A 226,678-nucleotide genomic window follows, 5' to 3' on the forward strand; every position below is an offset into this window, starting at 1 on the left:
ACCAAAGGCCCCCTGTGGTCCTCGCGACCGCCAGCCAGCATGAAACCGATCCAGTTGCCCCTGGGTGTGCGTCTGCGCGACGACGCCACCTTCATCAACTACTATCCGGGCGCCAATGCCGCGGCATTGGGCTATGTCGAGCGGCTATGCGAAGCCGACGCCGGTTGGACCGAGAGCCTCATCTACCTGTGGGGCAAGCAGGGCGTTGGCCGCACCCACCTGCTGCAAGCCGCCACCCACCGTTTCCAGCAACTGGGTGAACCCGCCGTCTACCTGCCCCTGGCGCAATTGCTCGAGCGTGGCGTCGAGTTGCTCGATCACCTGGAACAGTACGAACTGGTGTGCATCGACGACCTGCACGTGATCGCGGGCAAGGCGGATTGGGAAGAGGCCATGTTCCACCTATTCAACCGCCTGCGCGACAGTGGTCGGCGGCTGTTGCTGGCGGCCTCCAGCTCGCCCCGTGAACTGCCGATCAAGCTGGCCGACCTCAAGTCGCGCCTGACCCTGGCGCTGATCTTCCAGATGCGCGGCATGTCCGATGAAGACAAGCTGCGTGCCTTGCAGCTGCGCGCATCGCGTCGCGGCCTGCACCTGACGGACGAGGTCGGTCACTTCATCCTGACCCGCGGTACCCGCAGCATGAGCGCGCTGTTCGATCTGCTCGAACGCCTCGACCAGGCATCGCTGCAAGCCCAGCGCAAGCTGACCATTCCGTTCCTCAAGGAAACTCTGGGCTGGTAGCGGCCTGAAAACGCGGGGGCAGAGCCTCGAAACGGAAAAGTCACATCTTTTTCGATAAAATTTGCAAATGGTTTCGATAGAGGGCATAGTTTCCCCCTTCTAAAGGACTACAGACACGGTCGTGCCCATGCTGAAGCGCTTCGCACCCCTCGTGCCACTTGCACTTGTCACCCTTCTTTACGGCTGCGCCTCCACTGGCCCGGTCGCACCCTCGCAGGATCACGCCCTGGTTGCCGAGCAGGCCATCAAGGCCAAGGCTTCCGCCTCTTCCGTATTCACCGAGGAAGAGCTGGCCAGCGAAGATGACCTCGAGGCCTTCTCCAGCAACAGCAAGCCTTACCAGCTGCCGGTCCTGGCCGACAGCATCCTCGAGCGCGGCATGTCGTTGATCGGCACCCGCTACCGCTTCGGCGGCACCTCGGAGAAGTCCGGCTTCGATTGCAGCGGTTTCATCGGTTACCTGTTCCGCGAAGAGGCGGGCATGAACCTGCCGCGCTCGACCCGCGAGATGATCAACGTCGACGCGCCAAAAGTCGCGCGCAACAAGCTCAAGCCAGGCGACCTGCTGTTCTTCAGCACCAACGGCCGTGGCCGTGTCAGCCACGCCGGCATCTACCTGGGTGACAACCAGTTCATCCACTCCAGCAGCCGCCGCAGCGGTGGCGTGCGTATCGACAGCCTGGGCGATCGCTACTGGAGCAAGACCTTCATCGAGGCCAAGCGCGCGCTGGCCATGGCACCGACCACGATCTCGCGCAATTGATTTGATATCAAAATGCTGTACCCTGCCACGGCGGCGTAGCTGAAAAGCTCGCCGCCGTGCGCATTTACAGAAAGCGTCTAATCTAATTTCTCAACTCTTTTGGCTTCGGCTGCGGCCGGGCGGTCTTCGACAGGACGTTACCATCATGGCGATGTTGGCGCGCTTCGCACTCCTTTCCCTCGCAGCACTGCTTGCGGCCTGTTCAAGCCGTGCTCCGGCGCCTGCGCCATCGAGCAAACCCCCGGTATCCTTCAACCAGCAAGCGGCCTCCTCGCCAGCGGCGGACGATGTGTTGTTCCGCGCCATCGGCCTGGTGGGCACGCCGTATCGTTGGGGCGGCAACACGCCGGATTCGGGCTTTGATTGCAGTGGCCTGATCGGCTATGTCTACCGCGACGCCGCCGGGATCAGCCTGCCGCGCACTACCCGTGACATGATCGTCATGCGTGCACCGAACGTGGATATCAATGCCCTGCAGTCGGGCGACCTGGTGTTCTTCGCCACCAATGGCGGTTCGCAGGTCAGCCATGCGGGCATCTATGTCGGCGAAGGGCGTTTCGTGCATGCCCCGTCCACCGGCGGCACCGTGCGTCTGGACTACCTGTCCAGCAGCTACTGGGCCAAGGCCTACCTGCAAGCCAAGCGCGTCATTCCGGCCGGTCACCTGGCGCAGAATCCCTGAGTCTGAGCGCCGCCCTCAAGGGGGCGGCCATCGCAACACGCTTCTTACCTATCTACCGCCTGGCGTTCGCCGGGCTTGTCAGCATGTGTCTCCTGTCTGTCGTTTTTTCAGGAGATATTTATGAGTGACCTCAAGCAACGCGCCCTTCGATTCTTCCAGGCCATGCGCGCCGGGCATCCGCTGGCGCGTCTGGTGTACCAGGTGATCCAGGACTACCCGGACCCGTTCGTCATGGCGAACCAGGAAGCCGCGCGCATCATCACCCAGCGTACTGGCAAGTCGTTCGATCCGCGATTTGTCTGGTGGCACCAGTTCGCAACGGCCATCAGCTCAACCAAGACCTACAACGGTTGGCGCCACAGTGGCGCACCCGTGAAGTCCCTGCGCATGACCGACCTGGTCATCGCGCGCTTCGACCTGTTCTTCCAGGACGCCACGGATCAGCTCGATCTCCAGGGTGGCTTCTACCGGCAGGGGGCGAATGCCGGTACCTTCGATGAGCGCAACGAGGTGCGCATGCTGGCCGTCGATGTCCAGCAGGATCTCTGGGCATTGGACTTCGCCGAACTGTACCGCGCGCAAGTAGCGCGGTTCTGGAGCGACCATGGCGATGACTTCCCGGTACTGGCCAAGATCAACCTGCTGGGCCAGGCCGCCGTGGCCTTGCGTGCCGGGTTGCTCGACGCGACCGATGTCGCGCGCGTGCGCGACATGGCAGCGCGAGGGCTGGATAGCGTGTTGCCGACGGTCGAGCAGCTACGCCGGGACGGTTCGCGCACGGTGCTTGAGGTCAACCACTATGGGTTGGGGCATGCGGACCGGGCCAGCTTCTACAGCCTGCACGCCGCGGACGGCCGGGTCATGCTCTACCAACCCTGGGCGTCCGAGGCGCTGCGGCGCTTCGATTCAGACTTGGCGATGGCGGCATGGTTGCGCCGTGCATTACAGGATACGACCAGCTTTGAGCAATTCCTGGCCGCGGCGCAGAGCGATCCGCTCGATGCCGAGCGTAATGATGCCGCGCGGATCGCCTTGCAGAGTGTTGCCGACGCACCGAGCGATGCGGCGGCGCAAACCTTGCTGGCCTACCTGAGGACACCGATCGCCGCTGACTTTTTCACCCGCCTCGCGGTGCAGTCGCGGCGCGAGATGGAGGCGCACGCCGACGCCATCCCGAGCAACAGCCAACTGCGCAGGCGCATGGGGCGTGGTTACCTGTCGGCCTTCATCAACACTTTCGGCGGGCTGGCGCCGCTGGGCTGGCCGGTGTCGCTGAGCTTGCTCGGGGCCGGCTTGATCAAGCTGGGGCTCGATGTCGACACCGCCGCACGCGCGGCGGATGACCAGACGCGCCGCCAGGCCTTGCTCGATGCCATGCTCGACAGTGTGTTCGGTGCGTTGAGCCTGACCGACCTGGCTTTCCAGTCGAGTTTCGCCACATTGGCCTATCAGCCGCCCTTTCATGAGAGTAATGCCCTCATCAGCCACTGGCGAGTGATCGAGCGGCCGGATCCGTTGCTGGCGGAGTTCGCCAGCAACCGGCAGTTGATCGCCGAGTTGATCGAGGAGGGCCCGCTGCGGGGCGTGCAGGTACATGCCGATGGCAGCACCTGGATCACCCTGAACGATCGGCACTACCGGGTGCGTTACAGCGACGAGTTGTTGACGTGGTTGATCGTGCCTGCCGAGGTTGCCGAGGCCTATGCGCCGTTGCGGCCCGTGCGCCTGGGGACGGACGGCGAGTGGCAGGTGCTGGAGCCGCCCAGCTCGCTGGCCGGCGATACGCCGCCGGCCGTTGGCTTCGGCAGTGGGCCGTCGCCCTTCTGGGATACCTATACCCAGGTCGATCAAGTACGTTCGATGCGGCTCTCGGCCAATGCCCGGGTGCGCCAGAAGAAGCTGTTGAAGGGGTTGCCGACGTTGGGCGCAGACCAACTGCCTGCAGAGGATGGCGACAAGATCTACTGCGTGATGGTCAACGGCGTGCCCGAGTACTCGTACCTGCACGAAGGCGATGGCTATCGAAACGAGCTGATTGACTACTACACCGATGAAAGCTCGCAGGTGAACAAGGTCCTGCGCAGCGGGGTATACGAGCATGATGATGTCGACAGCTATATCGCCAAATTGGCCGATACGCTCGAACGCTTGCCCAAGAGCAACGCCGTCACCCTGTATCGCGGTGGCAGCGATGCGCGCAATACCGGTGGGCGGCACTTTCGTAGTGGGCGCGTCGGCGTTGGCGATATCCTCATCAACACCGACCTGACTTCGTTCACCGAAAACCCCTACATCGTGCCCGAGTTCGCGGCGACCTTGGCCAGGGATGGCAATCAGCAGTGGGTGTTCGACGACAGCTCGGTGATCTACGAGTTGCCCGCCGCGAGCTATCACAGCGGCACGCCGATCAGTGCGTTCTCGATGATGTGGGAGGAGGCCGAGACCTTGTTCCTGCCCGGCAATTACTTTGAGGTGAGCAAGGTCGAGCAGGTCTACGGCAATCACTACCACTTCATTCGTGTGGTGCTCAAGCAGACCACCCGACCTGCGCAGGGCCCGGTTTATGACTTGCGCACCGGCCAGCTGTTCGACCGGGCAACCTTCAGTAGTCGGATCAGGACGACGGCTTTGGCCGAGCGCTTCTTCCCCGTGGCGCCGTGATTACCCCGGTGACGCTGCGCTCAAGCTTGCTTGAGCAGCAGCGCCACCCCAGGGAAGTACTGCCCCAGCTCGTTGTGCAGCTTGCGATAGGCATAGGGGAAGTACCAGGCGATCGCGCAGGCGGTGTGCTTCTGCAGGTCGTCGGCCAGGTCCTGCAGTTCCTCGGGGCTGGCGTGCTGGCCGGCCTTCCACGGGGTGACGAACAGAGCACCGGCCTTGAGCTGGCTGCCATAGGCGATCGCCTTTGCCTGGCTGGTGGTTTCCTGCAGGGCCAGCAGCATGTCCAGGCGCCCGAGGCGCGGCCAGCGCTGGCTGGCGTGCAGGTGGATGGATTCTTCGGCGTTGGCGATGAACAGGTCGCCGCGTGCCTCGCGTTCGCCTTCGTCGCGCTGCTTCTTGCTCAGGTATTGCTCCAGCGCCATCAGTTCGGCCTGCCAGGCTGCCGCCGCGAGTACCCCGGTGTTGGCCGCCGCGCCGTGCCAGTAGGGGGCTTCGTTGTCGCCCTGAAACTGATTGAAGCGGTCGATGCAGTCGACCCAGCGCTCCAGGGTCGGGCGCAGGAACTCCAGGCGGGGGTTGTTGATGATCAGGCCTTGCATGCTGCGCGCTCCTTGTCATTATGGTCGCGGTCGGTCGCGATGATGGCTATGTGATATCACTGCTTTCAGTGTGGCACAAGCTGGCGGATCGGCCATTGATCCAGGCCAGATCGGTCCTCGTTCGATTGACGCTCCCGGTGCAACCCTCTAACCTTCGCGGCGTGTTTCAGGTGCCCTGCGAGCCGTGGCTTGGCAGGGTGAAACTGGGAAGCCGGTGGGCGCCATGCAAGGTGCGATTCCGGCGCTGCCCCCGCAACGGTAGGTGAGTCAACGCCGCGCAAGGCCACTGGGTGTGTCGCCCGGGAAGGCGCGCGGCCCGGGCCTGGCCCGCTCACAAGCCCGGAGACCGGCCTGCGACTGCCAACGGCATCACGGAGGGTGATGCGCCAGCGATGTGGCCTGTGCCACGGCCCCTGCGCGCTCTCCGTCTGCCCGCCTTTCATCTGTCGCCCCGGTGCGGCAGCCAGCGGAGACCCCTGATGAGCGAATCCCCCGAACGCGACGAACGCCACCTGGCGCGCATGCAGCGCAAGAAGGCGGTCATCGATGAGCGCATCGCCAATTCCCCCAACGAGTGCGGCTTGCTGCTGGTGCTGACCGGCAATGGCAAGGGCAAGAGCAGCTCGGCCTTCGGCATGCTCGCCCGTGCCCTGGGCCATGGCATGCAGTGCGGCGTGGTGCAGTTCATCAAGGGCCGCAACAGCACCGGCGAAGAGCTGTTCTTCCGGCGTTTCCCCGAGCAGGTGCGCTACCACGTGATGGGCGAGGGCTTCACCTGGGAGACCCAGGACCGCCAGCGCGACATCGCCGCCGCCGAAGCGGCCTGGGCGGTTTCGCGCCAATTGCTGCAAGACCCGTCGGTGCAGTTCGTGGTGCTGGATGAGCTGAACATCGCCCTCAAGCACGGCTACCTCGACCTCGATCAGGTACTGGCCGATATCCAGGCCCGTCCGCCGATGCAGCACGTCATCGTCACCGGTCGCGCCGCCAAGCCGGAAATGATCGACCTGGCCGACACCGTGACCGAGATGGGCATGCTCAAGCACGCCTTCCAGGCCGGTATTCGCGCGCAGAAGGGCGTTGAACTGTGAGTGAGCCACGCCACTGCCCCGCGGTGCTGATCGCCGCACCGGCCTCCGGCCAGGGCAAGACTACCGTCACCGCCGCCCTGGCGCGCCTGCACCGCAACCTCGGGCGCAAGGTGCGGGTGTTCAAGTGCGGCCCGGACTTTCTCGACCCGATGATCCTCGAACGGGCCAGTGGCGCGCCGGTGTACCAGCTGGACCTGTGGATGATCGGCGCCGACGAGAGCCGCCGCCTCTTGTGGGAGGCGGCCGCTGACGCCGACCTGATCCTGATCGAAGGGGTGATGGGGCTGTTCGACGGCACGCCATCGAGTGCCGACCTGGCCCGTCACTTCGGCGTGCCGGTGCTGGCAGTGATCGACGGCACGGCCATGGCCCAGACCTTCGGCGCCCTGGCCCTGGGCCTGGCGCGTTACCAGCCCGACCTGCCGTTCGCCGGGGTGCTGGCCAACCGGGTCGGCAGCCTGCGCCATGCGCAATTGCTCGAAGGCAGCCTGACCGAAGGCCTGCGCTGGTATGGCGGGTTGTCCCGCGAGCGTGGCATCGAGTTGCCCAGTCGTCACCTGGGCCTGGTCCAGGCCAGTGAACTGAACGACCTGGACGCCCGCCTGGACGCCGCCGCCGAGGCCCTGGGCGCCAGTTGCGATGCCGCCCTGCCGCCCCCGGTCACCTTTGCCGCGCCCGACGCGCAACGGCTTGCGCCATCCTTGGCCGGCGTGCGAATCGGCGTGGCGCGCGACGAAGCCTTCGCCTTCACCTATGGCGCCAACCTGGAACTGCTGCGTGCGCTTGGCGCCCAGCTCGAATTCTTCTCGCCGTTGCACGAGCAGGCGCTCCCGGTGGTAGACAGCCTCTACCTGCCAGGCGGGTACCCGGAGCTGCATCACCACGCGCTGTCGGCCAATGCGCCGATGCTCGAGGCGATCCGTGCCCACCATGCCCAGGGCAAACCCTTGCTGGCCGAATGTGGTGGCATGCTCTACCTGCTCGATGCGCTGACCGATGTGGCCGGTGAGCGCGCAGCCTTGCTCGGCCTGCTGCCGGGCGAGGCGACCATGCAGAAGCGCCTGGCGGCCTTGGCCCTGCAGGCGGTCGAACTGCCGGAAGGCACCCTGCGCGGCCACACCTATCACCATTCATTGACCAGCACCGAACTGGCGCCGCTCGCCCGTGGCCTGAGCCCCAATGGCGGGCGTGGCAACGAAGCCGTATACCGCCTGGGGCGCCTGACCGCGTCCTACGTGCACTTCTATTTCCCTTCCAACCCCGATGCGACGGCGGCGCTGTTGCGACCATGAGCGAGCACGCCTACAGCGCCGCCGACCGCGCGGCGATCTACCGGGCCATCGGCGAGCGCCGCGACATGCGCCATTTCGCCGGCGGCGAAGTGGCGCCGGAGCTGCTCGGCCGCTTGCTGGCTGCCGCCCACCAGGCCCCCAGTGTCGGCCTGATGCAGCCCTGGCGCTTCATCCGCATCACCCAGCGTGAGCTGCGCGGGCGCATCCAGGCGTTGGTGGAGCAAGAGCGGGTGCGCACCGCCGAGGCCCTGGGCGAGCGTTCCGACGAGTTCATGCAGCTCAAGGTCGAGGGCATCGATGCCTGCGCCGAAGTGCTGGTGGCGGCCTTGATGGATAACCGCGAGCCGCATATCTTCGGGCGGCGCACCTTGCCCGAGATGGACCTGGCCTCATTGGCCTGCGCCATCCAGAACCTGTGGCTGGCGGCGCGCGCCGAAGGCCTGGGGATGGGCTGGGTGTCGCTGTTCGACCCGCAGGCCCTGGCCGAGCTGCTGGGCATGCCGGCTGGGGCCAAGCCGATGGCGGTGCTGTGCCTGGGGCCGGTGACCGCGTTCTACCCGGCACCGATGCTGGTGCTGGAGGAGTGGGCTAGCGCCCGGCCCTTGAGCGAAATGCTCTACGAGAACCAATGGGGAGAGCGGCCTTGAGCATGGCCTTGCTGACTGTCGCGGGCGTGGCCCTGGATGCCTTGCTGGGCGAACCGCGCCGGCGTCATCCGCTGGTGGGCTTCGGCAACCTGGCCAAACGCCTGGAGCAGCGCTTCAATGCCGGTGGTCGCGGCTGGCGCAGCCATGGCGTCAGCGCCTGGTTCCTGGCGGTGGTGCCGTTGACCCTGGTGGTGCTGATCCTGTCCTGGTTGCCTTATATCGGCTGGCTGGTGGATGTGCTGGCGCTGTATTGCGCCCTGGGCCTGCGCAGCCTGGGCGAGCACGTGCTGCCGGTGGCCCAGGCCTTGCGCCAGGGCGACCTGGACGAGGCGCGGCGCCGGGTGGGTTACCTGGTCAGCCGAGAGACCCGCGAGCTGGACGAGCCCGCAGTGGCCCGGGCGGCCACCGAGTCGGTGCTGGAGAATGGCAGCGACGCGGTGTTCGCCGCGCTGTTCTGGTTCATCGTCGCCGGTGCGCCTGGGGTGGTGCTGTACCGCCTGAGCAACACTTTGGATGCTATGTGGGGCTACCGCAACGAACGCTTCGAGCGCTTCGGCTGGTGCGCGGCGCGGGTCGACGACGTGCTCAACTACCTGCCCGCGAGGCTGGTGGCGCTGACCTACGCGGTGCTGGGCAAGACCCGCCTGGCGCTAGCCTGCTGGCGCAACCAGGCGCCGCTGTGGGACAGCCCCAATGCCGGCCCGGTAATGGCGGCTGGGGCTGGGGCGCTGGGTGTCGAACTGGGCGGCCCGGCGGTGTACCACGGTGAACTGCACGAGCGGCCACGCCTGGGCGAAGGGCCGATGGCCGACGCCGACGCCATCGAGCGCGGCTGGAGCCTGGTGCAGCGCGGCGTATGGTTGTGGTTGCTGGTCATCGGCGTGGGAGCCTACCTGTATGCTTGAACACGGTGGTCGCCTGTTGCGGGCGGTGAAGCAGTACGGCATTGCCCGCGAGCAGTGGCTCGACCTGTCCAGCGGTATCGCCCCCTGGGCGTATCCGGTGCCATCGATTCCGCTGGATGCCTGGGCCCGCCTGCCAGAGACCGAGGACGGCCTGGAACAGGCGGCGCGGCGCTACTACGGGGTCGAGCAGTTGCTGGCGGTGGCCGGGTCGCAGGCGGCGATCCAGGCCCTGCCATTGTTGCGCCCCGCTGGGCGGATCGGCGTGTTGTCGCCCTGCTATGCAGAACACCCACATGCCTGGCGCCGCGCCGGGCATACGCTGGTCGAGCTGGACGACAGCCAGGTCGATCAAGCACTCGACAGCCTCGACGTGCTGCTGCTGGTCAACCCCAACAACCCCACGGGCCGGCGCGTGCCCCGTGAGCGCCTGCTGGCCTGGCATGCCCGCCTGGCTGCCCGTGGCGCCTGGTTGGTGGTGGATGAGGCGTTCATGGACAACACGCCGGCCCACAGCGTGGTCGAGCAGGCCGGGCAAGCGGGGCTGATCGTGCTGCGCTCGTTTGGCAAGTTCTTCGGCCTGGCCGGGGTGCGGCTGGGCTTTGTCATCGCTCCGGCGGAGGTGCTGCAAGGCCTGGCCGAGTCCCTGGGGCCATGGACCGTCAGCGGCCCGACCCGGGTGCTGGGGCAGGCCTGCTTTGCCGACGAGGCCGCGCACTTGGCGCAGATCGCCCGGTGCCGCGCCGCCAGCGAGCGGCTGGCCAGCCTGCTCGCCGCCGCCGGCCTGGCACCCAGCGGTGGCTGCGACCTGTTCCAGTACCTGCGCGACGAGCGCGCCGCGCATCTGCATGACTTTCTTGCCCGTCGCGGCATCCTCGTGCGCCTGTTCGAGCAGCCCCCGGCGCTGCGCCTGGGCCTGCCGGCCAGCGCCGCGGACGCACAACGCCTGGCCCAGGCCCTGGCGGACTACCAGAAGGAATCGGCATGACCACCCTCATGGTGCAAGGCACCACCTCCGATGCCGGCAAGAGCACGCTGGTCACCGCCCTGTGCCGCTGGCTGCTGCGCCAGGGCATCGGCGTGGTGCCGTTCAAGCCGCAGAACATGGCGCTCAACAGCGCCGTGACCGCCGACGGTGGCGAGATCGGCCGGGCCCAGGCGGTGCAAGCCCAGGCTTGCCGGCTGGCGCCGCACACCGACATGAACCCGGTGCTGCTCAAGCCCAACAGCGACACCGGCGCCCAGGTGATCGTCCATGGCCGCGCGGTGACCAGCATGAACGCCGTCGCCTACCACGACTACAAGGCCATCGCCATGCAGGCAGTGCTGGCGTCCCATGGGCGTTTGCGCGAAGCCTATCCGGTGGTGATGGTCGAGGGCGCCGGTTCCCCGGCGGAGATCAACCTGCGTGCCGGCGACATCGCCAACATGGGCTTCGCCGAGGCGGTCGACTGCCCGGTGATCCTGGTGGCTGACATCAACCGCGGCGGGGTGTTCGCCCACCTGGTCGGCACCCTCGAACTGCTGTCGCCGAGCGAACAGGCGCGGGTCAAGGGTTTCGTCATCAACCGTTTTCGCGGCGACATCGCCTTGCTGCAGCCGGGGCTGGACTGGCTGGAGCAACGCACCGGCAAGCCGGTGCTGGGGGTGTTGCCCTATGTCACCGACCTGCACCTGGAGGCCGAGGACGGCATCGACACGCGCCAGGGCGAGAAGGGCGAGCGCCTGCTCAAGGTGATCGTCCCGGTGCTGCCGCGTATCAGCAACCACACCGATTTCGACCCGCTGCGCCTGCACCCACAGGTGGATTTGCAGTTCATCGGCCCGGGCCAGCCGATTCCGCCCGCCGACCTGATCATCCTGCCCGGCTCCAAGAGCGTGCGTGGCGACCTGGCGCAGTTGCGCGAGCGCGGCTGGGACAAGGCCATCGCCCGGCACCTGCGCTATGGCGGCAAGCTCATCGGTATCTGCGGCGGCCTGCAGATGCTTGGCCAGCAGGTGCATGACCCGTTGGGGCTGGAAGGGCCGGCGGGCTCGAGCGAAGGCCTCGGTCTGCTGGACTACAGCACGGTGCTGGCAGCCGAAAAACAGCTGCGCAACGTGTCCGGCGTTCTCGAGCTTGAACAGGCGCCGGTGTCCGGTTATGAAATCCATGCCGGTGTCACCCAGGGGCCTGGATTGGCGCAAGCCTCCGTGCAACTGACCGATGGTCGGCGCGACGGCGCCATCAGCGCCGATGGGCAGATCCTCGCCACCTACCTGCATGGCCTGTTCGAGGGCAGCCAATCGTGCGCCGCGCTGCTGCGCTGGGCAGGCCTTGCCGATGTGCAGGTCATCGACTACGAGGCCTTGCGCGAACGCGACATCGAGCGCCTGGCCGACCTGGTCGAGCAGCACCTGGACACCGCGCGCCTGCGCCAACTCTGTGGAGTGGATGCCCATGCGTAGCCTGATCCTCGGCGGCGCCCGTTCGGGCAAGAGTCGCCTGGCCGAACAACTGGCCGCTGACAGCGGCCAGCCGGTGACCTATATCGCCACCAGCCAGCCGCTGGACGGTGAGATGAGTGAACGTGTGCGCCTGCACCGCGAGCGCCGCCCGGCCCATTGGGGGCTGGTGGAGGAGCCCGTGGCGCTGGCCGATGTGCTGCGCGCTGAAGCCGCCGAAGGGCGCTGCCTGCTGGTGGACTGCCTGACCCTGTGGCTGACCAACCTGCTGATGCTCGAGGATGACCTGCGCCTGGCGCAGGAGCGCGATGCGCTGCTCGATTGCCTGGAACAGCTGCCGGGTACCCTCATCCTGGTCAGCAACGAAACCGGCCTGGGCGTGGTGCCCATGGGCGAACTGACCCGTCGCTACGTCGACCTGGCGGGCACGCTGCACCAGGCCGTGGCCGAACGCTGCCAGCGCGTGGTGCTGACCGTGGCCGGCCTCCCTCTCATGCTCAAAGGACCTGCCCTATGACCCAGATGTGGTGGCGTGACGCCTGCCAACCCCTCGACACCGCCGCCATGGACCAGGCCCGCGCCCGTCAGCAGCAGCTGACCAAACCCACCGGTTCCCTCGGCCAGCTCGAAGGCCTGGCGATCCGCCTGGCCGGCCTGCAAGGGCGCGAGCGTCCCAGCCTGGAGCGGATCGCCATCACGATCTTCGCCGGCGACCATGGCGTGGTGGAGGAGGGCATCTCCGCCTACCCGCAGGCGGTGACCGGGCAGATGCTGCGCAACTTCGTCGGTGGTGGTGCGGCGATCAGCGTGTTGGCGCGCCAGTTGGAGGCTGACCTTGAGGTGGTTGACCTCGGTACCATCGACCCGATGCTGCAACTGCCTGGGGTCCATCACCTGAATCTTGGGCCCGGCACCGCCAACTTCGCCCGTCAGCCGGCGATGACCGACGCGCAACTGGCAGCGGCGCTGCAGGCCGGTCGCGACAGCGCGTTGCGCGCACTCGACAACGGCGCGCAGCTGTTTATCGGCGGCGAAATGGGCATCGGCAACACCACCGCGGCGGCGGCGCTGGCCAGTACCTTGCTGGGCTGCCCGGCGCGTGAGCTGAGCGGCCCGGGCACCGGCCTGGACAGCGCCGGCGTGCGGCACAAGGCCGAAGTGATCGAGCGCGCCCTGGTGCTGCACGGCCTGCGCGCCGACCAGCCGTTGCAGGCGCTGGCCTGTGTCGGCGGCTTCGAGATCGCCGCGCTGGCTGGTGCCTACCTGGCGTGCGCCCAGCATGGCGTGGCGGTGCTGGTCGATGGTTTCATCTGCAGTGTCGCCGCCCTGGTGGCGGTACGCCTCAATCCGCAGTGCCGCCCTTGGCTGCTGTTCGCCCACCAGGGCGCCGAGCCGGGTCACAAGGCCTTGCTGGCGGCCCTGGAGGCCGAGCCGCTGCTGGCCCTGGGGTTGCGCCTGGGCGAGGGCAGCGGCGCGGCGCTGGCGGTGCCGCTGATCCGCCTGGCCTGCGCCCTGCACGGGCAGATGGCGACCTTCGCCGAGGCGGCGGTGGCGGATCGCCCGGCATGATCCTCGAACTGCTGCGCCATGGCGAGACGGAACTGGGGGGCGGTCTTCGCGGCAGCCTCGACGACGCCCTGACCGAGACGGGCTGGGAGCAGATGCGCCAGGCCGTCGCCGACGCCGGCCCCTGGGACGTGCTGGTCAGTTCGCCGTTGCAGCGCTGCGCGGCGTTCGCCGATGAGCTGGGGGCGCGCCTGAACCTGCCGGTGCTGCGCGAGGCCGGTGTGCGCGAGCTGCACTTCGGCGAGTGGGAAGGGCAGAGCGCCGCGCAGATCATGCAGGTCGACGCCGATGCCCTGGGGCAATTCTGGAATGACCCGTATGCCTTCACCCCGCCGGGCGGCGAGCCGGTGCTGGCCTTTGCCGAACGGGTGCTGGCGGCGGTCGAGGGTTTGCGCAGTGTGCATGCAGGCAAGCGCGTGCTGCTGGTCACCCATGGTGGAGTGATGCGTCTGCTGCTGGCGCGAGCGCGTGGCCTGCCACGGGAGCAGTTGTTGCAGGTCGAGGTTGGGCATGGCGCGTTGGTGGGGCTGGCGTTGGACCACGACGGCCAGATGCGCGAGGTGCGTTGAGATGCTGCCGTTCTGGATTGCCCTGCAGTTCCTCAGCAGCTTGCCGGTACGCTTGCCGGGCATGCCAGCGCCCCGGGAGATGGGGCGCTCGCTGCTGTGCTATCCGCTGGTAGGGCTGCTGTTCGGCCTGTTGCTGTGGCTGGCCAGCCATTTGCTGCAAGGCACTGCGGCGCCCTTGCACGCAGCCTTGCTGCTGGCGCTGTGGGTGCTGCTCAGCGGCGCGCTGCACCTGGACGGCCTGGCTGACAGCGCCGACGCATGGCTGGGGGGCTTCGGTGATCGCGAGCGCACTTTGCAGATCATGAAGGACCCGCGCAGCGGGCCGATTGCCGTGGTCACGCTGGTGCTGGTATTGCTGCTGAAGTTCTGTGCCCTCTGGGTGCTGGTCGAGCGGGGCGCTGGTGGCCTGCTGGTGCTGGCGCCGGTGGTGGGAAGGGCGGCGATGCTTGGGCTGTTTCTCGGCACGCCTTACGTGCGTGCGGGTGGACTGGGTGCGGCCCTGGCCGAACACCTGCCCCGGCGCGGCGCGACCTGGGTATTGTTGGTTTCTACGCTGGCCGGACTGGCATTGGGAGGCTCGGCGGTGCTGTGGCCTCTGCTGGCGGCGTTGGTGGTATTCGTGTGGCTGCGCAGGCTGATGTGCCGTCGCTTGGGTGGAACCACAGGAGATACGGCCGGGGCGCTGTTGGAACTGCTGGAATTGACGGTGGTGGTTACCCTGGCGCTGTTCGCATAGCCCTGGGCCGACACGTTCCCCGTGTAGGAGCGGCCTTGTGCCGCGAAAGGGCCGCAAAGCGGCCCCGGCGATATCAGCTTGAAGCACGAATCTAGGGGGCGCTTCGCACCCCTTTCGCGGCACAAGGCCGCTCCTACAAGGGGGCGTGTCTTACATAGATCCCGGAAACCTTCCGCAACTATTGCGTCTATCTTCGTTCGTTCCCCAAAACCACCAGGAACCCCCGCCATGCACCCCTGGATACTCGCCAGCCTGCTGGCCCTTGCCGCCATACCCGTCACCGCCGCCGACCTGATCGATTTCTGGAACACCCCCCGCCACGGCGGCAACAGTTTCAACCGCCTGCTCCCGGACCAAACCTACTTCGATGCCCTGAAAGGCTACGGCGCCAGCTGGGTGCGCCTCTCCTACGATAAATGGCACCCGGCCGAACGCGACTTCCTACTGGGCAACGCCGACGATTACCAGGGCCTGGCCAGCGCCGACATGAAGCAGCTCATCGAGGTCCTCGACCGCGCCCACGCCGCCGGTCTCAAGGTGGTGATCACGCCGCTGTCGCTCCCCGGCATGCGCTGGGCGCAGAACAACCAGAATCGCTTCGACGACCGGCTATGGCAGGACAAGCGTTACTGGACCCAGTCCGCCCGCTTCTGGCGAGACGTTGCCCAGGCCCTCAAGGACCACCCGGCCGTTGCCGCCTACAATCTCATCAACGAGCCCGCGCCCGAGAAGCACGGCGGCCTGGCCGAGCACGCCGACCTTGATCGGATGAAGCACTGGTACGCCCGCGAGCAGGGCGGTGCGCGTGACCTGCCGGCGCTCTATCGGCAGTTGCTGGCGGCGATCCGTGAGGTCGACGGCAAGACGCCGGTCATGGTCGATGCCGGCTGGTACGCCGCCGCCGATGCCTTCGGCTACTGGCCCAAGGCGCTGGCGGATGAGCGTGTGCTGTACAGCGTGCACATGTACGAACCCTATGCCGCCACCAGTGCGCCGAATCTTTCTCGCGAGCAACCTTTCGCCTATCCGGGGCCAGTGCCGTTTGCCGGGCAGACCCGGCAGTGGGATGCCGAGGAGGTCGCCCGCTATCTGCAACAGCCGGTGGATTGGGCCGATTCGATCAAGTTGCCGCGTTCGCGGCTGGTGGTGGGCGAGTTCGGCTGCATGCGCCGGTTGCCCGGGTGCCGGGAATACCTGGAGGATGTGCTAACGGTGCTGGACCGCCAGCAGTTGCATTGGGCCTTCTACAGCTTCCGCGAGGACAGTTGGGATGGCATGGACTACGAACTGGGTTCGGCCAAGGTGCCGTGGCGCTATTGGCAGGCCATCGACAACGCAGCGCCGGACCCCTTGTCACGCAAGGCCACGGCCGAGTTCGAGCCGATTCGCCAGCGCCTGCAGCCTGAACCGACACCTTGAAATCTCTTGCAACATCCATAATGCGGGTATATACACGTATCCATGCTGACCAGTGAATGCATCTGTACCCATCTACGTCGCGCCGCCCGTGGGGTGAGCCGGCATTACGACGAGGCCCTTGCCGGCTTCGGCATCAATGTCGCCCAGTTTTCCCTGCTGCGCCATGTGCAGCGCCTCGACCGCCCCAGCATCACCTGCCTGGCCGAGGCCATGGGCCTGGAACGCAGCACCTTGGGCCGCAACCTCAAGGTACTCGAGGCCGAAGGCCTGGTGCGTCTTGCCGACGGCGACGACCAGCGCAACCGCGTGGTGCTGCTGAGCGAAGCGGGCAGGGCGCGCCTGGACGCCGCCTACCCGGCCTGGCAGCAGGCCCAGGCGCAGTTGGTGGAGCGACTGGGTGAAAGCCAGCGTGACGAGTTGGTACGCTTGCTGGAGCAGCTTGCCTGAACGACTACGATAGAAAGCGGGTATATACCCGCATCAACCTTGCGATGGGCTGGAGACAACGACAATGACTTCCCTTTGGCGGAGCAGCGGTTGGGTACTTCTGGGGGCGGCGCTGATCCTGGCGCTGTCGCTGGGGGTGCGACATGGATTCGGCCTGTTCCTGGCGCCGATGAGCGCCGAGTTTGGCTGGGGGCGCGAGGTGTTCGCCTTCGCCATCGCCCTGCAGAACCTGATCTGGGGCCTGGCCCAGCCGTTCACCGGCGCCCTGGCCGACCGCCTGGGTGCGGCCAAGGTGGTGGTGATCGGCGGCATCCTCTACACCGCCGGCCTGGTGATGATGGGCATGGCCGACTCGGCCTGGTCGCTGTCGCTGAGTGCCGGCCTGCTGATCGGCATCGGCCTGTCCGGTACCTCATTCTCGGTGATCCTCGGCGTGGTTGGGCGCGCGGTGCCGCCGGAAAAGCGCAGCATGGCCATGGGCATTGCCAGCGCCGCCGGCTCCTTCGGCCAGTTCGCCATGCTTCCCGGCACCCTGGGCCTGATCCAGTGGCTGGGCTGGTCGGCGGCCTTGCTGGTGCTGGGTCTGATGGTGGCGCTGATCGTGCCGTTCGTAGGCCTGTTGCGTGATAACCCGCTGCCCAGCCACGGCGCCGAGCAGAGTCTCGGCCAGGCGCTGCGCGAGGCCTGCTCGCATTCCGGTTTCTGGCTGCTGGCGCTGGGCTTTTTCGTCTGCGGCTTCCAGGTGGTGTTCATCGGTGTTCACTTGCCGGCCTACCTGGTCGACCAGCACTTGCCAGCGATCACCGGCACCACCGTGCTGGCGCTGGTCGGCCTGTTCAATATCGTTGGCACCTATACGGCGGGCTGGCTTGGCGGGCGCATGTCCAAGCCGCGCCTGCTGACCGGCCTGTACCTATTGCGCGCCGTGGTCATCGTGCTGTTCCTCTGGGCGCCGGTGACCCAGTTCAGCGCCTACCTGTTCGGTATCGCCATGGGCCTGCTGTGGCTGTCCACGGTGCCGTTGACCAATGGCACCGTGGCCACGCTGTTCGGTGTGCGCAACCTGTCGATGCTCGGCGGCATCGTGTTCCTGTTCCACCAGTTGGGCGCGTTCCTGGGGGGCTGGCTGGGCGGGGTGGTCTATGACCAGACCGGCAGCTACGACCTGGTGTGGCAGATCTCGATCCTGCTCAGCCTGCTGGCCGCGGCCCTCAACTGGCCGGTGCGCGAGCACCCGGTCGCCCGCCTGCAGGCCCAGGCTGCATGAACCGCCTGCTTGGGCGTGGCTTGCTGCTGGTCGCTACGGTGCTGGTGCTGGCGCTGGTGTGGTGGGGCTGGCACAAGGGTGGGCTGGCGTTGATGCAGTTGGGCATGAGCCTGTGTTAAACGCTACCCTGCACACTCAAGGAATCATGTGCAGGAGACCGCTATCATGCATACCCGTTGGCTGACCCTACCCCTGCTGGCCCTGGCCGCCGCCACTTCGAGCTGGGCGGTGGACTGCCCCGCGCTGCTCCAGGGCAGCCTGCCGGAGCTGCGCGGCAAGGAGCAGATCGACCTGTGCCAGCGCTTCGCCGGCAAGCCACTGGTGGTGATCAACACCGCCAGCTACTGCGGCTTCGCCCCGCAGTTCGAAGGCCTCGAGGCGACCTACAAGGACTACCACGAACAGGGCCTGGAAATGCTTGGCGTGCCGTCCAACGACTTCAAGCAGGAAGACGCCGACAGCGACAAGACTGCCAAGGTCTGCTACGCCAACTACGGCGTGACCTTCACCATGACCAAGGCCCAGCCGGTGCGCGGCAAGGACGCGATCCCGCTGTTCGTCGAACTGGCCCGGCAGAGCAGCGCGCCGAAGTGGAATTTCTACAAGTACGTGGTGGACCGCAAGGGCAAGGTGATTGGCAACTTCTCCAGTTTGACCAAACCGGATGATCCGGCGTTCAGGGCGGCGATCGACAAGGCGATTGCTTCGCAGCCTGTAGGGCAATAGGTCCGGCGTGGGCCGACAATGACCTGATATTTTTGCCAGTTTTCTTCGGTTGCGAAGTGGTTCAGCCTTGTTGAAAAATCGCCTTCGGCCGGTGGGCAACATGGTAATGAACTATCTAGCGGCATGCGACCAGCAACATTCCGTTCTAGCCTCTGCAGGTATTGCCCGTGGCTACACGCCTTATGGTGCTCTGCCCTTGATTACGGGGGGGAGGCTGGGGTATGTCGGTCAGCTACGTGAAGCGTTGCATGGGCTTTATCACTTGGGTAATGGCTACCGAAGTTACGCTCCCTACTTGATGCGGTTTTTATCTCCAGATGCATTGAGCCCGTTCGGCAAGGGGGGCATCAATGCGTATGCCTATTGTGCGGGTGATCCGATAAATCACCAGGATCGTAATGGGCGGACCCGTGACGTTAATCCTCATACGCAAGTGGTGCAGGCGCTGGGTCATGGAAAGATCCCCTTGATTATTCATGGATTAAGAAGGTTGAAGCACATGGCAGAGGTAGCCGTAGGTAAAAATCCGCACAATGTCTCACCACCTGGATTAAGAGATTTCGCGTTGGCGACGACAAGCGTTATTGCGGACTCTGCAACTCTGATAGTCGCCCAAAATGGTTTCTGGGGGAACACTCCCAGTGGTGGTCAGTACTACGATGATCTTCCAGATAGTGTGGTTCTTGGTGACATGCATTTCGATATGACACTGGCTAATCTAGTAATGTTTTCATATGCGCTTGATGCGTACGCTGAGGGTGACCTCCACCGGTTTACCGCAGATGAAATTACGATAAACAGGCCTGCCCCTACTCCTGTTCCGTTTGAGGAAGTTCAGGCGAAGCTGCGTGGCGACTCGGATGGCAATGCATAGCAAGATACCTCAGATATCCCATGAGCCTGCTCAACGTCATCCGCCGTTTCATCAAGGTCATCGTAGCTGGCAGTATCATCAGTTGCGCCCACAACCTGTGCCTGGCTGGCTGCTTTGTACTGACGGCGTAGGTGCGGTTGTTCATGGGCCACCTGCAGCGCTGCCTGGGCGAGCAGTGGTGCATGCAGGCATGAAAAAACCGCCACAAGGGCGGTTTTTTCATGCAGCGATGGTCACTCAGAAGCGGTAGGTCAGCGAAGCACCAACGCCATGGGCGCTGTTTTCGTACTTGGCCTGGTAGCTGCCCTTCAGCGCGCCTTCCTGCAGGCTGTGCGGACGGTTGTTGACCTTGGTGTCTTCTTCCCACAGGTAGGAATAAGCCACGTCGATGGTCATGTCCTCGGTCGGGCTCCAGCCGGCACCGATGCTGAAGATCTTGCGATCGCCAGTAGGAATGCGCGGGGAGCGGTTGGTGTTGTTGGTCGGCGACTGGTCAACCGAGAAACCGGTACGCAGGGTCCACTCCTTGTTCACCTTGTAGGCGGCGCCAATGGCGTGGGCCCAGGTATCGTGCCAGTTCTGCTCTTCGGTGATGGTGCCGAACTGCGCGGCCAGTGGCCCCGAGATTTCGTTGTTGACCGTGATGTTCTCCAGGCGGCTCCAGCGGGTCCAGGTGCTGCCGGCGTACAGGGTCCAGTTGTCATCCAGCTCGTGGGTGACCGAGAAGTCCACCGATTCCGGGGTCTTGATCTTCAGGGTGGCGTCGTACTTCTGCCCAGTCTGCCCGAGCAACGGGTAGTTGAGCATGGTCTTGCCTTCGAGCTTGTAGTCGACCATCGAATGGTAGGTCAGGCCGACGCGGGTACGATCAGTCGCCTGCACCAGGATACCGATGTTGTAGCCGACCGCAGTGTCGTCGCCTTTGATCTTCACTTCGCCATCAGCCGGACGCAGCGGCGAGATACTGGCCAGGTTCGAGCCCAGTTCGCCCTTGATGCGGTTGATGGTCGGACCGAAACCGATCGAGACCTTGTCGTTGAACGCGTAGCTGACGGTCGGCTGGAAGGTCACGACCTCGACATGGCTCTTTTTACCCCAGTAGCGCGCGGCATCGTCGCTACCGTAGTCGGTGACCAGGCCGAATGGCACGTAAACGCCGAAACCGACGCTCCAGTGGTCATCGATCGACTTGACGTAGTAGCCCATCGGTACACCGACCACAGGCACCATGTCACCGTCTGTTTCCCCCCCCTTGCTGCTGCCTGGGCCCGAAATATCGGACTTGGCGATCACTGCCGCGCCACCGACGGTAATCTGGTCGCGCTTCAGGCGGGACATGCCCGCCGGGTTGCCGTACACGGTGCTGGCATCTTCGGCAGAAGAAGAACGACCCGCGAAACCTGTCCCCATACCGCTGACGCTTTGTTCGTTGAGGGCGAAACCACTGGCGAACAATTGGCTGGAAGCGAGGGCAACGGCAATGCCGAGAGAGGTTTTGAGCATAACTTTTTTCATTATTAGAAACTCCTTGGGATCTCCGGGGCGAAAAGCTACCAACAAATGCCGCTCCACGCTATAGGCGCAAACACCGGAGATAGAGCGGTTTTGTAGGACAATCCGACCAAAATTCCTTTTTTTCGCGGTAATGAAGGTGGGCAGGTCAGGAGGCCAGCACCTGGATCGGCTCGACACAGTGCTGCCAGGCGCGGGTGAAATCGCGCAGGCGACCCTGGGGGTGGAAGGTCTGGCGCCAGATGCGCGCCAGGCCCAGCAGGTCGTCGGCGGCCGGCAGCGGCAAAGCCTGTTCCTCAATGAGCATCCAGGCAATGGCGGTGGCGTAGCGCAGGTTGACGGTCAGCTCGAGGTGCGGGCCGCCCAGGAACGCATGCTGGCTGGCCAGGCCACGGACCAGGCTGGCCAGTTCCGGGTCGCGCGCCAGGTACTGGTCCCACAGGCTGCGGTGGCGCTGTTCGCCGATGCGGTACAGGCCATGGCCACGTCGATCGTGCAGGGCCGAGCCCAGGGCTGATTGGCTGGCGGCAACGCCCAGTAACAAAGCTTCGGCGCTGTCGCAGTGGCGATCCAGGTAAAGGAGGGTTGGCCGGATCACATATTGACTCAACTCGTTCGCAGCGATGCCCATGATGGCCTCTGGCTAAGAAGGACCGACGGGCGCTGGAGCTTGGCAGCTGGTGAGTGGTCAGGCCCGCCGGAAGCGGCGCTGGCCGCTCGAGTTGAAGTGTAGTGTGATAAGCGTGGTGTAAAGGGCTGTTTTTAAATCGATTGCTGTCTGAGGGCGCAAGGCATATGCCTGCTGGCAATTACGCCAATCGCCGTCAGACAGGCTGTCGAGGGATGCATTCATGGCGTGAATCACCCGCCATTCAGTCATGCGGTTAGCGACTGGCGGGTACGATCGATCACGGCCTGCAGTGGTTCTGCCCGGTTGTATTGCTCCGGGTAGAGACGCTCGCTGTGACAGGCGATGCCATGTTCGTCGACCAGGGTGAAGCTGAAGCTGCCCTTGCGTGGGGCGACGATCAGGCACTTCAGTGGAGCGAAGGCCTGGGAGAGGGTGCCGAAGGCAGCCTGGATTTGCTGATGGTTGCTCATATTGTTGGATGTTCCTGCGTAAGACACGGTATTCGATCCGTGCACTATAGAAACGTTCCAGTGACGTCTTTATTAAGGAGACGTAAGAACCTGACTGGAACAGGGCAGCCAGAAAGGCGCGTGCAATAAGGTGTGCGCTGGGCTGACTGGTAGGTACGACAGAAGGCAGGCAGCACACCGGTGCCAAGGTCCTAGGCGCCGGGGAAGATCCTGATCAATCTGAAACGTGATTCGTGCAGGGCAAGGTTTTGCCAAGTGAATCATCGAATGGGCCAGTCCCGATGGGGCAGCGCTTGCTCGTATGGGCGGGCTGCAGGGACACAAGTGGCCAGAATTGACTTTCAGCTGGGTACTAACAGGGCGCACCCTACACGAACAATGGCAGATTGGCAAGTATTTGGTTTATCTGCGGGAAGCCGACCATTATGGCGTCAATCATCGCGCCTGTGAAGAGGGGAAAGGACCCCGGCAAGGCCCCGGATGACCCGTTTTCGTGCAGCGACCTGCCCATTGGCGGGGCACTTGTACACATTCGAACGGGGAGTTGTAACCCTCTTGCAACATCCTGTGGACGCCTCGCCAATGACTTGACTGACGGCTTAAGTCAATGAAAAAAAACACTAATTTTTGCTGGTGAAAAAATCGACAGTTTGACTGAAAGCCCCATTTCACAGGGGTTTGCGGGCTGCATGAAGGGGTTGTCCACCGAGTTATCCACAGCTTCTGTGGATTGTCCCGGGCGCTTGCTCTAGTACGCGCGTGCCAGCTGTTTCATCAAGTGTCGGACAATCGGAGACTCGCAGGGCGGTCGGCATTCTTGGTCGCGAAACGTCAAGAAAAAATCAGCAAATTTTTTTTCGATCAGCCGTAAGTCGAAGGGGTCTTCGCCGACGAAAAGGAGTAGAGTGGCGCGCCTTTCGAGTCACCAACGCTGTCGGTCATGAAGCTTCGCGGTAAACACCTCGCCCCCTCGGTTGCAGCCTCCTCGTTGCCCTCTTCCAATCGGTTTTCCCTGAAAGTGGCCCTGTGGCTGCTCGACAGCCCGCGCCTGGGCGACAAGCCCAGCGTCAAGCACCTGGCCGGGCGCATGCTCAAGCAGCCGGCGCGCCAGGGCGTGGTGGTGGCCCAGAGCCGCCTGGGGCAGATGCTCTGCCGCGACTGTGGCAATGCGCGGGATCGGCGCATTGGTCATGAGCTGTTGCGCCAGGCCGCCCGTGCCGGCGATCGGCGGGCGCAGTTGGAGTATGGCCGCCTGTGCCCGGAGCCGGAGCAGGCCCGCTACTGGCTGGAGCTGGCGGCAGGGCAGGGCTCGCAGGAGGCCCGACGGTTGCTGCGGCAGTTGTAGGGGCCGGGCGTTCGCCAGTCACGACGCGCGGTGGTGGGCAGCCTGGGACAACGCCGAGCTGATAAGCTGCACGGCAATCGTCAATGTTCGTTCGGGGTTAGCATGACAGTGGATCTGACCAGCATCCTGCTGGGCTTGGTGGCAGGTGCGGTGCCTTGCCTGGGCTGGGTCATGCAGGTGCAGCGCGGCCAGGGCGCGCGCAAGGCCGAGCAGGCCTTGCTGCAAGAGCGGCTGAATGCCGCGCAGTTGGCCCAGGCTGGCTTGCAGGCGCAACTGGAGGCCAGCCGCGACGAGATCAGCGACCTCAGCGAGGCCAACACCGTCAAGCAGACCCAGCTGGCCGCCCAGGGCCGCGAGCTTGAGCTGTTGCAGATCGATCGCGACAATGCCCGCGACGCGGCCCACGCCTGGAGCCTGGAGCGTGCCAACCGCGAAGCCGAGCAGCGTCGCCTGGAAGCCCAGGCCGCGCGGCTGGAGGCTGAGTTGCGTGAGCAGCAAGAAAGTCACCAGCAACGTCTGGAAGACTTGCAGGAAGCCCGCGACACCCTGCGCGCGCAGTTCGCCGACATGGCCACGAAAATCTTCGATGAGCGCGAACAGCGCTTCGCCCAGACCAGTCAGCAACACCTCGGGCAGTTGCTCGACCCGCTCAAGGAACGTATCCAGGCCTTTGAAAAGCGTGTCGAGGAAAGCTACCAGCAGGAGGCCCGCGAGCGCTTCTCCCTGGGCAAGGAGCTCGAGCGCCTGCAACAACTCAACCTGCGCCTGTCCGACGAAGCCACCAACCTCACCCAGGCCCTCAAGGGCCAGAAGACTCAAGGCAACTGGGGCGAGCTGATCCTCGAGCGGGTGCTGGAGCACGCCGGCCTGGAGAAGGGCCGCGAGTACCAGACCCAGGTCAGCCTCAAGAGCGCCGATGGCGAGCGCTTCCAGCCGGATGTGCTGATCATGCTGCCGGGCGACAAGCAGGTGGTGGTCGATGCCAAGGTCAGCCTCACCGCCTACCAGCAGTTCGTTGGTAATAACGACGAGGCGGCGCTCAAGCAGCATGTGCAGTCGTTGCGCAACCATGTCAAAGGCTTGTCGAGCAAGGACTACAACCGCCTCGAAGGGTTGCACAGCCTGGATTTCGTGTTGCTGTTCGTGCCCATCGAGGCGGCGTTCTCGGCGGCGTTGCAGGCTGAGCCGAACCTGTTCCAGGAGGCTTTCGACCGGCAGATCGTGATCGTCAGCCCGACCACCCTGCTGGCCACCCTGCGGGTGATCGACAGCTTGTGGAAGCAGGAGCGCCAAGGTCAGAACGCCCGCGAGATTGCCGAGCGGGCCGGTTGGCTGTACGACAAGTTCGTGCTGTTCATCCAGGACCTGGACGAACTCGGCGCGCGCCTGGCCCAGGTCGACAAGGCCTATGCCGCGGCGCGCAACAAGCTGTGCGAAGGGCGTGGCAACCTGGTCAGCCGCAGCGAGCAGCTCAAGCTGCTCGGCGCCCGGGCCAGCAAGAGCCTGCCGGCCGAACTGATCGAACGCGCGCTGAGCGACGAAGCGCTTACTGAACCAGGCTCAGATGGCGGTTGAGCAGGGCGCGCAGGGCTGCCGGCTTGACCGGCTTGGCCAGGTAATCGAGGCCGGCGGCGTGGACCATGGCGATGGTCTCGTTGCGACCATCGGCGCTGATCACCACCCCGGGTACCGGCTCGCCCAGGCGCGCGCGTAGCCAGCCCATCAGCCCGGTGCCGGTCTCGCCGTCGTCGAGGTGGAAGTCCACCAGCGCCAGGTGCGGGCGCAAGCCCTTGGCCAGTAGCGCCTCGCATTCGGCCTGGTTGCGCGCTGTGGATACCTGGCAGCCCCAGCGGCTGAGCAGGCTGTTCATGCCGATCAGAATGCTGTCTTCGTTGTCCACGCACAGCACCTGCAGCCCGGCCAGCGGCTGGCCAGCCTGCTCCACGGGCGCTGGCGCGGCGGGGGCGGCGCTGTGAGCGACGGGCACGCCCACCCGGAACACGCTGCCCTTGCCCGGCCAGGAGCGGACTTCCAGTTGGTGGCCGAGCACCCGGCACAGGCCGTCGGCAATCGCCAGGCCCAGGCCGAGGCCTTTCTCGGCACGGGTCTGGTGGCTGTCGAGGCGTTTGAACTCCTGGAAGATCACCGCCAGCTTGTCATCGGCGATGCCTGGGCCGCGGTCCCATACCTCAAGCCACAGGCGTTCGCCCTGGCGGCGCACGCCGAGCAGGATCGGCCCCTTGCCATAGCGCAGGGCATTGGTGAGGAAGTTCTGCAGGACCCGGCGCAGCAGTTTCATGTCGCTGTCGACCCGCAGGCGGCTGCCGCGCAAGCGGAATTCCAGGCCTTTTTCGGCAGCCAGCAGCTTGAACTCGGCGCCCAGGGTGTCGAACAACTGGTTGAGGGCGAAGGGCTTGACGTCTGGGGTGACCCTGCCGTTTTCCAGGCGCGAGATATCCAGCAGGTCGCTGATCAGTTCTTCGGCCGAGCGCAGCGAGCTGTCCATGTGTCCGACTAGCTGGCGGGCTTCGTCGTTCATGCCTTCGGCTTGTTGCGACAGGGCCGCGGAGAACAGCCGCGCGGCATTCAGCGGCTGCATCAGGTCGTGGCTGACGGCGGCGAGGAAGCGCGTCTTGGATTGGCTGACGGCTTCGGCGCGGCTCTTGGCCTCGATCAACGCCTGGTTGAGCTGCGACAGTTCGCGGGTGCGTTCGGCGACCCGCTGCTCGAGGCCTTCGTTGGCATCGCGCAGGGCCTGCTCGGCTTCGCGGAACGGGGTGATGTCGGTGAAGCTCATGACGAAGCCGCCGCCTGGCATCGGGTTGCCGATCAGTTCGATCACCCGGCCGTTGGGGAACAGCCGTTCGGAGGAGTGGGCGCGGCCCTGGCGCATCCAGTGCAGGCGCCGCGCCACGTGGACCTGGGCCTCGCCCGGGCCGCACAGGCCGCGTTCGGCGTTGTAGCGGATGATGTCGGCGATCGGCCGGCCAACGCTGATCAGCCCGTCGGGGTAGTTGAACAGCTCCAGGTAGCGGCGGTTCCAGGCCACCAGGTGCAGGTTCTGGTCGACCACGCTGATGCCCTGGTTGATGTTCTCGATAGCGCCTTGCAGCAGCGCGCGGTTGAACTGCAGCACCTCGCTGGCTTCGTCGGCGATGCGCACCACGTCCTCGAGCTGCATGTCGCGGCCTTCGATGGCCGCCTTGACCACGGCGCGGGTCGAGGAGGTGCCGAGCACGCCGGCCAGCAGGCGCTCGGTGTGCTCGATCCAGTCGCCATCGGCGTTCTGGTTGGGGTTGAAACCCTTGCCCTGGCGATAGGCGAAGCGGATGAAGCTTTGCCGGGCGCGCTCTTCGCCGACGAAGCGCGCGGCCAACTTGAGCAAGTCGTCGATCTGCACCGCCAGCAGCGGCTTGCTGCTGGGGCGGGCGCTGGTCTGCTGGCCGATGAAGCGCCCGGCCTGCCAGTGCTCGGACACACGGGTACGCGACAGGATCGAGACCCAGGCGAAGAGGGTGAAGTTACCCGCCAGCGACAGCACCACGCCTTGGGTCAGCGGGGTGATCGGCAGGTCCAGTGGGTTGCCATGCAGCCACGCCAGGCCCGGGAACAGTTGTAGCGACCAGCCCAGGCTGTGGGCGGTGATCGGCAGCACCAGGGTGTAGAACCACAGGAAGATGCCGGCGGCGAGGCCGGCGAACACGCCGCGCCGGTTGGCCTGCTTCCAGTACAGCGCGCCGAGCATCGCCGGGGTCAGCTGGGTGACCGCGGCGAAGGCGATCTGGCCGATGGTGGCCAGGCTCGCGGTGGAGCCGAGCAGGCGGTAGCTGACGTAGGCCAGCAGCAGGATCACCACGATGGTCACCCGGCGTACCGAGAGCATCCAGTGGCGGAACACCTCGAATGGCCGCTCGGCGTTGTTGCGTCGCAGTAGCCAGGGCAGCAGCATGTCGTTGGAGACCATGGTCGACAGCGCCACGGCCTCGACGATGACCATGCCGGTGGCCGCCGAGGCGCCGCCGATGAACGCCAGCAAGGCCAGGCTCGGGTGTGCCTCGGCCAGTGGCAGGCTGATGACGAAGGAGTCGGAGATCACCGTGCCCGGCAGGAGCATCTGCCCGGCCAGGGCAATCGGCACCACGAACAGCGCGGCCAGGGCCAGGTACAGTGGGAACACCCAGCGTGCCAGGCGCATGTCCTGGGGCTCGATGTTCTCCACCACGGTGACGTGGAACTGTCGCGGCAGGCAGATGATCGCCATCATCGCCACGGCGGTCTGCACCACCATCGACGGCCAGTTGATGGTCTCCTGCCAGTAGCTGTCCAGGTGCACCGACTGCCGTGCCTGGGTGAACAGGTCGTCGAAGCCGTCGTACAGGTTGAACACCACGAACACGCCGACGGCAAGGAAGGCCAGCAGCTTGACCAGCGATTCGAAGGCGATGGCCAGGACCATGCCGCGGTGGTGTTCGGTGACGTCCAGGCTGCGGGTACCAAAGACGATGGCGAATAGCGCCAGCACCAGCGACACCACCAGGGCGGTGTCCTGCACACGGCTGCCGGTGGCATCGGCGCTGGCGCCAATCAGCAGGTTGACGCCCAGCACGATGCCCTTGAGCTGCAGGGCGATATACGGCAGCACGCCGACCAGGCAGATCAGCGCCACCACCACGGCGAGGCTCTGCGACTTGCCGTAGCGGGCGGCGATGAAGTCGGCGATCGAGGTGATGTTCTGCTGCTTGCTGATCAGCACCATCTTCTGCAGCACCCAGGGCGCGAAGATCAGCAGCAGCACCGGGCCCAGGTAGATGGGCAGGAACGCCCAGAGTTGCTCGGCGGCCTGGCCGACGGCGCCGAAGAAGGTCCAGCTGGTGCAGTACACCGCCAGCGACAGGCTGTACACCCAGGCGCGCAGGCGCGGCGGCAGCGGGGTGCTGCGGCGGTCGCCATAGAAGGCGATGGCGAACATGATGGCCATATAGGCCAGGGCGACCACGGCGATCAGCCCGCTGGACAACGACATGCAAACTCCGAAGCAGAAAAGAAACGCGGTCCCGATCAATCAGTCTGGCACGCAGCCGGCGTTGCGTCAGCGCAGACGATGGTCGCAGTGGCAGGACGTCGCAGGGCCGGCGCCTAATCGACCTGCCGACGCGTGCCCAGCCAATAGAACAGCGCTGCCAATATGACCGACCCGATGAGCAGGTAGAAAACCGCCGCCGGCAGCAGGTGCCCCAGCGCCAGGCCCACCAGGATCGGCCCCAGTCCACCGCCCAGGTTGGACAGGTTCTGCGCGCCATAATAAACCCCGCGCAGGTGTTCCGGCGCGATCAGGTCGATGAACATGAATTCGGCCGGGATCACGATGATCTCACCCAAGGTGAACACCAGCATCGCCAGGCACCACGCCGGCGCCGAAGCCGCCACGGAAAACCCCAGCAACCCGGCGATGAACATGGCCATGCCGGTCATCAGCCAGGGCATCAACTGCTGGCGCGCGATGCGCCGGCCGATCAGGTACTGCAGGGCAATCACCGTGACGGCGTTGGTGGTCACCAGGTAGCCCGCCAGCCGCGCGACCTGCGCAGGGTCCTGCAGGGTAACCACCAGGTATTGTGACAGGTAGGCGGTGAATTGGCCGAACACCACGGCGCTGAGCACGCCACCCAGGGTAAAGCAGACCAACCGGCGGTCACGCAGCATGCCCAGGGCGACCTGGGCGAAACCCGCGGCCGGTGGTTTTTCGTTGTGGCTGCGCAGGTCGCGTTGGCCCAGGCGGTAGTAGGTCAGGCTCAGGGCCAGGCCGATCGCGGCCGAGACCAGGAAAGGCAGATGGTCGTTGGCCTCGATCAGCAACACCCCCAGCATCGGCCCGGCAGCCCAGGCGATGTTGTTGAAGGTGTACTTGATGGCGAACACTTCGCCGCGTTGCGCCTCGGGCAGCAGGGCGCAGAACCCGGCCTTGGCGGCGATGTCCACGACCGTCTGGGCCAGGTAGGCGACGACCAGGAAGCAGAAGAACGGCACGGCCGATGGGCTGGCGACGATGGCGATGAAGGCGAGGGCGAACACCAGGGTACTGGCGACGATCAGCGTGTGGCTGCGCAACGTGTCGACCAGGTGCCCGCCGTAGGGGCCCAGCAGCGACGCCAGGAACATCGCGCCACCGACCAGCAGGCCGGTCTGGCCGATCGACAAGGCTAGGTGGGTGGAGAGGTACACCACCAGGTAGGGCAGGGTGATCGCCCGCGCCATGGTCAAGGTGAAGGTGGTGAACAGCAGCAGGCGGACGGCGGCAGGGTAGCTTTTCAGGGCACGGAGCATCGACGGATCCTTGTCATTGTTAGCGGCCAAGCATATGCCAGGCGCCGGCCCAGACGCTATATCTTTAAAATAGATAACAGATAGAGAAATTACCCGTTATATAGATATTCTTTTCGGGCATAAGATGGGTTCACCTTACACAAGGCCAGGAGAGACCCCATGCCCTGCACCCAGACCCGCGCGCCATCCTGGCGCCCGTTCAGCCAATTGGCCCATCCCCGCGAGGTGATTCGCCAGTTCACCCCCAACTGGTTCGCCGCGACCATGGGCACCGGGGTGTTGGCGCTGGCCCTGCATCAGGTCCAGTTGCCAGGGCTGGACATCGTGGCCGAAGGCCTGTGGTGGCTGGCCATTGGCCTGTTCGTCTTGTTCTGTGTCTTGTATGGCGCCCGCTGGTTGATGTTCTTCGACGAGGCCCGGCGCATCTTCGCCCACTCCACCGTGTCGATGTTCTTCGGCACCATCCCCATGGGCCTGGCCACCATCCTCAACGGTGCCCTGGTGTTCGGCATGGCGCGCTGGGGGGAGGCCGTGGTGCCTTGGGTGGAGGCTCTTTGGTGGCTGGATGTGGGCCTGGCGTTGCTGTGCGGCGTGGCTATTCCCTACCTGATGTTCACCCGCCAGGAGCACAGCATCGACCAGATGACCGCGGTCTGGCTGCTGCCAGTGGTGGCGGCGGAAGTTGCCGCAGCCAGCGGTGGGCTGCTGGCCCCGCACCTGGCCGATGCCCACCAGCAGTTCCTGGTGCTGATCACCAGCTACGTGATGTGGGCAGTGTCGCTGCCGGTGGCGTTCAGCATCCTGACCATCCTCATGCTGCGCATGGCCCTGCACAAGTTGCCGCCGGCCAACATGGCCGCCTCCAGCTGGTTGGCCCTGGGCCCGATCGGTACCGGCGCGCTGGGCATGCTGGTGCTCGGCGGCGATGCGCCGGCGGTGTTCGCCGCCAATGGCCTGGGTGGGTTGGGCGAGGTGGCGCGCGGGCTGGGCCTGGTGGCCGGGGTCGTGCTCTGGGGCGCGGGGCTGTGGTGGTTGCTGACCGCCGTGCTGATCACCCTGCGCTACATGCGCCAGGGCATGCCGTTCAACCTGGGCTGGTGGGGGTTCACCTTCCCGCTGGGGGTATACTGCCTGGCCACGCTGAAGCTGGCGGCCTGGTTGTCGCTCGGTTTCTTCAGCGTGTTCGGCCTGGTGCTGGTGGTGGCGTTGGCCCTGCTCTGGGCGGTGGTGGCCAGCCGCACCCTGCGTGGGGCGTGGCGAGGGGAGCTGTTCGTGTCGCCGTGTATTGCGCAGGCGTAGCTGGACAGCACGAGGGCCCGGCAGTACTGTCGGGCTTGCTCGCTTGGCGAAGACGCATGGAGGCGGTTATCTGTGTCTGGAGGGGCAGGGCGCAGACAACAAGAACAAGCGGGCAAGGAGCGCCTGAATGGAGCCGAATTCGATCGTTTCGCTCAAGTCCTATGCCAAAGGCGTCAGCCTTCATGTGCACGACTTCCACCAGTTGGTCATCCCTACCCACGGCACCATGGAAATAGAAGTCGATGGCACGCAAGGGCATCTGACCAATGCCAGGGGCATACTGATCCCCGCCGCCAGCCATCACCGTTTCAATGCCTCCTCGGGTAGCCAGTATGTGGTTGCCGACATCCCCATCGACTTCCGCCTGGCCGATGGCCGCCCGGTAGGGGCGCTGCACCTGCTCGACCAACGTTTCTTCAACGTGCCCTTGTCGTTCTGCCACCTGATCGCCTTTCTCAGAGGGGCAGTTCAGGAGCAGCGCGCCGTCGACACCGGCGCCTGGCTCAGGTTGGCCTTGAGCGCTATCTCCGGGCAGGCTGCGTTGGCCACGGACGCGAAGTACACGCCGCTGACCAAGGCCACGACGTTCATGCGGGCCAATCTCGACCAGCCGATCACCTGCAAGCACGTGGCTGTTGCTGCCGGTGTCAGCGAGCGCAAGCTCAACTACCTGTTCAATCAGTCATTGCGGATGACGCCCCATGCCTACTTGCTGGAGCTGCGCATCGAACGGGCGATTGGCCTGCTCTCCGGCAGCCGGCTGCCCATCAGTGACATTGCGCGGGCCAGCGGCTTTTCCGATCAGAGCGCGTTGACCCATGCGCTGAAGCGCGCCCGCGATATCACCCCGGCCAGGTTGCGGCGCGCCAGCGCCTGATCGCCCTGGCGCAACCTGGCTGGCCTTGCAGGCGGCAACAAAAAAATTGCCGGATCCTGCAAGCCGCGCCCATGACGGCTGGCGTACGTTTCGCTCACCACCTCGACGGGTTACGAGCGTCCCATGTCCGAAGCGTTGCACAGTAACTCCCTCGCACCCGCTAGCCTGAAGAAGTCCGCCAACGCCTGCGGCTTGCTGGCGATCATGATGTGGGCGGCGCTGGCGCTGTTGACCACCCAGACCCAGGGCATCCCGCCTTTCCAGTTGCTGTTTCTGTCATTTTGCATTCCTTTCGGCCTTGCCTGCCTGGCCGCGCTGGGTGGCTGGCGGGGTGGCTTCCGGGCTTGGCGACAGCCGGTGGGGGTCTGGTGTTCCGGATTCGCCGCGATCTTCCTGTATCACGCCTTCTACTTTTTTGCCCTCAAGGCCGCGCCGCCGGCGCAGGCCAGCATGATTGCCTACCTGTGGCCGCTGTTGATCGTGCTGTTCAGTGCCCTGCAGGGTGGGGGGCGCCTCAACCGCCTGTGCCTGCTGGGCGCCTGCCTGGGTCTGGCCGGCACAGCCTTGATCTTGCAACCGCAGAGCAGTGTGCTCACCACGCGCATCTTGCTCGGCTATGCCGCCGCGTTGTGTTGCGCGTTGGTGTGGTCGAGCTATTCGGTGTTCAACAAGCGCCATGAAGGCGCGCCGGTCGGCGTTATTGGCGGGATCTGCGGGTTGGTCGCCCTGGCCGGGTTCATTTGTCACCTGCTGCTGGAAGACACGGTGATCCCTGATGCCCGAGGCTGCCTGGCGATTGTGCTGCTGGGGCTCGGCCCGGTCGGGCTGGCGTTCTTCGCCTGGGACTACGCCACCAAAAGCGGCAATGCCGAGTTCCTGGGGGCGGTTTCCTACCTGGCCCCGTTGATCTCGACCGTGCTCCTGGTGCTGGCAGGCGTGCTGATCCTCGATCTGCGGCTGATGGCCGCGGCCGGGTTGATCGTCGCGGGCACCCTGGTGGCGACCTTCGGCGCTCGCTGACGGCTGAACAGGGTGTTCGGCCGTAATACTCTCGATAAGGATATCTCTATGCTCAGAGTGCTGGCGGTCAGTGCTCCCCACTGGCAGTTTCGTCCTGCAGGCCACGAACAACACCTGAACAGCAGCACGCCTTTCAGTCCGCACAATGCGATCAGGGGCTGTGCCCATGAGGCCCGCGAGGGCATCGGTGCATGGGGGCGCAGCAATTGGAGCAGCGCCTAGGGGCTGCATACCTATGCCTACCATCCCGGCTGGTTGAGTGCGCTGTTTGCGCGCTTCGGCATGAGCGTGAAAGCGGTCCGGCATGCCGAGATCGGCCAGGCCTTCGTGATGCCTGAGCTTGAAATCGCGCTGTGCGAGCAAGGCGGCGGATGACGGGTTGCGCGCGCAGCCTGCTCGCTGGGTTGCCTTCCTGGCCTGTTCCCGTGCAGATTTGTGGCTTGGCGCGCTGTGCGCGCCTCCAATGACAAAGCCCAATCAGGTACACGGACGATGAGTCACCCCTCGCAATTCACCCTGCTCGGCAAGCGGCGCTTTCTGCCGTTCTTCATTACCCAGTCGCTGGGCGCCTTCAACGACAACCTGTTCAAGCAGTCGCTGATCCTGGCGATCCTCTACAAGCTGAGCCTGGAAGGCGACCGCTCGATCTGGGTCAACCTGTGCGCCTTGCTGTTCATCCTGCCGTTTTTCCTGTTCTCGGCCTTGGCCGGGCAGTTTGGCGAGAAGTTCGCCAAGGACCGGCTGATCCGCGTGATCAAGCTGGCCGAGATCGCCATCATGGCCATCGGCGCGACCGGCTTTGTCACCCATCATCTGGAATTGATGCTGCTGGCGCTGTTTGCCATGGGTACTCACTCGGCGCTGTTCGGCCCGGTGAAGTACTCGATCCTGCCCCAGGCCCTGCGTGAGGAGGAGTTGGTGGGGGGTAACGGCCTGGTGGAGATGGGCACCTTCCTGGCGATCCTGGCCGGAACCATCGGCGCCGGGGTGCTGATGTCGTCGTCCAGCTATGCCGCGCTGGCCGCGGCGGGCGTGGTGGGCACCGCCGTGCTCGGCTACCTGGCCAGCCGCTGGATCCCCCGTGCCGCCGCCGCCGCGCCGGAGATGAAGCTGGACTGGAACATCTTCAAGCAGTCCTGGGCCACCCTGCGCCTGGGTCTGGGGCAGACCCCGGCGGTGTCGCGCTCGATTGTCGGTAACTCCTGGTTCTGGTTCGTCGGCGCCATCTACCTGACGCAGATCCCGGCCTATGCCAAGGACTGGCTGCACGGCGACGAGACCGTGGTGACCCTGGTGCTGACCCTGTTCTCGGTGGGTATCGCCGTCGGTTCGCTGCTGTGCGAGCGCCTGAGCGGGCGCAAGGTGGAAATCGGCCTGGTGCCGTTCGGCTCGTTCGGCCTGACCTTGTTCGGCCTGCTCTGGTGGTGGCATTCGGGGGATGTGCCGGTCGGCGCGACGGCGCATGACTGGCTGGCCTTGCTGGGGATGAGCCAGGCCTGGTGGATCATGGCTTCGATCGTTGGCCTTGGGGTATTCGGCGGTTTCTACATCGTGCCGCTGTACGCGCTGATCCAGGCGCGCACTGCCGAAGGCGAGCGGGCCCGGGTGATTGCCGCCAACAACATTCTCAACGCGCTGTTCATGGTGGTTTCGGCGCTCATCACCATCGTGCTGTTGAGCGTGGCCAAGTTGAGCATCCCGCAACTGTTCCTGGTGGTGTCGCTGCTCAATATCGCGGTCAATGCCTATATCTTCCGGATCGTGCCGGAGTTCACCATGCGCTTCCTGATCTGGCTGCTCAGCCATTCGATGTATCGGGTCGCGCACCGTGATCTGCAGCGTATTCCCGACGAAGGCGCGGCACTGCTTGTGTGCAACCATGTTTCGTTCGTCGATGCGCTATTGCTTGGTGGCGCCATCCGCCGGCCGATCCGCTTCGTGATGTACTACAAGATCTACAACCTGCCGGTACTCAACTTCGTGTTCCGCACTGCCGGGGCCATTCCGATCGCCGGGCGCGGCGAGGACGAGGCCACCTACGAACGAGCCTTCGCCCGCATCGCCCAGTACCTGGCCGACGGCGAGCTGGTGTGCATCTTCCCCGAAGGCAAGCTGAGTTCGGATGGTGAGATCGATGTGTTCAAGGGTGGGGTCAGCCGTATCCTGGAGGAAACGCCGGTGCCGGTGATTCCGTTGGCGTTGCAGGGGCTGTGGGGGAGTTTCTTCAGTCGCGACCCGAACAAGGGCTTGTTCAAGCGCCTGTGGTCGCGGGTGACCATTGTCGCTGGCGCCGCCATCCCGGCGGAGGCGGCGCAGCCTGAAGCGCTGCGCGAACAGGTGAGCCTGCTGCGCGGCGCGATGCGTTAAGGCAGTGGGGTGAAGGTCAGCTGGCGCTGACCTTCAGGCCGACCAGGCCGCAGATGATCAGTGCAACGCTGACCAGACGCACCAGGGCCATGGATTCGCCGAACAGGATGATCCCGGCGATGACGGTGCCGACCGCGCCGACGCCGGTCCAGATGGCGTAGGCGGTGCCCAGTGGCAGTTCTTTCATGGCCAGGCCCAGCAGGCCAAGGCTGATGACCATGGCGCCAACGGTGAGCACGGTAGGCAGGGGACGGGTGAAGCCGTCGGTGTACTTGAGGCCGACAGCCCAGCCGACTTCGAACAGGCCGGCGAAGAACAGGATGATCCAGGACATGGTGTGTCTCCATCATTGCAAAGATGGGGCCGTCCCCGGAGTGGTCACGCACAGCGTCGTGAGGTCGTCCTCACAGTGCGCACTATACTGCACATTTGTGGCAGGGGAGGCAAGCCTGGGGGATGAAGGGCGTGCTGCCGAGCGCTTCGCGGGTATACCCGCGAAGAGAATTACTCAATGCCTGACCGAGAGTGCCGGCCGTTCTGCCTCCGGCTCTTCCATGCGCCGGAACCAGGTCGACAGCAAGGCCCCGGAAATGTTGTGCCACACGCTGAACAACGCGCTGGGCACCGCCGCCAATGGCGAAAAATGCGCCGCCGCCAGCGCCGCGCCCAGTCCCGAGTTCTGCATGCCCACCTCCAGCGCCAGCGCCTTGCGCTGGGCCAGCGGCAGCTTGCACAGCTTACCGGTGAGGTAGCCCAGCAGGAAGCCGAAGCTGTTGTGCAGGATCACCACCGCCATGATCAACAGCCCGGACTCGGCGATCTTCGCCTGGCTGGCCGCGACCACGGCGCAGACGATCATCACGATGCTCACCACCGACACCAGCGGCAGTACCTGCACCGCCAGTTGCACCCGGGCACCGAGCAGGCGCTGGGCCAGCACGCCGAGCACGATCGGCAGCATCACCAGTTGCAGGATCGACCAGAACATGTCCATGAACGAGACCGGCAGCCAGGCCGAGGCCAGGAACCAGATCAGCGCCGGGGTCAGCAGCGGCGCGAGCAGGGTGGTCACCGCGGCGATCGCCACTGCCAGCGCCAGGTCGCCGCGGGACAGCCAGACCATCACGTTGGATGCCGTGCCGCTTGGGCAGCAGCCGACCAGGATCACCCCGACGGCGATCTCCGGCGGCAGCTGGAACAGCTGGCACAGCAGCCATGCCATGCCCGGCATGATCACGAAGTGCGCCACCACCCCCAGCGCCACGCGCCAGGGTTGGCGGGCGAGGGCGGCGAAGTCGTCGAGCTTGAGGGTCAGGCCCATGCCGAACATCACCAGGCCCAGCAAGGGCACGATGGCCACCTTGAGGGCGATGAACCATTGCGGCATGAGGAAGGCCAGGCAGGCGAACAGCAGCACCCACCAGGCGAAGGTGTTGCCGACGAAGCGGCTGAGGGCGGCGAGGGCACGCATGGGGCAGGTCCTTTTCTAATTATTCTTTCAGGGCCCATTCGCGGGTGAACCCGCTCCCACAGGGACCGCACCAATCCTGTGGGAGCGGGTTCACCCGCGAATGGGCCAGTGCCGACAGCCTCTGTGCGGCCGTCGGCAGCGGTATGGCAAGCGACTCAGACCCCTTGCGGGATCTCCTCGCCACCCAGCGCCTCGAACAGCACCGGCAGGAACTCGGTGAAGGTCATCATCATCAGGGTGAAGCTGGCGTCGAACTGTTGCTGGGCCTCGTCGCCGCCATCCTGTTCGGCCTGCTCCTGCAGCAGCTCCTCGAACTTCAGGCGCTTGATCACCATTTTGTCGTCGAGCACGAACGACAGCTTGTCCTGCCAGGCCAGGGCCAGCTGGGTGACCACCTTGCCGGTGCTCAGGTGCAGCTGGATTTCCTCGCTGGTCAGGTCCTGGCGCTTGCAACGCACGATGCCGCCGTCTTCGCCGGTGTCGCGCAGTTCACATTCGTCGAGGACATAGAAGCCCTCGGCGGCCTGTTGCGACTTGACCCAGTCGGTCATGGTCGCGCTCGGCGCGATCTTCACCGTGGCCGGGCGCACCGGCAGCGAGCCGATCACTTCGCGCAGGGTCGACAGCAGGTCCTCGGCGCGCTTGGCGCTGGCCGAGTTGACCAGGATCATGCCCAGGCGCGGGGCGATGGCGGCGAAGATCATCGAGCGGCGGATGAAGGCGCGCGGCAGGAACGCCTGGATGATCTCGTCCTTGATCTGGTCGCGCTCTTTCTTGTAGACCTTGCGCATCTGCTCGGTCTCGATTTCCTCGACCTTCTCCTTGACCGCATCATTGACCACGCTGCTGGGCAGGATGCGTTCTTCCTTGCGTGCGGCGATCAGCATGAACTCACCGCTGACATGGACCAGCGGTGCGTCGGCGCCCTTGCCGAACGGTGCGACGAACCCGTAGGTGGTCAGTTCCTGGCTGGCGCAGGGGCGGGCCGGCTTGCTGGCCAGGGCGGCTTCCAGCGCTTGCGCCTCGAACGGTACTTCCTGGGTCAGGCGATAGGACAGCAGGTTCTTGAACCACATGAGGGGGGATCTCTCCTTAATACATAAGGTGGGCATTATTCTCCGAGCGGCAGTGCTAGGCCAACCCTGTCATAGGGCCAGCAGCTTATAGAGAGGGGGAAACACCCGGCATTGCTAGGTCTTTGAAAGACCTGAGAATTTTTTTTGAAAAAGTTTAAAAAAGTGCTTGCCAGGGTGGCAGCCCCTCCGTAGAATGCGCGCCACACCGAGACGAAGGGTGATTAGCTCAGCCGGGAGAGCATCTGCCTTACAAGCAGAGGGTCGGCGGTTCGATCCCGTCATCACCCACCACTCGATGTATAGCGCGGCGGTAGTTCAGTCGGTTAGAATACCGGCCTGTCACGCCGGGGGTCGCGGGTTCGAGTCCCGTCCGCCGCGCCATATTTAGCTTCCAGGGTCCACTGAACACCCGGAAGCAACAGAGAAAGCGACCTTAGGGTCGCTTTTTTTGTTTCTCATCGAAAGAACCCAATCCTGTGGGAGCGGGCTTGTCGGAACGCGCACCGCCGCGAACACCGGCACGGCCGGTGTCAGGCACCGCAGCGCCTGCTTCGCGGGCTGTTGTTCAGGCCGGGCGTTCTTCCGCGCGCAACGTCAACACTTCATAGCCTGTTTTGGTCACCGCCACGGTGTGCTCCCATTGCGCCGACAGGCTGTGGTCGCGGGTGATCACTGTCCAGCCATCACGCAGGCCACGGGTACCGCGCCCGCCCTGGTTGATCATCGGCTCGATGGTGAACACCATGCCTGCTTGCAGTGGCAGGCCCATGCCCCGTTGCCCGTAATGCAGCACCTCCGGCGCTTCGTGCATCTGCGTGCCGATGCCGTGGCCGCAATATTCGCGCACCACGCTGTAGCCGGCCGCCTCGGCGTGGGCCTGGATGGCGTGGCCGATATCGCCGAGAGTGGCGCCGGGGCGGACCTGCTCGATGCCTTTCCATAATGCCGCGTAGGTGGTGTCGACCAGCCGCCGGGCTTCTTCGCTGACCTGGCCGATGCAGTACATCTTCGACGAATCGGCGATATAGCCGCCCTGTTCCAGGGTGATGTCGACATTGACGATGGAACCTTCGCCCAGCACTTCGTCGGCCTTGGGCATGCCGTGGCAGACCACATGGTCCACCGAAGTGTTCAGCGCATAGGGGAACCCGTACTGGCCCTTGCTTGCCGGGCGCGCCTTGAGGGTCTCGACGATGAAGGCTTCGGCGCGGTCGTTGATCTGCATCGTGGTCACGCCGGGGCGGATGAAACCGTCGAGGTCGGCGAACACCTGCGCCAGCAACTGGCCGGCGCGGCGCATCAGCGCCAGTTGCGCGGCGTCCTTGAGGATGGCCTGGCTCATTGCAGCAATTCCCTGAGGTTGGCCTGTTCCTGGCGCAATAGCTGGCGCAACAGTTCCTGGTAGGTGGCCTGGGGGTGCAACTCGGCGAGCATGCCGAGGCGGATCCAGTGTTCGGCCTGGGCGTTGATCGAGCGTGACAAGGCGGCGCTGGCCACGCGCAGGTCTTCGTGGAGGTCGTCGGCGATCTTGACGATACCCATGGTGCTTTAACCCTCTATATGAAACGTATGCGAATCATATAGCCGCGGCGCTGATCATGCCACACGCTGGTGCGCTGTTCCCTGCCGTGGTGCATGGCGAGCCCCCGGTAAGCCCGTGCTGCCGCGGATGCGGAGAGGGGGAAAGGTGGCCCAGGTTTTGCTGGGTCGTCCTGCATACGGGTCATCAACGTCGATGGCCCTCTCATCACGACGAAGGCGCCGTGTTGCCCTGCTTGCGATCAGCCAGCGGGAGCAGCCGGCGCCTTTGTCGTTTGTGCAGGAGAACGCCAATGAGCAGCAGCGAGGTGCGCAGTGTATGCCCGTATTGCGGGGTCGGGTGCGGTATCGTCATGAATGTCAGCGACGGCAAGGTAGTCAAGGTCAGCGGCGACAAACAGCACCCGAGCAATTTCGGTCGGCTGTGCACCAAGGGCCTGACTGCGCACATACCGCTGGGCAGCGGGCGCATGGGCCAGGCCTTCGTGCGCCGCGAGCGCAACCAGGAACCGGTGCGCACCCGCCTGGACCAGGCCATCGCCGAGGCGGCCGGGCGGTTGCGCGAGATCATCGATAGCCATGGCGCCGATGCCGTGGCGCTGTACGTCTCTGGGCAGATGTCGCTGGAGGCCCAGTACCTGGCCAACAAGCTGGCCAAGGGCTTCATCCGCACCCGCCATATCGAGTCCAACTCGCGGCTGTGCATGGCCAGCGCCGGCAGTGGCTACAAGCAGTCGCTGGGTGCCGACGGGCCCCCTGGCAGCTACCAGGATTTCGAGCGTGCCGAGGTGTTCCTGGTGATTGGCGCGAACATGGCCGACTGTCACCCGATTCTGTTCCTGCGCCTGCTCGACCGCCTCAAGGCCGGGGCCAAGCTGATCGTTGTCGATCCAAGGCGTAGCGCCACCGCCGACAAGGCCGACCTGTTCCTGCCGTTGCGTCCGGGCACTGACTTGGCGCTGCTCAACGGCCTGCTGCACCTGCTGCATGCCAATGGCCACAGCGACGCTGCTTTCATCGCCCGGCACACCGAAGGCTGGGACGCCATGCCGGCCTTTCTCGAGGACTATACCCCCGAGCGGGTTGCCGCCATCACCGGCCTGGACCCGGAGGCGATCCGCGAGGCCGCGCGGTTGATCGGCGAGGCCGGGGAGTGGATGAGCTGCTGGACCATGGGCCTGAACCAGAGCATCCATGGCACCTGGCACAGCAATGCCCTGTGCAACCTGCACCTGGCCACCGGCGCCATCTGCCGCCCCGGCAGTGGGCCGTTCTCGCTGACCGGCCAGCCCAACGCCATGGGCGGGCGCGAGATGGGCTACATGGGGCCAGGGTTGCCCGGCCAGCGCTCGGCCTTGGTGGCCGCCGACCGCGCCTTTGTCGAGCGGCAATGGCAACTGCCGCCCGGGGCCCTGCGCAGTGAGGGGGGCGAAGGCACGGTGGCGCTGTTCGAGCAGCTGAAACAAGGCGAGGTGAAAGCCTGCTGGATCATCTGCAGCAACCCGGTGGCCAGCGTCGCCAACCGCCAGCAGGTGATCGACGGGCTGCGCCAGGCGCAACTGGTGATCAGCCAGGACGCCTTCCTCGACACCGAGACCCACCGCTACGCCGACATTCTCTTGCCGGCGGCGCTGTGGGCCGAGGGTGACGGGGTAATGGTCAACAGCGAGCGCAACCTGACCCTGGCGCCCAAGGCGGTCGAGGCGCCCGGCGAGAGCCTCGAGGACTGGCGCCTGATTGCCCGGGTGGCCAGTGCCATGGGGTATGCCGAGGCGTTCGACTACCCCGATGCCGAGGCCGTGTTCGAGGAGATCCGCCGTTTCCACAATCCGGCCACCGGTTATGACCTGCGTGGCATCGACTATGCCGAACTGCGCCAGGGGCCACGGCAATGGCCGAGCGCGCCGGGGCAGCAGGGCGCGCGCAGCCCGCTGCGCTATGTCGGCGAGAGCGGGCTAGCCTTCCCCACGCCCAGCGGCAAGGCGCGGTTCTTCGCCCGGCCCTGGCTGCCGCCGGCGGAGTCGCCCGATGACGCCTTCCCCTTCGTGCTCAACACCGGCCGGGTGCAGCACCAATGGCACACCCTGACCAAGACCGGCAAGGTGGCGAGCCTGAACAAGCTCGAGCCAGGCCCGTTCGTCGAAATCCACCCCAGCGACGCGCTGCACCTGGGTATCCGCGACAAGGACGCGGTGGCGGTGCGTTCGCGCCGTGGCCGGGCGCAACTACCGGCGCGGCTCAGCGAACGGGTGCAGCCCGGCAACTGTTTCGTGCCCTTCCACTGGAACGACCTGTACGGCGAGGGCCTGGCCATCAATGCGCTGACCTGCGACGCGGTCGACCCGACCTCTTTGCAACCGGCCTTCAAGCATTGCGCCGTGGCCCTGGAACGGGTGGCCGGCGAACGTATCGAGGTCGTCGACCTGAACCACCTGGCGCCTGCGACCATGCCCAGCAGCGCCTTGGCTCCTCGGCATCGCGTGTTGTGGGCGTCGCAGACCGGCAATGGTGAAGGCCTGGCCGAGCGCTGCGCGCAACGTCTGGGCGAGGCGGGCCTGGCGGTGGAACTGAGCAGCATGGAGGCCATCCACCCGACGCAGTTGCAGGGCGCCGCCAGCGTGGTGCTGATCGCCAGTACCTTCGGCGATGGCGAGGCGCCGGACAGCGGCGTGGCGTTCTGGCAGGCGTTGCAGCAAGCGCAGGGCGTCAGCTGCGCCGCCGTGCCTTATGCGGTGCTGGCCCTGGGCGATTCGAGCTATGCGCAGTTCTGCGGTTTTGGCCGCAGGCTCGACCAGCGCCTGGCCGACCTTGGAGCCCGGCGCCTGTTGGCGCGAGTCGATTGCGAGCCCGACTGCGAAGCGGCATTCAGCGCCTGGCTCGATGCCTTGCTGCCTAAGCTGGGTGGCAAGGCGCTGGCGCCACCGACAGCGCGCGCCGGCAAGCCGCAACCCTGGCTGGCGCCTGTGCTGGAAAACCGTCTGCTCAGCGGCCCCGGTTCGAGCAAGGAAACTCGGCAACTGGTGTTCGACCTGCGTGGCAGCGGCCTGAGCTATCAGCCCGGCGACGCCCTGGGCGTATGGCCGCGCAATTGCCCGGCGCTGGTCGATGAACTGCTGGCGCTGATGGGGCTGGATGGCCTGGCTCCGGTCGAGCTGGACACCTTGCCGGCGATGCCATTGCGCACCGCACTGGAACGCCACCTGGACATCACCCAGGTGCGCCGCGCGCAGCTTGAGGTGTTCGCCGAGCAGGCCGAGGGCTTGCGGCGGCTGTTGCAGCCCGAGTGTGAAGCCGAGCTTGGCGACTGGTTGTGGGGGCGGCAGTTGGCCGATGTGCTGATGGCGTATCCCCAGCAACTGCCCATGGCCCGCTGGTTGTCATTGCTCAAGCCCTTGCAGCCGCGGCTGTATTCGATCAGTTCCAGTCCCTTGGCCCATCCCGACCAAGTGCATCTGACCGTTTCCACTGTGCGTTACGGCGTGCGCAAGGGGGTGTGTTCGACCTTCCTCGCCGACCGGGCGACGGCCCTGGAGGTGGCGATTTTCCCGCAGCCCTCGAAGCGCTTTCACCTGCCCGAAGATGACAGCACGCCGATCATCATGATTGGCCCGGGGACTGGCATCGCACCGTTTCGCGGTTTTCTCGAGGAGCGTGAACAACGGCGGGCAAAGGGCGGCAACTGGCTGTTCTTTGGCGAGCAGCATGGCGCCTGTGACTTCTACTACCGCGAACAGCTGCAGGCTTGGGCAGCCACCGGGCATCTGCGTCTGAGCACTGCGTTCTCCCGCGACCAGCCCGAAAAACTCTACGTGCAACAACGGCTGCTGGAGCACGGCGCCGAGCTGTGGCAGTGGCTCGAGGCGGGAGCGATCATCTATGTCTGCGGCGATGCCCGGCGCATGGCCAGGGATGTAGACGGCGCCTTGCGACAGCTGGTGGCCGAGCATGGCGGCATGACGGTCGCGGCAGCGCAGGCCTATGTCGAGGGGTTGGCGAAGAGCAAGCGCTATCGGCGCGATGTGTATTGAGCGCACCAGCCTGGTGAGCGCTGCACCAGGCTGGTTCAATTGTTGGGCCTTGTGTTGGATGCGTCATCAGCAAGGCCCCGCAGTGCACGACCTGGCGGGCAATTGGCACAGTCCCTGCTTTGATCCAGCTACAACAACCCCACCGATCAACGGCGATCGCCCAGGGGCCCCTGATGACACCTACAGGCAAAGGCGCCTGGAGCTTCGGCTCCAGGCGCCTTTTTGCGTTTTCCGTGAGCGAGGATCGGCTATGCAGGCAACAGCGAACGAGGCACAACGACCGCGACTGGTCATCGTCGGCAATGGCATGGTCGGCCATCACTGCGTCGAGCAACTGATCGCGCGCGGCGCCTTGCAGCGCTTCGAGTTGCATGTGTTCGGCGCCGAGCGCCAGCGCGCCTACGACCGCGTGCACCTGTCGGAGTATTTCACCGGCAGCTGCGCCGAGACCCTGGCGCTGTGCCCGCCGGGCTACTACGCCGACAACGGCGTGCACCTGCACCTGGGCGAGGCGGTGCTGGAGATCGATCGCCAGCGCCAGGAACTGGTTACCGCAGAAGGTCGCTACGCCTACGAGCAACTGGTCCTGGCCACCGGGTCCTATCCGTTCGTGCCGTCCATCGAGGGCTCCAGCGGCCATGCGCGTCTGGTCTATCGCACCCTCGATGATCTCGACGCGATCCGTGCCGCCGCCCGCGATGCCCGCCGTGGCGTGGTGGTGGGCGGGGGCTTGCTCGGCTTGGAGGCCGCCAACGCGCTCAAGTCATTGGGCCTGGACGCCCATGTGGTGGAGTTCGCCCCGCGGCTGATGCCGGTGCAGCTCGACAGTGAAGGCGGCGCTGCGTTGCGCGCGCGCATCGAGGCGCTGGGGGTTGGCGTGCACCTGGCGCGCGCCACCCAGTCGATCAGCGCGGGCGAGCATCACCGCTACCGAATGAACTTCGACGGCGGCGAGCACCTGGAAACCGACCTGGTGGTGTTTTCCGCCGGCATCCGCCCGCAAGACGCTCTCGGCCGCGCCTGCGGCCTGGAGATTGCCGCCCGTGGCGGCGTGGTGATCGACGACCACTGCCGCTCCAGCGACCCGCGGATCTTCGCCATCGGCGAATGCGCCGCGTGGAACGGCTGCGTGTTTGGCTTGGTCGCCCCGGGCTACGCCATGGCGCGCAACCTGGCGGCACTGTTGGTGGGCGAGGCGGCGAGCGGATTCAGCGGCGCCGACATGTCGACCAAGCTCAAGCTGCTGGGCGTCGATGTCGGCTCCATTGGCGATGCCCAGGGCGCCACGCCCGGGGCGCGCAGCTACCGCTTCATCGATGAGGCCACGGCCTCGTACCGGCGTTTGGTGGTGGATGCCAGCGGCACGCAGGTACTCGGCGCCGTGCTGGTGGGCGACAACAGCTACTACGACACCTTGCTGCAATACGCCCAGAACGGCATCAAGCTGCCGGCCGATCCGGCCACCTTGATCCTGCCGCAGGGGAGCGGCGCGCCGGCCCTGGGCGTCGATGCCCTGCCTGCCGGCGCGACCATCTGCTCGTGTCACAACGTCAGCAAGGGCGCGGTGTGCGCCGCCATCGACAGCGGCTGTGGCGACCTGGCCACGGTCAAGGCCTGCACCAAGGCCGCCAGCGGTTGCGGGGGCTGCGCGGCGCTGCTCAAGCAGGTGGTCGAGCACGAGCTGGGCGCCCGCGGCGTGAGCGTGGACAACAGCTTGTGCGAGCACTTCAGCTACACCCGCCAGGAGCTCTACGGCCTGGTGCGGGTCGAAGGCATCCGCAACTTCGCCGACCTGCTCGCCCGCCACGGCCAGGGCCATGTCGGCTGCGACATCTGCAAGCCGGCGGTGGGCAACATCCTCGCCTCGTGCTGGAACCAGCCGATCATGGACCCGGCCCTGGTGCCGCTGCAGGACACCAACGACACCTTCATGGCCAACATGCAAAAGAACGGCACCTACTCGGTGGTGCCACGCATTCCCGGCGGCGAGATCACCCCGGACAAGCTGATCGTGATCGGCCAGGTGGCGAAAAAGTACGACCTCTACACCAAGATCACCGGTGGCCAGCGCATCGACCTGTTCGGCGCGCAGTTGCACGAGTTGCCGTTGATCTGGGGCGAGCTGATCGCCGCCGGCTTCGAAACCGGGCACGCCTATGGCAAGTCGACGCGCACGGTGAAGTCCTGCGTCGGCAGCACCTGGTGCCGCTACGGCGTGCAGGACAGCGTGGCCATGGCCCTGCGCCTGGAGGACCGTTACAAAGGCCTGCGCTCGCCGCACAAGCTCAAGTTCGCGGTATCGGGTTGCACCCGCGAATGCGCCGAGGCACAGAGCAAGGACATCGGCGTGATCGCCACCGACAAGGGCTGGAACCTCTATGTGTGCGGCAATGGCGGCATGCGCCCGCGCCACGCCGAGCTGTTCGCCACCGACCTGGACGACGAGACCCTGGTACGCCTAATCGACCGCGTGCTGATGTTCTACATCCGCACCGCCGACAAGCTGCAGCGCACCTCGGTGTGGCGCGAGAACCTCGAGGGCGGGCTGGACTACCTCAAGGCGGTGATCATCGACGACAGCCTGGGCCTGGCCAACGAACTCGAGGCGCAGATGCAGCATGTGGTGGAGCAGTACCAGTGCGAATGGGCCAATGCCTTGAGCGACCCGGAGAAACTCAAGCGCTTCCGTACCTTCGTCAACGACCGGCGCGCCGACCCCGACCTGCACTTCGTCCGCGAGCGCGGCCAGCGTCGCCCGGCGGCGCCGTTGCAGCTGATTCCGATCCATGAGGAGGTTGTCTGATGAGCAAGTCCACTGTTGCGGTTGCGAGTGAAACCCTGTGGCAGGTGGTGTGCCAGGCCGGCGACCTGGTCGCCGATTCCGGGGTGGTGGTGTGGCATGCCGGCGCGCAGGTGGCGCTGTTCTATCTGCCTGGGCAGGGCAGGGAATTGTACGCAGTCGAAAACCGTGACCCGAGATCCGGGGCGAACATTATCGGCCGCGGACTGGTGGGTAATCTGCAGGGGAATGTGGTGGTCGCGGCACCGCTATACAAGCAGCACTTTTGCCTGGCCAGCGGTCGCTGCCTGGAACAGCCCGGGCAGGCGCTGCGGGTATGGCCAGTGCGCCTGAACGGGGGGCGCGTGGAGTTGCAGCTCGGTTGAGCAGCGGTTCATTCCTGCGCGGCGGCCCTGATCTTGGCCAGGCCATTGACCAGGGTCTTGATGTCATCCGGGCTGCCACCGCGGTCAATGCGGTTCGACCACTTGGGGAAGTACAGCTTGAACAACTGGTTGCCGTCCTCGGTCAGGTTGGCCTTGGTCACTTCGAATTGTTCGTCGAGCGAGCCGTCGGCGTGGTACGGGCTCTCGGTCAGTAGCGCGTTGTCCACCAGAAAACGCATCAGCGCCTGGGTCATGTGCGTGGCCAGGGTGCGATAGCTGGTGTTCTTACTGCTGGCCAGCATGGCCGGGTAGCTGTAGCGGATGATCTTCATTTAGGCTCCTGTCAATCGATGCGGATAATACGTGACATGTCGTCAACCTCGACCACTTTCTTGCTCCCCGGGATACGCACATAGGTACCACCGTTGGCGCGAATGGTGGCTTCCTTCGCCCGTTGCACGCCCTTGGGCGCGGTCCCGCTGGTGACTTCGATCGCACGCCACCTGCCATCCTTGGTCTTGACCACGAAATCGAGTATGCGTGATCCCTTGACCTTGCCGATCTCGATGGCATCGTCCACCAGGCTGACGATCTTGCCGTCGGCATTGCGCAGATGGCGCTGCTTGAGCACATTCTTCTTGCCGAACATGGCCTTGAGGATCTTGTGGATCTTGGCTTCGCGCAGGTCGCCGGAAATCTTGTTGGCGATCTTGCACCAGCCCAGTGGGTCTATCCATGCCAGTGGATTCGGCGCGTACAGGTAGACGTTCAGCCCGCCCTGGAGATTGATCGGGTCAGGCTGGGTGTAGCGGCCGATGTCCGGGTCATAAAAACGGAAGGTGTTGTAATGCAGACCGGTCTCGCGGTCGACGTACTGCCCGGCGAAGTGCAGGTTCTGCTGCCTGGACTGCCCAGGGTGGCGCCACTCGTCGATGAACCTGCCCCAGACCTCATGTGCGGCGCGCCAGACCGTTGTGCCTTCAGCGTCCGTGAGCTGCTCCGGCAGTCCGGCCAGGTTGGTGTGGAAGTAGAACACCTCTTCGCTGCCGGGCACCCCATCGATACGGGCAACCGGCACATGGCTGTCGGCATCGGCGTAAAGGTAGAGGCTTGGCTTGCCGTCCTGGACCTCCTGGAGCAGGCGCACTCCCTGCCAGTGGAAGCGGGTCTGGCTGATGGCCTCTGCGGTACCCTCGCGATAGAGGGCCTTGCCGGTACGACGGCCAAGCGGGTCATAGGCGAATTCGACCCGCTCGCGCACCGGGCCACGCTGCTGGTGGACCCGGATCAAGCGCTGCTCGGCGTCGTACTCGAACCATTGGGTCAGGTGACGGCCACTGCGCTTTTCGCTGAGGCGGCCGAACCGGTCGTAGCGGTAACGGCAGTCCTGGTGCACATGGACGCGGTCGTGTCTGGCTGAAGTGCCAGTATCGCGGTTGTCCTGCAGGTTGCCAGCGTGGTCGTAGGCGTAGGCCTCGACCAGGCCATTGGTCTCGCCAAGCTCGCGATGCCAGGCAGCGTGGATGCGTTGGGTTGGGCCGTAGGCGTATTGGGTGCCGCGCTGCCGACCAGTGTCATGGCTTGCGCCCGGATAGTCGGTGACCACCTGGGCGACCAGGTTGTCGCTGGCATCGTAGTGGTAGTCCCTGGCTAACAGGGGAAGTTCTGCGGCCGTCGCCGTACCCAGGTACTGCGCACGCTGGATGATGCGCCCGGCATTGTCGCGGCGGGTACGGGTCTGCAGGCGTCCCTGGGTCCGCAACACCTCTTCATGCAGGCTGTCGCGCTCGAAATCACAGATCAGTTTGCCATCGAGGTTGAGCTGATGCAGGTGGCCACTGCCGTAGTAGAGGTGGTTGATGCGCCGGTTGTCCGGGAGGGTCAGGGTCTGCAGGTTACCCAGTTCGTCATGGCTGTACCGCAATTCACCTTCGGGGTGGCTTTCAGCCAACAGTTGGCCCAGGGCGTCATGGCGAAAGTCCAGTTGCTGGCGTTCACCGGCGGTGTTGGTGAAGGTGATTGACACCAGGTTGTCGGCGGCATCGTAGGCGTAGTCTGTAACACCATCGGCACTGCGCTTGCGCAGCAGGCGGCCGGCTACATCGTGTTCGTAGTCCAGGCGCTGGGCCATGCTGTCGGCCGTCGGTGCGGTATTGGTCAGCGGTGGTTCGACTTCGCCAGAGGGGTGGTGCCAGGCGGTGCGAACCGCGTCCGTCACGCCATACTCGAAGCTGAGCCCGCTGCCGTCCAGGTTCTGCTGGGCGACCTGGCGATCAAGGGCGTCCCATTCGAAACGGTAGTGCTCATCATTCTGGTTGGTCAGTCGCTGCAATCGACCATAGGCGTCATAACTCAGCCGCACTGTCATGCCCAAGGCATCGGTACGTTGGAGCAGACGCCCGCTACCGTCGTAGCGCCAGCGTGTGACGTTGTTGCCAGGGTCGGTGTGGCTCACCACCTGCCCGGCGGCATCCCGTTGGTAGCGGTCAAGGCGGCCGTCGGCGGCTTCATACTCGACCAGGTAGCCACGCCGGTCATGGCGAAACTGTTCACGCTCGTCCCTGGCATTCGAGGTTTCGCACAGGTTGCCGCGGGCATCGTAGCGGTAGCGGGTCTGCTGGCCGGAGCAGTCGCGGTGGTCGAGCAACTGGCCTTGGTCGTTCCAGTGCAGATGACGTTGCTTGCCCAAGGCATCGGTCACTTGTACCAGCCGCCCCTGGCGGTCATAGCGGTAGTGGGTTTCGTGTCCCAGCGGATCGCGTTCGCCGAGCAGGTTGCCGTGGCGGTCATAGGACCTGCGCGTTGTGTGTCCGCCGCGGTCGGTAATGGCTAGCGGCAAGGCCCAGTGGTCGGTGTAGGTGATGCTTTCGATGCGCCCCAGCGGATCGCGACTGGCAATCAGCCGTCCCAATCCGTCGTAGCTGTAATGCCACTCGCCGCCCTGGGGGTCGATCAGGCGCAACGGCATGCCACCTGGCAGGTCCTCCTGCCAGATCCGGCCCAGCGGGTCGATGTGCCGGTAGATCTCGTGGTGAGGTCCCCAGTGGTAGTGGTTTTCGCGGCCCAGGCCATCGATCACCTGGGTCAGGCCGCGCGCCAGGTCGTACTCGAAGCGGTACTCTTGGCCATCGCTGCCCCAGTGCCGGACCACCCGCCACTCATGCTCGGCCTGCGGCTCCAGCAAAGGTGGCATGCGATAGCGGCCATCCTCAGGGTAGCTGACCTGCGGTTTCTGGACGGGCACGTCGAAACGTGCCCATTGATAGTGACGCACAGCACCACTGGGCAGCGTATGACTGGCCATCAGCCCGTTGTCGTCATAGCTGAACTGGCGCACCACCTGGCCTTCTGCGTCGAGGACCGCGGTCAACTGTTGGCCTGCGCTGTAGTGATAGCTGACCAGTGTTTCCCGACGCTCGACCTCGAAGCGCTCGCCAGGTTGCAGGTAAAGACGCTGGATATCGATGACGCGGCGGCTACCGCTAGCGGCGTAGCGCAACTCGATGAAGGTGCGGCCGAACGTGTCACCGAGAAACTGAAGCCGCCCATCATCGTCGTAGAACAGCAGCAGCTCGTTCAGATTACGGTCACCCAGCTTGACCAGCCGCGAGCGCTGTGGCTGGACGGGATCGGTCTGGAACACCTGATAGCGGCCAGCATGAATGTCCTCGACGACGGTGATGCCGGCGTCCTGATGGAAGAAGGCCAGGCCGTCGAGCATGCTGACGAACGCACTGCCGGGCTGTAACTGCCCCAGCTCCAGGCGGTTGCCCACTTCGTCCACATAGATCCACAACTCGCCGCCTTCGGGATGGGCGACACGTTCTATCCGCACTTCATAGGGCACGCTCCAGCCCCTGCCGAACAGGCCGTCATCACGCAAGTCGGCGCTGTGATAAGTGCGTGCCCAATCGATCGGTACCAGCGCCGGCAGGTCGAAATCGACATCCTGCGCGCCCTCCTGCAGCTTGGCTCCGGTCGAGGGCAGCACCGGGTTGCCGATGGTGCAGGCCCTGCCGGACTTAGGCGTGCCTTTGCGGGCGATGAGCATTCCGGCCACCAGGCCGAAGACTTTCGCCAGTGCGCTCTTGCCGTCGCGGATGTCGCGCACGGTCATGGTCTTGCCGCCGATGCGCACGTTGGGCGAGAACGTCATGCCGATCGGGCCGTCGCAGGTGGTCTTGTCGCCGACGCGGGCAGCGGGTTGGCCATTGATGAAGACCTTGCCCGAGCCCTGCGCGACGAACTGTTCGGGCATGGGCGGATGCTTGCTGCAGATCGCCTTGTCGTGAGGCCTGGGGTCGGTGTTAGGGTCCGCAGGCGTGGTCACCGGTGGGTTGAAGATGTCATGGATGGCCGACGCCATGCCGAGCACCGGCAATAGCAGGGTGCCGGCAGCCATGGCGTAGGCACCGACGGTTTCCAGCACCGAAGGTTCGGCTGCGGGTTCGCCGGCGCCTGCCGTGGCTGGCCCGGTACTGACACCAGCCGCCCGCGCCGCGCGCATCCCGTTGACCCGAGTATTGTGCGAGCCTGTTTCGATCGTACCGTACGGCTCCGGCGGAAACATCGAGTTACCGATCCAGTCGCTGAAGTCGGTGATGCGCTCGCCAATGCTCTTCTCGTCGCCCGTGGGCAACATGCTGGCGGCGCTCACCAAGGCGCCAGCGATCAGCGGCGTCAGCGTGGCGGCAGCGCCACCGGTACCGACCACCGCCACCACCGTGCCCGCGATGGCGGCGGCCACGGCGGCGGTGGCCGCTGCGTAGATGACCGCTTCGCTCAGAGCGCTCACCAGCTCGGCCATCAGCGGCGGGTGCAGGATCAGATCGCCCTGGCGGGCGGCGTGCAGGCTGTCATCCATGAGCCATCTCTGAAAGGGATCAGTTCAGCCGCAAACCGGCCTTGATCGTTTCCCAATGGGCAATATCAGTGGGCTCCAGCGGAGTTTGCTTGCTGTAGCTCACCGCGACGAAACGGGCTTGGCCGGCAGGCGCGTAGGCCAACTGGCGCTGGTAGGAAACCACATCTGCACGCTTGAACTGCAGGCTGGTTTCCAGGCCGTGGATGTCACCGGCCACACCGGCGCTGACCGGCTGTGGCTCGCTGATGACCGCCGCAAGGCGCTCGCGCAATTGGGCCAGTTGCTGGTGGTACAGGCTTTCCAGGGTCTGCCCCGCGGGCAGCGGGCTGCGGGCGATCACCAGGCTGGTGCCGCGTTCGCGAAAAGCGAGCATGTTCATGCTGGTGTCTTCGGGCGTTTCATCGCCCAGGTCCAGGACCAGGTCCTGGGTCAGGTAGGCGGCCATAGCGCTGCTCCTTGCGTTGAAGCGGCACACGCTAAAGCTTCGGCGCCGAGCCTGCAAGCGAGCGGCTGGCGCGCAGTGACGAAGGTCACCGAATCGGCATGGCTTGCAGGCCCTGCGCGTGGGGATACACTGCCGGGCATGAACCTCGATACCCGCATCAAGTTCCGTCATCTGTTGTGTTTCCTGGAGATTGCCCGGCAGGGCAGCCTGGCCAGGGCCGCCGATGTGCTCGCCATCAGCCAGCCGGCGATCTCCAAGACGCTCAAGGAGCTGGAGGACCTGCTCGCGACCCGCCTGTTTGAGCGCAATCGCCAGGGCGTGGCGCTGACCACGGCGGGCACGCGCTTTCTGCGGTACGCTGGGCCCAGCGTGCAGGCTCTGCGCGAAGGCGTCGGCAGCGTGCGCGGTGAGGCCTTGCAGCCTTCGCAGGTGCGCATCGGCGTGTTGTCCACGGTCGAGGGCCTGCTGATGCCCGAAGTGCTGTGCCGCTTGCACCAGCGCCATGCGGCCTTGGTGATCAGCGTGGTGACCGGGGCCAGTGCACAGTTGCTTGGGCAGTTGCATGTGGGCGAGCTGGAACTGGTGGTCGGGCGCATGACCGACAGCCCAAGGATCCAGGGGTTGTCGTTCGAGCACCTGTACAGCGAGTCGATGGCCCTGGTAGTGCGCCCCGGGCATCCGTTGCTGGCGCGTCAGCCGTTGGAGCACGGGCTGCTGGCGCGCTACGCCCAGGTGCTGCCGCCGCCGGGAACGACCATTCGCCAGCATGCCGACAGCCTGTTCGTGCAGTGCGGGATCGGCATGGCGGCGCAGCGCCTGGAAACGCTGTCGCTGGCCCTGAGCCGGCGCTATGTACTGGGTAGCGACGCGGTGTGGGTAGCGCCGCGCGATGCGGTGTTGGTCGACCTGGGCCGCGGCGAGTTGGCCGAGCTGGACCTCGGCGTGCGCGAGCCGGGGGGATCGGTGGGCATTTGCCGCAATGCGGCGCTGCCGCAGGGCTTGGCGGCGCAGTGGGTGTGCGAGGTACTGCGCGAGGTGGCCGAGGCCTATCGGGCCGGGGGATACCCCTGAGCGTGGCGCAACCCTTTGGGCAGAGCGTCCGGCGGGCGTGAATACTGGCCATTGGCTGCAGGCGTGATCATGAACAACCTTTAACCTAGGAACTTCCAGCCCGCAACCCGCTCTTATGCCGGTAGCCATTGGTCGCGGCCGCCTGCTAAGCTCGCGGCTTTACCCTGATTGCCCTCATGGCGCATGAACAAGGAAATAGCATGAAACAGCATCGTTTGGCGGCTGCGGTTGCCCTGGTAGGCCTGGTCCTGGCGGGCTGCGACGCCCAGACCAGCAGCGTCGAGCTGAAGACTCCGGCACAGAAAGCCTCCTACGGTATCGGCCTGAACATGGGCAAGAGCCTGGCCCAGGAAGGCATGGACGACCTGGACTCCAAAGCCGTTGCCCAAGGCATCGAAGACGCTGTTGGCAAGAAAGAACAGCGCATCAAGGACGAAGAGCTGGTCGAGGCCTTCACCGCCCTGCAGAAGCGCGCCGAAGAGCGCCTGGCCAAGGCCAGCGAAGAAGCCTCCGCCGCCGGCAAGAAATTCCTCGAGGAAAACGCCAAGAAGCCTGGCGTGATCACCACCGCCTCGGGCCTGCAGTACGAAGTGGTCAAGAAGGCCGACGGCCCGCAGCCCAAGCCGACTGACGTGGTCACTGTTCACTACGAAGGCAAGCTCACCGACGGCAAGGTGTTCGACAGCTCCGTCGAGCGCGGCAGCCCGATCGACCTGCCGGTCAGCGGCGTGATCCCAGGTTGGGTCGAAGGCCTGCAGCTGATGCACGTCGGCGAAAAATACAAGCTGTACATCCCGGCCGAGCTGGCCTACGGCGCCCAGAGCCCGAGCCCGCTGATCCCGGCCAACTCGGTGCTGGTGTTCGACCTGGAACTGCTGGGCATCAAGGACCCGGCCAAGGCCGACGCTGAAGCCGCGCCGGCCAAGTAAGCGCCAGGCTGTAGTGCAACGACGCCCCGTTTCGACGGGGCGTCGTCGTTTTCGCGGGTGCTTGACGCGAACCACCGCGGTCATTCACTGTCGCAAGCAATGCCATGGCGCAACCTTGGATAGGCTTGTCGCAAAACGTTTGCGTCGTTGCAATGGTTGTGTAAAAAACGCCCGATCCGTCCCCGGCCCTTGCCTGGCGGGCGCGACGCGGTGGCAACGCCGCCCTGTTCACAAGGTTATCCACAATAAATGTGGATAACCTGCCTGCTCCTCTGGAGGTCTCATGAGCGCACCCTGGAATTTCGCCCGTTTCCTGCCCCTGGCCGAGCGCCTGCTCAGCCGCGGCAGGCTGCCGGCGTTGCTGTTTGCCGTGGCCCGCAAGGGCCCCAAGCTCGGTCAACTGCGCGAGGACCTGGGCCTGATGCAGGCGCTGTGCCTGGCCTGGTGGCGGGGCGAGTACCGCGCCGTCAGCCCCAAGGCGCTGGTGACCATCGTCGCCGGGCTGCTGTACTTCGTCAGCCCGTTGGACGCCATCCCCGACTGGTTGCTGGGTGTCGGCCTGCTCGACGACATTGCCGTGCTGGGCTGGGTGCTCAAGACCGTGGCCGACGAGCTGGCCCGGTTCAAGGCCTGGCGTGCCAGCCAGGCGCCGGAACGGCTGCGGGTGGTCGAGCGCCTGCCCACCACCCCCGAAGCCTTGCGCCTGGAGCGCCCCGGCAACTGATTCACGGCATGCCCCCGAGGTTGGTAATATAATTGGCATAAGGGTTATGCCTATGGATTACATGCCGTAGTCCAACGTCAAGGGGGTTGTATGGGTATTCAGGTCATCAGCCGGGACGGTCAGCCCGAGTACGCAGTCGTTCCCTGGGAGCAGTACCAGGCACTGTTGGCCGCCGCCGGCCAGGCGCCTGTCGCGGCGCCCGCCACCCACAACGTCAGCGAGCCCGCCGACGCCAGCCTGTCCTCACTGGACCAGCTGGCGTCGTTGCGTGTGGCCAAGGGCCTGGCGCCCGAGCAACTGGCGCGCAGTGTCGGAATCAGCCCGGCCTACCTGGCGATGATCGAGGCCGGCGAGCGCCGTCCTGATGCCGCCATCCTGCGCAGCCTGGCCTGGCACCTGGGGGTGTCGGGCTGGAGCGAGCCGTCATGAGCCAGGTCAGGATCAGCCGTCAGCAATGGCAGAGCCTGCTGACCGAGCTCGACCTGGCCCGCCGGCAACGCCACCTGCTCACCTACCGGGCGCTGCTGGAGCGCCTGCAACTGCCCAGCCCCGCGATGCAGACCCTGACCGCCGCGCTGGAGTACCTGGCGCTGCTCGATGCCCGTGCCGAACAGCCGTTGCGCAGCTCGCTGGTGATCAGCCAGGGAGCCAGCCGCCTGCCTCGTACCGGGTTCTTCGAATGCGTCGAACGCCTGGGGCGGTTCTCCGGGCCGGTGGATGGCATGGAGGCGGCATCTTGGCATGCTTCGGAGGTGGTGCGGGTGTTCGAGTACCGCTACCCGGAAGAGGCCTGAGCGGCGGCGTCGAACATTTGGCAGCAACTGCCTTGCTCTGAACCTTCCTCCCACAGACGTGGTTCAGGCTTCGATCAGGCTCAGGCTCGAACCGCTGCTTTCCTTGGCCTGGCGCTTGGCCTGGGAGGCCAGCTCGGCCAGTTGCCCCGCATCCAGCTGACTGCCACTGTGCGCTGTCAGCCACACCACGCCGATCGACAACGACAACAGGTCGAACGTCTCGCGCTGCCCCTGGCGATTATGAGCGATGAAGCACCCGGCCTCCAGGTGCTCGGCGCGGTAGAAGCGCCGGCACTGGCGAGCGAACGCCGCCACCAGCACCTGCAAACGCTCGCGCCAGTCCGCCGAGCCCAATACCAGCATGAAATCGTCCCCGCCGATATGCCCGACGAAATCCCGCTGCGGGTCGACGCAATCGTTCAGGCACTGCGCCAGGCTCAACAGCACCTCGTCGCCACGGGCGTAGCCATAGATGTCGTTGAAAGGCTTGAAGCTGTCGATGTCGACATAGCACACCGCCGCCTCGCGACCTTGCTGCAACAGACGCGCCAGGCACTGCTGGATCGGCACGTTGCCCGGTAGCAGGGTCAGCGGGTTGGCGTGCCGGGCCTGCTGGAGCTTCTGTTCGGTGATCAGCTTGAGCACATCGATCACCCGACCCAGGCCCAGGTAGCGACCGCTCTGGGTGATGATGAAGTCTTCCTCGATCCGTTGCCGCGCACGGCTGGTCAGCAGGCGGCTGACCTGCTGCAGCGATTGCCCGCGCTCCACGGCGAGAAAGTCCTGGCTCATCAGCCGGCTGATCGGCTTGCGGGCGAACAGGTCGGTGCCGAAGGGCTGCAGCAATGCGTCGGCCAAGGAGTGCCGATGGACGATACCGCACGGCTTGCCGCGCTCATCCAGCACCGCCAGCGAGTTGAGGTTGGCCTGCCGGCGAAAGGCCTCGAGCACCTGCTGGGTGGGCGTTGTCAGGGGCACTGCCGGCTGCTCGATAAGCAGGGCATCCAGATCGCCGTTGTCCTCGCCCAGCGGCGCGACGGTGCTGCTGGCCTGGGGCAGCAGGGCGAGTGCGTCGCAGGGCGGGAACTCCTGGGGACGGCCCAGCAGGTAGCCCTGCACCAGGTCCACGCCCATGTCGCCGAGCACTGCCAGTTCCTCGTCTAGTTCGATGCCTTCGGCAATCACCTGGGCCCGGGAGGCACGGGCGATCTGCAGGATCGAGCCGACGAACTCACGCTTGAGCGGGTCCTGGTGGATGCCATCGATGAAGTGGCGGTCGATCTTCACGTAGTCGGGGCGCAGTTCCGACCACAGGCGCAGGCTCGAATAGCCAGCCCCCAGGTCGTCCAGGGCAATGGAGAAGCCCATGTCGCGGTAGTGGTGCAGGGCGTTGAACAGCAACTGGAAGTCGTCGGTGGGAGTCTGTTCGGTCAGCTCGATGACCACCCGGCTGGGTGGCAGGCCGACGGCCTCGAGCATTTTCAGGGTGCGCCCGGAAGGGTAATGGGGTTCGAGCAGCGACTCGGGCGAGACGTTGAGGAACAGCTTGCCGTCCAGCTGCAGTTCGCTGAAGCGCCGGCAAGCGGTTTCCCGGCACAACACCTCGAGCTCGCTCAGGCGCCCGGCTTGGCGGGCGATGGCGAACAGGTTCAGCGGCGAATGCAGGGGGCTGTTGGATGGGCCGCGGCTCAAGGCCTCATAGCCGAGCACGCGGCGTTCGGACAGGCAGACGATGGGTTGGAACAGGCTGTGGACGCCGCGTTGAGCCAGGATGGCGCTCAATGCGCTGAGCTGTTCGGTGACGGTCATGGACTGCATTCCTGAATGAAAAAAGGCCGGACGCTTGCACGTCCGGCCCTTCTATTTCACGACAGTCCAATGACTGTTTGATGACAGGTCACATTATTTTGCCATCACTTCAGTGCTTGGCCACCGAGGTACTCAGGCTGAGGTAGTCGAGCAGAATGCGGCCAGTCTCGGACAGGTAGGCGTCGTCCTCCGGCTTGCTGTCGTCCGGCTCGGCCGGCAGTGCGTCCTCGTCTTCCTTTTTCAGCTCCTTGAGCGGTTCTTCGCCCTTGGCCTTGCGGCGGGTGTTCTCCAGGGCCAGCTGCTTGGCCTCGATTTCGTCGTGGCGGGCACGGCGCTCCTGCTCGTTGAGGCTGACGGTCTTTTCGTTCATCAGCTTCTGGGTCAGGGCCAGGCGGTCGCGGATGTAGACGAACTCGGCGTCCTTGTCGCTGCGCGCGTCATGCTGTGCCTTGAGCTGGGCCAGGAACGGCTTGAACGGGTCGGAGGCCGGCTTGACCACTGGGCGGATGGTGTCCCACGGCATGGCCTCGGGCAGGGCGCTCTCGCCGATTTCCTTGGTGTCGATGATCGACGGGTAGGCGATGTCCGGCAGCACGCCCTGGTGCTGAGTGCTCTGCCCGGACACCCGGTAGAACTTGGCCAGGGTCAGCTTGAGCTCGCCATGGTTGAGCGGCTGGATGGTCTGCACGGTGCCTTTGCCGAAGGTCTGGCCGCCGATGATCAGCGCGCGGTGGTAGTCCTGCATGGCACCGGCGAAGATTTCCGAGGCCGAGGCCGAGAGACGGTTGACCAGCAACGCCAGCGGGCCCTTGTAGAAGGCGCCGGGGTTCTCGTCCTCGAGCACGTCGACGCGGCCGTCGGCGTTGCGCACCAGCACGGTCGGGCCTTTCTCGATGAACAGGCTGGTCAGTTCGGTGGCTTCCTGCAGCGAGCCGCCGCCGTTGTTGCGCAGGTCGATGACCACGCCGTCGACCTTTTCCTTCTGCAACTCGGTCAGCAGCTTCTTCACATCGCGGGTGGTGCTCTTGTAGTCCGGGTCACCGGCGCGATAGGCCTTGAAGTCGAGGTAGAAGGCCGGGATCTCGATGATCCCCAGCTTGTAGTCGCGGCCATCCTGCTTGAGCTTGAGCACCGACTTCTTCGCCGCCTGCTCCTCGAGCTTGACCGCTTCGCGGGTGATCGAGACGATCTTGCTGGTCTGGTCGTTCGGCGCATTGCTCGCCGGGATCACCTCAAGGCGCACCACCGAGCCTTTCGGCCCGCGGATCAGCTTGACCACTTCGTCCAGGCGCCAGCCGACCACGTCGACCATTTCCTTGTTGCCCTGGGCCACGCCGATGATCTTGTCGGCTGGCGCCACCTGCTTGGTCTTGGCCGCGGGGCCGGCCGGCACCAGGCGGACGATCTTGACCTGGTCGTTGTCGCTTTGCAGCACCGCGCCAATGCCTTCGAGCGACAGGCTCATGTTGATGTCGAAGTTCTCGGCGTTGTCCGGCGACAGGTAGTTGGTGTGCGGGTCGTAGGACTGGGCGAAGGTATTGATGTAGGCCTGGAAGATGTCTTCGGCGCGGGTCTGGTTCAGGCGCGACAGCTGGTTCTTGTAGCGCTTGACCAGGGTTTCCTGGATCTGCTTGAGGTCCTTGCCGGAGATCTTCTGGCGCAGCACCTCATCCTTGACGCGTTTGCGCCAGAGGTCGTCGAGGGCGGCCTGGTCTTTCATCCAGGGGGCGTCCTTACGGTCGACCAGCAAGTCTTCCTTCACCGTGAAGTCGATCTTGTCGACGCCCTTGTTCAGTTCACCCAGGGCGTAGTCCAGACGCTGTTTAACGCGGTCCAGGTAGCGCTTGTAGATGGTGAAGCCGGGGTCGAGGTTGCCGCTCTTGAGGAAGTCGTCGAACTGGGTCTTCCACTTGTCGAACTCGGCGATATCGGCGGCGGTGAAATAGCTGCGCGACGGGTCGAGCAGCTTGATGTAGCTGTCGTAGATGATGACCGAACGGGCGTCGTCCAGTGGCGGCTTGCTGTAGTGGTGGCGCTTGAGCAGCTCGACGATGTTGAGGCTGGCGACCACTTCATCGCGGTCTGGCTGCAGGCTGTCCCACTTGTTGGCGGCGGCCGCATTGCCACCGAGCGTGAGGCTGCCGAGCCCGATCATCAGGGCGAGGGCGGTGCTGGGGAGGAAATGCTTCATGCTGATTCGACGTGGAGGCAATTGATCACGCATAGTAGGCCGTCTTTTCCGTTCGCCGGTTCCATCGGAGCCGGACGCATACTGCAAAAAGCCTGGGACATGCACGCCCAGGCTCAGTCATATGATTCAACTATGGAGGCACTGTGAAGGCATTGCAAGGCGTTGACGGACATGTGGCCTGGGTCGAGGCCGAACGCCCGGCCTGTGATGCCGGGCAGGTGCGCATTCGCGTGGCCGCCGCGGGGCTGAATCGCGCCGACCTGCTGCAGATGAAGGGGTTGTATCCGCCACCGCCTGGCGCCAGCCCGTACATGGGCCTGGAATGCGCCGGAGTGATCGAGGAAGTGGGCGCCGGTGCCGACTGGCGCGTGGGCGACCGAGTGTGCGCGTTGCTGGCCAGCGGGGCCATGGCCGAGGAGGTGGTGGTCGACGCCCGGCATGTGCTGCCGGTGCCCGAAGGCCTGAGCCTGCACGAGGCGGCGGCATTGCCTGAGGTATATGCCACTGCGTGGTTGAACATCTTCCAGCTCGCGGGCCTGAAGCCCGGCGAAAAGGTGCTGGTGCACGCCGGCGCCAGTGGTGTGGGCTCGGCGGCCATCCAGCTGTGCAAGGCCTTCGGCAGCCCGGTGTGGGTCAGCGTGGGGTCGCCAGAGCGCCTGGCCTACTGCGAGGCGCTGGGCGCCGCCGGGGGTGTGGTGCGTAACGAGACCCTCGATGCGCTCAAGGGCCTTGGCCCGTTCGATGTGATCCTCGATCCAGTGGGGGCCAGCTACGGCCCGCTGAACCTGGACGTGCTGGCCCGTGATGGACGCTGGGTGATCATCGGCCTGATGGGTGGGCGCAAGTTTGAACTGGACCTGGCGCTGGTGTTGGGCAAGCGCCTGCAGATCATTGGCTCGACCCTGCGCAACCGTGACGATGGCTTCAAGGCCGAGTTGCTGCGTGAGCTGCAACAGCAGGTATGGCCGTTGTTCAGCGAAGGGCGGTTGTCGCCGCAGTTGGTCAGAACCTATCCGATAGAAGACGCACAGCAGGCGCTGGACGAATTGGCGGGTAATCAGGTCGCAGGCAAGTTGGTGGTTATCATAGAGCGGAATACGCTATCCACCACCTGTTAATCTTGCTAGTAGCGGGGCACGGAGCAACTGATTAACTTTCGATCAACAAGCCTTACGCAGTCGAAGGTTGATCGAAAGGAGATGCTCCGTGTATTCCGAAAGCGGACCTGATCGTCGGGCGGATCTGAAAGCACCTGAAGTAGACGCCATCATCAAGGATGAGAATCAGCAGCCGCGCGCGGACGGGCTGCTACCCATCAAGGCGTTGGAAGCGCCTGTGCGCGTTGTGCTGCCAGGGGGGTACGCCGACCCTAGGTTACCGAGCGTTATCTTGGATCTGGGTTGGCAGTTTCAGGGGGCGCCCTTCAACTCTGTCTATCAGGATACATTGACACCGCCCTATGAAGACGAGTTTGAGCTGTTCATTCCGACAGCGTTGCTCAATCACGGCGTGTACGATCTGCAGTACAAAATCACTCAGTTGGGTGTTCCTTCCTTCTCGCTTAAGCGGACCATCACGGTCGATACCCAGGCACCGAACTATGGTATGCCGGGCTATGCGTTGCAGGTCCAGGATGTGCCTGGTGGTGAGATCACTGAAGAGTACCTGGCCCAACACGGTGAGGTGCGTTTCAAGGTACCGATGTATTCGGTAGCTCGGCCTGAAGACACGGTCGAGCTTTTCTGGTCCGACCAAAATCCACCGCCAAGCGATGAGAATGCGGTGCACACCAAGCGAGTCACTCAGGCTGAGATAGACAGTGACACAATCCTGGTTGCGTATGACGCCGCGGTGATACGGGCTTCGGGTAGCGGCCTACGTTACCCTTGGTATCGGCTCAAGGACCTGGCAGGCAATATCGGCCCGGCTGCCCCGGTAGTGCAAACGCCAGTCGATCTGACTCCGGGCCCCTCGGACTTGCTTGCGCCACGTGTCATGTTGTCTGTACGGGGGCTGATCGACCGTGAGCATGCGCGGGAGGGGGCCAATGGCGAAGGCGGGCTCGTGGTAGAGATCGACCATTACGACAATGCCAGTGACCAGGACCATGCCATCATCAGTTGGCAGGGTTTCAAACTGTCCGAGCGCCCCGTCGACCCTACGGGCTTTCCGTTGCGTGCCTTTGTGCCTTGGCCAGCTCAGGTGGTAGGTGGCTTGGGGCCGGATGATGCCCTGGTGCAGTATGAAATCCGCCGCAATTTGCAGTTGACGCCTTCCCCTGTGACGTCGGTGCCATTCGACCTGCGTGTTGCAGGTCAGGATCACACTGCTGCGCCGGCATTGCTCAACCGGTTGCTGACACTTCTGGAAGTACGAGGTCGCAAATCGGACCAGGCCAATAAGCTCGAACCGATTGATCACGGCCTGGATGCGCGGGTGTTGATGCAATTGTTCGATAACCCACAACCCGATGAACGGGTGCTGGTGTACTGGGGCAATCCACACCAGCACGTGGCGCAATACATTGTGAAAGCCGGTGATCAACCGGCGAAGCCCATCGAGATCAGTGTGCCATGGGCGATCATCGAGCAGCAGCCCAACGACCGGGCGCTGCCGGTCTGGTACCGCACCGATAACGGTGTCAACCAGCAACTGGCGAACAGTACGCTGGTCGACGTCGCGGTGGAGCTGATTCGTGACCTGCCGCCGCCCACCTTCCCCCACGCGGACAAATGGGGCTACCTGAACTGCTGCTCGATACCACGGCTGTGGGAAGGGGTGTCTGTTCGGGTAGAGCCCCATGCATTGATCCAGGCCGGCGACACGTTGGAACTGAACTGGCAAGGCCACGACAGCCTCAACGGTTCCTCGCCTATCCCGGGTGTGGCCGCCACCTTCAGACGGGAAGTTTCGACTGCTGAAGCGACCCAAGGTTGTGTCTTTGTGGTCCTGCCCTACGACACCCTCATCGAGCCAATGGTCAGTAATGCGTCGGCCACCGCTGACTATCGCTTGCTCAAGCAGGACGGGCGAGTGGGTATTTCCAAGCGTGACGTCGTGAAGATTACGCGGGCAATGCCAAGTGGTGAAGTTTGTTCTCCCAGCAATGACCTGTGTGACAAAGCGATCGATTGATCCGCCGAATAGGCACAGGCACTACTAAAGAAGGAAGTGCATCATGAGCTCTTCGATTACTGCAGGGCAGGCGCGTCTCAATTATCGTAAAAAGCGTTTTTCGCCGGGAATTAAAGCGCTAGCTGCGCCGTCGTTCGGGAGCGATTCACTGTTGCCGGATATACCCGGTGATCATAAAAATATGTTGAAGAGGCCGCACGGTGAAGAGCGCACTGTCGAAGTTCCGTATTTTGAATTGGAACGAGCGGGCAGCGCAAAGATTCAGTTGTTGGTAGGGAATGATTTGGTGGGTGCTCCTCAAACCTATGTATTTCCTCTTACACCTGCTGATTTTCCCAAGTTGTTTACATTGCCGGCGGATTACACAAGAAACAATGGCGAGGTAATCTTGCGCTACCGAGCCATACAATTTGGGAATCCCTATGATTCTGATCCGCTGACTATTTATATAGATACCGTAGCGCCCAACCTTGGCCAGGCGGGTGGTCCATTAGAGCTTCCACCTGAGGTGGAGTTAGAGGGGGTCTCTCGTGAATATCTGGACAATAATGCCGGCGTTGTTGTCTTGACCATTCCCGCCTACAGCGACCCTAAGCCTGGCGACGTGATTCGTGTCTATGCCGAATCGATGGAGATTGGCAGTTTTACGCGCGACGACTTAGCAGATCCAATGGTGATCGACTGGCCTGAAGACAAAATGCCCCACGAGGGCAGCTACCCACTGGTGTACACCTTGGCTGATCGGACCAGTAATCTCGGGCCTCGCTCAACTTTCAAGAACGTCAACGTTTACTTGACGTCGGCACCAGCAAATCTCAAGCCGCCGAAGGTACCGCAGTTCGATGATGGCCTGATCGATCTGGACGATGCCGAGGAAGGCGTGGGCGTGCAGATCGACGAGTACGACAACTATGCCCCGGGTGACGTCGTGCAGGTATCGTGGGCGGGGGTCGCTGTGGGGTTTCCAGTTCCGATTACCAAGTTTCCGGCGTTTGCCACGATTCCCTACATCACGGTGCGCGAAACACCTGCGGACACCGGGCCAAAAACCAGGAAAGTGACCTACAGCATCCTGCGTGGGCCTCGTACATTTGATGAGCCGACCGGGATTGATATTGAGGTTGACCTGAACGTGGGTGGACCCGACAACCCTGCTCCTGATCCCGATCCGGAAGTGGGCAACCCGTTGCTACCCGTTGTCACCGTTCAGGGCGCGGTCAGCACGACTCCCAACGTTATTGCTCCGGTAGATGTGGGGCAACCGGCAACCGCGAGCGTTGATCTGTACAGTGGCGCGTTGGCCGACGAGGTACTCCACCTATGGTGGAACGGGGTGGAAGTCGCTACTTACGAGGTGACTGGCAGTGAAGGGGTTGGCTTCAAAGTCCCCTTTACCATTGCATGGGCAGACATCGAGGCGGGAGGGAACATGGCGGCGTTGCCGGTGCGTTATGTGGTGTCCAACCCTCACAACGTCAACCTGAACCGATCAACCATCACGAATGTTGCAGTATCCGCCGTGGTGGTGAATTTGCCCGCTGCAACTTTTTTGAACATGTACAACGATCCAGACGAAGGCCCGATCATTAACTGCTCGACACTTCGTGATGACCCCAATGGCCCGGGTAAGGTCATCGAGGTACGGGTCGCAGGTGGTGAAAGCCGCCTGGCTGACCAGGCGCTCGTGTTCAACTTCCAGGGTTACAGTGATGCGGCAGGTACTCAGCCCATCAATGATACGAAGCATGAATTTTCCTATACGCCCACCGCTCAGGAAGCCGCGGCAGGGTTCACTGTGCGAGTGCCCTATGATCCTTATGTGCTGAACATTCGATTCGGCTACGGATGTATCCAGTACACTGCCCATATTAATGGATTGCCGGTGGAGTCGCCTAAAGAGATAAAGTTGACGTATGTTGAGTTGCCTGGCAGTGGCGGTGAGACTTGTCCGGTAGTGTTTCGTCGTTAATTGATCGGAATCAGCAAGGTGCGCTATTCAGGCGCACCTTGCTGCATATTCATGCCTGTTAAAAGATGATAAGCGACGCTCAGTGCTGTCTGCTCCTAGGTGAGAGTCAGATCATTCCTACATACCAATAAGCTGTTCTTGATGTACGTTTGGGTGCCGTCAATGCGTAAACCCCACATGAGATTTTGAATGATGCGACCTCTCTTCCCGCTCTCTGTGCGTCCGCGTGGCTTATTTGCCTTGAGTTTGATCACTGCGGCGCTATATTCCTCTACTGCTGCGGCTACCGTTGTTGTCGAAAACGGTTCGAGCTTTACCGTCGACTCCTCCTTGCTCGCCGACCGCTATGTGGTGCGTGAACAGTCGACCTTGAATACCCTGGCCGGTAGTTCTTTGCGGGAAGTTTCCGTCTTCGAAGGCTCCGTATTGAACATGCAGGGCAGCGAAGTCAATGCGCAGGACTACGGTCTGATAATCAACAACTCCACCGCGACGGTCGTCGACAGTATAATCCGCAGCCAATACGTGGGGGTCAACGCCAGTCGCCAGTTGGGTTCAGCAACTGGCGGTTCGACGCTCACGCTCCGCAACAGTGATGTCTCCGGCTTAGAGGGTGGCGCGGAGGTCACAGGCCTGAGTACCTTGATCCTGGACAACAGCCGTGTCGAAGGCACTCAGGTGGGGGCCGATGGCGTGAACGTACGAGGCGGCACCGCCATTGTGCGCAACAACTCCGTGATTACCGGTGGCAACAGCGGTATCAGTATCGGTGCGGACTCCAACGATGTCGGTGACTACCGGGCCGAGGTGGACGGGTCTACGGTGATTGGCCTGAACGGTGCGGCATTGACCGTGGTGCAGGGCGCCCAGGCAACGATAGCCTTGAGCAATGGCACGCAGCTCAAAGGCGCCAATGATTTGCTGCTGGATGTCTCGGAAGGCTCCAGTGTCAACCTCAGCGTCAGCCGTAGCACTCTGCAAGGTGATTTCAACATCCGTGACAACAGCTCCGGCACACTCGTGTTCGACAGCAGCACCGTCCTCGGTGATGTGCATGCTGAGGCGGGCAGTGTGGCGGATGTGACATTGCGTAACGGTGCCTTCTTTACCGGGCAACTGCAGAACGTCAACCAGATGGCTGTGGAATCCAACTCCGTATGGGCACTCACAGGCAATCAGCAATTGGCCAACCTGTCACTCGATCAGGGGACGGTTGATTTCAACAGTGGCTTCGGTAGCTTCCACCAGTTGCAAGTTGAGCATCTCTCAGGCAACGGCACCTTTGTGATGAATGCCGATTATGCCACCAATGAACACGACACCTTGATTGTGTCGGGCACCGCGACAGGCGAGCATACCTTGTCGGTCAAAGGGAGTGGTGAGGACCCGACCGACCCACAAGCGCTGACCCTGGTAAATGCCGCAGCTGGTGATGCGCGTTTCAGCCTTAGTGGCGATCAGCCTGTGGATGTAGGTACCTACTCCTACAATCTGGGCTCTCGCGGTGACGGCAGCGGTGGCAGCGAATGGTTCCTGGACCCCGGTTCGAAGACCATCAGCCCTGGCACCCAATCGGTCCTGGCATTGTTCAACACCGCGCCGACGGTCTGGTACGGCGAACTGACGTCGTTGCGCAGCCGCATGGGTGAACTGCGCTTCAACGGTGGCAAGGCTGGCCTGTGGAGCCGTGCCTACAGCAACAAGTACGACGTCGCGGAGCAATCGGGTGTTGGCTACAGCCAGGTGCAAAGCGGCTTCTCGCTGGGCGCCGATGCGCCGCTGCCGTGGGGGGATGGGCAGTGGTTGGTAGGCGCGCTGATCGGCCACAGCCGTTCTGATCTGGACCTGACCCGCGGTACCTCCGGCAGCGTCGACAGCTACTACCTGGGTGCCTACACCACGTGGCTCGACCAGGCCAGCGGCTACTACTTCGATGCCGTGCTCAAGGCCAACCGCTTCGACAACAAGTCCAAGGTGAACATGAGCGATGGTACCCGCGCCAAGGGTGACTACAACAACACCGGCCTGGGTGGCTCGGTGGAGTTCGGCCGCCACATTGCGCTGGCCGATGGCTGGTTCGTCGAGCCATACGGGCAACTGGCGGCGGTGGTGATCGGAAGCAAGGACTACGGCCTGGACAATGGCATGCGGGCCGAAGGCGACCAGACCCGCTCGCTGCTGGGCAAAGTCGGCAGTGTGGTGGGCCGCAATGTTCGCCTGGAAGGTGGGACTGTGCTGCAGCCGTACATCAAGGCTGCCGTGGCCCATGAGTTCGCCAAGGCCAACCGTGTGCAGGTCAACGACAACCTGTTCAACAACGACCTGTCTGGTTCACGTGCCGAGTTGGGTGCGGGGCTGGCGGCGTCGTTCACCGAGGACTTTTCGGTGCATGCGGATTTCGACTATGCCAAGGGTGAGCATATCGAGCAGCCGTATGGGGTGAATGTGGGGTTGCGGTACAGTTGGTAAATAAAACGCGCAGTTTTTTCTTGACCGGGACCTGAAGCAATTGGACTGGATTGTCAGGGTACGATTGTCCATGCCGCACACATCCGCCCGCATCAGCGCAGAAAATGTCGTCTGTGCCGATGCGGGCTGAAAGGCTATGCACTTGAGCGACGTTAGGCTCTGTACGAAAAGCCTTGATACTCGGTGATGCTGCGTTGAAAACAGCCTCGGAATGCTCATTTACAACCCGTAAACTCCGCTTCCTCGGCTGTTTTCGCCTTGCCTGACCTTCGTCTCAAGACTTTTCGTACAGAGCCTGGTGTGTATTCGGTCTGGCTATCATTTAAGTCCATAAACAGTCGAGCGGTCTCCCATCTCTGGGAAAAGATGTTTTTTGATGGAAAGTGCCCAATTCGTGCCGTTGTGTGCATGGACAGCGAAGTTCTTCAATATCCCGGGTGCCGGCGTAGTCGTCCAGCCATGATGAGTTACTGGCCAACTACCGAGGAACTGCCGATGGCACTCCTCCAGCTCGGGGCGTGTCGGCAGTCGCATGCCTCGGGCGGCAACAGTTTGTTGAGCCCTCCAGTAGAGATCTCCGCCGAGGGTTGCGACCTGAATAACATTGCTGACGGTTACGTTATATTGGCCGGATTGGCCTGTGCTGTCTTGCACAGTTATTGTTGCCACGCCGTTGGCTCTGGCATAAATCCGGCCATTGGTGTCCGTCGTCACTACGCCGGTATTGCTAGACGTATAGGTATAGGGTGGAGTGCCGTTGCTGGGTATCCGTGTGGCAGTGGAATTCGCCGGCCAAACCAATGGAACCGTACCTGGATTGTAAAGCCTGCCATTGAGTGTCACGGGTGATGGATCCAGAGCGAAAGGCGATTTCACGGTGAAACCGCGGATGTTCGAACCCGGCACGCCCGCCTGCTGCGCGAAGGCTCTCAGGCTATGCGAGCCCACCGCCAAGTTGGTAACAGCATGAACCCAGCTACCTGCGAGATTGACGGTAGCGGCGCCCTTGCTTAGGTTTCCATCAAAGATTTCGACCCGCTCGTTTGCTGCGGCGCTCCCATAGACTGACACTCGGGTGTCAGTAGTCGAGCCGTTCTGCGGCACTTCGCCCTTGGTATCTTGCACACTTGTAATGGTAGGTATGACAACGGCCTTCACGGTGAAACTCCAGGTGTTCGACTCCCTGTTGGCGCCATACACCGCCCTGGCTTTCAAGACATGTGGGGCCTGTGACAACCCACTGACTTGCTTGCTCCAATTGCCGTTGTCGTCGACAGGCACGATACCCTGGGCCGTCCCTCCGTCGAACAGCTCGATCTGCTGGCCCACGGCGGCTTTACCCGAAGCGGTGACCACGGTGGCGTAGGTGCTGCCATTGTTGGGGATCGCAGTGTTGTTGGGCTCGACCACTTGGATAATGCTGGGTGCCAAATCGGCGATCACGCTGAAGCTTCGCTCGGCGGACTCTGGCTGAGCGCCATACAAGGCACGGGCTTTCAGCCGATGGCTGCCCTCGGTCAAACCGGGCAATACTTTCGTCCATGCACCACTGGCATTGACGTCGAGCACGCCCTTGGATTGATTGTTGTCGAACAGTTCGACCTGCTGATTGGCGGTTGCTGTCCCCGTCACGGTCACACTGGTATCGACGGTATGGCCACCCGCTGGCACCTCTCTGCGCGAGTCCTTCACGCTGCTCAGGGTTGGCTTGACGGCCTGCGCCACATTCACCACCCAAGGCTTGGACTGCTCACCCGAGCCATACAGTGCCTTGGCCACGAACGAATGCCTGGCCACGTTCAGGCCTGGTACCTGCAATGTCCACCGGCCGGTGTGATCGGAGGTGGCCTTGCCTTTGGACTGGTTGCCGTCGAATACCTCGACCTGCCGATCCGGGCTGCTTTGCCCGACCAAGGCGAGGTTGGTATCGACAGTCGTGCCGCCATTGGCCACGGCACCATTGCTGTCGCGCACGTCGTCAATGGTTGGGGTCAGGTTCTCCAACACCTCGAAGCGGCGTGGCAGTGAAACATTGCCGCTGCCATCTCGCGCATGGGCGGTCAGCAGATACGCTTTAGGGACGAGGTTGGACAAGACATGTGTCCACTGGCCAAGGCCATTGGCTTGAACGGTGCCCTTGGGCTGGTCGCCATCGAAAAGTTCAAGGGTGGATTCGAGGGTGGCTGAGCCGCTGAGTGTGACGCGACTCTGGAACGTGCTGCCGCCATCGGTGATTTCGCCATCGGCATCTTCGGCACGCTCGATCTTTGGTATCACCCAGTCATGGTGGAGTTTGAAGGCGTAGTTGGTTTGCGGGAACGGCAAGGCCATGTCTTCACTGGCATTTTCCGCAAATCCCACCCGGCACTTCGCGGTCAAGGGTGTGTCCTGGCCCAGCTGTTCGAGTTCGCTGCGAGGTACGCTCTGGCTGATCCCGTTGCGGATGTCCGCGGCGCTCAGTGCCTTGCCCTGAAGCAGGTCGATACGTACATCAACGTTTGCAGCATCCTTGCCCGCCAGGTACAGCCAGACTTTCTGATTCTCGGCAATGAAGTGCCAGGTCGTTCCAAGGGTGCAGGTAGCGTTACCAGAAAAGGTGGCCAGGTTTACGATACCTTGCCTGGCTTCGGTGATCAGCGGCGACACCAACTGCGCATCGGCAAGTGGCGCGATGTCCAGTTTGGTGAAGTCAGACAATTGCTCACGCTGATAGCGTATGACCGAGTATGCCAATGACACTGCCCAGTCTATGTTGGCGCCAATCACGTGGGCCGGTATCTTGAATGGCATCTTGCCTGGCGTGGTGACCGTCTTTTGTTGGTCTGCAGGTGTGCCGATACCGGGTGTGCCTACCCACATCAAGGTGATCAGGTCGTTGGCTTCCATGCTCGGGTAGTCGACCTCCACAGTCACACCGTCGATGCCTCGAACAGGGTCCAGCTTGCCGTCTGGAGCTTCCAGCACCTCGGGGCCAGGCAGCTTGCCGATCAGCTTGCCGATGACCAGCTCCAGCACCTCGGAGTACTCGAATTGACCGTCAACGGCGCGTTTCAGGGTGTACAGCACCCGCACCACGCTGTTCAGGTTGGCTGTTACCAGGCGACGTTCGATGGAGAACGTCAGCGGTTTGCCCTTGAGCGGTTCTGTAATCGGTATCCAGTCCTTGGCGCTGCCATTTTCCGGATCTTCACCCAGCCAGAACCAGGTCAGGATATCGCCCTTGGCGGTGCCTGGGTAATCCACCCGCAGTGTCACTGGCCCGGGGTGCAACTCTGGGTCCAGTACCCCCTCGGGCGCTTCGTCCACGCTGGGGGCTGGCAATGTCGCCGGCAGCGCCGCGACCAGCACTTTAAGGTGTGAGGAGTTGCGGACACTGGCTGGGGCCTGCTGATCGTTTGATACCCGATAGCTCACATCCAGCCGACCACCGCGCAGGAGGCCGATATGTTCCTCGCCCACCCCTAGATAGAACGGCTGGCCTACCTCGTTGTTGGATACCACGTGCTCCATTTCGTGCAGGTGGGGTAAGCCTGCTGCCGTTGTCCCTGCCCAGCGGACGTTGACGAGATCACCGGCCGCCATCCCCTCGTAAGCGGGAATCACCACGTGGGCCCGCTCGAGCGTTGGGTCCAGGCGATCTCCGATCAATTCATGAATGTCAGGTGCCTCCAGCGGGGCGGAACCGACAATCGTCACCGTGGTTCGCTTGGAAGAGGAAGGGGGGGCGCCGCTGGCGGGCTGCAGTACGTAGGATGCGACGATCTTCCCTCCCGCGCCTTCGCGCACCACTTCATTGGGAATGGGCACTTCCAGGATGGCGGGCAGATTATCGATGCGCTTGGTTTCATCGTGTTTGCCTACTTCGGCATCATTGACCAGGGTCACCCAACTGACGATGACCGTATCGTCGTAGGCGAACGGTGGATTGCGTACTTCAACCTGTACCGTGGCGTCCTCATCGCCAAGTTCGCTCAGGTCCAATTGGCCATCCCGGGCCTCTTTGACAAAGGGCGGGGCCAGTTTCCAGGCGCCTACGTCTACTTCCACGTAGGTCCGCAGCGACCAATCCGTGGAGAAGTTCCAGACCTCGTCGTAGACCTGGTAGTGAACCAGTAGATTCGGAGAGTCACCAGCGGCAAGGATGGTTGCCTGATCCACGAGGATGATGATGGGGTCTTTCCCTGCGGCCTCCTGTTCGGTCACGGTATGGAACAAAGATACCGTTCCCCAGCGCAGTTGGATGGTGTCCCAGGGCGCGCGGTTGTCGTACCAGCCAATCTTCACCTCCACCCCTTCCTCCAGGTGGCTTGCCTTAACCCTCTTCTTCAAGAGGTTTGCTTTCACCCCCACCTTCAGGAGGATTGCCTTCACCCACTCCACCAGGCGGCTTGCCGCCACACAGTTTTCCATCACATCGTCGGGAAGCACCGGTGCTGGCAGCTGTGAGTGACCAGGCAGGTGTGGGTCGCGGTCATAATCGCCAGGCAGCTTCGTTGCGATCAGCAGGCGAAGTGGGATGGAGTCTTCCGCCGGGCCGCCGACCGGGGTCAGGCGGTACAGGACTTCCTCTACCCAACCGTCCACCATTGCCTGGGTATCAAGGAACAGGATGGTGCGTTCGTGCTCTTCGCCTGCCGCCACCTCATGGGTTTCCAGAACGAGCCCGTCCCACAGCACTTCCAGCTTGTCACCCACCTGTTTGCCCAGGTAAGGGTCGATGGCGATCAGCAGGCCCTCTTCGAACTGAGTCAGCAGGTTCCGGTTGATGCCCCCGTCCCCTCCGCGTATGGGGGTGGCCATGCCGGCAACCAGCAATGGACGCAGGGTGGCGGAAATGCTCTCGCGGTCAAGGGTAGGGAAAAGCTCAAGCACATTGATCATGATGTGGCATCCTCAATCATGGCAGTCGACGCCCGCAGGGCGAGGGGAGGGGCACCTACTGGTCGATTGCGCCGGACTACCTGCTGCCAGTTGATCGGCGGGCACGTAGGTGAAAGGCTGGGGGCTTTTCAGGTCCATGCGTAACAGCGGCAGGAAACGTTCGGTGCGGGTGTAGTAGTCGTGCTGGATGAACTGCGCCTGGGGCAGGGCGTTGCTGCCGCTGGCATAGAGCACTGATTCCAGTGGAATTTGCGTGGGGATGTCGTCGGGCCAGGCCGCCATCATGATTTCATTGTGGTCGCTCCTGTTGGGTAGTTGACCGCGCACATCGATGCTCAATTGAAACTGCTTGGCGCTGTTGCTGAATGCGCAGCTGGTTCCCGGGTTGCTTGCATACTTGGCACGCCAGGCCTCGACGGTGTTGATACCAAGTACTTCGCATTCACCACGGAAGGTGCAGGGGTTGGTGCTGTTGGAGGTGCCGGCGTTGTAGGGGTAGGCACAGCGCAGCGTTGGGCGGTAGGCGGTGGGGGCTGCCAGCTCGCGAAAGGTGAAGGCATAGTTGCCGCGGATTTGCAGAAGGTTAATATCCGCACGCACGTAGCTGAACGATACCCCGTTGTTCTTGTGCGAGGCTGGGCTTGGGTTCCAGGCTGGAAACGCGGTAGTTGCCAAATTGTTGCGCAGCAATATGCCATTGCAGTTGAAGGCGGCGCTGCCGTCGTTGCAGGCGGCGGCAGTGTCGGCGAAGCGTTTGTTGAGTTTTTGTGCCAGTTGATAGCCAATGTACAGCTGATCCTGCAGGTTGAAACCGAACGCCTGGCCAGCGGGCTGGTCGGGGTCGATGCGCAGCACCGGCAGCCATTCGCCGGTGGCGTCGAACCAGTCGCGTTGATCTTGCTGCGCGGCACGCAGGCCGCCTTGCATGCGGCTGTCATAGACCAGCGCCTCGATCGCCAGGCGTGTGGGCGCTTGCACATCCCAGTTGCGCACCAGCAGCTCGACGGCCTTTTCGCCGGGCTTGCCGAGCAAGGCATGGGCTTGCAGTGTTGCCCGGAACTGAGCCATGTCGTCGGCGTTGAAGGCGCACTGGGCGGCAGGTTTTTCGCCCTGCTGGCGGAAATACGCCAGCCAGCTGTCGGCGTCGGTGACGCCCAATGCCGCGCAGGACCCATGGTCGGCATGGCTGGCGGGTGTGGCGGTAACGGGCGCACAGCCCAGGTCCGGGCGTGCCGGGTTATCGTCAGTGGGTAGCGGATGGCTGCACAAGGCCTCATAGGATTTACCTTGGCTGGCTGCGCTGAACAGGTCGGCGACAATCGCCCCGTGGCTGCTGGGCAGCATGCTGCTGCCCAGGTCTGCACGCAGGAACAGCAGGCGTTCGCTGCCGCGTGCCTCAGCGGCTGGATCGTGTTCCCAGAAGCGATCGCCGGTATCGTCGCCGCGCGTGCGCAGCAGCACGCCGGTACATTGCCAGGCCGGCTTGTCGATGGCGCAGCGGGTGGCGCTGGCGCGATAGCGATTGTTCAGCAGCTGCGCGGTTTCCGGGCCGCTGGCAGCGGCACGCGGTACTGCGGCAGGTTGTGGTGCATGTGCGGTGCATCCAGCGAGCAGCAACAGGCTGGCAACCCACATCAGTAGACGAAGGTATCTGGAGCTCATATCCACTCACTCTTTTCGGAATGCTTAAGTCGCCAGCCCCAAGGCTTGCAGGTGGGAGTCGGTGGCGTGGCTGCTGGCATTGGCATTGGCGTCGTCGCCATCGAGGTCATACGCCCAGGCTGTGCCGGCCCCCAGTGCATCCGCAGTCCAGAAGGCATAAGGCAACCAGCCGGTGTACTGGGTTACTGGCCAGTTATCCGGGTAGTAGATTTGCCACAGTCGCCTGAAGTCCGCCAAAGGCACGGGGACCAGACCTGCTGTTGCGCAGGCGCCCTGCATGCCTTGCCAGTCACAGGAGGCGCTGAGGAAGTGCATCACTCGCATACCGGTGATCGTCAGCGGGTAGGACTGCGTTTGCCCCTCGCTGTCGGTCGCGGTGATGCGACAGCTGCCATTGGCCAGTGCGGTCACTTCGCCCGTGTCGATCACCGTGGCAATGTCGGGATCGCTGCTGGTATAGACATAGGGCGCGCGCCCCCAGTCGGCGGGGCGCTGCATGCGGGCCTGTTCCGGCACGTTGCGTGGGGGGAAGCCGGCAATGGAAAGGTAGTGGGTGCCGTTCAGGTCAAGCTTGGCCGCCTGGTCGAAGCCCCCGATGATGTGCAATGTCGTGGTGGCGCTGTCGCTGCCTCCTGCGCTGAACTCGACCCGATAACCGACCTCCAGCGTCCCACCTTGCGCTGCGCTGAACAGGGCCTTGGGGATGTCATAGAACAAGACATCCTTGCCAACGCTGCTTTGGTTGATCGGCAGGTCATCGGTGAAGGTACTGACCGTGAGGTATACATGGTCGCGGTAAGCCATGCCGCTCCATGCCTTGATGCGCACGGTCGCGCCGTTGTCGGGCAGGTTCCTTGGATCGAGCACATTGTTTTCGTCGGCTTCTTCCACACTGGGCGGGGACAGTGCAAGGGGGCCTGCGACAAACAATTTGCGCAATTTGCGCAGCAAACCCGTGATCCAGGCGATGATCATGAAGGATCCTCCTTGGTTACAGGAACCGGGCCATAGGGCCCGGTTGACTGTCAGGCAACAATCACCGGGCGAGCAGGGCCCGCGCGCGTGAGGCGCGGCCCGCGCCCGCTGGGGTGGCGTAGTACGACAGCTTGCCCTGCAGGCGCTCATCCACCGCACTACTGTCGCCACCACCCGTGGCATGCCCCCAGGTGACCACCTGGTTGTCCGCGGTCAGGGCCGCGAAGCCGTGGCTGTTCGAGTACAGCGCCACGACGTCCTTGAGCCTTGCCGCTACCGCGTCCGGAATCGTCCCGCCCAGCGCAGCGGTTCCCCAGGCAACTACCTCACCAGTGCGGCGCAGTGCGGCGAAGGCTTTCGACGAGCCTGCAAGCTGCACCACATCATCCAGGTCGCTGATCTCCTCCGGTACCACGCCACCGGTGTTGGCATCTCCTCCCCAGGCCACCACCTTGTTGATCCGGCCGTTGCCGCGCAGGGCTGCGAACGACTGCCAGGTACTGACCACGGTGAGGATGTCGTTGAAGCCGGCAATGATCGGGTTGACTGTTCCGCCGTAGCTTGCGTTACCCCAGGTCTTGACGAAGACTCCCGTCTTCGGCGTGCCATGGCGCAAGGCGAATGCATGGGCAGTGGCGCAACTGAGTTCCACCACGTCGGTCAACGCCGCGATTTCGTCAGGCACCGTACCGCCGGAGGCAGCGACGCCCCAGCCCACGACTCGATTGGCGCCGTGCAATGCCGCGAACGCTACGTTGTTGCCCAATACTTCGCTGATGTCGTTGAATCCATCGATGGGGGGCTTCACGGTACCGCCTTTCTCTGAATCGCCCCAGGCCACCACGGCGCCGTTGCGGCGTAACGCTGCGAACGCGGTACCAGTTGCAGCCAGGCCCGTGACATCGTCCAGCAGCTTGATACTGTCCGGCACCGTGCCGCCGCTAGCCGCAGCGCCCCACGCGCTCACTTTGCCCTGATCGTTGATCGCTGCGAACGCCACACTGTTACCACTCACTTGCACGTAGGTGCGCGCCGGCACCGGTGATATGCCGCCACTGTTGACGTCGCCCCAGGCCACCACCTGGCCGCTGTGGGTGCGGGCGGCAAAGGCCGAGCCGGTGCAACTCACTTCGTTGATATCGGTCATGGTGCCGATGGCGCCTAGCGACCCGCCGCCACAGGCCGGGTTGCCCCATACCACCAGGTCGCCGGTGTTACGATGGGCAGTGAAGGCGGCTTGACCGGCCACTACGCCGTCCACACCGTTGCCGATCAGGTTGGGTGTATTGAGGGTGACCACATCCGTCGCGCTGCTCGCGCGCAGCAATCGGCTTGGGTCGGTATCACGGAAGCGGGCAGACGGCGCGCTCCAGCCCGCATCGCCGTCGTACTGCCATTGCACTTCCAGGGGCTGGCCGGTGGTCGAGTCAAACGCCATCAGCCAGCGAGATGCGCCCGAGGCCCGGTACGAACCGCGTGACCAGCGCGCGCCCATGACCTTGAGCGTGCCGGGCTGCAGGTTGCTTTTCACGTTGTAGGTGCTGGCCTCTGACGGGCCTTCAGGCACGCCAGCGCCGCTACGCTCAATGGTGTACGTCAGTGTCACGCTTGCGCCTTCATTGGCTTTCACCAGTGCGAGAGGGGCTGTGATGTCCAACACGCCATCGGCCTCGGCTGTTTTCGGCAATGTAGCGCTGCCTTCGGCAGACGTGCCTACCCATTCGACAGTGACCTTGTCACCTGTTTTGATCAGTGCCTTGGCGTTGATCCGAATCGTGGCCCCGTTGGGGACTTTCGCCGGATCAAGCGCACCACCATCGGCCTCGACAATTATCGGGGCCTCAAGGCGCGGCGCAGCGGTGCGGCTGACCCGGAAGTTGAGTGGCGCGGAGGGCAGATCGGCTAGGAGGCTAGTCATGGTCACTTCCCGAAAGGTTCGACGCGATACTGAACGGTAACCTCGGCATCTACCGATGCCTCGACCGTGGCTTTCGTGAAGTTGCGGGTGAGATTGCCAGTTCCGCCAGCCTCGCCACTGGTAACAGCTCGGGTGATGGTCTCTATCGGGTTTGCCGCGTTCCCATCCCGGATCCAGTCGACGACCAAGCCATCGCCAGCGGCCAGGCCTGGCCACCTTGGAATCAGCACGGGGAGAATGCTGCCTGTCACCGCATCAGGATCAAGCACGCCGTCTTCGATGAGTTCGATGATCGGCGCGTCAAGTTCTCCTCCCACGGGCTCGCCCACATTCAGCGTCAGAAAATCAGACGTGCTGGTGCCACCGTTGTTGGCACGCTCCACCCAATAGGACGCTTTCACCGTGCCGCCTTCGTTGGGTTTGATGTATGCCTTGTCAATGGTGAATGAGATGGGTTTGTCCTTGGTGAACTCGCTGACCGGGATGGAGTCCTCGTACTTGTTACCGTCACTGCCCTCCCACAGGATATGGATGTAGTCTCCTTTGGCCTTGCCGGAATAATTGGGAACCACCAGCTCGGCTTCCTCCAGGTCGGGAGGGAGCGTGCGGTTGTCCGGTGCCTCTTTTACGGAGGGGGCGTCAAGTTCGCCCCGAGGATCGCCAACCAGGAACTGTGGCGTGTGCAAGGACTCGCGTGGAGCAGATGCCTGCAGTGTGGTTTCGGTGTACAGCAGGTAATAGAGTTCCAGCTTGCCGCCGTCGATCTCCTTGATATGTTGGGCGTTGACCTTGAAAGCGATAGGCTCTTTTTTATTCCAGTCGCCTTGGGAGATTACGTGGTAGCTCAGGTCTGGCAAGTACGTGCTGAGGTCGGGGCGGGTACCCAACCACTGCGGCACGATCACCATGCCGGCTTGCATGGTGTCGTCCCATGGGATCACTACGGTGGCCTGGGCCAGCGTGGGGTCGATAATGATGCCATCGGCTTCCTCGACATGAGGCGCGGCCAACTTTTGCAGCTCGCCCAGCACGGCAACGACCAAACCTTTGGATTTGAGATTGGCCGAGCCGTCCGCCTTGATGACTTCGAAGCTGAAAATGGCCTGGGAGGTCGCCAGCTGGCGTAAATCGTTGATACTCAGCTCGATCTCCACCACATAGCCAAGGCGCTCCAGCGTCTTGCCAGGATAGGTAATGTCCAGGGCGGCACCATCGGCGGTGGTGCCTCTCAGGCGCATTACGATCTTGTCGCCAACCTTGAAGTTTGGCCCCGATGAAGGGATGGCAATTTCCGCCGTGACGGTGGTGTGTTTGCCAAGTTCGATTGACTGGCGGCCGGTTTCCGGGTCGTAGTCGGTTTCCTGGATGATGGGAGAATCGATGCGCAAGCTATTGGCATCAACGACGATGCGCACTTCGATAGCCCAGTCCTCCGAGCGATTTCGCACCCGATCATACACTTCATAAGTCACCGACAGGCTATCGGAGTCGCCCGCTTCGCGGATGGTCTCTGGCGTCACAAGTACTTCGATAGGGGATTTTCCGGTCGCCTGATCGGCAGTCAGTATGCACTGTTCGAAAATGCCGCCCCACGATACACGGACCTCATCACCTTCGACCGCATGTGGGTAAGGCACACCATTAGTCTTGCCGATGGTGAGCGTTATGCCCTTCTCGGCTGTCTCCTTATCCACACCCTCATTGATGATTTCCTCTGGCAAGGTAAACAGTAACTCCGAGTGCCCCGGAATATCGCCGTTCTGGTCCTGGCCACCTGGGCGGGTCAACTTGACATGAAGTTTCTGCTCGACGGAATCCTGATCACTTCCACCGAACGGTTTGATCCGGTACTTGATGACGTGATCGCCATCAATCAATCGCTCCGACTTGACGAATAGTGTGACCTGTTTGCCTTTTTCGCTTTCACGGATGGTTTTTGGCGCCACCACCACATCGTCCAACATGATACTGACCGTGTCGCCAACCGCCATGCCGCTCCAGGGATCGATGAAGATCTGCAGGCCGTCATTCGGGAAGTTGTCTACGGCCGCGGCAATATTGATGCCCCAGGTTCCCGTAGGTAGCTGTGCAGTCTCGGTATGGCCGGGGATGATGATCGGGTTCAGGGCAAAGTTTGTCGGTATCGTGCCGAGTGGCACGATGGCACGCTTGATGCGCAGGGCAAGGGTGTTGCGGCTGTAATGTTCATCCACCTGGCAGGTGCCGATCAGCTCGCCATCGCGGAGTACTTCGATCTCATCACCCAGATTCAGGCCTGTTTGCGGCCAGACGTAGGTTACAGGGTCTGCGTTGGCAGGTAGGGTAACGAGGGGCTTGTTCATCGCGGACATCCTTCTTGATGGGAGGCAAGTGGACGTATTGGATAGCGATGTGGGGATGGCCAACAACTGGCAAGAATACTAGGTGTTGGCCGGTTGTTTTGGGGGAAGCGTTCAGCGCCAGTCGTGGATCGGCCAGTCACTGGCCTGGGCATGCTCGCGCAACATGGGGTCTGGATTGACCACGTGGGGGTTGTCGACTTTCAACAGCAATGGCAGGTCATTGCGCGAGTCGGAATAGAAACTCGCTCCCTCCAGGTTTTCCTGCTCCTGGTCCAGCCATTCCAGCAAGCGGGTGATCTTGCCCTCACGGTAGGTCAACACGCCGTGGGTCTTGCCGGTGTATACGCCATTCAGCGCCTCCAGTTCGATGGCCAGGTACTCGTCCACGCCCAGGCGCGCCGCGATCGGCCCGACCAGATGAACGCCGCTCGCCGAGATGATCAGGATGCGGTCGCCACGCTGGCGGTGTTCGGCGATGCAGCGGCAGGCGTCGCCATAGATGATCGGCTCTATTACCTCTTCCACCCAAGGCTCGACCAGGTGCTCGACCTCTTCCAGCGTGCGCCCGGCGATGGGCTCCAGGCTGAAGGCCATGTAGTCCTCCATCCGCAGGTGGCCCTTGCCGTAGGCTTCCATCAGTTCATGGTCGCGCTCGAGGAAACTCTTGCCATCGACCCAGCCCAGCCGGGCCATCTGTTCGCTCCACAGCGACGCGCAGTCGCCGTGGATGAGGGTTTCGTCCAGATCGAAAATTGCCAGTGCCATGCGTTGAATCTCCTTAGGCCACTTCCCGTAGCGCCGTGGGGTCGATCGACAAGGATACCCGTTGCCCGTCCGCGTGTAGGTCGCTGGCGCAGCGGTTGAGCACGTCCACCACCAGTTCCACCTCGCGCACCCAGACACGGTAGCGGATGACGTTGCCGAGCAGGCTGTGGCTGCGGATCTCGCCGTCGAGCTCGCCGTTAAGGCTCAGGCTGATGGACTCTGGGCGGATCGCCAGGCGCGCTGACACTGGGCGTTGCAGCAGGCGGCTGGCGCTGTCGGCATCGAGCAGGTTGTAGTTGCCGATGAAGCCGGCGGCGAACAGGTCCACGGGCGCGGTGTAGAGGGTTTCGGCGTCGCCGCTCTGGACGATGCGTCCCTGGTTCATCAGGACGATGCGGTCGGACATGGTCAGCGCTTCTTCCTGGTCGTGGGTGACGAAGATGGTGGTCAGCCCCAGTTCGCGCTGGATGGCGCGGATCTGTTCGCGCAGGTGCTTGCGGATGCGCGCATCCAGCGCCGACAGCGGCTCGTCGAGCAACAGCAGGCGTGGGCGGGTGACCAGCGAGCGGGCCAGGGCCACGCGCTGGCACTGGCCGCCCGACAACTGGTGCGGGTAGCGCCCGGCGAAGCTGCCCAGCTCCACCAGGTCCAGGGCTTCGCGTACCCGTGCCTGGCTTTCCTCGCCCTTGACCTTCTGCATGCGCAGGCCGAAGGCGACGTTCTGCTCCACGGTCATGTTGGGGAACAGCGCGTAGCTCTGGAACACCATGCCGATGCCACGTTTCTGCGGGCTCAGCGGCACGATGTCGTGGCCGTCGAGGAGGATTCGCCCGCCATCCACCGGGGTCAGCCCGGCGATGCAGCGCAGCAGGGTGGACTTGCCGCAACCCGAGGGGCCGAGCAGGGTGACGAACTCGCCGCGTTCGATCTGGCAGTCGATGTTCTCGAACACCGGGCTGCCGGCGTAGCTTTTTTGCAGGTTCTGTACGCTGACGAAGCTCATGTCAGGTCTTGTCCTTGTTCAAACGGTTGGCGACCCAGGTCAGCACCAGCACGAAGGCGAAGTAGGAGATGACCAGCGCGCTGTTGAAGTGGCCGCTGCTGTTGCGCATGTTGTTCAGGTAGACCTGCAGGGTCTCGTAGCGGGTGCCGACCAGCAGGTTGGCGAACACGAACTCGCCGAACAGGAACGAGAACGACAGCAGCAGCGCCACCATCAGGCCCTTGCGCAGGTTCGGCAGCACCACCAGCAGCGCCGCCTGCAAGGGGCTGGCGCCGAGCAGCTGGGCGGCGTCCATCAGGTCGCGCAGGTTGATGGCCTGCAGGTTGTTGGTGATCGCCCGGTACATGAACGGCAGGGCGATGGTGAAGTAGCAGCCGATCAGGATCCACGGCGTGCCGACCATGGCCAGCGGCCCGCTGCCATACAGCTGCAGCAGGCCCACCGCCGACACCACCGGCGGTACCGCGAAGGGCAGAAGGATCAGCACGTTCATCAGCGCGTCGAGTTTCGGGAAGTGGTAGTGCACCACGAACAGGAGCGGCAGGATCAGCAGCACCGAAAGCACCAGCGCACCCACGCACACCAGCAATGACTGGCCAAAGGCGGCGAGAAAGCGCGGCTCGCTCCACAGCGCCACATACCACTTGAAGGTCAGGCCGCTGGGCAGCAGGGTCGCCGACCAGCTGGTGGCCAGCGAGTAGAGCAGTGTGCCGGCCAGCGGCAGCAGCAGAATCAGCAACAGCAGGTACACCACCACCCGGTGGTAGAGCCCGCCCGCTGTGTTTTCAGCGCGCATGGTAGCTCCTCTTGAGCAGCCATTGATGGACCACCGTGACCACGCTCATCAACCCCACCAGCACCATCGCCAGGGCACTGGCCAGGTTCGGGTCGAGGCTGATGTCGCCGGCCACCAGGCCGGCGATACGGATCGGCAGCACGTTGAAGTTGCCGGTGGTCAGGGCATAGACGGTGGCGTAGGCACCCAGGGCGTTGGCTAGCAGGATGACGAAGGTGCCGAGCAGTGCCGGGGTCAGTACCGGCAGGCCGATATGTCGCCAGAACTGCCAGTGGCTGGCCCCCAGCAGCGCGGCGGATTCGCGCCAGTCCTCGCGCAGGGCGTCGAAGGCGGGGTAGAGCAACAGCACGCCGAGCGGGATCTGGAAGTAGGTGTAGACCAGGATCAGGCCGCTCTTGGAGTAGATGCTGAAGTCGCCGAGCAGGCCCATCTGTTTGAGCAGCAGCGTCAGCGCACCGTTGAAGCCGAGCAGGATGATGAAGGCGAAGGCCAGCGGTACCCCGGAAAAGTTGCTGGTCATGTTGGCGAAGGCGCTGACGAAGTCGCGCAGCTTCGAATCGACCCGGCGCAGCGAATAGGCGCCCAGGGTGGCGATGACGATGCCGAACAGGCTCGACCAGAAGCTGATCTCCAGGCTGCGTTGCAGCGCCTGCAGGTAGAACTTCGAGGCGAACACCTTGCTGAAGTTGGCCAGGCCCCAGCCACTGTCGCTTTGCAGGCTATTGATGGCCACCCAGGCCAGCGGGGCGATCTGGAAGATGACGAAGAACACGGCGAACGGTAGCAGGCAGAGCAGGGCCAGGTAGCGGCCACGATGGCTTGCATTCACTTGAGCAGCTCCCGGCAGACAGGTTTGTCGTGGGGCGCGCCGAGCAGCTCGCAGATCGTCCCGCACAGTTCGGTCTGCAATGGCTTGGCCGCGGGGTCCAGGCTGAATGCCTCGCCAAACACGAACAGCGGCACCTCGCGTTCTTCGGCGAGCAGGCCGTTGTGCGAGCGGTCGTTGTTCATGCCGTGGTCGGCGGTGACCAGCACCTGGTAGCCCTCCTCGAGCCAGCGTGGCAGGTAGTCGGCCAACAGGATATCGGCGCTGCGCGCGGCGTTGCGGTACTGGCTGCTGTCCAGGCCATGGCGGTGGCCGGCGTCGTCGATGTTCATCGGGTGCACCAGCAGGAAGTTCGGCGCATGGCGCCGGCGCAGGTATTCGGCGTCGGCCAGCAGGTGCGAATCGGGGTAATGGTCGGCGTAATAGAACAGGCCGTGCTGGATCGGTAGCTTCGGCGCATGGGTGTGGCGATCGCGCAGCGGGTCGAACGGCGAGCGGTTGTACAGCTCGCTGATCCAGTGGTAGGCCGCGGCGGCGGTGCCCAGGCCGGCCTCGCGGGCGTAGTGGAACACGCTGCGTTGGTTGGACAGGCGGTTGACGTTGTTGTGCACGATGCCGCTGTCGATGGGCGGCACGCCGGTGAGGATGCACTCGTACAGCGGCCGCGACAGCGACGGCAGTTCGCACTCCAGGCGGTACAGCGCGGCGCGGTCGGCCTCGACATAGGCGTGCAGGTGGCCCATGGCGTGGTGCGCGACCTGGTGGTTGAGGCCGTCGAGCAGGACCAGGATGACGTTGTGTTGCATGGTGGCTCCTACATGGAGCTACAAGCTGCAAGCTTCAAGCTGCAAGATGAAGCGGGCATGTCATCTGCCTGCTTCATCTTGCAGCTTGAAACTTGCGGCTTGAAGCTGCCTCATTCCATCTCGATGATCACCTGCTCCTGCCACTTCTGCGGCAGGGCCTTGGAGGTTGCTTCCCAGGCCGCGGCGTCCTTGATTGGCTGGGCGGCCTTGTACTGCTCGTTGGGCAGCAGCTTGGCCTGCACATCGGCCGGCAGCTTCAGGTGCTCGGCGCGGATCGGCCGGGCGTGGCCGATGGCCAGGTTGGTTTGCCCGGCGTCGCTGAAGATGTACTCGCGGGCCAGCTTCGCCGCGTTCGGGTGTTTGGCGTACTTGTTGATGATGGTGGTGTAGCCCGAGGTGACCGAGCCGTCGGATGGGATCAGCACTTCAAAGCGCTTGGGGTCGATCTGGTCGCGGTAGCTCAGGCCGTTGAAGTCCCACACCACGCCGACCTCCACCTCGCCTTTCTCGAGGGTCTGGATGGTCGGGTTGGCCAGCGACAGGCGCTTCTGCTGGGCCAGCTTGGTGAACAGTTGCAGGCCCGGCTCGATGTTGCTCTCGCTGCCCTTGTAGGCGATGGCGGCGGCGAGCACGCCGTTGGCGGCCTGGGCGGCGGTGCCGACGTCACCGATGGCGACCTTGTACTTGCCCTTTTCCAGGTCGTGCCAACTGGTGGGGCGTTCGCCTTCCTTGACCAGGTCCTTGTTGATGATGAAGGCGATGGTCCCGGTATAGGCCAGCGCCCAATGGCCGTCTTGGTCCTTGGCCCATGACGGTACCTGGTCCCAGGTGCTCGGCTTGTACGGCTGGGTCACGCCCTTGCTGGCGGCGATCGGGCCGAAGGCCGCGCCAACGTCGCCGATGTCGGCGCTGGCGTTGTCTTTCTCGGCATCGAACTTGGCGATTTCCTGGGCCGAACTCATGTCGGTGTCGCTGTGCTTGAGGCCGTATTTGCTCGCCAGGTCTTCCCAGGTGCCTTTCCAGTTGGCCCAGGCATCGGGCATGCCCACGCTGTTGACGGCGCCTTCCTTGCGGGCGGCGTCTTCAAGGGCCTTGAGGTCCTGGGCCATGGCCGAGGTGCAAAAAGCGATGGCCGAACCGAGCAGTGACGCCATGAACAACTTTTTCATCCGAAGCTCCTTTGGTGGGGTGCCGTGCAATCGTTGTTATGAGGGAATCCTGTGCTTGCGACCCGTGGTCTAGGTCAGCAAACCTCGAGCCAAGGTAGGCCTGTTGCGTGACAGTTTGATGTAAGCGAAGGCGGTGATGGGCAGGCCGTTGGCCCTGGAAATACAGCGTAGACCAGATCGAAAGCCATGAATTGCGCGGGCTGGCCCGGATCTGGCAGGCACTGGCGAGCGCCTTTGTCACAGGATGTTCATCAGCCGTGCCTAGGCTTGCACTAGGCTCCATGTGCCCTGTTTCGGGGCTGGACTAGTCCAGATAGGTAACCTTTGATGCAAGCGACGCCACCGCGCGCGGTAACAGCCATCTGCCATGCCTTGCAGGAGCAGATCGAACACGGCCTGCTGGCCCCGGGCGGCAAGCTGCCGGCCGAACGACGGCTCAGCGAGGTGTTCGATACCACGCGTATCACCCTGCGCGAGGCGCTGGTGCAGCTGGAGGCCATGGGGCTGATCTACCGCGAGGAACGGCGCGGCTGGTTCGTTGCCCCTGAACGGCTGACCTACGACCTGATCGAGCGCAGTCACTTTCATGCCATGGTGCGGGACCAGGGGCGGCTGCCCGGCACCGAGCTGCTATCGGCGCGGTTGCAGCCGGCGCCAGCGGCGATCTGCGCGCGCCTGCGCCTGCCGGCGTTGTCCAGCGTGGTGCGGATCTGCCGGTTGCGGCGCATCGACGGGCGGGCGGTGCTGTATGCCGAGCACTACCTCAACCCGCGCTACTTCCCGGGGATCCTTGAACTGGACCTGGCCCAGTCGCTGACCGAAGTCTATGCGCGGGAATACGCCATTCACTATGGGCAGGTGTGCTTCGAGATCCTGCCGACAGCGTTGCCGGTCGAGGCGGCGGCGGCGTTGAAGGTATCGGCGGGCAGCCCGGGCTTGCATATCACCCGGGTCAACAGCGACCAGCATGGGCACCTGATCGACTGTGACCTGGAGTATTGGCGGCATGATGCGATCCGCATTCGCGCCCAGGCGGGATAAGGTGTTGGATTTTTCGCGGGTAAACCCGCTCCCACAGAGACCCCACAATTTTCGAATGTGTGGCAATCCTGTGGGAGCGGGTTTACCCGCGAAAGGGCCCTAACGGGAGGACCCGGTTTCCGCCATCTGGCCCCCTCCGGCCGTCACCACCTGCACCGACAACCGTGGCGTCGCCAGGTCCAGCCCGGCTTCGTCGAGCTGGCGCTTCAATGCCAGGTTGAACGCCCGCGACACTTCCCACTGCTTGATCGGCGCGGTCTTGAAGCGCGCGCGCAGGATCGCCGAGCCCGATTCGAAACTCTCCACCCCCTGCAACTCCAACGGCGACCAGATATTGCGGCGCATCAGCGGGTCGTTGCGCAGCTTCTGGCCGACCTCGCGGATCAAGCTGATGGCCTGGTCGATGTTCATGCTGTGCGGGATCGCCACGCGGAAGATCGCGTAGCCGAACTCGCGCGAGTAGTTCTTGATGCTCTTGATTTCGCTGAACGGGATGGTGTGCACGATGCCGTCGATATCGCGCAGGCGCACGGTGCGGATGGTCAGGCCCTCGACCGTGCCCAGGTGGCCGCCGACATCGACGTAGTCGTCGATGGCCAGCGAGTCCTCGATGATGATGAACAGTCCGGTGATCAGGTCGGCCACCAGCGACTGCGCGCCGAAGCCGATGGCCAGGCCGATGACGCCGGCACCGGCCAGCAGCGGGGTGACGTTCATGCCCATGTTGGCCAGGGCGACGATCACCGCGATGATGAAGATCACCACGAACATCACGTTGCGGATCAGCGGCATCATGGTTTGCGCGCGGGCGTTGGCCATGCCCCGGCGCGAGCGCACCAGGGCGTGGTGCACGGCGGTATCGGCAAGGATCCACACCAGCCAGGCGACGATCAGCGTGCCGGCCAGGCCGAGCAGGCGCAGGCTCACCTCATGGCCGTCACCTTCGGCGAAGCCGATCATCGACTGGCCCCACACGCGCAGGCCGAGTTCGATGAACACCAGCCAGATGAACAGGTGCACCAGCAGGTAACCGAAGTTGCGCAGGCGCTCGGCGTACACCGCCTGGCGCTTGTTGGCGCGCTTGGGGTTGGCGGCGTGGCGACGCACCAGGCCGTTGAGCACCATGCACACCACCACCAGCACCGTGCACATCAGCGACTGGCGCAGGGCGGTGCTGGTGTCGCCGGCGGACACGAAAGTGGCGAACAGCGAGATCGCCACCAGGATCAGCGCCGGGATGTACCAGAAGCTGCCGAGGATCTCGATGGTGTCGCTCAGGGTGCGGCGGGTCAGGCGCCGGGACAGTGGCTGGTTGCGGATCAGGTGGGCGATTGGCCGCCGGAAACGCAGGATGAACAGGCCGGTGCACAGCGCGGCGACGACGTTGGCCAGGGTCGCCAGGGCGTGGGCCAGGTGGCTGCCCAGGGCGGTGGTCAGGCGCGGGTCGCTCATCGCCTCGCCGAAGGCGGCGAAGCTGCCGATCAGCCACAGCGGGCGAAACGCCTGGTGGCGCAGGATGTACAGGGCGCGGTGGCGGTGCGGGCCGTCGAGCAGCGAGAAGGCGATCACGCAGATCGCCGAGAACAGCGTGCCGACCACCAGCGCATAGGCCAGGACCATAGCCATCGACTTGCCCAGCGAGGAGGGCAGCACGATGCTCAGGTAGACGGTGAACACCAGCGCCACCAGCCACGGCCCGAGCTTGCGCAGGGCGAAGCGCACCAAGTCCCAGGTCCGCGGGTGCTGGGGCAGTTCCTCGGTGAGGCCGAAGCGCAGGCGCACGCGGTGGCCGATCCAGTTGAAGGCGTAGGCCAGCAGGGCCCAGACCGCGATCACCCCAGCGAAGCCGAACAGGATCGCTGGCCATTGATGCACCGGCACCACCAGCGCGGCCAGTTCGTCCTGGGCCTGGTCGATTTCCATCGACCAGCGTTTGAACGGACTGGCATCGCCGCTGAACTGCTTTTCGAAATCATGCAGGGCGCCGCCGATCAGGCCGAGCACGCCCTGTTCGACGCTGGGTTGCGATTGCTTGCTGGCGTCGCGCAGCTTCTTCAGGTCGGCCAGCAGCTTGGCCCGTTGCTGGTCGTTCTCCAGGTTCTTGATCACTTCGTCCAGTGACTTGCCCAGGGGTTCGCTGGCCTCGGGCTGGGCGGGGGCGCTTGAACCGAGCAGGCCGGGCAGGCCGGCGGCGTGCACCGGAGTGACGAACAGCAGGAACAGCAGCGTGATGCAACGCAGGAAGGCTGGCACCGGAAAATCTACCTCAGGTCAAACGATTGCCCGAGTGTAGAGGTTTATGACGGCAGTTTCTCCAGGATCTTCCAGCAGGTCAGGCCGAAGATGCCGAGGGTGCCGATCCACATCATCAGCACGCCGACATTGCGCTCGCGCATGCTGAAGCCGATGGTCAGCAGCATCAGGAACAGGAACACCGGCACGAACAGGGAGAGGAAGGGGGATGACATGGACGGCAATCCTTTGGCTGTAGGGCATGTCTTAAGCATAGCGGGTTGCGCGCGGAGGGCGTTGATCCGCGGCAGTTGCGTTGCCTGTGCCGGCCCTTTCGCGGGTAAACCCGCTCCCACAGGGGTATCACTGTTCTTGAGGTCAGTGATACCCCTGTGGGAGCGGGCGACTCGGTCTCAGGGCAGTTCGCGGCTGCGGTAGAACGCCATGAGTACCTTCACCAGGTGCGCCAGGTCATGGCTGCCGCACAGCTCGCGGATCGAGTGCATGGCGAAGGTCGGCAGGCCGATGTCGACGGTACGCACCCCCAGGTGGCTGGCGGTGATCGGGCCGATGGTCGAGCCGCAACCCATGTCGCTGCGCACCACGAAGCTCTGCACCGGCACTTCCTCGGCCATGCACAGGTGGCGGAAGAACCCGGCGGTTTCGCTGTTGGTGGCGTAGCGCTGGTTGTTGTTGACCTTGATCACCGGGCCGGCGTTGAGTTTGGGCCCGTGGTTGCCGTCGTGCTTGTCGGCGTAGTTGGGGTGCACGCCGTGGGCGTTGTCGGCCGAGACCATCAGCGAGCGCTGGATAGTGCGCACGTATTCGTCGTTGTCCGGCAGCAGGCGCTGCAAGGTCTGCTCGAGCATCGGGCCATCGGCGCCGCAGGCCGAGCAGGAGCCAACTTCCTCGTGGTCGTTGCACACCAGCACGCAGGTCTCGTCGCTGTCGGCGTCCAGCAGTGCCTGCAAGCCGGCGTAGCACGACAGCAGGTTGTCCAGGCGGGCGGCGGCGATGAAGTCGCCGTTCAGGCCGATCAGCGCGGCGTCCTGGGTATCGTAGAAGCTCAGCTCGTAGTCCAGTACCACATCGGCGTTGAGGTCATGCTCGCGGGCCAGCTGCTCGGTGAGCAGGGCGCGGAAGTCGACGCGTTCGTCGCCGGCCACCTGGGCCAGGATCGGTGGCAGTTCGGTCTGCGGGTTGATCTGCCAGCCTTCGTTGGCGGTGCGGTTGAGGTGGATCGCAAGGTTGGGGATGACCGCGATCGGCAGCTTGAAGTCGATCAGCTGGCTTTCCACCTTGCCATCGCGGCGGAAGGTCACCCGGCCGGCCAGCGACAGGTCGCGGTCGAACCATGGGGCGAGCAGGGCGCCGCCATACACTTCGACGCCCAGTTGCAAAAAGCCCTGGCGCTGCAGCTCGGGCTGCGGCTTGACCCGCAGGCACGGGCTGTCGGTGTGGGCGCCGACCATGCGGATGCCGCCCAGCAGCGGCGAGCGCTTGCCGAGCTGGATGGCGATGATCGAGGAGTCGTTGCGGGTCACGTAGTAGCGACCACCGGGCACCGTGGCCCAGCTGTCGCGCTCGTCCAGGCGCTGGTAGCCGGCGGCCTCGAGGCGCTGCACGAGGCTGGCGGTGGCGTGGAAGGGCGTCGGGGAGGCCTTGAGGAATTCGATCAGGCCGGCGTTCAGGGCATCGCGCATAAGTCACTCCAATTCGAGCTTCAAGCCGCAAGCTGCAAGCTTCAAGCAAAGGTGGTCCGCGGAGCAAGCTTGCACGCGATCTGCCTTGGCTTTTTCTTGCAGCTTTTAGCTTGAAGCTTGCAGCTTAAAATGGTGCCGGGCACTCGAACTTCAACCGCTCACCCGACACCGGGTGGGTAAAGCTCAGCATCGATGCATGCAGGCACAGCCGCTCATGGGCCGCCAGCGCCTCGGGGTTGGCGTACAGCCGATCTCCCAGCAGCGGATGGCCGATCGACAGCATGTGCACACGCAATTGGTGCGAACGTCCGGTGATCGGCGTCAGTTCGACCCGGCAATGATTGCCGCAGCGCTCGACGATGCGCCAGAAGGTCAGGGCGTGTTTGCCCTGTTCGTGGTCGACCACATGCCGTGGCTTGGTCGGTGGGTCGTAGCGCAACGGCAGGTCGATGCTGCCACTGTCCAGAGCCGGCTGGCCCCAGCACAACGCGGTATAGGCCTTTTCCGTCTCGCGATCGTGGAACTGGCGCGACAGTTCGCGGTGGCTGTCGGCGTCGCGGGCGAGCAGGATGATGCCGGAGGTTTCCCAGTCCAGACGGTGGACGATCAGGGCGTCGGGGTAGCCGTTTTCCTGCAGGCGGGTGATCAGGCAGTCCTTGTTGTCCTCGGCGCGGCCCGGTACCGACAGCAGCAGGGTCGGCTTGTTGATCACCAGGATGGCGGCGTCTTCGTGAAGGATCTGGATGTTCGACAGCGGCATTGCAGGTTCTCTATCAAGGCAATTGGGGCCGCCTTGCGGCCCTTTCGCGGCACAAGGCCGCTCCTACAGGGGGTATGCAATTCCCTGTGTAGGAGCGGCCTTGTGCCGCGAAAGGGCTGCAAAGCAGCCCCAGAATGTACCGCAAACGCTTGGATCAGCGCTCAGGCAAGGTGATGTTCAGCTCGAGGATCGAGCAGCTGCCCTGGTTTTCCAGTTCGATCTGCACGTCATCGTTGCCGATGTTGACATACTTGCGGATCACCTCGACCAGTTCTTTCTGCAGGGCAGGCAGGTAGTCCGGGGTGCTGCGCTGGCCACGCTCGTGCGCCACGATGATCTGTAGACGCTCTTTCGCTACCGACGCGCTGCTCTGTTTCTGTCTGCCACGAAAGAAGTCAAAAAGGTTCATGGTTTATTTGCCTCCAAACAGGCGCGCGAAGAATCCTTGCTTCGGCACTTCGATGAACCGCAGCGGCTTTGGCTTGCCCAGCAGACGGTCGACGGTGTCGCTGTAGGCCTGGCCGGCATCGCTCTGGTCGTCAAGGATGACCGGGATGCCCTGGTTGGAAGCCTTGAGCACGGCTTGCGATTCGGGAATCACGCCGAGCAGTTCGACCGAAAGGATTTCCTTGACGTCCTCGACGCCAAGCATTTCGCCTTTCTCGACGCGCTCGGGGTGGTAGCGGGTGATCAGCAGGTGTTCCTTGATCGGGTCGTCGCCTTGCTCGGCGCGGCGCGACTTGCTCGACAGCAGGCCGATCATGCGGTCGGAGTCGCGCACCGAGGAGACTTCGGGGTTGGTCACGACAATGGCTTCGTCGGCGAAGTACATCGCCAGGTGGGCGCCTTTCTCGATACCAGCGGGCGAGTCGCAGACGACGAAGTCGAACTGCTCCTTGAGCTCCATCAGCACCTTCTCGACGCCTTCCTTGGTCAGCGCGTCCTTGTCGCGGGTCTGGCTGGCGGCCAGCACGAACAGGTTCTCGAGGCGCTTGTCCTTGATCAGGGCCTGTTGCAGGTTGGCTTCGCCGTTGACCACGTTGACGAAATCGTACACCACGCGGCGTTCGCAGCCCATGATCAGGTCGAGGTTACGCAGGCCGACGTCGAAGTCGACGATGACAGTCTTGTGCCCGCGCAGTGCGAGGCCGGTACCGATAGCGGCGCTGGTGGTGGTCTTGCCCACGCCCCCCTTGCCGGAAGTAACCACGAGAATCTTGGCCAAGGTGTTTCACCCCTAAATAAACGGGACAGGCGTCCCTGCAAATACATGAAAACGGCAACGAGAAAAAGTTGCGCTAAAAATGCCGGCAAGTATCCGTTAAAGACGGGTTATGTTCAACACATCGCCAGACAGGCTGACCTGCACGCCCGAGCCCCACAGCGGGTCGCGGCGCAAGTCTTCGCAGACTTTGTACTGGCCGGCGATCGAGACCATTTCCGCGGTCATCTGCAGGCAGAAGATACGCGCCTTGGTATTGCCCTTGATACCTGCCAGGGCACGGCCGCGCATGGCGCCGTACACATGGATGTTGCCATCGGCAAGAAGTTCCGCGCCGGGGCTGACGGAGCCGGTGACCACCAGGTCGCCGCCCTGGGCGTAGATCTGCTGACCGCCGCGCACAGTCGAGGTGATGATCCGCGTCGGCCGCACTTCGGGCTCGGCCGGCGCCGGTGGCGGCGCGGGGGCAGGCTCGGGCGCCTTCACCTCGGGCTCCGGCTCGACCGGGCGCTCACGGGCGCCGGACGGCGGTAGCACCGGCAGGTCGATGGCGATCGCCGCGGCGATGTCCTCGATGCGGCTGGCGCGAATCGCCAGGGTGCGCAGGCCATGGTGGCGGCACACGCGCATCAACCCGGGCAGGTCGATGGCGCCCTCGTCGTGGGGCAGCTTGTCCAGGGCCAGCACCAGCGGCGTGTTGCTGAAGAAGTTCGGCGCCTGCGCGACCTTCGCCGCCAATTGGCGGTCGAGGGATTCGAGGTCGTTGCGCGCCAGTTCCAGCACGGTGATGGCAAGCATGCTGCCCTTGAGCTGGAACACGGGGGCGTTGTCGGGTGTCTGGTTGGGGCTCATGGTCTGCATAGACGGCTTGTTGCGAAAAAAGTGCCCTGACTTATAGCGATAAGACCGATTGCCCGCAACCGATGTAGAATGCCGGGCCCTTGTCTTGCCGGAAGCTTCAATGGAACGCCCGCGTTTTCGTCGCCTTTTCCTTCACCCCCGATTCTGGGCCCTGTGGCTGGGCCTGGGCCTGCTGTGGCTGGTCGCGCAGTTGCCGTACCGCGCCTTGCTCGGCCTGGGGCGCGCCCTGGGCGCGGTGATGTACCGGCTGGCCGGCGAGCGTCGGCGCATCGCCGCGCGCAACCTGGAACTGTGTTTCCCGGAACTGTCCGGCGACGAACGGCGGCGCTTGCTCAAGGAAAACTTCGCCTCCACCGGCATCGCCTTCTTCGAAATGGCCATGAGCTGGTGGTGGCCAAAGGCCCGCCTGGCGCGCCTGGCGCACATCGAAGGCATCGAGCACCTGCAGGCCGCTCAGCGCGACGGCGAGGGCGCGATCCTGATGGCCGTGCACTTCACCACCCTGGAGATCGGCGCCGCGCTGCTGGGCCAGGTCCATACCATCGACGGCATGTACCGCGAGCACGGCAACCCGGTGTTCGACTTCATCCAGCGCCGTGGCCGCGAGCGCCACAACCTCGACTCGCTGGCGGTGGAGCGCGACGATGTGCGCGGCATGCTCAAGCTGCTGCGCAAGGGCCGGGCGATCTGGTACGCGCCGGACCAGGACTACGGCATGAAGCAGAGCATCTTCGTGCCGCTGTTCGGCATTCCCGCGGCCACCGTCACCGCCACCAGCAAGTTTGCCCGCTTGGGCAAGGCGCGGGTGATTCCCTTCACCCAGAAGCGCCTGGAGGACGGCAGCGGCTATCGTCTGGTGGTGCACCCGCCGCTGGCGGACTTCCCCGGCGAGACCGAGGAAGCCGACTGCCTGCGTATCAACCAGTGGGTCGAAGGCGTGCTGCGCGAGTGCCCCGAGCAGTACCTGTGGGCGCACCGGCGCTTCAAGTCGCGGCCCGAGGGTGAGCCGCGGCTGTACGACAAGAAGAAGCGCTGACCAGCGTCGGCTCTTCGCGGGTAAACCCGCTCCTACAGGGTCGCGGCATGTGCGATACCTGTGGGAGCGGGTTTACCCGCGAAGAGGCCTGGCCTGCAGACAATGATCCAGGGAGGAACAATGACCCCGACCACCGGCCTGATCCTCTCCGGCGGCGGTGCCCGCGCCGCCTACCAGGTTGGCGTACTGGCCGGCATCGCCGAGCTGCTGCCACCCGGCGCGGCCAATCCTTTCCCGGTGATCGTCGGCACCTCCGCCGGGGCGATCAACGCGGTCAAGCTGGCCAGCGGCGCCACCCGCTTCGCCGAGTCGGTGCAACACCTCACCGCCTTCTGGCAGAACTTTCGCAGCCACCTGGTGCTGCGCAGCGATTGGCCCGGGGTGATCCGCCAGGCCAGTCGCTTCGTCGGCCACAGCTTGCTGGGTATCGGCGGCCAGGTGCCGGTGGCGCTGCTCGACAGCCGCCCGTTGCGTCGCCTGCTGCACGAACACCTGGACCTGGATGGCATCGCTCATTCCCTGGCCGCCAACCAGTTGCGCGCCATCGCCGTCACCGCCTTCGGCTACGAGTCTGGCCAGGCGGTGACCTTCTACCAGGGCCGCGACACCATCGAACCCTGGCTGCGCCATCGCCGCATCGGCATGCCCACGCCCCTGACCATCGACCACCTGCTGGCCAGCTCGGCGATTCCGCTGCTGTTCGCTCCGGTGCGCCTGGGCGAGGAGTTCTTCGGCGACGGCGCGGTACGCCAGTCGGCGCCGATCAGCCCAGCGTTGCACCTGGGCGCCAGCCGCGTGCTGGTGGTCGGGGTCAGCGGCAACCCGCAGCGACCAGCGCCGCCGCTACCGACCCAGCGCGTGTTCAGCGGCCAGCAGCCGAGCCTGGCGCAGATCGGCGGGCACATGCTCAACAGCACCTTCATCGACAGCCTCGAGGACGATATCGAGCTGTTGCAGCGGCTCAATCACCTCAGCCACCTGCTGCCGGCGCACCTGAACGCACGGCGCCTGGGCCTGGCGCCGATCGAGGTGCTGGTGGTGGCGCCCAGCCAGCCGCTGGACGAGATCGCCGCCCGTCACCGGCGTGAACTACCGGCGGCGCTCAGGCTGTTCCTGCGCGGGCCGGGAGCGACCAAGACTAGCGGGGCGGGGGTGCTCAGCTACCTGTTGTTCGAGGCCAGCTATTGCAGCGAGCTGATCGAGCTGGGGCGCAAGGATGCCTTGGCCAAGCAGCGGGAGTTGCGTCAGTTCCTGGGGATCTGATGTGCGAGGCTTGACACGTGCCTCTGTAGGAGCGGCCTTGCCGAGGCGTCGGACCGGTCGGAAAGGGCCGCAAAGCGGCCCCGGCAATCTTGAGGTGGGCACACATTCTGGGGCTGCTCTGCAGCCCTTTCGCGGCGCAAGGCCGCTCCTACAGGGGATCGGGGTTGCCCTTATTCAGCGATCTGCAACTTGCGCGCCTGGGTATACACGTAGCGCAGCTTCTCGTACTCGAACGGCGAGTTGGTCTGGCCGTAGTTGAAGTTGGTGGTGTAACGCTTGTCGATGGCCCGCAGCAGTGTGATCTCTGGATGATCCTTGGCGGTATCCGCCACATCGAGGAAGTTGACCGCCTGTTCGCCGGCGTAGTCCACCACCAGCCCGGTGGTGTCGCGCAGGTTCGACGGGCCGAGGATCGGCAGCATGATGTATGGCCCTTCCGGCACGCCGTAGAAGCCCAGGGTCTGGCCGAAGTCCTCGCTCTGGCGCGGCAGGCCCATGCTGGTCGCCGGGTCCCACAGGCCGCCCACGCCGATGAGGGTGTTGAACATCAGCCGCGCAGTGATCTCGGCCGAGCGCTTGCCCTTGAGTTGCAGCACGCTGTTGAACAGGTTGGGCACATCGCCAAGGTTGTTGAAAAAGTTGCTCACCCCGGTGCGCACGAAGCTGGGGGTGATGTAGCGGTAGCCGTCCACCACCGGCAGGAACACCCACTGGTCGAAGCGGTAGTTGAAGTGATAGATGCGCCGGTTCATCGACTCCAGGGGGTCGTAGACATTCAGCGCGGCCAGGGTCGAGCGTTCGAACTCACGCTGGTCCAGGCCGGGGTTGAACTTGAGTTCGCGCAGTGGATCGACAAAGCCGTCGGGCTCCACGGTGAGCGTTTCGGCCTGGTCGGCCTCGATCACGCTGGCACGTGGCGCGACTTCGTCGGCCAGGGCCTGGCCGCTGGCGATCAGGGCGGTGACGAGCAGCAGTCTGTTAACCACGGAAGAACTCCAGCATGGCGTCGCTGTTGACGCGGTAGTTGAGGTTGCCGCAATGGCCGCCATGGGGGTAGAGCGTGAGACGATCGCCGAACACCCGGCGCAGGAAGCCGATGTCGCCAGGGCCGAGGATCACGTCGTCGGCGTTGTGCATCACGGCGATCTTGGGGTTGTCGCGCAGGTAGTCTTCCAGGGCGTACAGGCTGACCTGGTCGACCAGTTGCAGCAGGCTGTTGCCATCGGTGCGCGCCCGCCACATGGGGATCACCTGCTCGGTCAGGTAGCAGTCGAAGTCGCATTGCAGGGCACGCTTGAAGAACGGCGTGAGGCTGCTGCCTTCGGTGATCGGGTATTTCGGCGGGATGATCAGGCCGCGGCGGTTGATCAGGTCGGAGGTGAAGGCGATGTCGGCCGCCGAAAAACGGAACGAGGTGCCGATGAGCATGGCCATCTGCTCGTTGGACAGGTGCTGGCGCGACTTCTGGAAGTCGTACAGCAACGCTTCGTTGAGGTCGATGTAGCCCTTGTCCTGGAAGTAACGGGTCAGCTTTTCCAGCATCAGTTCGTAGAACGTGGTGCTCTTGTCGATGCCCTTGACCCGGGTCTGCACCAGCTTGTCCAGGTTGGTGATCGAGGTGTACAGGTTGACCGGTGGGTTGAGCAGCAGCACACGCTTGAAGTTGAAGCTCTGGCGGGTTTCATCGAGCTTGCTGACGAAGGCCGCGTCCAGCGCCCCCAGGCTGTAGCCGGTGAGGTAGTACTCGCTGACCGGCAAGTGGGCCTGCTGGGCGCGGATCGCCTGCATGACCAGGTACAGGTCCTTGGCGTCCTCGCTCGTCACCCCCGGGGTGGCGTAGCGCGAAGCGGCGCTCATGAAGTCCCAGCTGGTGGGCGAGGACAGCTGCACCACATGGTAGCCGGCCTGGTAGAACAGCTTCTTCAGGTATTCGTTGATGCTGCTGGAGTAGGGCGCGCCGGTCCCGGCGATCAGGAAGATCAGTGGTGCTTCGTGATCCTGCCTGGCCAGGCGGTAGCGCAGCTTCTTCACCGACCAGAAATTGTCCGGCAGGGTGAACTCGCGCTCTGGGCGCAGGGTGAGGCTGTAGTCGGCCTGGTCGATGTCATCGTCGCTGGGCAGCGTCGGGCGCTGGTCCGGCGGGGTGGTGGCGATGGTCGCCTCGAACGGGTTTTTCAGCGGATAGCCGTAGCTCGCGGCGTCGATATCCCGCGCCGATGCGGCCGCAGCCAGGAGCAGGCCGCCGAGCAGGGCGGCGAGGCGCAAAGATCGAAGCATGTAGTCCCCCAAGGAAAACGCAAGGTGGTGCGGTACGCAGGCTAGGACCACGGCAGGTCGGGCAAAGTTGCCCGTCACCCTGGCGTTTGTCGCAACAGATGTTGCCGCGCCGGGCAACATTTGTCTTGTGCAACATAGCTGCAGGGCCATGATTTTGCCTTACTGCGGCCCTTGGGCGATCATGCGGCGTTTCGATTACCGCTTTATGGAGTGCCGGATGTCTCGTTGCTGGCCGGTCTATGCCTTGTTGCTGGGGGTGGCGCTGTGGCTGGCTGCCAGCTACGGCGTGCGTTACGGGTTGATGGAGGATGCTCGCTGGGTGGGGCTGTGCGCGGTGCCGGGGGACGTCTGGCAGTGCCAGGTGCGATCGTTGCTGGGGTTGGCGATTCATTTCCAGGTGATTGCCTGGGCTGGATTGGGGCTGGCGTTGATCGCCCAGCTGACTCCGGCAAGGCTGGGGTGGTGGCTGGCGGTGCTGGCCTTGGTATTCGGGGTTCCGGCGTTGGTGCTCTATACCGCAAGCATCGCGGTGTTCACGGTGGTGCTGGCGGGGTTGCGCTTGGTTCGGCGTGTTTTGCCGGATCGACCCTAGGCCTGCACATTACGCAGCACCTGTAGGAGCGGCCTTGTGTCGCGAAATGGCCGCAAAACGGCCCCGCGATTACGGTGGTGCCGCAGTGGTTGTCGGGGCTGCTGTGCAGCCCTTTCGCGACACAAGGCCGCTCCAGTGATCGCGCCGACCTCAAGCCATGCGCTACGCCTGTGGGAGCGGGTTTATCGGGGCACTGCACCGCCGCGAAGCAAGCGACGCGGTGCCTGGCACCGGCTGTGCCGGTGTTCGCGGCTGAAGCCGCTCCCACAGCGACCGCGCTAGCTTTAGCAGTTGAGCAAGACCGGGATTGCTATCGACGTCATACCTTGCGCAAGCGCAGGCTGCGCCACAATGCCCCGGTCATCAACACGCTGACCACTGCCCACCCCCAGGCCTGCTGATTGCTCAACCCCTCATGGTACAGCTGCGGCGCAATGCCCACGCCGATGATGAACGCCAGCAGCGCGACTTCCGCCCGCCGCGCAGCCAACGGCCGCAGCAGGTACACCGCTGCCGGCAGCAGCAGCGCCGCGCTGGGGAAGCTGCGATAGCGCGGGTCGAACACCATCGCCAGCATGCTCACTGCCGCGGCGAATCCTGCGGCCAGCAACCACGTGCCGCCATGGCGCTCGAGCCAGGTGAACAAGCGCTGGCGCCAGCCCTCGCGACGGGCCAGGGCCAGCGCGCCCTGGGCCAGCACCAGCAGGTTAAGCCCTGCCAGGGCCACGGCCCACAACCATTCCCCGGCAAAGCGGGCATTGGTGCGCATCAGTTCCCCCCACAACCCCAGGCTGCCGGCACCCAGGGCCGCCAGCAACGGCAGCAGCAGGGCGGCGCGGCGGCTTGCCGGGCGCCCGGCAAGTGCCAGGGTCGCCAGCATCAGCAGCACGCTGGCCAGCAACCACTGCGGCCACAGCGCCAGGTTGCTCACCGGCCCTTCGAGCACACCTTTGTCCTGGCGGTCGGCATCGTACAGCCCCCAGTAGCCACCCACCGCACCCTCGCTGGCGCGCTTCCATGGTTGGTCGAAGGCCTCGATCAGGTTGTAGCGCCAGCCATTGGCCTCGGCCAGGGCAACGAAGCCACGGATGAAGCGTGCCTCGTTGACCCGGCTCGGCACCGCGGTCTCGCGCTGGCGGCCTTCGCTGGGCCAGCCGGTTTCGCCGATCAGCACGTCCTTGGGCGCGAAGCGCTGGCCGAATACCTGGCGCACCTCGGCCACATGGGCCAGCGCGGCATCGATGCCACGCGGGTCGTCTTCCCAATACGGCAACAGGTGCAGGGTGATGAAATCCACCGCCGGTGCGATCTGCGGATGTTGCAGCCAGAACTCCCAGACATCGGCATAGGTCACCGGCACTTTCACCTGGCTTTTCACCCGGGCGATCAGCCCGGCCAGGCGTTCGCCGGTTACTTCCTTGCGCAGCAGTGCCTCGTTGCCGACGATCACCGCGCTGACCACGTCTGGGTTGGCATTGGCGGCGGCGATCAGCAGGTCGATCTCCTTGTCGGTGTCCACGGGGTTGGCATTGACCCAGGCGCCGAGCATCACCTTCAGGCCATGCTTGCGGGCCAGCGCCGGAATCGCCTCGAGGCCGGTCTGCGAGTAGGTGCGGATGCACTGGAAGCGTTCGGCGAGCAGGGCCAGGTCGGCATCCATGCGCGCCGGGCGCAGCCGGAAGGGCTGGTCGAACGGCGACTGGTCCTTGTCGAACGGGGTGTAGGAGGCGCATTGCAACTTGTGCATCGGGCTGGCGGCATCGGGCAGCCGTACCGGCTTGCCCAGGCCGTACCAGAGGGCGCCCAGGCCGAGGAAAGCGAGCAGGCAGGCGAGCAGGTAGGGGGTGCGGAACATCGGGTGGTCCATCGTCGAATTCGCAGGCGGGGCTGCACGGCAGCGCCAAGGGCCTGTGATAGTAGCCCGGCGCCAAGCCTTTGGCATGCAAGGATCGCGCAGAGCCATGGCGAGCGATGGCGTTAATGGCACAGTGCTGTCGCTGATCGTTCGCTGGAGGTCGCTGACAGAGCAGGTCGCCTGCGGGGGCAGGTCGATGATGCAGTCTCCAAGACCTGACGAGGGGAAGCCTTGATGACGACTATTACAAGAATGCGACGTTTCCTGGGCGTGGGCACGGCGCTGGTATTGGCCATGAGCACCGCGCAGGCAATGGCCAAGGAAGTCAGCATCGGTTATGTGGATGGTTGGTCCGACAGCGTGGCGACCACCAACGTGGCCGCTGAAGTGATCAGGCAGAAACTCGGCTATGACGTGAAGCTGCAGGCCGTGGCCACCGGCATCATGTGGCAGGGCGTGGCCACCGGCAAGCTGGACGCCATGCTTTCGGCCTGGCTGCCGGTGACCCACGGTGAATACTGGGCCAAGAACAAGGACAACGTGGTCGACTACGGCCCCAACTTCAAGGACGCCAAGATCGGCCTGATCGTCCCCGAGTACGTCAAGGCCAACAGCATCGAGGACCTCAAGACCGACCAGAGCTTCAAGCAGAAGATCGTCGGCATCGACGCCGGCTCCGGGGTCATGCTCAAGACCGAGCAAGCGATCAAGGACTACGACCTGACCGGCTACAAGCTCACCGCCAGTTCCGGCGCGGCGATGACCGCCGAACTGGGGCGTTCCTACGCCAAGCAGCAGTCCATCGCGGTGACCGGCTGGGTGCCGCACTGGATGTTCGCCAAGTGGAAGCTGAAGTTCCTCGAGGACCCCAAGGGCGTGTATGGCGCGGCCGAGACGGTCAACAGCATCGGCAGCAAGGAGCTGGCGAGCAAGGCGCCGGAAGTGGCCGAGTTCCTGAAGAAGTTCCAGTGGCAGTCCAAGGACGAGATCGGCGAGGTGATGCTGGCGATCCAGGAAGGCGCCAAGCCTGATGCGGCGGCCAAGGACTGGGTGGCCAAGCATCCGGAGCGGGTCAAGGAGTGGACCGGCAAGTAACCTCGTCATAGAGGCCAATGCGACCATTTCGCGGGTAAACCCGCTCCCACAGGGTCACCACAAATTTGAGCATTGTGGTGACCCTGTGGGAGCGGGTTTACCCGCGAATGGATGCACACCGGCCTCTGGTTGTTACCAAATCTGTAAAACACCGTTGCATCTAAGACTAAGGTCGTCTGGTTGGCGTCCAGCGGCAGCATAAAGTGGAGTCGGGTTCTCCCTAATCTGTGCTGCTAGGACAAAAACAATGAACGACAGCATTTACCTCTCGATACAGAACAGCCCGCGCTTCAAGGAGCTGGTCACCAAGCGCGAGCGCTTCGCCTGGATTCTCTCGGCGATCATGCTCGGCCTGTACTGCGCCTTCATCCTCCTCATCGCCTATGGCCCGCAGGTCCTGGGCGCCAAGCTCAGCCCCGACTCGTCGATCACCTGGGGCATTCCCCTGGGCGTCGGCCTGATCGTCTCGGCATTCGTGCTCACGGCCATCTACGTACGCCGTGCCAATGGCGAGTTCGATGAGCTGAACAAGGCCATTCTCGAGGAGGCCAAGCAATGATCCGTCACGCCAAAGCCCTGGCCGTCCTGGCCTGCGGCGCTTTCGCACCCGCCGTGTGGGCCGCCGATGCCCTGACCGGCGAGGTGCACAAGCAGCCGCTGAACGTTTCGGCGATCGCCATGTTCGTGGCCTTCGTCGCTTTCACCCTGGGGATTACCTACTGGGCCTCCAAACGCAACAAGTCGGCGGCCGACTACTACGCCGCCGGCGGCAAGATCACCGGCTTCCAGAACGGCCTGGCGATTGCCGGCGACTACATGTCGGCGGCCTCGTTCCTGGGGATTTCCGCGCTGGTGTTCACCTCCGGCTACGACGGCCTGATCTACTCCATCGGCTTCCTGGTCGGCTGGCCGATCATCCTGTTCCTGATTGCCGAGCGCCTGCGCAACCTGGGCAAGTACACCTTTGCCGACGTTGCCTCGTACCGCCTCGGGCAAAAAGAAATCCGCACCCTGTCGGCCTCCGGCTCGCTGGTGGTGGTGGCCTTCTACCTGATCGCGCAGATGGTCGGCGCCGGCAAGCTGATCCAGCTGCTGTTCGGCCTCGACTACCATGTTGCGGTGATCCTGGTCGGCATCCTGATGTGCCTGTACGTGCTGTTCGGCGGCATGCTCGCCACCACCTGGGTGCAGATCATCAAGGCGGTGCTGCTGCTGTCCGGTGCCAGCTTCATGGCGCTGATGGTAATGAAGCACGTCGGCTTCGACTTCAACACCCTGTTCTCCGAGGCGATCAAAGTGCACGCCAAGGGCGAGGCGATCATGAGCCCGGGCGGCCTGGTCAAGGATCCGATCTCGGCGTTCTCGCTGGGCCTGGCGCTGATGTTCGGCACCGCCGGCCTGCCGCACATCCTGATGCGCTTCTTCACCGTCAGCGACGCCAAGGAAGCCCGCAAGTCGGTGCTCTACGCCACCGGTTTCATCGGCTACTTCTACATCCTGACTTTCATCATCGGCTTTGGCGCGATCCTGCTGGTCAGCACCAACCCTGACTTCAAGGACGCCGCCGGCGCGCTGATTGGCGGCAACAACATGGCTGCGGTGCACCTGGCCGATGCCGTGGGTGGCAGCGTGTTCCTCGGCTTCATCTCGGCGGTGGCCTTCGCCACCATCCTGGCGGTGGTCGCCGGCCTGACCCTGGCTGGTGCCTCGGCGGTGTCCCACGACCTGTACGCCAGCGTCTGGCGCAAAGGCAAGGCCAATGACAAGGACGAGATCCGCGTGTCGAAGATCACCACCGTCGCCCTGGGCGTGCTGGCGATTGGCCTGGGTATTCTGTTCGAGAACCAGAACATCGCCTTCATGGTCGGCCTGGCGTTCTCCATCGCCGCCAGCTGCAACTTCCCGGTGCTGCTGCTCTCGATGTACTGGAAGAAACTGACTACCCGCGGCGCCATGATCGGCGGCTGGCTGGGCCTGGTCAGCGCGGTCGGCCTGATGGTCCTCGGCCCGACCATCTGGGTGCAGATCCTCGGCCACGAGAAAGCCATCTACCCGTACGAGTATCCGGCGCTGTTCTCGATGATCATCGCCTTCGTCGGCATCTGGTTCTTCTCGGTCACCGACAAGTCCAAGGCCGCCGCAGACGAACGCGCGCTGTTCTTCCCGCAGTTCGTCCGTTCGCAGACTGGCCTGGGGGCCAGTGGCGCCGTGTCGCACTGAGTCATTGAGCTGCACGCGCAACGCCCCGGCCTTGGCCGGGGCGTTGTCGTTTCAGGGCGTCATATATGCCCCAGCAACACCAGGACCAGCAGGATCACCAGCACCACGCCGACGATACCGGACGGGCCGTAGCCCCAGGCGCGGGAGTGGGGGAAGACCGGTAAGCCACCGATCAGCAGCAGGATCAGGATGATGATGAGGATCGTGGTCATGGCGGAGTCCTTGCGTGAGGAAAGGGCTGGGGCGCGTGATGCCGGCGCTTACAGATACCGACCCATGCCGTCGGGCAAAGATTCAATCCGTTGACGGCGTCTGCACGCTGGATACCGCCTTATTCAGCACCCTGATGCCGCACCGCCGCCAGGCCCGTTGTGGCTAGACTCCAGGCCACTCCCACTGCTCAAGGCGCTTGACCATGCACAACCGAATGATGATCACCGGAGCCGGTTCCGGCCTGGGCCGCGAGATCGCCCTGCGCTGGGCGCGCGATGGTTGGCGACTGGCCTTGGCGGACGTCAACGAGAGCGGTTTGCGGGAAACCCTGGCGCTGGTGCGCCAGGCCGGTGGCGATGGCTTCACCCAGCGCTGCGACGTGCGCGACTACAGCCAGCTCACCGCCCTGGCCCAGGCCTGCGAAGAGAAGTTCGGCGGCATCGACGTGATCGTCAACAACGCCGGGGTCGCCTCGGGCGGTTTTTTCGCCGAGCTGTCGCTGGAGGATTGGGACTGGCAGATCGCGGTCAACCTGATGGGCGTGGTCAAAGGCTGCAAGGCGTTTTTGCCGCAGCTCGAGCGCAGCCGCGGGCGGATCATCAACATCGCGTCGATGGCGGCCTTGATGCAGGGCCCGGGGATGAGCAACTACAACGTCGCCAAGGCCGGCGTGCTGGCGCTGTCCGAGAGCCTGCTGGTGGAGTTGCGCCAGGTCGAGGTGGCGGTGCATGTGGTCTGCCCGTCGTTCTTCCAGACCAACCTGCTCGAATCTTTCCGCGGCCCGAACCCGGCGATGAAGGCCCAGGTTGGCAAGTTGCTGGAAGGCTCGCCGATCAGTGCCGCCGATATCGCCGAGCATATCCATGCCAAGGTCGCGGCGGGGGAGTTCCTCATCCTGCCCCACGAAGCCGGACGCCAGGCCTGGCAGCTCAAGTGCCAAGCGCCGCAGCGACTGTACGACGAGATGGCGGACATGGCGGTGAAGATGCGTGCCAAACAACGCCGAAGCAATAGCTGCTAGGCGCTGTCTGTAGGGCTTTTTACCTGGCTCGGTAGGACTGGTCTATTTGTCGCGCGAACGATTGAGTAGGTGAAAGATCCCGGTGCAGTCTCCGGTTTTCCCTTGAGCAGGAGGACTGGAACATGCTGGTAATCGGACGTGAAGTAGGCGAGGTAATCGTCATTGCCGACAACATCAGGATCCAGGTGATGGGCATCGAGCGCAGCGGCCAGGTGCGCTTCGGCATCATGGCCCCGCGCGAGGTGGAAGTGCACCGGGTCGAGGTGTACAAGCGCATCAAGGAGCAGGCGCAGGACAAGGCACAGGCCTGAGTCCTGGTCAGTCGAGCAGTTCCCGCGGCACGTCGTGTTTGGCCAGCAGCTGGCACTGCTGGCTGTCCATGTCGAACAGGATGAACGCCTGCCCCTTGGCCAGCGCCTGGCGTACCCGCAGTACACGGGTTTCCAGCGGTGTGTCGTCGCCGTTGTCGGTGCCGTCACGGGTGACGAAGTCCTCGATCAGGCGGGTCAGGGTGTCGGCTTCGAGTTGGTCGTGGGGGATCAGCATGGGCAGGGCATCGGTGTGTTCATGAGTGCCTGCATGCTACGCGATTCCTCGGCCTTCAGCTCTTGTTTCCTATCAGGCTGTCCACCGCCGGCACCCGGGTGTCGCTCTCCATCTGCGCGTCGTGCTCCAGCTGGTGGCTGAAGCGTTCGAGCGAGGCATTGGCCGGTTGCGAGTCGCTGGAGAACACCGGCGGGCTCAGCAGGTAGGCCGAGAGCAGGCGGCTGAGCGCAGCGAGGCTGTCGATATGGGTGCGTTCGTAACCATGGGTGGCGTCGCAGCCGAAGGCCACCAGCGCGGTGCGGATGTCGTGCCCGGCGGTCACTGCCGAGTGGGCGTCGCTAAAGTAGTAACGGAACAGGTCGCGACGTACCGGTAGATCGTGGTCGCCGGCCAGCTTCAGCAGGTGCCGCGACAGGTGGTAGTCGTAGGGCCCGGAGGAGTCTTGCATGGCCACGCTCACCGCGTGCTCGCTGGACGCTTGCCCCGGCGCCACCGGGGCGATATCGATGCCGACGAACTCGCTGACATCCCAGGGCAGGGCGGCCGCGGCGCCCGAGCCGGTTTCCTCGGTGATGGTGAACAGCGGGTGACAGTCGATCAGCGGCTGCTGGCCGCTGTCCACCACGGCCTTGAGCGCCGCCAGCAGCGCCGCTACGCCAGCCTTGTCGTCCAGGTGGCGAGCACTGATATGGCCGCTTTCGGTGAACTCGGGCAGCGGGTCGAAGGCGACGAAGTCACCGATGGCGATGCCCAAGGCCTCACAGTCGGCGCGAGTGGCGCAGTAGGCATCCAGGCGTACCTCCACGTGCTCCCAGCTGACCGGCATCTGGTCGATGGCGGTGTTGAACGCGTGCCCGCTGGCCATCAGCGGCAGCACGCTGCCACGGTACACGCCGGTGTCGGTGAACACGCTGACCCGGCTGCCCTCGGCGAAGCGGCTCGACCAGCAGCCCACTGCCGCCAGCGCCAGGCGGCCGTTGTCCTGCAGTTGCCGCACGCTGGCACCGATGGTGTCCAGGTGCGCCGACACGGCGCGGTCGGGTGAGTTCTGCCGGCCCTTGAGGGTGGCGCGGATGGTGCCGCGCCGGGTCAGTTCGAAGGGAATGCCCAGTTCGTCCAGGCGCTCGGCCACATAGCGCACGATGGTGTCGGTGAAACCGGTGGGGCTGGGGATGGCGAGCATTTCCAGCAGGACCTGTTTGAGATAGTCGAGGTCGGGTTCGGGGTGTCGTGCTGTCATGGGGGTCCTCTTTTTCCTCTGCCGGCCCCTTCGCGGGACAAGCCCGCTCCTACAGGGGATGCGATTTCTTGTAGGAGTGGGCTTGTCCCGCGAAGGGGCCGGTACTGTGTTACGCCAAAGCCCGGCTATGCGGAAACAGCAAGTCGACAAACCGCTCGGCGGTGGGTTGCGGTTCATGGTTGGCCAGTCCGGCCCGCTCGTTGGCCTCGATGATCACGTAGTCCGGGTGCTCGGCATCGCGGACCATGAAGTCCAGGCCCACCACCGGGATTTCCAGGGCACGGGCGGCGCGCACGGCGGCATCGGCGAGCACCGGGTGCAGGCGCTCGGTGACGTCTTCCAGGGTGCCGCCGGTGTGCAGGTTGGCGGTACGGCGCACCGCCAGTCGTTGCCCGGCCAGGAGGATGTCGTCGTAGCCCAGGCCGGCCGCCTTGAGCGTGCGTTCGGTCTCGTCGTCCAGCGGGATGCGACTTTCGCCGCCGGTGGCGGCCTGGCGACGACGGCTCTGCGCCTCGATCAACCTGCGGATGCTGTGCTTGCCATCGCCAATGACTTGCGCCGGATGGCGGATCGCCGCTGCCACCACTTCGTAGCCGATCACCACGATGCGCAGGTCGCTGCCGGCATGGTAGCTCTCCAGCAGCACGCGGCTGTCGACGCGTCGGGCCTGCTCCACGGCATGGCTGACCTCGTCGAGGGTGGTCAGGTTGACCGCCACCCCCTGGCCCTGTTCACCATCCACCGGCTTGACCACCAGGGCGCCATGCTCGTCGAGGAACGCTTGGTTGTCGTCGACGTCGCCCGCCAACTGCTGCGCCGGCACCTGCAACCCGGCGTTGTGCAGGGTGTGGCGGGTCAGGCGTTTGTCCTGGCAGAGGGTCATGGTCACGGCGCTGGTCAGGTCGCTCAGCGACTCGCGGCAGCGGATGCGCCGCCCGCCGAGGCTGAGGGTGAACAGGCCGCCGGCGGCATCGTCGACCTGTACTTCGATGCCACGGCGCAATGCCTCGTCGACGATGATCCGGGCGTAGGGGTTGAGGGTCGCCTCGGGGCCGGGGCCGAGGAACAGTTGCTGGTTGATGCCGTTCTTACGCTTGATCGCGAAGGTCGGCAGGTTGCGAAAGCCCAGCTTCTGGTACAGGCGCTTGGCCTGGTGGTTGTCGTGCAGCACAGACAGGTCCAAGCAGCTCAGGCCACGGCTCATGAAATGCTCGATCAGGTGGCGCACCAGCACCTCGCCGACGCCTGGGCGGGTGCAGTGCGGGTCCACCGCCAGGCACCACAGGCTGCTGCCGTGTTCAGGGTCGTCGAAGGCCTTGCTGTGGTCCAGGCCCATGACGCTGCCGATGACCGTGTTGCTGTCTTCGTCCTCGGCCAGCCAGTACACCGGGCCTCCCAGGCGGCGTGGGGTGAGGCGCTCGACATCGATCGGCAGCATGCCGCGGGCCTGGTACAAGGTATTGATGGCCTGCCAGTCCGCCGCGCTCTGTGCCCGGCGGATGCGAAAACCACGGAATACCCGCTGCGCTGGGCGGTAGTCGGTGAACCACAGGCGCAGGGTGTCCGACGGGTCGAGGAACAGCTGTTGCGGTGCCTGGGCCAGCACCTGCTGCGGGGCGGCGACGTACAGGGCGATGTCGCGTTCGCCACCGCGCTCCGCGAGCAGGTCTTCGGCCAGGGTCAGCGGGTCGGCGTAGGTATGCCCGATCAGTAGCCGGCCCCAGCCGCAATGCAGCGCCCGAGGCCGGTCGTGGGGTTCGCTGCCGTCGCCGGCCAGGCGCGCCTGCAGGCGCTCGTAGGACGGCGCCTGGCCGCGCAGCAGGCGCTGACCGTAGGCGATCTCGTGGGCTTTCATCGGTCAGATTCCTTGTTCGCTGAGCCACAGGTTCAGGGCAGCCAGCTGCCACAGCTTGGAGCCGCGCAGCGGGGTGAGCTGGCCATGGGGGTTGCTCAGCAGGCGGTCGAGCATCGCTGGGTTGAACAGGCCACGGTCCTGGCTCGGGTCGGTCAGCAGCTCGCGCACCCAGTCCAGGGTGGCGCCTTGCAGGTGCTTGAGGCCAGGCACCGGGAAGTAGCCTTTCTTGCGGTCGATCACCGCATGGGGAATGACCCGTCGCGCCGCCTGCTTGAGCACCTGTTTGCCGCCGTCGGGCAGCTTGAAGCGCGCTGGGATGCGCGCCGACAGCTCGACCAGGCGATAGTCCAGGAACGGCGTGCGCGCCTCCAGGCCCCAGGCCATGGTCATGTTGTCCACCCGTTTGACCGGGTCGTCCACCAGCATCACCGTGCTGTCCAGGCGCAGGGCCTTGTCCACCGCGTCCGGCGCGCCGGGGTTGGCGAAATGCTCGCGGACGAAGTCGCCGGCCGCGTCGTTGTCCAGGCGCCACGGCGCCTGCACGGTATCGCGGTATTCGGCGTGGCTGCGGTCGAAGAACGCCTCGCGATAGGCAGCGAAGGCATCCTCGGCGCCGTTCACCTGCGGGTACCAGTGGTAGCCAGCGAACAGCTCATCAGCACCCTGGCCGCTCTGCACACCTTTGCAATGCTTGGCCACCTCCCGCGAGAGCAGGTAGAAGGCGATGCAGTCATGGCTGACCATCGGCTCGCTCATGGCGCGGAAGGCAGCTGGCAGTTGCTCGATGATCTCGTGCTCGGCGATGCGCAGCTTGTGGTGGCGGGTGTGGTAATGGCTGGCGATCAGGTCGGAGTACTGGAACTCGTCGCCGCGCTCGCCGCCGGCGTCCTCGAAGCCGATGGAGAAGGTCGACAGGTCGTCCACGCCGGCCTCGCGCAGCAGGCCGACCAGCAGGCTGGAGTCGACGCCGCCGGAGAGCAGCACGCCAACATCCACCGCTGCGCGCTGGCGAATCGCCACGGCGTCGCGGGTGGCGTCGAGCACGCGGCTGGTCCAGCCTTCCAGGTCGAGTTCGCGCTCGTCCGGGTTCGGGCCGTAGTGCAGTTGCCACCAGGTCTGGCGCTCGACCTCGCCATGGCGGTCGATGCGCATCCAGGTGCCGGGCTCGAGCTTCTGCACGTTGGCCAGCAGGGTGCGTGGCGCCGGCACCACGGCATGGAAGTTGAGGTAGTGGTTGAGCGCCACCGGGTCGATCATCGGGTCGATGTCGCCGCCCTTGAGCAAGGCTGGCAGGGTCGAGGCGAAGCGCAGGCGCTCGCCGTTGCGCGACAGATACAAGGGCTTCACGCCGAGGCGGTCGCGGGCCAGGAACAGGCGCTGGGCATCGCGCTCCCAGATCGCCAGGGCGAACATGCCGTTGAGTTTGGGCAGCAGCGCCGCGCCCCAGGCGTGGTAGCCCTTGAGCAGCACCTCGGTGTCGCCGTCGGACCAGAAGCTGTAGCCCAGGGTCTGCAGTTCTTCGCGCAGTTCGGGGAAGTTGTAGATGGCGCCATTGAAGGCCAGCGACAGGCCCAGGGTGCTGTCGACCATGGGCTGGGCCGAGCCGTCGGACAGGTCCATGATCTTCAGCCGGCGGTGGCCGAGGGCGATCGGGCCCTGGCTATGGAAGCCCCAGGCGTCGGGGCCGCGGGGCGCCAGGTGGTGGGTGATGCGCTCCACCGCGGCGAGGTCCGCCGGGCGAGGGGCTTGGTCGATGGGGGTGAAACGTAACTCTCCTGCTAATCCGCACATAAGTCCTTACCGGTTTTGCCGTTGGGGAAGGTGCCCAAAATGGGGGCACTTAGGTAGGGACCGGAGCAGGTTGTGAGAGTTTTAGATCAATCTGTTATATGTGTTGTCGGGGACTGGGACCGCTGTGCGGTCCTTTCGCGGCACAAGGCCGCTCAGGGGAACGCGCATCTCTCTGGAGCGGCCTTGTGCCGCGAAAGGGCCGCAAAGCGACCCCGGCGATCCGGCTATTTACCGCGAATCAACCGGCGCAATGCGAACCTGTTCGGGTGGCAGGCCTCGGCCACGGCTCTGGCCATTGGCAACGGCTCACCACTGACCCACGCCGCAATCAACTCCCCGGACAGCGGTGCAGTAATCAAACCGCGCGAACCATGCCCGCTGTTCACATACAACCCCTCCAGCCACGGGCAGGCCGCATCCGGCACTTGTCGCGCATTCTTGGCTAGCATGGCGTAGGCCTGGTTGAACGCCTCGACATCGGCCACCGGCCCGACGATCGGCAGGTAGTCCGGGCTGGTGCAACGGAACGCCGCCCGGCCCTGCAATTGCGCCGGATCCAGCTCGGCGGTGCGCAGGCGGGTGGCCAGGTCCGTGGAAATATCATCCAGCAGCGCCAGGTTGCCCTGGTGCTCGGCCACGCTCGGCGCCAGGTCCTCGTTGTGGAAGTCGAAGCTGGCGCCCAGGGTATGTTCATCGCCGCGAGGCGGCGCCACGTAGCCGTCGGCACAGACCACCGTGCGCAGTTCCCGGCTGGTCACGGTGGCCGGCAAGCGGGTGATCTGTCCGCGAATACGCTTGAGCGGCAGCCCGGCGCAGGCGGGGAAGTGACGCACATCGGCGGCCCCGGCCAGCACCACCAGCGGCGCGCTGGCCAGCAGGCGTTCGCCGTCCCAGGCCTGCCACAGGCCGTCGGCCTTGCGCAGCGCGATGACGTTGGCATGGCCGAGCAGGCGGATGCGCGGATGGTTGAGCTGGGCCTGGCACAGCGCCGGTGGGTGCACCCAGCCACCCTCGGGGTAGAACAGGCCGCCGCTGGCCAGCGCTACGCCTGCCACGGCCTCGGCCTGTTCGCGGTCGAGCTGGTGCAGCAGGCTGTGGTCGAAGGCGGCCGCCAGCTTGGCCTGGCGCTCGCCTTCCTTGTCGTCGAAGGCCAGTTGCAGTACGCCGCAGGCGTCCCAGTCCTGGCCGCGTTGCAGGTGTTCGAGCCAGCGACGGGTGTAGCCGAAGCCGGCGAGGATCATCTGCGACAGGGCGGTGCCATGGGCGGACAGCTTCAGATACAGCACGCCCTGGGGGTTGCCCGAGGCCTCCTGGGCCGGCCCGTCGTGGCGCTCCAGCACGCTGACCTGCCAACCCCGGGCCGCCAGGCTGCGCGCCGTGGCGCTGCCCGCCAGGCCGGCACCGATCACCAGCGCCTCACGTGGCCCCGGCAAGGGCGCCGGGCGGGCGTACCAGGGCGCAGCGGGAGCGGCTGGCGCGCCGCTGTAGACGCCGTGCATCACTTCCCATTTCTTGCCGATACCGGGCACCTTCTTCATGGTGAAGCCGGCCTCGATCAGCGAGCGGCGCACCCAGCCGGTGGTGGTGAAGGTGCCTAGGGTGGTGCCGGGGTGCGACAGGCGCGCCAGCTGGGCGAACAGTTCCGGTGTCCACATGTCGGGGTTCTTCGCCGGGGCGAAGCCGTCGAGGAACCAGGCGTCGATGCGCGCGTCCAGTTGCGGCAGTTGCTCCAGCGCATCGCCGATCATCAGCGTGAGGGTGACGCGGCCGCCATCGAGGCTCAGTTGCTGAAAACCCGGATGGATCGCCAGGTACTGATCGAGCAGGGGCCGGGTGAAGGCCGCCAGTTCTGGCCACAGCTGCATGGCACGTTGCAGGTCGTCCCGGCTGAGGGGGTATTTCTCGACGCTGACGAAATGCAGGCGTGCCTCAGGGTGGGCCAGTTCGGCGAACAGCTGCCAGGCGCAGAAGAAGTTCATGCCGGTGCCGAAACCGGTTTCGCCGATCACCAGGCAAGCATGCGGCGCCAGGTCGGCGAAGCGCTGGCGCAGGTGGTTCTGCTCGATGAACACATGCAGCGTCTCGTCGATGCCTTCGTTGATGGCGAAGTAGACATCGTCGTACTGCCGGGAATGGGGGCGGCCCTGGTCGTCCCAGTCGATCTGGGCGTGCAGGGGGAGGGTGGTGTCGGACATGGTCATATTCAAGCCGCAGGTTGCAAGCTGCAAGCTTCAAGCTTCAAGCTTCAAGCTTCAAGCTGCAAGAAAAAAGCGAATAGTGGCACGACCTGCTATTCCTTGCAGCTTGCAGCTTGAGGCTTGAGGCTTGAGGCTTGAGGCTTGCGGCAAATCCATTGAAGGAGCCCTCCATGTTCGAATCCGCCGAAATCGGTCACAGCATCGACAAGGACACCTACGAAGCGGAAGTCCCCGCCTTGCGCGAGGCGCTGCTCGAAACCCAGTACGAACTCAAGCAGCAGGCGCGCTTCCCGGTGATCGTACTGATCAACGGCATCGAGGGCGCTGGCAAGGGCGAGACGGTCAAGCTGCTCAACGAATGGATGGACCCGCGCCTGATCGAGGTGCGCACCTTCGACCAGCAGACCGACGAGGAACTGGCCCGGCCACCGGCCTGGCGCTACTGGCGGGCGCTGCCGCCAAAGGGGCGGATGGGCGTGTTCTTCGGCAACTGGTACAGCCAGATGCTCGAAGGCCGGGTGCACGGCCTGTTCAAGGACGCCGTGCTCGACCAGGCCATCGCCGGCGCCGAGCGTCTGGAGCAGATGCTCTGCGACGAAGGCGCGCTGATCATCAAGTTCTGGTTCCACCTGTCCAAGAAACAGATGAAGGCGCGGCTCAAGGCGCTGCGCGACGACCCGCTGCACAACTGGCGCATCAGCCCGCTGGATTGGCAGCAGTCGCAAACCTACGACCGTTTCGTGCGCTTCGGCGAGCGGGTGCTGCGCCGCACCAGCCGCGACTACGCGCCCTGGCATGTGGTCGAGGGCGTCGACCCGCATTACCGCAGCCTGGCAGTGGGGCGCATCCTGCTGGAGAGCCTGCAGGCGGCCCTGGCCAACAACCCCAAGGGCAAGCACCAGGGCAATGTCGCGCCGCTGGGGCGCAGCATCGACCAGAAGAGCCTGCTCGGCGCCCTGGACATGAGCCTGAGCCTGGACAAGAAGGACTACGCCGAGCAACTGGTCACCGAACAGGCACGCCTGGCCGGCCTGCTGCGCGACAAACGCATGCGTCGCCATGCGCTGGTGGCGGTGTTCGAGGGCAATGACGCGGCGGGCAAGGGCGGGGCGATTCGCCGTGTGGCGGCGGCGCTGGACCCGCGCCAGTACCGCATCGTGCCGATTGCCGCGCCGACCGAGGAAGAGCGTGCCCAGCCCTACCTGTGGCGGTTCTGGCGGCACATCCCGGCGCGCGGCAAGTTCACTATCTTCGACCGTTCCTGGTATGGGCGCGTGCTGGTGGAGCGGGTCGAGGGCTTTTGCAGCCCGGCCGACTGGATGCGCGCCTACGGCGAGATCAACGACTTCGAGGAACAGCTGAACAACGCTGGGGTGGTGGTGGTCAAGTTCTGGCTGGCCATCGACCCGCAGACCCAGCTGGAGCGCTTTGAGGAGCGCGAGCAGATTCCGTTCAAGCGCTACAAGATCACCGAGGAAGACTGGCGTAACCGCGACAAGTGGGATGTCTACGCCGAGGCGGTGGGCGACATGGTCGACCGCACCAGTACCGAGATCGCGCCGTGGACCCTGGTGGAGGCCAACGACAAGCGCTGGGCGCGGGTGAAGGTGCTGCGCACCATCAACCAGGCGCTGGAGGCGGCGTTCGCCAAGGACAAAAAATAATCGCGGGTAAACCCGCTCTCACATGGGGAACGATGATCCCTGTGGGAGCGGGTTTATCCGTGAAGAGGCCGGCTCAGCCCTTCAGGGCATGCCCCCGAGGAATGACCTGATGAAAACATTTCCCGCCACATCCCCCCCGGCAAGCCTTTAGACTGGACCTTTCTCCACCAAGGCCCGACTCGAGGACGCCATGCACACTTCTTCCGGACGCTGGGTCCAAGGCCTGTTGCTGGCGCTGTTGACCGCGTTTCTCTGGGGCATCCTGCCGATCAAGCTCAAGCAGGTGCTGCAGGTGATGGACCCGATAACCGTGACCTGGTATCGCCTGGCCGTTTCCGGCAGCCTGCTGTTGGCCTGGCTGGCGGCCAACCGCCGCTTGCCGTCGCTGCGCCGGCTCGGCACCAAGGGCAAGGGCCTGGTGGTCGTCGCGGTGGCGGGCCTGGTCGGCAACTATGTGCTCTATCTGGTTGGCCTGCAGCTGCTCAGCCCCGGCACCGCGCAACTGGTGGTGCAGTTGGGCCCGGTGCTGTTGCTGGTGGCCAGCGTGTTCGTGTTCAAGGAGCGCTTCAGCCTGGGGCAAGGCCTGGGCCTGCTGGTGCTGCTGGTGGGGTTCGGGCTGTTCTTCAACCAGCGCCTGGAAGAGCTGCTCGGATCGCTGGGCACCTATACCACCGGGGTCCTGACCATCATCCTGGCGACCAGCATCTGGGTGTTCTACGCCCTGAGCCAGAAGCAACTGCTGACGGTATGGCACTCGCAACAGGTGATGATGGTGATCTACCTGTGCTGCGCGCTGCTGCTCACGCCCTGGGCGCATCCGCTGGAGGCGTTGCAGTTGAGCCCCTTGCAAGGTTGGCTGTTGCTGGCCTGCTGCCTGAACACCCTGGTGGCCTATGGCGCGTTCGCCGAGGCGCTGGCGCATTGGGAGGCCTCGCGGGTGAGCGCGACCCTGGCGCTGACGCCGCTGGTGACCTTCGTCGCAGTGGCGCTGGCGGCCTGGCTGTGGCCGGACTATGTGCAGGCCGAACAGATCAACGCCTTGGGTTATGTGGGGGCGGCGACGGTGGTGCTGGGCTCGGCGCTGGTGGCCCTGGGGCCGTCGTTGATCGCGGGATGGCGGGCGCGGATAGCGCAGGTTCGCTGAAGGCTGGTGTTGGCGTCTTCGCGGGTAAACCCGCTCCCACAGGGATTGCACAGGCCTGAAGGCAGTGAGCAACCTGTGGGAGCGGGCTTGCCCGCGAAGAGGTGCATGAGGTTTCGGGTCAGCCCTTGCCGCCGGGCGCCAGCATGTTCTCCGGCCTTACCCACTGGTCGAACTGCTCGTTGGTCAGGTACTTGAGCTCCAGCGCCGCCTCGCGCAGGGTCTTGCCCTCGCTGTAGGCCTTCTTGGCGATTTCCGCCGCCTTGTCGTAGCCGATATGCGGGTTCAGCGCGGTCACCAGCATCAGCCCGCGCTCCAGGTGCGCGGCCATCTGCCCGGCGTCTGGCTCGATGCCGGCCACGCAGTGCTGCTGGAAGTTGTGGCAGCCATCTGCCAGCAATTCGATCGACTGCAGCAGGTTGTGGATGATCACCGGCTTGAACACGTTCAGTTGCAGATGTCCCTGGCTGGCGGCAAAGCCGATCGCCGCGTCGTTGCCCAGCACCTGGCAGGCCAGCATCGACAGGGCCTCGCATTGGGTCGGGTTGACCTTGCCGGGCATGATCGAGCTGCCCGGCTCGTTGGCCGGCAGGCGCACCTCGGCAATCCCGGCGCGTGGGCCTGAACCCAGCAAGCGCAGGTCGTTGGCGATCTTCATCAGGGCCACGGCCAGGGTTTTCAGGGCGCCGGCCAGGCTGGTCAGCGGCTCGTGGCCGGCGAGGGCGGCGAACTTGTTCGGCGCGGTGACGAAGGGCAGGCCGGACAATGCGGCCAGCTCGGCGGCGATCGCCTCGGCGAAACCGTGCGGGGCGTTCAGCCCGGTGCCCACCGCGGTGCCGCCCTGGGCCAGCTCGCACACCGCCGGCAAGGTGGCGCGAATGGCGCGCTGGGCGTAGTCGAGCTGGGCGACGAAGGCCGAGACTTCCTGGCCGAAGGTGATCGGCGTGGCGTCCATCATGTGGGTGCGGCCGGTCTTGACCAGGTGGGTGTGCCGAGCGGACAGCTCGGCCAGGCCCGCCGACAGCTCGGCGATCGCCGGCAGCAGTTTTTCATGCACGGCCTGGGCGGCGGCGATGTGCATGGCGGTGGGGAAGCAGTCGTTGGAGCTCTGCGAGCGGTTGACGTGGTCGTTCGGGTGCACCGGTACCTTGCCGCCACGGCCCTTGCCGGCCAGTTCGTTGGCGCGTCCGGCGATCACCTCGTTGACGTTCATGTTGCTCTGGGTGCCGCTGCCAGTCTGCCAGACCACCAGCGGGAACTGCTCGTCGTGATCACCGTCGAGCACTTCGTCGGCGGCCTGTTCGATCAGCCGGGCGATGTCGGCGGGCAGGTCGCCGTTGCGGTCGTTGACCCGGGCAGCGGCTTTCTTGACCAGTGCCAGGGCGTGCAGCACCGCCAGCGGCATGCGCTCCTTGCCGATGGCGAAGTTGATCAGCGAACGCTGGGTCTGCGCGCCCCAGTAGGCGTCCTCTGGAACTTCGACCGGGCCCAGGCTGTCTGTCTCGATACGGCTCATGCTGCGCTCACTCCTTTGGTAGTTCGAAACCGCAGTTTAGGCCCTGATTCGACGCTGCGGTTCCGTCGCTCGTCGTGCCACTTGAGCACTTCGCCATCACGGCGCAGAATGCTCTACCCTGAGGTATCCGCCTCCCTCTCTTGAAGGAAATGCAATGACCCGTCTCCGTGCCCTCTGTGCCGCCGTCGCCCTGGTCTGTGCCAGCGGCCAGGTACTCGCAGCCACCCCAGCCCACAACGCTGCCGCCGAGAAATTCCTGACCCTGGCCAATGCCGACAAGCTGGGCACGCCGGTGTACATGCAGGTCCAGCAGATGTTCGCTCAGCGTTTCGAGCAGACCAAGGCCCCGGCCTCCAAGAAAGGCGTCCTCGACAGCTACCAGGCCAAGGCCAATGCCGCCCTGGACAACGCCATCGGCTGGAAGAAGCTCAAGCCGCAGATGGTCAACCTGTACACCGCGACCTTCACCGAGGCCGAGCTGAACGACCTGGTCAAGTTCTACGAGTCGCCGCTGGGCAAGAAAGTCCTGCGCGAAATGCCTCGGGTCACCCAGCAGTCGGCCCAGCTGACCCAGCAGAGCCTGGAGCCGGCGGTGCCTGTGGTCAACAAGCTGCTCGACGACATGACCAAGGAACTCGACCCGAGCGCCGGCAAGGCCGCCGCCCCGGCGAAGAAGTGAGTTTGACGCGATGAGCATGCAGCAACGCATCGAGCAGCAGCTGGCGCCCCTGGGCGACCGGCACCTGGAAGTGCACAACGAAAGCCACATGCACAGCCGTGGCCAGGAAACGCACTACAAGGCCGTGCTGGTCAGCGAGCAGTTCGCCGGGCTGAACAGCGTCAAGCGTCACCAGAAAGTCTACGCCACCATGGGCGAGCTGATGGGCGAGATCCATGCCCTGGCGATCCACACCTACACACCCGAGGAATGGGCGGCGGTCGGCGCGGCGCCAGCCTCGCCGGTGTGCGCCGGCGGCGGGCACTGAATCCTTTCCGTCGATCTGGTACAATTGCGCAAAATCCGGGGGCTGCCTTGCAGCCCTTTCGCGGCACAAGGCCGCTCCTACAGGCATCCGCATCCCCCTGTAGGAGCGGCCTTGTGCCGCGAAAGGGGCGCAACGCGCCCCCATGCTTTTCATGTCAAACCCGGTCCGCCCCTTACGAGGGCAACCACCTGGAGATTCAGCTTCATGTCCCAACCGATCGTCGTGGCGGCGCTGTACAAGTTCGTCACCCTCGAAGACTACGTCGAGCTGCGCGAGCCGCTGCTCAAGGCCATGCTCGACAATGGCGTCAAAGGCACCCTGCTACTGGCCAACGAAGGTATCAACGGTACCGTCTCGGCCACCCGCGAAGGCATCGACGCGCTGCTGGCCTGGCTGCGCGCCGATCCGCGTTTGGTGGACGTCGACCATAAAGAGTCGTACTGCGACGAGCAGCCGTTCTACCGCACCAAGGTCAAGCTCAAGAAAGAGATCGTCACCCTCGGCGTGCCCGGCGTGGACCCGAACAAGGCCGTCGGCACCTATGTCGAGCCCAAGGACTGGAACGCCCTGATCAGCGACCCTGAAGTGCTGCTGATCGACACCCGCAATGATTACGAAGTGGCCATCGGCACCTTCAAGGGCGCCGTCGATCCGAAGACCGAGACCTTCCGCGAGTTCCCCGACTACATCAAGGCCAACTTCGATCCCAGCAAGCACAAGAAGGTCGCCATGTTCTGCACCGGCGGCATCCGTTGCGAAAAGGCCTCCAGCTATATGCTCGGTGAAGGCTTCGAAGCCGTCTATCATCTCAAGGGTGGGGTGCTGAAATACTTCGAGGAAGTCCCCCAGGAAGAGAGCCTCTGGGACGGCGACTGCTTCGTCTTCGACAACCGGGTCACCGTGCGTCACGACCTGAGCGAGGGCGAGTACGACCAGTGCCATGCCTGCCGCCACCCGGTCGATGCCAAGGACCGCGAGTCCGAGCACTATTCGCCAGGCGTGAGCTGCCCGCATTGTTGGGACACCTTGAGCGAGAAGACCCGTCGCAGTGCCATGGATCGACAGAAGCAGATCGAGTTGGCCAAGGCGCGCAACCAGCCACACCCGATCGGTTACAACTACAAAGCCGAGGCCTGATGCATGTCCGCACGCCTGCTCTATGTGATGGACCCGATGTGCTCGTGGTGCTGGGGCTTTGCCCCGGTGGCCGAGGCGTTGATCGCCCAGGCGCGTGCGGCGGGGGTCGCCACCCGCCTGGTGCCCGGTGGCCTGCGCAGTGGTGGCAGCGCCCTGGATGCCTCGACCCGCAAGTACATCCTTGAGCATTGGCAGGCGGTGCGGGATGCCACCGGGCAGCCATTTCGTTTCGACGACGCGATGCCCGATGGCTTCGTCTACGACACCGAGCCGGCGTGCCGCGCCCTGGTCGCGGCGCGCGAGCTGGACGATGAACGCGCCTGGACGCTGCTCAAGCTGATCCAGGGGGCGTTCTACGAGCAGGGCCTGGATGTCACTCGCGCTCCGCAACTGGTCGACCTGGCGGCTGAAGCCGGCTTCGACCGCGAGTCGTTCGCCCAGCAGTTTGCCAGCCACGACACTCGCGCCGCCACCAGCGCCGATTTCGCCTGGGTGCAGGACCTGGGCATCGCCGGCTTCCCCACGCTGCTGGCCGAGCGCAATGGCCAACTGGCCTTGCTGACCAACGGCTATCAGCCGCTGGACAGCCTGCAACCCTTGCTCGGCCGCTGGCTGCAGCAGGCCGCCTGTGCTTGATCTGCCCGGGTCGCCAGACCCTGTGCCAGGGAAGTCCCCCGCTGTGCCCGATCGCCTGAGCTGGGCGGAGATTCGCCGCCTGGCCCTGCACCACAAGAAAGCCCTGTGGACCGCCAACCTGGTGGCCGTGCTCGCCGCCCTGTGCAGCGTGCCGATCCCCTTGCTGCTGCCGTTGCTGGTGGATGAGGTGTTGCTGGGGCATGGCGACGCCGCGCTGAAGTGGATGAACAACTTCCTGCCCGCCGGTTGGCAGGTGGCGGCGGGCTATATCGGCCTGATGCTGTGCGCCACCCTGGGCCTGCGCCTGGCGGCGCTGGCGTTCAACGTGGTGCAGGCCAGGCTGTTCGCCGGTCTGGCCAAGGACATCGTCTACCGCCTGCGCATCCGCCTGATCGAGCGGCTCAAGCGCATCTCGCTCAAGGAGTACGAGAGCCTGGGCAGCGGCACGGTGACCACCCACCTGGTCACCGACCTGGATACCCTCGACAAATTCGTCGGCGAAACCCTCAGCCGCTTCCTGGTGGCGGTGCTCACCTTGACCGGCACCGCCGCGATCCTGATTTGGATGCACTGGCAACTGGCGCTGCTGATCCTGCTGTTCAATCCCCTGGTGATCTACTTCACCGTGCAGCTGGGCAAGCGCGTCAAGCACCTGAAGAAGCTGGAGAACGACAGCACCGCGCGGTTTACCCAGGCGCTGTCGGAAACCCTCGATGCAATCCAGGAGATCCGCGCCGGCAACCGCCAGGGCTACTTCCTCGGACGTCTCGGGCTGCGTGCCCGGGAGGTGCGCGACTACGCCGTGGCCTCGCAGTGGAAGAGCGACGCCAGCGGTCGCGCCAGCGGGCTGCTGTTCCAGTTCGGCATCGATATCTTCCGTGCCGCGGCCATGCTCACGGTGCTGTTCTCCGACTTGTCCATCGGCCAGATGCTCGCGGTGTTCAGCTACCTGTGGTTCATGATCGGCCCGGTGGAGCAACTGCTCAACCTGCAATACGCCTACTATGCCGCCGGCGGCGCGTTGACCCGCCTCAACGAGCTGCTGGCGCGGGCCGATGAGCCGCAATACCCGGCGGCCAGCGATCCCTTCGCCGGTCGCCAGACCGTCGGTATCGAGGTGCGCGACCTGCGTTTCGCCTATGCCGACGAGCCGGTGCTCGACCAGCTGAACCTGTCCATTGCCCCAGGTGAGAAAGTCGCCATCGTCGGTGCCAGCGGCGGTGGCAAGAGCACCCTGGTGCAACTGTTGCTGGGGTTGTATGGCGCCCAGGCCGGGACCATCCGTTTCGGTGGCGCCAGCCTGCAGGAGATTGGCCTGGAAACCTTGCGCGAGCATGTGGCCGTGGTGCTGCAGCACCCGTCGTTGTTCAACGACAGCGTGCGCGCCAACCTGACCATGGGCCGGGAATGCAGCGACGATGCCTGCTGGCAGGCGCTGCGGATCGCCCAGCTGGAAGCGACCATCGCCGCCTTGCCCCAGGGCCTGGACAGCATCGTCGGGCGCTCTGGCGTGCGCCTGTCCGGTGGCCAGCGCCAGCGCCTGGCGATCGCGCGGATGGTGCTGGCCGAGCCCAAGGTGGTGATCCTCGACGAGGCGACCTCGGCGCTGGACGCCGCCACCGAGTACAACCTGCACCAGGCCCTGGCGCGTTTCCTCAGTGGCCGTACCACACTGATCATTGCCCACCGGCTGTCGGCGGTAAAGCAGGCCGACCGTGTGCTGGTGTTCGACGGCGGTCATGTGGCCGAGGATGGTGGTCATCAGCAACTGATCGCCGAGGGCGGCTTGTACGCCAAGCTCTACGGCCACTTGCAGCAAACCTGATAGCTTTGTCCTGAAGCTGTGGGAGCGGGTTCACCCGCGAATGCGCCCGCTCAAGCGCCAATTCTGTCTGGGCTGACGCATTCGCGGGCAAACCTGCTCCCACAGGCATGGCAAATGGCCTACGCTGTGCTTTGTCTAGGTCGATTCGTGCCTTATCTACCGCCATGACAGGGACTACATGAAGGGAAATCGGACTCTCGAGGCGCCGCGGCTGCTGGGTATCATCTGGCCCTTCGTTGCCGTCGTGCTGTTCCAGGTGCTGCTGGGCAGCCTGAGTCTCTATGCGCTTTCCGCCGTGCGCGCCTACGTGGCGGGCGAAAGCCTGTGGTCCAAGGCGCAGAAAGACGCCATCTATTACCTCAACCTCTATGCCGACGACCGCGATCCGCTGACCTACGCCCGCTACCGCCGCGCCATCCTCGTGCCCCAGGGCGACTACGACCTGCGCCTGGCCCTGGACCGGCCCGAGCCCGACCTGGAGGCCGCCCGTCGTGGCATTCTACAGGGCGGCAACCACCCCGACGATGTCGCCCGGATCATCTGGTTCTACCGCAACTTCCGCCATATCAGCTATATGGAAACCGCCATTCACTACTGGGATATCGGCGACGACTACCTGCGCCAGCTCGATGTGCTGGCCGGCGAGATGCGCGCGGGCTTTGCCGCCGGCGCGGTCGATACCCGCCAGGTGGCCAACTGGCGGGCCCGCATCGTGGTCATCAACGATGGCGTGACCCCGGCCGCCAAGGCCTTCAGCGATGCCTTGGGCGAAGGCTCGCGGATGCTGCTCAGGGTGTTAATGATCACCAACCTGGCCACCGCGCTGTTCCTGATTGCCATGGCCTGGTTGCGCTCGAGCAAGCTGCTGGCCCAGCGCCAGGCGTTTGCCAGTGCGCTGCAGGCGGAAAAGGAACGGGCCCAGGTCACCCTGGAGTCGATCGGCGACGCGGTGATCACCACCGACGTCGATGGCTGCATCGCCTACATGAACCCCGCCGCCGAGCAGTTGACCCACTGGCAGGCGGCCCAGGCCCAAGGCCTGCCGCTGGCGGCGCTGTTCAGCCTGCTGGATGAAAACGCCGAGAAGGATGGCCACACCCTGGTCGAGCAGGTGCGCAGCGGCAGTCTCAAGGGTGGCGCCGAGCATGCCCGGTTGATCCAGCGCCTGGATGGCAGCACGGTGTCGGTGAACCTGGTGGGGTCGCCGATTCTCACCGCAGGCCAGCTCAGCGGTATCGTCGTGGTGCTGCACGACATGACCCAGGAACGCCAGTACATCGCCAACCTGTCCTGGCAGGCCACCCATGACGCGCTGACTGGGTTGGCCAACCGCCGCGAGTTCGAATACCGCCTGGAGCAGGCGCTCAACGGCCTGGCTCGGCAGGCCGGGCGTCATTCGCTGATGTTCCTCGATCTCGACCAGTTCAAGTTGGTCAACGACACCAGCGGCCATGCCGCGGGCGATGAATTGCTGCGCCACATCTGCGCGGTGTTGCAGTCAGGCCTGCGCGAGGGTGACACCTTGGCCCGCCTGGGCGGCGACGAGTTCGGCGTGTTGCTGGAGAATTGCCCGTCGGAGCAGGCCGAGCGCATCGCCGAGCAACTGCGCCAGGCGGTGCAGAGCCTGCATTTCGTCTGGAAGGGGCGGCCGTTCGTCACTACCGTGAGCATCGGCCTGGTGCACATCGCCCAGGTGCCTACCACTCTCGAGGCGTCGCTGCGGGCCGCCGACATGGCCTGCTACATGGCCAAGGAAAAGGGGCGCAACCGGGTCCAGGTGTACCATGCCGACGACAGCGAGTTGTCCATGCGTTTCGGCGAAATGGCCTGGATCCAGCGCCTGCATGTGGCGCTCGAGGAAAACCGCTTCTGCCTTTATGCCCAGGAAATCGCGCCGCTGCAGCCCCATGAAGGGCCCGGCCATATCGAAATCCTCCTGCGCTTGCATGACGAAAGCGGCCGCACCATCCTGCCTGACAGCTTTATCCCGGCGGCCGAGCGTTACGGCCTGATGACCGCCCTCGATCGTTGGGTAGTGCGCAATGTGTTCCAGACCATTCGCCAGTGCCTGGACGAAGGCCGGGAGGGGCCGCTGGCGATGTGCGCCATCAACCTTTCGGGTTCGAGCATCGGCGATGACAAGTTCCTTGAGTACCTGCAGCGGCTGTTTGGCGAGTTTGCCATCCCACCGCGGCTGATCTGCTTCGAAATCACTGAAACCAGCGCCATTGCCAATCTGGGCAGCGCGATCCGCTTCATCAATGAATTGAAAGGATTGGGCTGCCGGTTCTCCCTTGACGACTTCTGTGCCGGAATGTCGTCATTCGCCTATTTGAAGCATTTGCCTGTAGACTTCCTGAAGATCGACGGAAGTTTCGTCAAAGACATGCTCGACGACCCGATCAACCGGGCGATGGTCGAAGTGATCAATCACATCGGCCACGTCATGGGCAAGCGGACCATCGCCGAGTTCGTCGAAACACCGCTGATCGAGCAGGCTTTGCAAGAGATCGGCGTGGACTACGCCCAGGGATACCTCATCGAACGCCCGCAGGTCTTCACCTGCGACAGCCTGCAGCGCCAACGGATTGCCGCAAGGCCCCTTCTGCACCGGGCACCGGGGACCTTTCGCTGAACAACGCCCGGAAATCACAGGGAATCAAGGAGCTGACAGTGATTGACGCGTTCGTACGGATCGGACCATTGATGGATCCGGCCAGTTATCCGCAGTGGGCCCAGCAACTGATCGAGGATTGCCGCGAAAGCAAGCGCAGGGTGGTGGAGCATGAGTTCTACCAGCGCCTGCGCGATGGCCAGCTCAAGCAGTCGACCATACGCCAGTACCTGATCGGTGGCTGGCCGGTGGTCGAGCAGTTCTCCCTCTACATGGCCCATAACCTCACCAAGACCCGCTATGCCCGCCACCCCGGCGAGGACATGGCGCGACGCTGGCTGATGCGCAACATCCGTGTCGAGCTCAACCACGCCGACTACTGGGTGCATTGGTGCCAGGCCCATGGCATCCACCTGCACGAGTTGCAGGCCCAGGAGGTGCCGCCCGAGCTCAATGGCCTCAACGACTGGTGCTGGCGCGTGTGCGCCACCGAGTCGCTGGCCATCGCCATGGCGGCGACCAACTACGCCATCGAAGGCGCGACCGGTGAATGGTCGGCGGTGGTCTGCGCCGACGACACCTACGCCCAGGGCTTCCCCGAGGAGACCCGCAAGCGCGCGATGAAGTGGCTGAAGATGCACGCCCAGTATGACGATGCCCACCCGTGGGAGGCGTTGGAGATCATCTGCACCCTGGCGGGCGAGAGTCCGACTCTGGGGCTGCGCACCGAGTTGCGCCGGGCGATCTGCAAGAGCTACGACTGCATGTTCCTGTTCCTGGAGCGTTGCATGCAGCTCGAAGGGCGTCAGCAGGGGCGCGTGCGCCCGGCGTTGGCGGCGGGCTGAAGTGCTGGGTTTGACCGTGCCGGCCTTTCGCGGCGGTTCGGCGCCCCGATAAACCCGCTCCTACAGGATGGTCATTGCCCTTGCGGGTCGTGCGGTCCTGTGGGAGCGGCTGTCTTGCTCAACTGCTAAAGCTGGCGCGGTCGCTGTGGGAGCGGCTTCAGCCGCGAACACCGGCGTAGCCGGTGCCAAACACCGCGTCGCTTGCTTCGCGCCGAACCGCCGCGAAAAGGTCGACAAGGGTCACTGGGCGTTCAGCGCCTGCCCATTGACGTCCTTGCTGTCCGGCCCCATCAGGTACAGGTAGACCGGCATGATCTCCTCGGGCAGCGGGTTGTTCTGCGGGTTTTCGCTCGGGTATGCCTGGGCGCGCATCGCCGTGCGCGTGGCGCCCGGGTTGATGCTGTTGGAGCGCACCGGCGCCACGCCTTCGAGTTCGTCGGCCAGGGTCTGCATCAGGCCCTCGGTGGCGAACTTCGACACCCCGTAGGCACCCCAGTAGGCCCGGCCCTTGCGCCCGACGCTGCTGGAGGTGAACACCACCGAAGCGTCCTCCGACAGCTTGAGCAGTGGCAGCAAGGTGCTGGTGAGCATGAAGGTGGCATCGACGTTGATGTGCATCACGCGCATGAAGTTGTCGCCCGAAAGCTGCTCCAGCGGTGTGCGCGGGCCAATGATCGAGGCGTTGTTGAGCAGGCCGTCGAGGCGTCCGAATTGTTCCTCGATCATCACCGCCAGCTCGTCGTACTGGTGGGGCAGGGCGGTTTCCAGGTTGAATGGGATCACCACCGGTTGCGGGTGGCCGGCGGCCTCGATCTGGTCGTAGACCTCGTTGAGGTTGGCCTCGGTCTTGCCCAGCAGCAGCACCGTGGCGCCCAGGGCGGCGTAGGCCTTGGCGGCGGCGGCGCCGATGCCGCGGCCGGCGCCGGTGACCAGGATGATCCGGCCCTTGAGCAGGTCGGGGCGGGCGGTGTAGTCGAACATAGGTCTGTCCTTGGATATGAGCTGCAAGCTATAAGCGGCAAGCTACAAGAGAAAGCGGATCAGTGTTGGAACTGCTTTTTCTTGTGGCTTGAAGCTTGACGCTTGCGACTTGAAGTCAGCAACCGCACAGCGCGCTGTCGATCACCTTGCGCAGTTCCAGCGGGTGGTCCACCACCACGTCGGCGCCCCAGTTGTTGGGGTTGTCCTCTGGATGAATATAGCCGTAGCGCACTGCGGCGGTACGGGTGCCGGCGTCGCGGCCGGACTCGATGTCACGCAGGTCGTCGCCGACGAACAGGACGCTGGCCGGGTCCAGGTCCAGGGTCTTGCAGGCGAGGATCAACGGCTCGGGGTCGGGCTTGCTGTTCTTCACGTGGTCCGGGCAGATCAGCAGGGCCGAGCGCTCGGCCAGGCCCAATCGCTGCATGATCGGCTCTGCGAAACGCACCGGCTTGTTGGTGACCACGCCCCACAGGAGGTTGCCTTTCTCGATGTCGGCGAGCAATTCAGGCATGCCCTCGAACAGCTTGCTGTGCACCGCGCAGTCGCGCTGGTAGCGCTCGAGGAACTCCAGGCGCAGGGCTTCGAAGCCTTCGGCTTGCGGGTCCATGGCGAAGGTCGCGGCGACCATCGCCCGGGCGCCGCCGGAGATCACCTCGCGGATGCGTTCGTCGTCGATGGCCGGCAGGCCGCGGTCGGCGAGCATCGCCTGGCAGATGGCGATGAAGTCCGGCGCCGTGTCCAGCAGGGTGCCGTCCATGTCGAAGAGTACTGCTCGCAAGCGCATGCTCATTCCTCGCGCAGGGTCTGGATCATGTAGTTGACGTCGACATCGTTGTTCAGCTTGTAGTGCTTGGTCAGCGGGTTGTAGGTCAGGCCGATGATGTCCTTGACCTCCAGCCCGGCGGCGCGGCTCCAGGCGCCCAGCTCGGAGGGGCGGATGAACTTCTTGAAGTCATGGGTGCCGCGCGGCAGCATCTTGAGGATGTATTCGGCGCCGATGATCGCCAGCAGGTAGGCTTTGGGGTTGCGGTTGATGGTGGAGAAGAACACCTGGCCACCCGGCTTGACCATGCGGTAGCAGGCGCGGATCACCGACGAAGGGTCCGGCACGTGCTCGAGCATTTCCAGGCAGGTAACCACGTCGAACTGGCCGGGCATTTCCTCGGCCAGGGCCTCGGCGGTGATCTGCCGATACTCGACGGCGACACCGGACTCCAGCTGATGCAGCTGGGCCACCGCCAGTGGCGCTTCGCCCATGTCGATGCCGGTGACCGTGGCGCCGCGCTGGGCCATGGCCTCACTGAGGATGCCGCCGCCGCAGCCGACGTCCAGTACCTTCTTGCCGGCCAGGCCGACACGCTCGTCGATCCAGTTGACCCGCAGCGGGTTGATGTCGTGCAGTGGCTTGAACTCGCTCTCGCGGTCCCACCAGCGGTGGGCCAGGGCTTCGAACTTGGCGATTTCGGCGTGGTCGACGTTGCTCATGGGAACAGTCCTCTGAATCTTCGATAAATAGTGGCGCGGGTCGGTAGCCGTGGCTGCCGGCCCTTCATTCGTTGCGCCCGCCGATGCGGGCTCCCCAGGCGCGGGCGTTGGCGGCCAGCGCGGCTTCGTCCATGCGTGTCAGGCGGCGCTCGTCGACCAGCAGCTGGCCGGCGACCCAGACGGCCTTCACGCACTCGCGGCCGGTGGCGTAGATCAATTGCGAAACCGGGTCGTGCACCGGCTGTTGCTGCAGGCCGGACAGGTCGAAGGCGACCAGGTCGGCGGCCTTGCCCACTTCGAGCGAGCCGGTGATCGCCTCCAGCCCCAGTGCTCGGGCACCGTTGAGCGTGGCCATGCGCAGCGCGCGGTGCGCGTCCAGGGCGGTGGCCGAGCCGGCCACGGCCTTGGCCAGCAAGGCGGCGGTGCGGGTCTCGCCGAGCAGGTCGAGGTCGTTGTTGCTGGCGGCGCCGTCGGTGCCGACCGCGACGTTGACTCCGGCTTGCCACAGGCGCTCCACCGGGCAGAAACCGCTGGCCAGCTTGAGGTTGGACTCGGGGCAGTGGACCACGCTGGTGTTGCTTTCTACCAGCAGCGCCAGGTCGTCGTCGCTGACCTGGGTCATATGCACCGCTTGCAGGTTCGGCCCCAGCAGGCCTAGGCGGGCGAGGCGCGCCAGCGGGCGCTCGCCGTTGTCCTTGACAGCCTGCTCGACCTCGCTGGCGGTTTCGTGGATGTGCATGTGCAGCGGCGCGTCGAGCTGGTCGGCGATGATGCGGATCTTCTCGAGGTTGGTGTCGCTCACCGTATAGGGCGCGTGCGGGCCCAGGGCGATGCGGATGCGCGGGTGATGGCGCAGCTCGCCGAACAGCTCGATGGCCTGGTGCAGGGCCTGGTCCGGGGTTTGCGCGCCGGGGATGGGGAAGTCCAGCAGCGGCACGGCGATCTGCGCGCGGATGCCGCTGTGGTGGACCCGGTCGCAGGCCTCGCGGGGGAAGAAATACATGTCGGCGAAGCAGGTGACGCCGCCCTTGAGCTGTTCGGCGATGGCCAGGTCGGTGCCGTCGCGCACGAAGGTCTCGTCGACCCAACGGCCCTCGGCGGGCCAGATGTGCTCCTTGAGCCAGGTCATCAGCGGCAGGTCGTCGGCCAGGCCGCGGAACAACGCCATGGCGGCATGCCCGTGGGCGTTGATCAGCCCGGGGGTCAGCAGGCAGTCGGGCAGCTCGCGCACGGCCTGGGCCTGCGGGGCGCGTTCGCGCGGGCCGATCCAGGCGATCTGGCCGTCGCGAATGCCCAGCGCATGGCCTTGCAGGACCACGCCCGCCGGCTCCACGGGGACCAGCCAGGCCGGTACGAGCAGCAGGTCGAGGAGGGGAGGGGCACTGGGCATGCGAGGCATCTACCTGGTTCGGTTCGGCTAAACGCGCAGTATACCCGAGCGTCCGTGGCTGAGGGTCGCTATAATCGCCGGCTTTTGATGCCTGGGTGACGGGGAGAGGCGATGCGCGAGCAACTGATGGCGGCGGAGACCGTGGTAGGTATCGAGTGGCGCGACGGCGCGTTGCACCTGCTCGACCAGCGTCTGCTGCCGCTCGAGCAGCTCTGGCTGACCTGCAGCAGTGTCGAGGAAGTGGCCGAGGCGATTGGCGACATGGCGGTGCGCGGTGCGCCAGCGATCGGCATCTGCGCAGCCTATGGGCTGGTGCTGGCGCTGCGCCAGCGCTTGGCCGAAGGTGGCGACTGGGAAGAGTCGCTGGAAGAAGACTTCCTGATGCTGGGCGAGGCCCGGCCAACCCCGGCGAATCTGTTCTGGGCCCTCAACCGCATGCGCGAGCGCCTGCAGCGGTTGCGCCCGGGGGAAGACCTGCTGGCGGCCATGGAGGCCGAGGCCATCGCCATTCACCAGAGTGACCGCGAGGCCAGCCTTACCATGGCCCAGTTCGGCGTCGAGCAGATTCGCAAGCACCAGGGCAGCGAGCAGGCCCTGCTCACCCATGGCAACGCCGGGGCCCTGGCTACCGGCGGCTTTGGCACCGCGCTTGGGGTGATCCGCGCCGCGACCCTGGAAGGCATGGTCGAGCAGGTCTATGCCTGCGAGTCCCGCCCCTGGCTGCAGGGCTCGCGCCTGACCGCCTGGGAGCTGGCAGCCGACGGCGTGCCGGTGACCGTGGTCGCCGATGCGGCGGCTGGGCACCTGATGAAGACCAAGGGCATCACCTGGGTAGTGGTGGGAGCCGACTGCATCGCTGCCAATGGCGACGTGGCGGCGAAGATCGGCACTTATCAACTGGCCGTGGCGGCCATGCACCATGGCTTGCGTTTCATGGTGGTGGCGCCGAGCACCAGCATCGACCTCAACCTGGCCAGTGGCGAGGACATTCCCTTGGAAATCCGTGGTGTCGAGGAACTGCTCGAGGTCGATGGCATCCAGGTGACGGCGGACGTCGAGGCGTACAACCCGGTGGTGGATGTCACCCCGGCCGACTTGATTGATGTGATCGTCACTGAAAAGGGTGTGGTCGAACGCCCGGACACGGCGAAGATCGCCCAGTTGATGTGCCGTAAACGCCTCCATTGAGGCGTTTCTCCATTCGAACGAATGGCCTGTCACGGCTACCTGCCATATCTCCCATGCCGCCTATGGTTGTGATACCATCCGGCAGTTTCCAAGGCCGCTCTTTACGGCGGCCTTCATTGCGCAGATCCATGGCACAACTCATTGATTTGTCGTAAGTCGTCGCACCCCTTTTGCGCTGCGGCGGCGAGCTTCGTTCGTCCTAAGTGGGACCAGGCGAAGTTTCACCAGAAAAAGGAATCAGGCTTCTCATGGGCGAACTGGCCAAAGAAATCCTCCCGGTCAATATCGAAGACGAACTGAGACAGTCTTACCTCGACTACGCGATGAGCGTGATTGTCGGGCGAGCGCTGCCCGATGCGCGTGACGGCTTGAAGCCGGTGCACCGTCGCGTGTTGTACGCGATGAGCGAGCTGGGCAACGACTGGAACAAGCCGTACAAGAAATCCGCCCGTGTGGTCGGTGACGTGATCGGTAAGTACCACCCGCACGGCGATACCGCCGTGTACGACACCATCGTGCGCATGGCCCAGCCCTTCTCGCTGCGCTACCTGCTGGTCGATGGCCAGGGCAACTTCGGTTCGGTGGACGGCGACAACGCTGCGGCCATGCGATACACCGAAGTGCGCATGGCCAAGCTGGCCCACGAGCTGCTGGCCGACCTGCACAAGGAAACCGTCGACTGGGTGCCCAACTACGACGGCACCGAGCAGATCCCGGCGGTCATGCCGACCAAGATCCCCAACCTGCTGGTCAACGGCTCCAGCGGCATCGCCGTGGGCATGGCCACCAACATCCCGCCGCACAACCTCGGCGAGGTGATCGACGGCTGCCTGGCGCTGATCGACAACTCCGACATCACGGTCGATGAACTGATGCAGTTCATCCCGGGGCCGGACTTCCCGACCGCCGGCCTGATCAACGGCCGCCAGGGCATCATCGAGGCCTACCGCACCGGCCGTGGACGCATCTATATGCGTGCCCGCTCGGAAATCGAAGACATCGACAAGGTTGGCGGTCGCCAGCAGATCGTCGTCACCGAGCTGCCGTACCAGCTGAACAAGGCGCGGCTGATCGAGAAGATCGCCGAGCTGGTCAAAGAGAAGAAGATCGAAGGCATCACCGAGCTGCGCGACGAGTCCGACAAGGACGGCATGCGCATCGTCATCGAGCTGCGTCGCGGCGAGGTGCCGGAGGTGGTGCTCAACAACCTCTACCAGCAGACCCAACTGCAGAGCGTGTTCGGCATCAACATCGTCGCCCTGATCGACGGCCGCCCGCGCCTGCTGAACCTCAAGGACCTGCTCGAGGCGTTTGTTCGTCACCGTCGTGAGGTGGTCACCCGTCGCACCGTGTTCGAGCTGCGCAAGGCTCGCGAGCGTGGCCACATCCTCGAAGGCCAGGCGGTTGCGCTGTCCAACATCGACCCGGTCATCGCCCTGATCAAGGCTTCGCCGACGCCGTCCGAGGCCAAGGAAGCGCTGATCAGTACTGCCTGGGAATCCAGCGCCGTGCAGGTGATGGTCGAGCGCGCTGGCGCCGAGTCCTGCCGTCCGGAAGACCTGCCGGAGCAGTACGGCCTGCGCGAGGGCAAGTATTACCTGTCGCCGGAACAGGCCCAGGCCATCCTTGACCTGCGCCTGCACCGCCTGACCGGCCTGGAGCACGAGAAGCTGCTGGCCGAGTACCAGGAAATCCTCGCCCAGATCGGCGAGCTGATCCGCATCCTCAGCAGCGCCGAGCGCCTGATGGAAGTGATCCGCGAGGAACTGGAAGCGATCCGCGCCGAATATGGCGATGCCCGTCGCACTGAAATCCTCAATGCCAGCCACGACCTCAACTACGGCGACATGATCCCGGAAGAAGAGCGCGTGGTGACCATTTCCCACGGCGGCTACGCCAAGACGCAGCCCCTGTCCGCCTACCAGGCCCAGCGCCGCGGCGGCAAGGGCAAGTCGGCTACTGGCGTGAAGGACGAGGACTACATCGAGCACCTGCTGGTCGCCAACAGCCACGCGACCCTGCTGCTGTTCTCCAGCAAGGGCAAGGTGTACTGGAAGAAGACCTACGAAATTCCAGAAGCGTCCCGCGCCGCCCGTGGTCGTCCATTGGTCAACCTGCTGCCGCTGGAAGAAGGTGAGCGAATCACCGCCATGCTGCAGATCGACCTGGAGGCCCTGCAGCAAAGCGCGGGTGCCGACGAAGAGCTGGAGGACGCGGATGACACCGTGCTCGAAGGCGAAGTGGTCGAGGCCGAGGAAGTCGACGAGGAAGACGGCGATACCCCTGAGTGGCTGGCTGAGCCGACCGGCGCCTACATCTTCATGGCCACCGCTTCCGGTACCGTGAAGAAGACCCCGCTGGTGCAGTTCGCCCGTCCGCGCTCCAATGGCCTGATCGCCCTGAAGCTCAAGGAAGGTGACACCCTGATCGCTGCGGCCATCACCGACGGCGCCAAGGAAGTCATGATGTTCTCCGACGCTGGCAAGGTGATCCGTTTCGCCGAGAGCGTGGTCCGCGAGATGGGTCGTAACGCCCGCGGTGTGCGCGGCATGAAGCTGGGCAAGGGGCAGCAGATCATCTCCATGCTGATCCCGGAATCCGGCGCGCAGATCCTCACCGCCTCCGAGCGTGGCTTCGGCAAGCGCACCCCGCTGTCCAAGTTCCCGCGCCGCGGCCGTGGCGGCCAGGGCGTGATCGCCATGGGCACCAAGGGGCGCAATGGCTTGCTGATCGGTGCTATCCAGGTGCAGGAAGGTGAGGAGATCATGCTGATCTCCGACCAGGGCACGCTGGTGCGGACACGGGTCGGGGAAGTTTCCAGCCTTAGCCGCAACACCCAGGGCGTGACCCTGATCAAGCTGGCCAGCGATGAAACCCTGGTAGGCCTTGAGCGTGTCCAGGAGCCATCCGAGGAAGAGCTCAATGACATCATCGAGACGGACGAGGAGGGCAACCCGCTCGATGCGGTGGGCGAGGATGACGCGGGTGTCGAAGAGGCGCCTCAGGAATAACCGATGCAACAACCCGAACGGGGCGACCAAGGTCGCCCCGTTTGACTGATAAGGGCTTGGCCCGATCCGCAGGCTGGCCTCATGGCCTGTGGGAGCGGGTTTACCCGCGAAGAAGACACCGCGGTGCATGGCAAGGGCTTCGCCTTTGTTCGCGGGTAAACCCGCTCCCACAGGGTTTCCGCTGGCATCGATGATTTACGATTTGTTCTATTTGGCAGAGCGAGAGTGGATGTGAGCAAACGAGCCTTTAACTTCTGCGCAGGCCCTGCCGCGCTTCCCGATGCTGTCCTGCAGCGTGCCCAGGCGGAAATGCTGGATTGGCGTGGCAAAGGCCTGTCGGTGATGGAGATGAGCCACCGCAGCGACGACTACGTGGCCATCGCCGAAAAGGCCGAGCAGGACCTGCGCGACCTGCTGTCCGTCCCTTCCAACTACAAGGTGCTGTTCCTGCAGGGTGGCGCCAGCCAGCAGTTTGCCGAGATCCCGCTGAACCTGCTGCCGGAGAACGGTACCGCCGACTACGTCGAGACCGGCATCTGGTCGAAAAAGGCCATCGAAGAGGCGCGCCGTTATGGCAACGTCAATGTCGCCGCCAGCGCCAAGCCTTACGACTACCTGGCCATTCCGGGGCAGAACGAATGGCAGCTGACCGCCAATGCGGCCTACGTCCACTATGCGTCCAACGAAACCATCGGTGGCCTGCAGTTCGACTGGGTGCCCGAGACCGGTGACGTGCCGCTGGTGGTGGATATGTCCTCCGACATCCTTTCGCGGCCGATCGATGTTTCGCAGTACGGCATGATCTACGCCGGCGCGCAGAAGAATATCGGCCCCAGCGGCCTGGTGGTGGTGATCGTTCGCGAGGACCTGCTGGGCCGTGCCCGCAGCAGCTGCCCGACCATGCTCGACTACAAGATCGCAGCCGACAACGGCTCGATGTACAACACGCCTGCCACCTATTCCTGGTACCTCTCGGGCCTGGTGTTCGAGTGGCTCAAGGAGCAGGGCGGTGTCGAGGCCATGGAGCAGCGCAACCGCGCCAAGAAGGACCGTCTGTACGGTTTCATCGACAGCAGCGAGTTCTACACCAACCCGATCAGCCACAACGCCCGTTCGTGGATGAACGTCCCGTTCCGACTGGCCGACGAGCGCCTGGACAAGGCCTTCCTGGCCGGCGCCGACGCCCGTGGCCTGCTCAATCTCAAAGGCCACCGCTCGGTCGGTGGCATGCGCGCCTCGATCTACAACGCCTTGGGCCTGGAAGCCGTCGAGGCACTGGTTAACTACATGGAAGTATTCGAAAAGGAGCATGGATGATGTCCGACCAGGAATTGAAGGCACTGCGCGTGCGCATCGACAGCCTCGACGAGAAGATCCTCGAGCTGATCAGCGAGCGCGCCCGCTGTGCCCAAGAAGTGGCCAAGGTCAAGACTGCGTCGCTGGCCGAAGGCGAGACACCGGTGTTCTACCGCCCCGAGCGTGAGGCCGCGGTGCTCAAGCGCGTCATGGAGCGCAACGCCGGTCCGCTGGACAACGAAGAGATGGCGCGGTTGTTCCGCGAAATCATGTCGTCCTGCCTGGCGCTCGAGGAACCCCTGAAAGTGGCCTACCTCGGCCCAGAGGGAACCTTCACCCAGGCTGCGGCGATGAAGCATTTCGGCCATGCCGTGGTCAGCCGCCCGATGGCGGCCATCGACGAGGTGTTCCGCGAAGTGGCGGCCGGCGCCGTCAACTTCGGCGTGGTGCCGGTGGAGAACTCCACCGAGGGCGCGGTCAGCCATACCCTGGACAGCTTCCTCGAGCACGACATGGTGATCTGCGGCGAGGTCGAGCTGCGTATTCACCATCACCTGCTGGTGGGCGAGAACACCAAGACCGACAGCATCACCCGCATCTATTCCCACGCCCAGTCGCTGGCCCAGTGCCGCAAGTGGCTGGATGCCCACTACCCGAACGTCGAGCGCGTGGCCGTGTCGAGCAACGCCGAGGCGGCCAAGCGGGTCAAGGGCGAATGGAACTCGGCGGCGATCGCCGGCGACATGGCGGCCAACCTGTATGGTTTGACCCGCCTGGCCGAGAAGATCGAGGACCGTCCGGACAACTCGACGCGCTTCCTGATGATCGGTAACCAGGAAGTGCCGCCGACCGGCGACGACAAGACCTCGATCATCGTCTCCATGAGCAACAAGCCGGGTGCGCTGCATGAGTTGCTGGTACCGTTCCACGAGAACGGCATCGACCTGACCCGCATCGAGACCCGTCCGTCGCGCAGCGGCAAGTGGACCTACGTGTTCTTCATCGACTTCGTTGGCCACCACCGCGACCCGCTGATCAAGGCGGTGCTGGAGCAGATCAGCCAGGAGGCCGTGGCGCTGAAGGTGTTGGGCTCGTACCCGAAGGCGGTGCTTTGATTCGAGATTGTCGGGGCTGCAACGCAGCCCCAATGGGTCTCGCAGATTGCCTAGATTTCTGAACAGGGTTCACATTCGTGGTTAATGCTGTAACAAACAAACCCGCGCCAATCATTGACCGCCTGGTGGTCGTCGGCCTCGGCCTGATCGGTGGTTCCTTCGCCAAGGGCCTGCGTGAAAGCGGCCTGTGCCGCGAAGTGGTCGGCGTCGATCTGGATGCCGAGTCGCGCAAGCAGGCCGTGGCGCTGGGCGTGGTCGATCGCTGCGAAGCAGACCTCGCCGCCGCCTGTGTCGGTGCCGACGTCATCCAGTTGGCGGTGCCGATCCTGGCCATGGAGAAAGTCCTGGCGCGCCTGGCGCAGCTGGACCTGGGCAATGCGGTCATCACCGATGTCGGCAGCGCCAAGGGCAATGTCGTGCGCGCCGCCCGCGAGGCCTTCGCCGCCAACCTGGCGCACTTCGTGCCCGGGCACCCGATCGCCGGTTCCGAGCAGAGCGGCGTGGAGGCCTCCAACGCGGCGTTGTTCCGTCGTCACAAGGTGATCCTCACGCCGCTGCCCGAGACCGACCCGCAGGCCCTGGCCCTGGTCGATCGCCTGTGGCGGGCATTGGACGCCGATGTCGAGCACATGCCGGTCGAACGCCACGACGAAGTGCTGGCCGCCACCAGTCATCTGCCGCATCTGCTGGCCTTCGGCCTGGTCGATTCGCTGGCCAAGCGCAATGAAAACCTGGAGATCTTCCGGTACGCTGCGGGAGGTTTCCGCGATTTCACGAGAATCGCCGGCAGCGACCCGATCATGTGGCATGACATCTTCCTCGCCAACCGGGAAGCGGTCCTGCGCACCCTCGATACATTTCGCAGCGACCTCGACGCCTTGCGCGACGCGGTCGATGCTGGGGACGGGCACCAACTGCTGGGCGTGTTCACCCGCGCCCGGGTTGCCCGCGAGCATTTCAGTAAAATCCTGGCCCGTCGGGCCTATGTGGACGCTATGAACGCCAACGACCTGATTTTCCTGGCCCAACCTGGTGGCCGCGTGTCCGGACGGATTCGCGTACCGGGCGACAAATCCATTTCCCACCGCTCGATCATGCTCGGCTCGCTGGCCGAAGGCACGACCGAGGTCGAGGGCTTCCTCGAGGGCGAAGATGCCCTGGCCACCCTGCAGGCGTTCCGCGACATGGGCGTGGTCATCGAAGGCCCGCATCATGGCCGCGTGACCATTCACGGTGTTGGCCTCTACGGCTTGAAGCCACCGCCCGGGCCTCTGTACGTCGGCAACTCCGGTACTTCGATGCGTCTGTTGTCCGGCCTGCTGGCGGCGCAGTCGTTCGACACCACCATGACCGGCGATGCCTCGCTGTCCAAGCGCCCGATGAACCGCGTTGCCAATCCGCTGCGCGAAATGGGTGCGGTGGTCGAGACCGGCCCTGAGGGGCGTCCGCCGCTGACCATTCGTGGCGGCCACAAGCTCAAGGCGCTGAACTACACGCTGCCGATGGCCAGTGCCCAGGTCAAATCCTGCCTGCTGCTGGCTGGCCTGTATGCCGAAGGCACCACCACCGTCACCGAGCCTGCACCAACCCGCGACCACACCGAGCGCATGCTGCGTGGTTTTGGCTACTCGGTCGCCTCCAATGGCCCGGTCGCCTCGCTGCAGTCGGGCGGCAAGCTCAGCGCGACCCGCATCGAAGTGCCGGCGGATATTTCCTCCGCAGCCTTCTTCCTGGTGGCAGCGTCCATCGCCGAAGGCTCCGAGCTGGTGCTCGAGCACGTCGGCATCAACCCGACCCGTACCGGCGTGATCGATATCCTGCGCCTGATGGGCGGCGACATCACCCTGGAAAACCAGCGTGAAGTCGGTGGCGAGCCCGTGGCCGACCTGCGCGTGCGTGGCGCCAAGCTCAAGGGCATCGATATTCCCGAGCACCTGGTGCCCCTGGCCATCGACGAGTTCCCGGTATTGTTCGTCGCTGCCGCCTGCGCTGAAGGCCGTACCGTGCTGCGCGGTGCCGAAGAGCTGCGGGTCAAGGAGTCCGATCGCATCCAGGTCATGGCCGACGGCTTGATCGCCCTGGGTGTGAAGTGCGAGCCGACCCCGGATGGCATCATCATCGATGGTGGCCAGATTGGTGGTGGCGAAGTACACGGCCACGGCGACCACCGTATCGCCATGGCCTTCAGCGTTGCCTCGCTGCGTGCCAGCGCGCCGATCGTCATCCATGACTGCGCCAACGTCGCCACCTCGTTCCCGAACTTCCTGGCGCTGTGCAAGGAAGTCGGCATCCGCGTCGCCGAAGAGGGCAAGTCGTGAGTTCGCAAGCACCGGTCATCACCATCGACGGGCCAAGCGGTTCGGGCAAAGGCACGGTCGCCGGGCTGCTGGCTCGCGAGCTGGGCTGGCGCCTGCTCGACTCCGGCGCGCTGTACCGCCTGCTGGCGTTCAACGCCAGCAACCATGGCGTCGACCTGACCAACGAAGAGCTGCTCAAGGCGCTGGCCGCCCATCTGGATGTGCAGTTCATTGCCGCCGAGCCGGGCAAGCTGCAACAGATCATTCTCGAAGGCGAGGATGTCAGTAATGTCATCCGCACCGAGACCGTCGGTGCCGGCGCCTCTATGGTCGCCTCGCTGCCGGCGGTGCGCGAGGCGCTGCTGCAGCGCCAGCGCGCCTTCCGCGAGGCGCCCGGGTTGATCGCCGATGGTCGCGACATGGGCACCGTGGTATTCCCGGACGCGCCGCTAAAGGTGTTTCTCACCGCCAGCGCCGAGGAGCGTGCTCGCCGCCGCTACCTGCAGTTGAAGGGCAAGGGCGAAGATGTTAGTCTGTCGAGTCTGCTAGATGAGATCCGTGCGCGCGACGAGCGCGACACCCAGCGTGCAGTGGCCCCGCTCAAGCCGGCGGCCGATGCCATTCAGCTGGATTCCACGGAGCTGTCCATCGAGCAGGTGCTGCAACGCATCAGAAGCGAGCTCGCACTGCGCGACCTCATCTGATGGAGAGGAGAGCAGGCAGGGGCACCAGTCAACGTCCTGCCGGCGCTTCTTAACTTAACGAAACCCACATTGTCTGGAATGTGGCTATGGGCGTTTTTTTCGCCCGAATCTACAGGAATTAAAATGAGCGAAAGCTTTGCAGAACTCTTTGAAGAAAGCCTGAAAACCCTCAATCTTCAGCCGGGTGCGATCATCACCGGTATCGTTGTCGACATCGACGGCGACTGGGTTACCGTACACGCTGGCCTGAAGTCCGAGGGCGTCATCCCGCTCGAGCAATTCATCAACGAAGCTGGCGAGCTGACCATCAAGGTCGGTGACGAAGTTCACGTTGCGCTGGACGCGGTCGAAGACGGCTTTGGCGAAACCAAGCTGTCCCGTGAAAAAGCCAAGCGCGCCGAGTGCTGGATTGTTCTGGAAGCTGCTTTCGCTGCCGAAGAAGTGGTCAAGGGCGTTATCAACGGTAAGGTTAAAGGCGGCTTCACTGTCGACGTTAACGGCATCCGTGCGTTCCTGCCGGGCTCCCTGGTTGATGTCCGCCCAGTGCGCGACACCACCCACCTCGAAGGCAAAGAGCTGGAATTCAAGGTCATCAAGCTGGACCAGAAGCGCAACAACGTTGTCGTTTCCCGTCGCAGCGTCCTGGAAGCCGAAAACAGCGCCGAGCGCGAAGCTCTGCTGGAATCGCTGCAGGAAGGCCAGCAGGTCAAAGGTATCGTCAAGAACCTCACCGACTACGGTGCGTTCGTTGACCTGGGCGGCGTCGATGGTCTGCTGCACATCACCGACATGGCCTGGAAGCGTATCAAGCATCCGTCGGAAATCGTCAACGTTGGTGACGAGATCGACGTCAAGGTCCTGAAGTACGATCGCGAGCGCAACCGCGTTTCGCTGGGTCTGAAGCAACTGGGCGAAGACCCATGGGTTGCTATCAAAGCCCGTTACCCAGAAAGCACCCGCGTCATGGCTCGCGTCACCAACCTGACCGACTATGGCTGCTTCGCTGAGCTGGAAGAAGGCGTTGAAGGCCTGGTGCACGTCTCCGAAATGGACTGGACCAACAAGAACATCCACCCGTCGAAAGTCGTTCAGGTTGGCGACGAAGTGGAAGTCATGGTTCTGGACATCGACGAAGAGCGTCGTCGTATCTCCCTGGGTATCAAGCAGTGCAAATCGAACCCATGGGAAGACTTCTCCGGCCAGTTCAACAAGGGTGACAAGATCACCGGTACCATCAAGTCGATCACCGACTTCGGTATCTTCATCGGCCTGGACGGCGGCATCGACGGTCTGGTTCACCTGTCCGACATCTCCTGGAACGAAGCCGGCGAAGAAGCCGTGCGTCGCTTCAAGAAGGGCGACGAGCTGGAAACCGTCATCCTGTCGGTTGACCCAGAGCGCGAGCGCATCTCCCTGGGCATCAAGCAGCTGGAAGACGATCCGTTCTCCAACTTCGTTGCTGTCAACGACAAGGGCGCTATCGTCAAGGGTATCGTCAAGGAAGTTGACGCCAAGGGCGCTATCGTGACCCTGGCCGACGACATCGAAGCTACTCTGAAGGCTTCCGAAATCAGCCGTGACCGCGTTGAAGACGCTCGTAACGTGCTGAAGGAAGGCGAAGAGATCGAAGCCAAGATCATCAGCGTCGACCGCAAGTCCCGCGTCATCAGCCTGTCCATCAAGTCGAAGGACGACGCTGAAGAGCGCGAAGCCATCCAGAGCCTGAAAAACGCTCCGGAAGCGGCTGCCGATACCACCATGGCTGCGCTGCTGCGCGAAGCAATGGCCAAGCAGAACTGAGTTCTGTTTGATCGGTAAAAAGGGCGACCCTCGGGTCGCCCTTTTTTTTGCCTGTGGATTCCTGGTGTGGCTTCTTGCCTGTGCCCCGCAGTCACGCGGCTCGCCGTGGTAGTCGGAAAATCCTTATCTTGAATTTTTTTGTTTAGTCAAGAACCACCCTGTTCAAATCCGTCGGAGCGTGCTACAAACTGATTAAGCAATGATCTAGCTGCTTGATAACGAAGGGAAAAATATGACGAAGTCGGAGCTGATCGAACGTATTGTCACCCATCAGGGGCTGCTCTCGTCCAAGGACGTGGAGCTGGCCATCAAGACCATGCTTGAACAGATGTCGCAGTGCCTGGCGACCGGGGATCGCATCGAGATCCGCGGCTTTGGCAGTTTCTCGCTGCACTACCGTGCTCCACGGGTAGGGCGCAATCCCAAGACCGGTCAATCGGTCAGCCTCGAAGGCAAGTACGTCCCTCACTTCAAGCCCGGCAAGGAGTTGCGCGATCGGGTGAACGAAGAAGAGCATGAGCCCGGCTGAGCCATTCAAGGAGTGATCCATGCGTAATCTCAAGCGCGCCCTGGCGGCGCTGTTCGTGTTGCTGCTGGCGGCCGTAGTGCTGTTCTTCGTGCTGGAGAACCAGCAGACCGTGACGTTGGTGTTGTTTGGTTGGTCGGCGCCCGCAGTGCCGGTTGCCGTGCTGGTGCTGGCGGCGTTGGTGATTGGCTTGGCTGTTGGCCCTTTGCTGGGGGCTTATGGCTTGATGCGAGGTAAGAGCAAGATTCGCGCCTCGGCCCGTCAAGCGGCGCTTACTGGCAAATAGGGATATTTCCTACGAAGCATTGAGACTTGTCGCCTTTGTTGGTCAGGGTTAGGGTGTCCTAATAACGCCCTTTCTGTACTGGCTGGCTGAAGGGCGGCAAGGTGGATTTTCCGGCAATTACTCATCACGGTGGTGTGCATGGCATCACCGGTTCCTGTCACCAGTTGCACCTCGATGATGGCGCCAGCCTGCTTGTCGACTGTGGCATGGCGCAAGGCGCTGATGCTCGGCTCGATGTAGGGCCTGGCGAGCTCGGATTCGGCGTCGGTGGCGTCCTGGTGCTGGTCGTCACACACGTTCATCTTGATCATGTTGGGCGTATCCCCACCCTGTTTGGCGCGGGCTTCCGTGGCCCGATCCTCTGCAGTGAGCCCTCCGCCAAGCTCCTGCCCTTGGTGCTCGAAGATGCCTATCGGCTCGAGATCAGTAATGAGCCTGTGCAGGTGCAGCGATTCCTTGCGCTGCTCGAGCGGCATATTGAACCCATCCCTTTCGCTCATTGGCATGTCGTCATCGACCGGCCCGGGCTGTATTGCGCTATCCGCCTGCAGCGTGCTGGTCATTTGCTGGGTTCGGCTTATGTCGAGTGTGAGGTGCGTCGTGCCGGCAAAAGCACCCGGGTGGTCTTTTCCGGAGATCTTGGTGCTTCCGGCAACCCATTGCTGCGGCCTTTAGAACCGCCGGAATGGGCTGATGTGCTGGTGTTGGAGAGCACCTATGGCGATCGTCTGCATGTTGATCGTGGGGAGCGCCGCCAGCAGCTCGAGGCTTTGATCGAGCGGGCTTTGCGGGATCAGGGAGCCATCCTGATTCCAGCTTTCAGTCTCGGGCGCACGCAGGAGTTGCTTTGCGAGCTTGAAGATATTCTTTATCGCAAAGCCCTGTTCGAGCGTTCCGAGGGCGCGCCTGGGGGAGAGTTTGCCGGCTGGGCGAGACTGCCGGTCATTCTCGACTCACCGTTGGCTTTGCGCATCACCCAGGTTTATCGCGAGTTGCACATGTACTGGCGAGAAGAGGCGCGGCAGCGTTTGGTGGGTGGGCGTGATCCGTTGGGGTTTGGTCAGCTTGTAACAATTGAGTCACATTCCAGTCATCAGCGTGTAGTCAATTACCTGAAGAGTACGGGGCGGCCAGCCATTGTGATTGCCGGTAACGGAATGTGCAGCGGCGGGCGAATTGTCGACTATCTTAAGGCGATGCTCGGTGATCCGCGGCATGAGGTCCTGTTTGTTGGCTATCAGGCCAAAGGTACGCCGGGAGCAGTGATTCAAGCGAGCCGCGCAGTCGAAGACGTCGGGCAGGTTGACCTAAGTGGGCAGCTTTATCAGATACGGGCAAAGGTGCTGACCTTGGGCGGATTCTCGGGGCATGCGGATCAACGGGGTTTGCTCGCGTTTGCCCAAGGGTGCGCTGCGAAGCGTGTGCTGTTGGTGCACGGCGAGCGCGCCAGCAAACAGGCATTGGCGCAGGTCTTGCGCCAAGAGTTGCCTGAGGGCTCGTTCGTTGCGGTCGCGGGGCATGGGGGGAACTAATTCTCGGGCATTCTCTCTACAGCAAGCTAAAGTGAAATGATGCTCCATGAGCGAAGTTGCAAAATGCCAGCAACGGGAGGGTGTTTTGTGTCGGGTTGTGTGGAAGGTTTAATCTGTAGACGCTAAGGAAAAGTAGAATAAATGCGCAGTGAACGTGAGCGCCCCAGTGAGGATGAAATTGATGTCTTTGAGCTATGTGAGTCGTTGTGGAGGCAGAAACTCCTGATTTTCGTGGTTGCGGTCGTTGTCTTTGCGGGTGCTGTTCTCTATGCGTTCTGGGCGTCGCCGGTCTACCGGGCCAAGCTTTTCTTGCGTCCCCCCTTGCAGGCTGATCTGGCCGTGCTCAATCAGGGGCGGGGTGGCGACTCCAATCTTGCCATGGTGTCGGCCAAGGATGGTTTCGATGCGTTTGTGCGTAATCTCGAATCGGAGTCCATGCGTCGAAAATTCTTCGAGGCCATTTATTTGCCTGCATTGACTGAGCAGCAGCGCAGTGCTTCTCGCAATGATCTGTATACCCGATTCCTGGCCAGTGTTTCAGTGGGCGCGCTCTCTGGGGAGAATCCGGGCGATGTTTCCGTTCGGATGGAGGCGGAAGATCCGGTGCGTTCTGGCGAGTGGGCCAGTTTGTATGCGGCGTTTGCGGGGGAGCTTGGCAGGGATGAGATTGTTCAGAACATCATTACCGACGCGCGAACCAAGGCCGATAACATAGAGCAGGCGATAATGCGTGCGCGCGAGGGGGCCAGGGGGCAGCGCGAGGACAGGATCGTCAAGCTCACGGAAGCCCTGGGTGTTGCCCGCAGCATGGGGCTGGAGGTGCCACCGATGATCATCTCTGGCCAGGGCTCCGATGGCGATAGCGGATCGCTTGATTACCTGCGCGGCGTCAAGGCGCTTGAGGCGGAAATCAAAAGCCTGCGCGAGCGTGAGTCGGACGACCCCTTTGTCGCTGATCTGCGTAGGCAACAAGAGTTGTTGGCCTTCTATCGTTCTTTGAAGATTGATCCGGAGCAGGTGCGCATCTACAGGCAGGATGGTGCTGTCGAGGTGTCGGAAGACCCTGTGCGGCCCAACAGGAAACTGGTCGTGGCGGGAGGCTTGCTTTTGGGGTTGGTTCTAGGTGGGGGGCTTGCCTTGATGCGGCATTTCTGGATGCGGCGCCGTGCGGGGGATGCAGGCTAGTGCATCTTTGCCATTTGCGGGTTGACCGACGTTGCGCGTGAATAGCTGCCGGTCGCATGCAAGTCATTGACAGTGTACAAGGGGCGAGCGAGCATGCGCTCGAACTTCGAATGTGGCGCAGCAGGTACAGAGCATGGCTTTCTTGACGCAATCCCAGTTGCAGGCAATGGGATTCAAACACTTGGGTGTGGATGTAAAGATCAGTGACAAGGCTTCGATCTATAATTGTGATCTTATTGAAATAGGTGATTACTCGCGCATTGATGATTTTTGCGTTGTTTCTGGGCGCGTCACTATCGGGCGTAATGTGCATATCGCGGTGTTCAATAATGTCGCGGGTGGTGAGCTCGGCGTGACGATGGAGGACTTCTCCGGGTTGGCGTATGGTTGTCATGTGTTCTCACAATCGGATGACTACACGGGCAAGAGCATGACAAACCCTACAGTGCCCGCCCAGTTCAAGAGTGAAACCAAGGCCCCCGTCGTTATTGGGCGTCATGTTATTGTGGGAACTTCCTCTATTGTCATGCCGGGCGTGACATTGGCAGAAGGGTGTTCGGTAGGGGCGATGAGTTGGATTACGAAGTCCACCGAGCCCTGGGGGGTTTATTTTGGTATTCCGGCAAAACGTATAAAAAACCGTTCCAAGAAGCTGCTGGAGCTCGAGGCTGAATACCTGGCTGGCGCTGGTGAGCAGTAATGCGCGGCTGAACGCCGTTAGCACGCGTGCGGTTGATGCAGCTCAGGCGCGGCGCGGTGTCAAGGCTATCACGATGGCGGCGTCTCGGTTACCATCAGTACGGCTCTACGATTCGCCGACTGACCACGAAGCCTCAGGTTAAACGCATGCGCGTCGATCAAGCTGATCAGTATCAGCGTGTTCCCCTGTTTGCCCATGATGGCTATCGGGGGCAAGGCCAGTCGGTGCAAATAATCGTATTTTTAATTTTCCAGTGAGCAGCGCCATGATCCCATTCAACAAACCACCCTATACCGGCAAAGAAGACGACCATGTTCTGAACGCCATGCGTGCGTCGAAAATGTCGGGGGACGGTGAGTATACGGTGCTCTGCCACAAGTGGTTTGAAAGTAATGTTGGCTGTAAAAAGGCATTATTGACGCCTTCCTGTACCCAGGCGTTGGAAATGGCTGCGATTCTCATCGATATCCAGCCCGGCGATGAAGTCATTATGCCGAGCTATACGTTTGTGAGCACGGCCAATGCCTTTGTCTTGCGCGGTGCGAACATTGTATTCGTCGATGTGCGGCCGGATACGATGAACATCGATGAGCAATTGATTGAGGCCGCCATTACGCCAAGAACCAAGGCTATTGTGCCTGTTCATTATGCCGGCGTGGCCTGTGAGATGGATGTCATCATGGCGCTCGCCGAAAAGCATCAGTTGTATGTTATCGAAGATGCTGCTCAGGGGATGAAAGCTACGTATAAAGGGCGAGCCCTCGGTACCATTGGTCATCTGGCGGCGTATAGCTTCCATGAAACCAAGAACTACACCAGTGGTGGTGAAGGTGGGCTGTTGCTGATCAATGATGAACGCTTTGTCACGCGCGCAGAGATTGTTCGGGAAAAAGGCACCAATCGCAGTCAGTTCTGGCGAGGCATGGTGGACAAGTATACCTGGGTGGATGTAGGCAGCAGTTATTTGCCTTCGGAGTTACAGGCCGCCTACTTGTATGGGCAGTTGCAGAGCTCCGAGGAAATCAATCAAGCTCGCCGTCAGCTCTGGGATAACTATTACCAGGCGTTTGCCAGCCTGCAGGAAAAAGGCCTGGAGTTGCCGATCGTGCCGGAAGGCTGCGAGCACAATGCGCACATGTTCTATGTGAAGCTGAAAGATTTGCAGGTGCGTGGCGCTTTTATTGAGTCGCTCAAGGCGCAGGGTGTGCTGTCGGTGTTTCATTATGTGCCCTTGCACTCGTCACCTTGCGGGCTCAAGTGGGGGCGATTCAGTGGTGATGACACCTATACCACGGCCGACAGCGAGCGTTTGGTCAGGCTGCCTATCTGGTATGGCATGACCGAGGCCGAACAGGGCCAGGTGATTTCCAGTGTTCGGCAGTTCATGGGCACACTGTGAGTCGAACTTCCACTCTGAAGACTGCTTTTCTCACCGGTTCTGCTCACCTTTCAAGAATCGCGGTCGGGTTCTTGCTGGTCAAGGTGATTGCTTATTACCTTGGCCCTGAAGGGATGGGCGGCATCGGTCACTTCATGAGCCTGGCGACCATCGTCTACATGGTGGCGGGTGGGGGGATCACCAACGCGGTCATCAAATATGCCTCCGAATACAACCAGCAGCCACGCCGGTTGTTAAGGATGGTTGACGTTTCTGCCAGCTACTCGCTGGTGTGTTGCCTGATCGTCGGTGTGGTCGGCATTGTCTTTAGCGGGCCTGTGGCGTCCCTGGTGTTCGCTGACAGTGGCAAGTGGTGGCTGGTGGCCATGCTGGCGTTGGCGCAATTCTTCTACGCCTATGTCAACCTGGTGGTTGGTGTTGCCAATGGCTTGCTGGCGACCCATGTGTACTCCCGTATCCAGATTTCCGGAAGCCTGCTTGCAGCCTTGTTGGTCGCCGGCTTGGTCTCCAGCCAAGGGTTCGTGGGCGCGGCCCTGGCTGTCATGGCGATCTACCTGGCGCCAGCATGTGGCGCGGTCTACTTTCACCTGCGTTCGAGCTTCAGGGGCCGGGTCAGGCTTGTCAGGCCTGGCCGTGACGAAGTGCTGCGCCTTGCTCGGTTCAGCGGCATGATGATCGTCAGTGCTGCCAGTTTTCCCGTCGTGGAGATGATTGTTCGACAGTTGCTCATCAAGGAGGCTGGTTACGAGGAGGCAGGCCTGTGGCAAGGGCTTATAAAGCTTTCATCAGCCTACCTGGGGTTCTTCACGATTTTCCTGTCGTACTACTTCATGCCGCTGATCTCGCGGGAGAGCAGCAAAGTCGTGATCAAGCGCTTGACCCTGAAGATGTTGGCGGCGGTCGTGCTGCTGTTCCTGGTGGGGGCGGGTGTCTTGTATGCCGGGCGCGGGTTCTTCATCACCTACCTGTTGTCGGCAGAGTTTGGGCGGGCCGCTGATTATCTGAGCTATCAGTTGGTCGGGGACGGTTTCAGGGTGGCCGCTTATGTGATCGGCTTCGTGGCGATCGCCAAGGCTTCGGTGCGTCTTTATGTGGCGGCCGAAATCCTCCAGAACGGTATGTTTCTGTTGCTGGCGCACCTGTTCAGCCTCTCGGCGAGTGGGGCGCTGCCGGTGGTTCAAGCCTATGCGGTGACATACCTGATCTATTTCATTGTTGCGCTCGTTTGTTTTGCGGTGTACGTCGGCCGCCGCAGCCGTAAAGGGGAAGTTGATGCTGTTTCTCGCTAATGTTCTTGAACTCAATGGCGGAACGACTTTCCTTGTGCGCGTGGCGCGTGAGTATGCCGCGCGGGGCCGGCGTGTCGCGGTGCTGGTGATGTTCGAGATCATCGACCCGAAGCTCGAAGCGCAATTGGCACAATACGCCGATATTTATCGTCTGGCGCGGTTCTCCCGTGGGGCGCCTGCGTTCATGTTCCGTAATCAGCTTGGAACATTCATGCCTCTCGATCATGCTGCGATCAATCAGGTCGTGGCACGTCATGGCGGGCATGTGCATGCCATGGGCGTCTTTGGCATTCTGCTGCTCAAGCGTCTGGTGTCTGCAGGCGTCATGCTGAACAGCATCAGCTTTGGGATCTATCACCAGAACGAGATCATGTACCGCCAGGTGCCGGCGTACTTCTCGCGAAAGGCGCAGGCGTTGTTCGCGGCATTGCCGCCCCGATCGGTGGTGTTCTTCAACGAGTATACCCAGCGTTCCCACGCCCGCTTTTTCCAGCGCGACTACCAGGCGTCGGCCGTGCTGCCCATAGGTGTCGACCTGCCAAAGTGGCAAGGGCAGAGCGTCGGCCAAAGCGACTCACTCAGAATCGTTTCGATTGGCAACCTGCATCCATTCAAGGCCTACAACGCTCATATCATCAGGGCGCTCGGGGCGCTGCGTGCGGCGCGTCCGGGGCTGACTTACGAAATCTATGGCTCCGGGGTCAATGAAGCCGCGTTGAAAGCGTTGGCGCAAGCGCAAGGCGTCGCGGAGCATGTCAAGTTCAAAGGGGTGATTGCCTATGGTGATATTCCCCAGGTGTTGTCGGGTAGTTTTGCGTTTGTCGGCAGTGGCACCTCCATCATTGAGGCCGCCGCGCTCGGTATTCCGTCCCTGGTGGGGATCGAGTCGATCGAGCAACCCCTGACCTATGGCTTTTTATCGGATGTCATTGGCTATTCATACAATGAGATGGGGGCAGACCAACCTTTGGTTGCCATTCAGGACAAGCTGCTGTCCTTGAATGCACCAGAGGTTTGGCAGCGTACCGCCGATGCTTGCCGAGCCAAAGCGGAAACCTTCTCGGTCGTCCGTACTGTCAGCGGACTCGAGCAAGTGGCGAGCGAGAGCGACGCGCTTGTCGACTTCAGGGCTTGTCGGTACAGCAATGTGCTTGGGTTGGGGTCGCTGCTCGGATGGGCGGTCAGGGAGCGGTTGGGAGGCTCTTCGGCATTTTCCGAGCGTCGCGAGCAGGGTAGCTTGGCTGAGGTGGCGCAGAAGCGATGAAAATCTCTGTCGACAAGCTGGTGGCTTTCTGCTGGGCCTTGCCGCTTGCCTGCGTGGGGCTGATGTTGCTGCCGTATGCGGTCGCGGGTGACCAGCAGTTCTACCGGGGCTTTTACGAAAACCTCCCCGGCTTGTCCCTCGCCCAAGGCTATGCGTTCTACAAAAACCAGCTGGGCACCAGTGAACCGGGCTATTTCCTGTTGATGTACCTGCTGTCACCTTGGTTGCTCAAGGATGTTGTCATCGGGTTTATCAACTTCGTTCTGTACTACCATGTGTTCCTGTGGCTGCGTCGCCAGCGCGTATCCTTGTTGTTGTACCCGCTGCTGGCCTGCAACTTCTACCTGATGGTGTTGAGCTTTTCGGCCGAGCGGGTGAAGCTTGCGCTGGTGTTTTTCCTGGTTGGCTATTCGCTGCGCGGCGTATTGCGCTACCTGGCGCTCGGGTTGTCGTTGGTCACCCAGGTACAGATGCTGCTGCTGTTGCTCGGCGCGCGCGTCGAGGGAGTCCTGGCAGTCTGCAGGCAGTTGGCTCGAGGGCGTGTGGGGAGTGGTTTCGTATCATTGCTGCTGACGCTGCTGGGTGGGTTGATCCTGCTGCTGTTGCTCCGTGAGCATATCGCGTCGAAGTTTTCACATTATGCCGGCGTCTGGGGTGGTGCGACGGCATTGATCAAGCCGTTGATCTTCACGGCGATGACCCTCTTCTATGCCAGGGGGCGCGTTGTCGAGGCGTTCCTGGTGTCGCTGCCCATGGTTGTGGCCGCTTATTTCATCGGTTCCGAACGGGTGGTCATTTTCTCTTATTTCGTGTTCATGTTTTACGCGGCGCCGTATCGCCGCGGGTTGAATCTTGGCGTGATCGCGGCCTCGGTGTTTTTCGCCTATGGCGGCATCGGCTTCTTGCGTCGCATGGTCGAGTTTGGAGATGGCTTTGCTGGCATCTACTGACGCAACTTTCGGGCATGCCGGGGCATTTGGCCCCAGTACCGCCGGTCATGCACCCCGGTCTGCGTCGGACGCAGGAGCCAACCCTGGCGCCGATTCGTTTACAATGACCAATTGGTCTGAGCTTGATTGGGTTTTCATCGAGCAGATCGTGTTGATGCGTGGCGTTCGACGCCGCGACGGCAAGCCCGGCACTGCAACGCCGAAATGGCAACTTGATTGAACGCCCAGCCCACCGTATTCGGGAAACCTTATGTTTAGCGGAAAAACTCTTCTTATTTCTGGTGGTACCGGTTCATTTGGTAACGCGGTGCTCAAGCGCTTTCTCGATACCGATATCGGCGAGATCCGAATTTTCAGTCGGGATGAGAAAAAGCAAGATGACATGCGCAAGCGCTTCGCCAATAGCAAACTGAAGTTTTATATCGGCGATGTTCGTGATTATCAAAGTGTCCTGAATGCAACGCGTGGTGTTGATTATATTTTTCATGCTGCTGCGTTGAAGCAGGTGCCTTCGTGCGAGTTCCATCCGATGGAGGCGGTCAAGACCAATGTCATCGGCACCGAGAACCTGCTCGAAGCGGCTATTCAGAATGGTGTCAGCAGGGTTGTCTGCCTGAGTACCGACAAGGCGGTCTACCCGATCAACGCCATGGGTATCTCCAAGGCGATGATGGAGAAGGTCATGGTCGCCAAGTCGCGCAATGTCGACAGCGCGCGCACGGTGATCTGCGGTACGCGCTATGGCAACGTCATGGCCTCGCGAGGCTCGGTGATCCCGCTGTTCGTCGACCAGATTCGCGCCGGTCAGCCATTGACCCTGACCGATCCGAACATGACCCGGTTCATGATGACCCTGGCCGACGCCGTCGACCTGGTGCTGTTCGCCTTCGAGCATGGCGAGAATGGTGACCTGTTCGTGCAGAAAGCGCCCGCGGCGACTGTGGAAACGTTGGCCAAGGCCTTGACTGGCCTGCTCGGACAGCCGGAGCACCCGATTCAGGTGATTGGCACGCGCCATGGTGAAAAGCTTTACGAAGCCTTGTTGAGCCGAGAAGAAATGGCTTGCGCGGAAGATATGGGTGACTACTACCGTGTGCCGCCTGATTTGCGCGACCTGAACTATGCCAAGTTCGTCGAGCAGGGCGAGGAGAAAATCTCCCATACCGAAGACTACAACTCCCACAATACCGAGCGCCTGGATGTCGAAGGCATGCAGAAATTGCTGCTCAAGCTCGAGTTCATGCAGGCGATCCAGCGCGGCGAGCACGCCGTTCCGGAGGAGTGATCGATGAATGTCCTGATTACGGGCGCCGATGGTTTCATCGGCAAGAACCTGCTGGTGCATCTTCAGGAACTGAAGGATGTCGCCGTCGTTACCTTCACGCGTGACGATGATGTGGCTGCGCTGCCTGCCAAGGTCGCCGGCGCTGACTTCATCTTTCACCTGGCCGGCATCAATCGTCCGCAGGACCCGAAGGAGTTCACCTCTGGCAATGTCGACCTGACCCGGGCGTTGGCTGATGCCGTGCGCGCGACGGGGCGCTCCGTGCCGTTGCTGTACACCTCATCCACCCAGGCGGCCCTGGACAACGCCTACGGCGCCAGCAAGCGTGGCGCGGAAGAAGTCCTGCAGGATCTGCACGCGCAAACTGGTTCGCCGGTCCACCTGTTCCGCCTGGCCAATGTGTTCGGCAAATGGGCGCGGCCGAATTACAACTCGGCGGTCGCCACGTTCTGCCACAACATTGCCCGCGACTTGCCAATCCAGATCAATGACCCACAGGCGCGCGTCAGCCTGGTGTACATCGACGATGTGGTGCGCGGCTTCCTGCAAGTGATGCGTGGCGAGCGCATCGATCAGGTCGAGCCGCAGTACGACGTCAGTGTTGGCGAGATCGCCGCGCACTTGCAGGCGTTTCGTGACAGTCGCAAAAGCCTGATCACCGAGCCGGTCGGCACCGGTTTCATCCGCGCGCTGTATTCGACCTATGTCAGCTACCTGCCACAGGAACGCTTCACCTATGAAGTGCCCAAGTATGGCGATGAGCGCGGGGTGTTCGTCGAAATGCTCAAGACTGGCGACAGCGGCCAGTTTTCCTATTTCACCGCGCACCCAGGCGTAACCCGCGGCGGCCACTACCATCACACCAAGACCGAGAAGTTCCTGGTCATCAAGGGTCAGGCGAACTTCCGCTTCCGCCATATGGTGACTGGCGACTTCTACGAGTTGCAGACTAGCGGCGATAAGCCGGTCATCGTCGAAACCGTCCCGGGCTGGACCCATGACATCACCAACGTCGGTGATGAAGAGATGGTTGTCATGCTCTGGGCCAACGAGATCTTCGATCGCGAACACCCCGACACTTACGCCAAGCCGCTGAACGCCTGACGGCCCAAACCCAAGGAATGCCCATGAAGAAGTTGAAGGTTGTCACCGTCGTCGGCACCCGCCCGGAAATCATTCGCCTGTCGCGGGTGATGGTGGCCCTGGACCAGCACTGCGACCATGTGCTGGTGCACACCGGCCAGAACTACGACTATGAGCTGAACGAGATCTTTTTCCAGGACCTCGGCATCCGCAAGCCGGATCACTTCCTCAATGCCGCCGGCGCCACCGGTGCCGAGACCATCGGCAACGTGATCATCGCGGTCGACAAGGTGCTGGCCGAGGTCGAGCCGGAAGCGTTGCTGGTGCTGGGCGACACCAACAGCTGCATGGCGGTGATCCCCGCCAAGCGCCGCAAGATCCCCACCTTCCACATGGAAGCCGGCAACCGCTGCTTCGACATGCGCGTGCCAGAGGAAATCAACCGACGCATCGTCGACCATACCGCTGACATCAACCTGACCTACAGCACCATCGCGCGCGACTACCTGCTGCGCGAAGGTTTGTCGCCGGACATGGTGATCAAGACCGGTAGCCCGATGTTCGAAGTGCTCAACCATTACCGGGCGTCCATCGACGGTTCCGATGTCCTGCAGCGCCTGGGCCTGGAAAAAGGTCGCTTCTTCGTGGTCAGCGCGCACCGCGAGGAGAACATCGACGCCGATCGCAACTTCCTCAAGCTGGTGGACGTGCTCAACACGGTAGCCGAGCAATACGACATGCCGGTGATCGTGTCGACCCATCCGCGTACGCAGAAGCGTGTCGATGCCCTGGGCGTCAAGTTCCACGCCAATGTGCGCTTGCTCAAGCCGCTGGGGTTCACCGACTACAACAAGTTGCAGCTCGAGTCCAAGGCGGTGTTGTCCGACAGTGGCACCATCAACGAAGAGTCGTCGATCCTCAATTTCCCTGCGCTTAACCTGCGCGAGGCCCATGAGCGGCCCGAGGGCATGGAGGAGGCCGCGGTGATGATGACTGGCCTGGAGGTGGAACGCGTGCTGCAAGGCCTGGCCCTGCTGGAAAGCCAACCGCGCGGTGAGACGCGTGGTCTGCGTCTGGTCGAGGACTACAGCATGCCGAATGTCTCGGAAAAGGTCGTGCGCATCATCCACAGCTACCGTGACTACGTGATGCGTACGGTCTGGAGAAGGTACTGATCGCCCATGACTGTGCGCGTACTCCTGCTGACTCAATGGTTCGATCCCGAGCCGACTTTCAAGGGGATCGTTTTTGCCCGTGAGCTCGTGGCCCGAGGCTTCGATGTCGAAGTGGTGACGGGTTTCCCGAACTACCCTGGGGGCAAGGTTTACCCGGGATACAAGGTGAAATTGCTGCAGCGGGAGGTGATCGACGGCGTCAAGGTCACCCGTTTGCCGCTGTACCCCAGCCATGGGCAGAGTGGCATCGGCCGGGTCCTGAATTACGCCAGTTTTGCGGCAAGCAGTCTGTTGTATGGGTTGTTTGGCGCGCGTCGGCCGGATGTCATCTACGCCTATCACCCACCTTTGACGGTGGGTATGAGCGCGGCCTTCATCCGTCTGCTGCGCCGCGTCCCCGTGGTCTACGACATCCAGGACATGTGGCCCGATACCTTGCGCGCAACCGGCATGTTCTCCAATGAGAAGGCCTTGGCGCTGGTGGGGCGGATCTGTGATTGGGTCTATCGCCGCGTCGACCAGATTGTGGTGCTGTCGCCGGGGTTCCAGCGCCTGTTGATTGAGCGGGGGGTGCCGGCGGAAAAGATCGACGTCATCTACAACTGGTGCGCTGAAGACATGATCGGCGCTTCGCAAGCGCCCAGGCCTGCAGGTTTCCCGGACGAGGGCAGCTTTCGCGTGCTGTTTGCCGGCAACATGGGCAAGGCCCAGGCGCTGGATGCGGTGATCGATGCCGCCGAGCTGCTGAAGGCCCAGGCACTTGATATCACCTTGGTGATGCTGGGTGGGGGCGTCGAGGTCGCGCGCTTGCAAGCGCTGGTGCGTGAACGTCAGCTGGACAACGTGGTGTTCCTGCCAGGCGTGCCGATGGCGCAAGTCGGGGCTTATCTGGCCAACGCCGATGCGCTGATGGTGCACCTGAAGCGCGATCCCTTGTTCCGCATCACCATTCCGTCCAAGACCCAGGCGTACATGGCCGCCGGCAAGCCTTTGCTGATGGCCGTCGATGGCGATGCGGCGGACCTGGTGCATCGTTCCGACTGTGGAGTGGTCGCCGAGTGGGAGAACCCGCAATCACTGGCTGATGCCATGGTCGCGCTGGCGAGCCTGGATGCCGATGCGCGCCAGCAAATGGGGCAGAGGGGCAAGCGCTACTACCAGGAGCATCTATCGTTGAAGGTTGGCGTGGAGCGTTTTGGCCAGCATTTCCGGCGGCTTGGCGAGAAATAGCCGGTACTTGGCCCTGAACCCTCAACTTTTCTTAGGAATCCCCATGTTGAAGCGATTGTTTGATGTAGTGGCTGCCGGCCTGGGATTGCTGGTCTTGTCGCCGGTGATCGCCGTCGTGGCGCTGCTGATTCGCCGTCGATTAGGCTCGCCGGTGCTGTTCCGGCAGGTGCGTCCCGGGCTCGATGGCAAGCCTTTCGAAATGGTGAAGTTTCGCACCATGCGTGATGCCCTGGATGCCCAGGGTAATCCCTTGCCGGATGACCAGCGCATGACGCCGTTCGGTGCGTTCCTGCGTTCGAGCAGCCTCGATGAGCTGCCGGAGCTATGGAACGTGGTCAAGGGGGACATGAGCCTGGTAGGGCCGCGGCCGCTGTTGATGGAGTATGTGCCGCTTTACGATGCCACGCAGGTGCGTCGCCATGAGGTGCGTCCCGGTGTCACCGGCTGGGCGCAGATCAACGGGCGCAACGCGCTGAGCTGGGAAGAGAAGTTCAAGCTGGATGTGTGGTACGTCGATAACCGTTCGTTCTGGCTTGACCTGAAGATTCTCTTCCTGACGGTTAAAAAGGTCCTGGTGCGCGACGGTATCAGTGGCGAAGGTGAGGTGACCATGTCCAAGTTCACCGGGTCGGACAAATGACGCGCCTGGCGATCCTGGGTGCCAGTGGTCACGGCAAGGTCGTTGCGGATGCCGCGCAGCTCAGCGGCTGGAGCAGTATCGAATTTTATGATGATGCCTGGCCGCAGCGCACCGTCAATGGCGTCTGGCCGATCGTGGGTGACAGCCAGCAACTGCTGGCGAGTGCGCCGCAGTTCGACGGTGTTGTGGTTGCCATCGGCAATAACGCCGTGCGCCGGGAAAAGCTGGCCCAGCTCAAGAGTGCCGGTGCGCGCCTCGCAACGATCATTCATCCAACGGCCGTGGTCAGCCAGCACGCCAGCATTGGCGCGGGCAGCGTGCTGTGCGCCGCGGCGGTGGTCAATCCATTCTGCGAGGTGGGCGAGGGCGCGATACTCAACACAGCGTGTAGTGTCGATCATGACTGTCGGCTGGGGTGTTTCGTGCATGTCAGCCCTGGCGCGAGATTGGCCGGTGCCGTGACCGTGGGTGATGAAAGCTGGATTGGCATTGGTGCCTGTGTGCGCCAGCAAATCCAGATCGGTGCGCGGGTGATGGTCGCCGCAGGCGCGGCAGTGGTCAGTGATATCTCTGATAACATGACGGTCGCCGGTGTCCCCGCGCGCGCTCGTCAGTAAGTAAAGGGTATTGAGGCAGGATGCATCAAGCCTAGTGACGTTCTCGACAACAACTTCTGGATAGCAGGTACAAACTGTGTTGAATACTTCTTTTTCTCCTTGGCCTTCGTTCAGTGAAGAAGAGGCTGAGGCAGTCCGTAACGTGTTGCTTTCCAACAAGGTCAACTACTGGACTGGCCAGGAGTGTCGTGAGTTCGAGAAGGAGTTTGCCGCGTGGGCAGGGACCGACTACGCCATTGCCCTGGCCAACGGTACCGTGGCCTTGGACTTGGCTCTGAAGGCCCTCGGTATTGGTGAAGGCGACGAAGTCATCGTGACTCCGCGCACCTTCCTGGCCTCGGTGTCGAGTATTGTCAACGCGGGTGCCATCCCGGTGTTTGCCGAGGTGGACCCTGACTCCCAGAACATTACGGCTGCCACCATCGAGCAGGTGATGACGCCCCGCACGCGTGGGGTTATCTGCGTGCACCTGGCGGGTTGGCCATGCGATATGGACCCGATCATGGCATTGGCCGAGCGCCATGACCTGAAGATCATCGAAGACTGTGCCCAGGCGCATGGCGCAACCTATAAAGGGCGCCCGGTCGGCTCGATCGGTCATGTAGGGGCATGGTCGTTCTGCCAGGACAAGATCATGACCACTGGCGGCGAAGGTGGCATGGTCACCACCAGCGATAAACAGCTGTGGGCCGATATGTGGGCCTACAAGGATCATGGCAAAAGCTGGGAGGCGGTTTACCAGCGTGATCATGCGCCGGGTTTCCGGTGGCTGCATGAGAGCTTTGGCACCAATTGGCGCATGCTTGAGATGCAAGGTGTGATTGGTCGCATCCAGCTGCGTCGCATGCCGGACTGGCATACGGCACGCCTGGGTAATGCCCAGGCGATCTGGGCATGCGCACGGCAGCAGCCGGGCTTGCGAGTGCCTGAAATCGCCGAAGATATCGTCCATGCTGGCTACAAGTGTTACGTCTTCATCGAGCCGCAAGCGCTGGCGGACGGCTGGTCGCGTGACCGAGTCATCAACGAGATCGTGGCGCGCGGCGTACCCTGCTATGCGGGTTCCTGCTCCGAGGTCTACCTCGAAAAGGCCTTCGAGGGCACGGGCTGGCGTCCGCAGCAACCGCTGGCGGTAGCTCGCCAGCTGGGTGAGACCAGCATGATGTTCCTCGTGCATCCGACATTGACCGCAGCTGAGATCGACAAGAGCTGCGCCGTGCTGCGCGAGGTCATGGCCTTGGCCACGCAAGGTTAGTCGTGCGGATGTGGGCTCGGTACGGTCGTACTGGGTTAGAGGTGGGGGAAGTGATCGGTGGGGTTGCCTTTGGTGGGACCCGCCGATCATGTCAAGGATGGATCAGAGATGATGCAATGGTGGTTGGCACCGCTGGTGGTATTGGTTTCTTTGTTGTTGACAGCGAGCCTGCGCCATTATGCGTTGGCCAGAAGCCTGGTCGATGTCCCCGGTCCCCGTCGCTCGCACGCGGTGCCGACGCCGCGTGGCGGTGGGATGGCGATCGTCGTGTCGTTCCTTTCGGTAATCGTGCTGCTGGCCGGTGCCGAAATGCTCAACGCCCCAATGTTGTTTGCCTTGCTGGGCGGTGGCGGCTTGGTCGCGGTGATCGGTTTTATCGATGACCACCGGCATGTCCCGGTGCGCTGGCGGCTGGCGGGGCATTTTGTCGCCGCGGCCTGGGGGCTTTACTGGGTTGGCGGGGTACCGCCGCTGGTGATGTTCGGCACCCAGGTGAGCCTGGGTTGGGTGGGAGCTGTCATTGCCTTGCTTTATCTGGTCTGGCTGCTCAACCTCTACAACTTCATGGACGGCATTGACGGCATCGCGGGCATCGAGGCCGTGAGCGTCTGCATGGGTGCTTGCCTGATCTACTGGATCGGTGAGGGTGAGCACCTGATGGTGTTTCCCCTGGCACTGATGTTGGCCGTTCTCGGTTTCCTTTACTGGAATTTCCCTTCGGCGAAGATCTTCATGGGCGATGCCGGCAGTGGCTTCCTGGGATTGGTCCTGGGGTTGCTGTCGTTGCACGCCGGCTGGGAGTCATCACAGCTGTTCTGGTGCTGGTTGATCCTGCTCGGGGTCTTCGTGGTGGATGCGACTTATACGCTCATTCGCCGCCTGTTGAGGGGCGTGAAAGTTTATGAAGCGCACCGCAGCCACACCTACCAGTTGGCTTCGCGGCGGGCGGGAACGCACTTGCCGGTCACTATTGCCGTGCTGCTGATCAATGTCTTCTGGTTGTTGCCAGTGGCGGCGTGCGTCATGCTGTTCGATATTGATGGGGTCGTTGGCCTGCTGGTCGCCTACGTGCCGTTGCTCGCATTGGCTGTGGCCTATAATGCGGGCGGTGATGCGTAGCGTTCGGTAGGAAGCCGGATGAATACCTGGCGCTTGAACAACAGAAGTTTCGCAGATGGGGGCAAAGGTGTTCGATAGGGGTTGGGAAGGCGTGCGAGCATTTCTGCTGGGTTTGCCGCGGGCGAAGAAACGAATGATTCAGGTGGCGGCCGACCTTCTGCTCGTGTGGATGGCCATGTGGTTGGCATTCGTTGTCCGTTTGGGTATCGAAGAATCGGCCGATCTGGTGAGCCATCATCTTTGGTTGTTTGCCTGTGCACCGTTGGTATCCATTCCGATTTTCATCCGCAGCGGGATGTACCGGGCGGTCATGCGCTATTTTGGCAACGACGCGCTGATCGCCATCTTCAAGGCGGTGACCTTGTCTGCGCTGATTCTGGGGGTGATCGTCTATTGGTCGGCGAACCATCAATACCTCGTGCCGCGCTCCATCATTTTCAACTACTGGTGGTTGAGCCTGGTGCTGGTTGGTGGGTTGCGCCTGGCCATGCGGCAGTACTTCCTGGGTGACTGGTTTGCCACCGTGCAGCACATTCCCTTCAGCGGTCGCAGTAATGATGGCGCGTTGAAAGTGGCAATCTACGGGGCAGGCTCTGCGGGCAACCAGCTGGTTGCCGCATTGCGCATGGGAAAGGTCATGCGGCCGGTGGCGTTCATTGATGATGACAGTGGCATCGCTGATCGGGTGATTGCTGGCTTGCTGGTCTACAAGCCCGAGAACATTCAGAAAATGATCGAGGAGACCGGTGCCCAGGAGTTACTGCTGGCTGTTCCTTCGATCAGTCGGGCGCGGCGTCGTGAGATCCTCGGCCTGCTCGAAGGCTACCCGCTGCATGTGAGGAGTGTGCCTGGATTCATGGACCTGGCCAGTGGTCGGGTCAAGGTCGATGACTTGCAGGAGGTGGATATCGCCGACCTGCTGGGGCGTGACGCGGTGCCAGCCCAGGCCGATCTGCTTGAGCATTGCGTAAAGGGCAAGGTGGTGCTGGTCACCGGTGCGGGCGGCTCGATCGGTTCGGAGCTGTGCCGGCAGATTCTTGCCCTGCGGCCCTCGACGTTGCTGCTGCTCGAGCACAGCGAGTTCAATCTGTACAGCATCCTTACCGAGCTAGAGGGCACGGCCCGCCGCAAATCACTGGCGACCCGTATCCTGCCGATCCTCGGTTCGGTGCGTAATGCCGCCCAGCTCCTGGATGTGATGAGCACCTGGCGTGTCGAAACGGTGTATCACGCCGCGGCCTACAAGCACGTGCCGATGGTTGAGCACAATATCGCCGAGGGGGTGCTGAACAACGTCATCGGCACCTTGAACACCGCGCAGGCCGCGTTGCAGGCTGGGGTTGCCAACTTCGTGCTGATCTCCACCGACAAGGCCGTGCGCCCGACCAATGTCATGGGCAGTACCAAGCGGCTGGCCGAGATGGTGCTGCAGGCGTTGAGCCGGGAGCAAGCACCGGTGCTGTTCAATCAGCCGAGCAATGTGTCGCGGGTCAACAAGACCCGTTTCACCATGGTTCGCTTCGGCAATGTGCTGGGTTCGTCCGGCTCGGTCATCCCGCTGTTCCATCAGCAGATCAAAACGGGCGGGCCTTTGACGGTGACCCATCCGAAAATCACCCGCTATTTCATGACCATTCCAGAGGCGGCTCAGCTGGTGATCCAGGCGGGGTCCATGGGGCAGGGCGGGGATGTGTTCGTGCTGGACATGGGCGAGCCGGTGCGGATTGTCGAGCTGGCGGAGAAGATGATTCACCTGTCCGGCCTGAGCGTGCGTTCCGACAGCAACCCGCACGGCGATATCGCCATCGAATTCACGGGTTTGCGGCCAGGCGAGAAGCTCTATGAGGAGCTGCTCATTGGCGACAATGTCGTGTCCACCCCCCATCCGATGATCATGAGCGCTCAGGAAGACTACCTGGGTTGGGACCTGCTGAAGGATCGTCTGGCGATCATGCTCAAGGCGATAGATGAGGACGACTACCCGCTGATCAGGCAACAGTTGCGTGAGTTGGTCAGCGGTTACAGCCCTGACGGCGAGATCGTCGACTGGATCTATCAGCAGCGTCGGCGCGAGCCCTGATTGTAGCGCGCGCATTGATCGCGAGTGGGCGCGCCATCCTGGCGATTCGCCGAAATACCCTAACGGCACCCGTAGGTGCCGTTTCCTGACACGACCGTTCGGTCGTGTATCCCCTTCCGAGCTTGTTTGCAGCGCTACCAGAGCCTGCTGCGGGCTCGGCCTTCTCGCGATACAGCCATTGGTCGTACTGCCCGAGCACTCCTGCCGGCCTGTAGGGGGCATGTGCTTTTTAGGTCATGACCGTTTGGCGGATTTCTCGGTGCTTCCGACGAAAGTTAATTGACTTTCATTTTTTGTATTTTCTTTGTTTTCGTGAGTGATGGCAGCGTCTTTCCTGCACATTGAAGAATTTTTTCCAATGAAAGAACGTGACCAAGATTTCACAAATATAAGATTTTTCTTACGAAAACTTCAGAAAACTCCGCGCTCGTGTTACCCTTTCCGGCGTTTTTTTGCAATGGCTTTTTGATAGCACTTTCAGTTTTCAGCGCCCCGCTTCGGTGGGTGTCATTCAGGGATGGAAGATTTGTGGCGGTGCTATTTCAGCCTCCCGGCGTCGATATGCCAGGCAATTTGGCATTTTCTCGAGAGCTCAGCCTCCCGGGATCGTCTCGTGTCGCCATTCTCATGTGCACCTACTTCGGTGCTGAGTTCCTCGCTCAGCAGCTCGACTCGTTCGAGCGGCAGGATTATCGCAACTGGACGCTGCATGTTTCCGACGATGGCTCCCAGGATGCTACGCACTTGGTGCTGGAGGAATATGTCCGGCAGTGGGGGGCGCCTCGAATCCGTGTGGTCGATGGGCCAAGGGCGGGTTTTGCACGTAACTTCCTGACGTTGACCTGCCGTGCCGATATCGAGGCGGACTACTTTGCCTGGTCTGATCAGGACGATATCTGGAGCGCCGAAAAGCTGCAGGTGGCGGTCGACTGGCTGGATGGCATTCCTCGAGAGGTGCCTGCGCTCTACTGCGGGCGCACCCAGATCATTTGCGAAGAGGGAGAGCCCCGCGGGCTGTCACCGCACTTTTCGCTCCCGCCACATTTCAAGAACGCCCTGGTGCAGAGCATTGGCGGCGGCAACACCATGGTGTTCAACCAGGCTGCGCGTGCGCTGATCGTGGAGGCGGGTGGCAGTCTGGCTGTGCCGGCCCATGATTGGTGGTGCTACCAGTTGGTCACCGGGGCGGGAGGTATCGTGCATTACGATCCCCAGCCGCGTGTGTTCTATCGCCAGCACGGCAAGAACGTGATTGGCAGCAATACGGGCTGGTGTGCGCGCCTGCGGCGCTTGGGCATGGTTTTCCAGGGGCGTTTCTATGAGTGGAATGCCCAGAATATCCAGGCCCTTGAATCGATGAGCCATCGCCTGAGCAAGGACCACCGCAAGACCCTCGAGCTGTTCAAGACCGCACGCAAACGCAGCCTTCCTGGCCGGGTGGTCTACCTCTTCAAGGCCGGACTGCACAGGCAGACGTTCCTTGGCAACCTTGGCTTGCTTCTCGCGACACTACTGAAAAAGATCTGAACACATGACTATTCTGGTAACGGGTGGCGCTGGTTTTATCGGTGCCAACTTTGTGCTCGACTGGGTTGCCCAGTCCGATGAGACCCTCATCAACCTGGACAAGCTGACCTACGCCGGCAACCTGGAAAACCTTGCCAGCCTGCAGGGCAATGAGCGGCATGTCTTCGTGCGCGGCGACATTGCCGATGGCGAGTTGCTGCAGGCGTTGCTGAGCGAGCATCGCCCGCGGGCGGTCGTCAACTTCGCGGCCGAATCCCATGTCGATCGCTCCATCCATGGCCCGGAAGATTTCATCCAGACCAACATTGTCGGGACATTCCGCCTGCTTGAGGCGGTGCGTGCCTACTGGAATGGGTTGGAAGGCCAGGCCAAGGAAAAGTTCCGTTTCCTGCATGTCTCGACCGACGAAGTGTATGGTTCGCTGGCCAGCGAGGCTCCGGCGTTCACCGAAAAGCACCAGTACGAGCCGAACAGCCCGTATTCGGCGAGCAAGGCTGCCAGCGATCACCTGGTCCGGGCCTACCATCACACCTATGGCCTGCCGGTGCTGACCACGAACTGCTCGAACAACTATGGCCCCTACCACTTCCCGGAAAAGCTCATCCCGCTGATGATCGTCAATGCCCTGGCGGGCAAGGCGTTGCCGGTGTATGGCGACGGCCAGCAGATTCGCGACTGGCTGTACGTGAAGGACCACTGCAGTGCAATTCGCCGCGTGCTCGAGGCCGGCGTGGTCGGTGAGGTGTACAACGTCGGCGGCTGGAATGAAAAGCCCAACCTGGAGATTGTCGAGCGCGTCTGCGCCCTGCTGGACGAATTGCGCCCGCGCGCCGACGGCAAGGGGTATGCCGAGCAAGTCACCTATGTCACCGATCGTCCTGGCCATGACCGCCGCTACGCCATCGATGCGCGCAAGCTCGAGCGCGACCTGGGTTGGACGCCGGCTGAAACCTTCGAGACCGGCATCCGCAAGACGGTCGAGTGGTACCTGGACAACCAGGACTGGGTCGAAAGCGTGCAGTCCGGCCATTACCGCGAGTGGGTCGAAAAGAACTACGCCGAGCGCAGCGCATGAAGATTCTGTTGCTGGGCAAGAATGGCCAGGTGGGCTGGGAGCTGCAGCGCAGCCTCGCGCCGCTGGGCGAGCTGGTGGCGCTGGATTCACGGCAAGGCAACCTGGCAGACCTGCAGGGCCTGGCCGAGACGCTGGCACGCCATGCGCCTGACGTCATCGTCAATGCCGCGGCTTATACCGCGGTGGACAAGGCCGAGTCAGAACCCCAGCAGGCACAGCTAATCAATGCCGAGGCGCCGCGGGTGCTGGCCGAGTTTGCCGCGCGCAACAGCGCGCTGCTGGTGCATTACTCGACTGACTACGTGTTTCCTGGTCACGGTGATACACCTTGGCGCGAAGGCGATGATGTCGCGCCGCTGAACGTCTATGGCCAGAGCAAGCTCGCCGGAGAACAGGCTATTCAGGCCGCCGGCTGCCAGCACCTGATCTTGCGCACCTGCTGGGTCTATGCCGCGCGTGGCAACAACTTCGCCAAGACCATGCTGCGCCTGGCCAGTGAGCGCGACACCCTGGGGGTGATCGACGACCAGTTCGGCGCTCCCACCGGTGCCGAGCTGATCGCCGACGTCACGGCCCATGCCATTGTCGCGACTCGGCGTGATCCAGCCTTGTCCGGGCTATACCACCTCGCCGCCGGTGGCGAGACCAGTTGGTGTGGTTACGCCCGCTTCGTCCTCGAGCAGGCCGCCGCCGCTGGCGTCAAGCTGAAAGTCTCGGCCAAGGCCATCAACGCCTTGAGCACCGATGCCTACCCGACACCTGCCAAGCGCCCGGCGAACTCCCGCCTGAATACTGAAAAACTGCAGAAGGCCTTCTTGCTGAACCTCCCCGCCTGGCAACACGGGGTAGCACGGATGCTGACGGAAATTATCGAGAAGCAATGATGAGCAAACGTAAAGGAATCATCCTGGCCGGTGGGTCGGGCACTCGGCTTCACCCCGCGACTTTGTCGGTCTCCAAGCAGTTGCTGCCGGTGTACGACAAACCGATGATCTATTACCCGCTGACCACGCTCATGCTGGCCGGTATTCGCGACATCCTGATCATCTCGACGCCGCAGGACACCCCGCGTTTCGAACAGCTTCTGGGCGACGGCCAGCGCTGGGGCGTGAACATCTCCTATGCCGTGCAGGCATCGCCGGATGGCCTGGCCCAGGCTTTCCTGATCGGTGAGCAGTTCATCGGCAACGACCTGTCGGCGCTGGTACTGGGTGACAACATCTTCTACGGCCACCACTTCAGCGAACTGCTCGACAGCGCGACCACCCGTGAGCAGGGCGCCACGGTATTCGCCTATCACGTCAACGACCCGGAACGCTACGGCGTGGTCGAGTTCGACGACCAAGGCAAGGCCATCAGCCTGGAAGAGAAGCCGCAGCAGCCCAAGTCCAACTATGCCGTCACTGGCTTGTACTTCTATGACCAAAGCGTTGTGGATATTGCCAAGAGCATCAAGCCGTCGCCTCGTGGCGAGCTGGAAATCACCGATGTCAACCGGATCTACCTGGAGCAGGCCAACCTGTCGGTGGAAATCATGGGGCGCGGTTATGCCTGGCTGGACACCGGCACCCACGACTCGCTGCTGGAGGCCAGCCATTACATCGCGACCATCGAGCACCGTCAGGGCCTGAAGGTCGCCTGCCCCGAGGAAGTGGCCTTCCGTCAGCGCTGGATCACCGCGCAGCAGCTGGAAGACCTTGCCGCCCCCCTGCTGAAGAACGGCTATGGCCAGTACCTCAAGCGCTTGCTGCAGGAGAAGGTCTTCGGATGAAAGCGATCCCGATGGATATCCCCGACGTGGTGCTCTTCGAACCCCGTGTCTTTGGCGATGAACGTGGGTTTTTCTTCGAGAGTTTCAACCAGAAGATCTTCGATGAGGTGGTCGGGCGCGCGGTGACTTTCGTCCAGGACAACCACTCGCGCTCGGTCAAGGGCGTATTGCGCGGCCTGCATTACCAGGTGCGGCAGCCTCAGGGCAAGCTGGTGCGTGTGGTACAGGGTGAAGTATTCGACGTGGCCGTGGACATTCGCCGAGGCTCGCCAACTTTTGGCCAGTGGGTCGGTGCTCACCTGTCGGCCGAGAACAAGCGCCAATTGTGGGTGCCGGAAGGCTTTGCCCATGGTTTCGTGGTGCTCTCCGAGACGGCCGAGTTCCTCTACAAGACCACCGACTACTACGCCCCGACGCACGAGCGTTGCATTGCCTGGAATGATCCAGATATCGCGATCGAGTGGCCGTTTGCCGGTGAGCCGCAGCTGTCGGGGAAGGACCAGCAGGGCAAGTTGCTGGCCGAGGCGGATGTGTTCGAACAGCTTGATGGCTGAGCACGATGTGCGCGCTGGCCTGGCCGCTGGCGGCGCGTAATTCCTTGCATTTCATTTTTGGCTCGAGCTGACGGGTATGTCACAGATCGAAAATCTCTCGCCTGCACAAGCGTTCGAGCTGGCCATGGGGTCAATGCGTCAGAAGCGCTGGGTTGAGGCCGCGACGCTTTGGCAGGCATTCCGCCAGCAATATAGCGGCCACCCCGCGCCATGGTTGCAAGGGGCGGTCAGCTTGATGCGCCAGGGGCACTACCACGCTGCGGATGAATTGCTGGCGCATGCGCGGGTACGCTTTGCCCAGCATGCCGCCACGTGGTTGACCTGTGCCGAATGGGCGCGTCTGCAGGGCGATCTGGCTCAAGAGTCGGCCTTTCTGAGCCAAGGGCGCGAGCAGATGGGCGAGCAATGGCAGCTGCTTTGCCAGGCGGCCGATCTGGAAATGCGCCGAGGCGATCCCGTCCAGGCCCAAGTGTTCAACGCGATGGCCCGCGAGTGCGCTGGCGAACGCTGCGAACCGGTGCTCCAGGCCGCAGAGCTGGCTGAAAAGCGCGGTGACTGGGAGCAGGCCGCAGACCATTGGCGACGAGTGATCGAACTCAAGCCGGAAGAGAGCCGGGGTTACTTGCAGATGGCCAATGCCTGCAAGATGCAGGGCGACCTGGTGAATGCCCGGCGTTATCGCCTGGCTTCCCAATATGGCCCCGAGATCCTGAACGCCGTGGTGCCGTCGCCACAGCCCGCGGCGCTGCATCAAGGTGCCAGGCCGAGGGGGCGCTGGCTCAACTTCGCGGGGCTGGTGTTCACCAAGGCCATCTTGAACCTCAAGTCCGAAGCGGCCAGGACTTATCTGAACCATGCCTGGGTGGTCATCGAGCCGCTGCTGCATCTGGTGATCTACTACTTCCTGTTCGGCAAGCTGCTCAATGCCGGCGTGGAAAACTACGGGCTGTTCCTGCTCTGTGGGCTGGTCCCTTGGATGTGGTTCAGCAAGGCGATCTCGACCAGTGCGACGAGTATCCTCGGCGGGCAGTCGTTGATGCTTAACAGCAATGTGTCGCCCGCGTTCTTTCCCTTGGTCAGCATCGTGCAGTCGACCCTCAAGCAATTGCCGGCATTGCTGCTGCTGTTATTGCTAGGCATGGCGACGGATCCGAAGTCCCTCAGTTGGGCCTTGTTGTACTTGCCGCTGATCATCCTGGTGCAACTGCTGTTGACGGTGGTGCTGGGCATGTTGCTCGCCGCCGCCGTGAGCCTGGTGCGCGACCTGGCCAATCTGGTCGGGACCGGCCTGATGCTGCTGATGTTCCTGTCCGGGGTCATCTATCAATACCAGACCCTGTCTGGCGCCATTGGTCACTGGGTTGAGTTCAATCCCATGACGCTGGTCATCGCGGCGTACCGCGAGGTGATCTTGCAGGGCCGTGCGCCCGATGTCGCCAGCATGGCCTACGTACTGGCCGTGGCGCTTGCCGGCGGCGTGCTGGTGGCACTGATCTACAAGCACCAGCGCCGTCACTTCGTGCGCAGGGGGATGTCATGAGCAAGCCTTTCCTGTCGCTGTGCGATGTCGGTGTGCGTTTCAAGTTGGCCGGGCAGGGGCGCCGGGCACACTATTTCGAGCCCTTGCGTGGCGTCAACCTGGAGGTCCAGGCCGGCGAAACATTGGGCGTGCTCGGCATGAACGGCGCAGGAAAGTCCACGTTGCTGAAGATCATGTCCGGCGCATTGAAGCCAGACAGTGGCCGTCTGACCAACCATGGGGCCTCGGTGGCCCTGCTGGCGCTTCAGGCGGGTTTCGACAGCAACCTCAGTGGGCGGGACAACGCCATTTTCGGTGGCATGTTGCTGGGTTACTCCAGGAAACAGATCCTGCAACGGCTGGATGAAATACAGGAATACTCCGAGCTCGGTGACTACTTCAACGAGCCGGTGCGCAACTATTCCACTGGCATGGCCTCCCGCCTGGGATTCGCCATCAGCACCACGGTCAGCCCCGATGTCTTGTTGGTCGACGAAGTGCTGAGTGTCGGGGATGCCAGTTTCAGGAAAAAGGCCGAGCGCACCATGATGCAGAAGATCGCATCGGGGCAGACAGTCGTGCTGGTCTCGCATTCAAGAAGCCAAATAGAAAACTTGTGTGATCGTTGCGTGATCTTGCAGGACGGCCAGGCCATTGCCGGCGGGTCGGTCGGCGAGGTGCTGGCGATTTATGACGAAATTGTTCGAGCAAAATAATTGTTTGTTGGGGGAGTGTATGAAGCCGTTTGTGTATGGGATGACGTTTTCGCTGGCCTTGGCGTTGGCGGGCTGCGGCTCCGATGAATCCGAGGCAGTGGCCGTGACCACGTCGACTGATAGTTGCCACCTGGACTTCATCAATGGCAGCCAGGAGCGCCTGGTGCAAGTGGCCCCGGGCCGGATGGATATCCGTGGTTGGGCATTCGACAAAAGCACCATGACCACGCCTGCGAATATCGAAGTCGTGTTCAAGGATGCCCAGGGCAATGCCTTCAACTTCGCGGGTGGCAAGCGCGGCGAGCGTCTCGATGTAGCCAAGGCCTACAGCCGTGACACCATCAAGAATGCCGGTTTCCTGCTGTACGCGGACGCCTCGGCGCTGCCGCAGGGGGTTTACAGCATCATGGTCAAGATGTCGGAAGGCAAGCGGACCGTGCAGTGCACGATCAAGAAGAACGTCAAGTTCATCTGATCACCATCCTGAAACTGAGCTGAGTAAGGAAATTTAGGTTGGGTATCCTGCAGAATGTGAAAAACCGCCTGCTCTATCCGGCGGCGTACGCCTATGTCTCCATGCAATCGGACCTGAACCGGCTGAAGAGCATTGGCAAGAAAGATAAAGCGGTCTTTGCCAAGCCTTACCAGGGCGAAAAGATCCTGTTGATCGCCTTGTTCGAAAAAGGCGAGATCCGCCAGGACATCCTGCACTTGCTGGCCAGTGCCAAGCGCCAGGGCATCTATGTGCTGTGCGTCAATACCTTGAAAATCGGCAACCCGAGCCAGTATGACGATGTGGTTGACTGCTACATCGAAAAATACAATTTCGGTCGCGATTTCGGCAGTTACCAGACCGGCTTCAACTACCTGTACAAGCAGGGGATGGCGGAGCAGTGCCCGCGCTTGCTGATGCTCAACGACAGTGTCTTCTACAGCGAGTCGAAAAACTGCGCGTTTCTCAAGGACATGCTCGAGTCTCCGGTCGAGGCCCTCGGCGGCACGGAAAACTTCGAGATCGAGCATCACCTTGGTTCGTTCTGCATCGCCTTCGCTGGGAACGTGTTGCGTCATCCCAAGTTGCGCAAGTACTGGGCCAGCTACAAGTGCTCGGATGTTCGCCCGCTGGTGATCAAGCGCGGGGAAATGGCATTGTCCAAGACCCTGCGCTCGTGTGTCAGCTCGCCGGAAAACTTCCGTGCCCACTACGATGTCGCGGCAGCCTCCGCGTACCTCAGGGCCAACCCCGACGTTCTCAATAGCATTCACGCGCTGGTGCGGGAAGATGTCAACCCGGAGTTCCGCAGCTTCTCGTTCGGCCATGTCTCCGAGAAAGTGGTCGCCAAATACCTGCACAACTCGGCCAGTCTGGTCGGGGTCAACCTTGAAGGCACCGAGCTGGAGAAACTCGAGAACTTGCCCGTGCACTACACGGCAAGCATCGAGGACTACAGTCGTTTCATTGGCGCCAGCGTGATAGGAGGGGAACATGTAGGCGAAGCGCTGACGGAGTCGCTGCGCAGCGAGGCGCTGTACGCCTTCCTCGACTTCTTCATCAAAGGTTCGCAGGTTCACCAGAACGGTATCTTCCTGCACCGCATCGGCTTGCCGTTCATCAAGCTCGATGGCTTGTACCGCGGCGCATTCTCGGTCCGTGACGTGGAAACCATTGCCGACGACCTGAGTGAAGAACAAGCGTCGCGTTTCCGTCGCTTGATGTATGCCAGGCCGTTCGGACGCAACACCTTGTTTGGTTGGAAGCGTGCGGCATTCGAGCGGGGGTTGATCTGAGATGATGAACCAGGGGGAAGGCGCAGGTCCGATGGACGAAGGGCTTGCCGAGATGATCGACAGCGGCAAGTTCTCCATTGATGTCGACCTGAACAACCAGGCCATTTGTGGTTGGTATGCCGGTGCGGACGGTCAGACCACGGTGTCGCTCTATCACCGCAGCCTGTGCCTTGGCACGGTTGCCTGCGATCAGCCGCGACCGGATGTCGTGGCTGCCGGGTATCACGCCGATGGTGCGTGCGGCTTTTCCTTCCCCGGTGGCCGATATGCACTGCAGCCGGGCAACATCTACAAGATCGTGATTGCCAATGCGTCTGCGCGCATTGAGCAATGGCGACTATATGGCGTCCAGGCGGACTGGCATTCGCGCTTCGTGGTGCATGAACTGCTGCCTCGGCATGAATATGCTTATCTGGCCAGTGACACCGAAAGTGTCCTTGCGCAAAGCTGCGACCTGATTGCCTACAAGAACCTGATGATTCGCTTGCGCCGAGGCAAGCGAGGGGTTTCCGGGCGTGGCAAGTTCGTCGGCATGGATTACCCGCATGCGGCGTCCGATTTCACGCATTTTCGCTTTCTCAGTGAATCGTTATTGCCCTTCTGGCTCGAGTTCCTGGACGCGCGTTACCTGTGGTCGCTGGTGGATACCTTTGCGGACTATGGTACGGCAGAGGAGCGTCTGGGCGCCTTGGCGGTGTCCAACTACATGTATGCCGAGCGCTTCTTCCAGAGCCGGCAGTGTATTTTCGATGACGTCGAGAAACCCGACGAGCGCAAAGTCTTCAGGCCGCAGTTGCCTTATTGGGGGGGCATGAAGACCAATCAACTCGCCGAAGACGATGCGATGGATGTGTTCTTCACCAGGAATATTGAAATCCTGGCCTGCGCTCCCCTGGTACGCCGCGTGTTCTTTGAACTCATGCGTCGTTCCGCCGCTGAAGCGGGTTCCGGACTTGGCTTCAACCTTGCCCATAGCCAGTACTTCCGTGAGCTGTTCGCTGTTTATGAACGCGAATACTTCTCCTGAGGATGTTATGTATATTATCGACTGCACGTTGAGGGATGGTGGCTACTACAACAATTGGGACTTCCCACAGGAAGTGGTCAATAAATACCTGCAGGCCATGGCGGCCGCGGGTGTGGATGTTGTGGAACTGGGGCTGCGCAGCCTCAAGAACACCTCGTTCAAGGGGGCCAGCGCGTTCACCACGGATGATTACATTCGTGGCTTGAATGTGCCGTCCTCACTCGATGTGGGCGTCATGCTCAATGCCTCCGAGTTGTTCACGCCAGGCCTGACCCTTGAACAGGTCCTGGCCAAGTTGTTCCCCCAGTCACGCGAGCACTCGCCAGTCAGCCTGGTCAGGATTGCCTGCCATGTGCACGAATTTGCCGCCGCGCTGCCAGCGGTCACCTGGCTGAAAGCGCGTGGCTTCCAGGTGGGGTTCAACCTGATGCAGGTCGCCGATCGCGGGGCTGAGGAGATCAAGGCGCTGGCGCGCCAGGCGAGCGAATGGCCGCTGGATGTCCTGTACTTCGCTGACAGCATGGGCAGCATGAACCCCGATGATGTCGCCGAGGTGATTGGCTGGTTCAGGGCTTACTGGCACGGCCCAATGGGCATCCATACCCACGACAACATGAGCCTGGCGCTTGCCAACACCCTGCGGGCAAAGGCCGAAGGCATCCAGTGGCTGGATGCGACGGTTACCGGCATGGGGCGCGGGCCGGGTAACGCCAAGACCGAATACCTGGTGCTCGAGCTGACCGAGGGTCGCCGACAGGCGTGCAACATTACCCCGCTGATGGTGCTGGTGGAGCAGTACTTCAAACCCCTGCAGCAAAAGTGCGGCTGGGGCACCAACACCTATTACTACCTCTCGGGCAAATACGGGATTCACCCCACCTACATCCAGGAGATGCTCGGCGATTCTCGCTACAGCGAAGAGGACATCCTCGCCGTGATCGAGCATTTGCGTATCGAGGGCGGAAAGAAATTCAGCCTGCATACGCTGGATGCCGCGCGTAACTTCTACCAGGGGCCGACGCGTGGTGCCTGGAGCCCGGCGCAGTTGATCGCGGGCCGTGAGGTGCTGTTGATCGGTACCGGGCCTGGCGTGGCCGCGCACAAGGCGGCGCTGGAGCGTTACATCGAGAAGGCCAGACCGTTCGTGATCGCGCTCAACACGCAGACCACGCTCGAGTCGGCGCTGATCGATGTTCGCGTTGCCTGCCACCCCGTCCGGCTGCTGGCCGACTGCGCCGAGCACGTTTCGTTGCCCCAGCCGTTGATTACGCCAGCCTCGATGTTGCCCGAGGACGTCAAGAAGGCCTTGCAGGGCAAGACGCTGCTGGACTTCGGCATCGAGGTCAAGGCCGATACGTTCGAGTATCTCGAGCAACACTGCGTCCTGCCGGTCTCCATGGTTATTGCCTACGCCCTGGCCATTTCCACCAGTGGCAAGGCTTCGCGAATCCTGCTTGCAGGCTTTGATGGCTATGGCGCGGATGACCCCCGCAATGCCGAGATGGTGCAGTTGTTCAAGCTCTACTCCGCCAGTGCCGGTGCCCGTGCTGTGCTGGCCGTGACGCCGACCCGGTATGACGTGCCCTGCGTGAGCATCTATGGCGACCTCAAGGAGCCGGTATGAGCGTGTCGTGTTTTCTTCCCTGCCGTAAGGGCAGCGAGCGCGTGCTGCGCAAGAACATCAAGCCCTTCGGTGGCTACGAGTTTGGCCTGATCCAGATCAAGCTTGCCCAGTTGCTGGCCTGCGAGGCGCTGGACGAGGTGGTCCTGAGCACCAATGACGATGACATCATTGCCTACGCGCAAACGCTCGAATCCCCCAAGCTGAAGATTCATCGGCGCGAGGAGGGCCTGGCCAGCAGCAGCACGAGCACGGATGAGCTGGTCGCGTTGGCCCATGCCATCACCTCGGGCGAGCATATCGTCTGGACTCACGTGACCTCGCCGTTCTTCACCTCGGCCTGCTACAGCGCTGCGATCGAGCGCTATCTGACCAGCACCGCGCAAGGTTTCGACTCGCTGATGTCGGTAAAGAAGATCCAGGGTTTCCTGTGGAACGAGGAAGGGCCGGTGAACTACGACCGCGCGCAGGAGAAGTGGCCGCGTACGCAGACCCTCAAGCCGCTTTATGAGGTCGACAGTGCAGTCTTCATCAGCAGCCGCGCCAATTACCGGCACTACAACGATCGAATCGGCAAGACGCCTTTGCTGTTCGTTTCGCCGGCGCAATCCGGGTTCGATATCGATTGGCCGGAAGAGTTTGCCCTGGGCGAAATGATGGTCAAGAGCGGGGTGGCGGTATGACTGTCGATCCACGTGGCTATGCCACCCTGGTCTTCGACTGCGACGGCGTCATCCTCGACTCCAACAAAGTCAAGACCGAAGCCTTCTACAAGGCGGCGCTGCCCTATGGCGACAACGCCGCCAGGCAGTTGGTGAGCCACCATACCCAGAATGGCGGAATCTCGCGCTTCAAGAAATTCCAGTACCTGCTCGATAACCTGGTGGCCCCCGGCACACCAGGCCCCGACTTGGAAACACTGTTGGCCAGCTATGCCCGTGAGGTGCGTGACGGCTTGATGAGTTGCGCGATCACCCCGGGATTGCACGAACTGCGGGCCCGCACGCCGAAGGCGCGTTGGCTCATCGTGTCTGGTGGCGCGCAAGCGGAGTTGCGCGATGTGTTCGAGGCGCGCGGCCTGGCCGAGTTGTTCGACGGCGGTATCTATGGCAGCCCGGATAGCAAGGAGGACATCCTGGCGCGCGAGATGGCCTGCCAGAACATCGTCCAGCCGGCGTTGTTCCTCGGCGATAGCCGTTATGACCATGTGGCTTCTTCGGCCCACGGCCTGGACTTCGTGTTCATTGCCGGCTGGTCGGAGTTCCAGGGCTGGCAAGCCTATTGCCAGGCGCACCAGTTGGCGGTGGTTGCGACCGTCGCGGCGCTCAACGCATGAATCGACAGCCCGGGCTGCTGTGACCGGGCTGTTTGCCGAGCGATTTCACACCGGATCGCTCGATCCATGAAAGAGATGAAAAATGGCTTTTTACCCCTGCTTCCTGTCCGTCGTCTTCGTGGTGAAGAACCAGGCTTCAGCGCTGGAACGCATGCTCACCGACGCCGCCGCTGTGGTGTCGTCGCTGGTCAGCGACTATGAGTTGATCATCGTCGACAACGCATCGGACGACGACAGCATCGCCACGCTCAAGCGCCTGACGGGTGAACAAGGCCTGGCCAACCTGCAGGTCTATGCGTTGACCAAGGAAGTCGATGGCGACACCGCCTCCTGGGTGGGCCTGGAAAACGCGCTTGGTGATTATGTCGCGGTCATCGATCCACTGCTCGATGACATCGGCTTCGTGCCGCAGATGCTCGAGCAGGCGACCGAGGGTGCGGATGTGGTGTTTGCCAGCAACCAGCAGAAACCGGCGCAGAGCTGGGCCTATCGCACGGCCTACACGGTGTTCCATCGCCTCTACAGCGCCTTCAACGGTGTGCACCTGGCCAAGGAAGCACCGCAGTTTCGCATCCTCAACAAGCGGGTGATCAACTTCATCCTGCAGCATCCCCAGCCAGCCATGACCTATCGTCACCTGCCGGCCACCGGTGGCTTTGCCCGTGCCTACCTCACCTACAGCGCCACCCCGGCAGCGCCGGCCACCAAGCGTCTGGGCGAGAGCATCGACCGGGGCATGCGCCTGCTGGTCTCGACCACCCGCGCGCCGATGCGCCTGGTGACCTCGCTGTCACTGTTCGGCGCCATCGCCAACCTGGTCTACTGCATCTACGTCATTGCCATCGCGCTGTTCAAGGACAACGTTGCGGCGGGCTGGATCAGTGTTTCGCTGCAGCAGTCGGGGATGTTCTTCCTGATTTCGCTGGTATTGCTGGTTTTGGGCGAGTACATCCTCAACATGGCCAGCCTGTCCAACGAGGGGCCGCTTTACCACGTGGGCCAGGAACTCAACAGCGCCCGCATCACCCGCCGTGAGAAACTCAACGTCGAGGATGTCTCGGCAGGCGCGGCCAACCAGTCTGCGGCGCAGGAGCACGGCTGATGGAGGGCGCGCGTACCGCCGATTTCGATGCGGTGGTCATTGGTGGAGGCTTCTATGGTTGCTCCATCGCGATCTACCTGGCCAGGCAGCGTGGGTTCAAGCGTGTCCTGCTGGTGGAGCGCGAAGCATCGCTGCTCCAGCGCGCCTCGTATCACAACCAGGCGCGGGTCCATAATGGCTACCACTATCCGCGCAGCTTCACCACCGCTTACCGCAGCCGCATCAACCTGCCGCGTTTCGTCCAGGACTGGCCTGAGGCCATCCGCCAGGATTTCACCAAGTTGTATGCCATCGCGCGGCGCAATTCGAAAGTCACTGCCGCGCAGTTCCAGCGCTTTTGCCGGGATATCGGCGCCAGCGTCGTGCCAGCCGCGCTCGAGCACAAGCGATTGTTCGAGCCGCGCCTGATCGAAGAGGTGTTCCTGGTGCAGGAATACGCTTTCGACACGACCCGTTTGGCCGCCTGGGCCCAGCGCGAGCTCGGTGAAGGTGGGGTCGAGGTGCGCTGCAACAGTCGTGTTGTGGCCATCAATGGCCTGCCTTCGCAACAGCAGCAGGTTGTCGTGCAGGGGCAGGGCCTGGCATCCGAGGCGATTACCTGCCGGTATGTCTTCAACTGTACCTACAGTGGCCTGAACCAGTTCGCGGGGGATTTTCCGGGCGTGCGCAGCGGGCTCAAGCAGGAAATTACCGAGATGGCGCTGATGCGCATGCCCGACACGCTGGAGGGTATCGGCGTCACGGTCATGGACGGGCCGTTCTTCTCGATGATGCCGTTCCCCGCGCGCGGCCTGCACACGCTGTCGCATGTGCGCTACACCCCGCACCTGCACTGGAACGACCAGGCCGGGCTTGATCCCTATGCACGGCTGGACGAGTATGCACGCGCGTCGCGTGTCGACCGCATGATTCGCGACGTCGAACGCTACATCCCGGCTATCCAGGGCGCCGTCCATGTCGACTCGCTGTTCGAGGTCAAAACGGTGCTGCTGAAGAACGAAGGGGACGACGGGCGACCGATCCTCTTCGAAAAACACCAAGGGCTGCCTGGCTGCTATTCCGTGCTGGGCAGCAAGATCGACAACATCTACGACGTTCTTGAACAGCTCGATGGCGAGGCGTTCACGCCGGCCTCGAGGCAGGAACGCCAGGGGATCGAGTACTGAATGAATACCCATGCACTGATAGGATTCTCCGGGTTCGTCGGCAGCACACTGCTGCGCCAGCAGGCGTTCGCCTCGCGCTACCGTTCGAGCAATATTGCCGAGATCGAAGGCAAGACCTTCGACACCGTGGTATGCGCGGGCGCGCCAGCGCAGAAATGGATCGCCAACCGTGAACCGGAGGCTGATCGGCAGACGATCGACGGGCTGATCGCCCACCTGAAAACCATCCGTTGCAAGACCTTCATCCTGATCAGCACCGTGGATGTCTTTGCCAATGCCCAGGGCGTGGATGAGGACAGCCCGGTGCAGGAACAGGGGTTGCACCCCTATGGCCTGAACCGGCGGCGGCTGGAGCGTTTCGTCGAGCAGTGGTTCCCCGAGCACCTGATCGTGCGCCTGCCGGGCCTGGTCGGCCCAGGCCTGCGCAAGAATGTCATCTATGACTTCCTCAACGACAACAACCTTTCGGCCATCGACAGCCGCGGGGTGTTCCAGTTCTACCCCATGGTCAACCTGTGGAGCGATATCCAGGTGGCCCTGGCGGCCGGCCTCAAGTGTGTTCACCTGACCGGTGCGCCGGTCAGCGTCGCCGATATTGCCAACCAAGGGTTCGCCATGCCGTTCGCCAATAGCCTGGCCAACCCGCCTGCCCGCTATGACATGCGTACCCGGCATGCCGCGCTGTTCGGGACGACCGGCGACTACCAGTACAGCGTGCGTGAAACGCTGCTGGCGGTGCGTGCCTATGCACAGTCCGAACCGCGCAAGCAGGCCACCGAGGCCAGCGCATGAGACTGTCGATTTCCAACATCGCCTGGGACGTTGCCGAGGATGAGCAGATCGCCGCGCTGCTGGCCAGCGCTGGCGTGGATGCCATCGACATCGCACCGGGCAAGTACTTCCCGCAACCGGCCCAGGCTACCGAGCAGCAAGCCTTGGCCGTGCGCGACGCATGGCGGGCACGGGGCATCGAGATAACCGGGATGCAGGCATTGCTGTTCGGCACCAGCGGCCTGAATGTGTTCGGCGACGCGGCCAGCCAGGCGGCGTTGCTCGACCATCTGGAGGCGGTCTGTCGTATCGCCGGCTGGTTGGGGGCGCCTCGACTGGTCTTTGGTTCGCCGAAAAACCGCGACCGCAGCGGCCTGGACGAACAGCAGGCGCATGCCATGGCCGAAGTGTTTTTCCGTCGTCTGGGCGATATCGCCCAGGCCCACGGCGTGATCATCTGCCTGGAGCCCAACCCAACCTGCTACGGCGCCAACTTCATGACCAATGCCGCCGAGACCGCGAGGGTGGTGCGCCTGGTCGATCACCCTGCGGTACGCATGCAGTTCGATACCGGTGCGCTGGCGATCAATGACGAAGACCCGTTCGCGGTGCTGGCCGACTGCGCCGAACTGATCGGCCATGTGCATGCCAGCGAACCGCAACTGGTACCGCTGGGCGATGGCGCAACCGACCATGCACGCATGGCCGCCGCGCTGGCTCGGTACCTGCCGGAGCAGATCGTGGCAATCGAAATGGTCGCCACTGCCGATCAGGCACACGGGCAAGCCATTGTCCGCGCGTTGGACGTCGCGACGCGGCACTACCGGGGGGCGCAGGCATGAGCGCGAAGTGGTTGATCCTGATGCTCGGCATCCTGTCCAACGCGTCGGCGAGCGTGCTGGTCAAGCTGGCCATGCTGCCGCCGCGCAAGTTCCCGTCCCTGGCCGACCCCATGGCAGCGTTGAGCAACTGGCCGTTCTGGCTGGGATTGGGGCTATACGGCGCGGCGTTCCTGTTATACGCGGCGGCGCTGGCGCGGTTGCCCCTGAATGTGGCCCATCCGGTGCTGACGGCGGGGGCGGTGGCGACGGTGGCGTTGTTTTCAGTGGTGTTTTTTCGTGAGGCTTTCCACTGGACGACCGGTGTGGGGATCTTGTTGGTGATAGCGGGCGTCGGGCTGATTACGGCTCGGGTGGCGTGATGGTGGAATCTATGAGTGCAACAAGCGAAGTGAATCCGGCTGAAAAAGCTGGCTGGCAGGTGCCGAGTTATCAGGTATGCCTCTGGAATGGCCGCAAGCATGGCTATTGCGTGGTGATTCCGGTCATCAACGAGGGCGCACGCATACAGAACCTGCTCGACCGCATGCAGACGGTGGGTATCGACCAGCAGGCCGACATCATCATCGTTGATGGCGGCAGTACCGATGGTTCGCTGGAGTTGCAGCGGTTGCGGGATAAAGGTGTCGCGGGTCTGCTGCTCAAGACCGCCCCAGGCAAATTGAGCGCGCAATTGCGTTGCGCCTATGCGTTCGCACTGGAGCAGGGCTATCACGGTATCGTCACCATCGATGGCAATGACAAGGATGACCCGGATGCCATTCCGCAATTTCTGAAGGCGCTGTCCGAAGGTGTCGATTTCGTCCAGGCCTCGCGTTACCTGGCCGGTGGTGTGGCGGAAAACACGCCGGCGTCGCGTGACCTGGCGATTCGCTTGATCCATGCACCGATGTTGAGCCTGTTTTCCGGCTTCAAGTGGACCGATACCACGCAAGGGTTCCGAGCCTATAGCCGCAAGATGCTGCTCGACCCTCGCGTGGCGCCGTTCCGTGATGTGTTCTCCACGTACGAGCTGTTGGCTTATCTGTCCTATCGAGCGCCGAAGTTGGGCTTCCAGTGTGTGGAGCTACCGACCGTTCGGCGTTATCCGAAGGGGGAGGTGCCGACCAAGATCAGTGCTGTAAGAGGAAATCTTGCGGTGCTGGGCGTCTTGTTCAAGGCCTGCTTTGGTGGCTATAACGCCTGAACCTGGGGCTGTCTTGTCGGCGAGCAGTCCTGTGTGCTGGGGCCCTCAGATGAGGGCCACCCGCGATAATCTCGAATGAAGACCAACCAATGAAATCGAAAGCCATGGTTTCCACCATCGCTGCTGGAGCACCGACACGTCTCTGGCAATTGCTGCTGTTGTTCGCCCTTGGGGTGGCATTGCTGTATCTGCGTAACCCCGACACGCTGATCAACCCTGTCATTTATGCCGAAGATGGGACATGGACGGCGCTGGCCCTGCGCGAGGGCTGGTGGAGTGCATTTATGCATTCCCGGACGGACTACTTTGTTTTCTTCAATACGCTGGTGCTGTTGCTGGGGTCGGGGCTGAGCGAGCTGGTGACCGGTAATCCGCTTGCCTGGTTGCCCCAGGCGATCGCGGTTTTCTCCTTCTCGTTCCTGTCGGTTCTGGCGACGCTGACCTTTGCGACAGTGCGTAATGTCAGTAGCACGCTGCTGGGCATCATGGCGTTTCTGGGGGTCTTGCTGCTCCCTATGGGCGGCACGCAAAACGAGATTCTTGGCCGTTCGTTGCAGTTGGGCTTTTACATGCCCTTGCTGGCCATCCAGTTGCTTTACTGGCGCAGTCAGCGCCCTGGGCTGGCGGTTCTGTTGGCGCTGGATGTTCTGCTGGTGTTGTGCGTGGCGACCAACCCCGTGGTCCTGGCGTTGTGCTTTGGCTACATGGCGCTGGATTTCTTGCGTGATCGGCGTCTGTTACCAGCGATGCAGCGCAACTTGTCGCTGCTGATTCCCTTGTTGATTTTCATGTGCTTCCTGCTACCACGCATGGGAGGCAAGGGCGGCGTCACGGCTGAATTCGTTGCTGCCAACCTGATCGAAGCCTTGATTGGCCGTTCTTTGCTGTATCCACTGATATTCCCCTGGTACAGCGGATTGTCCAATCTCCTGGCAGTCGGGTTGTTCCTGCTGTTGCTGGTGTTCGTGATCACTGCCTACGTCAGGGCTCGCGCGCCAGCTGCCAGGACGTTGATCCTCTTGCTCTCGTTTGCCTTGGTTACCTACACCGTGGCGACCATTGCCATGCGCCCGGGGCTGACGTCGTTTCTCTCGAATTACCGCATCACATTCCCTGACCGATACTTCATGGGGATCAACCTGCTGATGCTGGTTCTATTCGTGGTGTCGGCCGGACAATACTTGGTCCAGCAAGGATGGATGCGGCGTTTGGGCATGGGGCTGTTGACCGCGCTGACCCTTGTGTATGCGTGTTCCCCCGGCAGCATTTTCGAATGGTCTGCGAGCAAGCTGCCCATCAGGAAAGAATTTACCTTCGCCGAGCAGCTGTGCTTGAGCACTCCGATACCAGGGACTGACAATGTCCAAGTCCAGGTTTATCCGCTACCGAACTGGAAAATGGTGGTGCCCGCGCAACGTGTCGACAAGGCTGATTGCCCTGCCTCGCTCGATGCATCGGCAGGGTATGTGGCTACCGTCAGCGGCGAGCCGGTTCAGGTCAATCATCTGGCTCCAACCCAGGACCACGAATTCCGCGTCAATGGCGTCGACCCTTATGTCGTGTTCAAACTGTCCAGCCCCGTCGAGGCGGCAGACATCAGCCGTTTGACCTTCGATTTCCAGTGCCAGTCGCCTCAACCTGCCGATCAGGTGCTCGCGCAGTTGTTCTGGAGAACGCAGGATGAAGGATTCTCTGCGGCGAGGAACATCGTATTCGCGGCGCGCCAAGGCAAGAACTTCATCGACGTGAGCCGCTTCAGGGAGTGGGCTTCGCCGGCGGCGCTTACCCAGGTTCGTTTCGATCTGATCAAGCCTGGCGACTGCGAGGTCATTCGCATCGATGAGCTGGCGCTGGGTAGTAGCCATTTGGCCCCAGGCAAGTAGTCAATCGAAGTAGGTCAGTGCCGATGTGGCTGTACGATATCGGCACTGGTTTTCTTTTGTAAAACAAATGCATAGGTAGTTTCTTGGCGTCGGGTTCCCTGGGCGTCTAGGTTTTCATCGCAGCGACGGAAAAGCTGTCGATGATTACTTAACCAAGGAGTACCCTTCATGCGTAACACTGTTCTGTCCTATTTCATGCTTCCACTGCTCGCGGTGGCTTCGTTTTCCCTGAACGCCGCTCCGGCGTCGGCGGTGTCCACACCTGCCGCGATTGTCAGTGAAGTCCCCAGTAGACTTGATTTGAACACGGCGGACGCTGGCAGCCTGCAAAGCGCGTTAATAGGGATCGGCAAGGCCAAGGCCCAGGCAATTGTCGATTACCGCGACGAGCACGGTGCTTTCGCCACGGTGGACGAGCTGCTGGAGGTCAAGGGCATCGGGCAAGCCTTGCTGGACCGCAATCGAGATCGCTTGACCGTCGACAACTGAGCCGAAAGGGCGGCGAGCAAGAGGCGCAGCGACGCCTCTTGCAGCTGGATGATGCTGGAGTGTCGGGCGTTCCTTCGCTTCAGCGGTCCTGCGCTTCCTTGGCATCCATTTCTGCATTGCGCTCATGGACTTTCTTCAGCTGTTCCTCGGTCAAGGGCAGCTTTTTCGCGGTGTCGCGCAGCATCATCAACCCGCCGATGATCGAGCCGAGGGCTATGATCAATATCAACCAGGCATACCAAGGCATGGGTGTTCTCCTTGCAGATCAGGGAAGCGTGGCGCTCATGACGTTCGAGCACCTACGCCTGCAGTTGGTTCCAGTATAGGAGCGGCCTGCGCCCGGGCCAAATCTCGCGACCCGCGGCAGCCAAGTGCGCCCCACTTCGTTTACAATGCGCGCCGTTTACGACTTGCCAAGAGACCCCTGCCCATGTCCGCCTGCCAGACGCCCCTGATCGTCGCCCTGGATTTCCCCACCCGTGACGCCGCCCTGAAGCTGGCCGACCAGCTCGACCCCGCCCTGTGCCGGGTCAAGGTGGGCAAGGAACTGTTCACCAGCAGCGCCTCGGGTATCGTCGAAACCCTGTGCAGCAAGGGTTTCGAAGTGTTCCTCGACCTCAAGTTCCACGACATCCCCAACACCACCGCCATGGCGGTCAAGGCTGCGGCCGAGATGGGCGTGTGGATGGTCAACGTGCACTGCTCCGGTGGCCTGCGCATGATGTCGGCCTGCCGTGAAGAGCTGGCCAAGCGTAGCGGGCCACAGCCGCTGCTGATTGGTGTGACCGTGCTGACCAGCATGGAGCGTGAGGACCTTGCCGGTATTGGCCTGGATATCGAACCGCAGGAGCAAGTACTGCGCCTGGCAGCGCTGGCCGAGAAGGCCGGCATGGACGGCCTGGTGTGCTCGGCGCTGGAAGCGCCGGCGCTGAAAGCGGCGCATCCGTCGCTGCAACTGGTCACCCCGGGTATCCGCCCGGCGGGCAGCGCCCAGGACGACCAGCGCCGGATCCTGACCCCCCGCCAGGCGCTGGACGCAGGTTCCGACTACCTGGTGATCGGCCGCCCGATCAGCCAGGCGGCGGATCCGGCCAAGGCACTGGCTGCCGTGGTGGCTGAGATCCGCGGCTGATTCGAGCCTCCCGGGGCTGCCTTGCAGCCCCGGGATGTCACACCTTCAACACCAGCTTGCCGAAATTTTCCCCACTGAACAGCTTGAGCAGTGTCTCCGGGAAGGTTTCCAGCCCTTCGACCACATCCTCCTTGCTCTTCACCTTGCCGCTGGCCAGCCAGCCGGCCATCTCTTGCGCGGCTTTGCCGTATTCCTTGACGTAGTCCATCACCACGAAGCCTTCCATCCGCGCGCGGTTCACCAGCAGCGACAGGTAGTTGGCCGGGCCCTTGACCGCCTCCTTGTTGTTGTACTGGCTGATGGCGCCGCAGATCACTACCCGGGCCTTGAAGTTCAGGCGCGACAGCACGGCATCGAGGATATCGCCGCCGACGTTGTCGAAGTAGACGTCCACGCCCTTGGGGCATTCGCGCTTGAGCCCGGCCAGTACATCCTCGGCCTTGTAGTCGATCACGCCATCGAAGCCCAGTTCGTCGAGCAAGTACTGGCATTTCTGCGCGCCACCGGCGATGCCGACCACGCGGCAGCCTTTGAGCTTGGCGATCTGCCCGGCGATGCTGCCGACGGCGCCGGCCGCGCCGGAAATCACCACGGTATCGCCGGCCTTGGGCTGGCCGACGTCGAGCAGGGCGAAGTACGCGGTCATGCCGGTCATGCCCAGGGCAGACAGGTAGCGGGGCAGGGGAGCGAGGCGCGGGTCGATCTTGTGCAGGCCCTGTGGCGCGCCGGTGAAGTAATCCTGCACGCCGAGGGCGCCACTGACATGGTCACCGGGCTTGTAGTCGGGGTGGTTGGAACTGACCACCTCGCCGACGCCAAGGGCACGCATCACCTCGCCCAGGCCGACGGGCGGGATATACGACTTGCCTTCGTTCATCCAGCCGCGCATGGCCGGGTCCAGTGACAGGTAGAGGTTTTTCACCAGGACCTGGCCCCCACCGGGCTCCTCGGTGCTAGCTTGCTCATAGGTAAAGTCGTCGCGGCGTACGGCGCCGACGGGGCGCCTGGTCAGCAGGAAACGGCGGTTGGGCTGGCTCATGGTAGCTCTCGCTGCAATCTGGGAAGCGTTGTTGATACGGGGGCGTTTACCAGACTGCAAGTCACGAAACGCTGCTGAATGATCAACGATGCGTCTGGTTGATAGCCCCATATGGAGATAGCCAAGGATAGTCCTGCCGTGACGGTTGGCGAGTAGCCATTCGAGTTGTGGAGATTGCAGTTGGCCATTGTTCCTGGTGCTTTGCGCTCTGTAGAATGCGTCGGCGCATTTCTGGCCTGATAGTAGGCCGCACGGTTCAAATGGATGACCTTGGACCGTCTCTCCTGTTTTCCGATGCAACCGATGCTGAACCTTGGTCAGTGCCCGTGCGCCTTATCCCGGGCAGGGCCGAGCTTGCCGTGGATCCACCTGTGTTCAGGCATCCGCAACGTTCAGCTTCAAGTAACTTTACAAGGCGATGTGAATGTCGGACTTCTCAAGTAAACGCATGATCGGGCTCGATGTGGTCCGCGCGGCGGCGATCATGATGGTGTTGATCAGCCATTTGCGCCAGACGCTCAAGGTGCCGGATGACTGGATGTCATTGACCTTTGGTGGCTGGTATGGCGTTGAACTGTTCTTTGTACTGTCTGGTTTCCTGATCGGCACCATCCTCATTCGTGAATATGACAAAGGGCTGACCCTCGGTTCGCTGGGGCGGTTCTGGTTTCGCCGCTGGATGCGAACACTCCCGGTCTACTTCGCTGCCTTGTTGTATGTCTGGATCAAATACGACTGGTTCCATATCAGTTACCTGGTCTTCCTGCAGGTGCCGTTGACCAACTCTTCGCAAGTACTTCCCGTAGCCTGGTCACTGGCCGTCGAGGAATGGTTTTACCTGTGCTTCCCGGTGGCATTGATGGCGTTGACGTTCATCCGCAAGAGGCCAGTATTGCTCCAGGTGACCTTGCTCTTCATCGCCGTGCCGTTGGCCTACCGCATTGGGCAATATACGGGGCTATACCGGGGTGGCGACTACCGCGGCAATACCTTCCGCTTCGACTCGATTGCAATCGGTGTGCTGCTGGCCTACCTGATGGCGAGCGAGGTATGGCGCAAGCGTTTGTTCGCCAGCAAGAACAAGGTCTACCTGCTGGCAGGCGTGTTCCTTGCATTCGAGCTCATCCGGGTCAACTGGAAGGCGTTCGGCCTGGCCGCACCGCTGCCGCTGCCCTCTTGGTACCTGACGGTTTCGTTCACGGTCACCGGTGTTTCCGCGGCGTTCATCGTCGCGGCGTTCTACATGGCTGAAATCCGCCTGCCGAAAAACATCGAAGCGATAGTTGGTTATGTCAGCACGGTCAGCTACAGCGTTTATATCTGGCACTTGCTGTTCCTCGGCGCGGTGCTCAGAGAGCTGTCCCAAGGCAAGGGCATCATGCTGTATCTGCTGACGATGATAGCCATGCTGGTTTTGGCTTACGTGCCCTACATGTTGATCGAGCGGCCTTTCATGAGCTTGCGTGATGCCATCACTGAGCGAATGAAGGCGCGCGCCACAAGAGCCGTGGCTTTGTCGTGAAACCCGTGCCGGGGCGCTCGACATAATCACCAGCAACGATGACCGTCCAACCGCCCCCCTGATGATGCTGCCCACCCAGGCGCTGTGCTGACTAGACTCAGCCGCGTCTTCCCAGCCTTTTCAGGAGCCCGTGATGAGCATGACTTTCTCCGGCCAGGTCGCCCTGGTCACCGGTGGCGCGGCGGGTATCGGCCGCGCCACGGCCCAGGCCTTCGCCGCCGAAGGCCTGAAGGTGGTGGTCGCCGACCGCGACGCGGTGGGCGGCGAGGCCACGGTGGCGTTGATCCGCCAGGCCGGCGGCGAGGCGCTGTTCGTGGCCTGCGACGTGACCCGGGAGCAGGACGTGCGCCAGCTGCATGAGCAGGTCATCCAGGCCTATGGCCGGCTCGATTACGCCTTCAACAACGCCGGTATCGAGATCGAGAAGGGCCGTTTGGCCGAGGGCAGCGAAGCGGAGTTCGACGCGATCATGGGCGTCAACGTCAAGGGCGTGTGGCTGTGCATGAAGTACCAGCTACCGCTGTTGTTGGCCCAGGGTGGTGGGGCGATCGTCAACACGGCCTCGGTGGCTGGCCTGTCGGCGGCGCCGAAGATGAGCATCTATGCCGCCTCCAAGCATGCGGTGATTGGCCTGACCAAGTCGGCGGCCATCGAGTATGCGAAAAAGGGCATTCGGGTCAACGCGGTGTGCCCGGCGGTGATTGATACCGACATGTTCCGCCGCGCCTACGAGGCCGATCCGCGCAAGGCCGAGTTCGCCGCGGCGATGCACCCGGTCGGGCGCATCGGCAAGGTCGAGGAGATCGCCAGCGCGGTGCTGTACCTGTGCAGCGATGGCGCGGCGTTCACCACCGGGCACAGCCTGGCCGTCGATGGTGGCGCATTGGCGATCTGAGCGACTAATTCGACCTTTGTGGGAGCGGGCCTGTCGAACCGCCGCAGCGCCGCGAAGAGGCCCGCGAAGCTCTCCACAGGGCCAATGCCACGGCGGCGCAGCCCAGCAGCAAGACGCCGCCGAACACTTGCAGCGCCATGCGCGACCCCAGCCGATCACTCAGCAGCCCGGTGAAGATCACCGGCAGGCTGAACCCCAGGTAGGCGAGCAGGAAGAACCCGGCACTGGCGCGGGTTTTCTCGCTCCCGGCCAATGCGTTCACCGCCGCCAGCCCGCCCAGGTAGATGAAGCCATAACAGGCACTGCTCGCGGCCACGGCGCCCAGCAGTACACCCGCCAGGTTGCCACTGTCGGCCCCCCAGGCCAGCAGCGCGTAGCTGCACGGCAGGATCAGCAGCCCCAGCAAGGTCGCCCGGGCACTGGCCAGGCGCCGGGCCAGGGGCTGGAACAGCAAGCCGCAACTGATCACGCAAAAGGTCGAGAACCCGGACCAGGCACTCAGGCCGTGCTGGCGCAGGATCCCTGGCAGCAACGCGATCACCAGGCCGACACAGGCCCAGGCCAGCAGGATCGCCAGGCCATAGGCCAGGCTGCCGGTGGGGTAGAGCGGCAGGCGCAGCATGGCGTTGCGTTGCGTCGCGCGCGGATCGGGCAGGCGCCAGACCAGCAGCAGGGCGAGGGCGGCCAGCGCCAGTTGCAGGTGGAAGCTGCCGGGGGTCATGGTCGGGCCGGCGAGCAGGAACACGCTGGTCAGCGCGGCGCCCAGGCCGAAGCCCAGCGAGGTGCTGGCGGTCACCCAGGTGGCGGCCTGGCCGCTGTCGTCGGGTGCCATCAGCTCGCTCATGTAGGCCGTGGCGGTGGCCGAGGCCAGGCCGGTGCCCAGGCCCAGGAACAGGCGGGCCACGCCCAGGGAGGCGAGGCCGGGAGACAGCAGCATGATCAGCGTGGCCAGCATCGACAAGACCAGGGCGGCGAGGATCAGCGGACGGCGGCCGACCCGGTCGGCCAGGCCGCCGAGGGCCAGTAGTACCGGCAGCACGCCGAGCACGTAGCCGGAAAAGGCCACGGCGGTGGCCGCGGCGCCGCGCCCGGAGAGGTCGGCGTAGGCAATGTATAACGGTGCCTGGAGGTTCACCGCCAGGGTGATCAGGCACAGGGCGAAAGCCAGCAGGGCTGGCGCGTGGCGAGTGGGCATCGGAGGGTGTCCGCAGGGTGGTTTGCCACAGCATCGGGTTTGCTGTCGGTGCCTGCCAAGGCACACTCCAGGTCAATTTGTGCTTAACTGTTCGGCCAGAATTAGCGAACACTTGCCATGCACTTCAGCCTTGATCGTCATCACCCCACGCCGCTGGTCCAGCAACTGAGCGAACAGCTGCAGGCCTGGATCGAGCAGCAACGCCTGCGCCCGGGGGCGCGCCTGCCTTCGATTCGCGCCCTGGCGAAGGCACAGGGCGTGAGCGCGTCCTGCGTCATCGAGGCCTACGATCGGCTGGTGGCCGGCGGCTGGCTGGAGGCGCGGCACGGCGCCGGGTTCTTCGTCGCCACGCGCCAGGCTGGTGCGCAGCGGGAGGTCGGTGAGTCCTGGGGGGAGGCCACGGATGGGCGCTGGCGGCAGTTCCGCGAGGACCAGGCGGCACTGCTCAAGCTCGGTTGTGGCTGGTTGCCGGTGGCCTGGCGAGCCGAGGCCGAGCTGGCCCAGGCGATCCGCCAGGTCAGCCGTGGCGCGGCCGAGGCCCTGTTCGACTACTGCCCGCCCCAAGGCCTGGCCAGCCTGCGCCTGCAACTGCACAAGGGCTTGGTGCGGCGGGATATCGCCGCCGAGCCCGAGCGCATCATCACCACCCAGGGGGCCAGCCATGCCCTCGACCTGTTGGTGCGCACCCTGCTGGTACCCGGCGACACGGTGCTGGTCGAGCGTCCTGGGTACTACAACCTCTACAACCTGCTGCGCCTGCATGGGGTGCGCATGCTCGAAGTGCCCCGTGGTGCCAGCGGCCCGGACCTGGTGGCGCTCGAGCAGTTACTGGCCGCGCACCGGCCACGTTGCCTGTTCATCAACAGCCTGTACCAGAACCCGACCGGCACCAGCCTGACGCCGAAGGTTGCCTATCGTCTGCTGGAGTTGGCCCGTGAGCACGACCTGCGGATCATCGAGGATGACCTCTACGCGGACTTCCAGGATGGCCCGGCCACACGGCTGGCAACCTTGGACAGCGAGCAGCGGGTGATCTACCTGGGCAGCTTGTCCAAGACCCTCAGCAGTTCGCTGCGAGTCGGCTACCTGGTGGCGGAGCCGGCGCTGGTTGCCCGGCTGGCGGAGTTGAAGATGGTCAGTGGCATCGGCACGTCGCGCTTTGCCGAGCAGGTGGTCGGGCAGATGCTCGCCAACGGCAGCTATCGCAAGAGTGTGCAACGCCTGCGGACGCGCCTGGGGCAGCACATGGCCAAGGTGCTCGGGCAACTGGAGGCCAATGGCTGGGAGGTGTTCTGCGAACCCAGCGGCGGCATGTTCGTCTGGGCGCGGGTGCCAGGCCGCGACTTCGCCGAGCTGGATGCGCTGGCGCTGGCCAATGGGGTGCTGCTGACGCCGGGCAGTGCCTTCGATCCGCAAGGCCGGGCCAGCGACTGGCTGCGGATCAATGTCGCGTATGGGCAGGATGTGCGGGCCCAGGCGTTCTTCCAGCATGCAGGGCGACCTCCAGCGGCCTGATAGCGACACCCTCATAGCTAAATGACACCACTGTGCCGCCGAGGCCTTGTGAGGGGCCGGCGACGGTTGTCACTCTTGCGGCATCGGGGCCGCTTCGCGCCCCATCGCTGGCCTGCGTCACTCCTGGGATAGGCGCGGATACAGATGTGGAGGAGCGGTGATGGTGGCGACCAAGCACGGTGTACTGGCCAACCTGGGCATGGCCCGCAAACTCGGCCTGGGCTTTGCGCTGGTGTTGCTGCTCACCCTGGTGGTGGCAGCCATCGGCGTCCATGCCCTGGGCAACGTCGGGCAACGGTTCGACGGCCTGCGGCAGATGGCCCAGTTCAACATCGATCTGCTGAAGCTGCGCCAGTACGAGCAGGACTTTGCCTTGCGCTCGGACATCCAGCAGGCCGATGCCTTGCGCTCGGGCTTGCAGGGGCTGCTGGAGCGTGCCCGCGCGGTACCGGCGCTGGCCTCTGCCGAGGCTGACCTGATGGCCTATGGGCAAGCCTTCGATGCGTTCGTCCAGGCCGTGCAGGCCAAGGAATTGGCCTTGGACATGGCCAGCTGGTCGGTGTCCAGCGTGGCCAACAATCTCGATGTGCTGCAGGCCGGCCTGGCCGACGATGGTACCTACACCCTCAAGCAGTCCCAGGGCCAGCAAGGCGGCGAGTTCCTCGAACAGGCCGGGCAGGTGGCGCAGGTGTCGCGGCTGATGCTGCAGGCCATGGACGAGGCCCGGGTGCGCCTGGAGCAGAGCCGCAAAGGCGGCGAGGCCGTCGCCGAGGGACGCATCGCCCAGACGCAGGAGGCTGGCGCATTGGTGGAGCAGCTCAAGTCGGCGGTCAGCGATGCGGGCTACCAGAGCGTGCTGGGCGAGGTGGCCGGGCATATCGCCAGTTTCTCCGAGAAGCTCAACGAGTACACCGACCTGCTGGCCCAGGAGCGGGGGCTCAAGGCGCAGTTGCAGGCCCGGGCCGAACAGGTCACCGCGCGAGTCGACCAGGTCTACCTCGCCCAGGAGCAGGCTATGCAGGCGGAGCTGGCGCGCAACACTTTGGCCATTACCGCGGCCACGGCCCTGGCGCTGCTGGTGGGCGTGCTGGCGGCCTGGTTGATCACCCGCGCCGTGGTCGCACCGCTCAAGCGCGTGATCAGCCGTGCCCGACGCATTGCCGCGGGCGAGCTGGGCATCGAGGCCGAGCCGCCGCGCGCCGACGAGGTCGGCCAGTTGTTGCAGGCGATGCAGCAGATGGCCGAGGGCTTGTCCGGCATCGTCAGTGGCCTGCAACAGGGCATCGATCAGTTGGCCGGCAGCGCCCAGGCCTTGTCGGCGGTGACCGAGCAGACCAACCGCGAAGTCGGCAGCCAGAAGGACGAGACCGAGCAGGTGGCCACCGCCATGCAACAGATGACCGCGACCGTCCATGACGTGGCGCGTAATGCCGAGCAGGCGGCCCAGGCGGCCCAGGATGCCGACGACAAGGTCGAGTCAGGGCAGCAGGTGGTGCGCCAGAGCATGCAGCGCATCGAGCAACTGGCGGTGGCGGCCGAGACCGCCAGCAGCGGCATCGACAGCCTCAGCGCCGAGATCCATACCATCGGTGATGTACTGGATGTGATCAAAAGTGTTGCCGAACAGACCAACCTGCTGGCGCTCAATGCGGCGATCGAGGCGGCCCGGGCCGGCGAGCAGGGCCGTGGCTTCGCCGTGGTGGCCGACGAGGTGCGCGCCCTGGCCCGGCGCACCCGTCAGTCCACCGAGGAAATCGAGCGGCTGGTCGCCAGCCTGCGCGGCAATGCCCAGCAGTCGGTGACGCAGATTCGTGGCAGCACGGAGTTGGTGCGCCAGGCCGTGGCCGACACGTTGCAGACCGAGAGCGCCCTGGGCAGCATTGCCGTGGCGGTGTCGTTGATCCAGCAGATGAACCAGCAGATCGCCGCGGCGGCCGAGCAGCAGAGCTCGGTGGCCGAGGAGATCAGCCGCAGCGTCACGCAGATCCGCGGCAGTGCCGACCAGGCGGCGCTGGCGATGGAGGACAATGCCCGTTCGAGCGTCGAGCTGGCACAGCTGGGCGTCGACCTCAAGAGCATGGTTGGCCACTTCAGGCTGTAATGGCCCCTGAGCGGCCTTGCCGAGGCGTCGGACCGGTCGGAAAGGGCCGCAAAGCGGCCCCGACAATCTCTGCCCGACGCTCAGATCCTGGGGCTGCTGCGCAGCCCTTTCGCGACACAAGGCCGCTCCTACAGTGGATCTGGGTTGGGCCTCAGCCCTTGCGCGGGCTGAGGATCATCAAGGTCAGCACCCCGGCGACGATGCCCCAGAACGCCGAGCCGATCGAGAACAGGGTGAACCCCGACGCCGTGACCATGAAGGTGATCAGCGCCGCCTCACGCTCGCGCGCCTCGCCCATGGCCACGCTCAGGCCGTTCATGATCGAGCCGAACAGCGCCAATGCGGCGATCGACAGTACCAGCTCCTTGGGCAGCGCGCCGAACAGCGCCGCCAGGGTGGCGCCGAAGGTGCCGGCGATGCCGTAGAAGATCCCGCACCACACCGCCGCGGTATAGCGCTTGGCCGGGTCTTCATGGGCATGTGGGCCGGTGCAGATCGCCGCGCTTATCGCCGCCAGGTTGACCCCGTGGGAGCCGAACGGCGCCAGCAGCAGCGAGGCGAAACCGGTGGCCGAGATCAGCGGCGAGGCCGGCACCTGGTAGCCGTCGGCGCGCAGCACGGCAACGCCCGGCATGTTCTGCGAGGTCATCGCCACCACGAACAGCGGGATGCCGATACTGATGGTCGCCGCCAGCGAGAAGCTCGGCGTGGTCCACACCGGCGTGGCGACCTCCAGCTGGAAGTGGCTGAAGTCGAGCAGCCCCAGGGCGCCGGAGAGCGCGCTGCCGACCAGCAGCGCGGCCAGCACGCAGTAGCGCGGCGACAGGCGTTTGACCAGCAGGTAGCTGAAGAACATGCCCAATACCAGCACGGTGCGGTGCTGGGCGGCGACGAAAATCTCGCTGCCGATCTTGAACAGGATGCCGGCCAGCAGGGCCGAGGCCAGGGAGGCGGGGATGCGTCGCACCAGGCGCTCGAAACTGCCGGTCAGGCCGCAGATCAGCACCAGCACGGCGCAGGTGATGTAGGCGCCGATCGCTTCGCCGTAGCTCACCCCGCCAAGGCTGGTGATCAGCAGCGCCGCGCCGGGCGTCGACCAAGCCACGGTGATCGGCGTGCGGTAGCGCAGCGACAGGCCGATGCTGCACACTGCCATGCCGATCGACAGCGCCCAGATCCACGATGAAATCTGCGCGCTGGTCAGGCCCGCGGCCTGGCCGGCCTGGAACATCAGCACCAGCGAGCTGGTGTAGCCGGTGAGCATGGCGATGAAGCCAGCGACGATCGCCGACGGGGAGCTGTCCGCCAGCGGCCGCAGGCGCGCGGAGGTGGCATCGGTCATGGGGCATTCCTTGTTGTGGATGTAAGCAATTTTTGCAGGCTACCGCGCCATGGGCCGATCGGTGCGATACAGCAACCATTGCATTTAGCCGTACAGTCGCCAACTATTGGCCATTACTACGCAACTGCGTGAACAGGGGAGGGGCGATGTACAAGGTCTATGGGGATTACCAGTCGGGCAACTGCTACAAGGTCAAGCTGATGCTGAGCTTGCTTGACCGCCCATATGAATGGCACCCGGTGGATATTCTCAAGGGTGAGACCGAGACCCCCGAGTTCCTGGCCATGAACCCCAACGGCAAGGTGCCGGTGCTCAAGCTCGAGGACGGTACCTGCCTGTGGGAGTCCAACGCGATTCTCAACTTCCTCGCCGACGGCAGCGAGTTCCTGCCCAGCGAGCCACGCTTGCGTACCCAGGTGTTGCAGTGGCAGTTCTTCGAGCAGTACAGCCATGAGCCGTATATCGCCGTGGCGCGCTTCATCCAGTTCTACCTGGGGTTGCCGGACGAGCGCCTGGAGGAGTACCGGGGGCTGCACAAGGGCGGCTACAAGGCCTTGAAGGTGATGAACAAGCAGTTGGAGATGACGCCTTACCTGGTGGGGGAGCAGTACTCGATCGCCGATGTGGCGTTGTATGCCTATACCCATGTGGCGCACCAGGGTGGCTTTGATCTTTCTGCCTATCCGGCAGTGCAAGCCTGGCTGGCGCGGGTGGCCAGCCATCCACGGCATGTGCCGATGGCGGATTGACCGGCCTCATTGCACCCTGTGTAGGAGCGGCCTTGCGTCGCGAAAGGGCTGCGCAGCAGCCCCTCGGTCTCAGCGTCAACGCATCAATCGCCGGGGCCGCTTTGCGGCCCTTTCGCGACACAAGGCCGCTCCTACAGGGGTTGTGTATGTGCTGTCACACCGCCGCGAAGCGTTTGTCCAGGTAAGCAATGATGTCCTTGGACTCGTACATCCAGGTCACCTTGCCTTCTTCCTCGATACGCAGGCACGGCACCTTCACCCGGCCACCGCCTTCGAGCAGCGCCTGGCGGTGCGCTTGATCGTTCTTCGCATCGCGTAGGGCGACGGGCACATTGAGGCGGTGCAGGGTGCGGCGGGTCTTGACGCAGAACGGGCAGGCATGGAACTGGTACAGCGCCAGGTCCTTGGCCTGCTGTTCGACACGGGCCTGGGCCGCGGCATCGCGCTTCTTCTTCGCCGGGCGGCTGATCCAGTCAGCGAACACGATGAGCTGGCCGAGGCCGACCCGCAGGGCTTTGACGATCATGGGCAACTCCTGAACATGAAAAAGCCGACCTCAGGGGTCGGCTCGGATCAGGCCTGGATCACTTGATCAGGCTGAGGAACTCGCTGCGGGTGGCGGCGTTGTCGCGGAATTCGCCGAGCATCACCGAGGTGAGCATGGTCGAGTTCTGCTTCTCGACGCCGCGCATCATCATGCACATGTGCTTGGCCTCGATCACCACCGCCACGCCGGCGGCGCCGGTGACCTGCTGCACGGCCTCGGCGATCTGGCGGCTGAGGTTTTCCTGGATCTGCAGACGGCGGGCGAACATGTCGACGATTCGCGCGACCTTCGACAGGCCCAGCACCTTGCCCTTGGGCAGGTAAGCCACGTGGGCCTTGCCGATGAACGGCAGCATGTGGTGTTCGCACATCGAGTACAGCTCGATATCCCGGACCAGCACCATTTCGCTGTTGTCGGAGGTGAACAACGCGCCGTTGGTCACTTCTTCCAGGGTTTGCTCGTAACCGCGGCAAAGGTACTTCATGGCCTTCGCGGCCCGTTTGGGCGTGTCGAGCAGGCCCTCGCGGGTGACGTCCTCGCCCAGTTGGCTGAGGATCGCGGTGTAGTTCTGTTCCAGGGACATGGATCTACCTGTGGAAAATTTCGCAAAGACGAAGGGTACGGCGACGGCGACGGCGCTGCAAGCGCGATGTCACTCGTCGCGGCCTTCGAGCATGGTTCGCTTGAGCATCACGTACACCGCGCCGGTGCCGCCGTGGCGGGCCTGGCACGAGGCGAAGCCGAGCACCTGCGGGTGCTGGCGCAGCCAGGTGTTGACGTGGCTCTTGATCATCGGCCGCTTGCCGTCCAGGCGCGCGGCCTTGCCGTGGGTGACGCGCACGCAGCGCACTTCCAGCTTGGTCGCTTCGGCGATGAAGTCCCACAGCGTCTGGCGGGCCTTCTCGACGCTCATGCCGTGCAGGTCGAGGCTGCCCTCGAAGGCGATCTGGCCGAGCTTGAGCTTGCGGATCTGGGTTTCCTGCACGCCGTCGCGGCGCCATATCAGTTCATCCTCGGCGCCGACATCGATGACGAACTGGTCGGACAGGCCGTCGATCACCAGGGGCTGGTCGCTGCGAATGGTCGCGGCCTGGCGCAGGTCGGCCAGTTGCTGGCGGTCGGCCTTGGGTTTGCCGACTTCGGCGCGGTCGTGCTTGATCGGCTTGACGCCCTGCACTTGGCTGCGGAAGAGGGAAAAGTCGTCGTCTTGCATGGTGCCTCCACGTGGGCGGCGTAGTTTACGCGACTGCGCGTCGGAATGAAGCCCTGAGCTGCGCGCTGTTATGTGTAGGAGCGGCCTCGTGCCGCGAAAGGGCTGCAACGCGGCCCCGGCGATCTATGCATCGAAGCGGAAATCCTGGGGCTGCTTTGCAGCCCTTTCGCGGCGCAAGGCCGCTCCTACAGGGGGATGTCTGTCAGTCGTGCTTTTTCATCAGGTGCGGCGACAGGTTCAACTCGCGGCCACGGCGCAGGCGGATGCGGCTGCGTCGCCAGACGCGCACGCCGATCCACAGTAGCAACAGCCCGACCACGACGAGAATCGCCGACAGCGGGCGGTTGGCATTGAGCTCGGCGAGTGCGGCGTAATTGCCCAGCAGGCCGGCGAAACCGGCCATGGCGAGCAGTATGCCCAGGGTCGCCAGCAGCACCGAAAAAGCGGCGGCAACCCGCGCCCCCCAGTTGCTGGGTTCGCGCTGGCGCAGGCGCTTGGCATCGAAACTGCCTTTGAGCTTCATTCGAATTCCTCAGGATCGGGTGGCGCTGATCCGGGTTTCGACCTGCGGGTCACTCCAGGGTTCCGCCCGTCCGCTGGGCGGTCGATCGGTCAGACCAGGCTGGCGGTGGGGGCGACGCAGGCGAAGTTGTCGGCCATCACGGCCATTTCGCACTGGTGGATCTGCGCGGCGGGGATGACGGTGTCCTTCAGGGCCAGGTCGCGGGTGGCCGAGGCGTCTTCCACCAGGGTGCAGCGATAACCATAGTCCTTGGCGCGGCGCACGGTGGTGCTGACGCTGGAATGGCTCATGAAACCGCAGACGATCAGGTCCAGCGGGCCGAAGGCCTGCAGCGTCTCGTGCAGCTTGGTGTTCTTGAAGGCATTGGGCATGCGCTTGTCGATGATGGTTTCACCGGCCAGTGGCTCCAGGCCCGGGATGAACTCGCCTGCCGGGCCCTGGGGGTCGAAGCGACCGCCAACGGTGCCGAGGTGGCGGACGTGGATGATCGGCCGGTCGGCCTTGCGGGCGGCATCGAGCAACCTGGCAATGTTCGCCACGGCCTCGTCCATGCCCGACAGCGCCAGCGGACCGCTCAGGTACTCCTTTTGCGCGTCGATGACGATCAGGCTGGCTTGGCCCAGCTTGGCCGGCGGGTAGTCGCGGCCAGTGAGGCGGAACATCGTGGTTGGAACGGACATCAAGGGCTCCTTGGGTAGGGCTTTTGTCCGGCTATTCTCCCCTGCCTTGGCGTCAATGTGAATGGTTGACATTGCACGCGGCATGGTTACTGGCCTGTGGCTATCCGTTCGGCTGTCGCGGGGAACATTTGTGCGGTGCGGACTGTTAGACTTTTGTCCTGTCTGAAAAGGAGTACCCCGTGATCACATCCCGCCTGCGCACCCTGCGCGACCACATCCGCTGGGCGGTCAGCCGCTTCCATGAGCACGAGCTGTTCTTCGGCCACGGCGCCGACAACGCCTGGGACGAAGCCCGTCTGCTGGTGCTCGGCGCCGTGCACCTGCCGTGGGAAGTGGCCGACAGCTACCTGGACTGCGCGCTCGAGGACGATGAGCGGGTGCGCCTGCAGCACCTGCTCAAGCGCCGTATCGAAGAGCGTGTGCCTACCGCCTACCTGCTGGGCGAGGCGTGGTTCTGTGGCATGTCGTTCATTGTCGACGAGCGCGTGCTGGTGCCACGCTCGCCCATCGGCGAGTTGATCGAAAAACGCTTCGCGCCATGGCTGGCCGCCGAGCCTGCGCGCATTCTCGACCTGTGCACCGGTTCCGGTTGCATCGGCATCGTCGCCGCCGATGTGTTCCAGGACGCCGAAGTGGTGTTGGCCGACCTGTCGTTCGATGCATTGGAGGTGGCCAACCAGAACATCGAGCGCCATGGCCTCGATGAGCGGGTGTACACCGTGCAGGGCGATGGTTTCGGCGGCCTGCCGGGGCAACGCTTCGACCTGATCCTGTCCAATCCGCCGTATGTCGATGCCGAGGACTTCGGCGACATGCCCGCCGAGTATCACCACGAACCCGAGCTGGGCCTGGCCTGTGGCAACGATGGCCTGGATCTGGTGCGGCGCATGCTCGCCGAGGCGGCCGACCATCTGACCGAGAAGGGCTTGTTGATTGTCGAGGTGGGTAATAGCCAGGTGCATGTGGCGTCGCTGTACCCGGAAGTGGACTTTACCTGGCTGGAGTTCGAGCGCGGCGGGCACGGGGTGTTCATGCTGACCGCCGAGCAGTGCCGGCAGCATCAGGAACTGTTCAAGTCGCGGGTCTGACGGATTCACGCCGCTCCCCTGTAGGAACGGCCTCGGCGAGGCGTCGGACCGGCCGGAAAGGGCTGCGTAGCAGCCCCAGGATTTCAGTATTGACGCAAAGATCGCTGGGGCCGCTGTGCGGCCCTTTCGCGGCACGAGGCCGCTCCTACACGGATCGCGTAGGGCGGGTCAGCGGGTGGCGATCCAGATCAGCAGCCCCGCCTGGAACACCGCGAATGCCACCAGGCAGGTGATGGTGAAGCGCAGCCCGCTGTCTTCACGGCGGTACTTGGCCACCCGCTCGTCACGCTCGCGCAACTGGGCTTCCTTCTCCGCCAGGTTCTGCTCGGCCTGCTGCAGCATGCCGGCGGCCTCGAGGATATCCACGCGCTGGACCTTCTCGGTGTTCCAGCCGCCCTTGAGCTGGCCCACCGGCGTCTCCACGATCCGCCCCTTGAGCAACTGGCCGTCGGTGTACTCCACCGGCAAGCCGACGCTGGCCAGCACATGGTCGCGGCGCAGGCGGGTGTCTTCGTTCAGGGCGTCCTTGTTCGGCAGGCTCATGCCTTCGACCTGGTAGTGCGAGCAGCGCTGTTGCAACCATTGCACCGCCTGGCCCAGCATGTAGCGGCCAACACCGCGGTTGAGCGGCTCGAGCTGCAGGCCGGACGGGTCGCCGATGCGCACCTGGCGCAGCTCGTGATCGACGCGCACATCCAGCTGGTTCTGTTCCTTGCGGGTCTTCTGCCCGGGCAGGCGAATCTCCATGCGCAGCAGGCTGTGCGCCTTGTCGTGGCGCTCGGCATAGCCGAACTGGACGAAGCGCAACGGGCGCGCGCCGCTGTTGCGGTCGGTTGGCTGCGGGGCCAGGCGCAACAGTTGGAAGTGTTCGGCGGCAAGTTCCGCCCAGGGCAGCGGGGCGCTTTCCGGCGCTTGTTCTTCAGTCGCCTCGGCGGCGGGAGCATCGGTCATCAGGGGCTTCCTCAGGTGCACGGTGGTCGATCGATCGCCGTGGCAGGGTCGCGATCATCGCCTTGTTGTCCGCGTTATCGGCAGGGAACGCCAAGACCTGAGTATGCCGTCACGCTGCCGGCACGCGGTGGATGAAGGCCACGACCCGCTCGCCTAGCTCCCGGGCCAGCGGCAGTTCGGGGTTGCGGTAGCTGTCGCGCTGCTGGTGCATGTCCCTGGGGCTGATGCGCAGCATGTGGTTCATGCCGTCGATCAGCACCAGCTCGGCATCGGGCTTGGCGGCCTTCAGGCGCTCGGCATCGGCCACATCCACCTGCACATCGTTGCGCCCCTGGATGATCAGCGCCGGCACCTTGAGGCGGGCGAAGGCCGCCGCCGGATCCTGGCGCAGTAGGGAGATCAGGTAAGGCTGCACGCTGGGGCGGAACACCTGGCGCAGCGAGGCCGGTACGTCGAGGCTGGTCTGCCCGGCCTGCAGGCGATCGATCAATGCCACGCCGGCGTCCAGTTGCCCAGGGGGCAGGCGTTGGGCCAACTGTTCGCGCAGTACCTCGGCCACTGGACGGCCACTGCCGGCCAGGGTGATCACCGCGCTGGCGCCGGCCTGTTCGGCGGCCAGGCTGGCGATCAGCGCGCCTTCGCTGTGGCCGACCAGGATCAGCGGGCCAAAGCGCGGGTCGTGGCGCAGCGCCTGCCCCCAGGCCACCACGTCGGCGACATAGCCTTCGACGCTGAGGTCACGTTCGTCGGGGCTGGCCGGCTGGCTGGCGGCCACGCCACGCTTGTCATAGCGCACACTGGCGATGTGCTCGCCGGCCAGCAGCAGGGCCAGGCGCTTGAGGTTGTCGATGCGCCCTGACGCCGGGTTGTTGCCATCGCGGTCGGTGGGGCCGGAGCCGGCGATGATCAGCACCACCGGCGGCGGGGTGGCCTGCTGCGGCAGCAACAGACTGCCGTGCAGCACGCCGCGGCCGGTGTCCAGGTCGATGGGGCGTTGCAGCACGGTGGGGGCGGCGGCATGGGCGAGGTGGGCGCAGAACAGCAAGAGCAGGGCGGCGAGGCGCGACTTCATGGACGCTACTACGTGGGGAATTGACGATTCGACCTTGGGCCACCCTGAAGGTTCGCCGAGCCCATCGCCGGGCAAGCCTGCACGGGCCTCGCAACCCCCGAGGTTTTCCGTATACTGGCCGCTTTCGTTCATTTCAGGCTGATCTCGCGGAGCGTCCATGTCCGGCAATACCTACGGCAAGCTGTTCACTGTCACCACCGCAGGCGAAAGCCATGGTCCGGCGTTGGTCGCCATTGTCGACGGCTGCCCACCCGGCCTGGAAATCACCCTGGCCGACCTGCAGCACGACCTCGACCGGCGCAAGCCCGGCACCAGCCGGCACACCACCCAGCGCCAGGAGCCGGACGAGGTGGAAATCCTCTCCGGCGTGTTCGAAGGCCGCACCACCGGCTGCTCGATCGGCCTGCTGATCCGCAACACCGACCAGAAGTCCAAGGACTACTCGGCGATCAAGGACCTGTTCCGCCCGGCCCACGCCGACTACACCTACCACCACAAGTATGGCCTGCGCGACTACCGTGGCGGTGGCCGCAGCTCGGCGCGCGAGACGGCCATGCGCGTGGCCGCCGGCGCGATCGCCAAGAAGTACCTGGCCACCCAGGGTATCCGCGTGCGTGGCTACATGAGCCAGCTCGGCCCGATCGAGATCCCGTTCAAGACCTGGGACTCGGTGGAGGACAACGCCTTCTTCAGCCCTGACCCGGCCAAGGTCCCGGAGCTGGAGGCCTACATGGACCAGCTGCGCCGCGACCAGGATTCGGTCGGGGCAAAGATCACCGTGGTCGCCGAAGGCGTGATGCCGGGGCTGGGCGAGCCGATCTTCGACCGTCTCGATGCCGAACTGGCCCACGCGCTGATGAGCATCAACGCGGTCAAGGGCGTGGAGATCGGCGCCGGCTTCGCCAGCGTCGCCCAGCGCGGCACCGAGCACCGTGACGAGCTGACGCCGGAAGGTTTCCTCAGCAACAATGCCGGCGGCATCCTCGGCGGTATTTCTTCGGGCCAGCCGATCGTCGCCCACCTGGCGCTCAAGCCGACCTCGAGCATCACCACCCCGGGCCGTTCGATCGATATCGACGGCAACCCGGTCGAGGTGATCACCAAGGGCCGTCACGACCCGTGCGTAGGCATCCGCGCCACGCCGATCGCCGAGGCGATGATGGCCATCGTGTTGATGGACCACCTGCTGCGTCACCGGGCGCAGAATGCCGAAGTTAAGGTGAACACCCCGGTACTGGGCCAGCTCTGACTTAGCCAGGGTCGGCCTGTTCGCGGGTAAACCCGCTCCCACAAAGAGCATGCTGTACCTGTGGGAGCGGGTTTACCCGCGAACAGGCCGGTGCAGGCTCACACAAGGCCCACCCCATGCCCCCTATCCCGTACTGGCGCCTGTCCAGCTTCTACCTCTGTTACTTCGCCCTGCTCGGCGCCACCGCGCCGTTCCTGGCGCTGTACTTCGACCACCTGGGCTTCTCCCCGGCACGCATCGGCGAGCTGGTGGCCATCCCCATGCTGATGCGCTGCGTGGCGCCCAACCTGTGGGGCTGGCTGGGCGATCGCAGCGGCCAGCGCCTGTTGATCGTGCGTCTGGGCGCCTTGTCGACCCTGGCGGCCTTCTCGCTGATCTTCCTCGGCAAGAGCTACGCCTGGCTGGCGCTGGTGATGGCCCTGCATGCGTTCTTCTGGCACGCGGTGCTGCCACAGTTCGAGGTGATCACCCTGGCCCACTTGCACGGCCAGACCGCTCGCTACAGCCAGGTGCGGCTATGGGGCTCGATCGGTTTCATCCTTACCGTGGTCGGCCTGGGCCGATTGTTCGAATGGCTGAGCCTGGACATCTACCCGCTGGCCCTGGTGATCATCATGGCCGGTATCGTCGCCGCCAGCCTGTGGGTGCCCAACGCGCAGCCCCCGGAGCATGCCCAGCGCCGAGGGGCCGGAGGCTTCCTCGGGCAGGTGCGGGCGCCTGGGGTGCTGGCGTTCTACGCTTGCGTGGCGCTGATGCAACTGAGCCACGGGCCGTACTACACCTTCCTTACCTTGCACCTGGAGCACCTGGGCTATAGCCGCGGTGCGATCGGCCTGCTGTGGGCACTGGGGGTGGTGGCTGAGGTGCTGGTGTTCATGGCCATGAGCCGCATCCTCGCGCGTTTTTCCGTGCGCCAGGTGCTGCTGGCGAGTTTCCTGCTGGCCGCCGTGCGCTGGCTGCTGCTGGGCAACCTGGCGCAGGTGCCGGCGCTGCTGGTGTTCGCCCAGGTGCTGCATGCCGCGACCTTCGGTTGCTTCCACGCCGCCAGCATCGCCTTCGTCCAGGCCAGTTTCGGCGCCCGCCAGCAAGGCCAGGGCCAGGCGCTGTACGCGGCGCTGTCGGGCACCGGCGGCGCGCTGGGCGCGTTGTATTCGGGCTACAGCTGGAAACTGCTGGGCCCGCACTTCACCTTTGGTATGGCCAGCGTCGCGGCGTTGGCCGCAGCCGTTATCATTGCCCTTTGTCTTAACCAAAGCAGGAATGACCCCTGATGAGCATCCTCAGCGTATTCGACCCGTCCAGCCCGGAACTGCCGCACAAGGTGCTGACCCACCACGACGACATTGCCGCGACCCTGGCCGAGCAGGGCGTGCGCTTTGGCCGCTGGCAATCCGGCGCGCGCCTGCGCCCCGGTAGCGGCGCCCAGGACGTGCTGGATGCCTGCCGCGTAGCGTTGGACCAGTTGATGACCGCGCATGGCAGCGCCAGCTTCGCTGTGTTCAGCCGTGACGGCGAGGCACCGAGCGAGGCCGACCTGCGCGATGAGCATGTGCATGACAGCGAGGAAGTGTTCGCCGTGATCAGCGGTCGTGGCCAGGTCAGCCTGCGCCTGGGTGGCTTCGTCTACGCGGTGCTGTGCGAGAAGGACGACCTGCTGGTGGTGCCTGCGGGCACCCGCCGCTGGCTGGACCTGGGCGACAACCCGTTCTGCCTGGCGTTGCGCCTGTTCGCCAGCGAACAAGGCGTGCAGCCACGTTTTACCGGCGATGCCGCTGCTCGGCAGTTCCTGGGGCTCGACGAGCTCTGAGGGAAATGGCTCGCGGGGCGCGCCCTCACCACGCAGTCCGTTGGTGGAGAGGGCGCGCCCCGCGAAGGGGGACCGCGATCAGCGGTAGGTCGGCAGGGCGAAGCGCTGCTGGCTCTGCAACCTCGAGATCACGGGCAGTTCGCTGGCCTGCTCGGCCAGGTCGCGGCGGATGGCACTGATTGCCCAGGACAGCTGTTCGGCACTGTGCAGCTGTGCGTACGACAGCACGCGGCGGGTCACCACGCCGTCGGCGGCGCGCAGGGTCAGCAGGATGCCGCCGTCCGGGCGGGATTGAGTGGCGACCTGGTAGGCGGCGAACACCGAGGCGAATTTTTCCTGGATGAGGTCCATATCAACTCCTGACTGTTGTGTGGGCAGACGTGGGTTGAGTGTTGCAGCGACCGTGCCAGGCTTTCTTGTATTTAAAACCCTTTAAAATCAATTAGTTACATTAAGTTTAGTGTGATGGTGTATTGCATTCTGCATGGTCGTGCATTTTGCGCAGTGCAATTTGCACGGCGATAGGCTGGCTCTCTGCCGCCCATAGAATCTGAACCTTTGACCCTTGGGGGCTGCCTGACCAACACTGGGCCCCACGCCATTACCAGGAGGTTCCCGATGTCCGACCAACAGCCCACCCCCATGACCGCCGAGGAATCCGCCGCTTTTGCCGAGGAAGTCTTCGAACGCGCTCGTCGCGGCGATGCGCCAATGCTGGCGCGCCTGCTCAGCGGTGGCCTGCCGGCCGACCTGCGTAACCACAAGGGCGATACCCTGCTGATGCTGGCCAGCTACCACGGCCATCATGACGCCGTGCGGGTATTGCTCGAACAGGGCGCCGACCCGCTGATTGCCAACGACAACGGCCAGTTGCCCATCGCTGGTGCCGCCTTCAAGGGCGACCTGGCAATGATCCGCTTGCTGCTCGAACACGGTGTGCCGGTGGACGCCGCCGCCGCCGATGGCCGCACGGCGCTGATGCTGGCGGCCATGTTCAACCGCCTGGAGATCATCGACTACCTGCTGGCCCAGGGCGCCGACCCTAGCCACCGCGATGCCGCCGGCGCCACCGCGCTGATGGCCGCCCGCACCATGGGCGCGGTGGATGCCGCCAACCGCCTCGAGGCGCAGGTCGGCTAACGGCCGGGGGGCGTTTGCGGCTATCCTTGGCGCCTTTTACGCCATTGCGCAGGGCCCCCAATGAAAGACCAGTTGCTCGAACTCATCCGCCTCGTCGGCGCCGGCTGCATGCGCGACGAAGACATCGAGCGCATCGCCGACGAAGCCGCCCAGGCCTACGCCGACCCCGCCGCCTTCCTCGCCGCCAACCCGGACATCAACTACGACGACAGCTTCCCGTTCGCCCTGGGCGAATGGGTGGTGGTCGGCAGCTTGCCCGATACCGTGCTGTTCCAGGCCGATAGCTACCAGGATCTGTTCCAGCAGATCAGCGACTCGTTCGACAAGAGCGTGCCGTTCACCCTCAAGCCCAAGCAGCTGGCGCGTACCGAGGCGCTGACCGCGCTCAACCGCATCCAGGTGCAGATGGGCGCGTTGAACAAGGAGGCCGGTGGCTATGTGCTGCTGAACTTCAGCCAGTTGCTCGACGATGAGCTGCAGATGGTGATGGTCGGCCAGCACGACCTGGCCCGGGTGCTGGAGCTGGGCGAGGCGCTGGGGATCAAGGTGGAACCGGCGCTGGAGGCGCTGAAGGTGGCGGTGCACGTCTGAACTTGATGTTGGGTTCTTCGCGGGTACACCCCACACAGTGACCGCGCCGACCTCAGGGCATGCACCACACCTGTGGGACCGCGCTAGCTTTAGCAGTTGAGCAAGACAGTTGCTCCCACAGGGATCTGGCGATGCTCGATAGGGAGCGGGTTTACCCGCGAAGGGCATCGTAGGCCTTCAACCCAGCGCGGTATCGAGGAACATCATCACCGCGAAGCCGCCCATCAGGCCCAGGGTCGCCGCGGTCTGGTGGCCGTTGCGGTGGGTTTCCGGGATCACCTCGTGGGATACCACGAAGATCATCGCCCCCGCCGCCAGGCCCATGCTGATCGGGTAGGCGAGGGCAAAGCCGGTGGAAATCCCCAGGCCGATCACGGCGCCCAGTGGCTCCATCAACCCGGAGCCGATTGCCACCAGGGCCGCCTTGAAGTTCGACAGCCCGGTCGCGCGCAGGGCCAGGGCCACGGCCAGGCCTTCGGGGATGTCCTGGATGGCGATGGCGCTGGTCAGCGGCAGGCCGATATTCAGGTCGCCATTGGCGAAGCTCACGCCGATGGCCATGCCTTCCGGCAGGTTGTGCAGGGTGATCGCCAGCACGAACAGCCAGACCCGGCTCAGGCGCTCCGCCTCCGGGCCGCAGGGGCCGGTGCTTTCATGCTCGTGCGGGGTGAAGCGGTCGAGGCCGAGCATCAGCAGCACGCCCAGGCCCATGCCCAGCACCACGGTGAAGGCCGCCGCCGGACCGTTGCCGGTGATCTCCCGGGCGGCATCCAGGCCCGGCAGGATCAGCGAAAACGAACTGGCGGCGAGCATCATGCCGGCGGCGAAGCCCAGCATCACATCCTGGGTGCGGGCGTTGATATCGCGCAGGATCACCGCCAGCACCGCGCCCAGGGCGGTGGCGCCAAAGCCGGAGAGGCCGCCGAGCATGGCCAGGTGCAGGTTGTCGGCATGGTCGCCATTGACCGCGTTCCAGATGCTGGCCAGCAGCAGGGCGATGATCGCCAGCAGGCTCAGGGCCAGGCCGGCACTGAGCCAGGGCGTGTCCAGCGCCTGTTGCCGCCAGGCGCTGAGCAGGGAGACGGGGGCAGGGCTGTGGGCGTGGGCAGGGGGCATGCGGACCTCAGGACAATGAATGACAGCAGTCTAGCCAGTGACCGGCGCGCCTGGCCAAGGATTCCCTTCTATCGTGGTCATAGACGGCTATGCTGTGCCCAGGCACATCGCACGGGAGTGGCGACATGGGTTCCACCTTCAATGGTCTGGTCGGGCTGATCATCCTCGCCCTGGACATCTGGGCAGTCCTCAACGTGCTCAAAAGCAACGCCGAGATTGGCATCAAGGTGCTGTGGATCCTGTTGATCGTGCTGCTGCCGGTGCTGGGGCTGATCATCTGGGCGATAGCCGGGCCGCGCGGCAATATCCGCATCTGAGTGGCGCGACAGCGGGTTCGTTGCCGCGTGCCCGCGTCACGCCCGCGCTGAAAAGCTGCTCTCGACAAAATTTTCACACTCGATTTTTGAAAATTCGCGCCGCACAATGCGGCCTTGGTCCCGCGGCCCCCTTGGCGGCCCGGACGCCGAGGCTGTAGGCGATCTCGCCTTCCCGCAAACCGCAATCCTAGGACCTCTCCATTCATGGCTAACACGGACGCCTTGAAGCAACAGGGCGTGCGAGGCTCGTTCTCGCCGACCCTGAAATCCCACCTGGCCTACACGCTGCTCAGCGGCCTGGTGATCATGCTGATGCTCAGCCTGGTGCGCCTGGCGCTGCTGGTCTACAACAGCGACATGATCGGCGAAACCCCCTACGCCACGGTCGCCGAGGGCTTCCTCAACGGCCTGCGCTTCGACCTGCGCGTGGCGGTGTACATCAGTATTCCGCTGTTGCTGGCGCTGCTCAGCCCCTGGCTGATGGCGCGTCGCGGCCTGTTCCGCTTCTGGCTGACCCTCTCCTCGAGCGTGGTGATGTTCCTCGGCCTGATGGAGATGGACTTCTACCGCGAGTTCCACCAGCGCCTGAACGGCCTGGTGTTCCAGTACATCAAGGAAGACCCCAAGACCGTGCTGAGCATGCTCTGGTACGGCTTCCCGGTGGTGCGCTACCTGCTGGCCTGGCTGTTCGGCACTTGGCTGCTGAGCCTGCTGTTCAAGGGCATCGACCGCCTGACCCGTGGCAACGGCGCCGCCCAGGTTGCGGGCAGCGCCAAGGTCGCGCCCTGGTACGGCCGCCTGGCGGTGTTCATGGTGGTCCTGCTGGTGGCGGTGGTCGCCGCCCGCGGCACCCTGCGCCAGGGCCCGCCCATGCGCTGGGGCGATGCCTTCACCACCGAGTCGAACTTCGTCAACCAGCTCGGCCTGAACGGCACCCTGACCCTGATCGACGCGGCCAAGAGCCGCTTTGGCGAGGACCGCGCCAACATCTGGAAGCCGGTGCTCGAGCAGCCGCTAGCCACCCAGACCGTGCGCGAGCAGCTGCTGACCGCCAACGACACCCTGGTCGATGCCGACGAAGCCGCGGTGCGCCGTGATTTCCTGCCGCCGGCGGCCAATACCCTGCCGATCAAGAATGTCGTGGTGATCCTGATGGAGAGCTTCGCCGGTCACTCGGTGGGCGCCCTGGGCAGCGATGCCAACATCACCCCGTACTTCGACAAGCTGGCCAAGGAAGGCCTGCTGTTCGACCGTTTCTTCTCCAACGGCACCCATACCCACCAGGGCATGTTCGCCACCATGGCCTGCTTCCCCAACCTGCCAGGCTTCGAATACCTGATGCAGACCCCGGAAGGCGGTCACAAGCTGTCTGGCCTGCCAGCGCTGCTCAGTGCCCGCGACTACGACGACGTCTACGTCTACAACGGTGACTTCGCCTGGGACAACCAGTCCGGCTTCTTCGGCAACCAGGGCATGACCACCTTCATCGGCCGCAACGACTTCGTCAACCCGGTGTTCTCCGACCCGACCTGGGGCGTGTCCGACCAGGACATGTTCGACCGCGGCAACGAGGAGCTGGCCAAGCACGATGGCAAGAAGCCGATCTACGCGCTGCTGCAGACCCTCTCCAACCACACCCCGTACGCGCTGCCCAAGGACCTGCCGGTGGAGAAGGTCACCGGCCACGGTCGCCTCGACGAGCACCTGACCGCCATGCGCTACTCCGACTGGGCGTTGGGCCAGTTCTTCGAGAAGGCGCGCAAGGAGCCGTACTTCAAGGACACCTTGTTCGTCATCGTCGGCGACCACGGCTTTGGCAACAACCAGCAGATCACCGAGTTCGACCTGGGCCGCTTCCATGTGCCGCTGCTGCTGATCGCCCCGGGCATCCAGGAGAAGTTCGGCGCGCTCAACCATACCGTGGGCACCCAGGTCGACATCGTGCCGACCATCATGGGCCGCCTCGGCGGGCAGACCCGTCACCAGTGCTGGGGGCGTGACCTGCTCAACCTGCCGGCGGGCGACCCGGGCGAGGGCATGATCAAGCCGTCGGGCAGCGAGCAGGTGGTTGGCTTCCTGCAGGGCGATCGGATTCTCATCGAATCCAAGGAGATGACCCCGCGCATGTACCGCTACCAGCTCGGCCGCGAGCCCAAGGGCGAACTGATCGAGAGCCCTGACCAGGCGCAGATGCTGCAGAAGCTCGAGGCGTTCATCCAGACCGCGACCAAGAGCCTGCTGGACAACACTGCCGGTGTCGTCCACGGCACGCCGAAGTAGGCCAGCCGCTTGCACTGAACAAGCCCGCCGTTGACCGGCGGGCTTTTTTCATGCGGTTTCATGTGCGCGGCTGAACATCGCCCAGCGTCCATGGTCCTAGTACGGAGTGTCATTCACCGTTTCCAGCGAGGGCTGATCGATGAAAGCATGGGAAGTCCGCTACGCCGACCAGAAGGGCGAACCGCAAACCCTGCTGCTCAGTGCCGAGCAGCGCCCCAGCGAGGAAGACGCGGCGCGGGCGATACGCTCGCGCCTGTTCCCGCTGATGGATGAGCTGGACCTCAACGACTTCCAGGACCGCAGTTATTCTCCCACGGCGCGCTGGCTCAAGGAGCAGAACGGCGTGATCATCACCACCATCGACGAAGCGCCCTGAAGGGCGGGTCTGGCGTATTGCCTGCATCGGCACTACGCTGCAACAAGGCGTCGGTCTTCTCTGCGGGCCGCTGCCGTTTTCATTCGCGTCTCGCAATCCGCTCGTAATGTCAGGCATGACCTTGTTGCCAGGCAGGTGCGTTGTGCACGGAAAGTCTATCCATTGCTTTGCAGGAGGACGTTTCATGAGCAGCTCGAACGACGATATCAGCAGCAGCGTCCTGCGCCAGATGAAAGCTGGCGGCTTCGACTTCACCCGCATCCATCCCATCGAGTTCTATGCCGTGTTCCCCGACGAATCCGGCGCGCGCCGGGCGGCGGGGCAGTTTCGCGGCGAATCCCTCAACGCCCAGGTGAGCGAGCGTGACGACGGCGCCTGGCACCTGGAGCTGAGCAAGGTCATGTATGCCACCCATGGCGGCATCGGCGCCTTCGAGCAGGCCTTCGATCGTGTCGTCTCGCCCTATGGCGGCGAGGTCGAGGGCTGGGGCGTCAAGCAGGAGCGGCCGATCGCCTAGCGGGCCCAGCTCTTATGGCTGGGCCTTGCGCCCGGCCATATGCCTCAGGTAGGCCAGCAAGGCATCGAGCTCCTGTTCATTCAGCACCTGGGCGGCAAACCCGGGCATCCGTGCCTGCGGCCAATGCCGCAGGCTCTGCGGGTCGCGGATGTACTGGCGGAGAAAGGCCGGCTGGAAGTACTCGGTCGGGTTGTGCGGCAGGTTCAGGTCCGGGCCGAATTGCGCATCGCCCGCGCCATTGAGCCGATGGCAGGCCAGGCAGTTCTGCTGGAACAGGGCGAAGCCTTGGCGTACCGGGCTGTCCGCGGCCAGCGCCGGGTCGGGCAGCAGGGCGGGAAAGCGCGTCTCGACCGGCGGCAGGCGGCGAATCGTGGCGATCTGAAACGGCCATTGCTCGGGGCGAATGCCGCTGGCCTGAGGGTTGCGCCACACCAGGTAGAACGGCCCGGCCCCGGGCTTGCCCTTGGCCAGGGGCGGCCAGGGCTGCTTGGGGTCCTCGATGGCCAGCCAGGCCTGGGCCTGGGTTGGGTCCATCTGCAGCAGGGGGCTGGCGGGCATTTCCGCAGCGAAGCCATCCAGCGCCACGGCTTGCAGGTGATCACCCGGCTGCACGCCCTCGAGCAAGGCGGCCAGGGGAACGGCGCGGTAATGCATGGCGCGCTTGTAGGCGACGTCCTGCTCCACGCTGAGATCGCGAGCTTGCGGGTGCGTTAGCAGTTGCTCGCTTTGCCAGTGGCGGGTGCCCGTGCTGAGCTCCAGGGTCAGTTGCGCCGCCGACGATGGCAGGGCAAGCAGCAGGCAGAGCAGGGTAAGACACAGGCGCATGGGCGATCTCCAACCGTCAGGGCTGGCAGATTACCTGCGCAGAGGCGGCCACGGCCACTGGCGTTTCAGCCGAACAACCGCGAGAGGTTGGGCAGGATCAGCAGCAGCGTCGTGGCGAAGAGAATGAGCCCGGCTTGGCGTACTTTCGATTGTCTGAACATGGCGGACCGCCTTCATTGTTGTTATTCCTGAATAACCCTTGGCTTCCTTGTCGCGCGTCGGGTCGATCGCAGTGGCCTGCTGAAGCGCCGAACCTGCTTGCCTCATGTAGGTGGATATACAACCAACAGTAGGGCCCGCGTCATCCCTGATTCAGAACCCTTTGTTCTAAGCAAACACTGGCAAATTGCCGAATGCTTAAAGGCCACTGGCCACTCCGCTGGCGCACTTGGGCTAGACGAGTGCGCGCCCAGGGTTACCAAGGGTTACAGGGCCTACCGTCCGTCCGGATATCCTACTTGCTTGTACTGGTTTTTCGCGTCAGTCTCTACAGCAAATCCCACCCACATGTCGTTCAGGACTACCCCTATGTCGTTACGCATCTGCATCCTTGAAACCGATGTCCTGCGTCCGGAGTTGGTCGCGCAGTACCAGGGCTACGGCAGGATGTTCGAGCAGCTGTTCTCGCGCCAGCCGATCGCCGCCGAGTTTGACGTGTACAACGTGATGAACGGCGAATATCCGGCCGCGGGCGAGCGCTTCGATGCGTACCTGGTGACCGGCAGCAAGGCCGACTCGTTCGGCGACGATCCCTGGATCCAGACCCTCAAGGCGTACCTGCTCAAGCTCTACGAGCGGGGCGAGAAGCTGTTGGGCGTGTGCTTCGGCCACCAGTTGCTGGCCCTGACCCTGGGCGGCAAGGCCGAGCGCGCCGACAAGGGCTGGGGCGTGGGGATTCACCGCTACAGCCTGGCCGCCCACGCGCCATGGATGGACCCGCAGGTGTCCGAGCTGACCCTGTTGATCAGCCACCAGGATCAGGTCACGCAATTGCCCGAGGGCGCCACGGTGATTGCTTCCAGCGACTTCTGCCCCAACGCCGCCTACCACATTCGCGACCAGGTGCTGTGCTTCCAGGGGCATCCGGAGTTCGTCCACGACTACTCGCGGGCGCTGCTCGATGCGCGGCAGGCATCATTGGGCAACGAGGTCTACGAGAAGGCCGTGGCCAGCCTGGCTACCGAGCACCAGGGGGACTTGGTGGGGGAGTGGATGTTGCGCTTCGTCCAGCAACCCAAGGCCAACGCCTGACCTAAGCCGTTTTGCGGTGGTCCGACAAGCCAGCGCTGTGACAGCGGGCTTGTCGGGCCGCCGCGAACACCGGCGCAGCCGGTGCCAGGCCCCGCCCCTACAGCCAGCCCGAGCGCTTGAAACTGTAGTACAGCCCCGAACAGCCCAGCCCGATCACCCCCAGCACGGCGAAGTAGCCGTAGTGCCAGCCCAGCTCGGGCATGTTCTGGAAGTTCATCCCATAGATCCCGGCAATTGCCGTGGGAAAGGCCAGGATCGCCGCCCAGGCCGCGAACTTGCGTTGGGTGATGCTCTGCCGCGAGGCCTCCAGCAGCATGCCGATCTCGATGGTCTGGCTGGCGATGTCGCGAATCCCGGCGAGGTCTTCCATCTGCCGGGTCACGTGGATCTGCACATCGCGAAAATACGGGCGCATGTTCTTGTCGATGAACGGGAAGCTCAGGCGTTGCAGTTCTTCGCTGACTTCGACCATCGGCGCTACATAGCGGCGCAGGCGCAGGATGTCGCGGCGCAGGCTGTGCAGGCGCTGGATGTCCTCCTCTTGGAGCGAGTTGCTCAGTACGCTCTGCTCCAGTTCCTCGATCTCGCCATGGATGGCTTCGCTGACCGGCTGGTAGTTCTCGGTGACGAAGTCGAGCAGGGCGTACAGCACGAAGTCCTCGCCATGCTCGAGCAGCAATGGCCGCGCTTCGCAGCGCTGGCGCACCAGGGCGTAGGATTTCGAATGGCCGTTGCGGCAGGTGATGATGTAGCCGTTGCCGGCGAAGATGTGGGTCTCGATGAATTCGAGCTTGCCTTCGTGGCGCACAGGGGAATAGGTGACGATGAACAGCGCGTCACCGAAGGTTTCCAGCTTCGGCCGGCTGTGTTTCTCCAGGGCATCCTCGATGGCCAGTTCGTGCAGGCCGAACTGGCGCTGCAGGTTGGCCAGTTCCTCGGCGTTGGGCTCTTCCAGGCCGATCCAGACGAAATGCCCAGGCTTGCGGGCCCATTCGGCGCCTTCGTCGATATTGATAGTGGTGACTTTTCTGCCGGCGCTGTACACCGCCGCCGCGACGACTCGACCCATGGTTGTCCGCTTGTCTGGTTGAACACCCAGACAGCTTGGTCTGTGTCGCGGCGCGGAGCAACCGCCTGCACGTGAAGAATTGCGCGCAGGCGCGCGGCGTCAGTGCTGCGCCAGCTCGGTTTCCATATGGTCGATGCAATGCTGCATCTGGCTACGGCACTGTTCGATCAGCGCCGGCAGGTCCTGTTGGCTCAGGCCGGCGGTGGCGATTGGCGCCAGCGAGCGGACGATCACAGTGCGTTGGCGCCAGCTGTTCAGGCCCAGGCGCTGTGAATAGCGGCTGACGCACACCGGCACGATCGGCACGCCGGCTTCGATCGCCATGTGGAAGGCGCCTTTCTTGAATGCCAGCAACTGCTCGCCGGGGTTGCGGGTGCCCTCGGGGAAGATCCAGATCGAGGTGTCGTCGCGCAGGGTCCGGGTGGTGGCCTGCATGGCCTTGCGTGCCTGGTAGGCGTTCTTGCGGTCCACCAGCACATTGCCGCCGAGCCAGAACAGCTGGCCGAACAGCGGGATCCAGCCCAGGCTTTTCTTGCCGATGGCCACGGTACGACGCGGCACGACCTGGCCGAGGATGAACAGGTCGTAGTTGGATTGATGGTTGGCGATGATCACGCAGCCGGGCGGCTGGTCCCACAGCGGGCCGACCTCGGCCTTGACCTTGATACGCATGAACCAGGCGGCGGGCACGCTGTACAGGCGCGCGAACAGGCGGCTGTTGTCGGGATTGAACGGACGCAGCAGGCCGATCACCAGGCCGACGGCACCGACGAAGAGGAAGTGCAGCGCCAGCAGGAGCATGCGAAGCAGATAGAGCATGGTACGACTCACACCAGACAGTCGCCGCGCAGTGTACGGGTGTGCACTGGCCGGGGCAAACCTTGGTGTGGCCTATGGGCGTGGCCATGGCTTTTTGTAGGAGCGGCAAGGCCGCTCCTACACAGCCTGCCCAGAGGCTCAGCCGAGGTGGTTCTGGTCGGCCAGGATCGCCTCGTCCAGGGCTTCCAACAGCCCCTTGCGCACTTTCAGCTTGGTGTTCTTGTGCGCCAGCATGTTCAGTTTCTTCAGTTCGCGGGCTGCGGCCAGGGCGGTTTCCTGCAATTGCTCGGCCGCCACCACCTTGTCGAGGAAGCCGGCTTCGCGGGCGCCCTGCGGGTCGAAGATCTCGGCATTGTTGACTGAGCGCTGGAAGGCTGCGCGGCCCAGGCGGTCACGGGCCAGCTCGATGCCGGCGTGGTGCATGGTCATGCCGATCTGCACTTCGTTCAGGCAGATCTTGTACGGCCCTTCGACGCCGATGCGGTAGTCGGCCGACAGCAGCAGGAAGGCGCCCTTGGCCACGGCGTTGCCGGGGCAGGCGACGATCACCGGGAACGGGTGCGACAGCAGGCGACGGGCCAGGGTGGAACCGGCGGTGACCAGGCCGACGGCCTCCTTGGGCCCGGCGGTCATCACCTTGAGGTCGTAGCCGCCGGAAAGAATGCCCGGTTGGCCGGTGATGATCACCACCGCGCGCTCTTCCATGGCGCGGTCGAGCGCGGCATTGAAGGCGTTGATGACATCCGGCGAGATGGCGTTGACCTTGCCGTTGTTCAGGGTCAGGGTGGCGATGCCGTCTTCGGCGTGGTAGGTAATCAGCTCGCTCATGGCAGAGTCCTTTGGATGGCGTGGCGACGACGTTACCCAGCCCGGATGGCCAGGTAAAGCGTCAAGACTGACTGGTCGGTCAGCGCCAGGGCGCCACGCCTTGCGCCAACGGGGCAGGGGCCTGGGCGTGGGGAAAAGCGCTGGGCACAATGGCAGCATCGCCTTGATTGGCCGTGTTTTTCTATCGACTGGCTTAAGCACATGAAAATTCTGAAAAAAATACTTGCCAAAGGAAAGCGCTTCTACTAAATTAGCGCGCCTCGACAGGCTGAACAGCTTGCAGAGAAAACGGTGAAGTGTCCGAGTGGTCGAAGGAGCACGCCTGGAAAGTGTGTATACGAGAAATCGTATCAAGGGTTCAAATCCCTTCTTCACCGCCACATTCTACGAGAAGCCCCCGAATCGAAAGGTTCGGGGGCTTTTTGTTTTCCGCCGCTCCTGCAGGAAGTAGCCCAGCCCTTTGGGGCTGGGCTGTCGCGAGAGAACTGCTACCCCTGTGGGAGCGGGCTTGCCCGCGAAGCAGGCGCTGGGGTGCCTGGCACCGGCTCCGCCGGCAAGCCCGCTCCCACAGGCCCAGCTAAATCAATGGCTTACGGTTCTGCTTCGCCAGCAAGGCTGGCTCCCACGGGAGGGGCGACCTCAGAAGCTGACCGAGGCCGATAGCCTGGCCGTGCGCGGCGCGCCTTGGAACAGGTAGTTGTCGCCCAGGTAGTCGCCCACGTCGCGCCAGTAGCGCTTGTCGAACAAGTTGTCGACGGTCAGGCGCAGCACGGTGTCGTAGCCACCGATCTGGGTGCGGTAGCGGCTGCCGATGTCGAACACGGTATAGCCGCCGACCTCGACATTGCCCGCTTGGCTGGCGTACTTGCTGGCGCTGTAGCGGGCGCCGCCGAGCAGTGCCAGGCCTGGTACCGGCAGGGCATAGTCGGCCTGCAACGCGGCGCGCAGGCGCGGGACGTTGATCGCCTGGTGGCCTTCGTAGGCGTCGGTGTCGCTGTCCTGCACACGGGCACGGATTGCCGCGGCGCTGGCCTGGATCTGCAGCTTAGAGGTGACCCAGCCGCTGGCGCCGAGCTCCAGGCCGGTGTTTTTCTGCTGGCCGGCCTGCACATAGGTTGGCGCCGTGTTCGCCTCGGGGCGGGCGTACTGATAAGCCTGGCGGATCTGGAACAGCGCGGCCGTGAAGCTCATGCCCTGCCAGTCGCGCTTGATGCCGACTTCGAGCTGGCGCGACAGGGTGGGGGCGAGGATTTCGAAGGCATTGCTGGCATACCAGGGCGCCGTGCCTCCCGCCGACAGCCCTTTCGAATAGCTGGCGTACAGCGTGGTGTCCGCTTGTGGCTTGTAGATCAGGGCGGCGTTGGGCAGTAGCTGGTATTGCCGGGTATGACGGCCGGCTTCACCGGTCTCCTTCCATGTTTTCTCGTCCAGGCGTACTTCTCGGGCGCCGATTACAGTCTGCCAGTGCTCGTTGAACGTGATGTGGTCACTGAAGAACAGGCCGTACTGGCGGCTGTCCAGTCGGCGTTCACTGTCGCGAATCGGCTTGTCCGAAGGAGGCAGTGCGGGCGCGCCGGCGTGGATGTTTCCGGGGCCTCGCCATTCGTTGTAGCCAGGCCGCTGATCCAGCGTGCGGCGTTGCGCGCTGGTACCCACGGTCAGTTCGTGGCTTACACCCAAGGCATCGAAGCGTCCATCGAGCGTGGCCTGTGCCTCATCGATCCGCCGGGTATCGTCGGGGCTGCGGAAATCATAGATGTCGTAGTCGCCATTGCCGCCAAAGAAGGCACCTTCGCTCGAACCCCAGGCAAACGCACTGTAGTCGTCGATCACCACCTTGCTGCGCGACGCGCTCAAGGTGCCGTTCCAGTTATCGTTGAACTGGTACTTGAAGCGCCCGCCAAGGTTCAGCGAGTCGTTCTGCACCGGCTTGGCCCAGGACTGCCAGGCCAGGTGGTCCTTGGGATCGACGCCATGGGGTAGTTGGCTGCCGCCGAGCAGTTGGTAGCCTGGCACCGAGAACTGCTCGCGGTGCTGGTACTCGGCGTCCAGCTCCAGTACCGCGTCCGGGTTGATCTGCCAGTCGAAGGCCACGGCGGCGAAGTCGCGCTTGCCGTCGGCATGGTCGACGTAGGAGCGGATGTCTTCATGGGCCAGGTTCAGCCGCAGGCCGAACTGGCGCTCGGCGCCGAACCAGCCGCCCAGGTCGGTGGCCAGGTAGCGTTCGCCCTGCTCGTTGCTCGAAACCGTGATCGAGCGCACGTCCTCGGCGCGCTTGGTCACATAGTTGACCAGCCCGCCGGGCTCCGACACGCCGCTCTGCAGCCCGGACAGCCCTTTGAGCAACTCCACCTGCTGCTTGTTCTCCAGCGCCACGTTCTGCTCGCCGGCGATGGTCTGGCCATTGATCCGGTAGCTGCTGGCGGCATTGAGCTCGAAGCCGCGCACGTTGAAGTTCTCGTAGTAGCCGATCGGCGCGTAGCTATCGCCCACCGAGGCATCGCTTTGCAGCACTTCGCTGAGCTTGCGCACCTGGCGGTCGTCGAGCAGTTGGCGGTTGAACACGCTGACCGCAGCGGGAGTGTCGAGCAGCGGGGCGCTGTGCAGGCCGCCGATCTGAGCTTCGCGGGCCTGGTAGCCGCTGTCGTCCTGCACCTGCGAGATATGCACCGGGGCCAGGGTCACGCTGTCGGCGGCAAGGCCCTGGCTGCTGTGCAGGGCTAGGCCCAGGCCGAGCAGGCCAAGGGGCAGGCGAGGGCGAAGCGGGGTCATGCAGGGCTCCTTGAAAGGCGGACGCGCCGTTATCGGTCGGCAGCTGTCGGACGGGCAAAAGGGCGCCATGGTAGCAGGCTGCCGGGCCTTTCAGGGGATGGCTGGAAGCGTGGGCGCAACGCTACCGCCCCAGCGCGAGCAAGCCCGCACCCACAGCGACGATGCGTGGCTCGGGGGCTACGTGGTCACTGCAGGAGCAGGCTTGCTGGCGCAAAGGCCAATACGTTGGATACGAACGACGCCGGTCGCGATTCAGGCCGCGATCGGCCGTTGCTGGCGGCGCCAGCTGTCGTCGATCTTGGTCCAGGTCTTGCCGTCGGTGATGGCCAGCAGTTTGCGGCCATCCTTGAAGGTGGCGAGGAAGGTCACCTCGTCCTCCTTGCCGCCGAGCAGCAGCCCGGCGAGCAGGCCGACCGGCCCGGCCACCAGCGCGCCGGCCACCCCCCAGCCCAGGGCGCTGCCCAGGCTGCGGGTGGTCTCGAGGTTGGCCAGCTTCAGGTCCTTGATCCGCGTCAGCGAAATACGCTCTCCGGGCGAGGGGCTGCGTGGGGTCTTGAGAGTGAGCGCTCCATTGCGATACTCGCCTTCACCTTGCAAGAAATCGCCGGATTGCACCGTGAGTCTTGTCATTGTGTCGTCCTGTCAGGAAGGGGCTTTTGACCAACGCCTACTGAGCGCCTGGCGGTACTGCAAGTCAACGGGCAGGCGACGGAGGGTCGTGTGACCAGTTGCCGCATGCGGTGTCGCCAAAACGAGGCGGCGCGAATGAACACCAGGCGCAAGTCGCGTTTTCATAAGTAAACTTCGATTGGTTATATAAATAATCCGCCGCACATGACTGGAACTAATGGTTTCAGGCGGTGCGGCTGATCCATCGCAGTTTGCGCAAATAAGTGCGGCACAGATGAATTTTCGAAAACGAAAAAATGACGTCAAAAAGTGCTGGACATGAAGTTTCAATTTGTGTCAGTTTTTTTGCGCCTCATAAGGGCGAGTGACAGGACGTTCTCGCCAGGTGGGAGAACGCCTGTCTGACATCAACGGCTTTTTTGTTAAACAAGGAAGTAACCTGCATGTCGAAAGTCAAAGAAAACGCTATTGCTTCTGCCGTCTCCGCACTGCAACCGAAGGGGCCTAGTTCGTCCTTCGGCCTGATCGATAGCTTTGCCCACCAGTACGATCGCGGCGGCGCCAATATCAATGGCAAGAAGTCCTTCACGGCCGACCAGGCCGCCGATCACATCCTGCGTGACGGCGCCTACTGGAAAGACCTGAACAAGGACGGCACCATCAGCCTCAGCTACACCTTCCTGACCAAGGCTCCGAGCGATTTCACCGCGCGCAAGCTCGGTACCTTCAGCCAGTTCAGCGACCTGCAGAAAGAGCAGGCCAAGCTCGCCATGCAGTCCTGGTCGGACGTGGCCAAGGTCACCTTCACCGAGGCCGCCTCGGGCGGTGACGGTCACATGACCTTCGGCAACTTCAGCGCCAGCAATGGCGGCGCGGCGTTCGCCTACCTGCCGTTCGATACCCCGGGTTCGCACAAGGGCGAGTCCTGGTACCTGATCAACAGCGGCTACCAGGTCAACATCACCCCAGGCACCGGCAACTACGGCCGCCAGACCCTGACCCACGAGATCGGCCACGTGCTCGGCCTGTCCCACCCCGGCGACTACAACGCCGGCGAGGGCAACCCGACCTACCGTGACGCCGACTACGCCCAGGACACCCGCGGCTACAGCGTCATGAGCTACTGGAGCGAAAGCAACAACGGCCAGAACTTCATCAAGGGCGGCGGTCAGTACTACGCCTCGGCCCCGCTGATGGACGACATCCTGGCGATCCAGAAGCTCTACGGCGCCAACTACGCCACCCGTGCCGGCGACACCACCTACGGCTTCAACTCCACCGCTGATCGCGACTTCTACTCGGCCACCTCGGCCTCGTCGAAGCTGGTGTTCTCGGTGTGGGACGGTGGCGGCAACGACACCTTCGACTTCTCCGGGTTCACCCAGAACCAGAAGATCAACCTCAACGAGGCGTCGTTCTCCGACGTTGGCGGCATGGTCGGCAACGTGTCCATCGCCAAGGGCGTGACCATCGAGAACGCCATTGGCGGTTCGGGCAACGACCTGCTGATCGGCAACGCGCTGGCCAACGTGCTCAAGGGTGGTGCCGGCAACGACATCATCTACGGCGGCGGCGGTGCCGACCAGCTGTGGGGCGGCACTGGCTCGGACACCTTTGTGTACGCGGCCATCAGCGACTCGACCAAGGCGGCGCCGGATCGGATCATGGACTTCACCTCGGGTGTGGACAAGATCGACCTGTCGGCCATCTCGGCCTTTGCCGTGAACAAGCTGCCGCTGCAGTTCGTCAACGCCTTTACCGGGCATGCCGGCGAGGCGCTGCTGACCTACGACCAGGCCACCAACCTGGGCAGCCTGTCCATCGACTTCACCGGAAACAGCTCGGCGGACTTCCTGGTGACCACCGTTGGCCAGGCCGCTGTCACCGACATCGTGGTCTGATGCAACGAAGGGGCGGCGCTTGCGCTGCCCCTTTTTGCCCGACGAGGCCGGTGAATGAAAGCGAATTTGCGAACGATCGCGCTCGGCGCGGTCACCCTGATGGCGATGACCGAGGTAGGTATGGCGAGCAGCCTGTTACTCCCCAATCCGGCGCAACTGGCCGGTGATTGGACGCTTTATCCCGACGCGCAGCAGACGCCGGTGTGCAACCTGCACCTGGGCGCCAGCGAAGGCGAGATCGAAGGTGACCTGGACTGTGCCCGCGACCTGCTGGGCCTGCGCCCCGGCAGCTGGCTGGTAACGCCCGATACCCTGGCCCTGGTGGGGGGCGACGGCAGCAGCGTGGTGCACTTCAGTCGTGACGGCGGGCACTATGCCTGGACCCGTCCGGACGGTACGCAACTGGTGCTCCAGCGCCAGGCCAAATAACCCCGCCCTGGAACTTTCAAGTTCCAGGTAAACAAGGGCGAAACATGAAACTACCGAGCAAAAAGCCCGGGGCGCCTTTGTGGGCGGCGCTCGGCGAATTTAAATCAACCTTGATCAGCGTGGGTTGTTTCACGGCCTTGATCAACTTGCTCATGCTGGTGCCGTCGATTTATATGCTTCAAGTGTACGACCGTGTCCTGAGTTCGCAGAACACGACAACTTTGTGGATGCTGACCCTGATGGTGATCGGCTTCTTCGTGTATATCGGCGCGCTGGAAGCGGTGCGCAGTTTCATTGTCATCCGGGTGGGTAACCAGCTGGAAAAAAGTTTCAACCTCAAGGTCTATCGCGCCGCCTTCGAACGCAACTTGCGCCAGCGTGATGGTGCCGCCGGGCAGGCCTTGGGCGACCTCACCCAATTGCGCCAGTTCATCACCGGCCCGGCGTTGTTCGCCTTCTTCGATGCGCCCTGGTTTCCGATCTACCTGGCGGTGATCTTCGTCTTCAACGTCTGGCTCGGGGTGATGGCCACGGTCGGCGCGCTGCTGCTGATCGCCCTGGCGCTGCTCAACGAGCGCATGACCCACGCCACCCTGGCCGAGGCCAGCGGCTTCCAGCAGCAATCGACGCAACTGGCCGGCAGCCAGTTGCAAAGCGCCGAAAGCATCCAGGCCATGGGCATGCTCGGCGCGCTGCGCCAACGCTGGTTCAGCCTGCACGGGCGGTTCCTCGACCTGCAGAACAAGGCCAGCGACACCTCGGCGGTGATCACCGCCACCAGCAAGGGCCTGCGCCTGTGCCTGCAATCGCTGGTGCTGGGGCTGGGCGCGCTGCTGGTGATCGAGGGGCAGATGACCCCGGGCATGATGATCGCCGGTTCCATCCTCATGGGCCGGGTGCTGGCGCCGATCGATCAGTTGATCGCGGTGTGGAAGCAATGGAGCGGCGCCCAGTTGGCCTACCAACGCCTGGATGACTTGCTGCGCGAGCACCCCGAACCGCCGACGCCGATGCCCTTGCCGGCGCCGAGCGGGCAACTGAGCGTAGAGCAGATCAGCGCCGGCCCACCCGGACGCGACCAGGCGACCTTGCAGCAGGTGCACTTCAGCCTGGCGGCGGGGGAATTGTTGGGCGTGCTGGGGGCCTCGGGCTCGGGCAAGTCGACCCTGGCCAAGGTGCTGGTCGGCGTGTGGCCGACCCTCGGCGGCCACGTGCGCCTCGATGGCGCCGAACTCAGCCAGTGGGACCGCGAGGCCCTTGGTCCGCACATTGGCTACCTGCCACAGAACATCGAACTGCTGCGTGGCAGCATCGCCGAGAACATCGCCCGCTTCGGCGCGCTGGACAGCCACCAGGTGGTCGAGGCGGCACGCCTGGCGGGGGTGCATGAGCTGATCCTGCGCCTGCCCCAGGGCTACGACACACGCCTGGGCGAGGCGGGTGTCGACCTGTCTGGCGGGCAGAAGCAGCGCATCGCCCTGGCGCGCGCGTTGTACGGCAACCCCAGGTTGATCGTGCTCGACGAGCCCAACTCGAACCTCGACAGCCACGGCGAGTCGGCCCTGGCCAGTGCGCTGGTCCAGCTCAAGGCCCAGGGCCGCACCGTGGTGCTGGTTACCCACCGCAGCGCGGCGTTGGCCCAGGCCGACAAGTTGCTGGTGATGAACGAAGGCCGCATGCAGGGCTTCGGCCCGGCACGGGACATTCTCCACGCCATGGGCCAGGCCCAGGCGCAACGACCGCTGCAGGCCGGAGGTGGCGCATGAGCCGACACGACCGTGATGCCCGTTTCCATGTGCGCCTGGGCTGGGCGCTGACGCTGCTCGGCTTTGGCGGGTTCATGGCCTGGGCGAGCCTGGCGCCGCTTGACCAGGGGGTGCCGGTGCAAGGCACCGTGGTGGTCTCGGGCAAACGCAAGGCGGTGCAGTCGATGGCGGCGGGCGTGGTGAGCCGGATCCTGGTCAGCGAGGGCCAGGCGGTGCATCAGGGCGAGCCGCTGTTCCGCCTCGACCGTACCCAGGCGCAGGCGGATGTCGAGGCCTTGCAGGCCCAGTACCGCATGACCCGCGCCAGCCTGGCGCGCTGGCAGAGCGAGCGCGACAACCTGGCCCAGGTGCGCTTTCCCGGTGAACTGCTGGAAGACACCGACGCCCGCCTGGCGTTGATCCTCGAAGGCCAGCGCCAGCTGTTCGACAGCCGCCGCCAGGCCCAGGCCCGCGAGCAGGGCGCGTTGGCAGCGAGCATCGATGGCTCCCAGGCCCAGCTGGGCGGCATGCGCCGCGCCCGTGGCGACCTGCAGGCCCAGGCCGACTCCCTGCGCGAGCAGCTCGACAGCCTGCGACCGCTCGCCGGCGATGGCTACATCCCGCGCAACCGCGTGCTCGAGTACCAGCGCCAGTTGTCTCAGGTGCAGCGTGACCTGGCGCAGAACGCCGGCGAAAGCGCACGCCTGGAGCAGGTGATCGTCGAGGCCCGGCTCAACCTGCAACAGCGCCGCGAGGAATACCAGAAGGAGGTGCGCAGCCAGCTGGCCGAGGCCCAAGTCAAGGCCGCGACCCTGGAGCAGCAGCTCAACTCCGCGCAGTTCGAGCTGCAGCACAGCGAAATCCTCGCGCCTGCCGACGGCATCGCGGTCAACCTCGGCGTGCACACCGAAGGCGCCGTGGTGCGGGCCGGCGACACCCTGCTGGAGATCGTGCCCCAGGGCACCGCGCTGGAAGTGGAAGGGCGCCTGCCGGTGAACCTGGTGGACAAGGTGGCCTTGCAGCTGCCGGTGGACATCCTGTTCACCGCGTTCAACCAGAACCGCACGCCGCGGGTGAGCGGGGAGGTGGCGCTGGTCTCCGCCGACCAGTTGATCGACGAGCGCACCGGCCAGCCCTACTACGTGCTGCGCAGCACGGTCAGCGATGAAGCGCTGGCGCGTTTGCAAGGCCTGTCCATTCGTCCGGGCATGCCCGCCGAACTGTTCGTGCGCACCGGCGAGCGTTCGCTACTCAACTACCTGTTCAAACCCCTGCTCGATCGTGCAGGTACCGCCTTGACCGAACAATAAGGACGCCCAGTGAAGAAGTACCCACTGATCGGGCTGCTGCTCGCCTGTGCCTGGCTGCCGACCGCCACCCAGGCGGCCATGGGGCCGTTTCAGGTCTACGAGCAGGCCCTGCGCCGCGACCCGACCTACCTCGCCGCCTTCAAGGCCCGCGAGGCTGGCCAGGAATACCGCGCCATCGGCCGCGCCGGCCTGCTGCCGAACATCTCGTACAGCTACAACAAGGGGCGCAACGACTCCGAGGTACGTTACCTTGGGGATTCGCGGCGGCAGAAGGAGGACCGCAACTACAACAGCATGGGCTCGAATTTCATTCTCCAGCAGCCTTTGTTCGACTACGAAGCCTATTCGAGCTACCGCAAGGGCGTGGCCCAGGCGCTGTACGCCGACGAGAACTTTCGCGACCAGAGCCAGCAACTGCTGGTGCGGGTGATGACCAGCTACACCCAGGCGCTGTTCGCCCAGGACCAGATCGCCATCAGCGTCGCCAGCAAGCAGGCGTATCGCCAGCAGTTCCAGCAGAACCAGCGGCTGTTCGATGCTGGCGAAGGCACGCGTACCGATATTCTCGAAGCCCAGGCCCGCTACGAGCTGGCCGATGCCGAGGAGATCCAGGCGCGCAACGACCAGGATGCCGCCCTGCGCGAGCTGGGCGCGTTGATCGGCGAGCCGGCGGTGCGGGTCGAGGACCTGGCGCCGCTGCGTGTCGGCTTCACCTTGCCGGTGGTCGACCCGAGCGGCTACGAAGCCTGGCAGGAGCGCGCCCTGGCCAACAACCCGCAGCTGGCGTCATCGCGCCAGGCGCTGGATGTGGCGCGTTACGAAGTGGAGCGCAACCGCGCCGGGCACCTGCCCAAGGTCACTGCGTTCGCCACCTCGCGACGCCAGGAATCGGACAGCGGCAACACCTACAACCAGCGTTACGACACCAACACCGTGGGCATCGAGGTCAGCGTGCCGATTTTCGCCGGCGGCGGGGTGATGGCCTCGACCCGCCAGGCCAGTCGGCACCTGGAGCAGGCCGAGTACGAGCTGGACGGCAACACGCGCAGCGCCCTGATCGAGCTGCGCAAGCAGTATAACGCCTGCCAGTCCGGCGCCAGTCGCCTGCGCGCCTATGAGCGGGCCTTGGTGGCGGCCGAGGCGCTGGTGGTGTCCACGCGCAAGAGCGTGCAAGGAGGCGAGCGGGTCAACCTCGATGTGCTCAATGCCGAGCAACAGCTGGCTACCACCCGCCGTGACCTGGCCCAGGCGCGTTACGACTACCTGCTGGCGTGGATCAAGCTGCACTACCAAGCCGGGATGTTGAGCGAGACGCAGCTGGCGCGGGTGGACGAAGCGTTCATCGCGGGCAAGTCAGGCTGACCGAGCATGCGCAAAACCCTGTAGGAGCGGGCTTGTCGGACCGCCGCACCGCCGCGAAGAAGGCGACGCGGTGCTTGGCACCGGCTGCGCCGGTGTTCGCGGCTGAAGCCGCTCCCACAGCGACCGCGCTAGCTTTAGCAGTTGAGCAAGACAGTTGCTCCCACAGGGCATTCAGGCTGCCACGACCAGCTTCCCGCGCTTGCGCTCGGCCAGCCCCCACACCACCAGGGCCAGGGCGCCAATCGCCAACCCAGCCACTACGATCCCGTCCCAGCCATGCACTTCGAACAATTGCGTGCCCAGCAACGAGCCCAGCGCGCCACCGATGAAATAGCAGGTGATATACCCGGCATTGAGCCGCGTGCGCGCCTCGGGGCGCAGCACGATCACCGCGTTCTGGTTGCTCACGTGCACCAGTTGCACCGCCAGGTCGAGCAACAGCACCCCCACCAGCAATGCCAGCAACGAGCTTTGCGCGAAGCCCAGCGGCACCCACGACAGCAACAACGCCACCAGCCCCACCGTGGTGCCCAGCGGCCCTTGGCCACGGTCTGCCAGGCGCCCGGCCCAGTTGGCCGCCAGCGCGCCGACCGCGCCGGCCAGGCCGAACAGGCCGATCACCGCGTCGGAGTAGTGGTAGGGCGCATTGCTCAGCAGGAACGCCAAGGGCGTCCAGAACAGCGCGAACAGGCTGAACGCCAGCAACCCCAGCAGCGAGCGCAGGCGCAGTACCGGTTCTTCGATGAACAGGCGAAACACCGAGCCGATCAGCGCCGGGTATTTCAGCCCGGCGTGGCTGTGGTGTCGCGGCAAGCTGCGATACAGGGCGAAGGCGCTGATCGCCATCAGCACGGCCGCCAGGACATAGATGCTGCGCCAGCCCCCCAGTTCGGCCATGAAACCAGCAGCGGTGCGCGCCAGCAGGATGCCCAGCAGCAAACCGCTCATCAGCGTGCCCACGGCGCGGCCGCGTTGCTCCGGGGCGCTGAGGGCGGCGGCCATGGGCACCAGTATCTGCGCCACCACCGAGAACAGCCCGGTCAGTGCCGTGCCGAACAGCAACCACGGCAGGCTTGGCGCGCAGGCGCTGATCACCAGGCCCGCGGTGGCGATCAGGACCATGCTGACGATCAGTCGGCGCTGCTCGAACAAGTCGCCCAGCGGCGCCAGCAACAGCAGCCCGGCGCCATAGCTGAGCTGGGCGGCGATGACGATGCTGCCGGCGCTGGCGGTGCTCAGGCCGAACTGCGCGGCAATGCTGTGCAGCAGGGGTTGGGCGTAATAGTTGCTGGCCACGGCCAGGCCTGTGGCGGTGGCCATCAGCAGGATCAGGGCGCGACCGAGAGTCGGGGAGTTCATGGAGGATCTCATGGCAGGCAAGGTTGAATGGCGATCAGTATCAGGAAGTGTCCGGCATGACACCAATGTATAGTTTTCAACTTATCCATCTTGAAAGCAGATAGATCGATGAACCTCAAGCAGCTCGAATACGCCTTGGCCGTGGCCGACACCGGCAGTTTCACCCGCGCCGCCGAGCGCTGCCATGTGGTGCAGTCGGCGCTCAGTCACCAGGTGGCGCGCCTTGAGGCGCAATTGGGGGTAAGCCTGTTTGAACGCAGTTCGCGGCGCGTGCGCCTGACCCCGGCCGGCGAGGCCTTTGTGCTGAGTGCGCGGCCGGCAGTGGAGGCGGCCAGGCGGGTGGCCGACGATGTGGCCGCCGCCTGCGGCCAGGTGCGTGGGCGTTTGTCGATCGGTGAGATCAGCTCGCTGACGGCGTTGGACCTGGTCGACCTGCTGGCGGTGTTCCATGGCCGTTACCCGGATGTGGACGTGCGCTGGCTGACGGCCAAGAGCGAGCTGCTGATGGCGGATGTGTGCGAGCGGCGCCTGGATGTGGGCTTCGTTGGCCTGTGGCAGGGCGAAGCACTGCACGGTGTGCAGCACCGCTTGCTGGCCCGGGAGGAGCTGGTGGCGGTATTGCCCGAGGCCCACCGCTTGGCGGGCCGGACGCAACTGGCCCTCGCCGAACTGGCCGATGAGGTGCTGGTGGACTTCCCCGAAGGCACGGGCGCGCGCCGGCAGACCGACGAGGCGTTCCAGGCGGTGGGGGTGCGGCATCGGGTGCAGTTCGAGATCGGTCATATCCGCCTGGTGGAGAAGTTCGTCCAGCGCGGCATGGCCGTGGGGCTGGTGCCCGAGCGCATCGCCCGAGGTTTTCAGGGCGTGGCCACGGTAGCGCTGGTGGATGCCCCGGTGCGGCATCTGTATGCGGTCTGGTCGCCGAGCCCCACGCCCGCCGCGCGGGCGTTCCTCGACGTCATGGAACAGAGCCTCCCGCCGACCTGATGCTCCCCTGTAGATACCGTCTTGACCCTCACCCCGCAAGAGGGATTTTGGGGTCAAACGGTATCCCCGACTTCACCACCCCGTAAACCAGGTGCAGCAGCTTGCGCATCGCCGCGCAGACGATCTGTTTGTAAGCTTTGTGCCGGCTGCTCAACCGCTCTGCCAGTTCCTTCACAACAGGGTTATGTCTGATTGAGACAGTGCCTGACATCCACAAGCCTGCACGCAGCCTTGAGGCGCCTGTACGCGAAATAGTGCTCTTACCTATGAACTCTCCCGATTGCTGCACCACTGGGTTTAAGCCTGAAAACGCGACAATCGCAGAAGGGCTTTGGTATTTCAGTGGATCGCCCAGTTCGGCGAGCAGCAACGTAGCAGTGGTGTCACCCAAACCATCAATCGAGGTAATCAGCTCACGTCGCTTGCGCAGGTCTGGATCATCATCGATCGTCTGCTCGATGGCCTTCCTGGTCTTTTCCAGCTCTTCGTTGATGTGCCCGATTACGTCTTGAATCGACTGCTGTACCGCATCTAGTGCGACATCCAAACGATTCTGCTCCATCTGGCGCATTTCCTTGAGGTCGTCCAGTCGCCGCACCAGAGCACGCAAGCGGCGCTGCGCAGGGGGCTCAGGCTCCCACTGGCGAAGCGAGACAGCCTTTTGTTGGCCATAGGCAGCAATGACTTTGGCGTCAGCCTTATCTGTTTTGACGCGCCGAAGCTCCACGTCAGCGAATTTCGCAATCACCGCCGGGTTCAGAATGCACACCCGATAACCTTGGTTGTGACAGTGCTCGGCCAGCGCTTCGTGATAGATGCCTGTAGCCTCCATAACAATCCAGGCGCCTGGTTCAGCATGGCGCTCAAGCCAGTCGCTAAACTGCCTGAACCCTCCAGGATCATTGGACAGCTTGGCTTTGGTGCGCATCTTGCCATTGGGGAGCGGGATGGCAATGTCGAAAGATTTTTTGGCGACATCAACGCCAACAAAGACGGACATGATCTCCTCCTTCAAACTACGAAAGTCGATCACCCTACACTCAGTTCAACCTTGTTAATGCGTGCTCACGCCGGGGGCGGGCACTAGATACCGTTCGAACTCGTCGAGTGGGGTTGGAAGACCAGAGCGTTATCTACAGTGCGGGCTTGATGCCCTTGGAGCGGCTCTGCTTCAAGGCCTTCCCTCGATGATCAGTCGAGAACTTTCGCCTCTAGGGAGGCGAAAGTCGAGATACAAGGAGCGGCCTTGTGTCGCGATAGGGCCGCGCAGCGGCCCCGGCGATCTATGCGTCGACGCTGAAAACCTGGGGCTGCCTTGCAGCCCTTTCGCGGCACAAGGCCGCTCCTACAAGGGGAATGGCACCTCAGGCCGCAAAGCCGCCATCGGCGGTCAGGCTCGCCCCGGTGATGTACCCCGACTCAGGCCCCGCCAGGTACGCCACGAAACTGGCGATTTCCTCGACCTTGCCATAACGACCGATGGCCATCAGCGGAATCAGGCTGTCGGCGAACTCGCCGCTGGCCGGGTTCATGTCGGTGTCCACCGGCCCCGGTTGCACATTGTTGACGGTGATCCCCTGTGGGCCGAGGTCGCGTGCCAGGCCCTTGGTCAGGCCGACCAGCGCCGACTTGCTCATGGCGTAGGGGGCGCCGCCAGCAAAGGGCATGCGCTCGGCATTGGTGCTGCCAATGTTGATGATCCGCCCGCCCTGGCTCATGTGTTTCACCGCCGCCTGGGTGGCGACGAACACGCTGCGCACGTTGACTGCCAGCAGGCGGTCGAATTCGCCGAGGTCGAATTCGGCCACTGGCGCCACCGCCAGCACCCCTGCGTTGTTGACCAGGATATCCAGGCCACCGAAAGCCTCGGCGGTGCCGGCCACCGCCCGCTGCACGGCGCTGGCGTCGGCGCTGTCGGCGCGCAGGGCCAGGGCCTGGCCGCCGTTGCCGTTGATCTCGCTGGCCAAGGCCTCGGCGACGGCAGCGGAACTGACATAGGTGAAGGCGACTTTGGCGCCGTCCTGGGCCAGGCGCCGGACGATGGCCGCGCCGATACCGCGGGAACCACCCTGGACCAGAGCCACCTTGCCAGTGAGGGGAAGTTGTTGGGACATGCTGATCTCCTGCGTGCAAGCAAGGCCGGATGCCTTGGATGGACGCAGTATCGACCTTCGATTAGGTACTGATAAGATGGCAATCGCTATTATCTGAGTAAACTTTTGGTTGGTAATTCGCGTATGGAATCGTTCAGCAGCCTCGAATGTTTCGTCCGCAGCGCTGAGGTTGGCAGTTTTGCCGAAGCGGCTCGGCGCCTGTCCCTGACCCCGGCGGCGGTGGGCAAGAACGTCGCCCAGCTGGAGGCGCGTCTGGGCGTGCGCTTGTTCCAGCGCAGCACGCGCAAGTTGACCCTGACCGAGGCCGGGCAGCGTTTTCTCGGCGAGGTCAGCGACAGCCTGCGCACCATCCAGTACGCGATGGCCAACCTGGCCAGTGCCGAAGGCCAGCCGGCGGGGTTGCTGCGGGTGAGCATGGGCACGGTGTTCGGGCGCTTGTACGTGTTGCCGTTGCTGGGCGAGTTCCTGCGCCGTTACCCGGCGATCACCCCGGACTGGCATTTTGACAACCGCCAGGTGGACCTGATCGGCCAGGGCTTCGACGCCGCCATCGGTGGTGGCTTTGAGTTGCCGCCTGGGGTGGTGGCGCGCAAGCTGACCCCGGCGCACCGGGTGCTGGTGGCGGCGCCGACGTACCTGCAACGCTGCACGCCGATCGATCATCCGCAGGCGTTGCAGCGTCATGACGGCATCCTGATCCGTTCGCCGCAGACCGGGCGGGTGCGGTCATGGCCGCTGACCAGTCGCTGGCAGGAGCAGTGCCCGCTGCAATTGCCGCAAACCATGACCATGAGCGATTCCGACGCCGCCTGCGCGGTGGCCGAACAGGGGCTGGGCATCGCCTTGGTGAGCTTGCCGTTCGCGGTGCCGTACCTCACCGATCGTCGCCTGTGCCGGGTGTTGCCCGACTGGTACGTCGACGATGGCCACATCAGCCTGTACTACGCCGCGCACAAGCTGCTGCCGGGCAAGACCCGGGCGTTCATCGACTATGTCGTGGAGCGCTTCGCCGAGCAGGACCTGGCCAGCCGGTTCAATGCCCTGTAGGCGCCGCGCTGTCAGCTGACGGCAATGATGAACTGAACCTGCGCCAGTCCATTGACCACCAGGCTGATCTCGTCATCCACCCGTTTGCCGAGCATCTGCTGCCCCAAGGGGGCGCGCGGCGTGATCACCGTCACCTGCTCGGCGCCCTCGCCAATTTTCAGCCCGGCCCCCTCGGGCCCGAGGAACAGTCGGCGCTGCTGGCCATCTTCGTCTTCAAGGGTGACCAGGCAACCGATCTGGATCCCTCGCGCCGGATCGTAGTCGCGCAGCAGCAGTTGTTGATAAGTGACCAGTGCCTGGCGGATCTCGGCGGTGCGCCGGGCTTGCCCGGTGGCCAGGTACGAAGCCTCCAGCCCCAGGGTGTCGTACTTGTTCTCGGCGATGTTCTCTTCGGCGGTGGCCGCCTCGTAGGCGGTCTGGGCGGCGCGGCGCAGCACCTCCATGTCCTGTTCGAGGGTGGCGACGATGCGCTGGAGCAGGGCGGGCTTGTCCATGGTCAGTAGCAGAACTCCAGCACGTTGGCCTGGCTCTTGTCG

Annotated in this window: 198 protein-coding genes, 3 tRNA genes, 2 pseudogenes and 1 riboswitch (1 of these 204 cut by a window edge); of the genes and pseudogenes, 130 read left to right on the top strand and 73 right to left on the bottom strand. The window is 63.6% G+C overall.

The window, feature by feature from the left end; all coding sequences use genetic code 11:
- Nucleotides 1–39 precede the first annotated feature (39 nt).
- The 4 genes from hda to HU772_RS06265 all read left to right on the top strand — a co-directional run bounded on the left by hda (nt 40) and on the right by HU772_RS06265 (nt 4,850).
- Entirely contained in the window at nt 40–744 is a 705-nt protein-coding gene (gene hda / locus HU772_RS06250; protein ID WP_031314897.1) for a DnaA regulatory inactivator Hda, read from the top strand.
- Between the two features lie 127 nt (nt 745–871).
- On the top strand, nt 872–1,507 hold the full coding sequence (locus HU772_RS06255; protein WP_186655513.1) for a C40 family peptidase: 636 nt from the start codon (nt 872–874) through the stop codon (nt 1,505–1,507).
- Between the two features lie 145 nt (nt 1,508–1,652).
- Nucleotides 1,653–2,189: a C40 family peptidase gene (locus HU772_RS06260; protein ID WP_186655516.1), complete on the top strand. Its 537-nt coding sequence runs from the start codon at nt 1,653–1,655 to the stop codon at nt 2,187–2,189.
- A 120-nt stretch (nt 2,190–2,309) separates the two neighbouring features.
- Nucleotides 2,310–4,850: a dermonecrotic toxin domain-containing protein gene (locus HU772_RS06265; protein WP_186655519.1), complete on the top strand. Its 2,541-nt coding sequence runs from the start codon at nt 2,310–2,312 to the stop codon at nt 4,848–4,850.
- A 20-nt stretch (nt 4,851–4,870) separates the two neighbouring features.
- On the opposite strand, the gene HU772_RS06270 is transcribed toward HU772_RS06265, so the two are convergent.
- Nucleotides 4,871–5,449 carry a hypothetical protein gene (locus HU772_RS06270; RefSeq protein ID WP_186655522.1) on the bottom strand — a complete coding sequence of 193 codons (579 nt, stop codon included), beginning with the start codon at nt 5,447–5,449 and terminating at the stop codon, nt 4,871–4,873.
- Nucleotides 5,450–5,600: 151 nt separating this feature from the next.
- Nucleotides 5,601–5,818, top strand: a riboswitch (cobalamin riboswitch).
- Nucleotides 5,819–5,928: 110 nt separating this feature from the next.
- On the opposite strand from HU772_RS06270, the gene cobO reads away from it, so the two are divergent.
- From cobO to HU772_RS06345, 16 genes are all read left to right on the top strand, one after another.
- The gene (gene cobO / locus HU772_RS06275; RefSeq protein ID WP_186655524.1) at nt 5,929–6,540 is read left to right on the top strand and encodes a cob(I)yrinic acid a,c-diamide adenosyltransferase; all 612 of its coding nucleotides are present in this window, start codon (nt 5,929–5,931) and stop codon (nt 6,538–6,540) included.
- A complete protein-coding gene (locus HU772_RS06280; RefSeq protein ID WP_186655527.1) occupies nt 6,537–7,832 on the top strand; it encodes a cobyrinic acid a,c-diamide synthase CobB in 1,296 nt (431 codons plus the stop codon). Before cobO ends, HU772_RS06280 begins: the two co-directional genes overlap by 4 nt.
- Nucleotides 7,829–8,479, top strand: coding sequence for a 5,6-dimethylbenzimidazole synthase (gene bluB / locus HU772_RS06285; protein WP_186655540.1), 651 nt, complete (start codon nt 7,829–7,831; stop codon nt 8,477–8,479). The genes HU772_RS06280 and bluB overlap by 4 nt, the downstream gene beginning before the upstream one ends.
- Before the next feature lie 2 nt (nt 8,480–8,481).
- A complete protein-coding gene (gene cbiB, locus HU772_RS06290) occupies nt 8,482–9,384 on the top strand; it encodes an adenosylcobinamide-phosphate synthase CbiB (protein ID WP_186656142.1) in 903 nt (300 codons plus the stop codon).
- Complete coding sequence (gene cobD / locus HU772_RS06295) at nt 9,377–10,369, top strand: threonine-phosphate decarboxylase CobD (RefSeq protein WP_186655550.1); 993 nt, start codon at nt 9,377–9,379, stop codon at nt 10,367–10,369. Before cbiB ends, cobD begins: the two co-directional genes overlap by 8 nt.
- Complete coding sequence (locus HU772_RS06300; RefSeq protein WP_186655553.1) at nt 10,366–11,829, top strand: cobyric acid synthase; 1,464 nt, start codon at nt 10,366–10,368, stop codon at nt 11,827–11,829. The genes cobD and HU772_RS06300 overlap by 4 nt, the downstream gene beginning before the upstream one ends.
- On the top strand, nt 11,822–12,343 hold the full coding sequence (gene cobU / locus HU772_RS06305) for a bifunctional adenosylcobinamide kinase/adenosylcobinamide-phosphate guanylyltransferase (protein WP_186655555.1): 522 nt from the start codon (nt 11,822–11,824) through the stop codon (nt 12,341–12,343). The genes HU772_RS06300 and cobU overlap by 8 nt, the downstream gene beginning before the upstream one ends.
- Nucleotides 12,340–13,395 carry a nicotinate-nucleotide--dimethylbenzimidazole phosphoribosyltransferase gene (cobT, locus tag HU772_RS06310; RefSeq protein WP_186655558.1) on the top strand — a complete coding sequence of 352 codons (1,056 nt, stop codon included), beginning with the start codon at nt 12,340–12,342 and terminating at the stop codon, nt 13,393–13,395. The genes cobU and cobT overlap by 4 nt, the downstream gene beginning before the upstream one ends.
- Entirely contained in the window at nt 13,392–13,961 is a 570-nt protein-coding gene (gene cobC / locus HU772_RS06315; RefSeq protein WP_186655561.1) for an alpha-ribazole phosphatase family protein, read from the top strand. The genes cobT and cobC overlap by 4 nt, the downstream gene beginning before the upstream one ends.
- 1 nt (nt 13,962) lies before the next feature.
- Nucleotides 13,963–14,697: an adenosylcobinamide-GDP ribazoletransferase gene (locus HU772_RS06320; RefSeq protein WP_186655564.1), complete on the top strand. Its 735-nt coding sequence runs from the start codon at nt 13,963–13,965 to the stop codon at nt 14,695–14,697.
- Between the two features lie 228 nt (nt 14,698–14,925).
- Complete coding sequence (locus HU772_RS06325) at nt 14,926–16,116, top strand: glycoside hydrolase family 5 protein (protein ID WP_186655567.1); 1,191 nt, start codon at nt 14,926–14,928, stop codon at nt 16,114–16,116.
- A gap of 42 nt (nt 16,117–16,158) precedes the next feature.
- A complete protein-coding gene (locus HU772_RS06330; protein ID WP_186655570.1) occupies nt 16,159–16,563 on the top strand; it encodes a MarR family winged helix-turn-helix transcriptional regulator in 405 nt (134 codons plus the stop codon).
- Between the two features lie 64 nt (nt 16,564–16,627).
- A complete protein-coding gene (locus HU772_RS06335; RefSeq protein ID WP_186655573.1) occupies nt 16,628–17,830 on the top strand; it encodes an MFS transporter in 1,203 nt (400 codons plus the stop codon).
- Nucleotides 17,827–17,949, top strand: coding sequence for a hypothetical protein (locus HU772_RS25070; RefSeq protein ID WP_264082553.1), 123 nt, complete (start codon nt 17,827–17,829; stop codon nt 17,947–17,949). Before HU772_RS06335 ends, HU772_RS25070 begins: the two co-directional genes overlap by 4 nt.
- Nucleotides 17,950–17,995: 46 nt before the next feature.
- On the top strand, nt 17,996–18,556 hold the full coding sequence (locus HU772_RS06340; protein WP_186655576.1) for a glutathione peroxidase: 561 nt from the start codon (nt 17,996–17,998) through the stop codon (nt 18,554–18,556).
- Between the two features lie 100 nt (nt 18,557–18,656).
- Entirely contained in the window at nt 18,657–19,430 is a 774-nt protein-coding gene (locus HU772_RS06345; protein ID WP_186655579.1) for an RHS repeat-associated core domain-containing protein, read from the top strand.
- Nucleotides 19,431–19,667: 237 nt separating this feature from the next.
- On the opposite strand, the gene HU772_RS06350 is transcribed toward HU772_RS06345, so the two are convergent.
- From HU772_RS06350 to HU772_RS06360, 3 genes are all read right to left on the bottom strand, one after another.
- Nucleotides 19,668–20,945 carry an OmpP1/FadL family transporter gene (locus tag HU772_RS06350; RefSeq protein WP_186655593.1) on the bottom strand — a complete coding sequence of 426 codons (1,278 nt, stop codon included), beginning with the start codon at nt 20,943–20,945 and terminating at the stop codon, nt 19,668–19,670.
- Nucleotides 20,946–21,090: 145 nt separating this feature from the next.
- A complete protein-coding gene (locus tag HU772_RS06355) occupies nt 21,091–21,573 on the bottom strand; it encodes a hypothetical protein (protein ID WP_186655596.1) in 483 nt (160 codons plus the stop codon).
- A gap of 245 nt (nt 21,574–21,818) precedes the next feature.
- Entirely contained in the window at nt 21,819–22,043 is a 225-nt protein-coding gene (locus HU772_RS06360) for a hypothetical protein (RefSeq protein WP_186655599.1), read from the bottom strand.
- 940 nt (nt 22,044–22,983) lie between these two features.
- Here HU772_RS06360 and HU772_RS06365 point away from each other — a divergent pair.
- Both HU772_RS06365 and HU772_RS06370 read left to right on the top strand, forming a co-directional pair.
- Nucleotides 22,984–23,388, top strand: a complete 405-nt coding sequence (locus tag HU772_RS06365; protein WP_186655602.1) for a tetratricopeptide repeat protein — start codon at nt 22,984–22,986, stop codon at nt 23,386–23,388.
- A 216-nt stretch (nt 23,389–23,604) separates the two neighbouring features.
- Complete coding sequence (locus HU772_RS06370; protein ID WP_186656144.1) at nt 23,605–24,963, top strand: DNA recombination protein RmuC; 1,359 nt, start codon at nt 23,605–23,607, stop codon at nt 24,961–24,963.
- Here HU772_RS06370 and HU772_RS06375 read toward each other — a convergent pair.
- Both HU772_RS06375 and HU772_RS06380 read right to left on the bottom strand, forming a co-directional pair.
- The gene (locus HU772_RS06375; protein WP_186655615.1) at nt 24,935–28,411 is read right to left on the bottom strand and encodes a hybrid sensor histidine kinase/response regulator; all 3,477 of its coding nucleotides are present in this window, start codon (nt 28,409–28,411) and stop codon (nt 24,935–24,937) included. The genes HU772_RS06370 and HU772_RS06375 overlap by 29 nt on opposite strands.
- A 113-nt stretch (nt 28,412–28,524) precedes the next feature.
- Nucleotides 28,525–29,712 carry an MFS transporter gene (locus tag HU772_RS06380; RefSeq protein WP_186655618.1) on the bottom strand — a complete coding sequence of 396 codons (1,188 nt, stop codon included), beginning with the start codon at nt 29,710–29,712 and terminating at the stop codon, nt 28,525–28,527.
- 159 nt (nt 29,713–29,871) lie between these two features.
- Between HU772_RS06380 and HU772_RS06385 the strand changes: the two genes are divergently transcribed.
- From HU772_RS06385 to HU772_RS06400, 4 genes are all read left to right on the top strand, one after another.
- Nucleotides 29,872–31,011: a TDT family transporter gene (locus HU772_RS06385; protein ID WP_186655621.1), complete on the top strand. Its 1,140-nt coding sequence runs from the start codon at nt 29,872–29,874 to the stop codon at nt 31,009–31,011.
- Nucleotides 31,012–31,138: 127 nt separating this feature from the next.
- The gene (locus tag HU772_RS06390; protein ID WP_186655623.1) at nt 31,139–31,888 is read left to right on the top strand and encodes an AraC family transcriptional regulator; all 750 of its coding nucleotides are present in this window, start codon (nt 31,139–31,141) and stop codon (nt 31,886–31,888) included.
- A 123-nt stretch (nt 31,889–32,011) separates the two neighbouring features.
- Nucleotides 32,012–32,908: a DMT family transporter gene (locus tag HU772_RS06395; protein WP_186655626.1), complete on the top strand. Its 897-nt coding sequence runs from the start codon at nt 32,012–32,014 to the stop codon at nt 32,906–32,908.
- 492 nt (nt 32,909–33,400) lie between these two features.
- Entirely contained in the window at nt 33,401–35,275 is a 1,875-nt protein-coding gene (locus tag HU772_RS06400) for an MFS transporter (RefSeq protein WP_186655629.1), read from the top strand.
- 16 nt (nt 35,276–35,291) lie between these two features.
- On the opposite strand, the gene sugE is transcribed toward HU772_RS06400, so the two are convergent.
- From sugE to rdgC, 3 genes are all read right to left on the bottom strand, one after another.
- Complete coding sequence (gene sugE / locus HU772_RS06405) at nt 35,292–35,609, bottom strand: quaternary ammonium compound efflux SMR transporter SugE (RefSeq protein WP_134691882.1); 318 nt, start codon at nt 35,607–35,609, stop codon at nt 35,292–35,294.
- A 174-nt stretch (nt 35,610–35,783) separates the two neighbouring features.
- On the bottom strand, nt 35,784–36,746 hold the full coding sequence (locus tag HU772_RS06410; protein ID WP_186655632.1) for a bile acid:sodium symporter family protein: 963 nt from the start codon (nt 36,744–36,746) through the stop codon (nt 35,784–35,786).
- 155 nt (nt 36,747–36,901) lie between these two features.
- A complete protein-coding gene (gene rdgC / locus HU772_RS06415) occupies nt 36,902–37,822 on the bottom strand; it encodes a recombination-associated protein RdgC (RefSeq protein WP_186655634.1) in 921 nt (306 codons plus the stop codon).
- A 215-nt stretch (nt 37,823–38,037) separates the two neighbouring features.
- Here rdgC and HU772_RS06420 point away from each other — a divergent pair.
- A tRNA-Val gene (locus HU772_RS06420) sits at nt 38,038–38,113 on the top strand.
- A 13-nt stretch (nt 38,114–38,126) separates the two neighbouring features.
- Nucleotides 38,127–38,203: transfer RNA gene (locus tag HU772_RS06425), tRNA-Asp, on the top strand.
- 184 nt (nt 38,204–38,387) lie between these two features.
- Here the strand turns inward: HU772_RS06425 and map are convergent.
- Together map and HU772_RS06435 are read right to left on the bottom strand one after the other, a co-directional pair.
- The gene (gene map, locus HU772_RS06430) at nt 38,388–39,164 is read right to left on the bottom strand and encodes a type I methionyl aminopeptidase (RefSeq protein ID WP_186655637.1); all 777 of its coding nucleotides are present in this window, start codon (nt 39,162–39,164) and stop codon (nt 38,388–38,390) included.
- Nucleotides 39,161–39,364, bottom strand: coding sequence for a ParD-like family protein (locus HU772_RS06435; protein ID WP_186655649.1), 204 nt, complete (start codon nt 39,362–39,364; stop codon nt 39,161–39,163). The genes map and HU772_RS06435 overlap by 4 nt, the downstream gene beginning before the upstream one ends.
- A 290-nt stretch (nt 39,365–39,654) precedes the next feature.
- On the opposite strand from HU772_RS06435, the gene HU772_RS06440 reads away from it, so the two are divergent.
- From HU772_RS06440 to nirD, 3 genes are all read left to right on the top strand, one after another.
- Nucleotides 39,655–43,389: a bifunctional nitrate reductase/sulfite reductase flavoprotein subunit alpha gene (locus tag HU772_RS06440; RefSeq protein ID WP_186655659.1), complete on the top strand. Its 3,735-nt coding sequence runs from the start codon at nt 39,655–39,657 to the stop codon at nt 43,387–43,389.
- Between the two features lie 250 nt (nt 43,390–43,639).
- Nucleotides 43,640–46,192: a nitrite reductase large subunit NirB gene (gene nirB / locus HU772_RS06445; protein ID WP_186655660.1), complete on the top strand. Its 2,553-nt coding sequence runs from the start codon at nt 43,640–43,642 to the stop codon at nt 46,190–46,192.
- Nucleotides 46,192–46,554 carry a nitrite reductase small subunit NirD gene (gene nirD, locus HU772_RS06450; protein WP_186655663.1) on the top strand — a complete coding sequence of 121 codons (363 nt, stop codon included), beginning with the start codon at nt 46,192–46,194 and terminating at the stop codon, nt 46,552–46,554. Before nirB ends, nirD begins: the two co-directional genes overlap by 1 nt.
- 8 nt (nt 46,555–46,562) lie before the next feature.
- Here the strand turns inward: nirD and HU772_RS06455 are convergent, their stop codons facing one another.
- The 3 genes from HU772_RS06455 to HU772_RS06465 are packed head-to-tail and all read right to left on the bottom strand — an operon-like array spanning nt 46,563 to nt 51,863.
- The gene (locus tag HU772_RS06455) at nt 46,563–46,886 is read right to left on the bottom strand and encodes a hypothetical protein (RefSeq protein WP_202885375.1); all 324 of its coding nucleotides are present in this window, start codon (nt 46,884–46,886) and stop codon (nt 46,563–46,565) included.
- An 11-nt stretch (nt 46,887–46,897) separates the two neighbouring features.
- On the bottom strand, nt 46,898–51,418 hold the full coding sequence (locus HU772_RS06460) for an RHS repeat-associated core domain-containing protein (RefSeq protein ID WP_186655666.1): 4,521 nt from the start codon (nt 51,416–51,418) through the stop codon (nt 46,898–46,900).
- 19 nt (nt 51,419–51,437) lie between these two features.
- Nucleotides 51,438–51,863 carry a DcrB-related protein gene (locus tag HU772_RS06465; RefSeq protein ID WP_186655684.1) on the bottom strand — a complete coding sequence of 142 codons (426 nt, stop codon included), beginning with the start codon at nt 51,861–51,863 and terminating at the stop codon, nt 51,438–51,440.
- 138 nt (nt 51,864–52,001) lie between these two features.
- On the opposite strand from HU772_RS06465, the gene pcaQ reads away from it, so the two are divergent.
- The 5 genes from pcaQ to HU772_RS06490 all read left to right on the top strand — a co-directional run bounded on the left by pcaQ (nt 52,002) and on the right by HU772_RS06490 (nt 55,381).
- A complete protein-coding gene (gene pcaQ / locus HU772_RS06470; protein WP_186655693.1) occupies nt 52,002–52,934 on the top strand; it encodes a pca operon transcription factor PcaQ in 933 nt (310 codons plus the stop codon).
- Between the two features lie 200 nt (nt 52,935–53,134).
- Entirely contained in the window at nt 53,135–53,863 is a 729-nt protein-coding gene (gene bamJ / locus HU772_RS06475; RefSeq protein ID WP_186655696.1) for a BamJ family beta-barrel-assembly machinery protein, read from the top strand.
- Nucleotides 53,864–54,146: 283 nt separating this feature from the next.
- Nucleotides 54,147–54,587, top strand: coding sequence for a YkvA family protein (locus HU772_RS06480; RefSeq protein ID WP_186655699.1), 441 nt, complete (start codon nt 54,147–54,149; stop codon nt 54,585–54,587).
- Between the two features lie 90 nt (nt 54,588–54,677).
- Nucleotides 54,678–55,016 carry a helix-turn-helix domain-containing protein gene (locus HU772_RS06485; protein ID WP_186655701.1) on the top strand — a complete coding sequence of 113 codons (339 nt, stop codon included), beginning with the start codon at nt 54,678–54,680 and terminating at the stop codon, nt 55,014–55,016.
- Complete coding sequence (locus HU772_RS06490) at nt 55,013–55,381, top strand: hypothetical protein (RefSeq protein ID WP_134689322.1); 369 nt, start codon at nt 55,013–55,015, stop codon at nt 55,379–55,381. Before HU772_RS06485 ends, HU772_RS06490 begins: the two co-directional genes overlap by 4 nt.
- A 63-nt stretch (nt 55,382–55,444) precedes the next feature.
- Here HU772_RS06490 and HU772_RS06495 read toward each other — a convergent pair whose 3' ends face one another.
- Both HU772_RS06495 and HU772_RS06500 read right to left on the bottom strand, forming a co-directional pair.
- Nucleotides 55,445–57,190, bottom strand: coding sequence for a bifunctional diguanylate cyclase/phosphodiesterase (locus HU772_RS06495; protein ID WP_186655703.1), 1,746 nt, complete (start codon nt 57,188–57,190; stop codon nt 55,445–55,447).
- A gap of 109 nt (nt 57,191–57,299) precedes the next feature.
- Complete coding sequence (locus HU772_RS06500; RefSeq protein ID WP_186655705.1) at nt 57,300–59,381, bottom strand: carboxy terminal-processing peptidase; 2,082 nt, start codon at nt 59,379–59,381, stop codon at nt 57,300–57,302.
- Nucleotides 59,382–59,524: 143 nt separating this feature from the next.
- Between HU772_RS06500 and HU772_RS06505 the strand changes: the two genes are divergently transcribed.
- The 4 genes from HU772_RS06505 to HU772_RS06520 all read left to right on the top strand — a co-directional run bounded on the left by HU772_RS06505 (nt 59,525) and on the right by HU772_RS06520 (nt 66,954).
- Complete coding sequence (locus HU772_RS06505) at nt 59,525–60,499, top strand: NAD(P)H-quinone oxidoreductase (protein ID WP_186655709.1); 975 nt, start codon at nt 59,525–59,527, stop codon at nt 60,497–60,499.
- An 88-nt stretch (nt 60,500–60,587) separates the two neighbouring features.
- Nucleotides 60,588–62,516 carry a hypothetical protein gene (locus tag HU772_RS06510; RefSeq protein WP_186655711.1) on the top strand — a complete coding sequence of 643 codons (1,929 nt, stop codon included), beginning with the start codon at nt 60,588–60,590 and terminating at the stop codon, nt 62,514–62,516.
- Nucleotides 62,517–62,559: 43 nt separating this feature from the next.
- A complete protein-coding gene (locus HU772_RS06515) occupies nt 62,560–64,485 on the top strand; it encodes a hypothetical protein (protein WP_186655714.1) in 1,926 nt (641 codons plus the stop codon).
- 192 nt (nt 64,486–64,677) lie between these two features.
- Complete coding sequence (locus tag HU772_RS06520; RefSeq protein ID WP_186656148.1) at nt 64,678–66,954, top strand: autotransporter outer membrane beta-barrel domain-containing protein; 2,277 nt, start codon at nt 64,678–64,680, stop codon at nt 66,952–66,954.
- A gap of 318 nt (nt 66,955–67,272) precedes the next feature.
- On the opposite strand, the gene HU772_RS06525 is transcribed toward HU772_RS06520, so the two are convergent.
- From HU772_RS06525 to HU772_RS06575, 11 genes are all read right to left on the bottom strand, one after another.
- On the bottom strand, nt 67,273–71,835 hold the full coding sequence (locus HU772_RS06525; protein WP_186655716.1) for an immunoglobulin-like domain-containing protein: 4,563 nt from the start codon (nt 71,833–71,835) through the stop codon (nt 67,273–67,275).
- 12 nt (nt 71,836–71,847) lie between these two features.
- Nucleotides 71,848–73,497 (bottom strand): hypothetical protein, encoded by a 1,650-nt coding sequence (locus tag HU772_RS06530; protein ID WP_186655718.1) that lies wholly within the window; start codon nt 73,495–73,497, stop codon nt 71,848–71,850.
- A gap of 24 nt (nt 73,498–73,521) precedes the next feature.
- Nucleotides 73,522–74,472 carry an Ig-like domain-containing protein gene (locus HU772_RS06535; protein ID WP_186655720.1) on the bottom strand — a complete coding sequence of 317 codons (951 nt, stop codon included), beginning with the start codon at nt 74,470–74,472 and terminating at the stop codon, nt 73,522–73,524.
- 61 nt (nt 74,473–74,533) lie between these two features.
- Nucleotides 74,534–76,390, bottom strand: a complete 1,857-nt coding sequence (locus HU772_RS06540) for an RCC1 domain-containing protein (protein WP_186655722.1) — start codon at nt 76,388–76,390, stop codon at nt 74,534–74,536.
- Between the two features lie 2 nt (nt 76,391–76,392).
- The gene (locus HU772_RS06545) at nt 76,393–78,732 is read right to left on the bottom strand and encodes a hypothetical protein (protein ID WP_186655723.1); all 2,340 of its coding nucleotides are present in this window, start codon (nt 78,730–78,732) and stop codon (nt 76,393–76,395) included.
- Between the two features lie 111 nt (nt 78,733–78,843).
- Nucleotides 78,844–79,497: an HAD family hydrolase gene (locus tag HU772_RS06550; protein WP_186655725.1), complete on the bottom strand. Its 654-nt coding sequence runs from the start codon at nt 79,495–79,497 to the stop codon at nt 78,844–78,846.
- Nucleotides 79,498–79,510: 13 nt separating this feature from the next.
- Nucleotides 79,511–80,500: an ABC transporter ATP-binding protein gene (locus HU772_RS06555; RefSeq protein ID WP_186655727.1), complete on the bottom strand. Its 990-nt coding sequence runs from the start codon at nt 80,498–80,500 to the stop codon at nt 79,511–79,513.
- A 1-nt stretch (nt 80,501) separates the two neighbouring features.
- Nucleotides 80,502–81,296, bottom strand: coding sequence for an ABC transporter permease (locus HU772_RS06560; RefSeq protein WP_186655730.1), 795 nt, complete (start codon nt 81,294–81,296; stop codon nt 80,502–80,504).
- Nucleotides 81,286–82,125: an ABC transporter permease gene (locus tag HU772_RS06565; protein ID WP_186655733.1), complete on the bottom strand. Its 840-nt coding sequence runs from the start codon at nt 82,123–82,125 to the stop codon at nt 81,286–81,288. The genes HU772_RS06560 and HU772_RS06565 overlap by 11 nt, the downstream gene beginning before the upstream one ends.
- Nucleotides 82,122–82,928, bottom strand: coding sequence for an alkaline phosphatase family protein (locus HU772_RS06570; protein ID WP_186655735.1), 807 nt, complete (start codon nt 82,926–82,928; stop codon nt 82,122–82,124). Before HU772_RS06570 ends, HU772_RS06565 begins: the two co-directional genes overlap by 4 nt.
- Before the next feature lie 110 nt (nt 82,929–83,038).
- Nucleotides 83,039–84,097, bottom strand: a complete 1,059-nt coding sequence (locus HU772_RS06575; RefSeq protein ID WP_186655738.1) for an extracellular solute-binding protein — start codon at nt 84,095–84,097, stop codon at nt 83,039–83,041.
- A 327-nt stretch (nt 84,098–84,424) separates the two neighbouring features.
- Between HU772_RS06575 and HU772_RS06580 the strand changes: the two genes are divergently transcribed.
- Entirely contained in the window at nt 84,425–85,138 is a 714-nt protein-coding gene (locus HU772_RS06580; protein ID WP_186655741.1) for a UTRA domain-containing protein, read from the top strand.
- Nucleotides 85,139–85,237: 99 nt separating this feature from the next.
- Here the strand turns inward: HU772_RS06580 and HU772_RS06585 are convergent, their stop codons facing one another.
- The 7 genes from HU772_RS06585 to minC form a co-directional block, all read right to left on the bottom strand.
- Nucleotides 85,238–87,391: a mechanosensitive ion channel family protein gene (locus HU772_RS06585; RefSeq protein WP_186655744.1), complete on the bottom strand. Its 2,154-nt coding sequence runs from the start codon at nt 87,389–87,391 to the stop codon at nt 85,238–85,240.
- Between the two features lie 44 nt (nt 87,392–87,435).
- The gene (locus HU772_RS06590) at nt 87,436–87,606 is read right to left on the bottom strand and encodes a hypothetical protein (RefSeq protein WP_186655746.1); all 171 of its coding nucleotides are present in this window, start codon (nt 87,604–87,606) and stop codon (nt 87,436–87,438) included.
- A gap of 177 nt (nt 87,607–87,783) precedes the next feature.
- Nucleotides 87,784–89,073 (bottom strand): M18 family aminopeptidase, encoded by a 1,290-nt coding sequence (locus HU772_RS06595; protein ID WP_186655749.1) that lies wholly within the window; start codon nt 89,071–89,073, stop codon nt 87,784–87,786.
- 124 nt (nt 89,074–89,197) lie between these two features.
- Nucleotides 89,198–89,833, bottom strand: a complete 636-nt coding sequence (locus HU772_RS06600) for an RluA family pseudouridine synthase (RefSeq protein ID WP_186655752.1) — start codon at nt 89,831–89,833, stop codon at nt 89,198–89,200.
- A gap of 154 nt (nt 89,834–89,987) precedes the next feature.
- Nucleotides 89,988–90,242, bottom strand: coding sequence for a cell division topological specificity factor MinE (minE, locus tag HU772_RS06605; RefSeq protein WP_134689299.1), 255 nt, complete (start codon nt 90,240–90,242; stop codon nt 89,988–89,990).
- Between the two features lie 3 nt (nt 90,243–90,245).
- Entirely contained in the window at nt 90,246–91,058 is an 813-nt protein-coding gene (minD, locus tag HU772_RS06610) for a septum site-determining protein MinD (protein ID WP_186655755.1), read from the bottom strand.
- A 96-nt stretch (nt 91,059–91,154) separates the two neighbouring features.
- On the bottom strand, nt 91,155–91,916 hold the full coding sequence (gene minC, locus HU772_RS06615) for a septum site-determining protein MinC (protein ID WP_186655758.1): 762 nt from the start codon (nt 91,914–91,916) through the stop codon (nt 91,155–91,157).
- A 100-nt stretch (nt 91,917–92,016) separates the two neighbouring features.
- Between minC and HU772_RS06620 the strand changes: the two genes are divergently transcribed.
- Both HU772_RS06620 and HU772_RS06625 read left to right on the top strand, forming a co-directional pair.
- Nucleotides 92,017–92,952, top strand: a complete 936-nt coding sequence (locus HU772_RS06620; protein WP_186655760.1) for a lipid A biosynthesis lauroyl acyltransferase — start codon at nt 92,017–92,019, stop codon at nt 92,950–92,952.
- Between the two features lie 120 nt (nt 92,953–93,072).
- Entirely contained in the window at nt 93,073–94,215 is a 1,143-nt protein-coding gene (locus HU772_RS06625) for a patatin-like phospholipase family protein (RefSeq protein WP_186655772.1), read from the top strand.
- A gap of 170 nt (nt 94,216–94,385) precedes the next feature.
- Here the strand turns inward: HU772_RS06625 and HU772_RS06630 are convergent, their stop codons facing one another.
- Both HU772_RS06630 and HU772_RS06635 read right to left on the bottom strand, forming a co-directional pair.
- Complete coding sequence (locus HU772_RS06630) at nt 94,386–95,201, bottom strand: MlaA family lipoprotein (RefSeq protein ID WP_186655775.1); 816 nt, start codon at nt 95,199–95,201, stop codon at nt 94,386–94,388.
- Nucleotides 95,194–96,492: a serine/threonine protein kinase gene (locus HU772_RS06635; RefSeq protein WP_186655778.1), complete on the bottom strand. Its 1,299-nt coding sequence runs from the start codon at nt 96,490–96,492 to the stop codon at nt 95,194–95,196. The genes HU772_RS06630 and HU772_RS06635 overlap by 8 nt, the downstream gene beginning before the upstream one ends.
- 217 nt (nt 96,493–96,709) lie before the next feature.
- Between HU772_RS06635 and HU772_RS06640 the strand changes: the two genes are divergently transcribed.
- Nucleotides 96,710–97,084 (top strand): hypothetical protein, encoded by a 375-nt coding sequence (locus tag HU772_RS06640; protein WP_186655781.1) that lies wholly within the window; start codon nt 96,710–96,712, stop codon nt 97,082–97,084.
- Between the two features lie 319 nt (nt 97,085–97,403).
- On the opposite strand, the gene HU772_RS06645 is transcribed toward HU772_RS06640, so the two are convergent.
- Nucleotides 97,404–98,939 carry a glycoside hydrolase family 17 protein gene (locus HU772_RS06645; RefSeq protein ID WP_186655784.1) on the bottom strand — a complete coding sequence of 512 codons (1,536 nt, stop codon included), beginning with the start codon at nt 98,937–98,939 and terminating at the stop codon, nt 97,404–97,406.
- A gap of 234 nt (nt 98,940–99,173) precedes the next feature.
- Here HU772_RS06645 and HU772_RS06650 point away from each other — a divergent pair, with 234 nt between their 5' ends.
- The 3 genes from HU772_RS06650 to HU772_RS06660 all read left to right on the top strand — a co-directional run bounded on the left by HU772_RS06650 (nt 99,174) and on the right by HU772_RS06660 (nt 102,254).
- Nucleotides 99,174–100,034, top strand: a complete 861-nt coding sequence (locus HU772_RS06650) for a glycine betaine ABC transporter substrate-binding protein (RefSeq protein WP_186655787.1) — start codon at nt 99,174–99,176, stop codon at nt 100,032–100,034.
- Nucleotides 100,035–100,281: 247 nt separating this feature from the next.
- A complete protein-coding gene (locus HU772_RS06655) occupies nt 100,282–100,593 on the top strand; it encodes a DUF485 domain-containing protein (protein WP_186655790.1) in 312 nt (103 codons plus the stop codon).
- The gene (locus HU772_RS06660) at nt 100,590–102,254 is read left to right on the top strand and encodes a cation acetate symporter (protein WP_186655792.1); all 1,665 of its coding nucleotides are present in this window, start codon (nt 100,590–100,592) and stop codon (nt 102,252–102,254) included. Before HU772_RS06655 ends, HU772_RS06660 begins: the two co-directional genes overlap by 4 nt.
- 59 nt (nt 102,255–102,313) lie before the next feature.
- Here the strand turns inward: HU772_RS06660 and HU772_RS06665 are convergent, their stop codons facing one another.
- Nucleotides 102,314–102,466, bottom strand: a complete 153-nt coding sequence (locus HU772_RS06665) for a DUF3309 family protein (RefSeq protein WP_186655795.1) — start codon at nt 102,464–102,466, stop codon at nt 102,314–102,316.
- A gap of 203 nt (nt 102,467–102,669) precedes the next feature.
- Between HU772_RS06665 and HU772_RS06670 the strand changes: the two genes are divergently transcribed.
- A complete protein-coding gene (locus HU772_RS06670) occupies nt 102,670–103,488 on the top strand; it encodes an SDR family oxidoreductase (RefSeq protein WP_186655797.1) in 819 nt (272 codons plus the stop codon).
- A gap of 122 nt (nt 103,489–103,610) precedes the next feature.
- Nucleotides 103,611–103,799, top strand: a complete 189-nt coding sequence (locus HU772_RS06675; protein WP_186655814.1) for a carbon storage regulator — start codon at nt 103,611–103,613, stop codon at nt 103,797–103,799.
- Between the two features lie 7 nt (nt 103,800–103,806).
- On the opposite strand, the gene HU772_RS06680 is transcribed toward HU772_RS06675, so the two are convergent.
- The 5 genes from HU772_RS06680 to mnmC form a co-directional block, all read right to left on the bottom strand.
- Nucleotides 103,807–104,034: a YheU family protein gene (locus HU772_RS06680; RefSeq protein WP_186655816.1), complete on the bottom strand. Its 228-nt coding sequence runs from the start codon at nt 104,032–104,034 to the stop codon at nt 103,807–103,809.
- 55 nt (nt 104,035–104,089) lie between these two features.
- Nucleotides 104,090–105,274 carry an osmoprotectant NAGGN system M42 family peptidase gene (locus HU772_RS06685; protein WP_186655818.1) on the bottom strand — a complete coding sequence of 395 codons (1,185 nt, stop codon included), beginning with the start codon at nt 105,272–105,274 and terminating at the stop codon, nt 104,090–104,092.
- 109 nt (nt 105,275–105,383) lie between these two features.
- Nucleotides 105,384–107,129: an N-acetylglutaminylglutamine synthetase gene (gene ngg, locus HU772_RS06690; protein ID WP_186655821.1), complete on the bottom strand. Its 1,746-nt coding sequence runs from the start codon at nt 107,127–107,129 to the stop codon at nt 105,384–105,386.
- Nucleotides 107,130–107,132: 3 nt separating this feature from the next.
- Nucleotides 107,133–108,920, bottom strand: a complete 1,788-nt coding sequence (locus HU772_RS06695) for an N-acetylglutaminylglutamine amidotransferase (RefSeq protein ID WP_186655824.1) — start codon at nt 108,918–108,920, stop codon at nt 107,133–107,135.
- A gap of 224 nt (nt 108,921–109,144) precedes the next feature.
- Complete coding sequence (mnmC, locus tag HU772_RS06700) at nt 109,145–111,115, bottom strand: bifunctional tRNA (5-methylaminomethyl-2-thiouridine)(34)-methyltransferase MnmC2/FAD-dependent 5-carboxymethylaminomethyl-2-thiouridine(34) oxidoreductase MnmC1 (RefSeq protein WP_186655826.1); 1,971 nt, start codon at nt 111,113–111,115, stop codon at nt 109,145–109,147.
- Between the two features lie 173 nt (nt 111,116–111,288).
- On the opposite strand from mnmC, the gene pap reads away from it, so the two are divergent.
- Together pap and HU772_RS06710 are read left to right on the top strand one after the other, a co-directional pair.
- Nucleotides 111,289–112,782 (top strand): polyphosphate:AMP phosphotransferase, encoded by a 1,494-nt coding sequence (gene pap, locus HU772_RS06705; RefSeq protein WP_186655847.1) that lies wholly within the window; start codon nt 111,289–111,291, stop codon nt 112,780–112,782.
- 190 nt (nt 112,783–112,972) lie between these two features.
- Nucleotides 112,973–113,926: a DMT family transporter gene (locus HU772_RS06710; RefSeq protein WP_186655849.1), complete on the top strand. Its 954-nt coding sequence runs from the start codon at nt 112,973–112,975 to the stop codon at nt 113,924–113,926.
- Between the two features lie 118 nt (nt 113,927–114,044).
- Here HU772_RS06710 and HU772_RS06715 read toward each other — a convergent pair whose 3' ends face one another.
- Nucleotides 114,045–115,439: a class II fumarate hydratase gene (locus HU772_RS06715; protein ID WP_186655851.1), complete on the bottom strand. Its 1,395-nt coding sequence runs from the start codon at nt 115,437–115,439 to the stop codon at nt 114,045–114,047.
- Between the two features lie 154 nt (nt 115,440–115,593).
- On the opposite strand from HU772_RS06715, the gene HU772_RS06720 reads away from it, so the two are divergent.
- The 7 genes from HU772_RS06720 to HU772_RS06750 all read left to right on the top strand — a co-directional run bounded on the left by HU772_RS06720 (nt 115,594) and on the right by HU772_RS06750 (nt 123,482).
- Nucleotides 115,594–116,118 carry a DUF2059 domain-containing protein gene (locus HU772_RS06720; protein WP_186655853.1) on the top strand — a complete coding sequence of 175 codons (525 nt, stop codon included), beginning with the start codon at nt 115,594–115,596 and terminating at the stop codon, nt 116,116–116,118.
- A 10-nt stretch (nt 116,119–116,128) separates the two neighbouring features.
- Nucleotides 116,129–116,425, top strand: coding sequence for a BolA family protein (locus HU772_RS06725; protein WP_186655855.1), 297 nt, complete (start codon nt 116,129–116,131; stop codon nt 116,423–116,425).
- Between the two features lie 204 nt (nt 116,426–116,629).
- On the top strand, nt 116,630–117,562 hold the full coding sequence (gene trhO / locus HU772_RS06730; protein ID WP_186655857.1) for an oxygen-dependent tRNA uridine(34) hydroxylase TrhO: 933 nt from the start codon (nt 116,630–116,632) through the stop codon (nt 117,560–117,562).
- Nucleotides 117,563–117,565: 3 nt separating this feature from the next.
- Nucleotides 117,566–118,198 (top strand): DsbA family protein, encoded by a 633-nt coding sequence (locus HU772_RS06735; RefSeq protein ID WP_186655869.1) that lies wholly within the window; start codon nt 117,566–117,568, stop codon nt 118,196–118,198.
- On the top strand, nt 118,191–120,023 hold the full coding sequence (locus HU772_RS06740) for an ABC transporter ATP-binding protein (RefSeq protein ID WP_186655872.1): 1,833 nt from the start codon (nt 118,191–118,193) through the stop codon (nt 120,021–120,023). The genes HU772_RS06735 and HU772_RS06740 overlap by 8 nt, the downstream gene beginning before the upstream one ends.
- Before the next feature lie 178 nt (nt 120,024–120,201).
- Nucleotides 120,202–122,658, top strand: coding sequence for an EAL domain-containing protein (locus tag HU772_RS06745; protein ID WP_186655886.1), 2,457 nt, complete (start codon nt 120,202–120,204; stop codon nt 122,656–122,658).
- 38 nt (nt 122,659–122,696) lie between these two features.
- On the top strand, nt 122,697–123,482 hold the full coding sequence (locus tag HU772_RS06750; RefSeq protein ID WP_186655894.1) for an iron-containing redox enzyme family protein: 786 nt from the start codon (nt 122,697–122,699) through the stop codon (nt 123,480–123,482).
- 240 nt (nt 123,483–123,722) lie between these two features.
- Here the strand turns inward: HU772_RS06750 and HU772_RS06755 are convergent, their stop codons facing one another.
- The 4 genes from HU772_RS06755 to HU772_RS06770 form a co-directional block, all read right to left on the bottom strand.
- Entirely contained in the window at nt 123,723–124,463 is a 741-nt protein-coding gene (locus HU772_RS06755) for a YciK family oxidoreductase (protein WP_186655896.1), read from the bottom strand.
- A gap of 115 nt (nt 124,464–124,578) precedes the next feature.
- The gene (mupP, locus tag HU772_RS06760; protein ID WP_186655904.1) at nt 124,579–125,250 is read right to left on the bottom strand and encodes an N-acetylmuramic acid 6-phosphate phosphatase MupP; all 672 of its coding nucleotides are present in this window, start codon (nt 125,248–125,250) and stop codon (nt 124,579–124,581) included.
- 2 nt (nt 125,251–125,252) lie between these two features.
- Nucleotides 125,253–125,951, bottom strand: a complete 699-nt coding sequence (ubiG, locus tag HU772_RS06765) for a bifunctional 2-polyprenyl-6-hydroxyphenol methylase/3-demethylubiquinol 3-O-methyltransferase UbiG (RefSeq protein ID WP_186655905.1) — start codon at nt 125,949–125,951, stop codon at nt 125,253–125,255.
- Between the two features lie 64 nt (nt 125,952–126,015).
- Complete coding sequence (locus HU772_RS06770; protein ID WP_186655908.1) at nt 126,016–127,341, bottom strand: TRZ/ATZ family hydrolase; 1,326 nt, start codon at nt 127,339–127,341, stop codon at nt 126,016–126,018.
- A gap of 111 nt (nt 127,342–127,452) precedes the next feature.
- Between HU772_RS06770 and mtnA the strand changes: the two genes are divergently transcribed.
- From mtnA to HU772_RS07000, 46 genes and pseudogenes are all read left to right on the top strand, one after another.
- Nucleotides 127,453–128,529, top strand: coding sequence for an S-methyl-5-thioribose-1-phosphate isomerase (gene mtnA / locus HU772_RS06775; RefSeq protein ID WP_186655910.1), 1,077 nt, complete (start codon nt 127,453–127,455; stop codon nt 128,527–128,529).
- A 248-nt stretch (nt 128,530–128,777) separates the two neighbouring features.
- Nucleotides 128,778–131,540: a DNA gyrase subunit A gene (gene gyrA / locus HU772_RS06780; RefSeq protein ID WP_186655913.1), complete on the top strand. Its 2,763-nt coding sequence runs from the start codon at nt 128,778–128,780 to the stop codon at nt 131,538–131,540.
- 231 nt (nt 131,541–131,771) lie between these two features.
- Nucleotides 131,772–132,857, top strand: a complete 1,086-nt coding sequence (serC, locus tag HU772_RS06785) for a 3-phosphoserine/phosphohydroxythreonine transaminase (RefSeq protein ID WP_186655915.1) — start codon at nt 131,772–131,774, stop codon at nt 132,855–132,857.
- Nucleotides 132,857–133,951 (top strand): prephenate dehydratase, encoded by a 1,095-nt coding sequence (gene pheA / locus HU772_RS06790; protein WP_186655918.1) that lies wholly within the window; start codon nt 132,857–132,859, stop codon nt 133,949–133,951. The genes serC and pheA overlap by 1 nt, the downstream gene beginning before the upstream one ends.
- 110 nt (nt 133,952–134,061) lie before the next feature.
- Nucleotides 134,062–136,269 (top strand): bifunctional prephenate dehydrogenase/3-phosphoshikimate 1-carboxyvinyltransferase, encoded by a 2,208-nt coding sequence (locus tag HU772_RS06795; RefSeq protein ID WP_264082561.1) that lies wholly within the window; start codon nt 134,062–134,064, stop codon nt 136,267–136,269.
- Complete coding sequence (gene cmk, locus HU772_RS06800) at nt 136,266–136,952, top strand: (d)CMP kinase (RefSeq protein ID WP_011532775.1); 687 nt, start codon at nt 136,266–136,268, stop codon at nt 136,950–136,952. Before HU772_RS06795 ends, cmk begins: the two co-directional genes overlap by 4 nt.
- Before the next feature lie 123 nt (nt 136,953–137,075).
- On the top strand, nt 137,076–138,752 hold the full coding sequence (gene rpsA / locus HU772_RS06805) for a 30S ribosomal protein S1 (RefSeq protein ID WP_028690822.1): 1,677 nt from the start codon (nt 137,076–137,078) through the stop codon (nt 138,750–138,752).
- Nucleotides 138,753–138,984: 232 nt separating this feature from the next.
- Nucleotides 138,985–139,281, top strand: coding sequence for an integration host factor subunit beta (ihfB, locus tag HU772_RS06810; protein ID WP_062573197.1), 297 nt, complete (start codon nt 138,985–138,987; stop codon nt 139,279–139,281).
- A gap of 19 nt (nt 139,282–139,300) precedes the next feature.
- Entirely contained in the window at nt 139,301–139,564 is a 264-nt protein-coding gene (locus tag HU772_RS06815; protein ID WP_186655926.1) for a lipopolysaccharide assembly protein LapA domain-containing protein, read from the top strand.
- A gap of 101 nt (nt 139,565–139,665) precedes the next feature.
- Nucleotides 139,666–141,096, top strand: a complete 1,431-nt coding sequence (locus HU772_RS06820) for an MBL fold metallo-hydrolase (RefSeq protein WP_186655929.1) — start codon at nt 139,666–139,668, stop codon at nt 141,094–141,096.
- A gap of 141 nt (nt 141,097–141,237) precedes the next feature.
- On the top strand, nt 141,238–142,281 hold the full coding sequence (locus tag HU772_RS06825; RefSeq protein ID WP_186655932.1) for a Wzz/FepE/Etk N-terminal domain-containing protein: 1,044 nt from the start codon (nt 141,238–141,240) through the stop codon (nt 142,279–142,281).
- A gap of 133 nt (nt 142,282–142,414) precedes the next feature.
- Nucleotides 142,415–142,981, top strand: coding sequence for an acyltransferase (locus tag HU772_RS06830; RefSeq protein WP_186655935.1), 567 nt, complete (start codon nt 142,415–142,417; stop codon nt 142,979–142,981).
- A 265-nt stretch (nt 142,982–143,246) separates the two neighbouring features.
- Nucleotides 143,247–144,380: a dTDP-4-amino-4,6-dideoxygalactose transaminase gene (rffA, locus tag HU772_RS06835; protein WP_186655938.1), complete on the top strand. Its 1,134-nt coding sequence runs from the start codon at nt 143,247–143,249 to the stop codon at nt 144,378–144,380.
- A gap of 71 nt (nt 144,381–144,451) precedes the next feature.
- Entirely contained in the window at nt 144,452–145,669 is a 1,218-nt protein-coding gene (locus HU772_RS06840; protein WP_437182417.1) for an O-antigen translocase, read from the top strand.
- Nucleotides 145,653–146,933 (top strand): glycosyltransferase, encoded by a 1,281-nt coding sequence (locus HU772_RS06845; protein ID WP_186655941.1) that lies wholly within the window; start codon nt 145,653–145,655, stop codon nt 146,931–146,933. Before HU772_RS06840 ends, HU772_RS06845 begins: the two co-directional genes overlap by 17 nt.
- The gene (locus HU772_RS06850; protein WP_186655944.1) at nt 146,930–147,883 is read left to right on the top strand and encodes a hypothetical protein; all 954 of its coding nucleotides are present in this window, start codon (nt 146,930–146,932) and stop codon (nt 147,881–147,883) included. Before HU772_RS06845 ends, HU772_RS06850 begins: the two co-directional genes overlap by 4 nt.
- Before the next feature lie 250 nt (nt 147,884–148,133).
- Complete coding sequence (locus HU772_RS06855; RefSeq protein WP_186655955.1) at nt 148,134–149,168, top strand: polysaccharide biosynthesis protein; 1,035 nt, start codon at nt 148,134–148,136, stop codon at nt 149,166–149,168.
- Nucleotides 149,169–149,171: 3 nt separating this feature from the next.
- Nucleotides 149,172–150,272 (top strand): UDP-2-acetamido-2,6-beta-L-arabino-hexul-4-ose reductase, encoded by a 1,101-nt coding sequence (wbjC, locus tag HU772_RS06860; protein WP_186655958.1) that lies wholly within the window; start codon nt 149,172–149,174, stop codon nt 150,270–150,272.
- 23 nt (nt 150,273–150,295) lie between these two features.
- Nucleotides 150,296–151,426, top strand: a complete 1,131-nt coding sequence (wecB, locus tag HU772_RS06865) for a non-hydrolyzing UDP-N-acetylglucosamine 2-epimerase (protein ID WP_186655961.1) — start codon at nt 150,296–150,298, stop codon at nt 151,424–151,426.
- Between the two features lie 6 nt (nt 151,427–151,432).
- Nucleotides 151,433–152,656: a glycosyltransferase family 4 protein gene (locus HU772_RS06870; protein ID WP_186655964.1), complete on the top strand. Its 1,224-nt coding sequence runs from the start codon at nt 151,433–151,435 to the stop codon at nt 152,654–152,656.
- 43 nt (nt 152,657–152,699) lie between these two features.
- Nucleotides 152,700–153,296, top strand: coding sequence for a sugar transferase (locus tag HU772_RS06875; RefSeq protein ID WP_186655967.1), 597 nt, complete (start codon nt 152,700–152,702; stop codon nt 153,294–153,296).
- On the top strand, nt 153,293–153,913 hold the full coding sequence (locus tag HU772_RS06880; protein ID WP_186655970.1) for an acetyltransferase: 621 nt from the start codon (nt 153,293–153,295) through the stop codon (nt 153,911–153,913). Before HU772_RS06875 ends, HU772_RS06880 begins: the two co-directional genes overlap by 4 nt.
- A 76-nt stretch (nt 153,914–153,989) precedes the next feature.
- Complete coding sequence (locus HU772_RS06885; RefSeq protein WP_186655972.1) at nt 153,990–155,168, top strand: DegT/DnrJ/EryC1/StrS family aminotransferase; 1,179 nt, start codon at nt 153,990–153,992, stop codon at nt 155,166–155,168.
- Nucleotides 155,169–155,276: 108 nt separating this feature from the next.
- Nucleotides 155,277–156,287: an MraY family glycosyltransferase gene (locus tag HU772_RS06890; protein ID WP_186655974.1), complete on the top strand. Its 1,011-nt coding sequence runs from the start codon at nt 155,277–155,279 to the stop codon at nt 156,285–156,287.
- 55 nt (nt 156,288–156,342) lie between these two features.
- Nucleotides 156,343–158,367: a polysaccharide biosynthesis protein gene (locus HU772_RS06895; protein WP_186655976.1), complete on the top strand. Its 2,025-nt coding sequence runs from the start codon at nt 156,343–156,345 to the stop codon at nt 158,365–158,367.
- Between the two features lie 627 nt (nt 158,368–158,994).
- Nucleotides 158,995–159,894 carry a glycosyltransferase family 2 protein gene (locus HU772_RS06900; RefSeq protein WP_186656152.1) on the top strand — a complete coding sequence of 300 codons (900 nt, stop codon included), beginning with the start codon at nt 158,995–158,997 and terminating at the stop codon, nt 159,892–159,894.
- 4 nt (nt 159,895–159,898) lie between these two features.
- Nucleotides 159,899–160,969 (top strand): dTDP-glucose 4,6-dehydratase, encoded by a 1,071-nt coding sequence (rfbB, locus tag HU772_RS06905; RefSeq protein ID WP_186655978.1) that lies wholly within the window; start codon nt 159,899–159,901, stop codon nt 160,967–160,969.
- On the top strand, nt 160,966–161,853 hold the full coding sequence (rfbD, locus tag HU772_RS06910; protein WP_186655980.1) for a dTDP-4-dehydrorhamnose reductase: 888 nt from the start codon (nt 160,966–160,968) through the stop codon (nt 161,851–161,853). The genes rfbB and rfbD overlap by 4 nt, the downstream gene beginning before the upstream one ends.
- Nucleotides 161,853–162,740, top strand: coding sequence for a glucose-1-phosphate thymidylyltransferase RfbA (rfbA, locus tag HU772_RS06915; RefSeq protein ID WP_186655982.1), 888 nt, complete (start codon nt 161,853–161,855; stop codon nt 162,738–162,740). Before rfbD ends, rfbA begins: the two co-directional genes overlap by 1 nt.
- Nucleotides 162,737–163,294, top strand: coding sequence for a dTDP-4-dehydrorhamnose 3,5-epimerase (gene rfbC / locus HU772_RS06920; protein ID WP_186655984.1), 558 nt, complete (start codon nt 162,737–162,739; stop codon nt 163,292–163,294). Before rfbA ends, rfbC begins: the two co-directional genes overlap by 4 nt.
- A 76-nt stretch (nt 163,295–163,370) precedes the next feature.
- Nucleotides 163,371–164,834 carry an ABC transporter permease gene (locus tag HU772_RS06925; RefSeq protein ID WP_186655987.1) on the top strand — a complete coding sequence of 488 codons (1,464 nt, stop codon included), beginning with the start codon at nt 163,371–163,373 and terminating at the stop codon, nt 164,832–164,834.
- A gap of 113 nt (nt 164,835–164,947) precedes the next feature.
- Nucleotides 164,948–165,529: pseudogene (locus tag HU772_RS06930) on the top strand (ABC transporter ATP-binding protein); the annotation flags it as partial.
- A gap of 40 nt (nt 165,530–165,569) precedes the next feature.
- On the top strand, nt 165,570–166,004 hold the full coding sequence (locus HU772_RS06935; protein WP_186655993.1) for a hypothetical protein: 435 nt from the start codon (nt 165,570–165,572) through the stop codon (nt 166,002–166,004).
- 38 nt (nt 166,005–166,042) lie between these two features.
- Nucleotides 166,043–167,317 (top strand): hypothetical protein, encoded by a 1,275-nt coding sequence (locus HU772_RS06940; RefSeq protein WP_186655995.1) that lies wholly within the window; start codon nt 166,043–166,045, stop codon nt 167,315–167,317.
- A gap of 31 nt (nt 167,318–167,348) precedes the next feature.
- Nucleotides 167,349–168,344 (top strand): hypothetical protein, encoded by a 996-nt coding sequence (locus tag HU772_RS06945; protein WP_186655997.1) that lies wholly within the window; start codon nt 167,349–167,351, stop codon nt 168,342–168,344.
- A 7-nt stretch (nt 168,345–168,351) separates the two neighbouring features.
- On the top strand, nt 168,352–169,968 hold the full coding sequence (locus HU772_RS06950; RefSeq protein ID WP_186655999.1) for an aldolase catalytic domain-containing protein: 1,617 nt from the start codon (nt 168,352–168,354) through the stop codon (nt 169,966–169,968).
- A complete protein-coding gene (locus HU772_RS06955) occupies nt 169,965–170,648 on the top strand; it encodes an acylneuraminate cytidylyltransferase family protein (protein WP_186656009.1) in 684 nt (227 codons plus the stop codon). Before HU772_RS06950 ends, HU772_RS06955 begins: the two co-directional genes overlap by 4 nt.
- Complete coding sequence (locus HU772_RS06960; protein WP_186656011.1) at nt 170,645–171,301, top strand: HAD family hydrolase; 657 nt, start codon at nt 170,645–170,647, stop codon at nt 171,299–171,301. Before HU772_RS06955 ends, HU772_RS06960 begins: the two co-directional genes overlap by 4 nt.
- Nucleotides 171,302–171,383: 82 nt before the next feature.
- On the top strand, nt 171,384–172,403 hold the full coding sequence (locus tag HU772_RS06965; protein WP_186656013.1) for a glycosyltransferase: 1,020 nt from the start codon (nt 171,384–171,386) through the stop codon (nt 172,401–172,403).
- The gene (locus HU772_RS06970) at nt 172,403–173,569 is read left to right on the top strand and encodes an FAD-dependent oxidoreductase (protein ID WP_186656015.1); all 1,167 of its coding nucleotides are present in this window, start codon (nt 172,403–172,405) and stop codon (nt 173,567–173,569) included. Before HU772_RS06965 ends, HU772_RS06970 begins: the two co-directional genes overlap by 1 nt.
- The gene (locus HU772_RS06975) at nt 173,570–174,361 is read left to right on the top strand and encodes an NAD-dependent epimerase/dehydratase family protein (RefSeq protein ID WP_186656017.1); all 792 of its coding nucleotides are present in this window, start codon (nt 173,570–173,572) and stop codon (nt 174,359–174,361) included.
- Nucleotides 174,358–175,182, top strand: coding sequence for a sugar phosphate isomerase/epimerase family protein (locus HU772_RS06980; RefSeq protein WP_186656018.1), 825 nt, complete (start codon nt 174,358–174,360; stop codon nt 175,180–175,182). The genes HU772_RS06975 and HU772_RS06980 overlap by 4 nt, the downstream gene beginning before the upstream one ends.
- Entirely contained in the window at nt 175,179–175,541 is a 363-nt protein-coding gene (locus tag HU772_RS06985) for an SMR family transporter (RefSeq protein WP_186656021.1), read from the top strand. Before HU772_RS06980 ends, HU772_RS06985 begins: the two co-directional genes overlap by 4 nt.
- A gap of 11 nt (nt 175,542–175,552) precedes the next feature.
- A complete protein-coding gene (locus HU772_RS06990; RefSeq protein WP_186656023.1) occupies nt 175,553–176,365 on the top strand; it encodes a glycosyltransferase family 2 protein in 813 nt (270 codons plus the stop codon).
- Between the two features lie 89 nt (nt 176,366–176,454).
- Nucleotides 176,455–178,248, top strand: coding sequence for a hypothetical protein (locus HU772_RS06995; protein ID WP_186656025.1), 1,794 nt, complete (start codon nt 176,455–176,457; stop codon nt 178,246–178,248).
- Nucleotides 178,249–178,416: 168 nt separating this feature from the next.
- Complete coding sequence (locus tag HU772_RS07000) at nt 178,417–178,737, top strand: ComEA family DNA-binding protein (RefSeq protein ID WP_186656027.1); 321 nt, start codon at nt 178,417–178,419, stop codon at nt 178,735–178,737.
- Nucleotides 178,738–178,816: 79 nt separating this feature from the next.
- Here the strand turns inward: HU772_RS07000 and HU772_RS07005 are convergent, their stop codons facing one another.
- Nucleotides 178,817–178,984, bottom strand: a complete 168-nt coding sequence (locus tag HU772_RS07005) for a DUF2897 family protein (protein WP_111531867.1) — start codon at nt 178,982–178,984, stop codon at nt 178,817–178,819.
- 183 nt (nt 178,985–179,167) lie between these two features.
- Here HU772_RS07005 and pyrF point away from each other — a divergent pair, with 183 nt between their 5' ends.
- Nucleotides 179,168–179,869, top strand: a complete 702-nt coding sequence (gene pyrF / locus HU772_RS07010; protein WP_186656029.1) for an orotidine-5'-phosphate decarboxylase — start codon at nt 179,168–179,170, stop codon at nt 179,867–179,869.
- A 37-nt stretch (nt 179,870–179,906) separates the two neighbouring features.
- Here the strand turns inward: pyrF and HU772_RS07015 are convergent, their stop codons facing one another.
- Nucleotides 179,907–180,908: an NADP-dependent oxidoreductase gene (locus HU772_RS07015; RefSeq protein WP_186656031.1), complete on the bottom strand. Its 1,002-nt coding sequence runs from the start codon at nt 180,906–180,908 to the stop codon at nt 179,907–179,909.
- A gap of 448 nt (nt 180,909–181,356) precedes the next feature.
- Between HU772_RS07015 and HU772_RS07020 the strand changes: the two genes are divergently transcribed.
- Together HU772_RS07020 and HU772_RS07025 are read left to right on the top strand one after the other, a co-directional pair.
- Nucleotides 181,357–182,430, top strand: a complete 1,074-nt coding sequence (locus tag HU772_RS07020; RefSeq protein WP_186656033.1) for an acyltransferase family protein — start codon at nt 181,357–181,359, stop codon at nt 182,428–182,430.
- A 133-nt stretch (nt 182,431–182,563) separates the two neighbouring features.
- Entirely contained in the window at nt 182,564–183,325 is a 762-nt protein-coding gene (locus tag HU772_RS07025; RefSeq protein WP_186656035.1) for an SDR family oxidoreductase, read from the top strand.
- Between the two features lie 4 nt (nt 183,326–183,329).
- On the opposite strand, the gene HU772_RS07030 is transcribed toward HU772_RS07025, so the two are convergent.
- Entirely contained in the window at nt 183,330–184,520 is a 1,191-nt protein-coding gene (locus tag HU772_RS07030) for an MFS transporter (RefSeq protein ID WP_186656037.1), read from the bottom strand.
- Between the two features lie 117 nt (nt 184,521–184,637).
- Here HU772_RS07030 and HU772_RS07035 point away from each other — a divergent pair, with 117 nt between their 5' ends.
- From HU772_RS07035 to HU772_RS25200, 3 genes and pseudogenes are all read left to right on the top strand, one after another.
- Complete coding sequence (locus HU772_RS07035) at nt 184,638–186,035, top strand: aminotransferase-like domain-containing protein (RefSeq protein ID WP_186656041.1); 1,398 nt, start codon at nt 184,638–184,640, stop codon at nt 186,033–186,035.
- 1,015 nt (nt 186,036–187,050) lie between these two features.
- A pseudogene (locus tag HU772_RS25195) lies at nt 187,051–187,230 on the top strand (hypothetical protein); the annotation flags it as partial.
- 201 nt (nt 187,231–187,431) lie between these two features.
- A complete protein-coding gene (locus HU772_RS25200) occupies nt 187,432–188,136 on the top strand; it encodes a methyl-accepting chemotaxis protein (protein WP_437182427.1) in 705 nt (234 codons plus the stop codon).
- A 151-nt stretch (nt 188,137–188,287) separates the two neighbouring features.
- Here the strand turns inward: HU772_RS25200 and HU772_RS07045 are convergent, their stop codons facing one another.
- Complete coding sequence (locus tag HU772_RS07045; RefSeq protein ID WP_186656047.1) at nt 188,288–189,478, bottom strand: benzoate/H(+) symporter BenE family transporter; 1,191 nt, start codon at nt 189,476–189,478, stop codon at nt 188,288–188,290.
- Between the two features lie 146 nt (nt 189,479–189,624).
- Here HU772_RS07045 and HU772_RS07050 point away from each other — a divergent pair, with 146 nt between their 5' ends.
- Entirely contained in the window at nt 189,625–190,227 is a 603-nt protein-coding gene (locus HU772_RS07050) for a glutathione S-transferase family protein (protein WP_186656049.1), read from the top strand.
- Nucleotides 190,228–190,381: 154 nt separating this feature from the next.
- Here HU772_RS07050 and HU772_RS07055 read toward each other — a convergent pair whose 3' ends face one another.
- The 5 genes from HU772_RS07055 to HU772_RS07075 all read right to left on the bottom strand — a co-directional run bounded on the left by HU772_RS07055 (nt 190,382) and on the right by HU772_RS07075 (nt 193,190).
- Nucleotides 190,382–190,753 (bottom strand): glutathione S-transferase N-terminal domain-containing protein, encoded by a 372-nt coding sequence (locus HU772_RS07055; RefSeq protein WP_186656050.1) that lies wholly within the window; start codon nt 190,751–190,753, stop codon nt 190,382–190,384.
- A gap of 58 nt (nt 190,754–190,811) precedes the next feature.
- The gene (gene folE, locus HU772_RS07060) at nt 190,812–191,357 is read right to left on the bottom strand and encodes a GTP cyclohydrolase I FolE (protein ID WP_134693722.1); all 546 of its coding nucleotides are present in this window, start codon (nt 191,355–191,357) and stop codon (nt 190,812–190,814) included.
- A 69-nt stretch (nt 191,358–191,426) separates the two neighbouring features.
- Nucleotides 191,427–191,987, bottom strand: a complete 561-nt coding sequence (locus HU772_RS07065; RefSeq protein WP_186656051.1) for a Smr/MutS family protein — start codon at nt 191,985–191,987, stop codon at nt 191,427–191,429.
- Nucleotides 191,988–192,189: 202 nt separating this feature from the next.
- Nucleotides 192,190–192,510, bottom strand: coding sequence for a hypothetical protein (locus HU772_RS07070; protein ID WP_186656052.1), 321 nt, complete (start codon nt 192,508–192,510; stop codon nt 192,190–192,192).
- A gap of 89 nt (nt 192,511–192,599) precedes the next feature.
- A complete protein-coding gene (locus tag HU772_RS07075) occupies nt 192,600–193,190 on the bottom strand; it encodes a cysteine hydrolase family protein (protein WP_186656053.1) in 591 nt (196 codons plus the stop codon).
- A 179-nt stretch (nt 193,191–193,369) separates the two neighbouring features.
- Between HU772_RS07075 and prmB the strand changes: the two genes are divergently transcribed.
- On the top strand, nt 193,370–194,278 hold the full coding sequence (gene prmB, locus HU772_RS07080; RefSeq protein ID WP_186656056.1) for a 50S ribosomal protein L3 N(5)-glutamine methyltransferase: 909 nt from the start codon (nt 193,370–193,372) through the stop codon (nt 194,276–194,278).
- A 168-nt stretch (nt 194,279–194,446) separates the two neighbouring features.
- Here prmB and HU772_RS07085 read toward each other — a convergent pair whose 3' ends face one another.
- Both HU772_RS07085 and HU772_RS07090 read right to left on the bottom strand, forming a co-directional pair.
- On the bottom strand, nt 194,447–195,229 hold the full coding sequence (locus HU772_RS07085; RefSeq protein ID WP_186656059.1) for a hypothetical protein: 783 nt from the start codon (nt 195,227–195,229) through the stop codon (nt 194,447–194,449).
- Between the two features lie 109 nt (nt 195,230–195,338).
- On the bottom strand, nt 195,339–196,301 hold the full coding sequence (locus HU772_RS07090) for an alpha/beta hydrolase (protein ID WP_186656062.1): 963 nt from the start codon (nt 196,299–196,301) through the stop codon (nt 195,339–195,341).
- Nucleotides 196,302–196,458: 157 nt separating this feature from the next.
- On the opposite strand from HU772_RS07090, the gene aroC reads away from it, so the two are divergent.
- From aroC to HU772_RS07105, 3 genes are all read left to right on the top strand, one after another.
- Nucleotides 196,459–197,550 (top strand): chorismate synthase, encoded by a 1,092-nt coding sequence (aroC, locus tag HU772_RS07095; protein ID WP_186656070.1) that lies wholly within the window; start codon nt 196,459–196,461, stop codon nt 197,548–197,550.
- Between the two features lie 116 nt (nt 197,551–197,666).
- The gene (locus HU772_RS07100) at nt 197,667–198,821 is read left to right on the top strand and encodes an MFS transporter (RefSeq protein ID WP_186656074.1); all 1,155 of its coding nucleotides are present in this window, start codon (nt 197,667–197,669) and stop codon (nt 198,819–198,821) included.
- On the top strand, nt 198,821–199,357 hold the full coding sequence (locus tag HU772_RS07105) for an oxidase (RefSeq protein ID WP_186656077.1): 537 nt from the start codon (nt 198,821–198,823) through the stop codon (nt 199,355–199,357). The genes HU772_RS07100 and HU772_RS07105 overlap by 1 nt, the downstream gene beginning before the upstream one ends.
- A 78-nt stretch (nt 199,358–199,435) precedes the next feature.
- On the opposite strand, the gene HU772_RS07110 is transcribed toward HU772_RS07105, so the two are convergent.
- A complete protein-coding gene (locus HU772_RS07110) occupies nt 199,436–199,708 on the bottom strand; it encodes a DUF3509 domain-containing protein (protein WP_186656080.1) in 273 nt (90 codons plus the stop codon).
- 267 nt (nt 199,709–199,975) lie between these two features.
- Here HU772_RS07110 and HU772_RS07115 point away from each other — a divergent pair, with 267 nt between their 5' ends.
- Both HU772_RS07115 and HU772_RS07120 read left to right on the top strand, forming a co-directional pair.
- Entirely contained in the window at nt 199,976–200,497 is a 522-nt protein-coding gene (locus tag HU772_RS07115) for an ankyrin repeat domain-containing protein (RefSeq protein ID WP_186656084.1), read from the top strand.
- A gap of 60 nt (nt 200,498–200,557) precedes the next feature.
- Nucleotides 200,558–201,088, top strand: a complete 531-nt coding sequence (locus tag HU772_RS07120; RefSeq protein ID WP_186656086.1) for a hypothetical protein — start codon at nt 200,558–200,560, stop codon at nt 201,086–201,088.
- 177 nt (nt 201,089–201,265) lie between these two features.
- On the opposite strand, the gene HU772_RS07125 is transcribed toward HU772_RS07120, so the two are convergent.
- Nucleotides 201,266–202,204, bottom strand: a complete 939-nt coding sequence (locus HU772_RS07125) for a ZIP family metal transporter (RefSeq protein WP_186656089.1) — start codon at nt 202,202–202,204, stop codon at nt 201,266–201,268.
- 125 nt (nt 202,205–202,329) lie between these two features.
- On the opposite strand from HU772_RS07125, the gene HU772_RS07130 reads away from it, so the two are divergent.
- From HU772_RS07130 to HU772_RS07145, 4 genes are all read left to right on the top strand, one after another.
- The gene (locus tag HU772_RS07130; RefSeq protein WP_186656092.1) at nt 202,330–202,521 is read left to right on the top strand and encodes a PLDc N-terminal domain-containing protein; all 192 of its coding nucleotides are present in this window, start codon (nt 202,330–202,332) and stop codon (nt 202,519–202,521) included.
- Between the two features lie 204 nt (nt 202,522–202,725).
- On the top strand, nt 202,726–204,801 hold the full coding sequence (locus HU772_RS07135) for an LTA synthase family protein (RefSeq protein WP_186656101.1): 2,076 nt from the start codon (nt 202,726–202,728) through the stop codon (nt 204,799–204,801).
- Nucleotides 204,802–204,940: 139 nt separating this feature from the next.
- On the top strand, nt 204,941–205,177 hold the full coding sequence (locus tag HU772_RS07140) for a hypothetical protein (protein WP_186656104.1): 237 nt from the start codon (nt 204,941–204,943) through the stop codon (nt 205,175–205,177).
- A 184-nt stretch (nt 205,178–205,361) separates the two neighbouring features.
- Entirely contained in the window at nt 205,362–205,694 is a 333-nt protein-coding gene (locus HU772_RS07145; RefSeq protein WP_186656107.1) for a ribonuclease E inhibitor RraB, read from the top strand.
- A gap of 12 nt (nt 205,695–205,706) precedes the next feature.
- Here HU772_RS07145 and HU772_RS07150 read toward each other — a convergent pair whose 3' ends face one another.
- Nucleotides 205,707–206,519 (bottom strand): cytochrome c, encoded by an 813-nt coding sequence (locus tag HU772_RS07150; protein WP_186656109.1) that lies wholly within the window; start codon nt 206,517–206,519, stop codon nt 205,707–205,709.
- A gap of 528 nt (nt 206,520–207,047) precedes the next feature.
- Between HU772_RS07150 and HU772_RS07155 the strand changes: the two genes are divergently transcribed.
- Entirely contained in the window at nt 207,048–207,770 is a 723-nt protein-coding gene (locus HU772_RS07155; RefSeq protein WP_186656111.1) for an amidotransferase, read from the top strand.
- A gap of 97 nt (nt 207,771–207,867) precedes the next feature.
- On the opposite strand, the gene HU772_RS07160 is transcribed toward HU772_RS07155, so the two are convergent.
- The 3 genes from HU772_RS07160 to HU772_RS07170 form a co-directional block, all read right to left on the bottom strand.
- Nucleotides 207,868–208,839, bottom strand: coding sequence for a magnesium and cobalt transport protein CorA (locus HU772_RS07160; RefSeq protein ID WP_186656113.1), 972 nt, complete (start codon nt 208,837–208,839; stop codon nt 207,868–207,870).
- A 99-nt stretch (nt 208,840–208,938) separates the two neighbouring features.
- Nucleotides 208,939–209,658 carry a lysophospholipid acyltransferase family protein gene (locus HU772_RS07165; protein ID WP_186656115.1) on the bottom strand — a complete coding sequence of 240 codons (720 nt, stop codon included), beginning with the start codon at nt 209,656–209,658 and terminating at the stop codon, nt 208,939–208,941.
- Nucleotides 209,659–209,796: 138 nt separating this feature from the next.
- Entirely contained in the window at nt 209,797–210,486 is a 690-nt protein-coding gene (locus HU772_RS07170; protein WP_186656117.1) for a crotonase/enoyl-CoA hydratase family protein, read from the bottom strand.
- 290 nt (nt 210,487–210,776) lie between these two features.
- On the opposite strand from HU772_RS07170, the gene HU772_RS07175 reads away from it, so the two are divergent.
- Nucleotides 210,777–210,866, top strand: a tRNA-Ser gene (locus HU772_RS07175).
- Nucleotides 210,867–211,125: 259 nt separating this feature from the next.
- Here the strand turns inward: HU772_RS07175 and HU772_RS07180 are convergent.
- Nucleotides 211,126–213,258, bottom strand: coding sequence for a TonB-dependent siderophore receptor (locus HU772_RS07180; RefSeq protein WP_186656120.1), 2,133 nt, complete (start codon nt 213,256–213,258; stop codon nt 211,126–211,128).
- A 252-nt stretch (nt 213,259–213,510) separates the two neighbouring features.
- A complete protein-coding gene (locus tag HU772_RS07185) occupies nt 213,511–213,888 on the bottom strand; it encodes a hypothetical protein (protein WP_186656123.1) in 378 nt (125 codons plus the stop codon).
- Nucleotides 213,889–214,331: 443 nt separating this feature from the next.
- On the opposite strand from HU772_RS07185, the gene HU772_RS07190 reads away from it, so the two are divergent.
- Both HU772_RS07190 and HU772_RS07195 read left to right on the top strand, forming a co-directional pair.
- Nucleotides 214,332–215,789, top strand: coding sequence for a serralysin family metalloprotease (locus tag HU772_RS07190; protein ID WP_186656126.1), 1,458 nt, complete (start codon nt 214,332–214,334; stop codon nt 215,787–215,789).
- A 54-nt stretch (nt 215,790–215,843) separates the two neighbouring features.
- Nucleotides 215,844–216,218 carry an AprI/Inh family metalloprotease inhibitor gene (locus HU772_RS07195; protein WP_186656128.1) on the top strand — a complete coding sequence of 125 codons (375 nt, stop codon included), beginning with the start codon at nt 215,844–215,846 and terminating at the stop codon, nt 216,216–216,218.
- Nucleotides 216,219–216,234: 16 nt separating this feature from the next.
- Here the strand turns inward: HU772_RS07195 and HU772_RS24925 are convergent, their stop codons facing one another.
- Nucleotides 216,235–216,372, bottom strand: a complete 138-nt coding sequence (locus tag HU772_RS24925; protein ID WP_225923175.1) for a hypothetical protein — start codon at nt 216,370–216,372, stop codon at nt 216,235–216,237.
- On the opposite strand from HU772_RS24925, the gene HU772_RS07200 reads away from it, so the two are divergent.
- Genes HU772_RS07200 through HU772_RS07210 form a run of 3 tightly spaced genes read left to right on the top strand, consistent with a single transcriptional unit; the run spans nt 216,338 to nt 220,635 of the window.
- On the top strand, nt 216,338–217,984 hold the full coding sequence (locus HU772_RS07200; RefSeq protein WP_264082554.1) for a type I secretion system permease/ATPase: 1,647 nt from the start codon (nt 216,338–216,340) through the stop codon (nt 217,982–217,984). The two genes, HU772_RS24925 and HU772_RS07200, sit on opposite strands and share 35 nt — an antisense overlap.
- Complete coding sequence (locus HU772_RS07205) at nt 217,981–219,273, top strand: HlyD family type I secretion periplasmic adaptor subunit (RefSeq protein ID WP_186656132.1); 1,293 nt, start codon at nt 217,981–217,983, stop codon at nt 219,271–219,273. Before HU772_RS07200 ends, HU772_RS07205 begins: the two co-directional genes overlap by 4 nt.
- A 9-nt stretch (nt 219,274–219,282) precedes the next feature.
- Nucleotides 219,283–220,635, top strand: coding sequence for a TolC family outer membrane protein (locus HU772_RS07210; protein ID WP_186656134.1), 1,353 nt, complete (start codon nt 219,283–219,285; stop codon nt 220,633–220,635).
- 171 nt (nt 220,636–220,806) lie between these two features.
- Here HU772_RS07210 and HU772_RS07215 read toward each other — a convergent pair whose 3' ends face one another.
- On the bottom strand, nt 220,807–221,994 hold the full coding sequence (locus HU772_RS07215) for an MFS transporter (RefSeq protein ID WP_186656136.1): 1,188 nt from the start codon (nt 221,992–221,994) through the stop codon (nt 220,807–220,809).
- A 108-nt stretch (nt 221,995–222,102) separates the two neighbouring features.
- Here HU772_RS07215 and HU772_RS07220 point away from each other — a divergent pair, with 108 nt between their 5' ends.
- Nucleotides 222,103–222,981, top strand: coding sequence for a LysR family transcriptional regulator (locus HU772_RS07220; RefSeq protein ID WP_186656138.1), 879 nt, complete (start codon nt 222,103–222,105; stop codon nt 222,979–222,981).
- 28 nt (nt 222,982–223,009) lie between these two features.
- Here the strand turns inward: HU772_RS07220 and HU772_RS07225 are convergent, their stop codons facing one another.
- Entirely contained in the window at nt 223,010–223,981 is a 972-nt protein-coding gene (locus HU772_RS07225; protein ID WP_217858722.1) for an IS110 family RNA-guided transposase, read from the bottom strand.
- 364 nt (nt 223,982–224,345) lie between these two features.
- Nucleotides 224,346–225,095: a 3-oxoacyl-ACP reductase family protein gene (locus tag HU772_RS07230; protein ID WP_186662507.1), complete on the bottom strand. Its 750-nt coding sequence runs from the start codon at nt 225,093–225,095 to the stop codon at nt 224,346–224,348.
- Nucleotides 225,096–225,218: 123 nt separating this feature from the next.
- Here HU772_RS07230 and HU772_RS07235 point away from each other — a divergent pair, with 123 nt between their 5' ends.
- On the top strand, nt 225,219–226,142 hold the full coding sequence (locus HU772_RS07235; protein ID WP_186662508.1) for a LysR family transcriptional regulator: 924 nt from the start codon (nt 225,219–225,221) through the stop codon (nt 226,140–226,142).
- 11 nt (nt 226,143–226,153) lie between these two features.
- On the opposite strand, the gene HU772_RS07240 is transcribed toward HU772_RS07235, so the two are convergent.
- A complete protein-coding gene (locus HU772_RS07240; protein ID WP_186662509.1) occupies nt 226,154–226,636 on the bottom strand; it encodes a GreA/GreB family elongation factor in 483 nt (160 codons plus the stop codon).
- 2 nt (nt 226,637–226,638) lie between these two features.
- Nucleotides 226,639–226,678: the end of a hypothetical protein gene (locus tag HU772_RS07245; protein ID WP_186662510.1), read on the bottom strand. Its footprint extends 359 nt past the window's final position; only the last 40 of its 399 coding nucleotides appear in the window; its start codon lies beyond the right edge, outside the window — the gene reads right to left on this strand; its stop codon occupies nt 226,639–226,641.

The organism is Pseudomonas xantholysinigenes (assembly GCF_014268885.2).
GTDB classification, from domain to species: Bacteria; Pseudomonadota; Gammaproteobacteria; order Pseudomonadales; family Pseudomonadaceae; genus Aquipseudomonas; species Aquipseudomonas xantholysinigenes.

What these genes read in the sequence shown, in the direction of transcription:
- HU772_RS07240 (WP_186662509.1), bottom strand. Translation starts at nt 226,636, where the DNA reads ATGGACAAGCCCGCCCTGCTCCAGCGCATCGTCGCCACCCTCGAACAG.
- HU772_RS06410 (WP_186655632.1), bottom strand. Translation starts at nt 36,746, where the DNA reads ATGCGTGCCCTCGCCGCCCTCAGCCGCTTCGTCGGCAACACCTTCGCC.
- HU772_RS07055 (WP_186656050.1), bottom strand. Translation starts at nt 190,753, where the DNA reads ATGATCGTCAAAGCCCTGCGGGTCGGCCTCGGCCAGCTCATCGTGTTC.
- HU772_RS06650 (WP_186655787.1), top strand. Translation starts at nt 99,174, where the DNA reads ATGACGACTATTACAAGAATGCGACGTTTCCTGGGCGTGGGCACGGCG.
- rfbA (WP_186655982.1), top strand. Translation starts at nt 161,853, where the DNA reads ATGAGCAAACGTAAAGGAATCATCCTGGCCGGTGGGTCGGGCACTCGG.
- HU772_RS06555 (WP_186655727.1), bottom strand. Translation starts at nt 80,500, where the DNA reads ATGAGCTTCGTCAGCGTACAGAACCTGCAAAAAAGCTACGCCGGCAGC.
- minC (WP_186655758.1), bottom strand. Translation starts at nt 91,916, where the DNA reads ATGCAGACCATGAGCCCCAACCAGACACCCGACAACGCCCCCGTGTTC.
- HU772_RS06990 (WP_186656023.1), top strand. Translation starts at nt 175,553, where the DNA reads ATGAGTGCAACAAGCGAAGTGAATCCGGCTGAAAAAGCTGGCTGGCAG.
- HU772_RS06340 (WP_186655576.1), top strand. Translation starts at nt 17,996, where the DNA reads ATGCATACCCGTTGGCTGACCCTACCCCTGCTGGCCCTGGCCGCCGCC.
- HU772_RS06255 (WP_186655513.1), top strand. Translation starts at nt 872, where the DNA reads ATGCTGAAGCGCTTCGCACCCCTCGTGCCACTTGCACTTGTCACCCTT.
- HU772_RS06850 (WP_186655944.1), top strand. Translation starts at nt 146,930, where the DNA reads ATGAAAATCTCTGTCGACAAGCTGGTGGCTTTCTGCTGGGCCTTGCCG.
- HU772_RS06360 (WP_186655599.1), bottom strand. Translation starts at nt 22,043, where the DNA reads ATGAGCAACCATCAGCAAATCCAGGCTGCCTTCGGCACCCTCTCCCAG.
- HU772_RS07145 (WP_186656107.1), top strand. Translation starts at nt 205,362, where the DNA reads ATGAGCAGCTCGAACGACGATATCAGCAGCAGCGTCCTGCGCCAGATG.
- HU772_RS07020 (WP_186656033.1), top strand. Translation starts at nt 181,357, where the DNA reads ATGATCGGGCTCGATGTGGTCCGCGCGGCGGCGATCATGATGGTGTTG.
- map (WP_186655637.1), bottom strand. Translation starts at nt 39,164, where the DNA reads ATGAGCCAGGCCATCCTCAAGGACGCCGCGCAACTGGCGCTGATGCGC.
- sugE (WP_134691882.1), bottom strand. Translation starts at nt 35,609, where the DNA reads ATGTCCTGGATCATCCTGTTCTTCGCCGGCCTGTTCGAAGTCGGCTGG.
- HU772_RS07180 (WP_186656120.1), bottom strand. Translation starts at nt 213,258, where the DNA reads ATGACCCCGCTTCGCCCTCGCCTGCCCCTTGGCCTGCTCGGCCTGGGC.
- HU772_RS07120 (WP_186656086.1), top strand. Translation starts at nt 200,558, where the DNA reads ATGAAAGACCAGTTGCTCGAACTCATCCGCCTCGTCGGCGCCGGCTGC.
- wbjC (WP_186655958.1), top strand. Translation starts at nt 149,172, where the DNA reads ATGAATGTCCTGATTACGGGCGCCGATGGTTTCATCGGCAAGAACCTG.
- HU772_RS07065 (WP_186656051.1), bottom strand. Translation starts at nt 191,987, where the DNA reads ATGCAAGACGACGACTTTTCCCTCTTCCGCAGCCAAGTGCAGGGCGTC.
- HU772_RS06580 (WP_186655741.1), top strand. Translation starts at nt 84,425, where the DNA reads ATGCAAGCGACGCCACCGCGCGCGGTAACAGCCATCTGCCATGCCTTG.
- HU772_RS06530 (WP_186655718.1), bottom strand. Translation starts at nt 73,497, where the DNA reads ATGAGCTCCAGATACCTTCGTCTACTGATGTGGGTTGCCAGCCTGTTG.
- HU772_RS07130 (WP_186656092.1), top strand. Translation starts at nt 202,330, where the DNA reads ATGGGTTCCACCTTCAATGGTCTGGTCGGGCTGATCATCCTCGCCCTG.
- mnmC (WP_186655826.1), bottom strand. Translation starts at nt 111,115, where the DNA reads ATGTCCGACACCACCCTCCCCCTGCACGCCCAGATCGACTGGGACGAC.
- HU772_RS07165 (WP_186656115.1), bottom strand. Translation starts at nt 209,658, where the DNA reads ATGCTCTATCTGCTTCGCATGCTCCTGCTGGCGCTGCACTTCCTCTTC.
- HU772_RS07190 (WP_186656126.1), top strand. Translation starts at nt 214,332, where the DNA reads ATGTCGAAAGTCAAAGAAAACGCTATTGCTTCTGCCGTCTCCGCACTG.
- hda (WP_031314897.1), top strand. Translation starts at nt 40, where the DNA reads ATGAAACCGATCCAGTTGCCCCTGGGTGTGCGTCTGCGCGACGACGCC.
- HU772_RS07035 (WP_186656041.1), top strand. Translation starts at nt 184,638, where the DNA reads ATGCACTTCAGCCTTGATCGTCATCACCCCACGCCGCTGGTCCAGCAA.
- HU772_RS06355 (WP_186655596.1), bottom strand. Translation starts at nt 21,573, where the DNA reads ATGGGCATCGCTGCGAACGAGTTGAGTCAATATGTGATCCGGCCAACC.
- HU772_RS06715 (WP_186655851.1), bottom strand. Translation starts at nt 115,439, where the DNA reads ATGAGCCGTATCGAGACAGACAGCCTGGGCCCGGTCGAAGTTCCAGAG.
- HU772_RS06320 (WP_186655564.1), top strand. Translation starts at nt 13,963, where the DNA reads ATGCTGCCGTTCTGGATTGCCCTGCAGTTCCTCAGCAGCTTGCCGGTA.
- HU772_RS06365 (WP_186655602.1), top strand. Translation starts at nt 22,984, where the DNA reads ATGAAGCTTCGCGGTAAACACCTCGCCCCCTCGGTTGCAGCCTCCTCG.
- HU772_RS06950 (WP_186655999.1), top strand. Translation starts at nt 168,352, where the DNA reads ATGTATATTATCGACTGCACGTTGAGGGATGGTGGCTACTACAACAAT.
- HU772_RS06480 (WP_186655699.1), top strand. Translation starts at nt 54,147, where the DNA reads ATGAGCGCACCCTGGAATTTCGCCCGTTTCCTGCCCCTGGCCGAGCGC.
- HU772_RS06685 (WP_186655818.1), bottom strand. Translation starts at nt 105,274, where the DNA reads ATGACAGCACGACACCCCGAACCCGACCTCGACTATCTCAAACAGGTC.
- HU772_RS06635 (WP_186655778.1), bottom strand. Translation starts at nt 96,492, where the DNA reads ATGCTTCGATCTTTGCGCCTCGCCGCCCTGCTCGGCGGCCTGCTCCTG.
- HU772_RS06710 (WP_186655849.1), top strand. Translation starts at nt 112,973, where the DNA reads ATGCACACTTCTTCCGGACGCTGGGTCCAAGGCCTGTTGCTGGCGCTG.
- HU772_RS06495 (WP_186655703.1), bottom strand. Translation starts at nt 57,190, where the DNA reads ATGACCGTCACCGAACAGCTCAGCGCATTGAGCGCCATCCTGGCTCAA.
- HU772_RS06455 (WP_202885375.1), bottom strand. Translation starts at nt 46,886, where the DNA reads ATGAAGATCATCCGCTACAGCTACCCGGCCATGCTGGCCAGCAGTAAG.
- HU772_RS06870 (WP_186655964.1), top strand. Translation starts at nt 151,433, where the DNA reads ATGACTGTGCGCGTACTCCTGCTGACTCAATGGTTCGATCCCGAGCCG.
- HU772_RS06300 (WP_186655553.1), top strand. Translation starts at nt 10,366, where the DNA reads ATGACCACCCTCATGGTGCAAGGCACCACCTCCGATGCCGGCAAGAGC.
- HU772_RS07105 (WP_186656077.1), top strand. Translation starts at nt 198,821, where the DNA reads ATGAGCATCCTCAGCGTATTCGACCCGTCCAGCCCGGAACTGCCGCAC.
- HU772_RS06680 (WP_186655816.1), bottom strand. Translation starts at nt 104,034, where the DNA reads ATGCTGATCCCCCACGACCAACTCGAAGCCGACACCCTGACCCGCCTG.
- HU772_RS07050 (WP_186656049.1), top strand. Translation starts at nt 189,625, where the DNA reads ATGTACAAGGTCTATGGGGATTACCAGTCGGGCAACTGCTACAAGGTC.
- HU772_RS06525 (WP_186655716.1), bottom strand. Translation starts at nt 71,835, where the DNA reads ATGATCAATGTGCTTGAGCTTTTCCCTACCCTTGACCGCGAGAGCATT.
- HU772_RS07150 (WP_186656109.1), bottom strand. Translation starts at nt 206,519, where the DNA reads ATGCGCCTGTGTCTTACCCTGCTCTGCCTGCTGCTTGCCCTGCCATCG.
- HU772_RS06825 (WP_186655932.1), top strand. Translation starts at nt 141,238, where the DNA reads ATGCGCAGTGAACGTGAGCGCCCCAGTGAGGATGAAATTGATGTCTTT.
- HU772_RS06670 (WP_186655797.1), top strand. Translation starts at nt 102,670, where the DNA reads ATGCACAACCGAATGATGATCACCGGAGCCGGTTCCGGCCTGGGCCGC.
- mupP (WP_186655904.1), bottom strand. Translation starts at nt 125,250, where the DNA reads ATGCGCTTGCGAGCAGTACTCTTCGACATGGACGGCACCCTGCTGGAC.
- HU772_RS06595 (WP_186655749.1), bottom strand. Translation starts at nt 89,073, where the DNA reads ATGCGCGATGCCCTGAACGCCGGCCTGATCGAATTCCTCAAGGCCTCC.
- HU772_RS06995 (WP_186656025.1), top strand. Translation starts at nt 176,455, where the DNA reads ATGAAATCGAAAGCCATGGTTTCCACCATCGCTGCTGGAGCACCGACA.
- HU772_RS06880 (WP_186655970.1), top strand. Translation starts at nt 153,293, where the DNA reads ATGACGCGCCTGGCGATCCTGGGTGCCAGTGGTCACGGCAAGGTCGTT.
- ngg (WP_186655821.1), bottom strand. Translation starts at nt 107,129, where the DNA reads ATGAAAGCCCACGAGATCGCCTACGGTCAGCGCCTGCTGCGCGGCCAG.
- HU772_RS06845 (WP_186655941.1), top strand. Translation starts at nt 145,653, where the DNA reads ATGCTGTTTCTCGCTAATGTTCTTGAACTCAATGGCGGAACGACTTTC.
- HU772_RS06620 (WP_186655760.1), top strand. Translation starts at nt 92,017, where the DNA reads ATGGAACGCCCGCGTTTTCGTCGCCTTTTCCTTCACCCCCGATTCTGG.
- HU772_RS06720 (WP_186655853.1), top strand. Translation starts at nt 115,594, where the DNA reads ATGACCCGTCTCCGTGCCCTCTGTGCCGCCGTCGCCCTGGTCTGTGCC.
- HU772_RS24925 (WP_225923175.1), bottom strand. Translation starts at nt 216,372, where the DNA reads ATGAGCAAGTTGATCAAGGCCGTGAAACAACCCACGCTGATCAAGGTT.
- HU772_RS06745 (WP_186655886.1), top strand. Translation starts at nt 120,202, where the DNA reads ATGAAGGGAAATCGGACTCTCGAGGCGCCGCGGCTGCTGGGTATCATC.
- pyrF (WP_186656029.1), top strand. Translation starts at nt 179,168, where the DNA reads ATGTCCGCCTGCCAGACGCCCCTGATCGTCGCCCTGGATTTCCCCACC.
- HU772_RS07170 (WP_186656117.1), bottom strand. Translation starts at nt 210,486, where the DNA reads ATGAGCGAGCTGATTACCTACCACGCCGAAGACGGCATCGCCACCCTG.
- HU772_RS25070 (WP_264082553.1), top strand. Translation starts at nt 17,827, where the DNA reads ATGAACCGCCTGCTTGGGCGTGGCTTGCTGCTGGTCGCTACGGTGCTG.
- HU772_RS06695 (WP_186655824.1), bottom strand. Translation starts at nt 108,920, where the DNA reads ATGTGCGGATTAGCAGGAGAGTTACGTTTCACCCCCATCGACCAAGCC.
- HU772_RS06985 (WP_186656021.1), top strand. Translation starts at nt 175,179, where the DNA reads ATGAGCGCGAAGTGGTTGATCCTGATGCTCGGCATCCTGTCCAACGCG.
- ubiG (WP_186655905.1), bottom strand. Translation starts at nt 125,951, where the DNA reads ATGAGCAACGTCGACCACGCCGAAATCGCCAAGTTCGAAGCCCTGGCC.
- HU772_RS06395 (WP_186655626.1), top strand. Translation starts at nt 32,012, where the DNA reads ATGTCCGAAGCGTTGCACAGTAACTCCCTCGCACCCGCTAGCCTGAAG.
- HU772_RS07125 (WP_186656089.1), bottom strand. Translation starts at nt 202,204, where the DNA reads ATGCCCCCTGCCCACGCCCACAGCCCTGCCCCCGTCTCCCTGCTCAGC.
- HU772_RS06270 (WP_186655522.1), bottom strand. Translation starts at nt 5,449, where the DNA reads ATGCAAGGCCTGATCATCAACAACCCCCGCCTGGAGTTCCTGCGCCCG.
- HU772_RS06485 (WP_186655701.1), top strand. Translation starts at nt 54,678, where the DNA reads ATGGGTATTCAGGTCATCAGCCGGGACGGTCAGCCCGAGTACGCAGTC.
- HU772_RS06890 (WP_186655974.1), top strand. Translation starts at nt 155,277, where the DNA reads ATGATGCAATGGTGGTTGGCACCGCTGGTGGTATTGGTTTCTTTGTTG.
- HU772_RS06265 (WP_186655519.1), top strand. Translation starts at nt 2,310, where the DNA reads ATGAGTGACCTCAAGCAACGCGCCCTTCGATTCTTCCAGGCCATGCGC.
- HU772_RS07090 (WP_186656062.1), bottom strand. Translation starts at nt 196,301, where the DNA reads ATGAAGTCGCGCCTCGCCGCCCTGCTCTTGCTGTTCTGCGCCCACCTC.
- HU772_RS06545 (WP_186655723.1), bottom strand. Translation starts at nt 78,732, where the DNA reads ATGAACAAGCCCCTCGTTACCCTACCTGCCAACGCAGACCCTGTAACC.
- HU772_RS06500 (WP_186655705.1), bottom strand. Translation starts at nt 59,381, where the DNA reads ATGAAGCATTTCCTCCCCAGCACCGCCCTCGCCCTGATGATCGGGCTC.
- HU772_RS06435 (WP_186655649.1), bottom strand. Translation starts at nt 39,364, where the DNA reads ATGGGTATCGTCAAGATCGCCGACGACCTCCACGAAGACCTGCGCGTG.
- rfbC (WP_186655984.1), top strand. Translation starts at nt 162,737, where the DNA reads ATGAAAGCGATCCCGATGGATATCCCCGACGTGGTGCTCTTCGAACCC.
- HU772_RS06980 (WP_186656018.1), top strand. Translation starts at nt 174,358, where the DNA reads ATGAGACTGTCGATTTCCAACATCGCCTGGGACGTTGCCGAGGATGAG.
- HU772_RS06900 (WP_186656152.1), top strand. Translation starts at nt 158,995, where the DNA reads ATGTGCACCTACTTCGGTGCTGAGTTCCTCGCTCAGCAGCTCGACTCG.
- HU772_RS06770 (WP_186655908.1), bottom strand. Translation starts at nt 127,341, where the DNA reads ATGCCCAGTGCCCCTCCCCTCCTCGACCTGCTGCTCGTACCGGCCTGG.
- HU772_RS06345 (WP_186655579.1), top strand. Translation starts at nt 18,657, where the DNA reads ATGGTAATGAACTATCTAGCGGCATGCGACCAGCAACATTCCGTTCTA.
- trhO (WP_186655857.1), top strand. Translation starts at nt 116,630, where the DNA reads ATGTCCCAACCGATCGTCGTGGCGGCGCTGTACAAGTTCGTCACCCTC.
- HU772_RS06640 (WP_186655781.1), top strand. Translation starts at nt 96,710, where the DNA reads ATGTCTCGTTGCTGGCCGGTCTATGCCTTGTTGCTGGGGGTGGCGCTG.
- HU772_RS25200 (WP_437182427.1), top strand. Translation starts at nt 187,432, where the DNA reads ATGACCGCGACCGTCCATGACGTGGCGCGTAATGCCGAGCAGGCGGCC.
- HU772_RS06535 (WP_186655720.1), bottom strand. Translation starts at nt 74,472, where the DNA reads ATGATCATCGCCTGGATCACGGGTTTGCTGCGCAAATTGCGCAAATTG.
- HU772_RS06325 (WP_186655567.1), top strand. Translation starts at nt 14,926, where the DNA reads ATGCACCCCTGGATACTCGCCAGCCTGCTGGCCCTTGCCGCCATACCC.
- HU772_RS06490 (WP_134689322.1), top strand. Translation starts at nt 55,013, where the DNA reads ATGAGCCAGGTCAGGATCAGCCGTCAGCAATGGCAGAGCCTGCTGACC.
- HU772_RS06925 (WP_186655987.1), top strand. Translation starts at nt 163,371, where the DNA reads ATGTCACAGATCGAAAATCTCTCGCCTGCACAAGCGTTCGAGCTGGCC.
- nirB (WP_186655660.1), top strand. Translation starts at nt 43,640, where the DNA reads ATGCAGGCAACAGCGAACGAGGCACAACGACCGCGACTGGTCATCGTC.
- HU772_RS06645 (WP_186655784.1), bottom strand. Translation starts at nt 98,939, where the DNA reads ATGTTCCGCACCCCCTACCTGCTCGCCTGCCTGCTCGCTTTCCTCGGC.
- HU772_RS07225 (WP_217858722.1), bottom strand. Translation starts at nt 223,981, where the DNA reads ATGTCCGTCTTTGTTGGCGTTGATGTCGCCAAAAAATCTTTCGACATT.
- HU772_RS06725 (WP_186655855.1), top strand. Translation starts at nt 116,129, where the DNA reads ATGAGCATGCAGCAACGCATCGAGCAGCAGCTGGCGCCCCTGGGCGAC.
- HU772_RS06390 (WP_186655623.1), top strand. Translation starts at nt 31,139, where the DNA reads ATGGAGCCGAATTCGATCGTTTCGCTCAAGTCCTATGCCAAAGGCGTC.
- HU772_RS06335 (WP_186655573.1), top strand. Translation starts at nt 16,628, where the DNA reads ATGACTTCCCTTTGGCGGAGCAGCGGTTGGGTACTTCTGGGGGCGGCG.
- cobO (WP_186655524.1), top strand. Translation starts at nt 5,929, where the DNA reads ATGAGCGAATCCCCCGAACGCGACGAACGCCACCTGGCGCGCATGCAG.
- HU772_RS06380 (WP_186655618.1), bottom strand. Translation starts at nt 29,712, where the DNA reads ATGCTCCGTGCCCTGAAAAGCTACCCTGCCGCCGTCCGCCTGCTGCTG.
- HU772_RS06945 (WP_186655997.1), top strand. Translation starts at nt 167,349, where the DNA reads ATGGACGAAGGGCTTGCCGAGATGATCGACAGCGGCAAGTTCTCCATT.
- aroC (WP_186656070.1), top strand. Translation starts at nt 196,459, where the DNA reads ATGTCCGGCAATACCTACGGCAAGCTGTTCACTGTCACCACCGCAGGC.
- bamJ (WP_186655696.1), top strand. Translation starts at nt 53,135, where the DNA reads ATGAAACAGCATCGTTTGGCGGCTGCGGTTGCCCTGGTAGGCCTGGTC.
- HU772_RS06955 (WP_186656009.1), top strand. Translation starts at nt 169,965, where the DNA reads ATGAGCGTGTCGTGTTTTCTTCCCTGCCGTAAGGGCAGCGAGCGCGTG.
- HU772_RS06375 (WP_186655615.1), bottom strand. Translation starts at nt 28,411, where the DNA reads ATGTCGTTGTCCAGCGGGCTGATCGCCGTGGTCGCCCTGGCCTATATG.
- wecB (WP_186655961.1), top strand. Translation starts at nt 150,296, where the DNA reads ATGAAGAAGTTGAAGGTTGTCACCGTCGTCGGCACCCGCCCGGAAATC.
- HU772_RS06570 (WP_186655735.1), bottom strand. Translation starts at nt 82,928, where the DNA reads ATGCAACACAACGTCATCCTGGTCCTGCTCGACGGCCTCAACCACCAG.
- cobD (WP_186655550.1), top strand. Translation starts at nt 9,377, where the DNA reads ATGCTTGAACACGGTGGTCGCCTGTTGCGGGCGGTGAAGCAGTACGGC.
- HU772_RS06625 (WP_186655772.1), top strand. Translation starts at nt 93,073, where the DNA reads ATGACCCCGACCACCGGCCTGATCCTCTCCGGCGGCGGTGCCCGCGCC.
- HU772_RS06815 (WP_186655926.1), top strand. Translation starts at nt 139,301, where the DNA reads ATGCGTAATCTCAAGCGCGCCCTGGCGGCGCTGTTCGTGTTGCTGCTG.
- rdgC (WP_186655634.1), bottom strand. Translation starts at nt 37,822, where the DNA reads ATGTGGTTCAAGAACCTGCTGTCCTATCGCCTGACCCAGGAAGTACCG.
- HU772_RS06575 (WP_186655738.1), bottom strand. Translation starts at nt 84,097, where the DNA reads ATGAAAAAGTTGTTCATGGCGTCACTGCTCGGTTCGGCCATCGCTTTT.
- HU772_RS06560 (WP_186655730.1), bottom strand. Translation starts at nt 81,296, where the DNA reads ATGCGCGCTGAAAACACAGCGGGCGGGCTCTACCACCGGGTGGTGGTG.
- HU772_RS07160 (WP_186656113.1), bottom strand. Translation starts at nt 208,839, where the DNA reads ATGGGTCGAGTCGTCGCGGCGGCGGTGTACAGCGCCGGCAGAAAAGTC.
- HU772_RS07185 (WP_186656123.1), bottom strand. Translation starts at nt 213,888, where the DNA reads ATGACAAGACTCACGGTGCAATCCGGCGATTTCTTGCAAGGTGAAGGC.
- bluB (WP_186655540.1), top strand. Translation starts at nt 7,829, where the DNA reads ATGAGCGAGCACGCCTACAGCGCCGCCGACCGCGCGGCGATCTACCGG.
- HU772_RS06600 (WP_186655752.1), bottom strand. Translation starts at nt 89,833, where the DNA reads ATGCCGCTGTCGAACATCCAGATCCTTCACGAAGACGCCGCCATCCTG.
- HU772_RS07155 (WP_186656111.1), top strand. Translation starts at nt 207,048, where the DNA reads ATGTCGTTACGCATCTGCATCCTTGAAACCGATGTCCTGCGTCCGGAG.
- HU772_RS07085 (WP_186656059.1), bottom strand. Translation starts at nt 195,229, where the DNA reads ATGACCGATGCTCCCGCCGCCGAGGCGACTGAAGAACAAGCGCCGGAA.
- HU772_RS07135 (WP_186656101.1), top strand. Translation starts at nt 202,726, where the DNA reads ATGGCTAACACGGACGCCTTGAAGCAACAGGGCGTGCGAGGCTCGTTC.
- nirD (WP_186655663.1), top strand. Translation starts at nt 46,192, where the DNA reads ATGAGCAAGTCCACTGTTGCGGTTGCGAGTGAAACCCTGTGGCAGGTG.
- HU772_RS07230 (WP_186662507.1), bottom strand. Translation starts at nt 225,095, where the DNA reads ATGTCCCAACAACTTCCCCTCACTGGCAAGGTGGCTCTGGTCCAGGGT.
- rfbB (WP_186655978.1), top strand. Translation starts at nt 159,899, where the DNA reads ATGACTATTCTGGTAACGGGTGGCGCTGGTTTTATCGGTGCCAACTTT.
- HU772_RS06965 (WP_186656013.1), top strand. Translation starts at nt 171,384, where the DNA reads ATGGCTTTTTACCCCTGCTTCCTGTCCGTCGTCTTCGTGGTGAAGAAC.
- pcaQ (WP_186655693.1), top strand. Translation starts at nt 52,002, where the DNA reads ATGAACCTCGATACCCGCATCAAGTTCCGTCATCTGTTGTGTTTCCTG.
- HU772_RS06960 (WP_186656011.1), top strand. Translation starts at nt 170,645, where the DNA reads ATGACTGTCGATCCACGTGGCTATGCCACCCTGGTCTTCGACTGCGAC.
- HU772_RS07140 (WP_186656104.1), top strand. Translation starts at nt 204,941, where the DNA reads ATGAAAGCATGGGAAGTCCGCTACGCCGACCAGAAGGGCGAACCGCAA.
- HU772_RS06735 (WP_186655869.1), top strand. Translation starts at nt 117,566, where the DNA reads ATGTCCGCACGCCTGCTCTATGTGATGGACCCGATGTGCTCGTGGTGC.
- HU772_RS07115 (WP_186656084.1), top strand. Translation starts at nt 199,976, where the DNA reads ATGTCCGACCAACAGCCCACCCCCATGACCGCCGAGGAATCCGCCGCT.
- pap (WP_186655847.1), top strand. Translation starts at nt 111,289, where the DNA reads ATGTTCGAATCCGCCGAAATCGGTCACAGCATCGACAAGGACACCTAC.
- cobT (WP_186655558.1), top strand. Translation starts at nt 12,340, where the DNA reads ATGACCCAGATGTGGTGGCGTGACGCCTGCCAACCCCTCGACACCGCC.
- rffA (WP_186655938.1), top strand. Translation starts at nt 143,247, where the DNA reads ATGATCCCATTCAACAAACCACCCTATACCGGCAAAGAAGACGACCAT.
- folE (WP_134693722.1), bottom strand. Translation starts at nt 191,357, where the DNA reads ATGTCCCTGGAACAGAACTACACCGCGATCCTCAGCCAACTGGGCGAG.
- HU772_RS07015 (WP_186656031.1), bottom strand. Translation starts at nt 180,908, where the DNA reads ATGAGCCAGCCCAACCGCCGTTTCCTGCTGACCAGGCGCCCCGTCGGC.
- cbiB (WP_186656142.1), top strand. Translation starts at nt 8,482, where the DNA reads ATGGCCTTGCTGACTGTCGCGGGCGTGGCCCTGGATGCCTTGCTGGGC.
- HU772_RS07220 (WP_186656138.1), top strand. Translation starts at nt 222,103, where the DNA reads ATGAACCTCAAGCAGCTCGAATACGCCTTGGCCGTGGCCGACACCGGC.
- HU772_RS07100 (WP_186656074.1), top strand. Translation starts at nt 197,667, where the DNA reads ATGCCCCCTATCCCGTACTGGCGCCTGTCCAGCTTCTACCTCTGTTAC.
- HU772_RS06830 (WP_186655935.1), top strand. Translation starts at nt 142,415, where the DNA reads ATGGCTTTCTTGACGCAATCCCAGTTGCAGGCAATGGGATTCAAACAC.
- HU772_RS07075 (WP_186656053.1), bottom strand. Translation starts at nt 193,190, where the DNA reads ATGTCCGTTCCAACCACGATGTTCCGCCTCACTGGCCGCGACTACCCG.
- cobC (WP_186655561.1), top strand. Translation starts at nt 13,392, where the DNA reads ATGATCCTCGAACTGCTGCGCCATGGCGAGACGGAACTGGGGGGCGGT.
- HU772_RS07070 (WP_186656052.1), bottom strand. Translation starts at nt 192,510, where the DNA reads ATGAAGCTCAAAGGCAGTTTCGATGCCAAGCGCCTGCGCCAGCGCGAA.
- HU772_RS06515 (WP_186655714.1), top strand. Translation starts at nt 62,560, where the DNA reads ATGAGCTCTTCGATTACTGCAGGGCAGGCGCGTCTCAATTATCGTAAA.
- HU772_RS06460 (WP_186655666.1), bottom strand. Translation starts at nt 51,418, where the DNA reads ATGGATGACAGCCTGCACGCCGCCCGCCAGGGCGATCTGATCCTGCAC.
- mtnA (WP_186655910.1), top strand. Translation starts at nt 127,453, where the DNA reads ATGCGCGAGCAACTGATGGCGGCGGAGACCGTGGTAGGTATCGAGTGG.
- HU772_RS07025 (WP_186656035.1), top strand. Translation starts at nt 182,564, where the DNA reads ATGAGCATGACTTTCTCCGGCCAGGTCGCCCTGGTCACCGGTGGCGCG.
- HU772_RS06550 (WP_186655725.1), bottom strand. Translation starts at nt 79,497, where the DNA reads ATGGCACTGGCAATTTTCGATCTGGACGAAACCCTCATCCACGGCGAC.
- HU772_RS07005 (WP_111531867.1), bottom strand. Translation starts at nt 178,984, where the DNA reads ATGCCTTGGTATGCCTGGTTGATATTGATCATAGCCCTCGGCTCGATC.
- HU772_RS07000 (WP_186656027.1), top strand. Translation starts at nt 178,417, where the DNA reads ATGCGTAACACTGTTCTGTCCTATTTCATGCTTCCACTGCTCGCGGTG.
- HU772_RS06400 (WP_186655629.1), top strand. Translation starts at nt 33,401, where the DNA reads ATGAGTCACCCCTCGCAATTCACCCTGCTCGGCAAGCGGCGCTTTCTG.
- HU772_RS07110 (WP_186656080.1), bottom strand. Translation starts at nt 199,708, where the DNA reads ATGGACCTCATCCAGGAAAAATTCGCCTCGGTGTTCGCCGCCTACCAG.
- HU772_RS06655 (WP_186655790.1), top strand. Translation starts at nt 100,282, where the DNA reads ATGAACGACAGCATTTACCTCTCGATACAGAACAGCCCGCGCTTCAAG.
- HU772_RS06875 (WP_186655967.1), top strand. Translation starts at nt 152,700, where the DNA reads ATGTTGAAGCGATTGTTTGATGTAGTGGCTGCCGGCCTGGGATTGCTG.
- HU772_RS06590 (WP_186655746.1), bottom strand. Translation starts at nt 87,606, where the DNA reads ATGTCATCCCCCTTCCTCTCCCTGTTCGTGCCGGTGTTCCTGTTCCTG.
- HU772_RS06540 (WP_186655722.1), bottom strand. Translation starts at nt 76,390, where the DNA reads ATGACTAGCCTCCTAGCCGATCTGCCCTCCGCGCCACTCAACTTCCGG.
- HU772_RS06675 (WP_186655814.1), top strand. Translation starts at nt 103,611, where the DNA reads ATGCTGGTAATCGGACGTGAAGTAGGCGAGGTAATCGTCATTGCCGAC.
- pheA (WP_186655918.1), top strand. Translation starts at nt 132,857, where the DNA reads ATGTCCGACCAGGAATTGAAGGCACTGCGCGTGCGCATCGACAGCCTC.
- HU772_RS06260 (WP_186655516.1), top strand. Translation starts at nt 1,653, where the DNA reads ATGGCGATGTTGGCGCGCTTCGCACTCCTTTCCCTCGCAGCACTGCTT.
- HU772_RS06330 (WP_186655570.1), top strand. Translation starts at nt 16,159, where the DNA reads ATGCTGACCAGTGAATGCATCTGTACCCATCTACGTCGCGCCGCCCGT.
- HU772_RS07195 (WP_186656128.1), top strand. Translation starts at nt 215,844, where the DNA reads ATGAAAGCGAATTTGCGAACGATCGCGCTCGGCGCGGTCACCCTGATG.
- HU772_RS06520 (WP_186656148.1), top strand. Translation starts at nt 64,678, where the DNA reads ATGCGACCTCTCTTCCCGCTCTCTGTGCGTCCGCGTGGCTTATTTGCC.
- rfbD (WP_186655980.1), top strand. Translation starts at nt 160,966, where the DNA reads ATGAAGATTCTGTTGCTGGGCAAGAATGGCCAGGTGGGCTGGGAGCTG.
- HU772_RS07045 (WP_186656047.1), bottom strand. Translation starts at nt 189,478, where the DNA reads ATGACCGATGCCACCTCCGCGCGCCTGCGGCCGCTGGCGGACAGCTCC.
- HU772_RS06660 (WP_186655792.1), top strand. Translation starts at nt 100,590, where the DNA reads ATGATCCGTCACGCCAAAGCCCTGGCCGTCCTGGCCTGCGGCGCTTTC.
- HU772_RS06465 (WP_186655684.1), bottom strand. Translation starts at nt 51,863, where the DNA reads ATGGCCGCCTACCTGACCCAGGACCTGGTCCTGGACCTGGGCGATGAA.
- rpsA (WP_028690822.1), top strand. Translation starts at nt 137,076, where the DNA reads ATGAGCGAAAGCTTTGCAGAACTCTTTGAAGAAAGCCTGAAAACCCTC.
- ihfB (WP_062573197.1), top strand. Translation starts at nt 138,985, where the DNA reads ATGACGAAGTCGGAGCTGATCGAACGTATTGTCACCCATCAGGGGCTG.
- HU772_RS06895 (WP_186655976.1), top strand. Translation starts at nt 156,343, where the DNA reads ATGGGGGCAAAGGTGTTCGATAGGGGTTGGGAAGGCGTGCGAGCATTT.
- HU772_RS06350 (WP_186655593.1), bottom strand. Translation starts at nt 20,945, where the DNA reads ATGAAAAAAGTTATGCTCAAAACCTCTCTCGGCATTGCCGTTGCCCTC.
- HU772_RS07235 (WP_186662508.1), top strand. Translation starts at nt 225,219, where the DNA reads ATGGAATCGTTCAGCAGCCTCGAATGTTTCGTCCGCAGCGCTGAGGTT.
- HU772_RS07215 (WP_186656136.1), bottom strand. Translation starts at nt 221,994, where the DNA reads ATGAACTCCCCGACTCTCGGTCGCGCCCTGATCCTGCTGATGGCCACC.
- HU772_RS07205 (WP_186656132.1), top strand. Translation starts at nt 217,981, where the DNA reads ATGAGCCGACACGACCGTGATGCCCGTTTCCATGTGCGCCTGGGCTGG.
- cobU (WP_186655555.1), top strand. Translation starts at nt 11,822, where the DNA reads ATGCGTAGCCTGATCCTCGGCGGCGCCCGTTCGGGCAAGAGTCGCCTG.
- HU772_RS06665 (WP_186655795.1), bottom strand. Translation starts at nt 102,466, where the DNA reads ATGACCACGATCCTCATCATCATCCTGATCCTGCTGCTGATCGGTGGC.
- HU772_RS06385 (WP_186655621.1), top strand. Translation starts at nt 29,872, where the DNA reads ATGCCCTGCACCCAGACCCGCGCGCCATCCTGGCGCCCGTTCAGCCAA.
- HU772_RS06755 (WP_186655896.1), bottom strand. Translation starts at nt 124,463, where the DNA reads ATGTTCGACTACACCGCCCGCCCCGACCTGCTCAAGGGCCGGATCATC.
- HU772_RS07030 (WP_186656037.1), bottom strand. Translation starts at nt 184,520, where the DNA reads ATGCCCACTCGCCACGCGCCAGCCCTGCTGGCTTTCGCCCTGTGCCTG.
- HU772_RS06855 (WP_186655955.1), top strand. Translation starts at nt 148,134, where the DNA reads ATGTTTAGCGGAAAAACTCTTCTTATTTCTGGTGGTACCGGTTCATTT.
- HU772_RS06970 (WP_186656015.1), top strand. Translation starts at nt 172,403, where the DNA reads ATGGAGGGCGCGCGTACCGCCGATTTCGATGCGGTGGTCATTGGTGGA.
- gyrA (WP_186655913.1), top strand. Translation starts at nt 128,778, where the DNA reads ATGGGCGAACTGGCCAAAGAAATCCTCCCGGTCAATATCGAAGACGAA.
- HU772_RS06440 (WP_186655659.1), top strand. Translation starts at nt 39,655, where the DNA reads ATGAGCAGCAGCGAGGTGCGCAGTGTATGCCCGTATTGCGGGGTCGGG.
- minE (WP_134689299.1), bottom strand. Translation starts at nt 90,242, where the DNA reads ATGAACCTTTTTGACTTCTTTCGTGGCAGACAGAAACAGAGCAGCGCG.
- HU772_RS06935 (WP_186655993.1), top strand. Translation starts at nt 165,570, where the DNA reads ATGACGTTTTCGCTGGCCTTGGCGTTGGCGGGCTGCGGCTCCGATGAA.
- HU772_RS06975 (WP_186656017.1), top strand. Translation starts at nt 173,570, where the DNA reads ATGAATACCCATGCACTGATAGGATTCTCCGGGTTCGTCGGCAGCACA.